This is a genomic window from Agreia sp. Leaf335, from assembly GCF_001423605.1.
Classification (GTDB): domain Bacteria; phylum Actinomycetota; class Actinomycetes; order Actinomycetales; family Microbacteriaceae; genus Agreia.
In genome coordinates, this window is record NZ_LMOQ01000003.1 from 338258 (window position 1) to 568943 (window position 230686).

Consider the following 230686-nt stretch of genomic DNA (forward strand, 5'->3'; position numbering starts at 1 on the left):
ACGGTGTCGCTCGGCATGATCGGCCAGTCCTCCTGGCGGGTGATGTGGTGGATGCCGAAGACGTACCAGAGCACCAGGTCGGTGTTGCGCACCGGGCGCTCGGCCTGGATCCACTCGGGCAGCCCGTGGTCGACGGAACTCTGGTTCACGAACTCGCCCGACGGCCAGCGCTCGTTCTCGTCGTTGGGTGTGACCCAGACGGTGTGGCCGATCACCTGAGCGCGCTCGAGCACGGCGGAGCCGGGAGCGAAGAACGAAGGGATCGCTCCTCCCGGAACCAGCTTGTACGCGACCTGGTTGCCGATCGTGTTGCGCTTGTTCTCGTTCACGATCTTCCACGCCCGCTGCGTGTTCCAGTCGAAGTCGTCGTGACCCTCGACCTCGATGGGCGTGTTCGCCTGAACCAGCGCCAGCCCGTGCGGGTTCTCGTCGGAGATCGGAACGATCTGGGTCTCGCTGCGCACGACCGTGTTCTCGGTGCCGTCGATGTCGAGGTCCATGCGCGCGACGATGAAGTGCTGGTGGAACGGCGCATAGGTGCGGTTGTCGACGAGCGTTCCGTGAGGGTGCGCCTGGCCCTCGTCGATGTGGGTGACGACCATGATTCCGGTGGCGCGCACCTCGCACTCGATGTTGCCGTCTTGATAGAAGCGCCAGTAGACGAGGTACTCGTAGTTCGCGACCGTCACGTGGAAGGAGACGACCAGCCTGCGCATCCGTCGCACCTCTGCGCCGGCGTCGTGATCGACGTGCTTCCAGAGCACGGCGTTGTCTTCCTCGTGGATGCAGAACGCGTTCGGAATCGCGTACGGCTCGCCCTTCGAGTCGTGCATCACGGCGTCGATGTAGCGGATCTCGCCCAGGCAGTCGCAGCCGAGCTCCAGCGAGGTGGTCATGAAGCCGAGGCCCCACTCGCCGATGTCGAAGGCGGTGCGGCGGAAGTGGTCGACGCTCGGATCGCGGTAGGGCACCACCATCTCTGAGAACGACAGGCGGTTCGCGATGGACCGCACCTCGTCGCCGTCTTTATACGAGATGGAGTGCAGGGTCATGCCCTCGCGGTAGTTGAAGCCCACCCGCAGCGACCAGTTCTGCCACTCGATGAGGTTGCCGTCGACCTCGACACTCGTGCCCTCGGGCTGCACGATGTCGAGCGGCTTGAGCGGCGGTCGCTTGTAGTGCTCACGGATGCGCTCGGGGATCAGGTGCGGAACGTACTCGCCCATGATCTCGGGCTTCTCGACCGTGAAGCTGTCCTCGATCTCGAGCAACTCCATGCTGTTGACGTCGATCACGCAGTGGAAGCCGTTGACCGGGCCGGCATACGGGTTGGCGCCGGGCTGCGACTTGACCCAGGTGTCGCTCCAGCCGAGGCGTCGGCCCTTGTACTTCTCCGGGATCACGGCGGCGCCGTAGGTCCACGTGTCCATGAAGACGAGGTCGAGATCGGTGATGCCGCGCTTCGCGAGTGCGGCGATCACGTCGGGATTGCCGCGCAGCATGGCGTCGGCCTCTTCCCACTCGTCGACGGTGAAGTTGGCCTGCACGTCGGGCACATGCGTGTACTCGAGAAGGGCATCGGATGCGAGTGACACGACCGCGATGTAGGTCGCGTTCTCGGCGCGGTTGAGTACCACGAGGCGGGCGCGACGATCGGGAACGGTGCCGTCTGCCTCGAACTGCTTCACGGCGGCCTTCGACGGTTCGACCATCTCGATCGAGGCGAAGCGCCACCCGGGGCCGACGCCCTTGTCGCGTGTGAGGATGCCGGATGCTGCGCGGAACTCGTCGGCGTTCAGCGGGTCGAGGGGGTGAAACGTCATGGAGAAGTCCTTCTATCGGGTGGCCGAGCGGACAGCGTCTTCGAGCACGCCGATCCCCTCGAGAAGCAGGGCGTCGTCGATGACGAGCGAGGGGAGCAGGCGGATCACGTTGCCGTAGGTTCCGCAGGTGAGGATGATGACGCCGGCCTCGAGAGCCGCAGCGGCGACGCGTTTCGTGATGTCGGCATCCGGTTCTGTGGTGCCCGGCCGCACGAACTCGATGGCGAGCATGGCGCCTCGGCCGCGCACGTCGCCGATCACCCCGGTGGCGTCGGCGAGGGCGTGCAGCCGGGGCAGCACGATCTCCTCGATGTGGCGGGCGCGCCCGGCCAGGTCGTGCTCGCGCATCTGGGCGATGGATGCGACTGCCGCGGCACACGCGATCGGGTTGCCGCCGTAGGTGCCTCCGAGGCCGCCGGGATGCACGGCATCCATCAGCTCGGCCCGGCCGACGACGGCCGCCAGCGGAAGCCCGCCCGCGATGCCCTTGGCGAGCGTGAGGATGTCGGGAACGATGCTCTCGTCGTCGCTGGCGAACCAGGAGCCCGTGCGGGCGAAGCCCGTCTGCACCTCGTCGGCGATGAAGACGACTCCGTTGGCGGTGGCCCAGGCGCTGAGAGTGGGCAGGAAGCCGGGGGCGGGAACGATGAAGCCGCCCTCGCCCTGGATGGGCTCGATGATGAGCGCGGCGACCTGGCCACCGCCGAGCTGCTTCTCGATGGCCAGGATGGCGCGGTTCGCGGCCTCGACGCCCGAGAGGCCGGCCTCATCGCGGAAGGGGTACGACATGGGCATGCGGTAGACCTCGGGCGCGAACGGTCCGAAGTTGGTCTTGTAGGGCATGGCCTTGGCGGTGAGCGCCATCGTGAGGTTGGTTCGGCCGTGATAGGCGTGGTCGAAGGCGACGACCGCGTCTCGACCGGTGGCGAGGCGGGCCACCTTGATGGCGTTCTCGACCGCCTCGGCGCCGGAGTTGAAGAGAGCCGAGCGTTTCTCGTGGTCGCCGGGAGTCAGTTCTGCGAGGAGTTCGGCGACCTCGACGTAGCCCTCATAGGGCGTGATCGTGAAGCAGGTGTGCGCGAAGTGCGTCGACTGCTCGGTGACCGCTGCCGCGACGGCCGGGTTGGATGCTCCCACGCTGGTGACCGCGATGCCGGCGCCCAGGTCGATGAACGAGTTGCCGTCGACATCGACGACGACCCCGCCATCGGCATCCGCTGCATAGACGGGAACGAGAGACGAGACGCCTGCCGAAACGGCCTTGCGGCGGCGCTCCGTGAGGGCGGCCGACTTCGGCCCGGGGAAGGTTCCTGTGATGCGCCGCTCCTGCGGCAACCGGTGCGTGATAGTCATGAGCTTTTCCTATTCGAGCGACGACATCACGTGCTTGATGCGCGTGTAGTCCTCGACGCCGTACATCGACAGGTCTTTGCCGTAGCCCGAGTACTTGAATCCGCCGTGCGGCATCTCGGCGGTGAGGAGGATGTGGGTGTTGATCCAGACGGCGCCGAAGTCGAGGTCGCGTGAGACGCGCATCGCGGTGGCGTGGTCGGTGGTCCAGACGCTGGAGGCGAGGGCGTAGCGCACGTCGTTCGCGAGCTCCACGGCCTCCTCCTCCGTGCTGAACTTCTGCACCGTGATGACCGGGCCGAATGTCTCGTCTTGAACGATGTCGTCACTCTGCAGCACGTTCGTGATGACGGTGGGCTCGAAGAAGTAGCCCGTGGTGCCGACGCGGTGGCCACCGGTCGCGATGACGGCGTGCTCGGGAAGCGACTCGACCTTGGTGACGACGTCGGTGAAGTGATTGATGTTGTTGAGCGGGCCGAAGTAGTTCTCGCTGTCGTCGGCGTTGCCGGTCTTGCGCTCTTTCGCCTCGATCGACAGCGCCTCGACGAGCTCGTCGTGGATCGACTCGTGCACGAGCACGCGGGTGATGGCGGTGCAGTCCTGGCCGGCGTTGTAGAACGAGAAGTCGGCGATGGCGGCGGCTGTCTTCGCCACATCGACGTCGCCGAACACCACGGCGGGGGCTTTGCCGCCGAGCTCGAGGTGCGCACGCTTGAGGGTCTTCGCCGCCCCGGATGCCACGGCCATGCCCGCGCGCACGGAGCCGGTGATCGACACGAGGCCGGGAGTGGGATGGTCGACGATGGCGGCGCCGGTGCCGCCGTTGCCGAGAACGATGTTGAGCACGCCGTCGGGCAGGATCCCCTGGCTGATCCGGGCGAGTTCGAGGGTGGACTCGGGCGTGGTGTCGCTCGGCTTCAGCACGATCGTGTTGCCCGTCGCGAGGGCGGGGCCGATCTTCCAGATGGCCATGAGGAACGGGAAGTTCCAGGGGGTGACCTGGCCGACCACTCCGATCGGCTCTCGGCGCACGTACGACGTCGTTCCCTCGATGTATTCACCGGCGCTCTTGCCCTCGAGCAGGCGTGCCGCCCCGGCGAAGAAGCGGATCTGGTCTGCTCCCGCCTCGATCTCGTCGGTGCGGATCGTGTCGCGGGGCTGTCCGGTGTTGCGATGCTGCGCCTCGACGAGAGCATCGGCGTTGGCCTCGATCGCATCGGCGAGCTTCAGAAGCGCGAGCTGCCGTGCCCCTGGCGTGAGTCGTGCCCAGGGCTTGAAGGCGGCCTTGGCTGCCTTCATGGCGGCATCGACGTCGTCGGCCGACGACACGGGTGCCTGAGCGACGGTCTCGCCCGTTGCCGGATTCACGATGTCGAGCAACTCTCTGCCCTGCGGCTGAACGAACTGGCCGTTGATGAAGTTCTGAAGCGTGGGCGTGGACACGGATCTCATCCTCTGCGTCGAGTGGCGGAACAACCGGGCGGCTGGGGCAAGTCTGGCATCCCCCGCGTCGCTGCGGCGCTCGAATCCATAAAGATTCGATTCCGAATGTTATCACCCGACGGGCGTCACTCGTCAGAGACGGCGATCCATCTGTTATTTACGCGGCGGGTCAGCTCCGGAGCGGTCAACTCGGCGAGTTCACGCGCCAGACCGAAGATGCCGAGCGCGATGTTCCGCGCATCCTGGTCGTCGTCGCCCGCGAACCGGATGACGATGCGGGCCTCGCCGCGCACCACGGCGATGCTCGAGGCCTCGACGATGGCGAGGGTGCCTGCGTCATCGGTCAATTCGGGCAACAGGCGGGCCGCGGCGACCCCCGGTCGCAACGCCCCGATGGCAGCGGAGAAGCGGTACGAGGGCACGGATGCGAGTATGCCACCTCGGTGGTGCCGGCACGGTGTGCGTCAGGAGAGCGTTGTACCCCGAGAGCGTCGCTGCAATCGCGCGACCGTGTCTTCGAAGACGTCGGCATACGCTGCGGTCAACGATGGCGATCGGCGCAGAGGGCCCTCGTCGCTCCGCAACGTCACTTCTACGAGGGTCGGGTGGCCGTCTTCCAGGCCGACCACCGCATCGAGGTTGATCGGGAGAACCGAGGGCAGAGCAGTGTTGAATCCGCCCGAACCGAGCTGCACCTGGATGACTCGATCGGTGCGATTGAAGACCCGAGCGCGCCGGTCATGTGCATAGGCGGCGACGACGTCCAAAGCCTCGATCGGGTCTAGCGGCGTCTCGTACGATGCCCGGAAGATGAGGGGCTCGTCGTCGGGGTTCGTCATTCACCCACGATGCCCCGGGGCTCGGGCTGCCGCAAGAGGTGCACGCGTCAGGAGAGCGTTGTACCTACAGGCGGTAGAAGACCGGGCTGCCCCAGAGGCTGTGCGCGTGCTCGACGTAGCGCCCGAAGTCGGGGGAGTGCACTACTCCGCCGGCTCCGTCGTAGATGCCGATGTGCTCGCCGGGCCACACGACGAGGTCGCCGGCGACTGCTTCGTCCTGCGTGATCTGCGTCGCGAGTGCCGCCTGGTGGTCGACGCCGCGAGGCAGGGCGATGCCGAACTGGCCGTACACGTACTGGGTCAACCCGTCGCATCCGAAGCTGTCGTTGGGGTCTGCGCCCCAGCCGTAGGGCACGACGCCCACGAACTGCTCTGCGTAGGCGACAACGGCCTCGCCGCTGTAACCGCCCTGCGGCGGTGCGAAGGTCTTGGGGCCTGACGACGGAGTCGCGGCCGTCTCGACGGCCCTCGCCGCTGCGGTGACGGCGTCGGCGGCGGCCTGCGCAGCCGCTGCCTCGGCGTCGCGCTGCGCCTGAAGAACAGATGCGTCGGTCGAGTTGTAGGAGTCGCGGGTTGCCGAGAGGGCCGAGACCTGCGCCTCGGCGTCGACATCGAGGGTCTGAGTGGCTGGAACCGAGGTGTCGACGAACGTCTGACCCGCGTTGACCGTGGTCGCGACCGGGTTGGTGCCGGTGGGCATCATCGCGTAGGCGGGAAGGGCCGTGACGCTGGCCATGCCAGCTGCGACGATGAACACGCCGACCCGCGCGAAGTTGCGCATGCCGCGGCCTCGCAACGGCGACGAGCTCGACGGTCGGGCGCGCGATTGCCGGGTCGCCTCAGCGAGAGCGGCTCGCGTCGGGGCCTGGAAACTCGTGCGCTGCCCCGTGGGTAGAAGGGCGGCGGATCGTGCCGAGCGTCGTGCACTCATGCGTTAGTACCTCAAGGATCTGTAGAGCATCGGGCAGGTATTCGGGTTCCCCCCGTGTGGGCGCAGCCGCCATGACTCAGGTCGACGAGGCGACCGGCGGGGTGCTTTTCCAACCCGGGCGACGGTACAGGGGCGTCCTGAGTACAACCTGGCAGAGGTGAGGCCTGCTCATGCAGGGGCGCGTCAGCTCTCGAGCAGGCCGCGGATGTCGTCTGCCGTGAGCGCCTGGCTGAACGCGGCCTCGTCGTCGAGCACGGCGTCTGTGAGCTCGGCCTTCTTGGCTTTCAGCGCCATGACCTTCTCTTCGATCGTGCCCTCCGCCACGAGGCGGTAGACCATGACGTTCTTGGTCTGGCCGATGCGGTGGGTGCGGTCGATCGCCTGCGTCTCGGATGCGGGGTTCCACCACGGGTCGAGCAGAAAGACGTAGTCGGCCTCGGTGAGGTTGAGGCCGAATCCGCCCGCCTTCAGGCTGATCAGGAACACGGGAGCCTTGCCCTGTTTGAACCGATCGATGATGTCTTTTCGCTTGCGCGACGACCCGTCGAGATATTCGTAGGGCACTCCGAGCGCGTCGAGCCGGGCCGCGGCCTTGTGCAGGAACGTCGTGAACTGGCTGAAGACGAGCGCGCGATGACCTTCCGCGACCACATCGTCGAGCTGCTCCATGAGCGAATCCAGCTTCGACGAGGGGATGTTCGCGTATTTCTCGTCGATCAGCGAGGCATCCAGACTCAGCATGCGCAGCAGTGTGATCGAGCGGAACACGATGAAGCGGTTCTTGTCGAGGTCGTCGATGAGGCCCAGCAGCTTCTGCCGCTCGCGCTGCAGCACCACGTCGTAGAGCTTGCGGTGGCTGGGAGCGAGTTCGATCTGCAGCTCCTGCTCCTGCTTGTCGGGCAGCTCGGGGGCGACGAGCTGTTTGGTGCGCCTCATCATCAGAGGCCGGATGCGGCGGCGCAGCCGCGCGATCAGCTCGGGGTTCTCGCCGCGATCGATCGGCCGCACGTAGTCTTCGGTGAACCGGCGCGACGACGGGAAGAGCCCGGGGGCGGTGATGGCGAAGAGAGACCAGAGCTCGAGGAGGTTGTTCTCCATCGGGGTGCCCGTGATCGCGAGCTTGAACGGTGCCTTCAGATCGCGGGCGCACTGGTGGATGCGCGACGTGTGGTTCTTGGCGAACTGGGCCTCGTCGAGGATGAGTCCGGCCCAGTCGACGCCGTTGTAGGCCGAGAAGTCGAGTCGGAACAGCGCGTACGAGGTGATCACGAGGTCGGCGCCGGCGCAGATCGCCGCGACCTTCTTCTTGCTCTTGGCCTCGGTTGCGGTGATCGAGCGCACGACGAGGTGCGGGGTGAACCGCTGCGCCTCGGCCACCCAGTTCGACACCACCGAGGTCGGTGCGACCACGAGGAAGGGGACGCGGGTCTCGTCGGCTGCGACGGGCTGCTCGCGCGCCTGGGCCACGAGAGCGAGTGTCTGCAGGGTCTTGCCGAGCCCCATGTCATCGGCCAGGATGCCGCCGAGCGAGTGCGCGTGGAGAAAAGCGAGCCACGAGAATCCGTCGACCTGATAGGGCCGCAGTTCGGCCTTGACGCTCGAGGGCACGGCGATCGTGTCGACGGCGCCGATCGCGTTGAGCCCGGATACGGCGGCCCGCCAGCTCGTCGCCTCGACGGTCTCTTCGGCCAGGTCTTCGAAGTCGGCCCAGAGGCTCGCCTGATACCGGCTGATGCGTGGGGTGTCGATCTCCCACTCGGCCATGCTGCGGCCCTCGTTGATGAGTTCGAGGAGTCGTTCGAAGACCGGCTGTTCGAGAGAGAGGTAGCTGTTGTCGACGAGCTTGAGCTTCTTCTTGCCCTTCGACAGCGCGGTGAACAGCGGGCCGAACGGAATGGTTCGCCCCTCGACCGTGACCATGATGCCGAGGTCGAACCAGTCGCGCTTGTCGGTCTCGACGGTGGTGACGGTGAGCTCAGGGGCCTCGGTCAGCTCCACATAGTCGGGACGCGTGCCCACCGTCTCGACCACCACGTCGTCGCGGCCGTCGATCTGATCGATGACCTCGACCACGAACTGGGCGGCATCGACGCCGTCGAACACGTTTCGGCTGGCGAAAGCGACACTCGGATCTGCGCCGCCCCAGCCGCGCGCCGTGAGCGTGTGCGACAGCAGAGACAGGATGCGATCTTCGTCGGCGTCGTCGCGCAGCGCTCTGTCGGCAGAGGTCGCGCTCAGGGGAAGAAGTGCTGAGCTGCCGTAGCGCCAGCCCCACGAGATGCGCAGTCGACCCTTGGGTTCGAACGTCGCCGTGAGCACCAGTGTGGCCGTCGCCTGCTCGGGCAGGTTCACCGACTCGTCGGCGCTCGTGATCGGCAGTATGCGGCGGAGGCGCGGGTAGTAGTCGTCGAAGAACTCGGACTTCTCACCGCGGGGCACCTGGATCACGTGCGCCGGCGTTTCGAAGACGAGCCGGCGCTGCTCGTCGGTGAGCGGGGCGTCGAGGGGAGCGAGAGTCACGCCGAACGCGGAGCTCAACGAGTAGGAATAGAGGCCGTGCGCGCCGACCGGTCCGATCGAGTCGACATCGACCTCGGCGTCGTCGAACGCGACCGTGGTGGCCAACGCGAGGCCGCCCGATTCGTCGGCCGACGCATCCAGCCCCACGCTCGCTCGCCGAGCGACCCCCACGGTGGCGTCTTTCTTGACGCCCACCAGCGCGATGCCGAGGCGTGCGGCCTCGTCGAGCAGATGCCAGAGCAGGGGGCTCGCGAATTCGTCGAGGTAGATCCAGTCGAGGTCTTGCCCCGTGTAGGTGGCGCGGCTCGCACGCTGCACGGCGGCGAACTCGGCGAACCACCGGTGCTGCTCGGCGTCGAGATTCATGCGATTAGCCTGATGCACGACGGTGCCCCAGGTGAGGTTGTTGCGCACCCAGGCGCCGGTCGATGAGCTGCGCACCACGGGCCGCACGCCGAGACGGCGGGTCGCGGCCACGGCGGCCGACGAACGCGGTGATGCCGATGTGGATGTGGGGCCACGCCAGCGGTCGTGCGTGCGCGCGGCTCGCTCGCGCAGCTCGAACTGCAGCGCCATGGGCACGGTTCCCGCCGCTTCTGTGTTGGCCGCCGCTCGGTCTGCGGTGACGTCGACCGCAGAGCCGAGCAGGCTTTTCCAGTCGGTGGCGATGGATGCCTCGGGTCGGCCCGGCGACGCGACCAACGGTTTCATGGCACGCGCGTTGGTGTCGATGAGTGCGGCGGCGACGTGCTTGCAGTCGATGCCGACGGGGCAGTCGCACATGCTGAAGATCGGACGGAATCCGCGACCTGTCGTGCCGAGGGTGATCGAGCAGGCATAGGGCTCGGGTGCGCCTCCCTGCACGAAGGCGCTGACCACACGGGTAGCGGGGTTCCACGCGACATCGACGACCGCGCCCTGACGGAAGTAGGCCTGGCCCCGTTCGAAGGCGCTGCGACCGACCAGTCGGCTGATCTCCGTCGCATCGACGAGCGGAAAGATCGACTCGGGCATGCATCCATGCTCCCACGCACCGCCGACACGACCGCCGGCGAATCGAACGGGAATGCTGTAGCGCCATCCCGACGTTAAGGATAAAGTTGAGTCAGCAAGGCTCAAGTTTTTAAGGGCGTCTCGTCGGACTCGCCCCACGAGAAGAAGAAGGACAGGCATATGCAGGCAGGGCAGGCCCCCGCTCAGGAGGACGCCAAGAGCGCCCTCGAACTGTATGGCGTCAACCTCACCGAGATCGCCGCGAGCGGCAAGCTCGACCCGGTGATCGGGCGCGACGCCGAGATCCGTCGTGTCAGCCAGGTGCTGACCCGGCGTACCAAGAACAACCCCGTGCTCATCGGTGAGCCCGGCGTCGGCAAGACCGCCGTCGTCGAGGGGCTCGCTCAGCGCATCGTCGCGGGCGACGTCGCCGACTCGCTGAAGGGCAAGCAGCTCATCTCGCTCGATCTCGCGGCACTGGTCGCTGGTGCGAAGTATCGCGGTGAGTTCGAGGAGCGCCTGAAGGCGGTGCTCAAGGAGATCAACGACGCCGACGGCCAGATCATCACCTTCATCGACGAACTGCACACGCTCATGGGTGCGGGCGCCGGAGAGGGCAGTGTCGCGGCATCCAACATGCTGAAGCCCATGCTCGCCCGAGGCGAGCTGCGCATGATCGGCGCCACCACCCTCGACGAGTATCGCGAGTACATCGAGAAAGACAAGGCGATGGAGCGCCGCTTCCAGCAGGTACTGGTGGGCGAGCCCAGCGTCGAAGACACCATCGCGATCCTGCGCGGACTGAAGGAGCGCTATGAGGCGCACCACAAGGTGTCGATCGCCGATTCCGCTCTGGTCGCGGCGGCTGCGCTGTCGAACCGCTACATTCCGGGACGCCAGCTGCCCGACAAGGCCATCGACCTGATCGACGAGGCTGCATCGCGCCTGCGCATGGAGATCGACTCGGCTCCCGTCGAGATCGACGAGCTGCGACGCAGCGTCGACCGGCTGAAGCTCGAAGAGCTCGCGCTCAAGAAGGAGAAGGACGAGGCCTCGAAGGAGCGCCTCGAGAAGCTGCGCGACGACCTCAAGACCCGCGGCGCGGCCCTGAAAGAGCTGCAAGACCGGTGGGAGCGGGAGCGCGCGAGCCTGAACCGCGTCGGTGAGCTCAAGGAGAAGCTCGACGCTGCGCGTATGAAGGCGGAGCGCGCCCAGCGCGAGGGCAAGCTCGAGCAGGCCTCGAAGCTGCTCTACGCCGAGATCCCCGTTCTCGAGCGCCAGCTGGCCGAGGCGGAGGCCGTCGAACAGGACGGCCCGTTGATGGTCAACGACCAGGTGACCAGCGACGACATCGCGTCAGTGATCGCCGCCTGGACGGGCATCCCCGTCGATCGGCTCACCCAGGGCCAGACCGAGCGACTGCTCGGCCTCGAGGGCGAACTCGGCAAGCGGCTCATCGGGCAGAAGCGCGCCGTCGTGGCAGTGTCGGAGTCGATCCGGCGCTCGCGGGCGGGCATCGCCGATCCCGACCGGCCCACCGGCTCGTTCATGTTCCTCGGCCCGACCGGCGTCGGAAAGACCGAGCTCGCCAAGGCGCTCGCCGACTTCCTGTTCGACGACGAGAAGGCGCTCATCCGCATCGACATGTCTGAGTACGGAGAGAAGCACTCCGTGGCGCGTCTGCTCGGTGCCCCTCCCGGGTACATCGGCTACGAGCAGGGTGGCCAACTCACCGAGGCCGTGCGCCGGAGGCCCTATTCGGTCGTGCTGCTCGACGAGGTCGAGAAGGCTCACCCCGAGGTCTTCGACGTGCTGCTGCAGGTGCTCGACGACGGCCGACTCACCGATGGTCAGGGCCGCACGGTCGATTTCCGGAACACCATTCTCATCCTCACGTCGAACCTGGGTTCGCAGTACCTCGTCGACGCGTCGCTGAGCACGGAGCAGAAGGAGGACGCCGTGCAGGCTCTGGTTCGCCAGGCCTTCAAGCCCGAGTTCGTGAACAGGCTCGACGACATCGTCGTGTTCCAGGCGCTCACCCGCGAAGACCTCGCGCAGATCGTCTCGCTCTACGTCGATCGCCTGGCCCGCCGCATCGGCGACCGCCGGCTCGAGCTGGCCGTCACACCGGATGCCCGTGCCTGGCTCTCCGAGAAGGGCTACGACCCGATCTACGGCGCGCGTCCGCTGCGTCGCCTCATGCAGCATGAGATCGATGACCGCCTCGCGACCGAGATCCTGCGAGGAACGGTCCGTGACGGAGACACGGTTCGGGTCGACCTCGACGACGCTGGCGAGGCGCTGACGGTGACGCCGGAGGGCAACAACGCGTAGTCGGGGGTCGTCTCCCGTTCTCGCTTCCCGAGATGGGGGCCGCTCTTTCGGGGGCTGCCCCCTCTTCGGGGCTAGTATCGCTTCGCTAGGACACCAGTGAAGCGATAGTTGAAACGAGGCAGACGATGTCCACACCAGATTCTCCCCAGGGAGATTCGCACCCGATCGAGGACTCTCCCCAGAAGCAGGACTTCTCGCATGAGCAAGAGGGTTATCACAAGACTCTGAAGCCCAGGCAGCTGCAGATGATCGCCATCGGCGGCGCCATCGGAACCGGTCTCTTCCTGGGCGCCGGCGGGCGGCTCGCGTCAGCGGGCCCCTCGCTCGTGATCGTCTACGCCATCTGCGGATTCTTCGCGTTCCTCATCTTGCGGGCCCTCGGGGAACTGGTGCTGCACCGGCCGTCATCCGGCTCGTTCATCTCGTACGCGCGTGAGTTCTTCGGCGAGAAGATGGCGTACGTCGCCGGCTGGATGTACTTTCTGAACTGGGCGATGACCGCCATCGTCGACGTCACCGCTGTGGCGCTGTATGTGAAGTTCTGGTCGGCGTTCACCGACGTTCCGCAGTGGCTGCTCGCGCTCATCGCGCTCGCCATCGTTCTGAGCCTGAATCTCGTGTCGGTGAAGGTCTTCGGCGAGATGGAGTTCTGGTTCGCGATCATCAAGGTCGTCGCCCTGGTGGCGTTCCTGATCATCGGCGTCGTCTTCCTGGCCTTCAACTTTCCGACCGACGTCGGCAACGGCCAGACCGGGTTCGCTCTGCTCGCAGACAACGGCGGGTTCTTCCCCCAGGGCCTCCTGCCGGCAGTGCTCGTCATCCAAGGTGTCGTCTTCGCGTATGCGGCCATCGAGTTGGTGGGGACTGCGGCCGGCGAAACTGCCGACCCCAAGAAGATCATGCCGAAGGCCGTCAACACCGTCGTCATCCGCATCGCCGTCTTCTACGTGGGGTCGGTGCTGCTGCTGTCGCTTCTCCTTCCCTACACCGCGTACAAGGCCGACGAGAGCCCGTTCGTCACGTTCTTCTCGAGCATCGGCAGTCCGGAAGTCGGGGCTATCGCCGGAAACATCATGAACTTCGTCGTTCTCACAGCGGCCCTGTCGAGCCTGAACGCCGGCCTCTACTCGACCGGTCGCATCCTGCGTTCGATGTCTGAAGCCGGGGCGGCGCCGAAGTTCACCGGGCGCATGAACAAATCCGGCGTGCCGTACGGCGGAATCCTGTTGACCGCGGGCATCACCCTGCTGGGAGTGGGACTCAACGCCATCGTGCCCGAGCAGGCCTTCGAGATCGTGCTCAACGTGTCGGCGCTCGGAATCATCAGCGGCTGGGGCACGATCATCCTCTGTCAGATGCGACTGCAGAAGTGGGCCAAAGAGGGCAAGCTCGAGCGGCCGGCCTTCAGGCTGTTCGGTGCGCCGTTCACCTCGTGGCTCACGCTCGCGTTCTTGGCCACCGTGCTCGTGCTGATGGCCATCGACTTTCCGGTGGGAACGATCACGATCTCGTCGCTCGTGCTCATCATTCCGCTGCTCGTCATCGGCTGGTACGCCAGCCGCGACCGCATCAAGGCTATCGCCGCCGCCCGCGAGGGCTACACCGGGGCATTCCCTGTCGTGGCAGAGCGCCCTGGAGACGGGCGCAACACCAAGAAGTAACTCGTCCGTTCCCTGAGCCTCTCGAAGGGTGCCTTCGACAGGCTCAGGGAACGGTATCGACTACTCGTTGACGAGAACGAGCTCGTCGAGGGCCAGGCGCTCGCGGGGAGCCTTCTCGCGGGCGATCGCGCCCTCTTCGCCGAGCGCCTCGGGGGCGTCGACCGTTCCGAGTGCGGTGACGGTGATCGCGGTGAGGTTCTCCGGGATCGAAAACGCGTCACGCAGTCCCTCGGCGATGATGCCGCTCATCTGGTGAACGTGCAGGCCCTCGTGGTGTGCCTGCACCGACATGTGGGCGACGGCCTGTCCGAGGTCGTAGTTGGCCAGGGCGCGCGGCTTGCCATCGGGGTCGGTGGTCTCGGCGACGTTCACGATGAGAACGGAGGCGTTCGGCGTCCACGCCTGGTTGAACCCCATGAGGTTCGACACGATCTTGTCGAAGGCCTCGGTTCCGCGGCGGGCCACGATGAAGCGCCACGGCTGGGTGTTCGCCATCGACGGCGACCAGCGGCCGGCCTCGAGCACGGAAGCGAGTGCGTGCTCGTCGATCACTGCGGTCGGGTCGTAGGAGCGCGGGCTCCAGCGAGCGGCGAGCACCTCGAGAATCGGGGCGCTGGTCTCGTCGGCGCGGGTCACGGCGGTAGTCGTGGTGAGGGTCATTGCGGGTCTTCCTTCGGGTGTGGTCGTCGCATCGCCCTCAGGGCGGATGCGTGGGCCGGGCATCCATTGCCCAGCTATGCAAACGCATAGATGCGGCAGGTATTCCCGGTCGTCGAGCGTGTCGCGACGGCGCCCTCCAGGGCCGGTGTGCTCAGACCTCGGCGAGCAGCTCGCGCAGACGGGCAGCGAACGCGTCGACATCGGCCTCGGTCGTATCGAAGGCACACATCCAGCGCACCTCGCCCGTCGAGGGATCCCAGTCGTAGAAGCGGAAGCTCTCGCGCAGCCGGTCTGCGACCTCGGGAGCCACGATCGCGAAGACCGCGTTCGACTGCGTGGGCTGAGTGATCGTCACGCCATCCATGCCCTCGACGGCCTGGCGCAGCCGCTGGGCCATCGCGTTGGCCTGCGAGGCAGAGCGCATCCAGAGCCCGTCGCTGAGGAGCGCGATCAACTGCGCCGAGACGAAGCGCATCTTGCTCGAGAGCTGCATGTTGAGTTTGCGCAGATACGTCAGGCCCTCGGATGCTGCGGGGTTGAGCACCACGACCGCCTCGCCGAACATGAGCCCGTTCTTGGTTCCGCCGAACGACACGATGTCGACCCCGGCGTCGGAGGTGAAGGCCCGCAGCGGCACGCCGAGGTACGCGGCGGCGTTGGAGATGCGGGCGCCGTCCATGTGCAGGGTCATTCCGCGGGCGTGCGCGTGCTCGGCGATGGCGCGCACCTCGTCGGGGGTGTACGCCGTGCCGAGCTCGGTGGTCTGCGTGATCGAGACGGCCAGCGGCTGTGCGCGGTGCTCGTCTCCCCAGCCCCAGGCCTCGCGGTCGATGAGTTCGGGGGTGAGCTTGCCGTCCGGTGTGGGCACGGTGAGCAGCTTCAGGCCCGCGACTCGCTCGGGCGCCGCGTTCTCGTCGGTGTGGATGTGCGCCGTCTGCGTGCAGATCACCGCTCCCCAGCGCGGAAGCATCGACTGCAGGCTCAGCACGTTGGCGCCGGTGCCATTGAAGACCGGGAATGCCTCGACTCCGTCGCCGAAGTGCTCGGCCATCACGTGCTGGAGGCGGGCCGTATAGAGGTCTTCCCCGTAGGCGATCTGGTGGCCGCCATTCGCGGCGGCGACGGCGGCGAGTACCTCGGGGTGAACGCCGGCGTAGTTGTCGCTCGCGAATCCGCGGTAGTCGGTGTCGTGCAGGCGCAAGGACGAGGAGGTGTCTGTCGAAAGGGTCACGGATCCAGTCTTGCGCACGCGTCGCGCACGGGCGTTGCGTTCGGCGCTCCTTTGTTGCTATCGCTGGTGCGCCATCGGATGCTGGTCGCCGGTTGCGGGCGTCAGCCGCCGATGCCGAGGGTGGGCCAAGTGCTGGTGCCGGTCCACCCTCGCCGCCGGAGTTCGTGTTGGAGGGTGTTCAGGAAGTGTCCGGGGTTGCGGATGTCGGGGAGCACAGCCTCGATCGACTTCCAGTCGATGAGGTCGAGTTCGCGGCGGCGCACTACGTCGCGCTGCCACTGCGACCTGTCGGTGCGGTGGCCGTCGCCCTGGTACTCGATCCCCACGTTGTAGCCGGGGATCCGTAGATCTGGCTGCGCGATGATCTCTCCCATGGCATCCAGAATCGGCTCGTTCACGATCGGATCGGGGAACCCGGCGCTCTGCACGATCAGCCGAAGCCGTGTCTCGTAGGGGGAGTCGACGCGCTCGCGGAGAAGCTCGAGGGCCGCAGCGATCAACGCTGCGTGCCGACGGTGAGCGTGTTCTGCCGCGGCCGCGCGGAGCTGCGGGATGGTAGCGAAGGGGCGATGGCTGCCGTTGCGCTCACGGAAGCCGCGCAGCAGGTAGTCGCCAGCGATCACAAGGTCGACCAGGTCGAGCTGGCTCGCGAGATCGAGCCAGATGCGTGCTGCACGGGAGATGCGCAGGCCCCGGGAGTCCAGCCATGGGGGCGCGCCCTCGCCCGGTTGCCAGGAGTGCCCGACGACGGCGGGGCGCTGCGGAGAGCGGTTGGGTCTCTCGACGGTGACATGAACGGTGCTTTCTCTCTGCAAGGCAGCGTTCTCGAAGTGTGTCGGCGCCCGCCGGCAATCGCGCCCCATGAAACGGTCTGTGGAGGTCGGATGACATCAATTGCTTCGCGGTCGCTCCCAGCATCAGAGCTTCTCGTGTCGAGAAGGCGCGGCCGACGACGGCATCGGGCAGCGGCTTTCTTCGGGTCACGGGTCCACCATGCCGTGTGAAGCGGTTCGGGGGCGGAAACTATCCACAGGCGCGCGAGGTGCGGCAAAACGCCGTTCGTTGAACATCGAAACGGCGATGTGCCGCACATGAAACTGGGCGACGAAAGACAGGTGTGAGAAATCGCCCTTCGTTTGACCATCGAAGGTGACTTTGCCGCACGTCGAGCGTGGGTGGCCTGGCCGACGGGCGCAAGGGGGTGGAAGCTGCGTCGGCGACAGGACTATCGTGGCCAACTCGACCGGGGCGAGCATGACGACGTACGCCCCGCAGACCACGACCGCTACCGAGACGAGAGGACACGAATGGCGCTCAGCGAGCACTTCGATGTGACCAAGCACGACGACGCACCCTGGGAGGTGGCCTTCGCGGGCACTCCCAACATCGCGGGGCACCTCACCCCGGAGGGAACGGGCCTGCGCCTGCACGACTCCGCTGACAACGACCTCGGCCTCTTCGGCACGATCGAGCACGCCCTGACGGTGCTGTATGGCTCCGACTGATCCCGGGGCGCAGCTCTGGTCGCCCGCGCCCAAGGCCGTGCTCTTCGACATCGACGGCACTCTCGTCGACAGCAATTACCTGCACGTGGATTCGTGGTCCCGGGCCTTCGAGAAGGTCGGCCACCCGGTCGACACCTGGCGAATCCACCGCTCGATCGGTCTCGACAGCGACGAGTTGCTCAAGACGCTTCTCGGCGACGCCGTCGACGAGCTCGGTGAGCGCGCGAAAGACCTGCACTCCGAGCTCTACCAAGCGTCGACAGATAGGTTGCGCCCGCTCCCCGGCGCCGTCGAGCTGCTCCGCGCGCTCAGCGGCGCGGGCATCCGGGTGGTGCTCGCGACCAGCGCGCCGAAGGAAGAACTCGAGATTTTGCTCGACGTTCTCGACGTGAACGATGCGCTGCACGCGACCACCTCGTCAGACGACGTCGACACCGCGAAGCCCGAGCCCGACATCGTGAACGTGGCGCTCGAGCGGGCCGGCGTCGACGCGTCCGAGGCGCTGTTCGTGGGTGATGCCGTGTGGGACGTGAAGGCGGCGGCGCGCGCGAGCCTGGGTGCGATCGGCGTGCGCACCGGCGGCATCTCGTCGGGCGAGCTGATGGATGCCGGTGCGCTGCGGGTCTTCGACGACGCGGCGGCGGTGCTGGCCGACTTCGAGGGTGAGTGACCGCCGCGCCGGCGATCAGTGATCGCCGGTGCGCGGCCGCAGCCGGGTCTCCTCAATGTCGAGCATGCCCTGGGCCTGCGCGAGAATCCGTGACGGGTAGGCTCCCCGCCTCCGAGCATCCAAGAGCCGTTCGCGTTCTGCGAGCACGACGGCCAACCGCAGCTGGCGGTACACGCGGTGCGGGGTCTCGTCGGCGCTCGTCGAGGCGGGCGACGCCTCGTGCGAGCGTTCCCACGCCGCCTCGGCCCTGAGGAACGACGACTGGCGTACGCGTTCCACCACGTCGGGGTCGACATCGTTCGCCCCGTCGATGGCACCCGCCAGGTCGTCGAGCACGGCGAGGCCGGCGAAGCTGATCTCGTCGAGCAGGGTGGCGAGCTCGCGGCGGTCTTCGGCCTCGTCGACGCCCTGGATTCCGAGCAGGCGGATCAGCCAGGGCAGGGTGCCGCCCTGCACGATCAACGTCACCACGGCGACGGTGAACGCGATGAGGATCAGCTGCGAGCGATAGGGGATGTCGGCGGGCAGCGACTGCGCGGCGGCCAGGGTGACGACGCCGCGCATCCCCGACCAGCTGAGCACGATGCCGCCGCGCCAGTCGATGCTCTCGCGACGCAACTGCTCGAGGTCGGAGCGCCGACGCTGGTAGAGCCGCTCCTCGCGCAGCCGCCGCCGACCCGTCCAGACCCCTCGGTGCGGGGTCTTTCGATAGTGGTAGAGAGCGAGCAGATTCTTGTAGGTGAGCTTCTCGGCGTGCTCAGCGCGCTTCTTCAGCATGTAGACGAGCGGGCCGATCCAGAGGAAGCGCAGCAGCGTCAGGGCGACGACGGCGATGAGCCCGAGCCCGACGGCATCCATCACGCTCAAGACCTCGGGGTTCTCGACGTCGTTGATGAGGGTGCGGATCTCGAGCCCGATCAGCAGGAACACGCCGTTCTCGAGCAAGAACTGGATCGTGCGCCAGTTGATGCGGTCACTGATGCGCGCCTGCGCCGAGAAGGCCGACGGCGCGTGATGCCCGGTGTAGAGGCCGGCCACGACCACCGCAAGAACGCCGGATGCGCCGAGCGCCTGGGTGGGCAGGAACGCCAGGAACGGCACGGCGATCGAGATCGCGGTGTCGAGAACCGGGTCGTTGAGCTTCGTGCGCACGAACACCGAGATGAGGCCCGCGAGCAGCCCGATCACGATGGCCACGAAGACAGCGAACAGGAAGTCGCCGACCGTCTCCCACGGCGAGAGGAGCCCGCCCGCGGCCGCGGCCGTGGCCGAGCGCAGAAGCACGAGGGCGGTGGCGTCGTTCACGAGCCCCTCGCCCTCGAGCACGGTCAGGATGCGCGGCGGCAACCCGAGACGGCGGCCGATGGATGTCGCGGCGACCGCGTCGGGTGGGCTGATGATGGCGCCCAGCGCGATGGCCGCGGCGAGGTTGAGGTCGGGCAGCATCGTGAAGAGCAGAAAGCCGGTGCCGAAGGCGGTGACGATCACCAGCACGACAGAGAGGCTCGTGATGGTGCTGAAGTTGCGTCTGAAGTCGACGACGGGAACGCTGATCGCCGCCGCGTAGAGGATCGGTGGCAGCACCACGTCGAGCACGAGCTCGCCCTCGATGTGCAGCTCGGGGAAGCCCGGCAGGAAGGAGATGGCGACTCCGACGATCACCAGGATGATCGGTGCGGCCACTCCGAGGCGCTTCGAGAAGTACGCGACCGCGACGATGACCGCGATGCCGAATACTGCGTAGACGCCGAGTTCCATGGTCATTCCAGGGTACCCGGGCTAGGTTCCAGCCACATTTCGCAGAACGGGACCTAACTATATGCCTTGGCTATATAGTTGATCAGTGCCAACTTCTACATCGCCCCACACCGGATCCATCCTCAAGCAGCCGCTCGCCGTCTGGGCAGTGGCCTTCGCCAGCGTCATCGCGTTCATGGGCATCGGTCTCGTCGACCCGATCCTGCCCGCCATCGCGAAGAGTCTGAAGGCCAGCCCCACCGAGACCTCGCTGTTGTTCACGAGCTACCTCATGGTCACCGGACTCGCCATGCTCATCACGAGCTGGATCTCGAGTCGCATCGGTGCGAAGAAGACGCTGCTCATCGGGCTCGCCCTCATCGTCGTGTTCGCTGCGCTCGCGGGCCTGGCCGGCAGCGTCGAGGGTGTCATCGGATTCCGAGCTGGATGGGGGCTCGGAAACGCGCTCTTCATCTCGACCGCCCTGTCGACCATCGTCGGCGCGGCCAGCGGAGGAAGCGGGGCGGCGATCACCCTGTACGAGGCCGCACTCGGTGTGGGCATCGCGGTCGGCCCTCTGCTCGGCGGAACGCTCGGCGCGATCAGCTGGCGAGGCCCCTTCTTCGGCACGGCCGTGCTGATGGCGGTCGGCTTCATCGCTATCGTGACGCTGCTGCGCGAGGACAAGACCGCCGTGCGCACACCCACGAAGCTCTCGGCGCCGTTCACCGCGATGAAGGTGCCCGGCATCCGTTACCTCGCCGGCATCGCACTGTTCTACAACATCGGCTTCTTCGTGCTCTTGGCCTACACCCCGTACCCGCTCGGCCTCGATGAGATGGGCCTCGGCTACACCTTCTTCGCGTGGGGTCTCTCGGTGGCCTTCACCTCGGTGTTCGTGGCGCCGCTGCTCACGAAGCGCATGAAGCGCACCAGCGTGCTCAAGCTCGTGCTCACGGTTCTGGCGCTCGACTTGATTGCGGGAGGCGTGGTCATCGACTCGCAGACAGGCCTCATCGTGTGCATCGTCATCGGCGGTCTCATGCTCGGAATCGTGAACACGGTGCTGACCGAGAGCGTGATGGAGGCGAGCGATCTGCCGCGGTCGGTAGCGTCGTCGTCGTACTCCGCCGTGCGCTTCCTGGGTGGCGCCTTCGCCCCTCCCGGCGCTGCGGCGCTGGCCGCGGCGATCTCGCCCAGCGCTCCGATGTACGCGGGTGCTGCATCGGTCTTCGTCGCCGTGCTGCTGGCATTCCTCGGCCGAAAGGCTCTCCGCCGCGTAGACAACGCTCATGACGAGAGCCCTCTCGTCGAGGCCGAAGCGATCACGGTGGGCGAATCCCTCTAGAAGCCAGTTCGTCGAGCCTGGCGAGACGGTTCCCTTCGGCAGGCTCACGGAACGGGGCCGGCCGCGACTAAACGCCCGTAGCCTTGACGAGTGCCACGCCCCCTCGCTCTCTTTCGCCGTCGATCGGGCACTGCAGCCGCCCCTCGCGAGCGCCTCTCCCGCGACGTCTACGTGCTCGGACTCATCGCCTTCTTCGTGATGGTCGGGTTCGGCGTGGTCGTGCCGGTGCTGCCCGTCTTCGTGCGCAGCTTCGGTGTGGGCTACGCAGAGGTCGGCGCCGTCGTCTCGGCCTTCGCCCTGATGCGCCTCGTCGCCAGCCCCTTCGTGGGCAAGCTCATCGATCTGATGGGCGAGCGGGTCGTGCTCGCTATCGGCATCGGTATCGTCGCGGTCTCGAGCGGGCTCGTCGGCATCGCTGCCGACTACCCGCACCTCCTCCTTCTTCGCGGGGTCGGCGGGATCGGCTCGGCCATGTTCACCGTCGCGGCCATGACTCTTCTGCTCGGAACGACGAGCGCGGCGCATCGCGCCCGCGCCGTCGGCTTCTACCAGGGTGGCTTCCTCATCGGCGGCATGACCGGCCCCGCGATCGGCGGCCTCCTCGCCACGATCTCGCTCACCGCTCCCTTCTTCTTCTACGCGGGCACGCTCGCCGTCGCGGGCATCGTCGGGCTCGTGCTGCTGCGACCGCGCGCGAAGGTCGTCGACGGCCAGGCGACCGAGGGTGTTGCGGATGCCGCGGGTTCGGAGAACCCGTTGGTTCCGCTTCGCGACGTGCTGCGCGACGCCCGCTTCCGCGCAGCGTGTCTGGCCAACTTCGCCCAGGGCTGGAACTCCTTCGGAGTGCGCAGCGCGCTCATCCCCGTGATCGTCGTCGAGGTCATCAAGGGTCCGAGCTCGTTCACGGGAATCGCGTTCGCCATCGCGGCGGTCGCCCAGACGCTGGCGCTGGGCCCCGCGGCGCGGTTCATCGACCGAGCAGGCCGGAAGCCCGCGCTGATCCTGTCCCTCGCGGTGGCTGCGGTGCTCACCGTCGCCATCTCGTTCACGGGCGACATCATCACGCTCACCGTTCTTCTCAGCCTCTACGGGGTGGTCTCGGCTTTCCTCGGGATCGCACCCGCGGCATCCGTCGGCGATGTCGTCGGACGCCGCGGCGGGCGCGGCATCGCGATCTTCTCGATGAGCTCCGACATCGGGGCCATCGTGGGGCCGCTCGCGGCCGGCGCGCTCGTCGACGCCTTCTCGTTCCCGGTGGCGTTCGGTGTGGGTGCGGTGTTCTTCGTGGTGGCGTCGCTCTACTCGTTCCGCATGCCCGCGTCGGTGTCGGCGGCACCCGCTAGCGTGAACGACACAGCGGCTGCCGACGCGAGGGTCGACGTCAGGGCTGACCGACGAGAGAGCTGAGTTCCCATGTTCCTGCTCGATGACACGGTGGTCTACTCGGCCAGCGATCTCACTGCGGCGGCGGCGTGCGAGTGGGCTCTGATGCGCAAGCTCGACGCCAAGCTCGGCCGCATCGATGCCGTGGTCGAGGCCGAAGACGACATGTTGCGTCGCACCGCAACCCTGGGAGACCTGCACGAGCTCGCGACGCTCGAGCAGTTGCGCGAGGCGGGAGGGGTCGTCGAGATCGAGCGGCCCGCGATCGACCAGGTCGAGGTGGCCGCCGCCGAGACGCTCGAGGCGCTGCGCTCCGGAGCCGCCGTGGTGTTCCAGGGGGCCTTCTTCGATGGGCGCTTCCTCGGGTACTCAGACTTTCTCGTGCGCGACGATTCTGTCGGTGGGGCGCCCGCCTACGCGGTCGGTGCTGGCCCCGCCTACGCGGACGGTGCTGGCCCCGCGTACGCGGTCTATGACACCAAGCTCGCCCGCAAGGCCAAGATCACCGCGCTGCTGCAGCTCGCCGCCTATGCCGATCAGCTGCAGCAGAACGGCATCCCCACGAGCGAGACGGTGCATCTCATTCTGGGCACGGGCAAGACGACCTCGCACCGACTGCGCGACATCCTGCCCGTCTACCGTCGGCGCCGCGCCCGGCTGCAACAGCTCATCGACGAGCGCGTGGCCGACACCGCGCCCACGGAGTGGGGCGATCCGCGCTACACCGCGTGCGGTCGTTGCGCCGCCTGCGCCGAGCAGGTCGAGCGCACCCGCGACGTTCTGCAGGTGGCCGGCATGCGGCTCACGCAACGGGCGCGCCTGCGGGCCGCAGGCATCCAGAGCATCGATCAGCTCGCGGTGGCCGAAGGCCCCGTTCCCGGTCTCGCGCAGGCCACGCTCGAATCGCTCGCCGGCCAGGCGCGCATGCAGATCGAGCCGCCCGCTCCGGGGCAGGCGCTGAGCTGGCAGATCGCCGACGCGGCCCCGTTGGCCGCGATTCCGGCACCCGACGCCGGAGACATCTTCTTCGACTTCGAGGGCGACCCGCTCTATCAGGAGGGGTCTGCCTGGGGCCTCGACTATCTCTTCGGTCTCGTCGAACCCGACGAGACGTTCGTAGCGTTCTGGGCGCACGACCTGGCCGAGGAGCGGCAGGCGCTCATCGACTTTCTCGACTACGTCGCCGAGCGTCGCGCCCGACACCCGCTCATGCACATCTACCACTACGCCTCGTACGAACGCACCCACCTGCTCACGCTGGCGGCCCGGCACGGAGTCGGAGAAGAAGCGGTCGACGACCTGCTGCGTCAGAACGTGCTGGTCGACCTGTATCCCATCGTGCGTCAGGGAATGCGCATCGGCACGCACAGCTACTCGCTCAAAAAGCTCGAGCCGCTCTACATGGGCGATGCCGAGCGGGCGGGGGTGGCGAACGCCGCAGACTCCATCACCGAGTACGTGCGCTCGCGTGAGCTTCTCGCCGCAGGCGACCCGGTCGCCTCGGCACAGGTGCAAGACGACATCGCCCGCTACAACACCTACGACTGCGTCAGCACGCTGCGGCTGCGCGATTGGCTTCTTGCACGCGTCGCGTCCGTGCCGCGCGATTCCCTTCCGCCAGGCGTGATTCCGGATGCCGGCGGCCGGCTCGACTTCGATCTGCCGGTGCGTGAGCCCGACCCCGTCTACCTCGAGTTGGCGGCGCTGTCTGCGGCGGTACCGCTCGCGGAACGCACCGCCGACGATACGGCGCTGGCCCTCGCATCCGCCGCCATCGATTACCACCGGCGCGAGCAGAAGTCGTTCTGGTGGCAGCACTTCTCCCGGCTCACCGCTCCGATAGACGAGTGGGCCGACACCCGCGACGTGCTCGTCGTGACCGAGGCCGTTGTGCTGCGCGACTGGTTCCGTGAGGGCAGGCAGCGTAGCGACAGACGGCGGCTGGGTCTGCGGGGCATCCTCGCGCCGGGCAGCTCGATCAAGCCCGGGCAGAATCCGTTCATTCTCTACGACGCCCCGTATCCGCCGATACTGAGGGGGCGCGAGCCCGGTGCCCGAACCGCCCACAGTCGGGTGACGGTGGTCGAGACGCTCGACGATGGCACCATCGTCGTCGACGAGGTGCTCGAGAAAGAGGCGTCGCACTACGACGACCTGCCCGTCGCGCTGACACCGGGCACGCCTCCGCCGCCCGGCACTCAGGTCGACGCCATCGCCGAGTGGGGCCGAGCCATCCTCGACGCGCATCCCGAACCTCTCGCAGACCCGGCCTACGACGTTCTGCGTCGCAGGCCGCCGCGGGCCGCGCTCGCACCCGTGGTGGCGGGCCCCGACGGTGTGGGCGACGTGATCTCGGCCCTCGTCGCGTCGCTGCTCACGCTCGATCGTTCCTACCTCGCGGTGCAGGGCCCTCCGGGAACGGGCAAGACCTACACGGGGTCGCATGTGATCGCGCGGCTGGTGCACGAGCACGGGTGGAAGATCGGCGTCGTCGCCCAGTCTCATGCGGCGGTCGAGAACATGCTGCGGGCCGTCGTCGGAGCGGGCGTCGACCGAGCACTGGTCGGCAAGAAGGCCTCCGCGGCGGGCTCCGGTTCGGCGGCCGACGAGCAGCCCGAGTTCACCGTGCTCTCTCCCACGGCCTTCTCCGGGTTCACCGGACGAGAGGGCGGCTACGTCGTCGGCGGAACGGCGTGGGATTTCAGCAACGCCTCCCGCATCCCTCGGCAGTCACTCGATCTGCTCGTCGTCGACGAGGCCGGCCAGTTCTCATTGGCGTCGACGATCGCCTCCGCGGTCTCGGCCACACGACTGCTGTTACTCGGCGATCCGCAGCAGCTGCCGCAGGTGAGCCAGGGCACGCACCCCGAGCCCGTCGACGAGTCGGCCCTCGGGTGGCTGTCCGCCGGCCATGACGTTCTGCCGCCCGAGTTCGGCTACTTCCTCGCCACTTCCTGGCGCATGCACCCCGCGGTCTGCGCGCCGGTGTCCGAGCTCTCGTACGAGGGAAGACTGGTCTCGCACGCATCAGACAGGCGCCTCGAGGCAGTCGAGCCGGGGCTGCATCCGGTCGCGGTCCGGCACGTCGAGCGGTCGACCTCGTCTCCCGAGGAAGCCGACGCCGTGGTCGACATCGTCGCCTCGGTGCTCGGCCGCGAGTGGTGGTCGGGCGGCGTCGCTCGCCCGCTCGAGGAGCGCGACGTGATCGTGGTGGCGCCCTACAACGCGCAGGTCGAACTCCTCAGGCTGCGGCTCGCCGAGGCCGGTTACGAGAGCGTTCCCGTGGGAACGGTCGACAAGTTCCAGGGTCGAGAGGCGGCGGTGGCCATCGTGTCCCTCGCGGCCTCGTCGGCCGATGATGTGCCGAGGGGCCTCGAGTTCCTGCTCATGGCCAACCGGCTCAACGTCGCCATCTCCCGAGCGCAGTGGGCGGCATACATGGTCTACTCACCGACCCTCACCGACGCCCTGCCGAGAACCGAGCAGACGCTCGCTCAGCTGAGCGCGTTCATCCGCCTGGTGTCGCCGGCCTGACGCCTGAGTACTGAAGTATCCGCGCCAGTTCGGTTCATCCGCGCCCGGACGACCGGTAGCGGATGCGCCGAACGGGCGCGGATGCGCGTCCCCGCCTAGTGCGGGTGCGACGCGGGCTTCGGGTGGCCCGGGATCGAGTCGCCGCTCAGATTGAACTCCGACGGATCGACCTCGATGTCGCCCACGTCGTCGGGGCCTCCGGTACCGGGCAGCACGAGGATCTCCGAGGAGTCCATGTCGGAGTCGACGCCGTCGCTGTCGGTGACGGACTCGTTCTCGAGCACGTCGTCGTCGCGCTCGCTCGACGGGCTGTACGAGGTGTCCTTCTCGAGGTCTTCTTCTGACGACAATCCGTGGGTGCGCTTCTCATGGGTCATGCGTTCCACGCTACGGGGGCACATTCATGGCGACCACCCCTTGCCAGGGACAGCCTGGCCTGCTGCATGCCGAGAGTGTCGAGCGCGGGTGTGACGTCAGCTCAGAGGAATCCGACTGTCGTTCAGCTCTGCCGCGTCGCCCTGCCACAAACCGACCACGGCCTGGCCGAGCGCATCCACGTGGGTGAAGCCGGCGTAGCTCTTCTCGGGGTTGTCTCGCTGCATGTCGTCGTCGACCAACGCCATGATCGACAAGCGCACCGCGGCCGCACGCTGGGGCACCGACGCGGTCTTGTTGCCTGACTGCGCGCGACGGAAGCCGTCTGCCACGGAGCGAACCCAGCTCTCGGCGGCAGCCTTCGCGGCCGTGTAGCTGGCGCCTCCGGCGGTCGGGCGCTCGACCGAGTTCGACGACACGATCGCCAGTCTGCCGGCCTCGCTCGCGGCCAACGAGTCGAAGAAGGCCCGCGAGGTGTTGCGCAGAGTGGTGAAGCCCGACTCCATCGCGGCCCAATCGTCGTCGCTCTGAGCGGTGATTCCCGCAGCTCCGCGCCATCCACCCACGAGGTGGATCAGTCCGTCGACGGCTCCGAACTCCCGCGATACGGAGGAGGCGAGCTCCGTGACCGCGGCCAGCTTCGACAGGTCGCATACCCGGGTCGCGGCACCATCAACTGATCGCTCGAAGGCGTGCAGCCTCTCGACATTCGACCCGACGGCCACGACTCGAGCACCCGCCGCGATCAACGCCCGCGACGTGGCGACCCCCGATGAACTCGTGGCCCCCGCGACAACAACAATCCGACCGTCAACGCTCATGACCGACCTTTCTGTAGCTACCCCTGCGGACAGTATGCCCCGGCATGCCGGTCCATACTGTCCGCAGCGGCGACGACTAGCTCGCCGAGGACCCCGTGATGCCCTCGGTCGACAGGATCACGTCGCCGATCTTCTTCGAGAGCGCCTCGTAGAACATCGAGAGGGGGAACTCGTCGTCGAGAATCGCGTCGGTCAGGGCGCGGGGCGGGCCGTCGAGAGGCAGGGCCTGCGGGCCGCGAGCCCAGACGGATGCCGGGTGCGGCGTGACCGTCTCGGTGACCAGTTCGTAGGCGGCCAGCCAGTGCGCGACCTTGGGCCGGTCGATCGAGCGCCAGTAGAGCTCGTCGATCTGCTGGCCCAGTGCGAGCACGCTGTCGGCGACCTCGGGCCAGTCGATGGTGAGCTTGGTGTCGGTCCAGTGCAGAACGTGGTGCTGATGCAGCCACGCGAACAGCAGCTGGCCGCCGAGGCCGTCGTAGTTGCGCACGCGCGATCCGGTGAGCGCGAAGCGGAAGATGCGATCGAACAGCACCGCGTACTGCACGAGCCGGGCGTGCTCGAGAAGGTGCGCATCGGCATCCGACAGCTCGTTCTCGCCCAGCGCCTCGAGGCGGCGCTGGATGCGCACCGACTCGCGGAAGGCGGTGAGATCGCAGCGCAGCTCCTCGAGCGAATAGAGGAAGAACGGCATGCGCTGTTTGATCATGAACGGGTCGAAGGGCAGGTCGCCGCGCATGTGCGTGCGGTCGTGGATGAGATCCCACATCACGAAGGTGCGCTCGGCCAGTGCCTGGTCGGTGAGCAGGCGTGCTGCGTCTTCGGGCAGCTCGAGCCTCGTGGTGTCGGCGGCCGCACGCACAACGGTTCTGAAGCGCGCAGCCTCTCTGTCGGCGAAGATCGCACCCCAGGTGAAGGTCGGGATGCTGCGGGTCGCCACCGTCTCGGGGAAGAGTACGGCCGAGTTGGTGTCGTAGCCGGGCGTGAAGTCGACGAACCTGATGGGCACGAACAGTGCGTTCGAGTAGTCGCCCGCCTCGAGCTCGGCCACGAACTCGGGCCAGATGACCTCGATGAGCACGGCCTCGACCAGGCGAGATGCCGAGCCGTTCTGCGTGGTCATCGGGAAGACGACGAGGTGGCGGATGCCGTTCACGCGGTTCTTCTCGGGGCGGAAGACCACGAGCGAGTCGAGGAAGTCGGGAACGTCGAAGCCGTCGGACACCCAGCGGTCGAAGTCGCGGCGCAGGGCCTCATGGTAGTCGGCGTCGTGCGGGAACGCGGGCGAGAGGGCCGCGATGGATGCCGAGATCACGGCCACGAGTTCGGCTGCACGCGGGTGGGCTGCCGCATCGGGCACCGACCCGTCTTTGACCTGGAGTGCCTGCAGCTCGACGGCTGCCTGCTTGAGGCCCAGCCATGCGGCGGACGTCTCTGCCAGCGACGCGTCTTCGACAACCTCGGGTTCATCGCCGATCGCGGGAACGACGTACTGAGTGGTCGTTGTTGTGGGCATGGGGAACCTCCGATCCAAAGGACTGTGCTGGCAGGCGCGATGTGCGCCGTGCTTCGAGGCTACGGGCGATTCCGTAGCGGTTTCGTGTTCGTCGCATCGATTTGCTGCAGCAGCACCCGGCTGGCGAGCACGAATCCTGCAAGCCGCGCAGGTCTTTCCCGCTGTTGGTGGGATGCATGCCCCCTTTATGATGAACGGCATGAGCCAGACGCCGCCCAACCAGCCCCCTTTGCCGCCCAGCGACGGCTACTCGAACCCCACCCCTCAGTACGGCGGACCGCAGGGGGGAGGCTATTCGCCAGTTCAGGAACCGCGATACAACGTCTTGGCGATCGTCTCACTGGTCTCGGCCTTCTTCGTCTCGCTGGTCGCGGTCATCACGGGCCACATGGCGCTGGGTCAGATCAAGCGCACGGGTGAGAAGGGGCGAGGACTCGCGCTCTCGGGGCTCATCATCGGATACGTCGGCATCGTCAGCGGCATCATCGCGATCGTCGCTCTCGTGGTAATGGCCGTCGCGGGCATCGGTCTGTTCGCGACCATCGCGAGCCAGTACGACCCCGACGACTACAGCTACACCTCAGAGCCCTTCACCTCGACGGCTGCCCCCGATGCGGCGGGCGGAGACCTCACGTTCGACGCCGGAAGCGATCTCGATTCCGGTTCGCTCGCCCAATTCTCCGATCCCTTCATCACCGACTCGGAGTGGACCGTGGCGAGCCCCGACGACGGCAAAGGCAACTGGTCGTACCTCGATCCGTCCGGCCTCTGCACGGTGTCGTTCCACCAGGGATCCCTCGGAACCGAGGTGACCGTGGCTGACGGCGACGACCGCGCCACCACCGCGGGGTTCTTGGCCGTCGTTCTCAGCACCGACGCATCGACGATCGCCGGCAAGGCCGTCGATGACACCATCTCGTACAACTTCGAGGGTTCCGGCTCCGTGGACACCCTGCTCATGCAGGGCACCGACGACGACGGCTCGAATTGGAAGTTGGCGGGACGGGCGTTCGGCGAACTCGGCAGCGGCCTCTACGTCGACGTGACGTGCGACAAGGGCGGCGACCTCGAGTCGGTCTACGACACCGCCGTGACGAAGGCTGCCATCACTGTCTACTGATCCGACGATCGACGCCGAGACCGGTGGCGGGGTCGGGCGAGCCGGTCTCTCCGTCCTGGGGCCGATCCAGCTGATCGGGGCGGATGGCGCAGCCGTTGCGATTCGCAGCCCGTCCGCCCGCGCGGTTCTCGTGTCGCTCGCGCTGGCCGCGGGCCGGCCGCGTTCCATCGCGGGGCTCGTCGACGACCTCTGGGGTGACGACCCGCCGCACAATCCGAGGGCTTCCCTCCAGACGCTCATTTCGCGCATCCGTGCCCTCGGCGACTCGTCGATCATCGAATCGACCGCCGCGGGTTATCGACTCGCGGTGCAGGCATCGTCGATCGATCTCCTGATCGCGGAATCGACGGCAGACCGCCTTCAATCACGCGGCGCGGGCGAATCCGGCGTCGAGTCTGGTGGAGCGCCCGCTGCTTCTCTCGCTGCTGCGAACGCGGCGCTCGCCCTCTGGCGCGGCGAGCCCGCCGCAGATCTGGTTCCCTCATCGCCGCCGGCGGACGCGCTCGCTGACAGGGCTGAACGTGCACGGGCAGCGCTCCGGAGCATCCGGGCCAGGGCTCTCGGCGAACTCGGTCGCGCAGACGAATCGCTCGTGGCCTTCGGCGAGGTGGCCGACGCCTACCCCCTGGACGAGAGTGCCCAGCTCGCCGCGATGACCGCTGCGGTGGAGGCGGGCAGACCCGCGGTCGCCCTCACACGGTTCGCCGAGTATCGCGACCTGCTCGCGGAGCAGTTGGGCGCCGACCCATCGGCCGCGCTCATCGAGGCCAATACGGCCATCCTGGCGGGACGAAGCGTCTCCGCCGAGCGGCCGAAGGTCTCGCCTCCCGTCGCGCGCATCGGACTCCGCCAGTCGCCGAACCCCATGGTCGGGCGCGACGACGATGCCCGTCGTGTACTCGAACTGCTCACCCGTCGTCGCCTGGTCACCCTGGTGGGGTCGGGCGGCCTCGGCAAGACGAGGTTGTCGCAGGATGTCGCGGCGCGGGCGGCGGACGCGGGTTCCGCTGTCATCGTGGTCGAGCTCGCCAGCATCTCGAGCGACGACGACGTCGGTCTGCATATCGCGTCGACACTCGGTATCCGCGAGGTGCAATCGGCCCGTCGCCTCGGCGACCCGATCGTCGTTCCCGACGTGCGCCGACGCATCCTCGACGCCCTCATCGCGCTATCTGGTCGCGCCACGCCTGCGGCTCTGCTCGTACTCGACAACTGCGAGCACGTGATCGAGGACGCCGCGATCTGGGCGGCCGATCTCGTCGCGGAGGCGCCGGGCCTGTCGATCCTTGCGACGAGCCGCTCTCCGCTGTCTGTGTCGGCGGAGCAGGTGTACCCGCTCGAACCCCTCCCGTCGGTGACTGACGACGGCTCCCCGGCGGCGGCGGTCACACTCTTCGTCGATCGGGCGCGGTCGGCCCGGCCGTCCGTTCGCCTGCCCGTCGACGTCGTCGAGCGCCTCTGCAGCCGACTCGATGGCCTACCTCTGGCGATCGAACTCGCGGCCGCCCGCGTGCGATCGTTCTCTGTCGAGGAGATCGAGGCCCGGCTGGTCGACAGGTTCGGCTTGCTGACCTCCGGTGATCGCTCGGCCCCCGAGCGCCATCGCACACTCCTCGCCGTCATCGAATGGAGCTGGAACCTGCTCGGTGACGATGAGCAGCAGCTTCTCGTGCGACTCTCGAGATTCGCCGACGGCTTCTCGCTCGAGACGGCGGAGACGATGATGAGTGCCGCCGGTCGGCACACGCGGGCTGCCGACGCCCTCGACGGTCTCGTCAGCCAGTCGCTCGTCGAGGTGACAGACACGGGTCACGGGTCGCGGTATCGGATGCTCGAGACGGTCCGCGAGTTCGGCGCCTTGGGCATCGGCTCTGTCGTCGACGGCGACGAGCTCGCCCGGCACGAGCGCGAGTGGGGCGTCGTTTTGGCTCTCGCAGCCGCGGAGCTGTGGTTCGGGCCCCGTACGGATGTGCGCCTGCGCGACAACCCTGTGAGCATCGAGCAGGACAACCTCGTCGCCCTGCTCCGGCGAGCGATCATCGACGGCGCACCCGAAGCGGCGAGCAGCCTGTACGCCGTGTTGGCCTATCTGTGGACCTTGCGGGGCGCCCACTCCGAGGTCCTCGCTTTCGGCACTCCGGTTCTCGCCGTCCTCCGGGGGTACACGCCGTCACCGAAGGTGACAGACCTCGCCGCGCTCGGACTGATCATCACCGCGGCGACATTCGGGCTCTCGCGTTTCAGCACGGCGGCCCGCGCCATCGTGTTGCTGCGCAGGATCGTCGGGGGAGCCGACCTCGGCTATCCGCAGCTCCGCGCGATGTCGCGGCTGGCGCTCGCGATCGACGATCTCCCCGCCGCCTACGCCGCCGTCGCAGAGACGCAGGCGAACCCGCACGCGCGCACGGCCATCCTCGGAAACATCATGGGTGCGCAGCTCGCCGAGAACGCCGGAGACGTCGAGGCGTCACGCGTCTTCGCCCTGCGTGCACGACACCTCGCGGAGGCGGTCGGCGACGAATGGGGGTCGACCATGAGCGCGCAGATGCTCGTTCTGTTCAGCGGCGAGGTCGGAGACTCTCACGGGGCGCTCGAATGGTCGCACCGTGCGCGTGAGGGCTTGCGCGATATGGGTGCGATCGCCGATCTGCAGCAGCTGGACTGGGCGGTCGCCGTGGCGAAGGTGGGCATCGGCGAGCTCGACGAGGCCGAGGCGCTGTTCCGCGAACTCCGGGCGGTCGACACCGGCTTCGAAGACGGATTGCTCGATCTCAATGGCCGAGCCGGAATGGCCGAGGTTCAACTGGCCCGGGCGATCGACGCGGAACGCCGCGGCGAGCAGGGCGAAGCCGCCCGTCTGCGAGCCTCGGGCATCGAGGGCTACCGGCAGGCCGTCGAGAGCTCGCGCGTGTCGACGCAGCGCCTGCGCCCCGAGGCGATCATCGCGCTGGCGATCCTCGTCGTGGTCGAGTGTGACGCTCCCGAGGTGTACCTGAGTGCGCTGCTCGCCCACGGCCGTGAGCTGCGCGTCCGCCTGCTGGTCGAATTCCGCCGCCGCAGTCTTCAGCTCGATCGGCCGGTGCTCGGCTCGGCCGTGGTGGCGCTGGCTCGCTGGGCCCTCGATGCCCGCGACGAGCCTCGTCTGGCCGCCGAACTGCTGACCCTCGCATCCGGAATATCGCCGCGGCAGGACAGCCCGAGCATGCGTCTCGCGCGGCACGTCGATCGCATTCGTACGGCTGCCGGCGCAGACGACTATGACCGGATGCTCGACGCATCCGGCCAGTTGACTCGCGACGAGCGGGTGGTGCGCATCCGCGAGTTGCTGTCGTCTCCCGCCCTCCGCGGCTAGCCGAGGGCGGGCGTGGCGGCGGCGCTAGGCCCGACGCATGTAAGCGCGCACGGTGAGCGGGGCGAAGATGGCCACGACGACCGCGGCGCCCAGCAGGGCGAGCCAGAAGTCGGCTCCGACCGCGCCGTTGTTCGCGAGGTCGCGCACGGCCGACACGAGGTGCGACACCGGGTTCACATTGACGAACGCCTGCAGCCATCCGGGCATCGTCTCGCTCGGAACGAAGGCATTCGACAGGAAGGTCAGCGGGAAGAGCACCAGGAACGAGATGCCCTGCACGCTCGAGGCGCTGCGGGCGATCACGCCGAAGAACGCGAAGATCCAGCTCAGCGCCCACGAGCAGACGATTACCAGCAGACCCGCGAGAACCACGAAGCCGATGCCGCCCTCGGGTCGGTAGCCCAGGATGAAGCCCACCGTGAAGGTGAGGGTCGTCGCGATCGTGTAACGCACCGTGTCGGCGAGAAGCGCACCGGCGAGTGGGGCGATGCGGGCGATGGGCAGCGACTTGAACCGGTCGAACACGCCCTTGTCCATGTCCTCCCGCAGCTGCACGCCGGTCACGACCGAGGTGGTGATCACGGTCTGCACCAGGATCCCCGGAATGAGCAGGGGAAGGTAGCTTGCCACGTCGCCGGCGATGGCTCCGCCGAAGATGAAGGTGAACATCACGGTGAAGATGATCGGCTGCAGTGTCACGTCGATCAGTTGCTCGGGGGTGCGCTTGACCTTGAGCAGGCCACGGTAGGCCATCGAGAACGAGTTGCGCACGGTCTGGCCGACGCTCACGTGGTTGCGTAGCTCGCGGCTCACGCCGGATTGGATGGTCGAGGTGATGGTGCTCATGCGTTCACCTGTTCTTTCGGGGTCTCGGATGCGTCGGCGTCGGTCTCGACGCCGTGGCCCGTGAGGGTGAGGAAGACCTCGTCGAGAGTCGGTTCCTGCACCGACAGCTCCGTGAGGCTGATGTTCTGCTCGCGCAGGGTGACGAGGAGGTCGGTGATGCGGTCTGGATCCTGCATGGGCGCCGTGATGCGCGCGGCCTCGGGTGAGAGTGTCACGTCGACACCGAGCACGGAGCGGATGGCCCGCACGGCCTCGTCGCGATCGGCCGAGTCGAGCAGTCGCAGTTGCAGCGAAGACTGGCCCACCGACGCCTTGAGCTCGTCTGCTGTTCCCTCGGCCACGACCCGGCCCGTGTCGATCACGGCGATGCGGTCGGCCAGCTGGTCTGCCTCGTCGAGGTACTGCGTGGTGAGCAACACGGTCGATCCCGTGCTCACGAGACGGCGGATGGTGTCCCACATCTGCGAGCGCGTGCGGGGATCGAGGCCCGTGGTGGGCTCGTCGAGAAAGATGAGGGGTGGCTGCGAGATGAGGCTCGCGGCCAGGTCGAGGCGCCGGCGCATGCCGCCGGAGAAGTTCTTGAGCGGGCGCTTCGCCGCGGCCGTGAGCCCGAATTCCTCGAGCAGCTCATGGGCCTTCGCTCGCGACTCGGCGCGGCCGAGCCCGTTCAGCCTGCTGAAGAGAACGAGGTTCTCGGTGGCGCTGAGCGTTTCGTCGACGGACGCATACTGACCGGTGACGCCGATGAGCTGACGCACGATCTGCGCTTCACGCTGCACGTCGTGGCCGAAGATGGTGGCGTGGCCGGCGTCGGGATTGAGCAGGGTGGCGAGCATGCGGATCACAGTGGTCTTGCCCGCGCCGTTCGGGCCGAGAACGCCGTAGACGCTCCCGGTTCGAACGCGCAGGTCAACGCCGTCGACGGCGCGATTGTCGCCGAAGATCTTGACGAGGCCTGTTGCCTCGACGGCCCAGTCGGAGCTGGTTGCCATGGGTGGACTTCCTTTCGATGAAGTTGACTCCATCGTGAGCGAGGTCCCTTTCACGACACTGTCAGGGCGCTGTCGTGCTCGAGCCGCACAATCCGCTGCTCTCGTCGGCGACGAATAACCTCCATGAGCCTCCTGCAGCAGAACCCCACCGACGCCACGTTCGGCCGCGGGGGAGACGAGCCCTACGCTCGCGCCATCCGCCACGAGGCGCAGGGCGGACTCGCTCTACGCGAGGCCGGACCGATCTCCTCTACTGCGGGCGCACGACTCGAGCTCGACTTCGACAAGTGGTCCGACGATGCCGACGACATCGACCATTCGCTTCTGCGGAACGCTCGCGGGCCGATTCTCGATATCGGATGCGGGCCGGGGCGCATGGTGCGTGCCGCGGGCCGGCTCGGTCTCGTCGCGCTCGGTCTGGATGTCTCGCCCGAGGTCGTGGCGATGGCTCGCCGCGGCGGGGTGGCCGTGGCCCTCGGTTCCGTCTTCGAGCGCGTTCCCGCGGAGGGGCTGTGGGGCACGGCGCTGCTCATCGACGGCAATGTCGGTATCGGCGGAGACGTCGCGGCTCTTCTCGTGCGCTGCCGCGACATCCTCGCCCCGTCGGGCGTTCTGATCGTCGAGGTGCACACCGACGACGATCGCGATCACGCCTACAGTGCCACGCTCGTCGACGACGAGGGTGCGCAGAGCGGCGTGTTCCCGTGGGCAGAGATCGGGGCCACTCGCCTGGCCGACGTCGCCCGAGCATCCGGCTACACGGTCGAGCGGGTGATCGTCGCTGGCGGTCGCCGCTTCTGTCGGCTCACACGCGCCTGACTGATCGGCGAGGGCGCAGACCTTCGCTACGCCGCCGGCCCGAGCATCACCGCGAGCATCGCGGCGGTACCGCCCACGATGAACAGCATCGTTCCGAGCTGCATGGTGCGCGTCTTGTTGCGGTCTGCCGTGGGAACGTCGACCTCGAGGATCGGGCATCCCGACCATCCGATCAGTCCGATGCTCACCGCGACGAGCCCCGCACCGATCCACCACAGCAGCGCCAGGCCTTTGACCAGCAGTGCGGGTCGCCATCCGCTCGAGAGCAGCAGGCCGAGCGAGATCGCCGATGCCCCGACTGCCGCGACGAACCAGATGGTCCCTGTCCACATGATGCGTTGGACGTTCTTCTCGGGAGACATCAGATCGTGGGTCACGTTGATATCTTTCACCCGCAAGCCGCGCAAAACAAATTGATTAGTTGCAACTATTGCCGGGGGTGGCCAAAGCGCACTAGAGAAACCGCACTCGCCGCAGCAGTCGAGTGACCCCCGGCAGCACCCAGTAGGCCATGATCGGAGTCAGAACGAGCGTCGTGACGAGCACTTTCAGTGCCGTCGCCAGGTCGTTCCAGCCGGGAAGAAGCGTCGTCACGAGCAGCGTGAATGCCAGGTTCACGGGAAAGAATCCGAGCCAGATGCTCGTCGCCTGTTTCCATCTCGGCGGCGCGGCCGGCGTCTCGGCCGGGCCGAGCGCATCCGGTGCCTGGGGCGACTGCGGCTCGTCAAACCAGCCCTCGATACCCGTGCGCCTCTCGACCCTCGCCTCGCGCACGAGTTCGCGGCCTCCTTCGAGCCAGCGTCGGCGGTCCTCCGACGACTCCCACTGCTCGAGCAGCGCAGCATCGGCGAAGCGGTAGAGCATGTGCCAGTGGACGGAATCGGCCCCCTGCCTCACCCAACCCGAACCGAGAAAGCCCGGATAGCGATTCGCGAGATTCACGCCCGCCTGCACCCAGCGGGTGACATCGGGGATCCGCTCGGGATCGACGGCGCGGGTGATGGACACGGTGATGGGAACGGCGGGCGATGCTTGTGGCTGCCCGAGCACGTTCTCCGACTCTTCTGGAGACATGGTCTCCAGTATCCGCCGCCGATGTTACGCGCGCATTAAGCGCCTCGCGCTACTTCTCGTCGTCGTCTTCGTCGGCCTCGTCGTACTCTTCGAGAATCTCGAGAGCCTCTTCGTCGAGATCATCGGGCTGATGGCCGGCCGCGTGGCGCACGGCGTGACGACCGAGGATGAGCAGCTCGCGCGTCTCCATGGCATCGGCCAGCTCGTCGCGGTCGAGATCGTCGGCGTCGTTGATGACCTTCGTGACCATCTCGATGCCCATGTCGAACCAGCGCTCCGCGTTGTGAGCGTCACCGGCCGCGTCGTAGCTGTCTCCCAGGAACGAATAGACCATCGGGTCTTCGGGCTTCTCGGCGCGCAGCGCCTTGGCGAGCTCGTTGGCCTCGGCCTCCTGGCCGGTGCGCAGCAGGCCCTCGATCAGGTAGACGCGCTTGTCGGGGGCCGCGTCTCCCGGCGCATCCTGCGCCTCGCGGGCCGCCTCGTAGGCGCGCAGCGGGAGGAGCGCGTCGTAGAAACTCTCGGATGCCGCGATGAAGAGAGCGGCGGGTGTCACGTCGTCGTCGTAGAAGGTCTCGGGGTCGCGGGCTGCGGCGAGGAACTCCTCGGCGACGGCGAGCGCCTTCTCGGGGTCGTCGGCTTTGAAGCTGGACTCATCGATGTAGTCCCAGGTCACGGTCGTAGGCATGTAAGCAACCTTAACGGCCCAGGCCTGACGGCTACCATGGGACGCGATATGGATATGACCCCGCCGCCCTCCCGACGGTCCCTTCGGCGAAGCCAGGCGGCGAGCGACCCCGCGTCGGGCGACGTGCGCGCGGCAGCCGGAGCCACGCCCGCACCGACCCACTTCCTGCCTCACCTGCAGGGGCTGCGCGCGATCGCGGTGCTCCTCGTCGTGGTCTACCACTTCTGGCCAGGGCGCCTGCAGGGCGGCTACATCGGTGTCGACGTCTTCTTCGTGATCTCGGGCTTCCTCATCACGGGTCAGCTGGCGCGCGAGCTGGAGCGATCGGGCCGCATTGGACTGCCCGGCTTCTACGCGAAGCGCGTGCGACGGCTTCTGCCGGCAGCGGTGACCGTTCTCATCTTCTCGGCCCTCGCGACCCTCTTCATCCTGCCCCTGTCGAGCCTGGGCGAGAACCTGCGCGAGATCCTCGCGTCGACCTTCTACGTCGAGAACTGGGCGCTCGCGGCCAACTCCGTCGACTACCTCGCCGCCGCCAACGAGGCGACCCTGGTGCAGCACTACTGGTCGCTGTCGCTCGAGGAGCAGTTCTACCTGATCTGGCCGCTCCTGCTGCTCGGCGCCTCGTGGTTGGGCGTGAAGTACTGGAGCGGAAAGCGCTGGAACGCCCTGCTCGCGCTCGTCGTGACCGTCAGCATCCTGTCTCTGGCGTTTTCGATCATCTACACGCAGACGAACGCGGCGCAGGCCTACTTCGTGACCTTCACCCGCATGTGGGAGTTCGGCGCGGGCGCGATTCTCGCGCTGCTGCCACGCTTGCGGCCCACGAAGGCCTGGCTGTCGAATCTGCTGGGCTACGGCGGCATCGCGGTCGTGCTCGGTTGTGGCTATTTCTACGACAAGGCCACCCCGTTCCCCGGCTACGCGGCCGTGCTGCCCGTGCTCGGAACGATGGCGATCATCCTCGCCTCGCATCGTGCGCGCTGGTTCGACGCGGGCAGTGTGCTGAGCTTCCGACCCGTCAGCTTCATCGGAGACATCTCCTACTCGCTCTATCTCTGGCACTGGCCGCTCATCATCATCGCGCCATTCGTTCCGGGCTGGGGGCTCTCGACGATCAACCGTCTGGTGCTGTTCGTGCTCTGCTTCGTGATCGCGTGGCTCACCAAGAAGTTCATCGAAGACCCGACCCGGTCGTTCACGCCGCTGGTGCGGCGCAAGCCCCGGGCGACCTTCGCGGTCATGGTGGCCGGCATGGCCGTCGTGAGTCTCGTCGTGGGCGTCACCAGCGTCATCCAACAGCCCAAGTACGACGCGGCAGCGGCCGAGTTGCGCAGCACCCTCGAGACGCTGCCAGCCTGCTTCGGCGCCGCATCCGGTGGCACCGACGGCCTTGCGCCCATCGAGGCGTGCTCGAACCCGGCTCTCGCCGACCAGATCATTCCGAGCCCCGGTTTCGGCAACGCCGACCGCCCTCAGCACCCCGACTGCCTGGTCACCCTCAACGACTCGACGCTCACCAGCTGCGAGTTCGGCGACACGACGTCGGATGCGGCTCCGCGGGTCGCGATCATCGGCGACAGCCACGCGTACTCGCTGCTCGACCCGCTGATCCAGCTCGCCGAGACCAAGGGCTGGCACCTCACCACCTATCTCAAGGGCGCCTGCCCGTGGAGCACGACTCCGATCGCGGGCGGCGACGCCTTCTCCGCGTCATGCGCCGACTGGCGGGCCAACCTCGACAGCGAACTCGCGTCGGTGCAGCCCTACGACGCGATCTTCACGGCCGCCCTCGCCGATCACACGCTGGATGCCGATGGATCGGCCGCCGCCGCCGAGACCGCGGGATTCGTGGAGGCCTGGACCCCTCAGCTCACGCAGGGCGTTCCGGTCGTGACCCTCGTCGACAACCCGTCGTGGGAGACGGATCCGAACAAGTGCCTGCGCATTTCCGATGCGGCCAGTTGCACGGAGCCGCGAAAAGACGGGCTCGGCGAGGTCGATCCCCTCGCATCGGCCGCCCGGCAGCTGAAGGACGGCGGCTCCGATGTGACGCTGCTCGACTTCTCCGACATGTACTGCGACGCCGAGGATTGCTTCCCGGTCATCGGCGGAGCGAACGTCTACCGCGACCAGGATCATCTGACGCGCACCTTCGCCTTCACCCTCGCCCCCTTCATCGAGAGTGCCATCGACGCCGCTCTCGCCCGATCGACCGCGCGCTGAGGCAGACATGGCCGGGGTGCTCACCGGATTCGCGATCATCGGCTTCGTCATCGCGGTCGGCTACGTGGTGGGTCGCACGAACATCCTGCAGGTCGACGCGCAGAAGCCGCTGAACCGCATCGCCTTCTTCGTGACCAGCCCGGCGCTGCTGTTCACGGTGCTCGCGCGGGCCGACGTCAGCGTCATCTTCTCGTCGTTCCTCGTGGTGACCGTCATCACCGTGGCCACGTCGATCACGCTCTACGTGGTGGCATCCCGCCTCTTCTTTCGCCGGGCCGCTGCCGAGACCACGATCGGCGCGGTGGCCTCGTCGTACTCGAATGCCAACAACATCGGCCTGCCCGTGGCCATCTATGTTCTGGGAGACCCGCAGTTCATCGCTCCGCTACTGATGCTGCAACTGATCGTGATGGCACCGGTGACGCTCACCGTTCTCGACACGGTGACGCGCGGCAAGGCATCCATCGGCTCTTTTCTCACCCAGCCCGTGCGCAACCCCATGATCATCGCGTCGCTGATCGGCCTGCTGCTGAGCATCTCCGGGGTGACGCTGCCCGATGAGGTCATGGCCCCGTTCGATCTCATCGGGGGCGCGACGATCCCGCTCGTGCTGATGACGTTCGGCATGTCGCTGGCTGGTCAGAGACCGCTGGCTCCGGGAACCGGGCGTCGCGACGTTCTGATGGCCGCTCTGCTCAAGAGCGTTGTGATGCCGATCGTCGCCTATCTGCTCGGCCGCTTCGTCTTCGACCTCGATGCGGCGCATCTCTTCGGGGTGGTCGTTCTCGCCGCCCTGCCGACGGCGCAGAACGTGTTCAACTTCGCGTCGCGCTACGAACGAGGGGTGGTTATCGCGCGCGACACTGTGCTGATCACCACGATCGCGTCGGTGCCGGTTCTGGTCGTCGCGGCCGCGCTGCTCGCGCCGTAACCTCGATCACCAGAACATCGGGCGGTCGTCGTCTTCCTCGGTCTCGATGTCGAGATCGACCCAGACCGGAACGTGGTCGCTCGGGGCGTCGCCCTTGCGCTCGTTTCGATCGATGCCGGCATTGGTCACCTTGTCGGAGAACGGCTGCGAGCCCAGGATGAAGTCGATGCGCATGCCCTCGTTGCGGGGAAAGCGCAGCTGTTTGTAGTCCCAGTACGTGTAGCCGGTCGGGACGCGCGGACGCACCACGTCGGTGAGCCCCGCATCCATGAAGTCGTTGAAGGCGGCCCGCTCGGGAGCCGACACGTGCGTCGAGCCCTCGAAGGCCTGGAGGTCCCAGACGTCGGTGTCGAGGGGGGCCACGTTCCAGTCGCCCATCAGGGCGAGCGGCTGCTGCGGGTTGGCCGCGATCCACTCCCGAGTGTCGGCAGAGAGCGCAGCAAGCCACCGCAGCTTGTAGTCGTAGTGGGCGTGCTCGAGCTCGCGGCCGTTGGGAACGTAGAGGCTCCACAAGCGAACGTCGTTCACGGTCACGCCAAGGGTGCGCGCCTCGAGGGGCAGGCTTCCGTCGTCGGCTGCGACCCCGAAGCCGGGCATGTTCTCGAAGTCCTTGGTGACCTCGGTCATCGGCAGCCTCGAGGCGAAGGCGACGCCGTTCCACTGGCTCAGGCCGTGCAGCTCGACCTCGTACCCGGCTGCGGTGAACTGCTCGAACGGAAACTGGTTCTCTTTGCACTTGATCTCTTGCATGGCGAGAACGTCGACGTCCTCCCGCACGAGCCAATCGGCGACCCGGTCGACCCGGGCCCTGATGGAGTTCACGTTCCAGGTCGCAATGCGCATGCGCCCCAGTTTATTGGCTCCTCTAAACTGGGGCGGTGACGAACGCGCGCCAGCAACTCATCGACTACATTTCCGCCGAAGCCGTCTTCCACGGCGACTTCACGCTCACGAGCGGCAAGAAGGCGAGCTACTACGTCGACCTGCGCAAAGTGAGCCTCGACCACCGCGTCGCGCCGCTCATCGGCCAGGTCATGATCGACGTCATCAAGGACATTCCCGATGTGTTCGCCGTCGGCGGCCTCACCATGGGAGCCGACCCCGTGGCATCCGCGATTCTGCACCAGGGTGCGGCGCAGGGCCTCGCGTACGACGCGTTCGTCGTGCGCAAGGAGCCGAAGGATCACGGCCGCGGCAAGCAGGTCGAAGGGCCCGAGCTCGAGGGCAAGCGCGTGATCGTGCTCGAAGACACCTCGACCACAGGCGGTTCGCCGCTCAAGGCCATCGAGGCGCTCGAGAAGGTCGGAGCCATCGTCGTCGGCGTCGCCGTCGTCGTCGACCGCAACACCGATGCGCGCGAGCGCATCGAGAAGGCCGGCTACCCCTACTACTACGCGATCGGCCTGGCTGACCTCGGTCTCGAGTAGACGGCGGTTGCAGGCAGACGATGACAGAGTCGATGGATGTAACGGGCCCGTCGCGCGCCCGGCGTCCGACGCCGAGATGGCTCGTCGCGGTCGTCGCCTCGCTCGCCGCGGTGTTCATCGTTGTGCTCTTCTTCGTGCTCGGCCGGCACCTGCCCTGGTTCGATGATTCGGCTGACGTGGGGCCCACCTCGACACCGACGGCGTCGGTGACACCGACGCCGACCGCAACCGCTGAGTCCACGCCGACTCCGACGTACGAGTCGACCGCAGCGACGGGGCCTCTGGCCGCCGGTGTTCACCCGTGGACCGCGCTGAGGGGCGGCGAGTGTCTCAATCCCTTCGGGTCACCCTGGGACGAGACGTTCACCGTCGTGGACTGCGCGTCGCCGCACGCGGCTCAGCTGATCGCGCGGGTGTCGCTCAATCCTGACCCTGCTGCTGCGTATCCCGGCGAGGCCGCCATCACATCGCAGCTCAATCTGGCGTGCACGGCTCCGACCGTGCTCGACTTCGCGGCGGCTGCGGCATACCCCGATGTGCAGTGGCAGGCGAGCTATCCGGTCTCCGACGCTCAATGGGCTGAGGGGCAGCGCGACTATTCGTGCTTCATCAGCCGGTCGTCGGGCGAACCGCTCACCGGCTCAGTTCAGGTCGTCGCGGCGGGATGAACGGCCCCTACTGAGTTCGTTCCCGCTTGGTTTTAGTGGGCAACGAATCAATCTCAAAAATCTTTTTTCTCCTCTCGGGCCCCGCGGAGCTCGGTGCTGTGACGTCGAAAAAAGCGTTTGACCAGTTGTTTCATGACAACTGATAAATCGGAGGATATGTAACCTTTTGGAGGGGGTTCGGCGGTGACCCGCTTGGGGGCCTTGGCGTTTCTGAGAAAGTGCCTATAGCCTCGACAGGACGCAGCATTTTCGCAGCATCACTACTTTCGTCGGAAGAAACGCCGACGAGGATCCCCCTGATCGCTTATTCCAGGAGAACAATGTCCCGCTCAATCCTTTCCCGCCTCGGCGCGGGCCTCGTCGCAACGGCTCTCGTTGCCGGCGGCTCACTCCTTGTCGCTGGTCCGGCTTCCGCCGCCAACGACGTCGTTACCCCCAACTCTGTCGTCGAGAACTCCTGGGGCCACGAGGGAACCGTCACGGTTTCTGGCCAGGGCACGCCGGGCGACACGCTGTCCGTCAACCTCCTCAACGGCAACACCCCCGAGACGGCTACAGAGAGCTACCTCTCGACGACGGCTGTTACCGAGACCGTTGTAGGGCCCGATGGCACCTACACGATTTCATTCTCGTTCCCGGAGAGCGAAGCAGACCCGTCGGACTTCGCGGCCACGCCGGCCCTCGGTGAGACGCCTTACGCCTTCATTGCCAACCAGACCACTGAGGCAGCCCCGATCTTCCTCCCGATCGAGGTCACCGCGTTCGTGCTCGCGCCGTTCACCACGACGATCGACCCCATCTGCCTGTCGGGCGTCGACGCTGCCACCACCGGTGTCAACGTCTCCGCTACGGGCTTCGGCCAGTACGAAGAGGGCGTCGTCTACAGACTGACCGACTCCAACGGCGCCCAGATCGGTGCCGATGAGCCCGTCGACAACATCGACGAGACGGGTTCCGTCGCCGGAAGCCTGATCCTGCAGACCACCATCGACGGCGTGCCCTCCGGCCCGATCGCTGACGGCGTCTACACGATCACGTTCATCGGTTCGGTGACCACCGCCGGTCTCGTCACCATCGGCAACTGCGACGTTCCCGTTGCTCCGGCCGAGGTCGTTCCTGCTGCTCCGCAGCTGGCCAACACCGGTTCCTCTGACGCGGGCATCCTCGTCGGTGGCTCCGCTCTGCTGCTGCTCGTCGGTGCTGCCCTCATGGTCGCCCGTCGTCGCCAGAACGCCGCTGCGTAACTGATCCACCCGCCGATCTGATCGGCACCCGAAGGGCCGAGACATTCGTCTCGGCCCTTCGTCGTTCCCGCCCGGCTTCCGTAAAGTGAGCAGCATGCGCAAGATCCTCATGAGCGTCCTTGTTGTTGCTGGCCTAGGGGGGATGGCGTTGGTGGGGGCCGCCCCCGCGACCGCGACGGTCGTCGAGGCCGCACCCGTCGCATCCGGCGTTGCAGCGGGCGTCGATGACTTCTCGTTCTCGTCGTACGACGCCGACTTCTATCTCGACACCGATGCCGATGGCCGGTCGACCCTGAAGACGATCGAGACCTTCGTGGCGCATTTCCCGGACTCCGATCAGAACCGTGGAATCCGTCGCGCCATCCCGCTCGCCTACGACGGACACCCCACAGACGTCGACGTCGAGAGCGTCGTCGACGAGAACGGAGACCCGCGCTCCTTCGAGGCCGAGAAGAACGACGACGGCGACTTCCTCGTCGTCACGGTGCGGGCAGACGACTTCGTTCATGGAGCGCAGACCTACACGTTCACCTACACGCAGCACAACGTCACGAGGCACGACGAGGCGAGCGATGTCGACGAGTTCTACTGGGACTCGGTCGGATTCGACTCGCTGCAGAGTTTCGGGTCGGCGACGGCACGACTGCACGTGCCCGAGCGGCTCGCCGGGGCGCTGACGGGCAAGGCGAGCTGCTACGCGGGCCCCTACGGCTCGACCGCGACGTGCCCCATCGTCAGCGAGGACGCAGACGGCGAGACGGTGTTCACGGCCGGGGGCGTTCCTCTCGGCGCACACGAGAACGTGACCGTGGCCGTCGGCTTCGAGGCCGCGACGTTCGTACCCCGCGACGATTCCTACCTCGGCGCGTGGCAGGGATGGGCGCAGTTGCTCGCCGCCCTGATTGCGGTCGCCGGTGCGGTTCTCTCGGTCGTCTGGCGCACCACGGGGCTCCGGGATGCGCGGGGTCGGCCGACCATCGTCGCCGAGTACACGCCCCCGGCCGCCGATGTCTTCACCTCGGCGGCGATCCTGAAGCGCACGAGCCGCGCCGCGGCATCCGGATTCGTCGCGCTGGCGGTACGCGGGAACCTGCAGATCGTCGAGAAGCCCAGCGACTCGATGTGGTCGAAGAAGCCCGAGTACTGGCTGCACGCCGTGCACAGCGACGGACTGTCGCCGCAGGAGCTCGAGTTCTATCGACTGATCTTCGATGGAACGCCCGACAACAGGCGCGAGCTCAAGAGGAACGACACAGACCTCGCGACCGACGTGCAGAAGTTCATCAAGACGGTGCGTGCGAGGGCCGTCAAGGACGGCTACTTCAAGAAAGGCACCGCCGGTCGGAGCCTTCTCCTGGCGGTCACCGTCTTCGTCTCCGGACTCGCCACGATCATCTTCGGAGCTTTCCTCGGCGCGGATTCCCGAGGCGGGGCTCTGCCCTTCATCCCGGTGGCTCTCGGCGTGCTGTGCATCGCACTCTCCTGGATCATCCTGTTCCGTACGCCGCTCACGACGGCCGGCGCCGAGCTGCGGGACTATTTGAAGGGCGTTCAGCTCTACCTGACCGTGGCTGAGGAAGATCGATTCCGCATGCTCCAGAGCCCCGAGGGCGCGCTCAAGACCCAGGCCTCCACCCCGGATGGCGGTCAGATCGTGAAGATCTACGAGAAGCTGTTGCCCTTCGCCGTTCTGTGGGGCGTCGAAGACGAGTGGGCGAAGGTGCTCGGCACCTACTACGAGCAGACGCAGACGCAGCCTCACTGGTATGGCGGAGCCACCGGCTTCAACGCCGCCTACTTCGCCGCCAGCGTGGGGTCGTTCGCGGCGACGACGGCTGCCACCTATTCGGGCAGCACCGCGAGCACGTCGTCGTCATCGAGCGGTGGATCGGGTGGCGGCGGATTCTCCGGCGGCGGCGGTGGCGGCGGGGGAGTGGGCGGCGTATAGCTCTGCCCATGCCTCGTCGTGTCCACCCCTAGCCAGGCTCAGTCCGCTCTCGTTAGCCTCGAGTAATGACCAATTCTGCGAAGACCGCTGCAAGAACGGCCAAAAATAGTCGGGCGCTCGAGATCCTCGCACGCACCGGATACGCCGTTCTCGGCCTCCTGCACATTCTCATCGGCGCCATCGCCATCGGCCTCGTCGGCGGCTCGGGAGACTCGGCCGATCAGTCGGGCGCCCTTCAGGAGTTGTCGTCGAAGCCCGGCGGAATCGTGGTGATCTGGATCGTGGCAATCGGTCTGTTCGCCCTGACGCTGTGGCAGGTCGCACAGGTCTTCCTGCTCGACGAGCCCGACCCCAAGAAGAAGTGGGGCAGACGTGTCTCTGAGCTCGGCAAGGGAATCGCCTATGGAGCCGTCGGTGCCACTGCCCTGACTTTCGCGCTCGGCGGGTCGTCGAGCTCGTCCGATTCCAGCCAGAGCCTCAGCGCCAAGCTGCTCGCGAGCCCGGGAGGCGTCATCCTGCTCGTGATCGTCGGGCTGGTGGTGGCCGGCATCGGCGTCGCCTTCGTGGTGCAGGGGGTACTCAAGAAGTTCGAGAAGCACCTGGTGATCCCTGCCGGTACGACCGGCAAGGTCGTGCGCGGGCTCGGCATCGCGGGCTATGTCGCCAAGGGTGTCGCGCTCTTCGTCGTCGGAGTGCTCTTCGTGGTGGCCGCCGTGACCGCGGATCCGGAGAAGGCATCCGGTCTCGACGGCGCGCTCAAGGCCCTCATCGACCTGCCGTTCGGAAAGGTGATCCTGGTGCTCGTGGGCGTCGGTCTCATCGCCTACGGACTGTTCTGCGCGGCCAGAGCCCGCTGGGCGAAGCTCTAAGCGCCAGCATCCGCGCCCGTGAGGGCTATCCGCGGCTGGACGGCCTGGCGCGGATGAACCCAACAGGCGCGGATGCGAACGGGGCTGCGGTCAGATCTCGTCTGACTCGAAGGGTTCCGTGCGAAGCAGGTCCTGCACTCCCGCGAGGATCTCGTCTGGACGGAACGGGTACTTCTCGATCTCGGCCTGGTCGCTGATGCCGGTGAGCACCAGAATCGTGTGCAGCCCCGCCTCGATGCCGGCCACCACGTCGGTGTCCATGCGGTCGCCGATCATGCCCGTGTTCTCGGAGTGAGCGCCGATGCGGTTGAGCGCGGAACGGAACATCATGGGGTTGGGCTTGCCCACGACATAGGGCTCCATGCCCGTGGCCTTGGTGATCAGCGCGGCGACCGCGCCGGTGGCCGGCATCGGGCCCTCGGCACTCGGCCCCGTCGCATCCGGATTCGTGACGATGAACCGCGCACCGGCCGAGATCAGCCTGATCGCGCGTGTGATCGCCTCGAACGAGTAATTGCGGGTCTCGCCGACGACCACGTAGTCGGGGTTGGTGTCGGTCATGATGAAGCCCGCCTCATGCAGGGCGGTCGTGATGCCGGCCTCGCCGATCACGAAGGCGCTGCCGCCGGGCATCTGCGACTTCAGAAAGCTCGCCGTGGCGAGCGCCGATGTCCAGATGGCCTCCTCGGGCACCTCGAGACCGGATGCCCGCAGCCGGGCGCTGAGGTCGCGCGGCGTGTAGATGGAGTTGTTGGTGAGCACCAGGTAGGGCTTGCCCTCGTCGCGCCACTGCTGCAGCAGCTCGGCAGCCCCTGGAAGCGCCCTGTTCTCGTGCACGAGAACGCCGTCCATATCGGTCAGCCAGCATTCGATCTCATCGCGTCGAGCCATGGGATAGTCCTTTCATAGCCTGCTTCGCCCAGCCTAGCGGCCGTAGCCACGCAGGGCTCAGGCTGGTGTCGAGATCCAGATCGACGAGCCGCCGGATGCCGAGACGGGCACGAGCGGGCCGGCATTGGCATCCGTATCGCTGGCCCCGGCGACGCGCACGATGAAGCCGGTCGAGGCATCCCGAGACACCACCGACACGGTCGTCGAGGGCCGGATGCCTGCCGCGGCGAGCGAGAGGAGAAGCGACGGGTCTCTGTCGCTGATGCGCACCACCATGCCGGTCGATCCGACGGCCGCCTCCGACAGCAGGAGGGCGGGCGACGAGTCCACCGTGCCGTCGGCCGCAGGAATGGGGTCGCCGTGCGGGTCTCGAGTGGGATGCCCGAGGCGCGCGTCGATGGCGTCGAGGAGCCGATCGCTGATGGAATGCTCGAGTACTTCGGCCTCGTCGTGCACCTCGTGCCAGTCGTAGCCCATCTCGTCGACCAGCCAGGTCTCGATGAGACGGTGCCGACGGATGACGCCCCGGGCCCGAGCCGTGCCCGCCTTCGTGAGCGTCAGCGGTTTGTATGGTTCGTAGTTCACGAGCCCTGCGGCGCTGAGCTTCTTCGCCATCTCGGTGACCGACGACGGAGCGACGCCCATGGTCGCGGCCAGTACCGACGGTGTGACAGGAGCGGACTGCCACTCGGTGTGGTGGTAGATCGTCTTGAGGTAGTCCTCCGCGGCGGAGTCGGCGTTCGGCTGGGTGCGACGCGCGACCGGCTCGGGGATGCTCATGATGACCCCAGCCTAGGCTCATGCCCCCGTGAAGATGAGCACGAGCAGGGTCACATTGAGAGTCACGAGCAGCACCGACGCAATGACTCCGGCGACGGTGGTGTGCCAGCGGTTGGTGAACTCCCCGAGCAATGGACGCCTCGAGGTCAGCCAGACCAACGGGATGAGAGCGAACGGAATGCCGAACGAGAGCACGACCTGGCTGACGACGAGAGCCCAGGTGGGATCGATTCCGATCCCCAGAATGACGAGCGCCGGAAGCAGGGTGACGAGGCGGCGCCAGACGATCGGCACGCGCAACCGCAGGAGGCCCTGCATGATCTCGGCCCCCGCGTAGGCTCCGACCGAGGTCGACGCGAGACCGGATGCGAGCAGCCCCACGGCGAACAGCGTCGCGACGACGCCGCCCATGGCCTGCCCGATGGCGGCGTGCGCACCCTCGAGCGTCTCGGTGCCCGCGACGCCCTGCAGAGAGGTTGCCGCGAGGAGCAGGATGGCGAGATTCACGGTTCCCGCGATGACGAGTGCGATCGTGACGTCCCATCGGGTGGCCGTGATGAGGCGCTTCGTGGTGTGGTCGGCGGCCCGAACGACGAAGCGGTCGCGCGTCAGGGCCGAATGCGCGTAGATGGCGTGCGGCATGATCGTGGCGCCGAGAATGGATGCCGCGAGCAGCACCGAAGACGGGCCCTCGAAGCGGGGCACGAGGCCGCCCGCTACGGAGGCCGCGTCGGGCGGGTTGATGACCACGCCGGCCGCGAAGCCCACCGCGATGATCACGAGCATCGAGATGATGACGCGCTCGAATGTCTTCTGTCGCCCCGAGCCTTGAAGGATGAGGACCAGCATCGAGACGGTGCCGGTGATCACGCCGCCGAGCAGCAACGGCAGATCGAAGAGCAGAGAGAGGGCGATGGCCCCTCCGATGATCTCGGCGAGATCGGTCGCCATGGCGACGAGCTCGGCCTGCACCCAGAAGAGTCGACGACCCCAGAGCGAATCGATGCGCTCTCCGAGCAGCTCGGGCAGGCTCTTCCCGGTCACGATGCCGAGCTTCGCCGACAGGTACTGGATGAGCCACGCCATGACGTTGCCCAGCACCACGATCCACACGAGCAGGAAGCCGAACGTCGCGCCGGCGGTCATGTTGCTGGCGACATTGCCCGGGTCGAGATACGCGACGCCCGCGACGAGGGCTGGGCCGAGCAGCCACACCAGGTGTGAACCGCGCGGCGTTGTCGGCTTCGTCGCGGAAGAGGCTCGGAGCATGTGGCCACTGTAGCGAATATTTAGGCGCGCCTAAAAGTGAATCTCAGGAACCTGTGACGACTCGTCGCTGGAACCGGGCCCGGGAACGGAGGCCGGTAGCCTGAGAGCATGTCCGATGAACCGATTCCCGCCCCGCAGAATCCGTCTGTCGAACTGACCACCAACGGCGTCGGCCCGTGGCAGGGCGAATGGCCCGACGATGATTTCTATGACGCCGAGCTGCTGGCATCCGGCGACTCCCGCAACGTGATCGACCGCTATCGCTACTGGCGCATGGACGCGATCGTCGCCGATCTCGATCTGACCCGTCACCCGTTCCACGTGGCGATCGAGAATTGGCAGCACGACCTCAATATCGGGTCGATCGTGCGCAGCGCCAACGCGTTCGGTGCCGACACCGTGCATATCATCGGGCGCCGGCGTTGGAACAAGCGCGGAGCCATGGTGACCGATCGCTACCAACATGTTCTCCATCATCCCGACGTCGAGACGTTCGTGGCGTGGGCGGCGGATGCGGGTCTGCCGGTCATCGCGATCGACAACGTGCCCGGCAGCGTCATCATCGAGACCTTCTCGCTGCCGGCCTCATGCGTGCTGCTCTTCGGGCAGGAGGGCCCCGGGCTCTCCTCGCCCGCACTCGAGGCGGCCGATGCGATCGTCGAGATCAGCCAATTCGGGTCGACCCGCTCGATCAACGCCTCGGCGGCGGCAGCGGTCGCAATGCACGCCTGGATCCTGCAGCACGTCGCATTCGCCGGCGCCGCCCCGGATACACTTACCCAGTGACGTCTAAAGGCTCGCGCATCGGGGTAGCGATCGCCATCGTGGCGCTGACCCTGCCCATCGTCGCTCTCGGCGTCGTCTTCACGGGGTTGGTCACGGCGCCCATGGTGTCGTCCGAGTCGGCACCCGGCACCGATTCGAATGGTGAGGTCGTCATCGACAACCCGTTGCAGGGCGACACCTTCTATGTCGATCCCGACTCTCTTGCGGCGAAGGCCGCGGCCGCATCCGCTGCCGCCGATGCGGGTGTCGCGGATCAGCCCGTCGCTCCGTCGGCCGGCACCGAGGTGCTCGACAAACTCGCCGCCGTGCCCACGGCGATCTGGCTCGTGCCCGAGCGCAACCCGACCGCCACGATCGCGGCGACGGTGACTCAGATCCTCGACTCGGCAGAGTCTCAAGGAGCCACTCCGATCTTCGTCGTCTACGGAGTGCCGAACCGCGACTGCGGCAACCAGTCGGCCGGTGGCCTCACGGCAGCCGAGTACCCCCTGTGGACGGCCGAGATCGCCGGCGCGATCGCCCAGCGCTCAGCCATCGTCGTTCTCGAACCGGATGCTCTCGCCCTGGCGACGCAGTGCGGCAACGTCGACGAGCGCGTCGCCCAGGTGAAGGGTGCAGTCGACACCTTCGCCACGACCAAGGCCACCGTCTACCTCGACGGCGGGCACTCGACCTGGCTTCCCGCCACTCAGATGGCCGATCTGCTGACGCGCGCCGGCATCGCGCAGACCCGTGGCTTCGCAACGAACGTCTCGAATTACAACGCCACCGTGAAAGAGCGCGCCTACGGCGAGAAGCTCTCTGCCCTCACGGGCGACTCGCACTACGTCATCGACACGGGCCGAAACGGCAACGGTTCGAACGGCGAATGGTGCAATCCCTCGGGGCGCGCGCTGGGAGTGGAGTCGAGCGTCATCACGAACGCCGGACACCTCGACGCGCAGCTGTGGATCAAGCCGCCGGGCGAGAGCGATGGTGCCTGCAACGGCGGACCGACGGCGGGAACCTGGTGGCCGCAGAGCGTGAGCGAACTGGCCGCCAATGCCGGCTGGTAGCCGCACGCTTTGATATCGTGCACCGTACGTCGAAGGATTGGGGATCACTGTGAGCTTTGACGCGCAAGAGAGACGAATGGCCGTCATCATCGAGGACGATGCCGACATCCGGCACCTGCTCGAGAGCGTTCTGACGCAGGCGGGGTTCGACGTGATCGCCACGAGCAACGGCCACGATGGCATCCAGGCGGTGCGTGCCTACGAGCCGATCGTCACCACCCTCGACGTGAGCATGCCCGGCATGGACGGCTTCGAGGTGGCGAAGCGTCTGCGCACGTTCAGCCAGACCTACATCGTCATGCTCACGGCCCGCGACGAGGAGATCGACACCCTGCAGGGCCTCGAGGCCGGTGCCGACGACTATCTGACCAAACCGTTCCGCCCGCGCGAGCTGCGCGCCCGCATCGACGCGATGCTGCGTCGTCCGCGCATGGCGACGACCGAGGAGCCCGCAGCGGCCGTACCTGCTGCTCCTGCGGCAGCGCCCGCTCCCACAGCAGCACCCGCTCCTGCGGCAGCCCTGGTCGCCGAGGCGCCGGTTGCCGTCGCCCCCGCGCCGGTCGGCGAGCCGAGCACGCGCACCGGCGCACACGCGGCCCCGGGTGTTCCCGATGCCGCGCCGGAAGCGGCTGCCCCGGTCGGGCGCGAGACGTCGGAAGACGGCGGCGAGGGATGGATCGGCCACAACGGTCTGCGTCTCAATCGAGAGATGCGACTGGCCTCGCTCGATGGGAGAGACCTCGATCTCACTCGCACCGAGTTCGATCTGCTCGTCGCGGTCGTGGAATCGCGGCGGCGGGTTCGAACCAAGGCCGACCTCGCGCTGCTGCTGCGCGGCGAGAGCTACGTGACCGCCTACTACGTGACCGAGGCCGACAAGCGGGCCGTCGAGGTGCACATGGGCAATCTGCGCAAGAAGCTCGGCGACAGCCTCACCGCGCCGCGCTGGCTCGAGACCGTGCGCGGCGTGGGCTACAGGCTCGCTGCAGCAGACGAGTAGCCGTCAGACGCTCGAGCTGAGACCGAACCGTGCGTCGAGCTCGACGCAGGTCTCCTGTCCTACCTGGTCGAGTCGACCGATGTGACGCGCGCATCCCTCGAGGTCTTGACGATCGAGCGAGCTGTGCATCAGCGTCGCTGTCGCCTCGATGATCTGAGCGCCGATCATCTTGCTCGATGACCGGATGCTGAGGAGCACGACGTGTGCCTCCTCAGCGTCTCGGATCTCGAGGGCGTTCGTCAGCCTCCGGACACGGGTCTCCCAGAGGCTGACGAAATCACGGGCGAACCGAGAACGCGCTCCCTCGTCCCGACCCACCGCTGAAAGCAGATCGTGGAGGGCGTCCTCGTCGAGTAGACGACTCATACCTTGTAGCCGTGCTGACGCTTGACGAGCTTGGCGAACATGGTGAGCGTCTGGAGCACGGTGATGACACCGAGCACGGGCCAGCCGATCCAGAGAATGGTCGACTGGGCGACGATGGGCAGCTGCATCCAGATGACCACCATCGCCACGACGATGCCCGCGGCGACGAGAAGCGGCGTGAGGTAGGCGTTGCCCGAGCCGCGCTCGGCCTTGGCCTGCTCGGCCCAGTTGTCGACCTGCTTGTTGCTGGCGAACTTCGACCAGGCCCGAACGAAGTGGCCGATACGAACCCACATGTAGAGCTCGGCGGGGAACATCGCCATAGCGAAGAAGGTGTCCCGCCAGCTGCGGTTCTTCATAGATGCGGCTGTGCGCCAGTTCAGCAGAATGGCCACGAGCGGCGGAACGAGCCAGACCGGGCTGAACACAAATGCGCCGATCGAGAGCGACGCGATGAGCAGCAGGAAGAAGAGCCCTCGGGTCACGATGTTCGCGACCATCGAGAAGTTCTCGAGCCACCGCAGACGCAGGTTGGGGTGGAGGGGCTGCCCCTTGGTGTCACCACGCTGTCCGGGCCACATCAGTTCGATGGCGCCGAAGTTCCACTTGACCTGCTGGGCGTCGAGGCCGCGAAGCGTGGTCATGCCGCCGACGTTGGCGCGGGCGCGGGCCGAGATCTTGGTGAGGTAGCCGGCGCTCTTGATCTGCAGCGAGAGCAGGGAGTCCTCGACCTCGGAGTCCTTGACCCACGGCGTCGCCTGGTGGCTGTCGACCATGACCTCGCGCAGTGCCTTGATCGAGAAGATCGAGAATTGGCCGCCGAGAACGGCCATGTTGCGGCCGCGGAGCATGTTCTGCATGTTGAACGCGGCGAACTGTGCGCGCTGGCCCGAGATGAGGAACTTGGCCATCGTGCCCTTGATGGGCGCCTCGTCGATCGAGTAGATCGCCGAGATGCCGCCGATGCGGGTATCGGATGCGATCTCCGCCTCGAGCGACTCGACGGCGGTGACGTCGGCCGTGGTGTCACCGTCGACACCGAGCAGGTAGTCGCAGCCCTCGACGAGCGAGAACCCGTAGTTGAGAGCGCCGACCTTCTTGTCGGGGTTTTCGCCGATGTCATGGATGAAGATCTCGGTCTCCTGCGTCACACCATTGTCGGTGCGGCTGTGGGGGCCGGCGAACTCGCTGGCGATCTCGACCGTCTTGTCGGTGGAGTTGTTGACGACCACGTGGATGACGTCGGGAAGGCGGGTCTGCGCCAGGAGCGATTCGAGCACCTGGGCGATGGAGTCCGCCTCGTTGTAGGCCGGAACGATGCAGCCGACCATCGGGCGGTAGCTCGGCAGGGCGTCGACGATGTCGATGAACTCGGTCGCATAGGCGGCGAGGGCGGGGTCGACGTCCGGCTGGGGCTTCACGTAACGGTTCGTGTCGGTCATGAGTGCAACTCTGTCGCACCCAAATCAGGCTTTCGGCAAGTCAAAGACAAGGTCTCCACAAGATATGCTCAAGATTCGCGCATCCCAGGTCTGGGGTGGGGGCAGATGATGGCACGGGGGAGTGGCGCATGTTTCGGGTCAGCGGGAAGAAAGCGGTCGCGACCGCTGCTCTGGGGGCAGCCCTCGTTCTGACGATGAGCGGATGCGGCACGGCTCCATGGGCCGTCGGCACGACATCCGCAGCCACATCGACCAAGACCTCGACTCCCACGCCCAAGGCCACGATCACCTCGATCGTCAACGAGCTCGCCACGGGGTCTGCCCAGCATCAGCTGCAGGCCGGAGATGCGGCTCTGACAGCCAACTACTGGTCGACGCTGAGCATGGACCAGTGGAAGGCCGACGCCAACAAGCCCATCAGCTTCTCGCTGATCGGAGCCCTCGGAACCGATGAGGGGCAGGGCGTGTACCTGTCGCGGGTCAGCCTGGTGGTCGCCGTATCCGGGCCCAAGGGATCGTTGGAGTCGCCGGCGCCGCTGAGCGACCAGTCGACCGTGGCGCCCGGCTACGACATCAAGTCGCCCTACAGCTACAGCCAGACATTCATCCTGCCGGCCGTGGACCCTGCCGCCACGAGCGTCACGCTGTCGTTCACTTATGAGCTGCTCATCCAGACCACCCCGACCTCCGGGGCCTACGCGAAGCAGACGGCCAGCGACCAGATCACGATCGCGATCGCGGAGTAGCTCAGTCGCTTGTGCCGACCACGATGTGGTTGCCGCCGGCGGACTTGACCTGTTCCACCGAGCTCACGACCGCGGCGGTCAGGGCGGTCAGAGCGTAGCCGTGATCGAACGACGTGGCGATTCCGAGGCTCGCCGTGAGTCTGATCTTCTGTCGGTCGGGCAGGGGCGTGTCGACGAGGGCTATCTGGATGCGCTCGGCCAACGCGAGCGCCTCGGTCTCGCTGGCGACAGTTGCGAGGACGAAGAATCGGCCGGCCGACGGATGCCCGATGGCCGCCATGATGGGGACGGTCATGCGCAGGGTCTGAGCGAACGTCGAGATGGCCTCGTCGCCGGCCCCGCGCCCGAAGGCAATATTCACCTCGGGCAGTCGATCGACGTCGGCACCGATCAGGGCGATTCCGCCCCGGGCGGCTTCGGCTCTCTCGAGGTGATCTTCGGCGGTCTGCACGAAGGATTCCGCCGACAGGACGCCGGCCCGAGAGAAGATGCCGTCGCTGAGGTCGCCCACCGCGCTGTCCGCACCGCGTTCGACGCGGAGAACCGAGACGGCGATCGCCGCGCTGATGATCAGGGCCATGGTCACGACGGCCGCTATGCCGGAGTTGAAGTAGGTGCTGAACGACCTGCCCTCGGGTCCGGATACCAGGAATGAGATCGTGCGGGCGAGCATGAAGACCGCGACGACCCACAGCACGATGCTGAGCGCGCGACCGTTGATGTTGCGGCGCAGCCGACCTCGCTGCAACTCGATCGCGCCGAGCGCGCTGAGGGCCGTGAGCCCGAGCCACAGCACGGGGGCGCCGGCCCAGGTGCCCGCGTCGGCAGCCTGCAGGGCGGTGGCGACCACCACGACCAGAGCGACCACTGCGACGATCCATAGCCGGGGCGACCGACCGTTGTGCAGGCGAGCGCCGCTCCAAAGGGCACCGACGGCGGCGATGTACGCGGCGTTGCCGACGAGAAGCCCCCACCAGGCATCCGGGACCGCGGCCTCGACCCCGTAACCGGCGGCCACGACGATGCCGCTGATGAAGCCCAGGCTCCAGATGCGACCGGTGGAGTCGTTGCGGGTGAACGAGGTGTTGAGAATGAACGAGATGCCGCAGAGTACGACGGCCAGGCTCGACATGGCCATCAAGGTGAAGCTGTCGAGGTTCATAGAGCGGCCTTCGATTCGGGCGATGGATCCCCGGCGGGCTCGCGGTCTTTCATGGGAACGGTCATGATCGCGGTCGTGCCCTTGCCTCGTTCGGACTCGAGACGGAGGTCGCCCCCGTGCTGATTCACGATATCCCGACTGATGCTCAGTCCGAGGCCGGAACCGTGCACGGCGGAGTTGCGCACGGAGTCGGCGCGGTAGAAGCGGTCGAACAGGTGCGCCTGCTCGGAATCCGTCATGCCTCGCCCCGTGTCGTGCACCCGCAACTCGGCCACGCCGCCCGTTGCGGCTCTGAGCGAGACGTCGATGCGGCCATAGGCCACGTTGTACTTCACCGCGTTGGAGAGGATGTTGTCGATGACCTGGCGGAGCCGGAAGGCATCCGCGTCGAAGACCAGCGTCTCGAGCTCGGGAGTGCTGAAGGTGATGTGGTTGATCGACGCGACGGGGGTGATCGACTCGATACCGTCTCGCACCAGCTGGGCGAGGTCGCACGGCGCGAAGACCATCAGAAGGGTCTGCGTGGACTCGCTCGCCGCCGTGAGCAGATCGGCCACGATGCCGAGCATCCGGTCGGCGTTGCGCGACGTGATCTCGAGCATCGCGCGAGTGGTGTCGGAGATGTCCTCGTCGAGAGCCAGCTCCGTATAGCCGACGATCGACGTGAGGGGCGTGCGGAGCTCGTGCGACACCGATGCGACGAGGTCGTCGCGGGCCTTCACCGCCTTGAGCTCGGCGGTGATGTCGCGGAACACGATGACGCCGCCGTCGTAGCGACCACGCTCGTCGATCACGGGGCGCGACGAGGTGAGGATGGCGGCCTGAGCCTCTCCGGGTTCGCCGAACCAGACCGTCTCGCGGTCGATGGACTCGCCCTGCAACGCCCGCTGGAACGGCCTCTCGTGCTCCTCGTACGGCGTGGTGCGGTCTTCGCGGTAGATGACCGCGGGAACGATCGCATCCTGTCCGAGGGCGTAGGGGGCCACCATCTGGCGCTGTGCCCGGTTGATCAGGTTGACGCGGCCGGAACCGTCGAATCCGATCACGCCGAAGTCCACGGCGTCGAACAGTTCGTCGAGAGTCTGCTTCTGGCGCCTCGAGCTCTGCAGCGCCTGCTCGAAGAGATCGGCCTGCTGCTGAAGCAGCGAGCGTTGGGCGGCGGCCCGCCGGGTCGTCGAATAGACGGTGGTGGCGACGAAGGCGAGCACGATGGGTACGACACCGAGGCGAGGAAGGATCGCCGGGTCGATCGTCTCCGAGTTGTTCCTCAGGAACTCGCCACCCCAGGTGAGGATGGCGGGAAGCACCACCGAGACGGCGGCACCCCAGAGCCCGAAGTGCATCGACATCCAGATGGCCGGAAACACGAACAGCAGGGTGGCGCCGAGCTGTGGCTGATCCTGTCGGATGAGCGAGATCGCGATGATGTCGAGCACGGGGAGAACGGCGATCCACCCCTTGGCGAAACGGCGCCACGGAACGGCTGCAGAGAGCCCGGTGATGGCGAAGATCGCGACCACCCCGGCGAAGAACATCGGAGACGCGAGCGCGAGCGGATCGATGAGAAACGAGATCGTCGCGAGCACCAGCGTGGCGCCCGCCAACAGCAACTGCGAAAGGAACACGCTGCGCTCGACGGCAGAACGGACGACCGCCCTACTGTCCCCCGACACAGCTACCACTGTCGTAGCGTAGCAACCGCTTCGTGGCACGGAATACCCAGCCCCTCTCACGGAAGCAGCGCGTAGGGTCGTGCTCATGCGAACACATGGGATGTCGGCACTGGTCGGACTGCTGTCGGCTCTCGTGGTGCTCGCGACGGCCGAGGTCGTCGCCATCTTCATCTCGAGTTCTTCGTCGCCGTTCTTCGCTGTCGGCCAGCTGGCCATCGACCTCGCGCCGGCCTGGCTCAAGGAGTCGATGATCGCCCTGTTCGGCACGGGTGACAAGATCGCGTTGTTCGTCATTCTCGGGGTTGTCGTCGTGGCTTTCGCGGCCCTCGCCGGTGTGCTCGAACGGCGTCGACCGCCACTCGGCGTCGTGATCCTCATCCTGTTCTCGGCGGTCGCCGTTGTGGCCGTTCAGACCCGTCCTGAGGCGAGCGCCCTGTGGGCCTTCCCGACCGTGTTGGGAATGATCGCCGGCGTGCTCGTGCTGCGCACGGGCATCCGGCGCCTGGACGCGTGGCTCGAGGTGCCCGAGGCCGCGCGCACCGGTATGCAGCGCAGGCAGTTCCTGACCTTTGCCGGCGTCACGGGCGCGACGGCTCTGATCGTCGCCATCGGCGCCCGAGCGATGAACGCCAGCACGGCGGCCGTCACTGCGATCCGGCAGGCGATCGCGTTGCCCGCTCCGGCCACGGCCGCACCGGCCATCGACCCGGCCACCAGCCTCGACGTCGAGGGCATCAGCACGCTGATCACGCCGAACGAGCAGTTCTACCGCATCGACGTCGCCCTCCAGGTTCCACAGATCAATCCAGACGACTGGCAGCTGAAGATCACCGGGCTCGTCGACACAGAGGTCACGATCGGCTACGCCGAACTGCTCGCCCTTCCGCTCACCGAGCATGTGACCACGATCGCGTGCGTATCGAACGAGGTCGGCGGCGGGCTGATAGGAACGGCGACGTGGCTCGGCTACCCGATCCGTGAGCTGCTCGCCCGCGCCGGCGTGCAGTCGGATGCCGACATGGTGCTGTCATCGGGGCCCGACGGTTTCAGCGCCGGCACGCCCCTCGAGACGCTCACCGATCCTGGTCGGGAAGCCCTGCTGGCCGTCGGAATGAATGGCGAGCCGCTGCCCACGGAGCACGGTTTTCCCGCGCGCATGATCGTGCCCGGCCTGTTCGGTTACGTCTCGGCCACCAAGTGGGTCACCGAGATGAAGGTCACGCGATTCGCCGACGCCGAGGGGTACTGGACCCCGCGAGGATGGGACGCTCTCGGACCTGTCGTGACGCAGTCGCGCATCGACGTTCCGCTGTCGGGCCAGACCGTCGCATCCGGAACCGTCGCCATAGCGGGCGTCGCGTGGGCGCCGCACACGGGAATAGCCGGAGTCGAGGTGCGCATCGACGGCGGCGCCTGGCAGAAGGCGACTCTCGCGCCCGGCATCTCCGACGACACATGGGTGCAGTGGGTACTGCAGTGGCAGGCATCGGAGGGCGCCCACACGATCGACGTGCGGGCGACCGACAAGTCGGGGTACACGCAGACAGACAGGCAGGCGCCTCCCGCTCCGAGCGGCGCGACCGGATGGGACACGACCCGAGTCACCGTCGAGGGCTGACCTCGCGCGTACCGCGGGGTGTGCGCCCGGCAGGTACTGTGAACGACGGGATAGATCGTGAGGGAGAGCAGTGTGTCTCGAACAGATGGCGTCGCGCCCGGGGCGCCGAGGCCTTTTCAGGTCGACCTGCGCGGCGTGGTCGATCTTCTCTCGAGGCATATCTACTCGAGCCCTCAGGTCTTTCTCCGCGAGCTGCTGCAGAACGGGCGCGACGCGGTCATAGCCCGACGCCAGCAGCTGGCGGAACCGATCGCCGGGGGCGGCGGAATCTGGATCACGCCCGCCGACGCCGAGGGCGGGGAATTCGTCTTCCGCGATGACGGCGTCGGGCTGACACTCGCCGATGTGGGGGAGTTGCTCGCCACGGTGGGCCGGTCGTCGAAGCGGGATCTGTTCGACCTTCCGCGAACCGACTATCTGGGGCAGTTCGGAATCGGACTGCTCAGCTGCTTCATGGTGGCGGACCGCATCGTGATCCACTCGCGACCGGCGGCCGGAGGCCCGGGCGTCGAGTGGATCGGGGCGACCGACGGAACCTACACGGCCCGAGAACTCGACGAGCACGAGACCGCGGCGCTGGCAATCGGCACCGAGGTGCGACTGGCACCCCTCGCCGGCATGTCCGAGACCCTGTCGAGTGCATCGATCGTGGCACTCGCGACGCGCTTCGGCGAGTACCTCGACCTGCCCGTGCGCATCACGCTGCCGCGCGGAGGCGAAGAGATCATCAATCGCGACGCGGTCTTTCTGCAGGCCAACGTGGAGCCGTCGGCAGAACTCGTCGCATACGGCGCAGAGCTGCTCGGAGCGACCCCCTTCGACGCCATCCCTCTCGTCGTTCCCGGAACTGCGACGAGGGGTACGGCCTTCGTTCTTCCCTACGCGCCCCCTCCAGGCTCCCGCCAGTCGACCCGTGTCTACCTCGGCCGGATGCTGCTCGGCGAACGCATCGACGAGTTGCTTCCCGACTGGGCGTTCTTCGTTCGCGCCGTCATCGATACCGAGGGTCTGCAGCCCACCGCATCGCGCGAGCAGCTGGTCGAGAACGAGTCGCTCGAGTACACCCGCTCCGAGCTCGGGGCCGCGCTTCGGCGATGGATTCTGCAGAAGGCGCTGGCCGAGCCGCACCGGCTCGCCGAGTTCGTCGCCATCCATCACGTGGCGCTCAAGTCTCTCGTGGTGCACGACGACGAGCTCGCCGGCGTTCTGGCGCGCTGGCTGTCTGTCGAGACATCGGCGGGCCCGATGACCCTCGACGCGGTGATGCAGCTCTCGGCGCACGTGCGCTACGCCGAGACGGTCGACGAGTTCAGGCAGGTCGCGGCCTTCGCCGATCGATCGTCGCCGATCGTGAACGGCGGGTACATCTACGATGCCGAGATCGTGCGTCGGCTGCCCGACATCGTGGCCGGTGTGACCGTCGAGCGCGTCACCGTGCTCGGAGAACTCGACAACCTCGACTCGCCCCCGATGGCAGACCGGCCCGTGGCCCACACCCTCGAGCAGCGCGCCACAGAGGCCCTGCGTCAGGTCTCGTGCGACGTCGATGTGCGGGGCTTCGAGCCGGCCGACCTGCCTGCGCTCGCGGTCGCAGACCCCGACGCCCTGCGATCGATCGGCCGCGCTGCATCGCAGGAGACGGCGCCCCCGCTGTGGGGCTCCGTTCTCGGTCGCGTCGACAAGGCGGCTGCAGCGCAGCGTGGTGGGCAGACGTCGGCCCGCCTCAGACTCTGCCTCAACTGGAACAATCCGCTGGTGCGCACCCTCGCGACAACCGACGACGACGCCGTCTTCAGCCGGAGCATCCAGCTCGTCTACGTTCAGGCCCTGCTCGCGGGCCACAGGCCGCTGCAGGCCGCCGACCGCCGGATGCTCACCTCGGCCCTCTCCGACCTCGTTCATCTCAGCGTCGGCCTGCCTGGTTATTCCTCTCGAGAAAGCGACGAGTCGTAGATGTCACGCAGCACGATCCTGGAGTTGTTCACGCAGATCGACGCCCTGCCCTTCGGTGCCGCCGAGCGGTCGCTCATCGACCAGGCGATCGCGCTTGCCGACGAGACGGGCGAAGACGCCCTCGGCTACGAGGCTCGGCTCCGGCTCACCGCATCCGCCAAGATGACGGGCGACACCGACGCCATGCTGGCGTCGTTCGGTTGGTGCCTCGGCAAGCACGACAGCGACCCCGCCCGCTTCCCGCTGAAGGTGGGCGAGCTCGATCTGCTGTGGCAGTTCAAGTGGATGGCGGGCACCCTCGGCGCGTCACCGGTCTTTCCGCGCGCCGAGATCGAGGCCGTGCTCGACGAGATGGAGACGCGGTATCGGAGGGCAGGGGTCGGCCTGAGCGGCGTGCTCCAAGCACGCTTCGACGATGCGGTCGACAACCTGAGCGACGCGGAGGCCGAGAGCGCCCGGGCGGCTCTCCGACGCGAGCCTCGCGACGAGTACAGCCACTGCGAGGCCTGTGTGCGAAGCGAAGACGCCGCCTATCTCGCGTCTGTGGGGCGCGAGGCCGAGGCACTCGAACGATTCGACGAGATCATCGAACAGAACCTGAGCTGCGGCGAGGAGCCGGAGACGGCCCTCGGCCGCGGGCTGCTCTCGTGGCTTCGCGCCGGCGAACTCGACACGGCGAAGGCGGCCCACCTGCGCAGCTACCGTCTGGCACGCTCGAGCTCGGACAACATCGGCATCATCGCGAACCACCTCGTCTTCTGCGCCGTGACGGGCAACGAGGCTCGCGGCCTCACCCTGCTCGAGCGCCACATCGGCTGGCTCGCCCACGACTCGCTCAACGCCCGAGCACACTTCGCCGCGCTGCGCGCATTCGGCGTTCTGCTCGACGCGGTCGTTCGAAGCGGCCACGGCGATGCTGCGGTGCGTGGCTCGGGCGCCGCCGCGCTCGAGCCGTTCTTCGGCCCGCACGACGGTGACTGGAGCGCGGAGGACCTCGCCGCCGCATCCTGGCTCGCCGCCGAACGCGTGGCCAGCGCCTTCGACGAACGCAACGGCAACGATCGGCACAGCGGGCTCGTCGAGCGGTCTCGCGCGCTCGCCGACGAGCACTACGAGCTGCCGCTGCAGGGTGAGGGCTTCCTCCCCAGCATCCCGTCGGCGACAGAGGCCGACCCGACGGATGCCGATGGCTGGCTCGTTCGCGCCCGAGAGCTGATGGGAACGGGCGCCTACGGTGATTCCGTGGCGGCCGCCCGACGAGGTCTCGAGGCCGCGCGACTCGAGAGCGTTCCTCTCGACCGAAGCCCGGCCGGGCGCATCCGGTCGTTGCTCTACGCCGTGCTCATTCAGGCCCTGATCGCTGCGGGAGATCTCGACGAGGCCGCCGCACGCCAGATCGATCGCATCGCGGTGCTGCGCGACATGGGGTGCGACGACCAGGCCGATGTCGAGGTCGTGCTCGGACTCATCATGCTCGGCACGGCCGTCGACGACGACGTGCACGTCCTCGAGATGACGCTGCAGGCGGCGGATGCGCGGGGAGCCGATAGCGAGACCCGGGCCGATCTCGCACTCACGCTCGGGTCCCTGCACCTGCAGGAGGGGCGCGCAGAACACGCTCTCGTTCTGTTCCGTCGGGCGGGCGATCTGCTCGACGAGGCGCCCGACAGCCCCATGCGGATCTCGGCTCTCATGTTCTTGGCGCACGCGCTCGCGAGAACCGACGAGCTCGCCGAGGCGGTCGTGACTCTCGACCGTCTGCTCGAGCTCGACCTCGATCGCGCGTTCCGAGCCACGGCTCATCATCTGCTGGCGCAGCTCGCCGGCGCCGAGGGAGAAGTCGAACCGGGCCTGGCAGCTGCTGATGCCGCCCTGGCGCTGTGGACACGCCTCGGCCATCGCTCCGGCATGGTCGACTCCGCCGTGCTCAGTGCGTCGCTGCTGCGCGACGCCGGTCGGCTCGACGAGGCCGTGACCCGATGGCGGCTGGCCGTTCGCGAGGCCGAGCTGGCAGAGAGGCCGGATGTCGACGGGTTGCGATACGGCCTGGGTCGCCTTCTCGTGCAGGCAGGTCAGCCCGAGGCGGCGGCCGAGGTTCTCGACGACGTCTACTCCTCGGAGGTCTCGTCGGAGGCAGCTCCGGGCGCGCGAGCCGAGACGCTGTTCTGGCTCGGACAGGCGCACAGGCAGTCCGGGGACGGGTCCGCCGCCTATGGTTCCTGGACCGCCGCCGTCGAGCTCTACACCGAAGCCGGAGACCCGATCGGGGCGACGCAGGCGGGCATCGCGCTCGGCGGTCTCCTGCTGTCGTACGACGACGAGCAGTGCATCTCGGTGTTGGAAGACGCTCTGGCCACGGCGCGGGGTGCCGACGAGCTGCAGCTCCTGGTCGAGGCTCTGCACTCCCTGGGTCGCGCCCGGTGCCGCTTCGGAGACGATGCAGGTCTCGACGAGCTCGACGAGGTTCTCGCCATTGCACGGGCCGAGGAGGCGGAGTGGCTCGTCGCCGATGTCACCGACTCGAAGGCGCGGGCACTGCAGCAATTGGATCGCCTGGCCGAGGCCGTGCCCGTGGCGCTCTCGGCGTCTGACGGCTACGCGGCATGCGGCGACGACGTGGCCGCGGGGCTCGCCGAATTGCTTGCAGCGCGCATGCTCGTCGCCCAGCAGAACGCCGAGGCGGCCGTCACGATCTACCGGGGCGCGGTCGAGGGCTTGGGCGACGTTCCGCAGGCGCGGGTCGCTGCGACCCTCGAGCTCGGCGACGTGCTCGAGCAGCTGGGTCGCCACGCCGAGGCCGCCGAGGCTCGCGCGTCGGTCGACGCGGGCTGACGCGCGGGCGGGATCAGCCGATCAGCGAGGGTCGCAGGTCGCGCAGAGTCCGCGTTCTCGTCATGCGACGGGCGCCGATCCACGACAGGGCGAGCGCTCCGAGCAGGAATGCGAGCAGCACGGCCACGTCGGCCCACGCCAGCGCCAGGTTGCCGCCGTACATGAGTTGCCGGATACCGTCGACCGCGTATCCCATCGGCAGCGCGTGGTGCAGCGCGGCGAGCGGGCCAGGCAGCGTCTGCCACGGGAACGTGCCGCCGGCCGTGACGAGCTGCAGCACCATCAGCACGAGCCCGAGGAACTGCCCGACGCTGCCGAGCCACACATTCAGCGCCAGGATGATCGCGGCGTATGTCACCGAGGTCACGATCATGAATCCGAGCATGCCCAGCGGATTCGCCACCTGGTAGCCGAGGGCGAGGGTCACGATGCCGAACACGGCGATCATCTGCACGGCGCCGAGGATGGCGGGGGTCATCAGCCCGGACAGGGCCACCCGACCGGGCTTGCGGAGAGCAGTGAGAGCGCGCTTCGACAGAGGCTTGATGATGAGGAACAGGGCGTAGATGCCGATCCACGCTGCAAGGCTGATGAAGAACGGGGCCATTCCGGCGCCGTAGGTGCTGGCCTTGGTGACCGCGCTCGTGTCGATCGCAGCCGGGTCGGAAATGACCGAGGCGCTCTTCTCGCGCTGCGCGGCTGTCTCGATGGGCAGCTTGCCGAGCCCCTCAGTGAGGCCGGTCGACAGCTTGTGCGCTCCGTCGTCGAGCTTCAGGATGCCGGTCTGCAGATCGGTTGCGCCTGTGGCGAGAGCCGGGGTGCCGGCCGCGAGGGTGGCGCTGCCGTCGGCGAGCTGCTGGGTGCCCGCGGCCAGGGTGGATGCGCCGGCCGAGGCATCCGAGATGCCGCCGGCCAGCGTCGGGGCTGAGGCCGCGAGGGTCGCGGTGCCGTCGGCTACCTGCTGGCTTCCCGAGGCGAGGGCGGCGAGCTTGCCGTTCAGATCTTGGATCTTCGCGTTGGCGTCGGTGACCTGCTGACCGATCGGGTCCAGTGCCGCGAGGAGCTGGTCTGCCTGTTGCTGGGTGATGACCTTGTCTGTGACGAGCTGCGCCACCTGGTCGGTGAGCTTGGCCTTCGTCTGGGGCAGGTCCGTTGCGATGGTGTTCGCCTGGGCTGCGTAGGTCGCTCCGGTGGTTGCGAGCTCGGCGTTACCGGCCGCTACCTGCTGGGCGCCGGTATTCAGCGCCGCCGTGTCCGCGGGAAGCGACGACGTCGCGTTGGCGAGCTGCTGCAAACCGGAGCTGAGGTCGGAGGCGCCGGTGTTCGCCTGTGCCGCGCCGGTCGCGAGCTGCTGCGCGCCGTCGTTGGCGGATGCGGCGCCCGCCGCGAGCTGGGAGGAGCCATTGGCAGCCGTCGTCGTGCCGTCTGCGAGCTGGTTCGCGCCGTCGATGGCGGTCTCGAGGCTCGTGCCCACGTCGGCGAAGCCGTCGAGGAACTTCAGCGCAGCCTCTTTTCCGACCTTCTCCGCGATCGACGAGCGCACCTTCTCGGCGACGTTCCCCGCAATCGTGGTGGCGAGAAAGCTGTTCGTGTCGTTGGTCGTCAGCTCGACCGACGCCTGCTTCGGGGTCGTGGTGACGGGCGACGTGAGATCGGTCGAGAAGTCCTTTCCGAGGGTGAGCACGAAGTCGAACGTTCCGTCGCTGACTCCCGTCTTCGCCTCGGCCGAGGTGGCCTCGATCCACTTGACGCTGTTGTCTTTCAGCAATTCGTCGCGCACCTCGTCTCCATAGTTCACGGTCGAGGCGGTTCCGTCGGCGTCGGTCTGCGTGGCGCCCGCGTCTTCGACGACGAGCCCCACGGGCACGTCCTTGAGGTTGCCGTAGGGGTCGTTGTTGCCCCAGAGGTAGAGCCCGGCGTAGATGATGGGCACGCACATGAGCGCGATGAGCGCCAGGATGCCCATCTTCGATGAGGTGAGTCGGCGCAGTTCCGCGCGGACGAGCGTGACGATGGTCATTTCGTGTCTTCTTCTTCTACGACTTCGGGTTCTTCTACGACTTGGGGTTCTTCTGAGCTGTCGGGTTCTTCGGCGACCGCGGGTTCTTCTTCGACGACGGGTTCTTCTACGACTTCGGGTTCCTCGACGACCTCGGGCAGCACGTGCTTGGGAGCCACCGTGGCTTCGGGCTCGGCGAGCGCCGCGTCGAGCAGCGCCACGGAGGCCGCGCCGGCGATCACCAGCACCCCGTAGCCGCGTTCTGCCAGTCCTTCGGCGATCGGATACCACTCGAGCGGATCGCCGCCGTGCCGATCCGGAGACGTGAGGACAAGGGCCTCGACGCTGTCGCGCATGGCCGCCAACTCGGCGAGCACGTGCAGCCGCACGGTGGCGGGCACATGTTCGATGGGCGTACGGGCGAACTCCCGGGCGCCGAGGGTGTCGAGCGTCTCGAGCACGGCCTTCGACGACGAGGGCCTGTCGGCGAACATCAACTCCTCCTGCACGATGCCATCGAGACGCAGGCCGCTGGCCGGCTCCGAGATGTCGGGTGCGTCGACGATGGCCACGGATGCGCGCAGCTCGTCGCCGCTCATCTCGGGCTCGCGGGTCACCGACCCGTGCTCCGGAATCATGCGCCCGCTCGCGATCAGCGCGAGCAGCGTCGGCCGCTGAGCCGTCTCCGTCGCCACGAGGGTGACGGAGCCGCTCTCGAAGCCGACCGTCGTGGGGGGCAGCGCATCCGCGCCTTCGCCCGCGGTCACATCGACGAGGTCGATTCTCATGCTGTGGCTCCTGTTGATTGTTCTGACAGACGGGGGGATGCCTCGGGCTGGGCCTCGAGGGCGAGTTCGGGCGAGGTGTCGATGAGCCCTGCTGCCTCGCGCCACGACAGCCCTGCGGTGCTGAGCGCCACGAGCATGACGAGCCTGTGCCCCTCGGCGTGAGAGATGTCGTCGCGAACGGCCTCGTCGAGTACCGAAAGGGCAGCGCCTTCGATGAGGCGAGCCAGGGTGCGTGGTTCGATGTCGGTGCGCAGATGACCTGCGGCGACGCCCTGCAGAACGATTTCCAGCACTCCCTGGCGAATGGGCTCGAGGCCCTCGGCGACGATGTCGCGACGGGGGCCGCGGATGGCCAACTGGGCGGTCACGCGCACATCTTCGACCTCGCTCCAGAGGCGGGCGCCGACGAGTGCCAGCGCGACGCGGGCATCGGGGTGGCGGATGGGCGCGAGCGCGGCGGTGACCCGGGCGATACCGCGGTCGTTGAGCTCGGCGACGAGCTCGTCGCGTGTGCTGAAGTGGCCGTAGATCGAGCGACGCGACAGCCCGGCGGCCGATGCGATCGTCTCGAGCGAGGCATCCGGATCATGATTCAGCTCGGAGATCGCGGCGTCGAGAATGGCGACCCGGTTCTCTGCTGCGTCGCGTCGGGGTGCGCGGGTCGGCCGGGGGATTCGGCGCGAGGAGGTGCTGGTGTCGGTCACCCGTCGATTCTATTAACTTGCACATTCGTGTGCAACTTATTTAGGGCGGTCCTCAGGCGATGGTCAGCCGAGGTGGCGGGCGAGAAGGCTCAGCACTTGATCGGCCGTCGGAACGCCGGAGGCCCGGGCGAGTTCCGCGCCTGATTCGTCGCGAACCACGACGGTCGGCGTCGCCACGATGTTCGCCCGCTCCGCGTCATCTGGGTTCGAGGCCACGTTCGATTCGCTGAACTCGACACGGTCTCGAACGAAGGGCTGCACCTGCTCGAGAACGCTCCGGGTCAGCGTGCACGCGCCGCAGAAGCTCGAACTGTAGAGGTGAACGGAGAGCGGCATACGTAGTGCAACGCGATCGGCGCCCCGGGATTCCCGACGCCGCTGGCGTACCATCGACGTATGAGCGGCGACAACCTCCTCGGCCTGCCCGAGACACTCCTTCCTGAAGACACGGCTGTTATGGAGGCGCTCGCGCAGCGTTCTCCCGCGACGGCGGCAGATCTCGGCGAGCTGGTCAAGCAGTTCCCCACCTCGTCGCTGCTGTGGGCGCTGCTGGCCGAAGAGCTGTGGGCAGTCGGTGCGGTGCTGCCGTCGTACGCCTATGCCCGGGTCGGGTACCACCGCGGCCTCGACGCACTGCGCAAGGGTGGCTGGCGCGGGCAGGGCCCGGTTCCCTGGTCGCACGAGCCCAACCGTGGAGTGCTTCTCTCGCTCTACACGCTGCGACGCGCCGCCGAGGCGTTCGGCGAGGTCGACGAGGTAAAGCGACTCGGAGACTTCCTGCAGATGTCAGATCCCAGGGCGATCGACGCCATCGAGGCGACGATCCGGCCCGTCAACGATCAGCCGGTAACCGAGGCCATCATCATCCGCGGTCAGGACTGACGCCGAATCGCTTCTCTGCCCACGCGCCTGCTGTAGACGATCGCGAGTGCGGCCAGTCCCAGCAGTACGAGGCTGAGTGCCACGATGTAGGCGATCACGCTGCCCCAGCCCGCGGTCGCCGGATCGAGGAACGGGTACGGGTAGATGCCGTTCGACACGGCTCCGCGCACCAGGGAGTAAGCGAGCCAGAGCAGCGGGTAGATCATGACGACCCGGAGGGCTTTCCAGCTGAGGGCGGGTCGACCGGGTGAGATGAGCCAGTCGAGCACGATGAGAATCGGAATCCAGACGTGGATGACCTCGTTCGGCCAGCTGAGCCCTTGGAACCCGTTGTAGGGCACGTTTCTCAACAGCAGGTTGTAGACGCCCGCGGTGATGATCGCGTAGGTGAGCGTCGCCATCCGCACGGTGGTGAAGAGTTCTGTATCGCGCGACAGACGGAACGCGAGGATGCCCCCGACGATGAAGACGACGATGTTCATCAACGACGTCTCGATGGTGAAGTAGCTGAAGTACTCCCACGGGTCGAAAGCGTTGTTCACGACCCGGTCGTTGATCTGAATGACGATGGTCACCAACAGCCCGATGCCCGCCAGAAGGCGCACCGCTCCCACAAGTCTTCTGCTCATGACATCGATTCGTAGCAGACCAGATTGGGGGTTGCCCTTGTCGGCGAAATCTCAGGCATGCGCCCTCCGTTACTATGGGGTGGAATCTCTTAGCGGGTTCCGGCCACTCCTCGATACCGAGGCTTCTGACCGATAGGACATATTCATGCCAGCGATCGTTCTCATCGGCGCCCAGTGGGGCGACGAGGGCAAGGGCAAGGCCACCGACCTCCTGGGCGACCGGGTCGACTACGTCGTCAAATTCAACGGCGGCAACAACGCCGGCCACACCGTGGTCGTCGGCGACAAGAAGTACGCTCTGCACCTCCTGCCGTCAGGCATTCTGAGCCCCGGCGTCACCCCGGTCATCTCCAACGGTGTCGTCGTCGACATCGAGGTGCTCTTTCACGAGCTCGAGGCGCTCGCGGCCCGCGGCGTCGATGTGTCGAAACTGCTGGTCTCGGCCAACGCCCACGTCATCACCGCCTACCACCGCACCCTCGACAAGGTCACCGAGCGCTTTCTCGGCAAGAAGCAGATCGGCACGACGGGCCGAGGCATCGGTCCCAGTTACGCCGACAAGATCAACCGCGTCGGCATCCGCATTCAAGACCTCTTCGACGAGGGCATCCTGCGCCAGAAGGTCGAGGGCGCACTCGATCTCAAGAACCACATCCTCGTCAAGGTCTACAACCGTCGCGCCATCACGGCCGACGAGGTCATCGACGATCTGCTGAGCTACACCGATCGGCTGCGCCCGATGGTCGCCGACACGTCGCTCGTGCTCAACCGCGCACTCGACGAGGGCAAGACCGTACTGTTCGAGGGCGGCCAGGCGACCATGCTGGATGTCGACCACGGCACCTACCCCTTCGTCACGTCCTCGAATGCCACGTCGGGTGGTGCGGCCACCGGTTCGGGCGTCGCTCCCAACCGCATCGACCGCGTGATCGCCGTGGTGAAGGCCTACACGACGCGCGTCGGCGCCGGTCCGTTCCCCACCGAGCTCTTCGACGAGTCGGGCGAATTCCTGCGCTCGCAGGGCTTCGAGTTCGGCACCACCACCGGTCGGCCCCGTCGCTGCGGCTGGTACGACGCGCCGATCGCCCGCTACAGCGCCCGCATCAACGGTGTCACCGACTTCGTTCTCACCAAGCTCGACGTGCTCACGGGTCTCGAGAAGATCCCGGTCTGCGTGGCCTACGACGTCGAGGGAGTGCGCGTCGACGAGGTTCCTGTCTCGCAGTCGGACTTCCACCACGCCGTGCCGATCTACGAAGAGTTCCCGGGGTGGAGCGAAGACATCACGGGTGCCCGCGAGTTCTCCGACCTGCCGGTCAACGCGCAGAACTACGTCTTGGCCATCGAGAAGATGAGCAACGCCCGCATCTCCGCCATCGGCGTCGGCCCCGGTCGCGACGAGATCGTCGTGCGCCACGACCTGCTCGAGTAGCGGTGGTGCGGTGCGCGCGGCCGCCCTTCGGTGACGTCGTCGAGGGGCGCTTCATCTCGCTCGAGCCGCTGACCCGGCAACTCGTGCCGGAGCTGTTCGCGGCCATCGGGCATCCGCAGATCTTCGCCGGCGGCTACGGCGGCGGCCCCGCCGCCTACCGCGACACGATCGAGGGTTACGCCCAGTTCGCCGAGTCGTATTACGCGTGGGATGCCGCCAATGTGCATGCGATTCGGCTACGGGGCGGGCCGAACGACGGCCTCGTGGTCGGCACCTCGACGCTCGGCGACTTCGATGTGTCGCTCGGCTATGCGCACCTCGGCTGGACGGCCTACGACCCGCGGGTGTGGGGCACGGTCGTGAACGCCGAGGCGAAGCTGCTGATTCTCGGCTCCGCCTTCGACAACGGATTCGAGCGCGTCAAGATCCAGGCCGACGTGTTGAACGCCCGGTCACGTGCGGCCATCCAGAAGCTCGGCGCGACGTTCGAAGGCATAGCCCGCCACGATATGCGACGCGCAGACGGAGCGTGGCGCGACTCCGCCATCTTCTCGATCCTCAGCGACGAGTGGGCGGGCGTGAGGCGGGGCCTCGAGCGACGTCTGGCGGCCCAGGGCGGGCGCCCCGTAGAGCTGCGCGCGAGCGAAGAATAGTCCCTGGAAAGACACATCCTTTCGACGCTGCATCCGACGCCGTTTCGTGGTGGACTGGTGTCTATGGACGCTCTCTACACTGCAATTGCCCACGCATCTGGCGGTGGCCGCGATGGCCACGTTCGAAGCGAAGACGACCGCCTCGACTTCGACACCCGGCCCCCCGTCGAGATGGGCGGAAGCGGCGAGGGTACGAACCCCGAGCAGCTTTTCGCCGCCGGCTACTCGGCCTGCTTCCTCGGCGCGGTTCACGCCGTGGGTCGCGAGATGAAGCTCGACACGAAGGATGCGGCCGTCTCAGCCAGCGTCTCGATCGGCCCGAGCGCCGACACCGGATTCGAGATCGCGGCCGAGCTCGACATCTACATCCCCAACGTCACGGCAGACGAGGCGCGCACGATCGCCGAGACCGCTCACCGCGACATCTGCCCCTACTCGAAGGCGATCTCGGGCAACGTCCCCGTGGTCCTCAACATCGTCGAATAGCATCCCCGTCGTTCCCTGAGCCTGCCGGAGGGCATCCCTTCGCCAGGCTCAGGGAACGCACTTGCTGAGGGCGCTAAAGTTCTGGTTATGTCTGACACCGCCACCGCACCCGACGATGCACTCCGCAAGCTCGAAGCCATCAGGCAGTCGATCGACAACATCGATGCGGCCCTGATCCACCTTCTCGCCGAGCGGTTCAAGTTCACGCAGGGAGTAGGCGAGCTCAAGGCCGCCAACGGTCTGCCACCGGCCGACCTCGATCGCGAGGCCCGTCAGATCAAGCGTCTCCGCGCACTGGCCGAGGAGTCGCACCTCGACCCCGACCTGGCGGAGAAGTTCTTGAACTTCATCGTGGCCGAGGTCATCCACCACCACCGCCGCATCGCCGGCGAAGGCGAGTAGGCTCGCGCAGCCTAGAGCTGGTTGTTCTTGTTGTGGCGGCGCAGAGCGCGGGCCACGATGAAGAGTGCTGCTCCGACGAGAAGCACCACGAGTCCAAGCACGATGTAGGTCGAGACGGATAGTCCGGTCTGGGCAAGTTCAATGGGCATGTGTGCACCTTTCCTCTCGATACTCTCTCATGTTCAGGCGAAACCGCAGACCGATGAGGTCACGACCTCAGTGTCCGCGGCAGGCCCCGCGAGATACGTAGTTTCTGGGCTCGACGCTCTTTTGCGTAGTAGAACCACGACACGACGGGGAACGCGAGGAACCCCACGTAGATGACCCACATATAGGGCTCCCATGGTGTGGAGTTCTGCGGCTGCGGCAGCAGACCGGCGTCTTGTAACGAGATCACGGCCAACGCGACTCCAATACCGACCGCGAACACCGTGAGGATGATCGATATCACGAGCAACCCGCCCGCGGAGTTCACGGGCCGGACGAGGCTGTATTTGCTCCCTTTGTAAACGCCGTACTCTTCGTCTGTCAGCCCTCGTGCGGCGGCATCGGCTTGCGAAAGCCTTGTGAAGTAGCCGGCCCGCCGACCGGACGGCTTCTCATTCACCGGATAGGTGCGAGGCTCGTGCGCAGCTCGGCGATCGCGTCGCGGAGTTCGGTATTAGTGAGGCCCGTGCGTTCGACGACGTCGTCTTCACCCTCTTCGACAGTCCCGACAACCCAACCATCGCCGTCGGCCCTGACGAGCAGAAGCGACTCCGCACCGCGGATCCGGGCGCGCATCATTGCCGTTCCCCCGGGATGCTGTCGCACGTGTTCCTGAAGGATCTCTAGTTCGGCATCGGGTCCAGGCACGTCCGGATCTTGCGCAAAGACGAACCAGGTCAGCAGCGTACGCGGCTGGAGCAACAGGGATACGGGATCCGACTCGACGTGCACGACGGTATCGATGATGTCGCTGTTGATCAGGCTTATCTCTGTCCAGAGAGTGGCACGACTAAGCGCGAAGGCTACAGGCAGAGCAGCTTCCTGAACTTGAATCTCTTCGTCGACGACGGTAGCGAATCCGCGCCCGAGCAGTGAGGACGCCCCGGCCGCGGGGAGAACATCGGAGTTCATCTCCTCGGTAAGGCGAAGCACGGTGGCGCTCATCTCGGCTTCCGGCGTGGACATGCGTTTGAGCAGGTAGGCGATCTCCGCATAGCCGAAGCCGACGGCCGAAGGGGTCTGCTCGGGGTTCTGATCAGTCATGTCTGGGTGTCCTTTCGCGGGTGAACGGAGGTCTAGAGACCGAGGAAGTTCTTGACACCCTCGCCGGCATTCTTGAGGTTGTTGCCGACATCGTTCACGAACTTACCGGGATCTTTCACTGCGTCGGAAACGGTGTCAGCTACGGCCTTCGCGCCATTGTCGACAAATTCCTTGACTGCGGGGATCTCGTATACGGCGATGCCGATGCTCGCAACCTGGGCGACGGTTCCGGCGGGAGGCGGCAGGAACGACGCCACTCCGAGGGCTGTTTTGGTGGCCGACCAGGCGGCGTCGCCGAGATTGCCCTTGGCGGCGCTGGTGACAGTGTCGTACGCGTCGAGACCGACGCCCAAAGCGCCGAGACCTTTTCCGAGCCCCCCATTGCCCACGAAGTCGAAGAGGCTGTTCTTCGCTCCCATAAGACCCGTGCTCGAGTGGAAAACGTCATCCGAGATGTTGAGGGCGGGGATGTATTTGTTCAGATTCTCAAATTTGACGATGTCGGCCGCGCCATCGAGGAACCGGAACGCACCACCCTCACCAAGAAGTCTGGGCCAACCGAGAGCAGCGAAATCCCCCTTGCCGCGTGCCAGCGACCACAGGTCGGCGGCCAGAGTGTAATCGCCATACTTGTCCCACCCCTCTCGGAACGGGGAGCCGGGGTCAAAGAATCCAGGATCGCCGGGAGACTTCGGGATTCCTGGCCGAGATGGGGTGCCTGGTCCGCTGTTTCCACCCGGCCCGCCGCTGCCGCCCGCCCCACCGTCGACCTGGCTCGTCGCGGTCTGCTCGTCGGCGTTCTTGATGAGCGTCGTCGAACCGAGCTCGAGGGCGTGCACGACCGTGTTGCCCAGCTGCTTGACCTGAGAGTTCCAGCGCTGCTGGAATGCGCTCGCGTCGGGGCCCTGCCAACTCTGCGTGGAGTTCACGAGAGACGACACCGTCTCGAGCGACGAGCGGATCTGGTTCGAGCCCGACGAGAACTGCTTCGCCAGGGCCCGCAGCTGTTCCGGATCCGCGCCGTAGAACCCTTGTGCCATCGTGATCCTCCGTGCCGAATTCGAGCGTGTTGTTGTCGGTTCAGGCTAGCTTCGCGGCCGGTCGACTTCGATGGGGAGAACTCCCCATGTCGTCGATGCGGCCGGAGCCTCAGTAACCGACGACGTCTCCGAAGTGCTGCTGCAGGGTTGCCCGATGGGTGCCGCGAAGCTCGTCGAGCGACACGTCGAACTGGCCCTGGATGCTGATGCCGGGCTCTGTCGAGTCGGTCACGCCGACCCGGATCACCGGGTAACCGCGACCCTCGCACAGGCCGATGAACTTCACGTCGTCTTCGCGCGGAACGCTGACGAGCACGCGGCCCGTGGTCTCGGAGAAGAGTGCGGTCGTGATGTCGACCCCGTCGCGCAGCATCAGCTCGTCGAGGAAGACGCGAGCGCCCACACCGAAGCGCATGACGCTCTCGACCAGGGCGGTGGCGAGTCCGCCGTCAGAGAGGTCGTGTGCCGAGGCGATGATCGACTGCTGGGCTCCCGCGGCGAGCAGGCCGGCCAGGGTCGCCTCGTTCGCGAGCGAGACCGCGGGCGGGCGTCCACCGAGGTGGTCGTGCACGACGCCGGCCCAGGCCGATCCGTCGAACTCCTCGGTCGTGGTGCCGAGCAGGTAGATGTTGTTGCCCTCGTCTTGCCAGCCGCTCGGGATGCGCTTGGCCACGTCGTCGATCACGCCGAGAATGGCGACCACAGGCGTCGGGTGGATCGGCTTGGTGCCGGTCTGGTTGTAGAACGAGACGTTGCCGCCTGTGACGGGGATCTCGAGCTCGAGGCAGCCGTCGGCCAGGCCCTCGACGGCCTTCGAGAACTGCCACATGACCTCGGGGTCTTCGGGCGAACCGAAGTTGAGGCAGTCGGAGACGGCGACGGGGGTCGCGCCGGTCGCGGCAACGTTGCGGTACGCCTCGGCCAGAGCCAGCTGCGCGCCCTGGTACGGGTCGAGCTGGCAATAGCGGCCGTTGGCGTCCGTCGCGATCGCGAACCCGAGCCCCGACTCCTCGTCGACGCGGATCATGCCCCCGTCGTCGGGGAAGCTGAGCGCCGTGTTTCCGAGCACGTAGCGGTCGTACTGGTTCGTGATCCAGCTCGGGTCGGCGAGATTCGGCGACCCCAGCAGGCGCAGCAGCTGCTCGCGCAGCTCGGCCGGTGTCGTGGCGCGGGGGAGCGTGGCAGCGGTGTCGGCCTGCAGAGCGTCGATCCAGCTCGGGTAGGCGACGGGACGCGTGTAGACGGGCCCGTCGACGGCCACGGTGCGCGGCTCGACATTGACGATCTCCTCGCCGTGCCAGTTGATGATCAGGCGGCCCGTGTCGGTGACCTCGCCGAGAACGCTGGTCTCGACATCCCACTTCTCGACGACCTTCAAGAAGCCCTCGAGCTTCTCGGGGGTCACGACGGCCATCATGCGCTCCTGGCTCTCGGACATCAGAATCTCTTCTGCGGTGAGCGAGGGGTCGCGCAGCAGCACCTTCTCGAGTTCGATGAACATGCCGCCATCGCCGTTGGAGGCGAGTTCGCTGGTCGCACACGAGATTCCCGCGGCGCCCAGGTCTTGGATGCCCTCGACGAGCTTCTCGCGGAACAGCTCGAGGCAGCACTCGATGAGTACCTTCTCTGCGAAGGGGTCGCCCACCTGAACTGCGGGGCGCTTGGTGGGGCCGCCAGCAGAGAACGTGTCAGACGCGAGAATGGATGCTCCGCCGATGCCGTCGCCGCCGGTGCGGGCCCCGAAGAGCACGACCTTGTTGCCCACGCCGCGCGCGTTGGCGAGGTGCAGGTCTTCGTGGCGCAGCACGCCGACGCTCAGCGCGTTCACGAGCGGGTTGCCCTGATATACCGGGTCGAACCAGGTCTCTCCACCGATGTTCGGCAGGCCCAGGCAGTTGCCGTAGAACGAGATGCCCGAGACGACGCCGTGCACGACGCGCGCCGTGTCAGGGTCTGAGATGTCGCCGAAGCGCAATGCATCCATCACGGCCACGGGTCGCGCACCCATCGAGATGATGTCGCGCACGATGCCGCCGACGCCGGTGGCGGCACCCTGGAACGGCTCGATGTAGCTGGGGTGGTTGTGGCTCTCGATCTTGAAGGTCACGGCCCAGCCCTCGCCCACGTCGACCACGCCGGCGTTCTCGCCCATGCCCACCATGAGGTTCTGCTTCATCTTGGGCGTGACCTTCTCGCCGAACTGGCGCAGGTAGATCTTCGAGCTCTTGTAGGAGCAGTGCTCACTCCACATCACCGAGTACATGGCGAGCTCGCCCGAGGTGGGGCGGCGGCCCAGAATCTCGCGTACCTTGGCGTACTCATCGGGCTTCATGCCGAGCGCCGCGTACGGCTGCTCCCGGTCTGGAGTGTCGATCGCATTCTGCACGGTATCGGCGGCGGCGCGGGCGGAGGTGACGGCAGCGGATTCAGACACGCGGAAAAGGCTCCTTAGTGGGGCAGGCGGTGAGCGCCTCAATCCTATCTGTCCCGGGAATGCCGCGGCCCGGGGCGGGGTTTGCTCTGACGAAGTAGCGTTAGACGTCGGGTTCGCCCGCGCCACCTCCCGAACCAGTGAAAGTTGACCCGCCTTCATGACCGTCACCGACGCATCCTCGCTCGCACCCGGCGCGGAACCCGCGCCGCTGACTCTGGCCGAGGTCGAGCGGCTGCGCGCCGACTTCCCGATCCTCGGTCGTTCGGTGAACGGGCATCCGCTCGCCTATCTCGACTCGGGCGCGACGTCACAGCGGCCGCTGCAGGTTCTGGATGCCGAACGCGACTACGTGCTGCAGCGCAACTCGGCCGTGCATCGCGGGGCGCACACGCTCGCCGCCGAGGCGACGGAGAGCTTTGAAGACGCTCGGGCCCGTGTCGCCGATTTCGTCGGTGCGCGAGAGAACGAGATCGTGTGGACGTCGAACGCGACCGAGGGCATCAACCTCGTGGCCTACGCCTTCTCGAACGCGAGCCTGGGCCGTGGTGCGCCCGCCTCGTCGCGGTTCGCGCTCGGCCCCGGCGACGAGATCGTGACCACAGAGATGGAGCACCACGCCAACCTCATCCCGTGGCAGGAACTGGCCGCGCGCACGGGCGCGACACTACGGGTCATCCCGATCGACGACGACGGTCAGCTGCAGATGGCGGCCGCCGAAGACATCATCGGCTCACAGACGCGCATTCTCGCTTTCACTCACGTCTCGAACGTCACAGGGGTGATCAACCCTGTCGAGCGGCTCGTGGCCTTGGCGCACGCCGTCGGCGCGCTCGTCGTTCTGGATGCCTGCCAGTCGGCCCCGCATCGCCCGCTCGATCTCGGTGCATTGGGCGTCGATTTCGCCGTGTTCTCGGCGCACAAGATGCTCGGCCCCACCGGCATCGGAGTTCTGTACGGCCGCAGTGAGCTGCTCGACGCCATGCCGCCCTTCCTCACGGGCGGATCGATGATCACCACGGTCACGCTCGAGAAGGCCGAGTATCTGCCGGCTCCGCAGCGCTTCGAGGCCGGAACGCAGCGTGTATCGCAGACCATCGCGCTGGGAGCAGCCGTCGACTACCTCTCCGAGATCGGGATGCAGCGGGTCCATGACTGGGAGGCCGCTCTCGGCCAGCGTCTCGTCGAGGGGCTCGAGTCGATTCCCGGAATCACGGTGTTGGGCCCCGGCCCGGGCATCGAGCGGGCCGGACTCGCCAGCTTCGTGGTCGAGGGGGTGCACGCGCACGACGTCGGTCAGTACCTCGACGACCTCGGCATCGCGGTGCGCGTCGGCCACCACTGCGCCCAGCCGCTGCACCGCCGCTTCGGTGTCACCGCTTCGACCCGCGCGAGCGCCTACCTCTACAACACCCCTGCCGAGGTCGACGCGTTCCTCGAGGGCGTGCGCGGCGTCACCGCATTCTTCGGCGTCGTGCCGACCATCTACCCTCAGGGAGGTCAGCTGTGAGCAGTTCGTTGGAGAGCCTCTACCAGGAGGTCATCATGGATCACTCGCGCACCCCGCATAATCACGGGCTGCGCGACGGCGGGTCGGCCGAGTCGCACCAGCTCAACCCGACGTGCGGCGATGAGGTGACCCTGCGCATCCACTCGGAGGGTGACACCATCACGTCGCTCAGCTGGGAGGGACACGGCTGCGCCATCTCGCAGGCGTCCGCCTCGCTGCTGTCGGACGTGATCGTCGATCTCGACCGGGCTGCTGTGCAGGAGCGCATCGACGCCTTCCGCGAGCTGATGCGCTCGAAGGGCACGCTCGAGGGTGACGAAGACCTGCTCGGTGACGCCGTCGTGCTGGGCGGAGTCTCCCGCTACATCGCGCGCGTCAAGTGCGCCATGCTCGCGTGGGTCGCCCTCGAAGACGCGATGGCGAAGAGCCCCGCGGCCTGACCCCGCGTCTGAGCCTCCCTGCGAGCTGGGTTTAGCCCACTCGGCGCGAATGCACCCAAGAAAGCGCCTTTGGGTGCTTCTCCGCCGACTCGATTCCGACCCTGGCGTCGACTCGTCGAATAAGCACCCATCTGCGTGAGTGTGAGTCGTTTTGCGCCGAGTCGATTCCTGACACTAAGGCGACATGGATGCCCGCACCTGGCGCGCGTGGGTTACGCGCGAGCGAGCAGGCCCTCGAGCGCCGACGTGAAGAAGGTGAGGCCGTCTACTCCCGAGCGCATCGCATCCGGGGTATCGGGGCCGAAGCCGGGCTCGACCGCGTGCTCGGGGTGCGGCATGAGGCCGACCACGTTGCCGCGCGCGTTCGTGATGCCGGCGATGTTGTTGAGCGAGCCGTTGGGGTTCACGTCGAGGTAGCGGAAGACCACGTGGTTCTCGCCCTCGAGTCGCTCGAGCTCGGCGGCCGACGCGATGAAGCCGCCTTCGCCGTTCTTGAGGGGAATCGTGATCTCCTGTGACTCGGTGAAGCCGTTGCTCCACGCGGTCGACGTGTTCTCGACACGCAGGCGCTGATCACGGCAGATGAACGAGCCGTGGTCGTTGCGGATCAGTCCGCCGGGCAGCAGGTGCGCCTCGGTGAGCATCTGGAAGCCGTTGCAGATTCCGAGCACGGGCACGCCGCGCTCTGCGGCCTGGATGACCTCGGCCATGATCGGCGAGTGGCTCGCGATGGCACCGCAGCGCAGGTAGTCGCCGTAGCTGAAACCGCCGGGAAGCACGATGGCGTCGACACCGTCGAGGTCGTGGGTGCCGTGCCAGAGGGCGACGGGCTCGGCGCCGGCGATGCGCACGGCGCGCTGCGCGTCGCGGTCGTCGAGCGAACCGGGGAAGGTGACGACGCCGATGCGCATCAGACGGATGCTCCGGCGGCGGAGATCACGGAGGCGGGACCAGCGGGCGTGTCCACGACGTGGATGCCGACGACGTCTTCGATGACCGAGTTCGACAGCATCTCGTCGGCGAGCGTCTTGACCTCGGCGAGAACCGCGTCGGTGACCTCGCCGTCGACGGTGAGCTCGAAGCGCTTGCCGACGCGAACCGAGCTGAACTGCGACTGCCCGAGGCGGGTGAGGGCGCCGAGCACGGCCTTGCCCTGGGGATCGAGAAGTTCGGCCTTGGGCATGACCTCGACGACGATTGTGGGCACCGGAGAACTCTTTTCGAGAAGTGACGGGTGGATTCGCCCCCAGTCTAAACGGTGGGCATCGGCTTCACACCCGCGCGCCGGTCTTGGTTCCACGCCCGCCCCGCCGTAGCCTCGATGTCTTGAGGTCAATGACGACTGGAGAACGAGATGAACGCACCCGCGCACGCCGCCGCATCCGACATGCAGACGGGATATGCGACCGTCTCGGTCGCCGCCATCCTCGCCGAGACGGCGGCACGCCGGCCCGATAAGACCGCCCTGATCGTGGGCGAAGAGAGCATCAGCTACTCCACTCTCTGGGAGGAGACGCTCGCCTACGCCGGGGCTCTACGCGATCGAGGAGTCGAGCGGGGCGCCCCCGTCGCCATCCTGATCCCGAACGTGCCCGACTTTCCCCGCGTCTACTACGCGGTCCTGGCGCTCGGCGGCATCGTCGTTCCCATCCACGCGCTGCTCAAGGCCGAGGAGATCGCCTTCGTGCTGCGCGACAGTGGCGCCACGCTGCTCGTCTGCTCGGCTCCGCTGCTCGCCGAGGGCGCGAAGGGTGCGGCGCTCGCGGGCGTCGACGTGGTGTCGCTGATGATGCCGCCGCACTCGGGCGACGAGCCGCTGGATGCCGTCGGTTTCGATCGCCTCGAAGACCTGGCCGGGCAGGCGGTTCCGCTCGAGACCTACGTGGCCTGTGCCCCGAGCGATACGGCGACCATTCTGTACACGAGCGGCACCACGGGCTCTCCGAAGGGCGCCGAGGGCAGCCACTTCTCGCTCGTCGAGCAGACGAGCACGCTTCTGCTCGACACCTTCGACATGACGAGCGACGACGTGCTGCTCGGATGCCTGCCGCTGTTCCACACCTTCGGCCAGACGTGTGTCCTCAACACCGGCTTTCGCGCGGGCGCGACGATCGTGCTGATGCCGAAGTTCGATGGGGCGGGGGCGATCGAGCTGATCAAACGGCACGGGTGCACGATCTTCTTCGGTGTGCCGACGATGTACATGGTGATTCTCTCCGCCGCCGGAAGCGAGCCCGTTGAGACGAAGCTGCGCTACGGGATCTCCGGCGGCGCGGCCATCCCGGTCGCCATCATCGAGAGGTTCACGCAGCTGTTCGGTGCCGACATCCACGAGGGCTACGGCCTGACCGAGACCTCGCCCGTGGCGAGTTTCAACCAGCGCGGCGTGCCGCCTCGGCCCGGCACGATCGGCAAGCCGATCTGGGGTGTGGATGTCGAGATCGCCCGGGCCGACAACGACGATGCGATCGAGTTGCTCGCTCGAGGCGAGCTCGGCGAACTCGTGATCAGGGGGCACAACCTGATGAAGGGATACCTGCACAGGCAGGAGGACACGGCACGCGCGGTCGTCGACGGCTGGTTCCGCACGGGCGACCTCGGAACGAAGGACGACGATGGGTACCTGCGCATTCTCGATCGCAAGAAGGACATGATCCTGCGCAACGGCTACAACGTGTACCCCCGCGAGGTCGAAGAGGTGTTGGCGGGGCATCCGGAGGTATCGATGGCCGCGGTCTACGGCGTTCCGCACGAGGTTCACGGCCAGGAGGTGGTGGCGGCTGTTGTGCTCGTCGCCGGGGCGAGCGTGACGGGTGCCGAGTTGGTGGCTTTCGCCGAGGAGCACGTCGCGGCGTACAAGTACCCGCGCGAGGTCACGGTCGTCGAAGCCCTGCCGATGGGGCCGAGCGGCAAAGTGCTGAAGAGAGAACTCGTGGCACGCCACGGGTCGTAGTCCTCGACGGCTACGCGACCGACGTCGTATCCGCCGCGACGATCTTGATCTGGTTGTCCCAGGGGTCGGAGACCATGAGCGAGCGACCGTCGTTGCGGGTCTGCAGCCCGTAGTGCCCGAGCCGCTCACCGACCCGCCCGACCTCGTCTGCCGTGGGTACAGCGATCTCGACGAGCCCGAGCCCGAGGGCCAGCGGTCGACGCCCGGCCCCCTTCGACTCCCAGACGTTCATCGCCATGTGGTGGTGGTAACCACCTGCCGAGACGAAGAGGGCGGAGTCGCCGAACGCGGTCGTGGTCTCGAACCCCAGACGGTCGACGTAGAACTCCTTGGCCGTGGCCACGTCGCCCACCGAGAGGTGCACGTGCCCGACCGTCGTGCCGCCGAGTCGGGGATTCTCGACCAGCTCGGGCGTGACGTGCTGCTGCAGAAACTCGTTCGGGTCGAGGTAGGCGGTGCCCATCTCGATCTGCCCGTGCGCCCAGCTCCACTCGGTGCGGGCACGATCCCAGTAGAGCTCGACGCCGTTGCCCTCAGGGTCGGTGAAGTAGAAGGCCTTCGATACGAGATGATCGGCGCTTCCGGTGAACAATCCGGGAGCGCGGCGCGCCATCGAATACAGGGCAGCGGCGAGCGCTGGTTCCGACTCGAACAGGATGGCCGTGTGGTAGAGCCCCGCAGATCGAGGCGCGGCGTGCTTCAGCTCGGGCGCGTGCTGCAGAATGACGACCGGTACACCGCCGCGGCCGAGCACGGCCACATCGCCCTCCTGGCTCTGCAGCTCGAGCGTCACGGCGTCGCGGTAGTAGGCGATCATGGCGTCGAGATCGCCGACGCGCAGGGTCACAGCTCCCATTCCGGTCTGGGCTGACAGCAGATCGTCACGTGTGTTCATGCGGGTGACAACGCCACCAGGGCGCGATCTATTCCTTGTAGCTACAAGTAATCGCGCGCTGTGTGAACATCTGGTTACGGGCGGAGATTCGGTTGACTGAGTTCCAAGCTTCGGATTGAGTGGGAATCGTCCCCGAATCCACCTTGGAGTACGTCACCTCTATGCAGTCATCTATCAATCGGAGTCGCGCTGCGCGCGCCGCCGCCCTGTTCACCTCCGCAACCGTGGCCCTGATCGGTCTGGGCGCGCTGCCTGCCTCCGCGGCCCCCGGCGACGTCTCGATCGACGTCTACACCATCAACGATTTCCACGGGCACCTCGAGCAGAACCTTTCGAGCGGAGAGGCCGGAGCGGCATCGATCGCCACGGCCGTCGCGTCGTTCCGTGCCGCCAACCCCAACACGACCCTCGTGTCGGCGGGCGACAACATCAGCGGCTCGCCCTTCATCTCTCAGGCATTGAACGACGAGCCCACGATCGACGTCTTGAACCAGATCGGTGTGAGCGTCACGTCGCTCGGTAACCACGAATTCGACCACGGCAGGTCCGATGTCGACGGTCGGATCTCGGACGGGTCGAACTTTCCGTACATCTCGGCCAACCTCTTCGACACGGCCACGGGTGAGCATGCTTACGCGCCCTACGACGTTCAGACGTTCGACGGAGTCAAGGTCGGTTTCATCGGTGCTGTCACCGAGGACCTGCCCACGCTGGTGAACCCCGACGGCATCAACACCCTCAAGGTCGCGGGAATCGTCGAGAGTGTCAACGCTGCTGCGGCCGAACTGAAAGACGGCATCGACGACGGCGAGAACGGTGAGGCCGACGTCCTCGTGCTGCTGCTGCACGAGGGAGCAGCCTCCGCCACGGCGAATCTGACCGACCCGAACACCGTCTTCGGCGAGATCGTGACCGGCACAGCACCGAGCGTCGATGCGATCGCGTCTGCCCACACTCACAATCTCTACGCACAGAACGTGACGGTCGGCTCGAAAACGCTTCCGGTTCTGCAGACGGCCAGTTATGGAACGAACCTGGGCCACTTCAACTTCCAGGTCAACCCGACCAGCAAGGCCATCTCCTCATCGACGGCGGAGACGATTCCGCTCGTGGTCAAGGGTGTCGCGGCCTACGCTCAGGATCCGACGGTCGCGGCTATCGTCGCCGACGCCAAGCAGCGCTCCAGCGTCATCGGTCTGCAACCCGTGGGATCGATCTCGGCCGACTTCAAGCGTGCGGTACAGACCGACGGCAAAGAGAACCGGGGCGGCGAGTCGACCCTCGGTAACATCGTGGCCGATGGTCAGCTCTGGGCGACACGAGACCTGGGAACGCAGCTCGCGTTCATGAATCCGGGCGGTCTTCGCGCCGACATCGCGGTCGCGCCAGACGGCGTCGTCACCTATGAGGAGTCGGCCACCGTTCAACCGTTCGCCAACAGCCTGTTCACGCAGACCCTCACCGGCGCGCAGGTCAAGACCGTGCTCGAGCAGCAGTGGCAGCCAGGCCAGTCTCGACCGTTCTTGAAGCTCGGAATCAACAAGGCGCTGAGCTACACCTACGACCCCTCGGCTGCCACAGGCTCGCATGTGACCGAGATCCGTTACAACGGCGCCGTGGTGAGCGACACCGACTCCTTCCAGGTCGTGACCAACAGCTTCCTCGCCGGAGGCGGTGACAACTTCAAAGAACTGGCTCTCGGGGCAGCTAAGACCGACACGGGACGCGTCGATCTCGACGCGTTCAAGCAATACATCGGCGCGAACTCCCCGCTCACGCCCGACTACGGATCTCGCTCGATCGGCGTGACTCTGACGTCGCCGGCAACGACCCCCGGAACACCGATCGACCTCGGAACGGTCGCGCCCGAGACCACGTTCTCGTTCGCCCTCAGTTCCCTCGTTCTCTCGGGCGCTCCGGTTCAGGACTCGACGGTGTCGGTGCAGTTCGACGGCGTCGAGATCGCCACGGCGCCGATCAACCCGGCCATCGTCGACACCTTCGATGAGCAGGGCACCGCAACAGTCGAGGTCACGGTTCCGAAGCTCACCCGAAACGGCGACCACGTCGTGAGCTTCGTGCTCCCGACCACGGGCAAGTCCGTGTCGCTTCCGGTCACGACCACGGGTGAGATTCCGTTCGTGGCTCCGGATGCGCCGGCCGCGCCGACACTTGCGGCCGACGGTTTCTCCGCCGTGACGGCCTCATGGGCTCCGCCCGCCGTCGATGGTGGAACACCCGTCACCGGCTACGAGGTGACTCTCTACGCCGACGGCACGAAGGCGGACTCCGCCTCGGTCGACGCTGCGACGACCTCGGTCGGCTTCGCGGGACTGAAGACCGACACCGACTACACGGCAACGGTCAAGGCGATCAACGCCGTGGGTTCGTCGGCCGAGTCGCAAGCGTCGAACGTCATCACCACCCCGCTGCCGAAGCCGACCACTGAGCCTGCGCTGCCATCGGCCGAGTCGCTTCCGGCCACCGAAACCGATGCCTTCAGTCTGAGCACGGGCAGCGCGACGAACGGACAGGCGGTGACGGTCTCCGGGCTCACACCGGGCGACTGGTACTACGTGTCGATCTTCTCCGATCCGGTGCGACTGGGCTGGTTCCAGGCCGATGAGTCGGGTTCGTTCTCGGTCACGATCAGCAACGTCCCGACAGGCACTCACCGCCTCGTCATCCAGGATCGGGATGGAACGGTGATCGGCTACCGCACGATCGTCGTTGCAGCCGACGGCACGGTCTCGGTCGTCGACCCCGCAGGTTCGGCCGGTGCATCACCGACAGGCTTGGCGGCCACGGGCATGGATGCGACGCTGCCGCTTCTCGGGGCGGGCCTCCTGCTCGCGGCGGGCGCGCTGCTGACGGTGCGCCGCCGTCGTGCGGCGAGGTCGACTTCGTAAGATCAGAGGTGTCACGACGAAGGCCCGGGGTTCTCGCCCCGGGCCTTCGTCGTTCTCGAACTCGTTCTACGAGTGCTGAGTCGCTTCGACCCAGGCGAGGTACTCGGGGCTGACCGTGCCGGTGACGTACTCGCCGGTGAAGCAGCTCATCTCGAGGTTCTTCACGTCGCTTCCCTCGAGGATGGCGCTCTCCATGTCGGAGATCTCCTGGTAGATGAGGTGGTCGGCGCCGAGCTCCCTCGCGATCTCGGGAAAGCTGCGGCCGTGGGCGATCAGCTCTTCTCGCGAGGGCATGTTGATGCCGTAGACGTGCGGGAAGCGCACCGGGGGAGCGGCCGAGGTGAACGTCACCTTGTTGGCGCCGGCTGCCCGGGCCATCTCGACGATCTCCTTCGAGGTCGTACCGCGCACGATCGAGTCGTCGACGATGAGGATGTTCTTGCCCTTGAACTCCGTCGACATGGCGTTCAGCTTCTGCCTGACGCTCTTCTTGCGCTCGGCCTGCCCGGGCATGATGAAGGTGCGCCCCACGTAGCGGTTCTTGTAGAACCCCTCGCGGTACTCGACGCCGAGCTTCTGTGCGACCTGCATCGCGGCAGGGCGTGACGAGTCGGGGATAGGCATGACGACGTCGATGTCGCCCATCGGGGTGAGATCGGCGATGGTCGTGGCCAGCCGATTGCCGAGCCGGAGTCGAGCCTCGTAGACCGAGATGCCGTTCATGACGCTGTCGGGTCGGGCGAGGTAGACGTACTCGAACGAGCAGGGCACGAGAACGGGGTTCTTCGCGCACTGGCGAGAGTACATCTCGCCGTTCTGCGTGATGAAGATGGCCTCGCCGGGCGCGACCTCGCGCACGACCTCGTAGCCGGATGCCTCGAGCACCAAGGATTCGCTGGCGACGACCCATTCGTCGCGCTGCACTCCCGCCAGCGCGTTGGCGTCGCTGCGCTTGCCGAGTACCAGGGGGCGGATGCCGAACGGATCGCGGAAGGCCAGCAGTCCATGACCCGCGATGATCGAGATCACCGCGTAGGAGCCCTCGATGCGCTCGTGCACGTTGGCGACGGCATCGAAGACCTGATCCGGCTCGAGGTCGAGGCCCGACACCTGACCCTGCAGCTCGGTCGCCAAGACATTCAGCAGCAGCTCGGTGTCGCTCGACGTGTTCAGGTGGCGGCGATCGATGTGGAAGAGCTCCTGATTGAGCTCGCGGGTATTGGTGAGATTGCCGTTGTGGATGAGCACGATGCCGTAGGGCGCGTTCACGTAGAACGGCTGCGCCTCCTGCTCGTTGCCCGCGACGCCCTTCGTGGCGTAGCGCACATGCCCCAGACCCACATTGCCGAGCAGCGACCGCATGTCGCGGGTGCGGAACGCTTCTCGCACCTGCCCCTTGGCCTTGACGATGTGGAACGTCGACCCGTCGGCGGTAGCGATGCCGGTCGAGTCCTGTCCGCGGTGCTGAAGCAGAAGGAGGCTGTCGTACACCTGTTGATTGACCGGACCGGACGAGACGATACCGACGATGCCGCACATACCGGGCGGGCTCCAGACGCTGTAGAGAAATAGGCCGTCCCCCATTGTACGGGAGCGACGAAGGCGGGTGCCCCTCGCTATGCCCGAGGGTCGCCACCCGCGAAGATCGCGCGCAGAACGTCTACCGGGGCCTTCGGAACGCGATCGTCCGAGAGCAGTCCATTCGTCTCCTGCAGGGTGTCGGCGAGCTGGGTGTAGCAGTAGCCCGCGAGGAAGGTGCTGTCGGCCAGCGCATCCACGACCGCGTGCAGGCGGGCCACGAAATCATCGGGACCGGCCGCGTGCGAATAGCCCCAAGCATCCGTGTCTGCATAGCGGGTGGCGAAGGAGATGCCGCCGAACTCGGTGAGCATCACGGGGCGATCGCCGGTCTGCTGGCCGTCGAGCAGGATGCGCCGACCCGCGGGGCCGAAGCCGTCGAGCAGCCGTCGCTTCGCGTCGTCGTCGGCGTAGCGCTTCTCCAGGACGACCCCCGACGACTCGTAGTCGTGCACGGTGATGATGTCGGAGTCGACGTGCTCCCAGCCGTCGTTCGAGATGACGGGTCGCGAACCGTCGAGGGTGCGGGTGACCTCCACGAGTGCGCGCGCGAAGGCGCGCATCGCCGGGTCGTGCTCGATGTGCTGCACGCCCCAGCTCTCATTGAGCGGCACCCAGGTGACGATCGATGGATGCGACAGGTCGCGCTCGATGACGGCCGTCCACTCGGCCAGCAGGCGCGTGGCCGCGACGGGCGAGAACTCGAAGGCGCCGGGGGTCTCTGCCCAGACGAGCAGCCCCAGTCGGTCGGCCCAATAGAGGAACCGGGGATCCTCGATCTTCTGGTGCAGGCGGGTCGCGTTGAACCCGAGTTCCTTGGTCAGCACGATGTCGGCGCGCAACGCGTCTGGGGTGGGGCTCGCCAGGTGCGACTCGGGCCAGTAGCCCTGGTTGAGCACGGACCGCACGTAGTAGGGCCGGTTGTTGAGAAGGAATCGGCCCCCTCCCCATGTCGCCGAGCGGAGTCCGAGATAGGAGGCCACGGTGTCGACCGCGTCGCCGAGCGGCGTTCGCACGATCACGGTGGCATCGATGAGGCGAGGGTTCTCGGGCGACCAGAGAAGTTCTTCGTATGCCTGTCCGTTGCGCTGAGGGGTCACCTCGATCACCCCGCGGGTGCTCGCGGAAGCCGGCAGGGTGAGCTGGCCGACGATCTTTCCCTCGTAGTCGAGACGGATCTCGACCGTGCTGCCGGGCTGCGGCTCGCGGCCGAGGTCGACGCGCACCGAGACAGTGCCGGCGGGGACGTCCGGCGTGAAGTGCAGGAGTCGCACTCCGGCCGCGGGGGTGGCCTCGAGCCAGACCGGCTGCCAGATGCCGGTGGTGCGGTGGTACCAGATCGAGTGGGGGTCGAGCCGCCAATCCTGCTTGCCGCGCGGTTGGGCGACATCGGCGGGATCGTCTTCGGCGCGGACCACGATCGTGTGCTCCGTCGCCGCCTCGTCGATCGCCGTCGTGACGTCGAACGAGAACGGCGTCTGCCCGCCCTCGTGGGAACCCAGGAAGACCCCGTCGAGCCACACCATCGCCCGGTAGTCGACAGCGCCGAGATGGAGGAGGAGTCGTGTATCGGCTGAGCGCTGCGCGCCACCGTAGCCTGCCGCCGTCAAATCGGCGTCGGTCAGCGTGCGCGAGTACCAGACGACGCGGTGGAAACCGGTGTCGGCGATGCCCGACGCGTCGGACTCGAAGGGGAAGGGCACGATGATGGTGCGGTCGAAGTCCGCGGCCAGGTGCCATCGCTCGGCCAGGCCTCGATCGTCGTCGTCGAAGGCGAATCGCCACGGCCCGTCGAGCTCCCGCCACTCGGAGCGCACCAGCTGAGGCCGTGGGTAATCACCGTTCTGCCTGCTCGCACGGAAATCGGGCTCGGCGGGGGAGGGGGCGTCGCTGCTCATGGGTTCATCATGACACCAAATTTACTGCGCTGTAAATATGGAACACGAAGTCGTGCGACGGCACGGCCGTCGCGGTTCAGTTGGAGGGGTGCGGGGCACTCTCTCGCGCTACGAGTCGAAAGTCGACGACCCTGTGCCGCCCGAGCCCGTCGAAGCCGGCGATGCGCTCCTCGAGCATCTCGAGCGCGACTCGGGCGAGTTCGTCGAGGTCGGGGGCGATCGAACTGAGGCTCGGAAAGCTGGTGGCCGTGAACGAGATGTTGTCCCATCCGATGATCGCGACGTCGTCGGGAACCCGGATGCCCCGTTCGTGCAATGCGCGGAGGGCGCCCATGGCGGCGAGGTCGTCGCGGCAGACGACGCCGTCGATCTCGAGGCCGCGGTCGAGAGCTTCGCCGAGCGAGGCTGCCGACGCCGCCGGAGTGATCTCGCTGCTGGAGATCAGCAATTCGGGGTCGGCAGCAAGGCCCGATTGCTCCAGACCCTCTTGATAGCCGACGATCCGCAGGCGCGATGTCGACGAGAGGGACTGGGCCTCGTGGCCGAGAAACGCGATGCGGCGGCGCCCGAGAGCGACGATGTGGCGGGTGGCTGCGGCCGCGGCCGAGACGTTGTCGATCATGACGCGATCCATGCTGAGCGGCGCAGGACCCTCGCCGAGAAGCACCATGGGAAGGTCTCCGTGCCGCTCGGCGATCTCGCGTGACGAGATCTGCGACGGCTGGAAGAGCATGCCGTCGACGAGGCCCGCCTCCGTGGCGGAGAGCACGGCGCGCTCGCCGTCGAGAGTTCCCTCCGTCTCCTCCAGAAGCAGTCGATAGCCGGGGCGGGTCTCGGCGGCGGCTCGCGATACGAGGTTGGCGAGTTCGGAGAAGTAGGGGAGTCGCACATCGGCGAAGGCGAGGGCGAGCAGGCCTGTGCGCCCGGTCGCGAGCTGCCTGCCCAGTGCGTTCGGTCTGTATCCGAGCTCGTCGATGGCGCGCTGCACCCGCTCGCGCATGGCGTGCGAGACGTGCGGGTGCTTGTGCACGACATTCGACACGGTCTTCATCGAGACGCCGGCGTGGTCGGCGACGTCCTGTAGTCGGACTCCAGCCATTGTTCCTCCTGCGGATCGAACGGCATCCACGCTGCTGCGGTGTCGGCTTCCGTGATCTCTGATCGTAGTGGTCACGACCCGATCACGATTGCGTCGCTGTACGAACGACCCCCCTTGACCGCAAACTTCCAGCGCTGTAAGTTCATCCAGAAGTCTTCGTCCGATCCCTGGATCCTCCACACCTGACGAGACTGCACACCCTTGTCTCGCCCGATCGGGCGATGAAAACTCGAAGGAGAGTCTTATGAAGAAGGGCATCGCACGCAGGGCGATCGCAGCAACGCTCGCGCTGGGCGTGGGCATCGCACTGGCAGGTTGTTCCGGCGGTGGCGCGGGTGCGGGCGGCAACGCCGTACCCGGTGAGGACTACACCGGTCCCAAGGTGTCGATCACGTTCTGGAATGGGTGGACCGGTGGCGCAGCCCCCGTGCTCGTTCCGAAGATGGTCGACAAGTTCAACTCCGAGCACGACAACATCGAGGTGAAGAACGTTCCCCAGGAATGGGGAGACATCTCGAAGAAGCTGCCCCTCGCGGTCAAGGCGGGCAAGGGGCCGGATGTCGCGGTCGCCCACGGCGACGACGTCGCCACGTACGCGGCGCAGGGACTCCTGCTGCCTGCCGACGATATCGTCGACGAGCTCGGGTACTCGGCGGACGACTTCCCCGAAGGTCTCATGGATGCCGGTGCCTACAAGGGCGCGCAATACGGAATCCCGTGGAGCGTGACGCCGATGGGCCTCTACGTCAACAACGACGTGCTGAGGGCCGCCGGCATCGATCCGGCTACCGTTCCGGCCGACAAAGACTCCTACATGAAGGCTCTCGAGGCCCTCAAGGCGGCCGGTGTCGCGGGTGAATGGGTCGACGGCTACGTCTTCACCGGAACCTTCGAGTTCGAGTCGCTGCTCTGGCAGTTCGGCGGCGACCTCTACAACGACGACGTGACCGAGGCCACGTTCAACTCCGATGCCGGCGTCCAGGCGCTGACCCACATGGTCGACCTCATCGACAAGGGATACAGCCCGCCGAACGTCGCTCAGGACGGCAACATCAAGGGCCTCCTGGCCGGGCAGACGGCGTACAACTGGAACGGCGTCTGGCAGACCACGAACGAATCGTTCAACGAGATCGACTGGACCGTGGCCCCTGTTCCCCAGATCGGCACAGAGAAGGCCGTGTGGTCGAGCTCGACCCACTGGATGTTCCTGAACAACAAGGGCCAGGACAAGAACAAGACCGCCGCCGCTGCGACCTTCGTCAAGTGGATGAACGAGAACTCGGCGGGCTGGGCGGAGACCGGTGAGCTTCCCGCCGCGAACGAGGTGCGCAACGACCCGTCACTGGTCGAGACGTACCCCAACCTGAAGCCGTTCATCGACTCGCTCCCCTACGCCCACTACGAGACGAGCGCACCCGGCATCACCGCCGCGAACGCGCTCATCACGACGGCTCTGAACGAGGCGGTCACGGGCAAGAAGGAGCCCAAGGAGGCACTCGACGACGCGGCCAAGCAGGCGAACGAGATCCTCAAGCAGAACGCAGCCAAGTACGGTGACTAATCTCGCCATCCGGCCGCTCCCGTCTTCGAGGCGCCAGCGCGTCTCGAAGACGGGGGTCGCCCTGCACACGGGCACCGCCTACCTCTTCCTGCTTCCCTTCCTGGTGCTCTTCGGCGTCTTCGTGGTCTTCCCGTCGATCTTCGGCCTGTGGATCAGCGTCACCGACTGGAGTCCGTTCAAGGACACGCAGAGCTTCATCGGGTTGCAGAACTACATCGACCTGTTCACACCGGGGTCGATCACGTTCGGCGACTTCTGGCAGAGCATGGGCGCGACCGGTATCTTCACGGTGCTGAGCGTGCCCTGCCTGCTCATCATCCCGTTGCTGATCGCGATCCTGTTGAACAACAACATCCGTGGCGGCACGGTCTTCCGGGCCATCTTCTTCGCGCCCTACGTTCTCGGCGTCGCCGTGATCGGGGTCATCTGGAAGTACCTGCTCGACACACAGTCGGGCATGTTGAACCACATCCTCGGGCTCTTCGGCCTGCCGACCGACATCCCCTGGACGGTCGACGTGCCGTGGGCCTGGGTCTCTCTGGTCCTCGTCACGGTGTGGTGGACCCTCGGCTTCAACGCCGTGATCCTGCTCGCCGGGCTCAAGGCGATCAATCCCGATCTGTACGAGGCTGCCGCGCTCGACGGCGCCGGTGTGTTCCGCAAGTTCTGGAGCGTCACCTTGCCGGGCCTGCGCCCGGTGATGCTCTTCGTCAGCACGACCACCATCCTCGCCTCGGCGAACATGTTCGGGCAGTCCTACATCCTCACCAAGGGTGGGCCGGCCAACACCACGCGCACAGCGATCATGTACATCTCAGACCAGGGGCTCTCGCAGAACAACATGGCTCCGGCTGCTGCGATGAGCTACATCCTGTTCGCCTTCCTCGCCATCATCAGTGTCATCAACTTCCGCCTCCAGCGCGAGAAGACAGATTAAGGACAGCAGATGTCATCCGCAACAATGTCCGCCGCGACGGTGTCGTCGGAGCGCGTCACGACCCCACCGCCGCCACGACGCCGGCCGCGCGGCATCGCAGCTCGTACCGCCGGGCTCTACGCCGTGCTGGTCTTCGTGGCCCTGGCCATCATCCTTCCCCTCGTCTGGATTCTGATCACGTCGTTCAAGACCGACGGCGATGTGATCTCCAACCCCTACGGCATCGTGCCCGACCCGGTGTCCACGGAGGCCTACGGCACGTTGGCGGGTGGGCAGCAGCCGATCTTCCTCTGGCTGCTGAACAGCTTCGCCGCCGCCACGCTGCAGACCGTCCTCATTCTGGTCACGGCGTCGCTCGGCGCCTATGCTCTCGCCCGGCTCGAGTTCCGCGGCAAGAAGGTCGTTTTCGGCGTGATCATCGGAACGCTCCTCGTTCCGCCGGTCATCTTCCTCATCCCCAACTACCTGATCGTTCAGAACCTGGGCTGGCTCGACACGATCTGGGCGATCACGGTGCCGGGCGCGGCGGGCGCGTTCGGAATCTTCTTCCTGCGCCAGTTCTTCATCGGCCTTCCCTCCGAGATCGAGGAGGCCGCGCGTATCGACGGGGCCGGCGACTTCCGCATCTTCGCGCAGATCGTGCTGCCGCTCTCTCGTCCGGCGTTGGCGACCCTCGCCATCCTGAGCTTTCTCGCGAATTGGAACGACTTCCTCTGGCCCATCTACGTGCTGCTGAGCCCCGAGAATCTCACTCTCCAGCCCGGCCTGTCGCAGTTGCAGGGCGCGTATTCCACCCATTTCAGCATCGTGATGGCCGGTGCCGTGATCGCCTCGGTGCCCGTGCTCATCCTCTTCGGCATCGCCCAGAAGCAGATCGTCGAGTCGGTGGCGAGCTCGGCGGTCAAGGGATGACACGCCCCCGGTCGGCGCCGTCGCTCGCGTTCCTCGCGATCGGGCTTCTCGCGCTGACCGGATGCGCGCCGGGCGGCAGCGATGGGGACGCATCGGGCGGCGGATCCGCCGAGCCGCAGCCGGCCTTCGTCATCGATGAGGACTTCCCGGATCCCGACGTGATCGGGTTCGACGGCACGTACTACGCCTACGCCACCAATACTCCGGCTGTGAACGTGCAGTACGCGACGTCGTCCGACCTCGAGACGTGGGACGTGTCGCGTGACGACGTCTTTCCCGACCTTCCCGCCTGGGCCGACACGGGGCGTACGTGGGCGCCCGACGTCGCGCCCCTCCCGGATGGTCGCTTCGCGTTGTACTTCACCGCGCAGGAGAGCTCATCGGCCCGCCAGTGCATCGGCGTGGCCGTGTCGTCCGCTCCGACCGGTCCGTTCGTGTCGGATGCGGTCGAGCCCCTGATCTGCCCGCTCGACGAGGGCGGGGCCATCGACGCGAGCAGCTTCGTCGACGATGACGGCAGCAGATACCTGGCTTGGAAGAACGATGGAAACTGCTGCGGCCTCGACACCTGGCTCCGACTGTCGACGCTCACTGCCGACGGCCTCTCGGTGGTCGGCGAGCCCGTCGACCTCGTCAAGCAGACCGAGGAGTGGGAGGGACAGCTCGTGGAGGCGCCGGTGATCGTGCGCCACGGCGACGAGTATGCGCTGTTCTACTCCGCGAACGACTACGGCGGTGAGGAGTACGCCATGGGCTACGCGCTCGCCCCATCCGTCGCCGGGCCCTACACGAAGGCCGACGAGCCGCTCTTCACGACCGCGATGAGCGGATCTCGGGCGCTGGGCCCCGGAGGGCAGGACGTCGTGGTCGCGCCCGATGGACGCGACCGGATCGTCTACCACTCCTGGGATCCCGCCTTCTCCTACCGAGGCATGTCCGTCTCGGAGCTCGAGTGGCCCGGCGACAGGCCCGTCGTCGAACCCTGATCTTCTTGCCATTCCGCACACCGACTCAACGAAGAGGACCCATGAAAAAGCTGTTCAGAACGGGCGCGCTGATCGCGGCGCTCGCCGTGGTCGCGAGTGCGACCCCCGCATTCGCGGCGCCTGAGCCCGACCCGTCCGTTGCCACATACAGCAACCCGCTCAACCTCCAGCTGCCGAACGGAGTCAGCGCCGAACAGTGCGCCGATCCGGATGTGATCCGCTCCGAGACCCCGGGCGACGACGCCTGGTACCTCTTCTGCACCCGCGACGCGCTGGTCACCGGAGAGACCGACGAGTCGGGCGAGCCTCGCTTCTACAGCATCCCGAGCTACCGCTCGACGAACCTCGTCGACTGGGAGTTCCAGGGCGAAGCTCTGAACACGAGGCCGGCATGGATCGGCAACGGCGACATGTGGGCCCCCGACGTGGTGTTCCTGAACGGCAGCTACCACCTGTACTACACGGCGACGAACACCGCTGCCAACCCGGATACGGACCCGGAGCACAAGCGGTCGGCCATCGGCGTCGCAACGAGCCCGAGCCTGGCCGGACCGTGGACCGACTCCGGCGCCCCCGTCATCGAAGCGCAGGCCCCTCCGGCGGACCCGGCCTCGACCAGCGCGCGCTGGACCTTCGACCCCGAGGTGCTCGTCGACGGTGACACCGCCTACATCTACTACGGCAGCTACTTCGGAGGGATCTCGGTGCGCACCCTCTCCGCCGACGGCCTGACCTCAGACCCGGCCAGCCAGACCGAGATCGCGATCTCGAACCGCTACGAGGGCGTCAACATCGTGAAGCGCGACGGCTGGTACTACCTGCTCGCCTCGGCCACGAACTGCTGCAACGGCCCCCTCACCGCCTACTCCGTGTTCGCGGGCCGCTCCGAGAGCCCGACCGGGCCGTTCCTCGACCGCACCGGCACCACTCTGCTCGACGGCCGTGTGGGAGGCACCCCGGTGCTGCACCAGAACGGCAACCGCTGGATCGGAACGGGGCACAACTCGGTCGTGACCGACCTGTCGGGCCAGCAGTGGATCTTCTATCACGCGGTCGACCGCACCGACCCGTGGTTCCTCGACGGCAGCTACACCAAGCGTCCCGTGCTGATGGATCCGCTGGACTGGATCGACGGCTGGCCTGTGACCCGAGGCGGCGAAGGCCCATCCGACTCCCCCCAGCCGGCTCCCGTGACCCAGCCCGGACAGCCCGTCGGCTATACGCCGGTGCAGGCCGACGTCCCCCAGCCCGGAGCCGCCATTCCGGCCCTCAGCGACGAGTTCGACGGAACCGGGCTCGGCGAGCAGTGGAGCTGGATCCGCGAGCCCGACGCCGCCGGCCACACCGTCGCCGACGGACGCTTCTCGTGGAAGACCCAGCAGGCCGACCTGAACCTCGGAGAGAACCCCGCGGGCATCGTGACCGAGGCCGCGCCCGAGGGCGACTACGTCGTCGACACGAAGCTGTCGCTCGACGTTCCAGAAGACGGCTGCTGCCAGAACTTCGTTCAGGGCGGCCTCTTGGCCTACACCGACGACGGGCACTACATCAAGCTCGGGGTCACCTCGATTTGGGAGACCCGGCAGACCGAGTTCGGCAAGCGGAGCGAACCGGGAAATCCCGCCTACGGCAACACGGTGGGCGGCCCGGTCGGCGAGGAGACCTTCCTGCGTCTCGTCCGCGAGCACAGCGATACGGAGAACCTCTACACCGCGTTCACGAGCCTCGACGGCCTGAGCTGGGATGAGGCCGGAACCTGGACCACTCCCCTCGAGGAGGCCGTGGCTCCGCGCATCGCGCTCTTCTCGATGGCGGGGGCGGGCTTCACCACGAGCTTCGACTACGTGCGCGTGTTCGAGCTGGCCGTCGACCCGGTCGTGACCGAGCCCGAACCGACGCCGACTGCACCTCCGGGCGCTGTTCCGGCGGCTCCCGGCGGCAACGGCTCCTTGGCGGCGACCGGACTCGACCTCGCGCCCCTGGTGGCCGCGGTGATCGCGCTTCTGCTCGCGGGAATCGGGATCCGCATCGGCGGAGCTCGGCGTGCGAGCGGGCCGGCGTCACTCGCGGGTAGAGCAGCCGCGGCTAGTGCAGCATGGCGCGGAGCGTGCGGGCGTTGCGCACCGCGTGCCCCGCGCCATCGTTGTTGAAGTAGGCCGACACATCCCGGCCCTGCGCCTGCCACTCCCGGATGCGATCGGCCCACCATGCCAGATCGTCATCCGAGTACGACCCGGCATAGAGCGTGCCCGTGTCGGGTCCGTGCAGGCGCACATACACGAACGGCGCGGTCGCGCGCAGGATGCAGGGAAGGCCGGCGCCGCTCATCACGCAGAGCGCGGCGCCGTGCCTCTCGAGCAGCTCATAGACGCCCTCGTCGAACCAACTGGTGTGGCGCGGCTCCACGACCACGCGCATCCAGTCGGGCAGGGTGCCGAGAAAGTAGTCGAGACGGGCGTCGTCGCGTTCGAGATTGGGCGGCAGCTGCACCAGCAGCGGTCCCCGACGGTCGCCGAGCGCGTGCATGGCGAGGCGGATGCGCTCGGGCCAGGGCTCGGGCGAGTAGAGGCGGCGGCCGTGCGTCAGGCCGCGTGGCGCCTTCACGGCGAGCTCGAACCCCGGCGGCAGCCTGTCGTGCCACCCCGCGAAGGTCGTCTCGCGGGGCCAGCGGTAAAAGCTGGCGTTCAGTTCTACGGTGTCGAACTCGGCCGTGTACACCGCGAGGCGCTTCGCCGTCGCGAGGCCAGGCGGATACAGCACGTCCTGCCAGTGGTCATAGCTCCACCCGCTCGTGCCGATTCGCAGGGTCACGGCGACGGGGCGTCGGCGATCTCGACCGACAGCAGGCGGTATTCGCGGCTGCGGCCCGGTCGGGTGGCGGAGCAGGTCGACAGCAGAGGCTCCGACAGCGTCTCGGCCAGCATCACCTTGATGGTGGCGGCCGGGTACTCGAGCTCGATGCGCCAGACTCCGTCGGCGAATTGGGCCGAGGTCGGGCCGAGGATGTCGATGCGCTCATCGTCGAGGGTGGCCCGAGCGTGGTGCTGTGCGGCCTGCACCGCGTTCGGCAGGGAGCTGCGGCCCCGGAAGAAGCGTTCGTCGACCCGGCCCTCGAGGTAGCGTGTGACGAGACCCACCGCATCCGCCCCGTCTGCACGGCCGTAGTAGAGGCCGTGCGGCAGCAACACCAGGGTGCCGGCGAAACGATCTCCGCCCAGGTGGGAGCACTCCCACGTCTCGTCGGGAAAGGACTCGGCGAGGGTCTTCACGACCTGGCGTCCGCGCACAGCACAGCACTGGTCGTGCCGGGCATGGGCGCAGACGGCGACGATCGGCTTGTGCGAGACGACTCCCACCGAGCCGTCGAGAGGAACGTCGAGCAGCTCTTCGGCCGTCTCGACCCATCCCCACTTCACGCCCTCCGAACCGGGTCGCGAGTCGACGAGGGCCCAGCGGTAGCCGTCCTGCGGCTCGCGCTTGCCGGTTCTGCGAATGGCGAGCGGCCGCATGCCGAGCGACTCGACTCTCTTCACCAGCGCGCGACCGACGTCCGTCGGCAACGTGGATTCGAGAAAGGCATGCTGGCCCCACGCTCCGGAGATCTCGACGAGAAACCACTCTGTTCCTCGAGAACCCGTGCCCGGCAGGGGATCACCCCGCTCGCGGGAGCGATCGCTGCACGGTCGCCAATCGGGCAGCACCTGCCGAGCGCTGAGGTCGGTCACGCCCCGAGCACCAGAACACCCTCGCGTACCAATCTGCGGCACACCACGATGGCGTCTTCGTCGTCGAGTCCGGGCAGCGCGCCTACCGGCGTCGACTCTCCGAGCAGCAGCCGTTCGAGGGCGGCGTGGGCCACGAGCGGCAGTGAGAGCGTACGGGCGCCGGCCGTGAGGCTCACGGTGTCTCCTCGCGCCTCGACCCGACCTGCGAGCCCGAGACGCCAGCGAACGACGGATGCGACGTCGAGATGCGCGAGGCCCGCGACGGTCGCGAGGGGGCGCACCGGCTCGGGCCGGGTGATGTTCGTGAATCGGCGAGCGAGTGATGCGGCCGCGGCGTCGGGTGTGAGCGGGTCGTCGTGGATGGCGGCGACGAGATCGGCCAGCGTTTCGGCGAGAACGCCCGCGAGGGCATCCGGATCGCCGAGGTCGAGGCCGAGGGGCAGCGACGAGCGAAGGGATGCGTCGGCGCGCGTCTTCGCGATGACCTGGGAGACGAGGTCGGCCCGGGTGAAGGCGCTCATACCGATCGTGAGATGCACCGACGTGTCACCGAGCGCTTCTGCCGAGTGGATCCAGCCGCGCGGAAGGTACAGAACGTCGCCGGGCTGGAGTACTTCGTCGATGACGGGTGCGTTCGTCGCCTCGTCGGCGACAGCCTTCGCGTGCTGGGACCAGGGCTGATCGGCCAGCGGGTCGGGATGCACGGGGGAGTGGACTCGCCAGCGCTTCTCGCCCGCGATCTGCAGAACGAACACATCGTGCACGTCGTAGTGCGGATCGAAGCCTCGAGACGATGCGGGAGTGACGTAGGCGTTCACCTGAACGGGATGCCCGAGGTCGGCCACCAGGCGCGTGGTGAAGTCGATGATCGGGGGCCATGTGCGATGCAGGCCCTGCAAGACGATCGTGGCACCGGCCGCGAACTCGGTCAGCACCTTGTCGCTCGAGATCTGGTCGGCGATCTCGGCGCCGAATCCTCCCGGAGCAGTGAACCGATCTTTCGCGAGCACCTGGCCTTCTATCGCCATGCGCATGAAGGGCGTGCGGAGGCCGCGCTCCGATACGAGCTCGTCGACCGCATCGCTCGAGAAGAGGTCTGAGAAGTCGCGCTCGAGGCTGTCTGCCCGAGATAGGAGGGGGCCTTGGCCCCAGTAGTCGGCGGCGAACTCGTCGGCGCCGATGTTGATGCAGCGAGAAAGCGCGGGCCGGTTTCCCGACCCGCGCTCGGCCCTCGCTTCGTGAGGGCTAGGGTTCATCACGCCGATCCGTCGGCTCCGCCGTCGTGACCGCCGGGGTTGGCTCCGCCATCAGCGGTGCCCTCTCCCTCGTCGGCCGATCCGTCGGCTCCGCCGTCGTGGCCGTCGGGGTTGGCTCCGCCGTCTGCCGGGCCTTCGCCCGCAGAGGCCGCGCCGTCCGCGCCACCGTCGTGTCCGCCTACGTTGGCTCCGCCATCAGCGGGGCCTTCGCCTGCGTTGTCGGTTCCTGATGTGATGTCCTCGTCGTTGATACCCATCGGTTCTCCTCCCACGGTGGATGTCTGGCCACCATCGATGAACACGCTACTCCCGTCGACCGACAGCGCGGCAGGGGGTTTACAGATGTTGCTACGAGAGTCGCAGGTGGCGCACATAGGGAAGAATGATGAGCATGAGCAACAGCTATGCCCAGGCCGGCGTCGACACCCACGCCGGAGACCTCGCCGTCGAGCTGATGAAGACAGCGGTCTCGAACACGCACGGCCCCCAGGTCGTGGGCGGATTCGGCGGTTTCGCCGGTCTGTTCGATGTCTCCGCCCTCAAGCAGTTCGATCGACCGCTGCTGGCCACGTCGACCGATGGCGTGGGCACGAAGGTGGCCATCGCGCAGGCCATCGACAAGCACGACACCATCGGACAAGACCTGGTGGGCATGGTCGTCGACGACATCATCGTCGTCGGTGCCACCCCGCTCTTCATGACGGACTACATCGCTTGTGGCAAGGTCGTTCCCCAGCGCATCGCAGACATCGTTGCCGGTATCGCGCGTGCCTGCTCCGAGACCGGCACCGCCCTCGTCGGCGGCGAGACGGCGGAGCACCCTGGCCTGCTCGGCCCCGACGACTACGACGTCGCGGGCGCTGCGGTGGGAGCAGTCGAGGCCGACGCCCTGCTCGGCGCGCACCTCGTCGAAGACGGCGACGTCGTACTCGCCCTCGCGTCGTCGGGACTGCACTCGAACGGGTTCTCCCTTGTGCGTCACATCCTCTCGTCTCGCGGAATCGGATACACCGATTCGTCGACCGAACTCGGCGGCGTCGTCGGCGAGGTCCTTCTCGAGCCCACCCGTCTCTACACCTCGCCGCTGCTGCGCGTGCTCGGCGACCCTGCGCTTGCGGGCTCCGTTCACTCGCTGTCGCACGTCACCGGAGGCGGAATCGCCGCGAATCTCGCGCGGGTTCTTCCCCGAGGCTCGTGGGTCGAGGTGGAGCGGTCGACCTGGTCTCCCGCGCCGGTCTTCCGCGTGCTCTCAGACCTCGCTGCGTCGACCCTCGAGAGCTCGGAGGGCACCTGGAACCTGGGCATCGGCATGTTCGCGGTCGTCAAGGCAGACGCGTCCGACGCGATCTCCGCCGCCCTGACGGCCGATGGCATCCCGACCTGGCAGGCAGGCGTCGTGTCGCTGGGCCAGCGTGACCTCGACGGATTCGAGCAGGGTGCGAAGGGTGTCGACGGGGGTGCGGTGCGACTCGTCGGCCGCTTCGCCGAGTAATCGAGGGCCATCCTGGTCTCATATGCGACCAGAAGAATATATCGGAACTGTAACGAGAGCTTGAGATCGGCGGAGATCAAGCGCTACTGTCGGTGAGCACGCCAACCCGGGCGTCCACGATCTAAGGAAGGGAGTTGATGGCAATGGACAAGAACAATGCGATCGCGTCACGCGATTTCTGCGCACACACCCTTATCCCGGCGCTCCTCCCTTCGGTTGTCATCGACTGAACCGAGCCGAGCAGCGCCTCCACTTCTCTCGGAGGACACTCTCGTGTTTCGTTCAACCACCGGCTCCGACCTCGGCGCCGTTCTTTCTTTCTCTTCTCCCGGACCTGATCCGTGGGTAGACGCCCTGCAGTTCCTCGCCGGCCAGGATGCCGGTACGTACCGTGACGAGTGGACGTGGCTCGCCTTCCTCGACGGTCGCCCGCTCGCCCGGGCGATCTGGTGGGGGCCGGCCGACGCTCTGCACCCCACCCGGCTCGACTGTCTGTTGGTCGACCCGAGCGTGCCGCATCCGGAGGTGTGGAGTGGAGCACTCGTACGCTCCGCCCTCCGCGCCTTCGGTGACGCGGGCACGACAGCGCTGCCAACCGAGGCGCCCGTCGCGCGACCTGCCTTGATATCGGCGAGGCGGCGGTGACTCAGGAGTGATGGATGGTGCTGGTAGACAGGCACCATCCATCACGCCCGACACGAGGTGTGCCGCCGCGCGGCTACGCGGTGAGTCGCGCGAGCAGCTCGCGATAGCGCGCTGCCGTCTGTTCGACGATCTGCCGGGGCAGCTCCGGCGGAGGACCTGCGTTCGGATCGGTGGTGTCCCAGTTGGCAGAGAGCCAGTTGCGTACGATCTGCTTGTCGAAGCTGGCGAGTCGGTCACCCGCAGCATAGGCCTCGGCGTCCCAGTACCTGCTCGAGTCGCTCGTGAGAACCTCATCGGCCAGTGTGATCTCGCCGGTGGTGCGGTCGGCGCCGAACTCAAACTTCGTGTCGGCGAGGATGATTCCGTGGGCTTCGGCAATAGCGGATGCCCGTGAGTAGATCTCGAGCGAGAGGTCACGCAGGCGTTCGGCCACGTCGAGGCCGACGAGCTCGATCGTGCGCTCGAACGTGATGTTCTCGTCGTGATCGCCCAGCTCGGCCTTGAACGCCGGGGTGTAGATGGGTTCGGGCAGTCTGTCGCCGTTCGCAAGACCTGAAGGCAGGGCGACGCCGCAGACCGACTGCGACTCCTGGTACTCCTTCCAGCCGGAGCCCGAGAGGTAACCGCGCACCACGCACTCGATCGGGAACATATCGAGGGGCTTCACGAGCATCGCTCGTCCGGCGACCTCGACCGGAACGTCGTCTTGACTGCCCACGAGGTGGTTCGGAACGCCGGTGAGCTGATCGAACCACCACAGGCTCAGCGTGGTGAGCAGCTCGCCCTTGCCCGGGATGCCGGGCTCGAGCACGTGGTCGTATGCGCTGACCCTGTCGCTGGCGACGACCAGCAGCGTGTCGGCGTCATCGATGCTGACGGCGTCGGTGGGAATGTAGAGGTCGCGCACCTTGCCGCTGTAGACGTCGGTGAATCCTTCGATCTCGATCGTCATGCCGTTGCCACCTTGGCCGCGATGTCGGTGCGGTGCTGAGACCCTTCGAGTCCGATGAGTTCGACCGCCTCGTACGCGCGGCGCCTCGCCTCGGCGAAACCGGATGCGGTGGAGACGACACTCAGTACTCGTCCTCCCGTCGCGACGAACTCCCCGTTCTTCACGGCAGTAGCGGCGTGAGCGATGTGCGTACCGGCGACCGTCTCGGCCTCGGAGAGGCCGGTGAGCACACGTCCGGTGACCGGCGTGCCCGGGTAGTTCTCGCTGGCGACGACGACGGTGACCGCCACGTCGGTCGAGAACGCGGGTCGGGGTTGATCGACGAGCGTGCCGCTCGCCGCCGCGAAGAGAAGCTCGCTCAGCGGTGTCTCGAGCCGGGGGAGCACGACCTGCGTCTCGGGATCACCGAAGCGGGCGTTGAATTCGATGACGCGAATGCCGTCGCGGGTGAGGATCAGGCCGCAGTAGAGCAGACCGATGAACGGCTTCTCCTCTGCGGCGAGCTGCCTGATGGTGGGAAGAGCGATCGTGTCGATGACCTCGTCGACGAAGGCGTCTTCGCTGCCGAAGCGCTCGTCGAGCCAGGGAAGCGGCGAGTACGCGCCCATGCCTCCGGTATTCGGCCCCGCGTCGCCGTCTGCGAGTCGTTTGTAGTCCTGGGCCGGCGACAGCGGGCGAACGGTGTGCCCGTCGCTGAGCAGGAAGAGCGAGACCTCTTCTCCGTCGAGGAACTCCTCGATGAGGATCTCGCCGTGGCTCAGCCAGTGCCGCGCGTGCTCCAGTGCGGCATCGCGGCTCTCGGTGACGAGAACGCCCTTGCCTGCAGCGAGCCCGTCGGCCTTGACCACGTAGGGGGCGCCGAGTTCGTCGAGCACGCGCTCGGCGTCGGCGATCGTGCCGGCGCGTTCGGCGCGGCCGGTCGGCACGCCGGCCTCGGCCATGATGTGCTTCGCGAAGGTCTTGCTGCCCTCGAGTGCCGCGGCCTCGCGGCTCGGCCCGAACACCGGAATTCCGCGGCTGCGCAGCGCATCGGCCACTCCGGCCACCAGAGGTGCCTCGGGCCCGACGACCACCAGGTCGATGTCACCGTCCTGCGCGAAATCGACCACGGCATCCGGATCTTCGGCATCGATGCCGACGACGGGAACGACGAGTGCGATACCCGCGTTGCCGGGTGCCGCAACGATGTCGTGGTGACCGGGCTCGGCGAGGAGCGCGGTGATGATGGCATGCTCGCGCGCGCCGGATCCGAGGACAAGAATCTTCACAGCCACAGCTTAGCTTCGAAGAATTTCTCGGACCGCGCGTCTTACCCTGAGAACTATGGCAAAGACACGCATTCGAACTCTCGACGGAGAGGCCGCCATCGCGGCCACCACGGCACAGGGCGACGCCGCTTCGCGGGACGCGACCGCCACGGCTACGCGCTATCTTCTGCAATGTCTTGCAGACGCGGCTCAGGGCAACACCGTCGAGGTCCGGGTGCCGCCGTTCGGCGCGGTGCAGTGCATCGAGGGCCCCGGCCATACCCGCGGCACTCCGCCCAATGTGGTCGAGATGGATGCGGCGACCTGGCTCGAGCTGGCGACCGGCCGGCTCGCGTGGGCTGACGGCATCGCCGCCGCGCGCATCCATGCGTCTGGGCAACGCGCCGACCTCACCGGCTACGTGCCGGTCGAGCGCCCCTAGATCAGTCGCGCACCGCGGCGATCGCCTCGACCTCGACCAGCTGATGCGGATAGCCCAGCACGGTCACGCCGAGAAGCGTGCTCGGGGCGTCGTGATCGCCGAACGCCTCGCGTACGACATCCCACGCGATCACGAGGTCCGGCTGTCGAGTCGTCGCGACGAGGACGCGCGTCGACAGCACGTCGTCGAGATTCGCGCCCGCCGCCGCGAGGGCCGTTTCGAGGTTCTGCATGCACAGCCTCGCCTGGGCGGCGATGTCTCCGCGAGCCGCGACATCGCCGTCTTCGTCGAGAGGGCAGGCGCCCGCGAGAAAGACGAGCCTCGCGTCGGCGGGTGCGGTCGAGGCGTACGCATACGGGGCCGACTGAGCGAGGGAAGCCGAGCGGATGAGCGTGACAGCGGTCATTCTGTCAGCCTAGCCAGGCGGGGTAGCGCGGAGTCAGAACCCGACGGCCATCCGGATGCCGAGGGCCAGCATCACGACGGCGATCAGGGCATCCAGGATGCGCCACGAGTTCGGCCGTGCGAGGAACGGTCGCAGCAGGCGCGCGCCGAAGCCGAGGGCGCTGAACCAGAGGATGCTGCCGAGCATCGCTCCGCCGGCCCACCACCAGCGCTCCGCCGCACCCTGCTGGTTCGCGACCGATCCGAGGAAGACGATGGTGTCGAGATACACGTGAGGGTTGAGCCAGGTCAGAGCCAGCGCCGTCAGCGCCGCGGTCTTGACCGAGATCGAACCGTGCTGCGTAGAAGGTTCGAGCGTCTGCGGGCGGAAGACTCGTCGGGCGGCCAGTAGCCCGTAGCCGATGAGGAAGGCCGATCCGACGATCCGGATGATCACCAGCGCGATCGGAGCCTTCTCGATCACGACACCGATTCCCAGGACTCCGGCGGCGATGAGCACAGCGTCGGAGACGGCGCAGATGGCGACGATCAGGGCGACGATGCGCACCCGCGCCGCGATCCCGAGCCGCAGCACGAAGGCGTTCTGCGCGCCGATCGCGATGATCAGCGCGAGCCCGGTGCCGAGGCCGAAGAGGGCGGGGAGGAGGGTGGTCTCGAGGGTCATGCTCTGACCGTAGGAGAATCGCGAATCGCGGTACAGCTAATCTTTCTTACGAAGGATTAGGAGGGCTAATGTCAGCGTTTCACCTGGAGCACCTGCAGACCGTTCTCGCCGTGGTCGAGGAGGGGAGCTTCGATGCCGCTGCCCGCCGCTTGCGCGTGACGCCCTCGGCGGTTTCGCAACGCGTCAAGTCCCTCGAACAGTCATCGGGGCAGATTCTGCTGCAGCGCACGACACCCGTGGCGCCGACGGAGGCGGGTTCGGTCGTGTTGCGGCTGGCGCGGCAGGTCGCTCTTCTCGACGCCGATGCTCGCTCGGCCTTGCACGCAGACGAGGGTGACGGCGCGGTCGCGCTCGCGATCGCAGTGAACGCGGACAGTCTGGCGACCTGGTTCCTCGAGGCCGTGGCGCCCCTGGCCGTGACGGGCCGTGTCGTCTTCGACATCCATCGCGAAGACCAGGAGCACACGACCTCGCTGCTGCGTTCGGGGACCGTGATGGCTGCGGTGACGTCGACATCGGATCCTGTGCAAGGTTGTTCTGTCGAACCGCTGGGAGCCATGCGTTACCGAGCGGTGTGCACGCCCCGGTTCCAGGCTGACAATGCGATCGAACCGAGCGACCTGTCGGCCCTGATCCGGGCGCCGCGAGTGGACTTCGACAGGCGAGACGAGCTGCAGGCGGATTTCGTCCGTCGAACAGCGGATCATGCCGATCCGGCAGCGCAGGCTCGGCACTTCGTTCCCACCTCGAGCGACTTCGCCCGCTCGGTCGTGTTGGGGTTCGGCTGGGCCATGCTTCCCGAGCAGCAGTGCGCAGCCGAGCTCGCGGCGGGACGCCTCGTGGAGTTGGCGCCCGGCAGCTTCACCGAAGTGCGCCTGTTCTGGCAGCGCTGGAATCTCGCATCTGCCACGCTCGACTCGGTCACGGATGCCGTTCGTCGCGGAGCGCGTGCCTCACTGCATCCGTTCGGTCGGCCCTAGCGCGGATTCGTCGAGATCACGATCGAGGTGTCGTGATCGTCGGAGTACTCGATGCGGCTCCTGAGCCCCGCCCGCTCGAACAGCTCGACCGATCGCGGCGCCTGCTGCTCACTCGCCTCGACCAGAACGTGGCCGCCGGGAGCGAGCCAGGCACGGCACTCGGCCGCCACGCGGCGCTGCACGTCGAGTCCGTCGTCGCCTCCATCGAGCGCATGTGTCGCCTCGAAGAGCCGAGCCTCAGGCGGCATCGAGCCGATCGCATCCGTCGGCACATACGGGGTGTTGCAGACGAGCACGTCGACGCGACCTCGCAGCGTGCGGGGGAGCGGCTCGAACAGATCGCCGCAGACCACGACGGCCGGATGCGGGAGATTGCGTCGGGCCGTGGCCACCGCGCGCGGATCGATGTCGGCCGCGTAGATCTCTACGGCCCACGGTGAGCGCCCCCGCGACTCTCGCACCGCGAGGGCGATGGCGCCCGACCCGCAGCAGAGATCGAGAACGACCGGATGCTTGTGCTCCCGTGCCAGCTCGGCGCCGCGGCAGGCGAGGAACTCGGTTCGGCGACGCGGAACGAACACCCCCTCGTCGACCAGAACCCGCACGCCGGCGAATTCGGCCCAGCCGAGGATGTGCTCCAGCGGAACGCCCGAGACGCGACGGGCGATCAGCGCCTCGAGGGCGTTGCGATCGATCGTACGACCCGTGCTCGTCGCCTCGACGAGCAGCTGCGCTTCGTCTTCGGCGAAGACGCATCCCGCGGCGCGGAGGGCGAGGACGGCCCGCTCGAACTCCATCACACGATTATGCTCTCGAGGCACGGCGACCACGCGGCAATGTGCGAGACAATAGGGTGTGGCTCATCCCGACGACTCGACTTCTTCTGTTCCTGCCGACACAACACACGATGTTGTGGTGAGGCGATCGCCTCGCTTCGTGCGGTTCATCGCCGTGGGGGTCGTTCTCGCGATTCTCATCACGCTGATTCTGACCTTCGTGTTTCCCGAGACGCCGAACTACTCTCGGGCTCAGGTCTTCGGGTTCGTCGGAATCATCCTCGTGACCGTGTTCGTCGGGCTGTCGGCCGGCGTGGCTGTGGCCGTCGACCGGGCGTCGACCCGCCGCGCACGAACTGTCGTCATGACGACCAGCGAGCGTGTCGACGGCGAGACGGAGACCGGCTCTGCTCAGCTCGACGAGGGTTCGACGAACTAGGCGCGCTTCTGGCGCGGCTCGTCGGTGTCGAGCAACTCGGGGTTCACAACCGTGACGCCGTCGAGTTCGGACTCGTCTTCGTCTTCGTCGATCCACTTGGAGTAGTCGGGCTCACCGTCGGAGGGGTGGCTCAATTCGCGCTCGAGCGCGGAGTAGTTGGTGTCGGGACTGAAATACTTCAGCTCGCGAGCAACCTTGGTGTGCTTAGCTTTTTGACGGCCGCGCCCCATGCGAGACCCCCTCACCTCTCGGGCCGGGGGATGAGAACGCCACCCGGGAGTCGAATAACTTACAAAACTTGCGCCAGTTTAGCACCTACTGTTGCTGCGACCTTGCGTGTCGCCGTTCCTGGCGGGGCGTGCGCGCAACAGGGCGCACCGGCTCGCCTCGGCGCTCGGCTCCCGGCAACGGGCGCGACCGGCGGCCGTAGATGACCTCGGAGGAGTCGAGGAGCCACGGCACCAGGGCGATGGTGACTCCGTGCACCAGCATCAGGCGCTTGCGGATGCGACGAGCCTTGTGATTGTGCAGGAGGGTCTCCCACCAGTGGCCGACGATGTAGATGGGCGTGTAGACGGTCACGACTTCGGAGCCGTGGATCGTTCGGCGCTTGGCGATGTACTGGCAGAGAGGTTCGGCGACGTCTCGGTAGGGCGACACGATGATCTTGAGAGGCACAGAGATGTTCATCTCTTTCCACGCCTTCTCGAGGGCATTGGTCGACTCGTCGTCGATCGAGAGGTGCACGGCCTCGATGCTGTCGTGCTGGGCCGCGATCGCGTAGTCGAGAGCCTTGAGAACGGGCTTCTGCATGCGACCGACGAGAACGATCGCGTGGTCGCCGTCGGCGCCGAAGGTCGTCGTCGCGTCGACCTCGATCTCTTTGCTCACATCGCGGTAGTAGCGGTTGACGCCGAGCATCAGAACGTAGAGCACGGGCATGATGGCGAAGACCAGCCAGGCGCCGTGGGTGAACTTCGTGATGGTCACCACGATCAGGACCACCGCGGTGAGGAGGGCACCGAAGGCGTTGATCGCCAGGCCTCGCCACACGGCCCCGCGGTTCGAGCATCCCCCCTTCAGCATGCCCCACCAGTGCTTGACCATGCCGGTCTGACCCAGGGTGAACGATACGAAGACGCCGATGATGTAGAGCTGGATCAGGTGGGTGAGGCTGGCCTGGTAGACCACGATGATGAGCGTGGCGAACAGCCCGAGGATGAGGACGCCGTTGGAGAAGACGAGACGGTCGCCGCGAGTGAGCAGCGATTTCGGAGCATAGGAGTCTTTGGCCAGAACGGAGCCGAGCAGCGGGAAGCCGTTGAAGGCCGTGTTCGCGGCCAGCAGCAGAACTGCGGCGGTGGCGGCCTGGATCACGTAGAACAGTACGGAGTTGTTGCCGAAGACGGCCGAGGCGATCTGCGCGATGAGGCTGCGCTGCGGCTGACTCTCGCAGTTCTGGAAACCGATGAGGTGGCACGCGTTCTCGGCGTAGTGCACGCGCGCGATCAGGGCGAGGGTCACGAGACCGGCGAAGAGGACGATGGCGATGCTGCCCATCAAAACGAGTGTGCGCTGCGCGTTCTTCACCTTGGGGGTGCGAAACGCGGGTACTCCATTGGAGATGGCCTCGACGCCGGTGAGGGCGCTGCAGCCGCTCGAGAACGCTCGCAGGAGGAGCAAAATGACCGCGGCCTGCGTCAGGCCCTCTGCCTTGACGCCGTAGTCGGCCGATTCGGCGACGGGGGCGTTGCCGAGTATCGCCTGCGCCAGCCCGGTGACGATCATCAGTGCCACGCTGCCCACGAACAGATAGGTCGGAATGGCGAAGGCCTTGCTCGACTCGGCGACTCCGCGCAGATTCACGGCGGCGAGCACGATCACGAAGAAGACGGCGATCTCGACCCGGTAGGGGTTGAGAAACGGCAGTGCCGAGATGATGTTGTCGACTCCGGAGGCGACCGACACGGCCACCGTCAGGACGTAGTCGACCAGAAGCGCGGATGCGACGACGAGTCCCGCCTTCTCACCCAGGTTCTTGTGTGCCACCTCGTAGTCGCCCCCGCCGGAGGGGTATGCCTTGACGAGTTGACGGTACGAGGCGACGACGACCACGAGCAGGAGCACCACGGCCGCAGCGACCCAGGGCGCGAAGCTCAGAAACGCGAGACCGCCGATGAGCAGGATCATCAGCAGCTCCTGAGGCGCATATGCAACGGAGGAGAGGGGATCGCTGGCGAAGATGGGCAGCGCGAGCCGCTTCGGAAGAAGCTGCCCTTCGAGTTTGTCGGTCGGGAGCGGTTCGCCGATAAACCAGCGTTTTGCCGACTTGACTTCGTTAGTCACGAGTGAGAACACTACTCCGCGCGAACCCCATGTCAATGTGGCTGCGGTGAGCGTGCGGCCATGATTCACTCCGTCGACAGGCCCAGCCGGGGATACAGCGTCTCGAAGGCGTGGCGCAGACCGTATTCGAGGGTCGCTCCACCGTGAGATGTGCCGGGCGATATCGCGAGACTCGTCGTCATTCCCGCGGCCGTGGCCGCCCTCGCGAGGGTTCTGGATGCTCCGAGGTAGGGCTCGTCGAATTCCCCGCTTGCGAAGATGGCCCAGGTGTCGAAGAAGTGGTAAGTGTCCAGAATGGACAGCGGTCGTGCACGCTCATATGCCGCCGTTCGAGAAGCCGGCCACTGTCCACGCCTCCCGCGCATCCTGCACGTTGAATGTGGATCTGATGAAGGCGGGCACGTCGGCCGACAGATACCGCCGCGCGTCACCCTGGTAGCCGTCGATGCACAGCGGGTTGTTCGCATCGGCCCCGCCGAGCTGATCGACGGAGACGACGATGGGTGCGAGCCCCGAGTGATCGGCGGCGAACTCGTCGAGCACGTCTCCGATGATGTCGACGCTGGGGCTGCCGGGTTGGCCCATCATGAGCACGACCACGGGGAGGTCGGGCGGGTCGTCGACGAGAGCAGCCGGTGGCAACCACACGACGGCATCTCGTGCGGTGAAGTCCGACGATGTGGCGGGGATGGCGACCCGACCCGTTCGGGAACCCGGCAGGTCGCCGCGCGGCGTCCACCGAGCCGCCAGCGGAATCGAGCCGTCGGCGTCCGACGAGGTGCGTGGAACAAGGGGTGGCACCGTCAGCGGCGGCTGCGTCTCGACCCCGATCAGGTCGCCGAGCGTCGGCTCGAGGCCGAACCCGGCATTCACCCCGAGTGCGGCGGTGACGACGAACCACGGCACGGCGAACATAGCGACGGCGCGACGCCAGCCTCTTGTCACGCGCACGCTCGCGACGGTGAGGCCGCATGCTGCCGAGGCGGCGTAGATCCAGCTTCGAGAGACGGTGCTGATGGGTGAGTTGAAGACGTCGAGAAGATCTTGCACGACGAAGACGACGGCCAGGCCGACGAGGAGGCCCGCGATCGCGCCGATGCCGACCACCCGCATCCACCGTCGAGCGGGCCGGCGCACGACGAGCGCCCCGACGGCGGCGAGGGCGAGGGCGTCGACGATCCAGAGACCGGGGCCGGTGCGGATGTCGAGGTCGAGCAGAGAGGTCATCGACCGGCTCTGTAGGCCGCGCGAACGGCGAGTGCCTCGCGAGCTCCGTCGAGCAGCGGGTCGTAGAAGGAGGCCCGGTACGCGGGGGCGGTCGATACGGAGACGAGGAAGTTGAGAGACGAGACGCAGCTGAGGAACACGGCGGTCTTCAGCATCGCCGTTCGCACGGGCAGATCGACACCCAGCACCTGCGCGTTGCCACCGTGGCCGCCGAGCCAGCTGTTCAGCACCTCGTCGCTGAACGCGAGCGTGCCGAGCACGACGAGGAACACGCAGACCAGGGCGGCGAAGAGTGCCACTTGAAAGGCCTGTGCCATGACCATGACGACGCCGAGGTTGAATCGCTCGAGCGGCGTCAGGGGAGGGCCCTCCGTCTCGGGGGCCCGACCGAGGGTGGACAGCTCCTTGCGCATGATGGGAACGGCGAACAAGAGGCCGAGAACGACGAAGAAGACGGCGACGCCGACGAGTCGCGGCACGGTCATGCTCGCCGTCACCTCCCACAGGGCCCGAGCGAAATAGGCGAAGACCACCACGAGCATCAGGATGGGCAGCGCCCGTGTCGCCAGTTGGCCCAGAGCCCCGAATTGGCGGAGGGCCGCCCGCAGCGCCCACGCGAGCAGTGCCCCGATTCCGAGCCAGGTGAAGGCCAGGGCGGCGACGGCGACCGCCGCATTCTGACCGAGGGTATCGACGGGATCGTCGAACCCGAGCGCGCCGAAGAGCAGGGGATCGACCACGAGATAGAGCGCCAGCGAAACGAGGGCGACCGGTCTCTTCGCACCCGCCCGGGAGCGCAGAAGCCGAGAGGTCCAGAGGCCGAGCAGGGCCGGAACGACGGGGACGGCGATGACGAGCAGCAACGCGACGAGGGCCACGGTCAGCTCGCTCGCCGAGACCGTGTCGAGATCGATGGTGACCTCGAGGACCACCGAACTCAGCACATCGAAAGACAGGGCGAAGACGAGAAACGGGGCGGTGCGTGCCAGAAGTGCTCGCGATCGAGCGCGCGGCGCCACGAAGTAAGGCAGTCCGTGCTGGCGGAGCCAATGCTCGGTGTCGCGGTCTCCCATGGCCCCTCCCATAAGATTGTGGCTTATCCACCCGCTGGCAGCCGGCCGGTGGGCGACTTACGGAAGCCGTTATGCCCACATCTCCTCTTGATTCTGTCATTGCCCTCGCCAAGCGCCGAGGATTCGTCTTTCCCACCGGAGAGATCTATGGCGGCACACGCAGTGCCTGGGACTACGGGCCCCTCGGTGTCGAGCTCAAAGAGAACATCAAGCGGCAGTGGTGGAAGTTCATGGTGCAGAGCCGCGACAACGTCGTGGGTCTCGACTCCGCCGTCATCCTTCCCCGCCAGGTCTGGGAGGCCTCCGGCCACGTCGAGGTCTTCAACGACCCGATGGTCGAGTCGCTCGCGACCAACAAGCGCTACCGCGCCGACCACCTGCTCGAGGCCTACGAGGCCAAGCACGGACATCCGCCGGTCAACGGCCTCGCCGACGTGCGCGACCCCGACACCGGGAACGTGGGCCAGTGGTCCGAGGTCAAGAAGTTCTCGGGAATGCTGAAGACCACGCTCGGGGTGCTCGAGGACGAGTCCGGAATGGCCTATCTTCGACCCGAGACCGCCCAGGGGATCTTCGTGGACTTCGCCACGGTGCTCAACACCTCGAGGCAGAAGCCGCCGTTCGGCATCGCCCAGGTCGGCAAGGCGTTCCGCAACGAGATCACCCCCGGAAACTTCATCTTCCGCACCCGCGAGTTCGAGCAGATGGAGATGGAGTACTTCGTTCAGCCCGGCACCGATGAAGAGGCGCACCAGTACTGGATCGACCAGAGCTGGGAGTGGTTCATCGGACTCGGCATCAACCCCGAGAACATCCGCCAGTTCGAGCACCCCCAAGAGAAGCTGTCGCACTACTCCAAGCGCACGGTCGACATCGAGTACCGCTTCCAGTTCCCGGGCAGCCAGTGGGGCGAGCTCATGGGTGTCGCCAACCGCACCGACTTCGACCTCAAGACGCACGCCGAGGCGTCGGGCACCGACCTGTCGTACTTCGACCAGACGTCGAACGAGCGGTGGATCCCCTACGTGATCGAGCCCTCGTTCGGCCTGACCCGGGCGCTCATGGCGTTCCTGGTCGACTCGTACCACGAAGACGAGGCTCCCAACTCGAAGGGCGGCGTCGACAAGCGCACCGTGCTCAAGCTCGACCCGCGCATCGCCCCCGTGAAGGCCGCGGTGCTTCCGCTGTCGCGCAACGAGGCGCTCTCGCCGCTCGCCCGCAAGGTCGCGCAGGATCTGCGCCAGAGCTGGAACGTCGACTTCGACGACGCCGGAGCCATCGGTCGCCGCTACCGTCGTCAAGACGAGATCGGCACGCCGTTCGCGATCACGGTCGACTTCGAATCCCTCGAAGACAATGCCGTGACCGTGCGCGAGCGCGACTCGATGGCGCAGGAGCGCGTGTCGCTCGATCGCCTGCAGGGCTACCTGGCCGAGAGGCTCATCGGCGCCTAGTCGACAGCCGTCCGGCTCCCGGTGCTCGCAGGCGCCGGGAGCCGAACAGGCTAACGGTCGAAGCGCTGGCCCTCGGGCTTCGCCGCGCTGGCGAACCAGACGATCAGGATGATCGATCCGATGAGCGGGATCAGGACCAGCAGGTACCAGGCGCCGCTGCGGTTCGTGTCGTGCAGTCGGCGCCATGCGAGCGCGAGCGTGGGGATGATCGTGGCGAGCGTCCACAGGCTGGCGATGACCGTGATGACGGTGGCCCCCGCCGTCATCGAGCTCATGTCGCCCTGGCCGATGCCGCTTCCCCCGAGGGCGAGCGACAGGACGTTCAGAACGATGCTGACGATGATGACGACGAGCGTCCACCACCAGTACTCGCTGCGGCTGGCCCGGCCGGAGAACGTCGCGTACTTCGTGAAGAAACGTTTTACCGCGGCTCCGATGGGCGCGCCGTAGTAGGGCTGGTCGATGGGCGGTTCGCTGCTCCGCCCGGTTGCGGGCGGCGCGGTGTATGACGACATGGGATCTCCTCTACGGTGTGTGCTGTATCGCCGCCGAGCCTAGAGATCCGGCGTGTGGCCCGAAGGGGGGATTGCAGCGGGTCGAGGCGATCTGGCGAAGATCTACACCACAAGAATCGTTCGAGCGCTAGCCCCCGGCCCTGATGAGGCGCCATCCGCCGCACGCTTCTATCCTGCGAAGGCGATTGTTTCGCACTACTTCAGACAGGATCACCGATGGCCACCGCCCGCACCCTTCCCTATCCCCTCGGCTTCTCCCTCATCGACGGCCACTACAACTTCGCCCTCTACTCCGAGACGGCCGATGTCGTCTACGTGAGCGTCTTCGACGACGACGGAGAAGAGCGCCGTGTCGAACTTCCGCAGCGCACCGGCCACGTCTTCCACGGTTTCGTCGACGGCGTCGGCGTCGGAACGCGCTACGGCGTTCGGGTCGACGGCGCATGGAACCCGGAGGCCGGCCTGCGTCACAACGTGAACAAGCTGCTTCTCGACCCGCACGCCACGGCGATCGAGGGCGGCTACGACTGGGCGGCCGACAACCAGTCGTTCTTCGGTCACGACATGAACGAGCCGAGCACGCGGAACGACTCGGACTCCGCCCCGCACAGCCCTCGCTGCGTCATCACCGACTCGTCGTTCGACTGGGCCGATGACGAGGCCCCGCGCACGCCCCTCGCGCAGTCGGTCATCTACGAGACCCACGTGAAGGGCTTCACGAAGCTGCACCCCGAGGTGCCCGAGGAGATCCGCGGCACCTACGCGGGCCTGGCGCATCCGGCCGCCTTGAAGCACCTGACCGATCTCGGCGTCACCGCTGTCGAGCTGCTGCCCGTGCACCAGTTCGTGCAGGACAGTCACCTCACGGAGAAGGGTCTCCGCAACTACTGGGGTTACAACTCGATCGGCTTCTTCGCGCCGCACAACGAATACGTGTCGGATGCCGCGGGCCAGGCAGGCGGGCAGGTCACCGAGTTCAAAGAGATGGTCAAGGCCATCCACGCGGCCGGTCTCGAGGTGATCCTCGATGTGGTCTACAACCACACGGCGGAGGGCAACGACCTCGGTCCGACGCTCAGCTTCAAGGGCATCGACAACGCCGCGTACTACCGTCTGGTCGAGGGCGACGAGGCGCACTACTTCGACACGACGGGCACGGGCAACAGCCTGAACGTCAGCCACCCGGCCGCACTCGGCCTGATCATGGACAGCCTGCGCTACTGGGTGACCGAGATGCACGTCGACGGCTTCCGCTTCGACCTGGCGACCACGCTCACCCGCCAGGGCGGCGATGCCGAGATCCACAGCGCCTTCCTCACGCTGATCTCGCAGGACCCGGTGCTCGCGCCGGTGAAGATGATCGCCGAGCCTTGGGACACCGCCGGCTATCAGGTGGGCGGCTTCCCCGCCGACTGGTCGGAGTGGAACGGCAAATTCCGCGATGATGTTCGCGACTTCTGGAACGGCACCGATTCCGTGCTGGGCACGGTCTCGCAGCGCATCCTCGGATCGCCCGATGTCTACGAGGCGTCGAGGCGCTCGCCGCTGTCGAGCGTCAACTTCATCACCGCGCACGACGGATTCACCCTGCACGACCTCACGTCGTACAACTCGAAGCACAACGCGGCGAACGGCGAAGACAACCAAGACGGCGAGAGCGACAACAAGTCGTCGAATGGAGGGGCCGAGGGCCCGACCGAGGACGAGGGCATCAACACCCGCCGCGACCGCAGACGACGGAATCTGCTCGCAACCCTGCTCCTCTCCGCCGGAGTGCCCATGATCCTCGGTGGCGACGAGCTCGGGCGCACCCAGGGTGGCAACAACAACGCCTACTGCCAGGACGATGAGATCTCGTGGTTCGACTGGGCGAACGTCGACGAGGAGCTGCTCGAGTTCACCCGAGCCCTGATCGCTCTGCGTGCCGAGAGCCCGGCCCTCCGCCCGAACTGGTTCCGTCAGGCCCCCGAGGTGCTGTCAGAGGTGCCGGATGCGATCGCCGCCGACGCCGTGGAGATCGTCCGAAGCGACGGTGAGAGCTTCGACGACCACGACTGGGACAACCCGAACGCCCGCACCGAGACGCTCGTGTTCACCCACGAGGGGGCGGACTCGTTCGCCCTGCTCCTGAACGCCGCCGAGAACGGCGTCGAGTTCCAGGTGCCGGAGGCGCCGGGAGCGGAGTGGGAGCTGGCGACTTCCAGCGATCCCGCTCAGGTCGTCGAAGGCGCGGTCACGACCCTGATCGTCTCGGGTGGTTCGTTCACGCTGCTGCGCTCGCGGGCGTAGCGCAGCAGCAGTAGCAGGCGCCGCGACTACTCGAAGCTGACCCCGTCGATCACGGCGGGGTCGGCGGGGGCTCCGTCGCTGGCGCCGCTCTTCGTTCCCTTGTCCGCGATCCCCGTGACCACGTCGAGCCCACCCGTGATGGTGCCGAGCACGGTGTAGCCGCCCGCGGCATCCGACGGGATGGTCGAATCGTCGTAGACGATGAAGAACTGGCTGCCCATGCTCTCGCCGTCGCCGCCGATGCGGGCCATGGCGAGCGTGCCAGCCGGATAGACGTCGTCTTTCGGCGCATTCTCGATCGGGCCGTAGGAGTAGCCGGGGCCGCCCGTGCCTGTGCCCGTGGGGTCTCCGCACTGCAGCACGTAGATTCCCTGAGTCACGAGGCGGTGGCAGGAGGTGCCGTCGAAGAAGCCGTCGTCGCCGAGGGCGAGAAACGACGAGACGGCCTGGGGAGCGGCCGCTCCGTCGAGCGTGACGTCGACGTCCTGGCCGTTGATCGTAATTGTTCCCGTCCAGTCGCGGCCCTCGGCGAGCGAGGGCGACGGCAGTTCGTACACCTCGCTCGTCGAAGCGCCTGAGGGCTCAGGCTCGGCGAGCTGATCGTTCACGGCCGCGATGCCGCCGGTGATGAGGACAGCGATGACGACGATGCCGGCGACGAGCCCTGCGTAGCCGATGGTCACGCCGGCGATGGCGAGTCCGCGGCCGCCTTCTCCTGTGCGCTTGATCTGGCGCAGGGCGAGGTGGCCGGTGATGACGGCGACGAGCGAGAGCACGAACGCCGAGATCAGCGAGACGATCGCCAGGGGATTGGTGCGAGTGCTACCTGGCCGGTACGGGTTGGTCATCGGGGCTCCTCGGTGATGGGGCAGGCGTGGCTGCCGCGGCCAGTCTGCCAGAGCGCACGCCCATCAAGGGGAGGGTGATGTTGCAGAGTGGTCCGATCAGGAGCGCGAACGCCAGCGTTCCCAGCCCGACGTTGCCGCCCAGCAGCCAGCCGATGAGCAGCACGGTGGCCTCGACCCCGAAGCGGCCCACCCAGATGGGCCATCCGAATCGATTGTGGATGCCGGTCATCAGCCCGTCGCGCGGCCCCGGCCCCATCTGCGCCCCGATGTAGATGCCGCTCGCGACCGCGAGCAGCACGAGGCCCGCGGTGAACATGCCGGCCTGAGCCCAGACGTTGGGCATCGACGGCAGGATCCACAGGCTCAGTTCGATGATGGGGCCGATGAGAAGAACGTTCAACACGGTGCCGAGTCCGGGTCTCTGCCGCAACGGGATCCAGAGCAGAAGCACGAGCCCGCCGATGATGTTCGTGAGCAGGCCGAACCCCAGGCCGGTCTGAGCCACCAGCCCCTGGGCGAAGACCGTCCACGGGTCGACGCCGAGGGCTGCTCGGATCATCAGGGCGTCGGCGAAGGCGTACAACGCGAGACCGGAGATGAGGCGAGCAAGGCGGCGGGTGAACGAGAAGGTCATTCATGCATCCAATTGCAGAATTGGCTTTAGATCAAGAAGCCAATCTGGCTAAAGTGGTCGCATGTCTGACGCGCTCCTCGGTACCCGTGCACTGCGTTCCCTCCTCGGCGACTGGAAAGACGGCGGCGGACCCCTGTACCAGGCGCTGTTCGACCGCATCCGGCTTCTCGTGCTCGACGGACGCATCCCCGCAGGAACGCGGCTCCCGGCCGAACGGGAACTGGCTCAGGCGCTCGAGGTGAGCAGAACGCTGGTCACGAGCGCGTACCGCGAGCTGCGCGAGGGCGGTTACACGACGAGTGTCCGAGGGTCTGGCAGCGTGACCCGGGTGCCCGGCCGGGCGAGCCTCGCCGTCGACGCCGGGGGAGCGTTCCTCGATTTCACCAAGGCGGTGATGCCGGCGAGCCCCGGCATCGCCCTGGCGACGCAGCAATCGATGGAGGACTTCGGTCGTTATCTTCAGGGGCCCGGCTACAACTTCGAGGGGATTCCCGAACTGCGCGACGCCGTGGCCGCCCGCTACACGACGCGCGGCCTGCCCACCACGCGGGACCAGGTGCTCGTGACCACCGGGGCTCAGGCCGCGATCGCCCTGCTGTCGCGCGTCCTCCTCGGCCGCGGCGACCGCGCTCTCGTCGAGCTGCCGAGCTACCCGCACGCCTATGAGGCGCTCGCGCTGGCAGGGGCGAGGCTCGTGCCGGTGAGCGTCACGCCCGGCGAAGGGTGGGACGAGTCGGCGCTTGAGCAGCTGATGCGCCGCACGACTCCGGCGGTGGGCTACCTCATGCCCGACTTCCACAACCCCACGGGCGAGTCGATGTCTGCCGAGCTGCGCGAGCTCACGATCGATCAGGCCATGAGAGCGGGAACGACTCTCCTCATCGACGAGACGTCGGGAGAGCTCGACATCGACCGCGAGGACAGTCTGCTGCCGTTCGCCTCGTACGCGACGCCGGGCGACGAGCGCAGCGTCGTGACGATCGGATCCGTCGGAAAGACCATCTGGGACGGCCTGCGTGTGGGCTGGATTCGTGCGGAACCCGGGCTCATCCGCACGCTCGCCGCGGCCCGGCCGGCGAGCGATCTGGGCACCCCTGTTCTCGAGCAACTCATCGTCACGCGCATGCTCGACGACATGCCGGCCATTCTCGAGGGCCGCCGCGAACAGCTCAGAGCAGGCCGCGACCGACTGCAGCAGATCGTCGACGAGAGCTTTCCCTCGTGGAGCGCACCCCCGGTGGCCGGGGGCATCGCGAGCTGGGTCTCGCTCGGCTCGCCCGTCTCGTCGCAGCTCGCGCTGGCGGCGCGCGCCGAGGGGCTGCTCATCACGGCCGGCCCACGATTCGGGCTCGACGGCGCCCTCGAGCGATTTCTGCGCATCCCGCTCGGCAACCCAACGGCGCAGCTCGAGCAGGGTATGGATGCGCTGGGCCGGGCCTGGCAGGTGATCATGCGCAACCCCGTTCCCGGGGCCCAGGCGTTCGGCGACGTGGCCTGACGTTCAGGCGTCGGCCGCGTCAGGCGGCGTCAGACGCTGGACGCCTCAGGCCAGCGGCGGATTCGGGACCTCGGTCGGGTCGTCGAGGTCGGGGTAGTCCGAGGTGTTGCTCGATGCGACCGGTCGAGGTGCCTGCAGATGAGCGGTCCTGTCGCTGATCTTCTGTACGAGGCCGAGGTCGATCGGGTCTTCGGTCGCGGTGTCGACCTCTTCGACGATGAACTGGCTCGCTGGACCGAGCAGCAACTGCGTGTGGACGAGCGTGCCGGCGTCGTTGATACTGGGCACCTCGAGGGTGTCGCTGGATTCCTGTCGTGCGAGCTCGCTCGCGTATTCGAGGATGGCATCCGCCACTTGGTCGCCGGTAACGACGGCGCCGCCGCTGTAGAGGATACGTTTCATGCTCTGATCTTCGCCGGGATCGTTTAGTGCCACAACGCCTTGCGCCGCGGACCTGTTCGCCGTAAGCATGGCCTCGCGGGTGCGGCTGGAACGACGCCGGATGTCATAGTTGAGACAGCTCGCGAAACGGTCGCCGCGCCGCTCGACAGAAGGTATCCCTGTGCATTTTCTCGCCATTCTCAGCATGAAGAACCGTGCGTTGATCGCGCTCGTCACGATTGTGGCGGCCGTGTTCGGCGGTCTCGCGCTGACGAGCCTGAAGCAGGAGCTCATTCCGTCGATCGAGTTTCCGCAGCTCGCCGTGCTGACGAACTACCCCGGAGCGTCGCCGGAGGTCGTCAACGACGATGTCTCCGTTCCGATAGAGACGGCTATTCAGGGCGTCGCGGGCATCGAGACGACGACGGCCACATCGAGCACGAATCTCTCGATCATCAGCGCCACCTTCACCTACGGCACCAATCTCGCGACCGCCGAGCAGAAGATCAACCAGGCGATCAACCGCATCAAGGCGACCCTGCCCGAAGACCTCGATCCCCAGGTTCTCTCCGGCGGCATCGACGACTTCCCCGTCGTGCAGATCGCCGTGACCCCGGCGGATGACAGCACAGACACGAAGGCGCTTGCGGCCCTGATCCGGTCGAACACGCTGCCGGACATCACCGACGTGGCCGGAGTGCGTGACGCGCAGCTGGTGGGAGACATCGGTCAGCGCGTGACGATCACGCCCGACACGACGAAGCTGGCCTCGGCCGGCCTGTCGACACAGGCGATCCGGGATGCCGTCAAGAACAACGGGCTGCTCATTCCGGCGGGCTCGCTCACCGAAGACGACAAGACCCTGTCTGTGCAGGCCGGAGCGAAGCTCACGAGCGTCGCCGACATCCAGGGCCTGCCGCTCGGGGCGACGCCGAAGCCGGAAGGCGGTGTCTACACGATCGCCGACGTGGCGTCCGTGGCGCTGACCGACAACCCGGTCACGTCGATCTCGAGGGTAGACGGCAAGCCCGCGCTCACCATCGCCATCACGAAGCTGCCGGCCGCGAACACGGTCGAGGTCTCGAACGCGGTTCAAGACCTGCTTCCGAAGCTCAAGACCGCTCTCGACGGCGCCACCTTCACGGTGGTGTTCGACCAGGCGCCCTACATCCAGCAATCGATCCAGGCGCTCACCGAGGAGGGCCTGCTCGGTCTCTTCTTCGCCGTCGTGGTGATCCTCGTGTTCCTGCTGTCGATCCGGTCGACGCTCGTCACGGCGATCTCCATCCCCACCTCGCTGCTCATCACCTTCATCGGCCTGCAGACCGCGGGCTACTCGCTGAACATCCTCACCCTCGGCGCGCTCACCATCGCCATCGGCCGTGTGGTCGACGACTCCATCGTGGTGATCGAGAACATCCGAAGGCATCTGGCCTCACCCGAGGGTGTGGCCCGCATGCAGGGCGGCAGTGACCGGGCGGGGGCCGCGCGAGCCGCCATCATCGTCGAGGCCGTTCGCGAGGTGGCCGGCGCCATCACCGCGTCGACGATCACGACGGTGGCCGTGTTCCTTCCGATCTCCTTCGTCGAGGGAACCACGGGCGAGCTGTTCCGGCCCTTCGCGCTCACTGTCACCATCGCGTTGCTCGCCTCCCTCGTGGTCGCGCTCACGATCGTGCCCGTGCTCGCCTACTGGTTCCTGCGCTCACGCAAGGCGAAGACTCACGCGCACGCCGTCGCATCCGCCCCTGTCGCGCCGGTCGATCCGGCCACAGGGCTCGAGTCTCGTCGTGCCCGCCGTCAGGAGCAGGTGGTCGCGGAGGAGGAGAAGCCGTCTGCACTGCAGAAGCGCTACCTGCCGATTCTCGAGGCCACGCTGAAGCGGCCGGTCATCACGCTCGTGTCGGCTGGGCTCCTGCTCATCCTCACGCTCGGTCTCACCCCGTTCATGAAGACCAACTTCCTCGGTTCGAGTGGCCAGAACACCCTGACCGTCACGCAGACGGTGCCCGTCGGCACGAGCCTGGATGCGCAGAACACGGCCGCCCAGACGGTCGAGAAGGCGCTGCTCGGCATCAAGGGAATCGAGACGGTGCAGCTCAGCATCGGTTCGAGCGGCTCCGCGCTGCGCGACGCCTTCGTCGGCGGGGGAGCGGGGGCGATCACCTACTCGATCACCACGGATGAGAGCGCCGACCAGGACGCGCTCGCCGAGACCGTGCGCTCGACGCTCGAGAAGACGAGCGACGCCGGCGACATCCAGGTGGCGGCGTCGGCCGGGCTCGGAACGTCGAGTGACATCGCTGTCGACGTGACCGCGACCAGTGCGGAAGATCTACAGAAAGCATCCGATGCCATTCTGGCCAAGGTCTCGAAGCTCGATGCGATCACCCAGAGCGAGAGCAACCTCAGCAACTCGAGGCCCTACATCGCTGTGACCGTCGATCGGGTCAAGGCCGCTTCGGCCGGGCTCAGCGAGACCGTCGTGGGTGGCATCGTGTCGCAGGCGATGCAACCGCAGACCCTCGGCACGATCTTCATCGACAACACCAGCTACACGATGTACATCCAGTCGCAGACCTCGCCGGCAACGGTCGCAGACCTCGCCGCGCTACAGATTCCCAGTGCGGCAGGCCTGGTTCGCCTCGATTCGGTCGCGTCGGTCGCGACCGTCGACGGGCCGGCCTCGATCACGACGGTCAAGGGAGTTCGCACCGCCACGATCACGGCGACGCCGGCGAGTGACAACCTCGGCACCGCAAGCGCGGAGGTGCAGACGGCCGTGAACGACACCAAGCTCCCCGCGGGGGCCACTGCCACTCTCGGCGGCGTGACCAGTGACCAGGGCGATGCCTTCAGCCAGTTGGGAATCGCCCTGCTGGTCGCGATCCTCATCGTCTATGTCGTGATGGTGGCGACGTTCCGAAGCCTGCTGCAGCCGGTGCTCCTTCTCGTGTCGGTGCCCTTCGCGGCGACGGGAGCGATCATCCTGCAGCTCGTGTCGGGAATCCCGCTCGGCGTGCCCTCGATCATCGGTGTGCTGATGCTCATCGGAATCGTCGTGACGAATGCCATCGTGCTCATCGACCTGGTGAACCAGTACCGCGAGAAGGGGCGCACCGTGCGCGAGGCGCTGATCGACGGCGCGAGCCGCAGGCTTCGGCCGATTCTCATGACGGCGCTCGCCACGATCTTCGCACTGCTGCCCATGGCGGTGGGGCTCACCGGTCACGGCGGCTTCATCTCGCAGCCACTCGCGCTCGTGGTCATCGGCGGGCTGGTCTCGTCGACCGTGCTCACGCTGCTCGTGCTCCCAGTGCTGTACTCGGTGGTCTACGGATCACTCGAGCGACGCAAGGTGCGCCGCATCGAACGCGAAGAGGGAGACGGCGCCGGTGCGCCCGGAGTGCGGAGGATGAGCGACCACGCCGTCGTCGAGTGATCAGTGGTCGTCCTGAACGGAGAGCGACGCGCGACGTAACAACCGATGATTTTGTATCGGATGGCCCGAGTGTTCCCTAGGATCATGATCAATTCTCGTCGAATCCTCAGGAGCACATGATGACCACGCCTCAGGCCGGATACTCCGGCGCCGTCCCCCTTTCGGCTCCGCTCTACGGAGCCTCGCTTCCCGACGCCGTTCGCCGCTTCTTCAAGAAGTACGCCACGTTCACGGGTCGCGCGAGCCTCAGTGAGTACTGGTGGTGGTACCTGGTGTCGCTGATCGTCACCGGCGTGCTTCAGTTGCTCGCCCTGGTCACCGGTGGTGCAGGCGGCGTCGCCGCCGACGGAACGTATCAGGGCCCCGGTGCCGGCTACGTGATCTTCAGTATCCTGACTCTGATCTGGGCTCTCGCCACGATCGTTCCGTCGATCGCTGTCCTCGTCCGCCGTCTCCACGATGCCAACTTCTCCGGCTTCTTCGTCTTTTTGGCCCTGGTGCCCATCGTGGGTGGAATCATCGTTCTGATTCTTACGATCCTGCCCTCCAAGCCCGAGGGTGCGCGCTTCGACGCGTAGTCGACTTCAGCACCGAACGACGTGCGAGGCTCCCTCGGGAGCCTCGCACGTCGGCGTTTAAGGGGTCGATCCGAAAGAAGCGAGTGACAAAGAGCCTCGCGACGTGTAACGTTTACAGGTCGGCTCTAGACACCGCGATTTCATCGCGGAAGGGTTTGTAAGTCTGGTGGGCCGGTTTTCCTTTGTCAGTGTATGGACGCACTGACCAGCGGTCATTCGTGTCGTATACGAATATCCCCGTTGCTCACAAGGAATTGTCAACGTATGACACGGCCCCGGACTGAAGATATTCCGGGTTCTAGCGAAGTTACAACCAATTCCGGTTGTCGTTTTGCCATGCAATCTAATAAAACCCGGAAAGTACCATGCCTAAAACCAACAAATCCGGCGGATTCAAGCCTGCCAAGAACTACGTGCCGAACGGTTCGAAGTCGGGAAGCAAGTCGCCCGGCCACCGCGGCTACCAGGCCGCCCCCGCATCCGGTGCGCCCAAGAAGGCCCGCTGGAACGCCGATGAGCGCGCCGCTCGCTCCTCGGAGCGCCCCGCCTACAGCAACACCGAGCGTCCCTCGTACGGCGACCGCCCGCAGCGTTCGGAGCGTCCGTCCTACGGTGACCGTCCGCAGCGCAGCAACGACCGTCCCTCGTATGGTGACCGTCCGGCTCGCACCGAGCGTCCTTCTTACSGTGACCGTCCGCAGCGTTCAGAGCGTCCTTCGTATGGTGACCGTCCGCAGCGCAGCAACGACCGTCCCTCGTATGGTGACCGTCCGGCTCGCACCGAGCGTCCTTCTTACGGTGACCGTCCGCAGCGTTCAGAGCGTCCTTCGTATGGTGACCGTCCGCAGCGCAGTAATGACCGTGCTTCGTATGGTGACCGTCCGACTCGCACCGAGCGTCCGTCCTACGGTGACCGTCCGCAGCGTTCAGAGCGTCCCTCGTATGGTGACCGTCCGCAGCGCAGCAACGACCGTCCTTCGTATGGCGACCGCACCGAGCGCCCGTCGTACGGTGACCGTCCTCAGCGTTCAGAGCGTCCCTCGTACGGCGACCGCCCGCAGCGCAACAACGACCGTCCCTCCTATGGAGACCGCACCGAGCGTCCTTCGTACGGTGACCGCCCGGCTCGCACCGAGCGCCCGTCGTACGGTGACCGCCCGGCTCGCACCGAGCGCCCGTCGTATGGTGACCGCCCGCAGCGCAGCAACGACCGCGGTTCGGACTTCTACCCGAAGCGCGACGACCGCCCCTCCGCCGGACACGCGCCGGTAGACGACGTCGTGCTCGAGCGCCTCGAAGCGCAAGCCACGACGGCCGTCGAGGTCGAGGGAGTCTCGTTCAAGGACCTGGGTCTCGGCGACAACATCGAGCGCCAGCTCCAGTCGATGGGAGCGCTCAGCCCGTTCCCGATCCAGGCTGCGACCATCCCCGACGTGCTCGCCGGAAAAGACGTGCTCGGTCGCGGAAAGACCGGCTCCGGCAAGACCATCGCCTTCGGCGCACCGGTCGTCGAGCGTCTGATGGAGAACGGTGGAGCCAAGGGCCGCAAGCCCGGCCGTCTTCCCCGCGCCCTCATCCTGGCCCCGACCCGCGAGCTCGCCATGCAGATCGACCGCACAGTGCAGCCCATCGCTCGGGCCGTAGGCCTGAACACCACCACGGTGTTCGGTGGCGTACCGCAGTTCAAGCAGGTCTCGGCACTGCAGCGCGGAACCGACATCATCATCGCGACCCCCGGCCGTCTCGAGGACCTCGTGGAGCAGGGCCGTCTCGACCTCTCCAAGGTCACCATCACGGTGCTCGACGAGGCCGACCACATGTGCGACCTGGGCTTCCTCGAGCCGGTGCAGCGCATCCTTCGCCTGGTCGCCGACGGTGGACAGCGTCTGCTGTTCTCGGCGACGCTCGACAAGGGCGTGGCCCAGCTGGTCAACGAGTTCCTCGTGAACCCCGCCGTGCACGAGGTCGCCGGTGAAGACCAGGCCTCCTCCACGATCGACCACCGCGTGCTGCTCATCGAGCAGCGCGACAAGCGCGAGATCATCCAGCAGCTCGCGTCCGGCCCCGGCAAGACCCTGGTCTTCGCCCGCACCCGTGCCTTCGCCGAGGAGCTGGCCGACCAGCTCGACGACGCCGGCATCCCGGCTACCAGCCTGCACGGCGACCTCAACCAGTCGCGCCGCACCCGCAACCTGCAGCTGCTCACCAGCGGCCGGGTCAACGTGCTGGTCGCGACCGATGTGGCCGCCCGCGGTATTCACGTCGACGACATCAACCTGGTCATCCAGGCTGACGCGCCCGACGAGTACAAGACCTACCTGCACCGCTCCGGCCGCACCGGCCGCGCGGGCAAAAAGGGCATGGTCATCACGCTCATCAACCGTTCGCGCCAGCGTCGCATGGATGAGCTGCTCGGCCGCGCGGAGATCCGTGCCAACACCGTGAACGCCCGCCCGGGCGACCAGTTGCTCGACGATCTGCGCAGCGTCTAGTCACTCATCGTGACTGACACACCGTAATTCCTGCCACAGCGGCAACGCGAAGCGCCCTCATCCCTGCGGATGGGGGCGCTTCGTCGTTGACGCGGATGGGCCGCGCGGTATGCCGCGTCAGCGAGCGTCGGTCGGGATGAGGGGCTTGGTGGCCCGCACCGCCATCTGCTGCACGGCCCACGAGTTCGCGTCGGGGTCGTCGAAGAAGAAGAACGTTCCTCCGTCGCGCTCGGCGTCGAAGACCGTGAGCTCGCTCACCTCGACCCCATTCTCGAGAAGCTGCTCTCTCGCGGCGCTGGCATCGGACACGACGAGCTGCAGGCCCTTCATCGACCCGGGCTCCATCTGGGACATGCCGAGAACGATCGAGCATCCCGAGCCGGGCGGCGTGAGCTGGACGACACGCATCTGCGGCGTCTGCGTATCGTGGTCGAGCACGAAACCCAGTCGATCACGGTAGAAGGCGATCGAGCGCTCGATGTCGGAGACAGGGAGAACGACGACTTCGAGGGTCCAATCCATGGGGGTCACTCTCTTTCAGATGATGGGTCGAGTGGAGCATCGACGGCGGGCTGACCAGTCGGCTCGTCCTCGCCTCGGAACTGGGTCATGTACAGCGAGTAGTACGCGCCACGCGCCTCGAGCAGCTCGTCGTGGCTGCCCTGCTCGACGATGCGACCGCCGTTCATCACGAGGATCGTGTCGGCGTCGCGGATGGTCGACAGTCGGTGCGCGATGACGAACGAGGTACGGTCGGTTCGCAGGGCCGCCATGGCGTGCTGCACCAGCAGCTCGGTGCGCGTGTCGACCGACGAGGTGGCCTCATCGAGGATGAGCAGCGATGGATTGGCGATGAACGCACGCGCGATGGTGATGAGCTGCCGCTCGCCCGCAGAGACGCTGCCTCCGTCGGCATCGAGAACGGTGTCATAGCCGAGGGGAAGCTGCCGTACGAACCGGTCGACCATGGTTGCCTGGGCCGCCTCGATCACCTCGTCGTCTGTGGCATCGAGGCGCCCGTAGCGGATGTTCTCGCGGATCGTTCCCTCGAACAGCCAGGCGTCTTGCAGGACCATTCCCACGCGCGAGCGCAGAGTGCCTCGAGAGAGCTGGGTGATGTCGACGCCATCGAGCAGGATGCGCCCGCCCGTCAACTCGTAGAAGCGCATCACGAGATTGACCAGGGTTGTCTTGCCGGCTCCCGTCGGGCCGACGATCGCGACCGTCTGCCCCGGTTTGGCCTCGAGTGAGAGCGATTCGATGAGCGGCTTCTCGGGGTCGTAGCTGAACGAGACGTCGTCGAAACGAACGTGGCCGTCGGTGCGCGCCGGCAGTTCGGCGGTGACCTCGTCGGGCTGCTGCTCGTCGGCGTCGAGGAGCTCGAAGGTGCGCTCGGCCGATGCCACGCCCGACTGCAACATGTTGGCCATTCCGGCGATCTGCCCCAGGGGCTGCGAGAACTCACGAGAGTACTGGATGAAGGCGGTCGCGTCGCCGAGGGTCATCTGCCCGGATGCGACGCGCAGGCCCCCGACGACGGCGATGAGAACGTAGGACAGGTAGGACACGAAGGTCATGGCTGGCATGATCATGCCCGAGACGAACTGCGCGCCGAACGATGCGCTGTAGAGCTTCTCGTTGCGTTCGTCGAATTCGGCGACCATCTCTTTGTCGCGGCCGAACACGCGCACCAGTTCGAGACCAGAGAACGACTCCTCGATATGACCGTTCAAGGCGCCCGTGTTCTTCCACTGAGCGGCGAAGAGTTTCTGCGAGCGTGCGCCGATGACGCCCGCGATCACGGCCGAGAGGGGAAGGGCGATCAACGCGATCAGCGCCAGCTGCCACGACACGATGAACATGACGATGACGATGCCGAGCACCGTGAGAGCCGACTGCACGAGCTGAGAGAACGCCTGCTGCAGTGCCGCCTGGATGTTGTCGACGTCGTTCGTCACCCTCGACATGGTGTCGCCGCGCTGCCGGGAGTCGAAGTAGCTGAGGGGGAGTTTGTTGAGCTTGACCTCGATGTCTTGGCGTAGTCGGAAGACCACCCGCATGACGAGGCCGTTGAGCACGTAGCCCTGAGCCCAGTTGAGGGCGGAGGCGACGATGTACATCAGCAGAACGATGATGATCAAGCGCCCCAGAACAACGAAGTCGATGCCCTGACCGGGAACGATGCTGGACTTCTCGAGCAGATCGGCGAAGTCGCTGTTGCCCGATGCTCGTGTCTCGGCGACGATCTGGGCGAGCGGTACTCCGGCGGGCAGCTGTGAGCCGATGACGCCGTTGAAGATGGTGTCGACCGCCTGGCCGAGGATCTTGGGCGCGATGACCGTGAGGACGACGGAGATGACCACGAGTCCGACGACGATGCTCATCTTGACCTGTTCTGGCCCGAGCAGGCCCATGAGTCGCTTGGCCGACGGCCAGAATTGCTGGGCCTTCTTCGCCGGCGCGCCGCCGAACATGTCGCCGTCGGCCTCTGTCGGTACGAAGTCTCTGTCGAACTCGTCGTCGACGAGTTCGTCGATGACGGTGGGCGTCTCGTCGGGCGCCGAGCTCTTCTTGGTGTTGCGGGCCATCAGGCCACCCCCTCGACACTCATCTGCGATCCGACGATCTGGCGGTACGTCTCGCTCTCGTCGAGCAGTTCGTCGTGCGTACCTCGGGCCACGATCACGCCGTCGTTCACGACGAGGATCTGGTCGGCCGATCGGATGGTCGAGATGCGCTGCGCGACGATGATCACGGTCGCTCCCCGCGTGGCCTCGAACAGGGCCTGCCGCAGTCGTGCATCGGTCGCGACGTCGAGCGCCGAGAATGAGTCGTCGAACAGGTAGACCTGCGGGTCGGCGACGAGCGCCCGAGCGATGCAGAGACGTTGTCGCTGGCCGCCCGACACATTCGTGCCTCCCTGCGAGATGGGATCGTCGAGACCCTTCTCTTTGGCTCTCACGAAGTCTTCGCCCTGGGCGACCCGCAGGGCCTGCCACAGCTCGTCGTCGCTCGCGTCAGGCCGCCCGAATCGCAGGTTGGATGCGATGGTGCCCGAGAACAGGTAGGGCTTCTGCGGCACGAGGCCGACGAGGTGGGCGATCTGGCGGCGGTCGAGGTTGGCGACGCGAACGCCGTCGATGGTGATGCTGCCTGACTGCGCGTCGTACAGGCGCGGGATCAGGTTGAGCATCGTGGTCTTGCCGGCTCCCGTGGAGCCGACGATCGCCGTGGTCTTGCCCGGCTCGGCGACGAAGGAGACACGATCGAGCACGGGGCGCTCGGCTCCCGGGTACCCGAACGTGACGTCGCTGAACTCGACACGGCCGACGGTGGGAACGACCGGCGCCGGCCGAGAAGGCACAGCCATGCTCGGGTCGGTCGAGAGGACTTCGGTGATGCGCTCGGCGCAGACGACGGCTCGGGGGATCATCATGACCATGAAGACACCCATCATGACGGCGGTGAGAATCTGCAGCAGATATTGGAGGAATGCGGTGAGCGACCCCACCTGGATGTCGCCCGCGTCGACCCGCTGCCCGCCGAACCACAGCACGGCGGCGGTGGCGAGGTGCAGGATCATCATGATGACCGGGAACATCAGCACGAAGATGTTGCCGACCTTGATCGAGACCACGGTGATGGCCTCGTTGGCGCGCTGATAGCGCTCGGACTCGAACGGCTCGCGCACGAAGGCCCGCACCACACGGATGCCCATGATCTGCTCGCGCAGCACGCTGTTGATTCCGTCGATGCGGTCTTGCATCAGACGGAACAGGGGGAGGAGGAGGAAGACGAGGAACCCGACGATGATGAAGAGCAGAGGCACCGAGACCCAGACGAGCCACGAGAGGCCAGCGTCTTCGCGCAGCGCGAAGATGATTCCTCCGATGCACATGATGGGCGTCGAGACCATGAAGTTGAGCATCATCAGCACCAGCATCTGCACCTGCTGCACGTCGTTGGTGCCGCGGGTGATGAGGGTGGCGGTGCCGAATTTCGCCACGTCGATGGCTCCGAGGGAATCGACCTTGCGGTAGATCTCGCGCCGCAGATCGCGGCCGACCGCCATGGCCGTTCGCGCGCCGAAGTAGATGCCCGCGATGGCGGTGACCACCTGAACGAGGCAGGCGACGATCATGGTCATTCCGGTCGACCAGATGAAGTCGGTGTCGCCCGTCGAGACGCCCTTGTCGATGATCTGTGCGTTGAGGCTGGGCAGATAGAGCGCCGCGAGCGTGGAGATGAACTGGAAGACGACGACCGCCACGACCCATGCCGTGTAGGGCTTGAGGTGGTGGAGGACCAGGCGGACGAGTTGCACGGGGGTTCCTCACGATGACGACAGGAGCGAAGGCGGTGTGCGCCAATCGTAGGAGGCACCGGTGACGCTCGATGAGAACCGTATTCCTAGTTGGAACAATTCACAAGAGTGTCATGGTCACAGCACGATGACGACCGCGGTCAGCGCCCAGAATGCGGCGATGAAGATCCAGTCTCGCGCGCGGAACGCGATCGTATAGCGCTCCGTTCGGGTCGGATACGCGCCGAATGCGCGCGAGTCCATGGCCAGCGCCACACGCTCCGCGTGCCTGATCGCCCCCGCCAGCAGCGGAACGACGTAGCCGGCCGTTCGGGCGACCGCCGCGATCGGGCCTCGCCCATCCGAGATACCCCGAACCCGATGCGCCTGCCTGATCACGTCGAGCTCGTGGCCGAAGCGCGGCACGAAGCGGAACGCGGCGAGAGCCGTGTAGCCGAGACGATAGGGCACGCGGAGCTGCTGCACGAGAGAGCGCACCAGGTCGGGACCGGTCGATGTCAATCCGCCGACGAGCGCGAGCAGCACGATCGCCGCCAGTCGAAGGGCCGTGGCCAGGCCGATGAGCCAGGCGCCGCTCGTGAAGCGCACCGGCCCGGCCTCGATGAGCACGGGGGAGTCGCCGACCAGCGAAGGATCCGCCCAGATACCGAAGCTCACCGACATGACAACGATGATCAGGGGGATGCCCGCCACGAGCAGCAGCACCGTTCGAGCCCGCAGATGCGCCCCGATCAGGAGCATCAGCAGGGTGACGACACAGAAGAGCAGGGGCGTCGCGATGTCGCGGGCGAAGAGGAGTAGAGCCATTGCGGGCAGGGGCGCCGCGATCTTGGACAGGGGATTGAGGCGATGCAGAAAGCGCACGGGCCCGTAGTCGCGCGGCGCCGCGTAGGGATCGGCCTTCTGGCGCGTCACGGATGCGCTCGCCGCCGTCACGACGGCGCTCCGGCGGGCAGGTCGCCGAGCCGAGTCACGGCTCGCCACTCCGGATGACGCGCGACCTCGCGGAATGCGCGCGCGAGCGGCGGCGTGCGCAACCCGGCCGTCTCGAGCGCGTCTGAGGCCAGCACCGCCGCCGTGGGTCCGAAAGCCGCGACCCGGCCCGAGTCGAGAACAAGAATGTGGCTACTGTGCTCGGCGACCAGCTGAAGATCGTGGGTGACGACCAGCACCGTCGTGCCCTCCGCGTTGAGCGCGTCGAGCAGCACCAGCAGTTCTGCCGCCCGTGCACGGTCTTGGCCGAACGTGGGTTCGTCGAGGGCGAGCAGGGGTGCACCGTCGATGAGGGCCGTGCCCACCGAGAGTCGTCTCTTCTGGCCGCCCGACAAGAGAAAGGGGTGCTCGTCGCGCAGCTCCTGCAGCCCGAAGCGGTCGAGCATATTCGACACACGCGTCTCGATGTCTGCGGCGGGTACGGCCTGCAGCTGCGGTCCGTGCGCGAGTTCCTCGGCCACGGTCGCCTTGATGAACTGGTGCTCCGGGTTCTGGAAGACGAAGCCGATGGTGCGTGCGAGCGTTCGGGCGTCGGCCTTGGCGGGGTCGACTCCGAGAACGCGGATGCGCCCGGCCGGAGCGCGGATCACTCCGGCTATCGCCTGCAGCAGCGAGGTCTTGCCTGCGCCGTTCGTGCCGACGATCGCCACGAACGAGCCGCGCTCGATCCTGAGATCGATCCCGTTCAGGATGCGGGTGCGCCCGCGGTCGAGATCGAGTGCGGTCACGAGCACGGCCGGCTCGTCGTCGTCGGCACGGTGTGACGAGCCGGCCATGGAACCCGGTACCGGCGCGGCCAACGTGGGCAGGGCATCCTGGGCATCGAGAGCGTCTGTCAGCTCGCGCGGCGTCAACGGCAGCGGGTCGATCGGCACTCCGGCATCGCGCAGGCGCAGCGCCGCGAGCAGCGCCACGGGCAGCCAGACGCCGAGCCGGAGGAGTTCGTCGACCCGGTCGAGGAGGATCTGCCTGGTCGGGCCCTCCATGGCCAGTCGACCCTGTGCGTCGAGCACGATGACGCGGTCGACGAGATCGATGGCGGCGTCGAGGTTGTGTTCGACGAGCACGATCGCGTGCTCGCCGGTCTCGACCAGACGACGCAGAACCGCATAGACCTCCTCGATTCCGGCCGGGTCGAGGTTGGCCGTCGGTTCGTCGAGAACGAGAATGGGCGTCTTCATGGCGAGAGCGCACGCGATCGCGAGACGTTGCCGGCCGCCGCCCGACAGGAGGTCGGGGTTGTCGCCCCTGCGCTCCCACAGGCCCACCTGGCGCAGGCTCTCTTCCGCGCGCGCGAGGACCTCGTCGCGGTCGACGAGCAGATTCTCGGGGCCGAACGCCACCTCGTCGAGCAGCGTGCCCGTGACCATCTGCGAGTCGGGGTCTTGGAAGACCATCGCGACCCGCTCGCTGAGACGCGCGACCGTCTCGTCGGCGGTGCGCATCCCGCCCACCGTCACGGTGCCCGCGAGCTCGGCGGGAACCGCGTGGGGCACCAGACCATTCAGGGCTAGGGAGAGGGTCGACTTGCCGCAGCCCGAGGGCCCGAGCAGAAGCACGACCTCTCCGGGCGCGACATCGAAGGTCACGTCCGACGGTGTCGCCGCCGCGCGACCCTCGTGCCGGATCGACACGGACTGCACCCGCACGATCGGAGCGGTCGCCTCGTCGGTCGTCGGCTCCGGGTGGCCGACGCGGTCGTCGGTCACGCTGCGGGAGTAACGCGTGCGCGCTCTGCTCGCAGGCCGCGCGCCACGCCCGTGCGCACGAGGGCCGCGCCCAGCAGCACCGCGATCGCCGTGAAGACGACCGGGGCGACGAAGTACCCGGTCATGAGAATCGTTCCGGAGGAGGCGTCGAGGGCGTCTTTCGCAAGGGTGCGGTACATGCCGGCGGCGCAGACGACTCCGGCCACGATGCCGCCCACGATGAAGAGCCAGGTGTTCCACCGGCGGTACCTCGTGACGAGAAACGGCAGCTCTTGGAAAGCGCCGATGGCGATGGCGATGAGCGTCGCCCAGAAACCGATCGGCTGAAGCGGGGCGGTGACGAGCCCGGCGACGGCCGCGGTGAGAAGGGCGACTCCGCCGCGCCTGATCACGTACTGGGCCACGACACCGGGAAGGAAGTAGACGCCGATCGTGAACCCGTAGAAGAGAGGAGCGAGTGCTGCGACGGTGCCGCCTATCCACGCGTTGATCGCGAAGACGAGCCCCCCGGCGACACCGATAGCGGCGCACGTCAGGAGCAGTCGAGTGCTCACGTTTCTCATCAGACCTCCACACGCCAGTTTAGGGCAGGGTAACCAAACTAACCGGCGATCCGGACCTGCCTCAGGCGAGCGACAGCATGCCCGCCGCGGCGAGCGCCAGAACGAGCCCGACGACCTGCAGGGGAGCTATGCGTTCCTTGAGCACGATCGCGGCCAGCACGATCGTGCCCGCCGGGTAGAGCGCGACGAGCACGGACATCACGGAGAGTTCTCCGAGTCGGAGCCCGGTCAGAATCAGACCGTTGGCGGCCGCATCGGCGACACCGCACGCCAGGGCGAGCAGAACCGCGGTGCGAACACCGGCCCTCGCAGTCCCGTCGGATGCGGCGGTCTGCCGAGCCGGCGCATCCGATCGCCGCCGCGCGACGATCAGGGTCGTCAGCACGATCACGACCATGATGGCGCCGTTCACGGCTCTGTTGAAGAAAAGGGGTACGAGTCCGGAGTCGGCGGGTGCGACGTCGATGGCGATCAGGAACACACCGATCATCGCGCCGGATCCGATGGCCATGAGAACGCCGCGGAGGCTCGGCCGAACGGCCCCCTTCTCGGGAACGAAGCCCACGAGCACAACGGCGACGAGTGCGAGAGCGATCGCCATGTAGCCGATGGGCCCGAGCGCATCACCGCGAGCCAGCCCGACAGACAGCGGAACGACGGCTGACACGACCGCGGTCAGGGGCGAGAGGATGCTCATTGGCCCGATTGCGAGACAGGCGTAGAGCAACGAGATGCCGATTGCTCCGGAGACTCCCGAGATGCCTCCCCAGAGGGCGGCCTCGGCCGACCAGGCGCCGCCGACGAGCGGGTAGGCGGCGAGCAGCACGGCGAGCCCCGAGAACGCCGCGATGCCGGTGACGGCGAAGGGCGAGACGCGTTTGGAGGCCAGGCCGCCAAGGAAGTCGGCTGCGCCGTAGACGAACGCGCCGACCAGTCCGAACGCTGTGACGAGCATGGATATCGAGCCTACCCGCGTCGCAGAGTGCGCTCGCGGGGTCGGGGTCGGAGAGCCCCGGTAAACTTCGGAGCGTGACGTGGAACGCAGACATCCCTTGGGACCCGGAGGCTGAACCGCCACCACTCGACGAAGAGCCGCCCTACGATCCCTACTATGACGAAGGCCCGGCACCTGCCCTTCGACAGGCTCACGGAACGCGGGCTCAGGCAGCGGCGACCGAGGCGGCCGACGTCGCCGTCGCCACTCCGGAGACGGCGGTCGAGGCCCTGCAGCGGGTCTTCGGGTACGAGACGTTCCGCGGCGACCAGGCGGCGATCATCCAGAACGTCATCGATGGCGGCGACACTGTCGTGCTCATGCCGACCGGCGGTGGCAAGTCGCTGTGCTACCAGATTCCCTCGCTCGTTCGTCGGGGTACCGGCATCGTCATCTCGCCCCTGATCGCACTGATGCAGGACCAGGTCGACGCACTCACCGCGGTCGGCGTTCGCGCCGCCTTTCTCAACTCCACTCAGGATGCCGCAGAGCGGGCGCGCGTCGAGAATGCCTACCTCGGCGGGCAGCTCGACCTGCTCTACGTGGCGCCGGAGCGCCTGTCGAACGAGGCGACGAAGCGGTTTCTCGCCCAGGGGGAGATCGCGCTCTTCGCCATCGACGAGGCGCACTGCGTGTCGCAATGGGGGCACGACTTCAGGCCCGACTACCTCGCCCTCTCCGAGCTGGCCGAGCGCTGGCCCGACGTTCCCCGCATCGCGCTCACGGCCACGGCGACCGAGACCACGCACGCCGAGATCACCGAGCGCCTCGGAATGCAGCAGGCCAAGCACTTCGTCGCCAGCTTCGACCGGCCGAACATCCGCTACCGCATCGAGAACAAGGGCGAGGTGCGCAAGCAGCTGCTCTCGCTCATCAAGGGCGAGCACCCCACCGACTCGGGCATCGTCTATGCGCTCTCGCGCAACACCGTCGAGAAGACGGCACAGTTCCTAGCCGACAACGGCCTCAAGGCATTGCCGTATCACGCGGGCCTCGACTCGCGACTCCGGGCGGCCACCCAGTCACGCTTCCTGCGAGAAGACGGCATCATCATCGTCGCCACCATCGCGTTCGGTATGGGCATCGACAAGCCCGACGTGCGCTTCGTCGCCCACGTCGACCTTCCCAAGTCTGTCGAGGGCTACTACCAAGAGACGGGCCGAGCGGGTCGCGACGGACTGCCCTCGACGGCCTGGCTCGCCTACGGGCTTCAAGACGTCGTGCAGCAGCGCCGCATGATCGACGAGTCTCCCGGTGATCTCGCCCACCGCCGAAGGCTGTCGGCCCACCTCGACGCGATGCTCGCCCTCTGCGAGACGGTGCACTGTCGTCGGGTCAACCTGCTGGGCTACTTCGGGCAGCAGTCCACTCCGTGCGGCAACTGCGACACCTGCCTCGAGCCGCCCGAATCGTGGGACGGCACTGTCGCAGCGCAGAAACTCCTCTCGACGGTCGTGCGCCTGCAGCGCGAACGCAATCAGCGATTCGGCGCAGGTCAGCTCATCGACATCCTGCGAGGCAAGGTCACCGACAGGGTCACGCAACTGAACCATCAGAGCCTCTCCACCTGGGGTCTCGGACAGGATCTCAGCGACCAGCAGTGGCGCGGAGTGGTTCGCCAACTCCTTGCCCAGGGCCTGCTCGCCGTGAACGACGACGGCTATGGAACCCTGGTGATCACCGAGGCGAGCGGCGAGGTGCTCGCGGGCCGTCATCCGGTGTCGATGCGCCGGGAAGCCGAACGGGCCGCTCGAAGCGTGCGCTCGTCAGGTTCGTCGAAGTCGAAGGCGGCCACCGCCGAGCTGGCACCGGCCGACCAGGAGTTGTTCGAGAAGCTGCGCGCCTGGCGCGCGGGCGAGGCTCGCGAACAGGGCGTTCCGGCCTACATCGTGTTCGGCGACGCCACGCTGCGGGCCGTCGCCAGCGCGCGCCCCAGCACGCTCGACCAGGCGGGATCCATCAGCGGAATCGGCGAGGCCAAGCTCCAGAAGTATGGAGCCGCGCTGCTCGAGGTTGTCGCGAGCGACGCCATATCCTGATCCGAGCATAGATACAGGTCGTATCGCAGAACATTCCCGTGGGGCTATGAGCGCCCTGCGAGACTGGACGGATGATCACCCTCCTCAGCCGTGCTTTCCTCGCTCCTGTAGCGCGAGCGGTGTACCGGCCCACGGTGATCGGTCGAGACAACGTGCCTCGAACCGGCCGCGTCCTACTCGCGAGCAACCACCTCAGCTTCATCGACAGCGTCGTTCTGACCCTGGTCGCTCCACGTAACGTCTCGTTCCTCGCCAAATCCGACTACTTCACCGGCGAAGGCGCAAAGGGATGGCTCGCGAGGTCGTTCTTCTCTGCCATCGGCGCGGTTCCGGTCGATCGCGGTGCCGGCCAGGCCGCACAAGACGCTCTGGATGCGGGACTCGCGATCCTCGAGCGAGACGAGGCCTTCGCGATCTATCCCGAAGGGACCCGCTCTCGGGACGGTCGGATCTACAAGGGCCGAACCGGCGCTGCCTGGCTCGCCATGAGCTCCGACAGCCTCATCGTGCCTGTCGCGCTGATCGGTACCGAGAAGCTGCAGCCTGTCGGTTCGAAGATTCCCCGGGTGCACAAAGTGTCGGTCGAGTTCGGTCGTCCCATCGACGCGTCGGAGTACGGGCAGGCGAATGCGGCGCGCGCGAGGCGCAAGCTGACCGACGTGCTGATGGAGGACATCCAGCGAATGTCGGGCCAGGAATCGGCCGGCGTGTACAACGAGGTTCCCGCCGTGTCGGCCATCGAGAAAGTCAAGCGCGCACTCGGGCGCAACAGACCCTCCTAAGGTGGGGTGAGCGCGCCGAAACGACAAGACGGGGAACCGAATGTTCAACCTCAAGAGACGCCGTACCGCAGCGGTACAGCAGCCCCAGTCCGACATCGTCGTTCCCGGAAGCACGGCGCTTCCGCCTGTGCGGATCAACGCGTTCCGCATCGGCCTGGTCGGCGGGCTCGGAGTGCTCGTCTCGATCCTCATCGGCGGCGTCATCGGGCAGCTCACCACGGTTCTGATCTACGTGGGCGTCGCGCTCTTCCTGGCGCTGGGCCTCGATCCCCTCGTGTCGTGGCTCGAGAGGAAGCTCCCTCGCTGGGCTGCGATCCTGGTGGTGTTCGCCGGCGTCATTCTGGCCTTCGCCGGGCTCCTCCTCACGATCATTCCCGTGATCGTGGAGCAGATCTCGAATCTCATCGCCAACTTTCCCGACATCGTCAACCGCGTCGTCGACAGCGACTTCGTGAAGACGACGGAACGGCAGCTCTCCGGCGTCGTCGACTTCGACTCGGTCGCCAAGAGCGTGACCGATTTCGTGAGCGATCCGAACAACTTCGTGAACCTGGGCGGCGGCATCCTGGCCGTGGGTGCTGGCGTGGCGAGCGGCGTGACGGGCGCGGTTGTCGTTCTCATCCTGACGCTGTACTTCCTCGCGTCGCTGCGCTCGATCAAGCGCGTCACCTACCGTTTCGTTCCGTCCAGCAAGCGTGCGGGCTTCATCGACGTGTCCGAGGACATCACCTCGGCCGTCGGCCGCTACGTCGTCGGGCAGGTGTCGCTCGCTGCGGTCAACGGCGTGCTGAGCGCGATCTTCCTGTGGATCATCGGCGCCCCGCAATTCGTGCTCCTCGCCTTCATCGCGTTCCTGTTCTCGCTCGTTCCCCTCGTCGGAACGCTCACTGGCTCGATCATCATCGTTCTGACGTGCCTCTTCGCCTCGCCGTTGACCGCTCTCGTCGCCCTCATCTGGTACCTGGTCTACATGCAGGTCGAGGCGTACTTCTTGAGTCCGCGCATCATGAACCGAGCCGTCTCGGTACCTGGGGCGGTGGTCGTGATCGCCGCGGTCGCCGGCGGAACCCTGGGCGGAATCCTCGGTGCGCTCGTTGCGATCCCGGTCGCGGCGTCGACGATCATCATCATCCAGAAGATCGTGTTCCCGAGGCAGGAACAGAAGTAACGGCCGTCTCGGGGCAGGTTAGTGTGGCGCAATGACTTCCGCTGAGACCGATCAGGCTCGCACGCGTCGACAGTGGGGTAAGAGAGGCAGCTTCTGGGCCGCGGCCATCGTGCTGGCTCTCTGCCTCTGGGCCAGCGGGGCGCCGTCGACCCTCTATCCGAGCTACGCCGCGGAGTGGGATCTCTCTCCCGTGGTGACGACGTCGATCTTCGGCACCTACCCCGTCGCACTCCTGCTTGTGCTGCTTCTCGCGGGCGGCATCTCCGACACCATCGGTCGGCGCCGAGCGATGCTCGTCGGCGTCGGGCTGATCGTCGCATCCGCGTTCGTCTTCGCGATTGCGCCGAATGTGGGCTTTCTCTTCGCGGGGAGGGTGCTGCAGGGCGTGGGAACCGGATTCGCGCTCGGCGCGGCCAGCGCGGCGCTCGTCGAGAACAACCTCTCGAGCAACCCGCGCTTCGCCTCGGTGCTCACGACCGTGTCGACATCGACCGGCCTCACCTTGGTGCTTTTCGTGAGCGGCGGCCTCGCACAGTACGCGCCGTGGCCCCTCCAGTTGAGCTTCTGGGTGCTCTTCGTTCTCGCTGGCCTCTCGTTCGCCGTGGTGTGGTTCATGCGGCGCGACAATCCGGCCCGTGTAGTCGGCTCCGACGGGCGGCCCGCCCGGTGGAAGCCGTCGGGCGTCCACGTGCCCCGCTCCCTGTTGCGCACCTTCATCGCGTCGACCCTCGGCGTCACCGTGGCCTACAGCATCGGCGCGATCTTCCTGTCTCTCGGCGCATCGATGGCGCGAGATCTCACCGGCACCACGAACCTGTTGATCGTCGGCGCTCTGCTCGCCATATCGTCGGTGGTGATCGGAGTGACCGCGCTCCTGTTGCAGAGGGTTCCGGCACATGTGTCGCTCGTCGTCGGTGCCGTCATCAGCATCGCCGGCCTCGGCGTGATGGAGCTCACAGCGGCCCAGGGGTCGATCCTGCTCTTCGTCGTGTGGTGCGTCGTGGGCGGTGTGGGGTATTCCTTCGTCTTCACCGGCGGTCTGACTCTGCTGAACCGCACTGCGCTTCCCGAGCATCGCGGCGGAACCCTCTCGCTGCTCTACCTCTTCTCCTATCTGCTGCAGGCGATCACAGCCGTCGTTGCGGGCGCCCTCGCCACGGCCTCGGGCCTCAACGTCGCCATCGACCTCGTGGCGCCCGGCGTCGCCGTACTCTGCCTGGCCCTCATCGTCGCGACCTCGGTGGATGCCGCGGCGCGGCGACGCGAGGCCCGTCGCGTCGAGGCCTCGCTCGCCTGATCCACCGCCCCGGCGTTGTGGAGGAACGCCTGTCTATTCCGGGTTCGTCTGTAGACATCATCAACGCGACGCCTCGGTCGGCGAGGGCTCGTTGTAGGGCACGGACGGTGAATTTTCGTGGTCACGCGCCCGCTCGTAGCGTGGATGAAGATTTGCTGACAGCGCACGGAAGAGGCCAATGATGGTGGACGCGGTGAAGAACCAGACGAACAGCGACAGCTCGACACAGCTCGCAGACCGGATCGAAGAGAGCGAGAATCTCGACGAGACGACGGGCAGCATGACGATCGACAAGTCGGATTCTCGTATCGACACGGCCGCGCTCGGCCAGTACCTGCTGGGCACCTGGGCCGGCGCGCGCATCGCCGCTCGCGCGCTCACCGCTCGAAAAGAGATGCAACGCGTCGACGGACAGACACTCGCGGATCACCGAGCCACCGTATTCCACCAGCTCGAGCTGCTCGTCGAGCACGGAGGAGTGCTGAAGGCCTTTCCGAAGAGCCTCGGCGGCGAAGACGATCACGGCGGCAACATCGCCGGCTTCGAGGAGCTCGTCACGGCCGATCCCTCCTTGCAGATCAAGTCCGGTGTGCAGTGGGGCCTCTTCGGTGCGGCGGTGCTTCACCTGGGCACGGAGTATCACCACGAGAAGTTCCTTCCTCCCATCATGAGTCTCGAGGTTCCCGGCGCTTTCGCGATGACGGAGACCGGCCACGGCTCCGACGTGGCCGCCATCGCCACGACCGCGACCTTCGACGTGGGGAGCCAGGAGTTCGTGATCGATACTCCGTTCCGCGGTGCCTGGAAGGACTACCTCGGCAACGCCGCCGTGCACGGAACCGCGGCGGTGCTGTTCGCCCAGCTCATCACCGAGGGCATCAACCACGGGGTGCACGCCTTCTACGTGCCGCTGCGCGATTCCGACGGGCAGTTCCTGCCCGGTGTCGGCGGCGAAGACGACGGGCTCAAGGGTGGCCTGAACGGCATCGACAACGGTCGACTCCACTTCTCCGGCGTGCGGATCCCGCGCGAGAACCTGCTCAACCGTTACGGCAATGTCGACGTCGACGGCACGTATTCCTCGCCCATCCAGAGCCCCGGCCGCCGCTTCTTCACCATGCTCGGCACCCTGGTGCAGGGCAGGGTCTCGCTCGACGGCGCCTCGGTGGCGGCGGCGAAGGTGGCCCTCGCGATCGCTGTTCGCTACGGCAACGAGCGTCGTCAGTTCACCGCCGGCAGCGACACCGACGAAGAAGTGATCCTCGACTACCAGGTGCACCAGCGCCGACTGATTCCCCTGATCGCCACGACCTATGCGGCGAGCTTCGCGCACGAGCAGCTGCTCACCAAGTTCGACGGGGTCTTCTCGGGTGCCACAGACACGGATGCCGATCGGCAAGACCTAGAGACCCTCGCCGCCGCGCTCAAGCCGCTCTCGACATGGCACGCTCTAGACACTCTGCAGGAGACGCGCGAGGCGTGCGGCGGTGCCGGGTTCCTTGCCGAGAACCGCCTCGTGGGACTGCGAGCCGATCTCGACGTGTACGCCACATTCGAGGGCGACAACCACGTGCTTCTGCAGCTCGTGGCCAAGCGTCTGCTCACCGACTACAGCCGACGCTTCGCCAAGGCCGACGTCGGGGTGCTCGCTCGCTACGTCGTCGAGCAGGCGACGGATCGCACCGTCAGCGGCACGGGTCTGCGCACCCTCGCCCAGAACCTGTCGGATCGAGGATCGGTTGCTCGAAGCGTAGAGCAGCTGCGCGAAACCGGCGCCCAGCGCGCCCTGCTGACCGACCGCGTCGAGGCCATGGTCGCTGAGGTGGCGGGCAGGCTGCGCCCGGGAACGAAGGCCTCGAAGCAAGTCGCCGCTGATCTCTTCAACGCGAATCAGAGCGCGGTCATCGATGCGGCCCGGGCCCACGCAGAACTGCTGCAGTGGGAGGCGTTCACCGACGCGCTCGACCACATCGACGACGAGGGCACCCGCGTGGTGCTCACCTGGGTACGCGACCTGTTCGGCCTCGGCCTCGTCGAGAAGCACCTGGCGTGGTACCTCATCAACGGCCGCCTGTCGCCGAAGCGTGCGCAGGCCGTCACGGCCTACATCGATCGCCTGATCGCGCGGCTCCGGCCGCACGCCCAGGACCTGGTGGATGCCTTCGGCTACGGCCCCGAGCACATCCGCGCGTCGATCGCGACGGGCGCCGAGGCGACTCGTCAGAAAGAGGCACGCGACTACTACGCCGAGCAGCGCGCGTCGGGCGAAGCTCCCATCGACGAGAAGGCACTGTCGAAGAAGCAGAAGGAGCGCATCTAGCACCGTGCACCGAGACCGCTGAGCCCCCGGGTGGTACCCGGGTACGACGCGCTCCGATCAAGACCCTCCCGCCGGGCGATTCGCTTGTCTTCGCCGACTTCTACTGTCGAAGAAGTGGGGGAGGGTCGGCCTCCTCCACGTCAACTTCACAGACGTGAATCGACAGGAGATCGACATGATCGAAGCACAGTCCCTCACGAAGCGCTACGGCCAACGAGTCGCCGTAGACGACGTGACCTTCACCGTGCGGCCGGGCAAGGTCACGGGCCTGCTGGGTCCGAACGGTGCGGGCAAGTCCACCACGATGCGCATGATCGTGGGGCTCGACCGGCCCACGGCGGGAAGTGTCCGTGTGAACGGCCACTTCTACGCCGAGCACTCCGCACCTCTGCACGAGGTCGGAGCTCTGCTCGACGCGAAGGCCATCCACTCGGGTCGTTCGGCCTACAACCACCTCCTCGCCCTCGGCGCCACGCACGGCATCGGAGCGGCTCGAGTGCGCGAGGTCATCGACCTGACCGGCCTGCAGGCCGTGGCCGGCAAGCGCGTCGGCGGGTTCTCGCTCGGTATGGGGCAGCGCCTCGGCATCGCGGCCGCCCTCCTCGGCGACCCGCAGACCCTGATCCTCGACGAGCCCATCAATGGCCTCGACCCCGAGGGCGTTCTCTGGGTGCGCGGGCTCCTCAAGCACCTAGCGTCTGAGGGCCGCACCATTCTGCTCTCCAGCCACCTCATGAGCGAGATGGCGATGACCGCAGATCACATCATCGTGTTCGGTCGGGGCCGCGTCATCGCGGATGCCCCGGTGGCCGACATCGTCGGACAGGGCGCGGTCACCTCGGTGCGCGTCTCGAGCCCGCAGGCGGCAGAGCTCGCCCGGCTGCTCGCCGCCCCGGATGTTCAGATCACCAGCGCGAGCGGCTCGACGCTTGACGTGGCCGGCGTCTCCGCCGCGACCGTCGGCGGCATCGCCGCATCCAACGGTCTGGTCCTGCACGAGCTGACCACCGTCACCGGCTCTCTCGAAGAGGCCTACCTTCGTCTGACCGCAGACGAAGTCGAATATCACACGCAGTCCGTCACCCCGGAGGTTGTCCGATGAGTACCCTTGCCCAACCCAGTCTCGCCCGTTCGAGTCACATCGACGCGTCGAACCGGGGCCTCAGCGCCACCGGCATTCTGCGCAGCGAGTGGATCAAGTTGCGGAGCCTCCGCTCCACCTGGTGGTCTTTCGGGATCATCCTCGCCATCCAGGTCGGCATGGCGGTGCTGTTCGCACTCACCGCCGACGGTCGTTTCGGCCAGGTATCCGGTGAGGCCGCCACGGATGCGGCGGTCACCGTCTCGACCGTCGGTCTCGTTTTCGGTCAGCTGGTGATCGCCGTGCTGGGCGTGCTGGTGATCAGCGGTGAGTACGCGACCGGGCAGATCCGCTCGTCGTTCATGGCCGTGCCGAGCCGCCTGCCGGTGCTCGCCGCCAAGGCCATCGTCTTCTCGATCGCCACGTTCGTGGTCACGCTCGTGGGCATCGTCGCGAGCTACCTCGTGACGATACCGATCCTCGGCGGCGTGGGCGTGCAGGCCGACCCGTTCGACGGCGCGCTGTGGCTGCACTTCGTCGGTGCCGCCGGCTTCCTGGTGCTGATCGGCCTCATCTCGCTCGGCATCGGGGCCACGCTGCGCTCCACCCCGGGTGGCATCGCGGCGAGCCTCGGACTGCTGCTCGTGGCACCCACGATCCTCTCGGTGATCCCCGCGCCGTGGGCCAACAGCATGGCCGAGTGGACACCCAGCTCCGCAGGGCAGGGCCTTTACTACTGGGGCGGCATCTTCGAACCCTGGCAGGCGCTGCTCGTTATGCTCGGATGGGTCGCCGTTCTGCTCACTGCCGCGGCTGTTCTGATGAAGCGAAGGGACGCGTAGCTCTCGTGTCGACCGATCCAGCCCCGGTGCCCCAGGCCCAGGCTGGATCGTCGCGCGTTCTGCGCCCCAAGAGGGGCGAAGACTACGACCCTCAGAGACTCGGCCTGCCGAAGCCTCCCGGATTCATCCGCACGTTCTTCCGTCGCAACCCGTGGATCATCGACTCGGTTCTGATGGGCCTGTTCTACTACGCGTCGCTCGGCTCGGTCATCTCGTCGGCGACCGGCTCCGTGCCGATCGCCGTCGTGCTGCTGTCGGGCATCCTCTCTCTCGGCACGACAGCGGCCATCCTGTTCCGCCGCTTCATTCCGCGCATCCTCGCGGGCATCTCGAGCGTGCTTCTGCTGGCGATCTTCCCCGGCAACACGGGTTCGTCGGTCGGCATCATCGCGATGGTCATCGCGCTCTACGCGCTCGCGGTCTATCGATCGGCGAGATCTGCCTGGTTGTGGACGATCATCGGAACGGCCGCCGCCACACTCGGCGCGCTCTCAGCGGGCCTCCTCGACGTGGCGGTGGGGCTGGTGGCCTTCCTCGGCTACGGCATGGTCTTCGTGATCGCGACGCTCATCGGCATCAGTGTCGGCAACAGGGCGCGGTACATGGATGCGCTGTTCGCCCGCGCAGCCCAGCTGGCCCGCGAGCGAGACCAGCAGGCGCAACTCGCCACGGCATCCGAACGGGCCCGCATCGCCCGCGAGATGCACGACATCGTCGCCCACAGTCTGACGGTGATGATCGCCCTGGCCGACGGCGCGACGCGCGCCGCGACCAGCGACCCGAGCCGGGCGATGGATGCGATGGCGCACGTCTCGGAGATCGGCCGCACGTCGCTCACCGACATGCGTCGGGTGCTCGGGGTGCTGACCGAAGCCTCCGGCGACGGCCCCGCCGACGATCCGACAGCCACGGGTGCGGTTCCTCTCGCGCCGCAGCCCACGTTCGACGAGCTGCGCCCCCTAATCGACTCGTATCGCGCCGCGGGACTCCCGATCACTCTGACCATCTCGGGCGCCGTTCCCGACGACTCCGCCACGCAGCTCACCGTCTTCCGGGTGGTTCAAGAGGCCCTGACGAATGCCCTGCGCTACTCGCGGACACCGTCGCGAGTCGAGGTCACGGTCGACTTCACGGATCCGGCGCTCAGCGAGGTGACGGTGCGTGACGACGGTTTCGGCGTCGCGACGGACTCGGCCGTGGTCTCGGTCGGCTCGGGTCGCGGGCTCATCGGCATGCGCGAGCGCGTCGCGCTCTACGGAGGCACCGTCGAAGCCGGCGCCGTCGAGCCCCGGGGATGGCGCGTGCACGCGATGATTCCCACGGCAGCCGACCCTTCAGATCATTCATCCCGATAAGAAAGCACCCCGCTATGAGTCTCGCCCCCGATCCCACCGGCTCCGTCGAACACCCGGCCGTGCGCATCCTGCTCGTCGACGATCAGGCCTTGCTACGCGTGGGCATGCGCATGGTGCTCGAGTCGGAGCCGGGCTTCGAGGTCGTCGGCGAGGCGGGCGACGGCCGAGACGCGGTGCGACAGGCCCGGGCCCTGCGACCTGACGTGATCCTCATGGATGTGCGCATGCCCGTTCTCGACGGCATCGAGGCGACGCGCGAGATCGTGCGTGAGCAGGCGGCCAGTCGCATCATCATCCTCACCACCTTCGACCTCGACGAGTACGCGTTCGCCGGCCTGCGCGCCGGCGCCAGCGGATTCCTGCTGAAAGACGCGAGACCGACCGAGCTGGTCACCGCCATCCGGGCCGTTGCGTCGGGTGACGCCGCCGTCTCGGCGCGCATCACCCGTGAGCTGCTCACGATGTTCGGCGACAGCCTTCCGGATGCGTCGGGCGGGCCCTCGCAGACGGCCTCGGCTGCGCGGCTGGCCGTGCTCACGGAGCGCGAACTCGAGGTGCTCACTGCCATCGGAGAGGGCCTGTCGAACATGGAGATCGCCGCGAGATTCGTGCTGTCGGAATCGACGGTGAAGACCCACGTGGGTCGCATTCTGCAGAAGCTCGAGCTGCGCGACCGCGTGCACGCCGTGATCCTCGCCTACGACACGGGGCTCGTGGGACGCTGACGCGGTCTCCTAAAATCGGTGCATGCGCACTCTCTACCCTGACATCGAGCCCTTCGACTCCGGCCTGCTCGACGTCGGAGACGGCCAGTCGATCTACTGGGAGACGTCGGGCAACCCCGACGGCAAGCCCGTCGTGTTCCTGCACGGCGGACCGGGCGCCGGATCGGGTCCCGCGCATCGTCGGCTGTTCGATCCGAGCCGCTACCTGATCGTCGTTCTCGACCAGCGCGGCTGCGGGCGCAGCCTGCCGCACGCCAGCGAGCCAGGCTTCGATCTGGCGACGAACACCACCTGGCATCTCGTGGCCGACCTCGAACTGCTGCGCGAGCACCTCGGCGTCGCCCGCTGGCAGGTGTTCGGCGGTTCGTGGGGCAGCACCCTCGCGCTCGCCTACGCCGAGACGCATCCCGATCGTGTGAGCGAACTCGTGCTGCGCGGCATCTTCACCCTGCGCCGTTCGGAGCTCGCTTGGTTCTACGAGGGGGCCGGTGCCAACGAGGTGCTGCCCGACCTCTGGGGCGGATTCCTCGCCCCGGTGCCCGTCGACGAGCGCAGAGCGCTCATCCAGGCCTACCACCGGCTGCTCAACGACCCCGACCCGGCCGTGCATGGGCCGGCGGCCGTCGCGTGGGCGACGTGGGAGGCATCCGCCATCACCCTGCTGCCGCGGCCCGAACTCGTCGCGGCGTTCGCCGACCCCGTCTACGCGCTGGCGTTCGCGCGCATCGAGAATCACTACTTCGTGAACGAGGGCTGGATGGAGGACGGGCAGCTCATCGCGAATGCCTCGGTGCTGCGAGACATTCCCACGGTGATCGTGCAGGGTCGCTACGACCTCTGCACTCCCGCCGTCACGGCCTGGGATCTGCATGAGGCCCTGCCCGAGGCGGAGTTCCGACTGATTCCCGACGCCGGTCACGCGTTCGACGAGCCCGGCATCCTCGACGCGCTGATCGAGGCGACCGACCGCTTCGCCGCGAGCTAGCTAGGCGGTTTCGCCCTCGTCATCGCCCGGCTCGTCGTCGACGAACCCGCCGACGGCCAGCTGCAGCGCCCGAGAGAAGGCGTGCGCGCGGTCGGGTTCGACGACGTAGCGGATGCCTCCGGTCGCCACGCGCGTCTCTGTCAGCGCACCCGAGGTGGACAGCTCGCCGAGTACGGCGACCGTTCGCTCGGACGCGTACTCGTTCGACAGACGGTGCACCTCGGCCGAGAGCTCTTCGTCGTCGTCGCCGAACAGCCCCTCGTCGTCGGGGTCGTCGTGATCGGGCCGCGCGTCGTCGAACACCAGATTGAGCGCGTCGACCGATGCGCCGGGCAGCAGCTCGGGCGAGAGAGCCACGCAGAGTTGGCCGATGACCCGGATGGTGACCTCCGAGCCCAACTCGGTGTCGGCATCCAGCTCTTTGGTCAGCCACCACGTGAGGTAGTGGCGAACGAACGCCACTCGCAACTCGAGGGCCTCGGCTGCGTCGCCATCGACCCAGGGGCCGAAGCCAGAGCCTGCGCGCAGCGAGGGGCCGTCGAGTGCGATGATCTTCGACTCGGCCAGTGCGTACCACCAGGCCGAGAGTGGCTGCGAGTCCCACATGCTTGCTCCGGGAACCTGCCGCTGCGGCGGAAGACCCAGCAGTTCCTCGACAACGGGAATGTCGGCGGTGCGGAGCGCACCCGTCGCAGTGAGGGTCTTCCCCTCGCCGATCCACGCGAGGAAGCCGGGGATCGCGGCGATGACCGACCAGCGGTCGAGAGAGGCGAGCTGCGCCTCGACGGGGGCTGCCTCGACGGTCTCGAGACTCTCGACCAGCAGGGTGAAGAAGCCGGACGCGGCGCCGCCTTCGTCGCCGGTGAGCTCGTGGATGATCTCCGAGCTCTCTTCGAGCTCGGCCGTCGTACCTCTCCAGCGCTCGGTCTCGATCAAGAAGTCGAGCAGATGGTCGAGCACGTCGACGACCGACGCGCCCTCCCAGACGGGAGCGTCGAGTTCGGCGTCGTCGGCGTCATCGAAGTGATCGAGCAGGGCATCGAGAGTGTCGGGCACCGGATGCGCGAGGGTGCGTTTTCCGGGAAGGCCGGCGGTGATCGTGGTGAGCCTCGAGAACGAGGCGAGCATCGCGTCGGGAGTGGGGTGGTCGTCGAGCCCCTCCGCATGCGTTCGATACCACGACCCGAAGGCGAGTGTGAGGGCGGAGATCGCGGTGGGGGAGGTGCCGACGGAGCGGGAGACTCCGGTGCGCTTCTTGGCGCTGGATCGCTTCTTGCTCGTGGGCATGCGGGGCTCTCCATCGGTGCTCGGGGTGGGTCGTTCCATCGTAGGGCGGCCCGCCGAGTAGGGCGGCCGGTGAGGTCAGGCAGTCACGAGGGCTGCGATCGCCAAGCCGAGCACGATGACGAAGAACGGCATGGTGTACGCGTACACCCGACCTCGGCGGCGGTGGCTGAATGCGAGGGGAAGCGCGACGGCGAGAACGAGCGCGGCGATCGTCGCGAGTGCGCTGCCGAAGATCAGGCCATAGCCGTGCATATCGGTCTGCGTCAGGCCGAACCGGCTCGAGATCACGAGCCAGCCGCAGAAGACGAAGACGGTGCCCGCGCCGACGCTGACCAGGCCCGCGACGGCCCGCCCAACGATCGAGGCCGTCGAGCGACCCGTTTTCGGGCTGGGAACTGTCATGCGAGAAACTTTAGACCGGCGTGCCTCTGCCCATCGAGGTGGAAGCAACCGGTCACCTTCTCGAAAAGTCGATTCACCACGGCCTGCCGATGCGTTGTTGCCCTACCGCTCGCGGGGTTCGCTGCCGGTCGAGCCAGATGGGTGGCCTGATGTGGGGCTTGCCGTGAATCATCTCGAGCTGCCACGCCGACGTGTGAATCGTGGAGTGGTGAAATGGACACAACAACGTCAGATTGTCGATGTCGGTGCGCCCGGGCAGGAAGGTGTGACTCACCCACGGAACAACATGGTGTGCCTGACATCGCGACGGTGGAACCGTGCATCCGGGCATGACACAGCCGCCATCTCGCGCTGCCAGTGCCCTTCGTTGTCGTCGGGTCGCCAATCGTCGTGTTTTGCCGTGGCTCAGGACCTGCCCTTCTCGGCCCAAGACGGTGAGAACGGTGTCGCCGTCGCATTGGAGCTGGTTCACCGCGCTGACGGGAATCGGCTCAGTGCTTCCGTCGATCCACCCGACTCCACGGCCGGCAGTGAGGTCGTCGAGACTGACGTGCACATTCACGGTCGGGGCAGCACCGTTCAGGCGGGATGCCGCGGGGGACGCTGCAGCCATGTCGATGAGGGTCATGACGGCGTCGAGGAGCTTCTGCTCCGCAGTTCGCGGGTCGACGACGGCCGGCTCGTTCGAGAACGATTGCGCAGGCTCGGCCTGCACATCTCCGTCAGCAAATTCGGCACCGGCGGCGGTTTTGGCGGTGGCGGGTGCGGGGTCGGGCGTGCGCGGGCTGAGGATGGAGTCGACCGCCGCCAGAAAGACCCCCAGTTGCAGTGGCGGGAGTGCATACCTTCCGCGAGCCATGCCGTCGGCCCCGACCTTGGGGTAGCTGAACCCCCTCAGCGACTGCTTGACCGCGTCTCGAGGTTCAGCGCCGTCGGGGTCGAGGTGTTCCCGAATGCGGCTCGCGAGCCGCCCGATCTCCTCGACCGTGTACAGCCTCGGCACCCTCGCCAGCGCCTCGACGTCGGATTCGGCACTCGCGTCAGTCTCAACACCGCCGACGGTCGCGGTTGCCGCTGCGACCAGGTGGCGCTCCGCCTGGTCGGTGGCATCTGACCAGCCCGTGCGGTTCACGACCTCGGAGAGGGTTCTGCAGATCATCGCTGCCACATCGACCCCGACCCGACCGGCGAAGAACGCCGACTCGACCACGGGGAAGAAGCTCGGATTGGGCGTACCCGAGATCGAGACCGATGAGCGCACCCGTTGACCGAGGGCGATGCGAGATGCGGCCGTGCGTTCGGAGATGTTCGTCGTCGCGGCGAGGAGCTTCTTCGCCGACGGGAACCCGTGCCTGTAGGCGAGACCGGCTGCGTCGAGTTCGCGGCGGGACTCGCGTGCGATCTCCGCTGCGACCCAGGTGCGCGCTGCGTCGCCGGTGCGACCGATGTCTTCCCAAGCGTGGGCACCCTCGAGTAGCGCGTCACCAGAGGTGCCGGCAGCCGCGCCGCGCTCGAGATCGAGGAGCTCTCGAAGCCGCGCGGCGATATCGCCGAGGGAAGCATCGAGGAGATCCATACGAGAAGTCAAACAGCAGCCACCGACATTGGGCTCGCACGTGCATTCAGACTCTGATCAGCCATTTTGACTGTGGATAACCCCGCAGGAAGCGAGCCTGTGGAGGAGCAGACGCGGACCACCTACCGAAGCAAAGGCGCAGGGAAGCCGGGCCAAAGCTCGGTATCCTCGATGGGGGCTTTCCCGAAGAGGCTGAGGAGCGCATGTGACCCACACCGATGAGCCGAGGCGCGCCGGGGCGAGGCAGCCTGTTTCGACGCTCGACGACTCTGTGCGGCTCGTCAGCGATGAGCGCTCGGGCGAGCACGCCGTGCTGATCCTCGATCGTCGCGTCTTTCCCGAGCACACCGAGTGGGTGCGGGCGGAGACACCGCTCGAGGTCGCCGATGCGATCCGGGCGATGGTCACGCAGAGCTCGGGCCCTCTCTATGCCGCGTACGCCGGGCTCGAACTCGCTGCCCTGCGGGCTCGCGGCCTGACGGTCGACGCGGCACGCGCATCCATGGCTGCTGCCGGCCACTCGCTCGCCACGGCCCGGCCCACCAACGGGCACCCGCGCGAGGCCGTCGACCTGGTGCTGCACGCGATCGAAGCGGCGACGAGCACCGACGAGCTCGTCGAGCGCGCGATCGGCACCGTGCGCGAGGGGCTCGACGAGTACCACGCCCGCAGCCGCAGGCTCGCCCGGCACGCGGTCGATCTGCTGCCCGACGGGGCGACGATTCTCACGCACTGCTGGATGGACTCCTATCTGATCGAGCTCGTCGGCGCCGCGAACGAGGCCGGCAAGCACTACGACTGGGTGGCCACCGAGACGCGCCCCTACCTGCAGGGCGCACGCCTCACCGCGCACACCCTGCGCGAGCTAGGCCAAAACGTCACGCTCATCACCGACGGCATGGGCGCCGCAGCCCTCGCCCCGGGGTCGTCGATCGGGCCTATCGACGCCCTCGTCACCGCCGCCGACCGGGTCAGCCTCGACGGCAGCATCGCCAACAAGGTCGGCACTCTAGGGCTGGCGATCGCGGCGAACGCGTTCGGCGTTCCCTTCTACGCGCTGGTGCAGACCCCGGATGCGACGCTCGCGTCGGGTGCGGACATCGTGATCGAAGACCGCGACCCGGCCGAGGTGCTGTCGACGCTCGGAACGCGCACCGCATCCGGTCTCGTCACCGACGCCTGGTACCCCGCCTTCGACGTGACGCCGCCGCGCTTCGTCACCCGCATCGTGACCGACCGCGGCGACTTCGCCCCCGGCAGCATCGCCGACTACTTTGCCGGAGAGCGCCCGTGACCGTCGACTACGCCCTGCTCACGAATCGCGACGAGGTCGTGGGATACCTGTCCCTCGTCGGCCTGCTCGGCGCTCTCGCCGGCGACCCCGCCGAGGTGACCGTGCGCGAGGTGACCGCGGGCAACATGAACCGCGTGTTCATCGCCGCGGGGCCGTTCGGCAGCGTCGCGGTGAAGCAGGCTCCTCCGTTCGTGCAGGCCGCCGGCCCCGAATGGCCCATCGACCCGGCTCGCATCGGAGCAGAGGCCCGCGCCTACGAACTGCTGGGTCGGCTGGTGCCCGATGCGGTTCCGTCGATCGTGCACGTCGACCTCGACCGCTTCGTGATGGTCATGGAGGATCTCTCGGCGCTCGAGGTGCTGCGCGACGAACTCGTGCGCCAGGTGCAGGATGCGACGGCCGGTCGTGCGGTGTCGTACATCGACTTCGGCACGGTCGGCGACGTCGTGGGCCGGTTCGTGGGCGAGCTCAGCCTCGCCACGAGCGTGCAGGCCCTGGGCGCCTCGGCTCACGCCGAACTGGTTGCCGATTCGGCCAACGCCGAGCTGTGCCGACTGACCACCGAGGTCGTGCTTGACGAGCCGTTCCGGGCGCACGAGCACAACTGGTGGCATCCATCGCTCGATGCGCGCGTCGCTGCGCTCTACGACGACCGCGAGGTGCAGGCTGGCGTTGCTCGCGTGCGCGACCGCTTCCAGAACGCCTCCCAGGCCTTGCTGCACGGAGACCTGCACTCGGGATCCGTGATGATCGGCTCGGCTGCCGAACAGCCGCAGAAGGTCACCGTCTTCGACCCCGAGTTCAGCTTCGTGGGGCCGATCGGTCTCGATCTCGGGCTGTTCTGGTCGAACCTCGCCATCGCATCCATCGCCGCCCGCGCCGCGGGCCACGATGGTCTGGCCGCCGCCCGCGAAGACGCCATCTCGGCGAGCTGGCAGGCTTTCGTGGAGGTCTGGGACGACGACGACTCGGTCACCTTCGGCGACGACTTCTTCGAGAGCGTGCGAACGGATGCCTGGCGCTTCGCCGGCGTCGAGGCCATGCGGCGGGTGGCCGGCTGGTCGCACGCCGCCGATCTCGAGAGCCTGCCATCCGATGCCGCGGCGCGCGCCCAACGCGCCGTCTTCGACGCGGCCCGGCACTGGATCGTGACCGGAACGGCCGCACCCCTCACCCTGACAGACGACCCGACTTCGCCCGAGCACCCAGGAGCAACACCGTGACCGACACCGCATCTCTCTCGCTGACCGCACGCACTCTCGTGGTCGACCTCGAGGGCACCACGAGCGCCGCCGGGTTCATTCTGGGCGACCTCTACGACTACGCGCGACCCCGCCTGCAGGGCTGGCTCGACGCTCACGCGAACGACGCGGCCGTCGCCGAGGCGCGGGCGCAGGCGATCGCCGACGCGGGGCTTCCGTCGGGCGCCGATACGGAGCAGGTCGTGGGCGTTCTGCACGACTGGATGGCGCAGGACGTGAAGGCCACGCCTCTGAAGACGCTGCAGGGCCAGATCTGGGCCGAGGGATTCCGCCGCGGCGAGATCAACTCGCACTTCTTCGACGATGTCATCCCGCGTCTGCGCACCTGGCACGCGAACGGCGTGGAGATCGCGGTCTTCTCGTCGGGCTCGGTCACCTCGCAGGTGCCGTGGTTCAGGCACTCGCCCGACGGCGACCTCACGCCCTTGATCACCGACTACTTCGACACGGTGAACGCCGGCCCCAAGAAGGTGGCGTCGTCGTACGACACCATCGCGGCCCGTCTCGGCGCCGAGCCGGCCGACCTCGTGTTCTTCACCGACAACCCCGATGAGGTGCGCGCCGCCCAGAACGCCGGATGGCAGGTGGTCGCGTTCTCGCGTGAGGGCGAGCCGTTCTTCGGCGCCGACTTCGGAACCGCCCCGGTGGTCTCGTCGTTCGAGCACGTCGAGGTCTCGGCGCCGTGAACGTCTTCGACGAGGGTGTGGTCACAGCCGACACGCTTGGCCGGGCCGGCGCTCAGTTGGCCGCCGAGAGTGCGCGCTTCGCGGCGCGGGGGTGGATGCCCGGAACGGCCGGCAACCTGTCGGTGACCGTGGGGCGCGACCCGCTTCGTCTGGCGGTCACGGCATCCGGCCTCGACAAGGGCGAACTGACCCCCGCCGACATCGTGATCGTCGACGGCGAGGGCGTGGGTGTGCGCGGAGAGGGCGGCTCGGAGCAGCGGCCCTCGGCCGAGGCCGGGTTGCACGCGCGCATCGCGGCGATTACCGGTGCGGGTGCGGTCATCCACGTTCACGCGCTCGCGGCCGTGACGGCGGGGCACCACTGGCCCGAGGGAGTGGTGCTTGGCGACCTGGAGATGCTGAAGGGCATCGGCCACTCGGCGCACGGCGAGACGGTGACGATTCCCGTCATCGCCAATGGACAGGACATGGCGGTGCTCGGCGACGCGTTCGAGCGACTCTACGTGCGCCCGGCTTCGGGAGAAAGCGACGTGCCGGCCCTGATCGTGGCCGACCACGGAATCTACGCCTGGGGCCGGGATCTGCGCCAGGCCCGCTGGCACCTCGAACTCACCGAGGCTCTGCTGCAGATCGCACTCGCTCGACGATAGCTGCTCGGCGTCAGCCCGCGACGCTCGGCAGAGGAGTGAGGCCCAGGAAGGCTCCGGCGATCACGGCGCACCCCGCGGCCACGACGAGGAACGCCCCGACCCAGACGATGCCCGGAATGTGGGTGAGGCGCGCGAGCTGGTCGGCATCCGAGTTTCTTGCTCGACCTCCCCGCCTCACACGCTGCAACTCGATCGTGGCCCGCAGGGCCCCGAGCAGCATGAACGCGGCGACGGCGGTGGCCACGAGCGCACGCCAGCGCTCGTCGAGCAACCAGGTCGCGGCGAAGACGAGGGCGCCGGAGACGAGGACGCTCCACAGGCCGAACCAGTTGCGCACCTGCACGAGCACCAGAACGAGGGCCGCGAGCAGCGCCCAGAGCATGCCGGTGGCATAGCCGGCCCCGAGCATCCATGATGCGCCGAGCCCGAGAATAGCGGGCGCCGTGTAACCGGCGAGCAGGGTGGCGATCATCGCCGGGCCTCGCGGTCTGCCGCGGCTGACCGTGACACCCGACGTGTCGGAGTGCAGGCGGATGCCCGACAGCTTGCGGCCGGTGAGGGTCGCGACGAGGGCGTGACCGGCCTCGTGCGCGATGGTCACGGCGTGGCGCGTGATCCGCCAGCTCGGGGGAAAGAGCACGATGGCGGCCGCGACGGCGATGGCGATCCAGCTCTCGGCGGCGGTCAGGGCGGGCTGCTGGGACGTCACGCGCTCCCAGAACGCGAGCAGTGCATCCACCCGATGAGCCTAGGCGACGGTCCCTGTAACTCCGAGGCGCATGGCCTGGGGCCGATTATTTCGAATATGTAAACATCCCTAATTAACCTTGCCAGGCAATATGTTCAGCCACTTTACTAACCACATGACCGCGAGCTTTCCAGCACACGAACGTCGGGCGACGTCGTGATAGAGCCTGGGTTCCACGCCGCCCGCTCGCCGCTGCCGCCCGTGTCGAGAGTGCTCCGCCCCACGACCAAGCGCCTGCCTCAGCATGGGCGTGTGCACAATCGGGCTCTGGTGCTCCAGACGCTCTACAGCGCAGGCACTCTCAGCCGCGCCGACATCGCGCGGCGTACGGGCCTCACTCGGGTCACTATTTCGGATCTCGTGGCCGAGCTCATGCTCGAAGGGCTCGTCATCGAGACCGGCCAACGCGAAGACGTGCGACCGGGAAAACCGGCCACTCTGCTCGAGATCGACAGCACCGCCTTTCAGATCATCGGCATCGATCTCAGCGACTACTCGACTTTCCGCGGGGCTGTTCTCGATCTCGACGGGCAGATCGTGGAGCGAGCCGAGATTCCGCTTGACGGGGCCACCGCCGAGACGGCCTTCGACAAGGTCGTCGCGCTCTGCGCAATCCTCACCGGCAGGGCGACCGCGCCGCTGCTCGGAATCGGTATCGGGTCGCCCGGCATCGTCGACCCCGACGGCGTGGTCGTGACCGCACCGAACCTGGGCTGGACGGATCTGCCCTTGCAGCTCTCGCTGTCGTCGAGATTCGGCGTCGCCGTGAGCGTCAGCAATGATGCGAACGCCGCATTGCTGGCGGAGTTCTCATTCGGAGAGACCGACAACGACATGATGTTGGTGAAGGTGGGGCACGGCGTCGGGTCGAGCCTGCTTCTGGGCGGTGCGCCCCTCGTGGGCAGCATGAACGCCGCCGGGGAGATCGGTCACGTGAACGCGGGTCTCGGCGACGGGCTCGTGTGCGTGTGCGGCAAGACGGGATGCCTGGAGACCTGGGTCGCTGGCCCCCGGCTCACCGCGAGGCTCGCCGAGGCTCACGACGGCATCGCCGCCCCGGATTCGCCCCGGTCCCGGGAAATCCTGCACGAGGCCGGCCGGCGCCTCGGGCTGGTTCTCGCGCCGATCGTCGCAGCTCTCAACCTGTCCGAGGTCGTGTTGAGCGGCCCGGAGGATCTCCTCGGCGGGGTGTTCATCGACGCCGCGACAGACACGGTTCGGGCACGAACCATGGCGGCCTATACGGGCGACATGTCGATCCGGATGACAACGCTTGGGCAGGACATCGTGATACGCGGCTGCGCCGTCATGATCCTGTCACGAGAGCTTGGCTTCTCCTAGACCAAGCCGCACCACGAGCTCCACCACCCACAACAGTGGCTGCGCCACAGAAAAGAGAAAGAACGTGCGAAAGACTCATACACTCGCGGCGCTCCTCGCCGCGGGCGCCCTGGTTCTCACCGGGTGCGGCACCTCGGGAGGGGCTGCCTCATCCGGCGCTGCCTCCGACACGCTGACCCTCGGCAACGCCGGAGATGTCACGAGCTGGGATCCGGGCGAATTGAAGGAGGGCATGGTCATCCAGTACGCCGAGGCCGTGTACGACCCTCTGCTGCGCAAGACCGCCGATTCGCAGATCGAGGGCAACCTTGCGACGGACTTCACCTACAACGACGACCTCACGGAGCTCACGCTCACTCTGCAGAAGGGCATCACCTTCACCGACGGCGCCACGTTCGACGCCGATGCCGTCAAGGTGAATCTCGATGCTCGGAAGACGGGAGCAGGGTCGGCGTCGGAGACAGCCAAGTCGATCGAGTCGGTCGACGTGGTCGACGACAGTACGGTAAAGCTGAACCTGGCCGAACCGAGTCCGGGGCTTCTCGCCGGACTGGCCACCTACACCGGCTTCATGGTGAGCCCGAAGGCGATCGAAGACGGAACGGCCGCCACGTCACCCGTCGGAACGGGGCCGTACACCCTGAATGAATCCAAGACGCAGAAGGGTACGAGCTATCAGTTCGATGCCCGTGACGACTACTGGAACCGTTCTGCCTTCCCGTTCAAGACAGTGATCATCAAGCCGATCACCGAGATGACGGCCGAGTACAACGCCCTGAGCACCGGGCAGATCCAGTTCATGTACGCCACGGCCGACATGACGGAACAGGCCAAGGCCGCTGGGTTGACCGTCGACACCGTCCCCGGGGAGTGGCAGGGCATGATTCTGCAGGACAGGGCGGGAACCATCACGCCTGCCCTCGGCGATGTGAAAGTGCGACAGGCGATCAACTATGCGCTTGATCGAGAGAGCATCCTCAAGACCTTCTACGCCGGCTACGGTCAGGTCTCGACGCAGACGTTCAACCCGGCGAGCGACGCATGGGTCGACAGTCTCAACGAGGAATACCCCTACGACCCCGCGAAGGCCAAGGAACTGCTGGCCGAGGCCGGCTACCCCGACGGCTTCACGCTGCCGCTGTCGTACTCCGAGGGCTTCCAGACACCCCTGATCCCGATCCTGGCTCAGTACCTCGCCGATGTCGGAATCACTCTGGAGCCGGTCTCTGTCGCGTCGTTCTCCAACGGTGGCCTCGAGACGCTCACGGGTCAGCCTGCATTCGTCCTGTCGTTCTCCACGAACATCCCCGCTTGGACTGACGTGCTGAACAAGCTGACTCCCACGTCGCTCTGGAACCACTTCGGGTACACGGACCCCACGGTAGAGAAGTTCATCGCCGACATCCCTCGGGCGTCCGGCGACGAGCAGAAGAAGCTGTATCAGGACTTCAACACGTACATCGTGGAACAGGCCTGGTTCGCTCCGATCGCGACGCTCGACAACATCTATCTGTCGAGCCCGGACATCAAGGTGACGATGCAGCAGGCGCAACTCGTGCCCAGCCTGCGTTTCTTCGCTCCGGCCTCGTCGTAGCACCCATCGGGGCGGTCCGGCTCTTGCCGGTCCGCCCCACCCATCCTCGTCGCAAGGGGTAACCGTGATTCGGTTCATCATCCGTCGGCTCCTCGCCGGCCTGCTGCTCGCCTACATCGTGGTGACGGGCATGTTCTTCTTCCTCAAGCTCACGGGCACCGACCCCGCGCGGGGCGCGCTGGGGCTCTATGCCACGGCAGACCAGGTCGCGACCAAGCGTCTACAGCTCGGTCTCGATCGCCCGGTCTTTCAGCAGTACCTCGACTGGCTCACATCAGCGCTGAGGGGTGACCTGGGCATCTCCTCCGCGACGAACGCCCCCGTGATCGACCTCGTGGTGTCGAGCCTTCCCGTCACCGTCTCGCTCGCCATCGGAGCGGTCGTCGTGGCCGGCGTACTCGGCGGCCTGCTGGGGATGTTCGCGGCGGTCAACCCCGGCCGCCTCGACCGTGTGCTGCAGGTGGTCATGGTCCTCGGCTTCGCCCTGCCGAACTTCTGGGTGGCGATCCTTCTCGCCATCATCTTCGCCGTCAACCTCCGATGGTTCCCCGCCACCGGCTACATCCCGCTGCTCGATTCGCCCCTGGGGTGGCTGAGCACCATCATCCTGCCGGTCATCGCGCTGGCGATCGGTTCGATCGCAGCCATTGCGCAGCAACTGCGCAACTCCGTGATCGGCGTCTACGAACAGGACTATGTGCGAACGCTGCGCAGCCGCGGTCTCTCGCCCCGCAACATCCTGCTGACGCACGTTCTGCGCAACGCGTCGCCGCCGGCGTTGACCATGCTCTCGCTGCAGTTCATCGCCGCGCTGAGCGGGGCCGCCATCGTCGAACGGGTCTTCGCCCTCCAGGGAATCGGGTCGGTCGCCATCGCCGCGAGCGGCAGCAGCGACATCCAGGTGATCATGGGCGTCCTCCTCTTCACCGTGCTCATCGTCGTCGGGGTCAATCTGATCGTCGACATCGTCTACGGAGCCATCAACCCGAAAGTACGGATCTCATGACGCAGACAGCCCTGGTCGACCCCGGCGTCGGCGCCTCATTCACTCGGACCAGGAGATTCCTCCGGAACCCACTCGGTGTTGGCGCGCTGATCGTGCTGCTCGTCATCTTCGTGTCGTCCATCCTCGCGCCGCTCATCTCGCCCTACGACCCGAACTTCATCGATCTGGCGAAGGCGCTTCAGCCGCCGAGTGGCGAGCACATCCTGGGAACGGATGGAAGCGGACGAGATCAGCTCAGCCGTCTTCTCTGGGGCGGGCGCACCAGCCTCGAAGCCGGTCTCATCATGATCGTCACGGCGATCCTCTGCGGCGTGCCGACGGGCCTGCTGGCCGGATATTTCGCCAACTGGTTCGACGGTCTCTCGTCGTGGTTCTCCAATCTGCTGATGTCCCTGCCGCAGGTTCTGATCCTCGTCGTCGTCATCACCGCTCTCGGCAATGGTCTGTATCCCACGATGATCGCGCTCGGCATCCTGTCGTCGCCCGATCTCTTCCGACTCACCCGCAGCGTCGTGGTCAACATCCGCGAAGAGCTGTACATCGATGCCGCTCGGGTGTCGGGTCTCAGCAACGCACGGATCATCTTCCGACACGTGCTCGCCGTCATTCTGGGCCCGGTACTCATTCGATCCTCCCTGGTCTTCGGACTGGCGATCATCGTTCAGTCCGGGTTGGAGTTCCTGGGCTTCGGGTCCTCGAACAGGCCCAGTTGGGGCCGGATGCTCAGCGAAGCCTTTCAGACGTTCTACCGAGCGCCCGATCTCATCTACCCACCGGGCATCGCCATCGGCATCACGGTGATGTCGCTCGTGATCGTGGGAGCCGCGGCGGCCGACGCCCTCGGCGCGGAGCGCATCGCCGTGCGTCGTGCCACGCCCGCGGCAGCGGCCTCCACTCGCCCTCTTCCCTCGGCTTCCGCGTCGACGGAGGGTGTCGATGCCCCGGCCAGGGCGCTGCTCGAGGTCGAGAACCTGACCATCTCCTATCCGTCTCGCCAAGGTGCCGCGAAGGTCGTGGTGAACGGGGTTTCGCTTCGCGTCGATCGTGGCGAGGTGCTGGGCCTGGTGGGCGAGTCGGGGTCGGGCAAGTCTCAGACGTCGTTCGCGATTCTCGGACTGCTTCCTGCGGAGGCCGAGGTCACGGCCGCTCGCCTCGACCTCGACGGTGCCGGCCTCTCCGGGTTGACCGAAAAGCAGCTGCAGAGTTTCCGGGGCACGCGCATGGCCTACATCCCGCAGGAGCCGCTCTCCAATCTCGACCCGTCGTTCACCGTCGGTTCGCAGCTCACCAAGCCGATGAGACACAAGCTGGGAATCTCGCGGGACGAAGCCCGATCCCGAGCAGTGTCGCTGCTCGAGAGGGTGGGCATCCCCGACCCGAAGCGCACCATGGAGTCGTACCCGCATCAGTTGAGCGGCGGTATGGCGCAGAGGGTCCTGATCGCGGGCGCCGTGTCCTGCGACCCCGAGTTGCTGATCGCCGACGAGCCGACGACAGCACTCGACGTGACGGTGCAGGCCGAGGTCTTGAGCCTGCTCCGCGAGCTTCAGCGGGAGCGCAACATGGGACTGATCCTCGTGACACACAACTTCGGCGTCGTGGCCGACATCTGCGATCGCGTCGCGGTGATGCGCAACGGCGAGATCGTGGAACAGAGGCCGGTTGCCGAGCTGTTCGACGATCCCCGGCACGAATACACCCGGATGCTCCTGGCCTCGACGCTCGAGGGCGCCCAGTCGAGAACGCAGCGGGACGAAGGAAGGGATGCGCGATGAATGAGGACCGCGAACGCGCCGGCTCGAGCGAAGCCCTGCTCAGAGTCGAGAACATCGACGTGCACTACCGGGGAAAGGGTTTCCGGAGTCGGCCGTTCCACGCGCTGAAGGATGTCTCGATCGAGATCCACCCGGGTGAGACCCTCGGCCTCGTCGGCGAGTCTGGATCGGGCAAGACGACGCTGGGCCGGGCCATCCTCGGCCTCGCTCCGGTCGGGTCGGGCCGGGTGGTCTTCGACGGTCAGGAGATCTCGACCCTCAGCCCACGCGCTCGTCGCTCACTCAGCGCCGATCTGCAGGTGGTCTTTCAAGATCCCTATTCATCGCTGAACCCGGGCATGACGATCGAGACGATTCTCGCGGAGCCGCTCAGAGCGGGAGGTGCGAGCAGGCGCGACTCCTCGGCACGCATCCGGGAACTGCTCGACCAGGTGCATCTACCCGCCGACGCCGCTCGACGCTATCCCCGCGAGTTCTCGGGCGGGCAGCGTCAACGCGTGGCGATTGCCCGGTCGCTCGCGCTCGACCCGAAGCTGATCGTGTGCGACGAGCCCGTCAGCGCGCTCGACCTGTCGACCCAGGCGCGCGTGCTCGATCTCTTCATCGACATCCAGCAACAGACCGGCGTCGCATACCTCTTCATCACCCACGATCTCTCGGTCGTGCGCTACATCAGCCACCGGGTGGCCGTGATGCTGAACGGCAGCATCATCGAGTCCGGAGACAGCTCCACGGTGACGAGCGAACCCGACGAGGCATACACGCGCAAGCTGCTCCTCGCTTCGCCCGTGCCTCATCCTGCACGACAGGCCGAGCGCCGACGGCACTACGAGTCGCTGAGCGCCCACACCGCGCCCTGAACCAGGTGCCCATCGCCTGCACCGGCGACAGGCCCACCGACGAACCACACCGAAGAGAAAGAGATCCACCGTGAAATTCGGCTTCAGCTCCTACAGCTTCTACCAGAAGATGCAGACAGGAGAGATGAACCTGTTCGATGTCTTCGATTGGGTTGCCCAGAGCGAGGGGGAACACCTCGAACTGGCGACCGTGTCGCTCTCCGAACAGATGACCAACGACACGTCGACGCTCGACACCGATCCCGAGTTCGTTGCGGCCATCAAGGCCAAGGCTCGATCGACCGGGGTCGAGTTGAGCAACCTCGTGATCCCCGCCGACTTTCTGCCGGGCACACAGGAGGAGTTCGACTTCCAGATGGAGCGGGTCAAGGGGCACATCCGGGTGGCGGATGAGCTGGGCATCCGTCTCTTCCGACACGATGTCGTGAAGTGGGCCCATCGCGATTCGGGCATCGTCGACTTCGAGACCAGCCTGCCGACGATCGTCGACGCATCCAAGGAGATCGCGCAATTCGCGGCCGGTTATGGCATCACGACCAGTGTCGAGAACCACGGTCTCATGATGAACGCCAGCGAGCGGGTGCGCCGTCTGATCTACCTCGTCGACGAACCCAATTTCAAGACGACCCTCGACGTCGGCAACTTCCTCGTGGTCGATGAGGATCCGGTCACCGCGACCGCGCAGAACCTTTCGGTGACATCCATCATCCATCTGAAGGACTTCTACATCAGACCGGAGCGCGACTACCCGGGACCGGGGTGGTTGCTGACGGCCGGCGGAAATCACATCCGCGGTTCGATCGTGGGTTACGGAGACATGGACATGCGTTCGATCTTCCGTGCGATCGACGCGAGCGACTTCGACGGCTACGTCTCGATCGAGTTCGAAGGAATCGAGGACTGCCTTTTGGGAGCCCAGCGCGGCCTCGAGAACACCAAGCGAATCCTCGAGGAGATCCGATGACCCGCCTCAGAGTCGGTCTCATCGGAGCCGGCACGATCGCGAATTATCACCTTCGCTCCTACGCGGCGAATCCGAAGGTCGACCTCGTGGGCATCTACGACCGCAACATGATCAGAGCGGAGGGCGTTGCCCACGCCTATGGAGCGGAGAGAGCCTACGCGTCTCTGTCCGACCTTCTTGCCGATCCGGGTATCGACGCGGTGAGCATCTGCACGTGGAACGACTCGCACTCCGAACTCGCCGTCGCAGCGCTCGACGCGGGCAAGCATGTGCTCGTCGAGAAGCCCCTGAGCCGCACGGTCGAGGAGGCGCTCGCCGTGGAGCAGGCGGTGCTACGCAGCGGAAAGCATCTGCAGGTCGGATTCGTGCGGCGATTCGGAACGAACGCGCTGACGCTCAAGAAGTTCATCGACGCCGGCACGATCGGAGACGTCTATTACGCGAAGGCGACGAACATCCGGCGTATCGGCAACCCCGGCGGCTGGTTTGCCGACGTCGAGAGGTCGGGGGGAGGCCCGCTCGTCGATATCGGCGTGCACGTGATCGACCTCTGCTGGTACATGATGGGCGCGCCGAAGGTGACCACGGTCACGGCCAACGCGTACTCGAAGCTCGGTAACCGCGCCAACGTCACGAATCTGACTCGCTACATGGCGACCGACTACGACCCGTCGCTCAATACGGTCGAGGATCTCGTCAATGCCCTCATCCGCTTCGAGGATGGGTCGTCCCTTTTTCTCGACACCAGTTACTCGCTGCACGCGACCGACGACATCCTCAACGTCTCACTCTTCGGCGAACACGGAGGCGCCGAGCTTGAGCCGGCTCTGCAACTCGTGACGGAACAGCACGACACCATCCTCAACATCACGCCGCAGCTCGACTTTCCGACCTTCGATATGGACGAGGGATTCCACAACGAGCTCGCCTACTTCGTCGATCTGTGTCTCGGGGAGGTCCCCGACCTCGCCACCGCTGAGCAGGGAGTCGAGATCATGAGAATGGTCGAGGCGATCTATCGGTCGGCTCGTGAAGGTCGCGAAATCGACGTCCGATGACTCCCGCCGCTACCCGGAGCGGGTTCGTCATCGGTGTCGACGTCGGCGGAACGAAGACCGATGCGGTGGTCGTCGACGACGGGGGGCTCGTCGTCGAGAGGTTTCGTGCCCCGACGGGTTTCGGGCCGGAGGAAGTCGTGCGCACGACGCGGCTGGCGGTGACGGCCTTGGCGGGAGCGATCGGCTGCCGCCCGCAAGACTTCGCGTCGATCGGCGTCGGAATACCCGGCCGGGTCGACAGCCGTGCGGGGGTCGTCGCGCACGCCGTCAATCTCGGACTCGAGGGCCTGGAACTGGGCGCCCTCCTGCATCGAAGCTTCGAGACCGTCGTCAGAGTCGAGAACGACGTCAACGCCGCGGCCGTCGGTGCCTTCCACCTGCTCGGTCTGTCCACAGACACCTCGCTCGGGTACCTCAACCTCGGCACCGGTCTTGCCGCGGGGCTGGTGCTCCACGGTCGGCTGCGGCGCGGCTTCGTCGGCAGTGCGGGTGAGATCGGGCATATTCCCGTGGATCCGACCGGGGCCGTCTGCGCGTGCGGACAACGTGGCTGCCTCGAGCTCGTCGCCTCGGGTTCAGCGGTCGCGAGGCTGTGGCCGACGGCACACGAGCGGCCCATTCAGGATCTCTTCGACACGGCGATCGCCGGCGACACGCGGGCACTGGCTGTGACGACGGGACTCGTGGAGGGCATCGCCGCGGCGGTGCGCATTCTGATTCTCACGGCGGATGTCGATCTCGTCGTCATCGGCGGTGGACTCACGTCTGTCGGACAGCCGCTGATCGACGGTGTTCGACGTGTTCTCGAGGATTGGGCCGCGGATTCGCCCTTCATCGCGTCACTCGATCTGTCACAACGTGTTCGACTGCTCGACCTGCTTCCCTCTGCAGACGTGGGGGCAGACACACCGGTCGCCGCCCTCGGGGCGGCATACCTTGGACGAGCCTCATGGGAAAGCTGACGTGAAAAGACCGGATACCTCGCCCTCGAAATCCCACGACCGGGCGTCGGTGCTTATCATCGGCAGCGGCATCATGGGGGCCGCGATCGCCCGGATGGTGCGTGAGTCCGACCCGGTCGCGCGCATCACCATGATCGCCGGTGGTCCCCGTATCGGCGGTATACCGGGTCAGCATCTGCACGACAGCCCGGACCCCGACGTGCGACGCACGTTCAATCGCAACGCGTCGGTGAATTCGCAGAACCTCTACATGGGCTCCGATCTATCGGAGTCGGTCGCGCAGACTGCGAGGCAGATAGGCGCGGGAATGACGTCGATCGGGGCGATCGGTGACGACGGACACGAGATGCCCGGCGCGGCGATCGCATGGAACGAAGGCGGCATGAGCGTCCACTGGGCGGGAGGGGCTCCGTTCCCGTCCGGCGACGAGGTCCCCTCCTTCCTCGACTCCGCCGAATGGCAGCTCGACCTCGAGGCCTCCCGGCGCCTGTTGCGGGTCACCCCCGATGCCTTCCCCCTCGACGGCGCCGCCCGCGCGATTCTCGGGGTGCTCGACTCGACGGTCGGCGCGCCGAGTCCCGACGGGTTGCGTGCGCAACGCATGCCGATGGCCCTCGAGCGGATGCCTGACGGACGGATTCTCCGCACCGGGCCCAACCGCATCCTGCCGGCTATGACGCAGAACGACGACCCGCTGTTCACTCTGGTCGCCGACACCGTCTGCACGCGCATCCTCGTCGAAGACGGGCGGGCCACGGGTGCGGAGACGCGCCAGCTGACCACAGGGGAGCGCGGCACGATCGAGGCGGATGCGGTCGTCGTGGCCGCAGACGCGTTGCGTACTCCACAACTCCTGTTCGCCTCTGGAGTGCGCCCTGAGGGGCTTGGCCGCTACTTGAACGAACACGCTTTCGTGTCGGGCGCCGTGGTCGTGTCTCCGGAAGCGCTCGGGCTGGACCAGGCAGATGTTGCCCCGCCGAATGCGGAAGAACCCTTCACGAACTCGCTCTGGGTGCCCCAGGCCGGATCACGGCAGCCGTTCCACGCCGGACTCCTCTGCCGAGCTCATCGTCGACCCGACGGCTCGCCGTGCTACCTCGTGACCCTCTCCTGGTATGTGCCGACAGATATCTCACCCGACAACCGCGTCATGTTCTCCGATGACGAACGCGACGCCCAGGGTATGCCCCGGATGAGGCTTGCTTTCGGCTACTCCGACGCCGACCTCGAGATGATCGCGAGGGCCCGCGCCAGCCAGGCCGTCGTGGCGCGCGAGCTGTCGGGCGATGCGACCGGCCACCACTCGACCGTGCTGCCTCCCGGCTCGTCGTTGCACTACACGGGAACCGTGCGCATGGGGACCCGCGACGACGGCACGAGCGTCTGCGACACGGACGGTCGTATCTGGGGATACGACAACCTCTACGTCGTGGGCAACGGCGTCGTGCCGACCGCGCTCGCGTGCAACTCGACTCTCACCGCCCTCGTGCTCGCCACGCGCACCGGTCGTGCCGTCGCACGAGATCTCCGAGGAAAGACGCGCTCCGTAGCTGGCGCCGGGGTCAGAATTCGAAGCGAGTGACGCTCGCGCGAAGGATCGCTGCGGTTTCCGCAGAGAGCGCTTCGACGGTGTCGAGGGCGCGGCGCTCGAGAATGAGCGCCCGACCCGCCCGCAGCACTCCCCGTGCAGCGCCCTCGCGCAGCACCGGATCGAGGGTCTCGATATCGCTGGCCTTCGCGAAACCGACGATGCGCCGGATGGCTTTCGCCCCGGCATAGACGGCGGCATCCTGCCTGAATTCGGCGAGCAACGTCTCAAGCACGTCGTCGCCCCACACGCGATCGTCGCGACGCGAGGGCCACAGCGACCTGAACTCGGCCTCGAAGGCGCTCCACAGCGAAGCGGGCAGCTCGAGAATCTGCGATGCACGCTCAGGTGCCCCCAACGCCGTCGCCCGCGCCGCGGCGATGACGAAGTTTGCCCAGAGCGCGCCGAGGTCGAAACCCGTGGGGCCGAAGAAGCCGAACTCGCTGTCGAAGGCGCGAACAGATGACGTCACTCCATCAGACGCCTCGCGCACGAAGACCGAGCCGGTGTGCAGATCGCCATGGATCAGCGACTGTGCGCTCGTCATGAAGCGGTACTTGGCGATACCGATCTCTGCCAGCAACGCACGATCGGCGCGCAGGGCAGCCACATCGGTCTCGTTGGCGGGCAGCACCGCGTTGTGCGGGTGCTCGATGTAGGGCTCGGTGAACACGAGGTCTTCGGTGATCTCGCACAGCTCGGGGTTGATCGATGCCGCCGCCAGCTTCTTCTGATCGATCGGGTCGAGCCCGAACACCGAGGTGTGAAAAGCCGTGCGGGCGACGTAGCGGCCCATCTCCGCCGCGGCGAACCCGTGCACCCGACCCTCGTTCAACTCACCGCGCCAGACGTCGTGGTCACTGAGGTTCTCGATGGCGAGCACGTAGTTCTCGTCGTCGAAGTCGTACAGGGCGGGCACGTGCTGAGCATCGGCCGACTCGTGGGTTCGCAGTACCAGGGCCTCTCGGGCGCTGCGCTCGCGGGTCATGGGCCAACTCGGGTCGGTGCGCACGTGCGGCAGTGACTGCTTGAGTACGAGCGACGCTCCGGCATCGTCGTGCACGATGAACACGAGGTTGAGGTTTCCATCGCCCACCTCGACCACGTCGAGAGGCCCATCGGTGCGGATGCGCGAGGCGAGGGCGGGTCGCTGCGCCAGATAGGCGGCCACGGTGCCGACGGAGAGTTGACTGAAATCGGTCATGACGACAAGTCTCTACGACGACGTGGTGCTGCCGGCGGTGACGACGGTGCGGCGGCGCGAGAACGTGAAGCTGAACAGCAGTGCGATCAGCAGCACGATGCCCTTGCCGAAGTCCTGCGCGTAGTAAGGCAGTCCCACCATGGTGAAGCCGGTGACCATCACGGCGATGAGGATGGCGCCGAGCGCGGTTCCCCAGGCGTTGGGCCTACCGATGCCGAGAACCGAGACGCCGACGAGAGCCACGGCCACGGCATCCAGCAGCAGCGAGTTGCCCGCCGACACGTCGCCCTGGCCGATCCGCGCGCCGAGCAGCAGGCCGGCGATCGAGGCGAGAAGGCCGCAGCCCATGTAGGCGACGGTGCGGTAGAGCTGAACCCGGATGCCGGCAAGCCGGGCGGCTTCTGCGTTCGCGCCGACCGCGTAGAGGGCGCGACCCCACCGGGTGCGCTCGAGGATGAACCAGAGCAGCGCGGTGATGACCACGAAGATGATGACGGGAATGGGAACAGGCCCGAGGCTGCCCCGGTCGAGCCAGAGGTAGTCGGCCGTGAACTTGCCCGGCGCGGTCGAGCCGTCAGACAGAGACATCTGCGACGAGATCGACTTGCCGTCGACGATCAGCAGCTTGAGCCCGACGATGACGAACGAGGTCGCCAGCGTGGCGAGCAGGTCGGGGATGCGTGCGACCACGATAAGGAAGGCGTTGAGTCCGCCGATGAGGAGGCCTCCGAGCAGAACGACGGCGATGGCGACTCCGCCTACCTGATTTCCGATCACCATCGTCCAGGCGGCGATCGATACGGCGAAGCCGGCCGACGCGCCGACCGAGAGGTCGATACCTCCGACGGTGATGGCCAGCATCACGCCGAGCCCTGCTATGGCCGTCGGGGCGATGAACTTGAGCATGCCGAAGACGTTGTCGACGGTGCGGAAGTTGGGTTCGGTGATCACGAAGTACGCGATGAGCGCGACGGTCACGGCGATGAAGCCCCAACGCACGACGAAGGCGGCACCGCGCTCGCCGAGCGATGCGGTCGTGGGAGAGAGGGGAGCGCTGGTCATTTCGGGTGTCCTTCGGGCGGAACGGCGGAATGGTCTCGGGTGCGCGCGCCGAGGAACGCCCCGACGATGCTCGCCCTGTCTGTCTCATCGGCGTAGGCGTCGAGTTCGATCGCTCCGGCGACGAGCACGATGATGCGATCGGCGACCTCGAGGATCTCGTCGACGTCGCTCGAGAGCACGACGGCCCCCGCGTCGCCGTCAGACACGAGATCCTTGAGGCGATCGCCGATCTCTCGACGCGCGGAGATGTCGACGCCGCGGAACGGCTCGTCAAGAAGGGCGAGGCGCGGGCCCGCAGAGAGCCAGCGGCCCACCACGACCTTCTGCTGGTTGCCACCCGAGAGATCGTCGATCGACGCATTCGGCCCTGCGGTGACGACGCCGAGCGACTCGATCACCTGCTGAGCACGCGAGGTCTCGCGGGCTCCCCGCAGGGTGCCGAGCGCCGAGGAGATCTTGAGGAAGGGGATGGAGATGTTGTGCGCGACCGACCAGCCGGGCAGCAGCGCCTGGCGCTGGCGGTCTTCGGGAACGAGCACGACCCCGCGGCGCAGCGCATCGGAGGGTCGCTTCGGCGCATACGGTTCGCCGTCGAGCTCGAGAGTTCCGGATGCCGGTCGCGCGAGACCGGCGAGGAGCTCGGCCAGCTCCGTCTTGCCGGCTCCGATGAGCCCGAGGATGCCGAGTACCTCGCCCGCGCGCACCTCGAGCTCGAGCGGGAGTGCCGCGGTGATGAGGGGGACGCCGCTCACGCGGGCCACGACGTCGCGTCCGCGGCGGACATCCGTTCTCGTCTGTTCGAGCTCGGTCGCGCGACCGAGCATGTCGTGCAGAATCTCGTGCCACGCGAACGGTCGCTCCGAGCTGTGCTGCACGAGCCCGTCGCGCAGCACGACGACGCGGTCGGCGAGGGCCTCGATCTCGCCGAAGCGATGCGAGACGTAGACGATCGAGAGCCCGGTGTCGCGCAAAGCGCGGAGGACGGCGAAGAGGCGCTCGGCCTCCGCGGCGGTCAGCGCCGAGGTGGGCTCGTCGAGGATGAGGAGTCTCGGCGTGCCCCTGAGCGCTCGGGCGAGCACCAGCAGTTGGGCATCCGAGATGCTGAGCCGAGCCGCGTCTTGCGTGAGCAGGGAATCGGGCCAGTCGAGGCCGAGGGTGGCGAGCGCCGCGCGGGCATCGAGGAGCGACTGCTTGGAGTTGCGCAGGGGGTGACGCGAGGCGTTCGCGAGATCGTCGAGCACCACGTTCTCGGCGATCGAGAGGCCGGGAACGATACCGTCGGCGACCTTCTGATGAACGGTCGAGATGCCATGGGCCTTGGCCAGCACGGGGGAGGAGAGCGTCAGCACCGTGCCGTCGACAGCGATGTCGCCCGAATACCTCGGATTGGCGCCGGAGAGCGCCTTGATGAGTGTGGACTTGCCCGCGCCGTTCGCGCCGAGGAGAGCGGTGATGCGTCCCGGGAAGAAGTCGAGCGTGACGTCGGTGAGCACGACGTTCGAGCCGTAGGCCACGGAGACGCCCGAAAGGGAGACGACCGGCGACAGTGTCGCCTGCTCGCCTCCCTCAGGGGCGGACGAATCGATCACGAGTTGGCGGGAAGCCAGTCGGCTGTGACCTGATCGGAGAGGTCGAGGCTCGGCTCCTTGTCGCGCAGCGAGGTGACGTTGTCGATCGAGTTGTCCTTCAGGAACGACTGGGTAATCGTCTTGGCCGGGAACTGCACGTCGTCTTCGTCGAGCTGGCCGGCGAGCTTCAGGGCGAGCGAGCGCACGACGGCTGCGCCGACGGCGGAGGGGTCGGTCGCCGAGGTAGCGACCCAGGGGCTGCCCTCTGCGGTGATGACCTCGATGTCCGCGTTCGAGATGTCGATGCCGTAGACCTTCACCTTCGATCCGAGATTGTTCTGGTTCACGGCCTGCACGACGCCCTTGGTGATCTCGTCGTAGGGCGCGAAGATCGCCTTGACGTCGGGGTTCTGCTTGAGGGCCGCGTCGACGAGCGGGATGTTGTCGGTCGCGGTCGACTCCGACACCTTGCCGGTCGAGAACACCACGTCGAGCTTGTGGTCGGCGACGTACTTGTTCCAGACGACAGCACGCCGGTCGAGCGCGGCGAAGCCGGTCGCCGAGACGTAGCCTACCTTGGCGCCGTCGCCGACGTCGTCGATGAGCTGATCGAGAACACCCGAGGCCATCGACTCGTCGGACTGAGAGGTCGTCACCACGCCGGTCGCATCGGTGAGGGCGAGGTCGTAGACGGCCACCGGGATGCCGGCGGTGACAGCCTGGGTGATGAGGGGCTGCAGCGTGTCGGTCTGGCCGTGGTCGACGATGATCGCGTCGGGCTTGGACGCGATGGCCTGCTCGAGATCGCTGGCCTGCTTCGCGTTGTCGTTGCGGGCATCCGTGACCGTGAGATCGATGTTCGCGGCCTTGGCCTGCTTTGCGGCACCCGCGCCCCACGCCTCGAAGTAGTCGCCGGCACCGGACTGGCGCACCAGAGCGACTTTGACGGGGTCGCCGTCGAACGGGGCGGGCAGTGCTGCGGAGGCGGTGACCGGAGCGTCGGTCGACGCCTCCGACGTGCTGCCGTTCGACTGGGCACAGGCCGACAGGGCGAGCACTGTCGTCGCGGCGAGCACGAGCAGGGGGATGCGGCGCGAGATGGCCATGGTTTCTCCTGAAAGCTGTGGGTAGGGCAAGCGAGTCGGGCCACACGGCGAAAGAGTCCGGAGTGTGATGATCAGATTCAACCAGCAGGGTCCCCCGCCTTTGCTGCGTATGACCTCGTATTACTCCTGTGGCCGCCGGCGTGGCCTGATCGTTACGATTGGTCTATGACTCTTCTGACCGTGTGGGACGAGAACAACGCCGCCACCCCCGAACTCCAGACCCGCGACGCGCAGGTCATCACCGATGTGCTCTCGACGCTCGGCGCCCGGTTCAGCCGATGGGAGCTCAAGGAGCTCTCGGCCGAGCCGACGCAGGAAGAAGTGCTCTCCGCATACCGCGCCGAGATCGATGCCGTGAACGCCGCTCAGGGCTACACCCTGGTCGACGTCGTCTCGATCGTCGACGACAACTCGCCCGAATACCTCGAGCAGGCTGCGACCGCCCGCGGCAAGTTCCTGAGCGAGCACCGCCACGACGACGACGAGGACCGCTTCTTCGCTCGGGGCAGCGGGGTCTTCTACCTGCGCGCCGACGGCAAGGTCAACGCCGTGTTCTGCGAGGCGGGAGACGTGATCTCCGTTCCCGCGAACACCACGCACTGGTTCGACATGGGCACGCGCCCCGAGTACGTCTCGGTGCGGTTCTTCCACGACGACGACGGCTGGGTCGGAAACTTCACGGGCAGCGAGATCGCCAAGAACTTCGCGAGCTACGACGAACTCGCGAGCGTCTCCGCCTAGATCAGCTGTAGGCGCTGGGCGTCGGGAACGTGCCCGTGAGGGCGAAGTCGCCCACCTCCTGAGCTTTGTAGACCACGGGGTCGTGCAGCGTGATGGTTCGCGCGTTCCGCCAGAACCGGTCCATCGCTGCCGACTCGCTCGTGGCGCGCGCACCCATGAGTTCGAACGCGGTCGATGCGACGTGCAGCGCCGTGCGTGTCGTCACGACCTTCGCTGCGGCGATCTCGACCGCCGCCCGGCCGCGCTCCTCGTCGCCGAGCTCCCAGCCCTTGTTGGCGGCGTCGACGAACAGATTGGTCGCGCTCCATGTCAGGGCATCCGCCGCTCTGGTCTGCGCGGTGAGTTCGCCGATGGTCTGCCTGATGTAGGGGTCGTCGACCGCGTTCTCGACGCCCGAGGTCGCCCACGCCCGCGTCGTGGTGCGTGCGTAGTCGGCGGCTTCGGCGAGCGCGCCCTCGGCGAGCCCCACGTGGATGTGGTTCATCGCGAGCTGGAACGCCAGGATCGAGAGCGATCCGTAGGGTCGGTACAGTTCGCCATCCTGCTCGTTCGGGCCGAGCACGTGCGCGTGTGGAACGGCCACGTCTGAGAACGACACCGAACCGGACGCGCTGAGCCGCTGACCGATGTTGCTCCAGTCGTCATGGTGCACGACGCCTGGCGCCTTCGCGTCGATCACGAAGGCCAGGCGCTCTCCCGTGTCGGCACGCGTGCCGCTCGCTGTCACCCGGTCGGCCAGCTGCGCGCCGGTGGCGAAGAACTTGCGGCCCGACACGGTGAATCCGTCGGCCGTCGGGGTCAACTCGAGCCCGGCATCCCGAGGATTGCCGGCCCCGCCCCAGAACCACGACGACGCAGACAGACCCCGGTAGAGGTCGTCGATGACGTGCTGGTTCTCGTTCAACCGGATGCGCCACGAATTCACGAAGTGATAGGCGATCACGTGTCCGAGCCCGGCGTCGGCACGGATGATCGGGCGCAGCGCCCGCAGCACCGTGTGCCAGTCGAGTCCGCCTCCGCCGAGACGAGTCGGCACCAGTGCGGGCAGCAGGCCGGATGCGCGCAGCGCCTCGATCTGCTCGAAGGGCGCGCGGCCGTCGGCATCCGCGCGGGCCGCGTCTCGGGCGAACAGCTCGGCCAACGACTCGGCCGCGTCGAGGGCGGCCTCTTCCGAGATGATCACGGTGGGGGAATGCTGGTCTGACACGATGGGCTCCGGCCGGGTGCGGTGGGTGAAAATCGTTCATTACCACTATGCCGTGCCCGGCCGTCGGGGGCTGCCCGCGGCCTGTCCGAAGCGCTAGCTTCTTGCTATGACCTTCAACGACAACGCCAAACTCGACACGAGTCGTGTGTCCAAACGTGGACGAAACACCGGCATCGCCGTGGGCGGCGGCAGCGCGGTCGTGGTCATCGGCCTCTTCCTGCTCTCACAGGTTCTCGGCGTCGACCTCACGGGGCTCGCGGGTGGCGCGCAGCAGGGCACGCAGAGCGAGGAGTCGCTCGACAAGTGCAAGACAGGAGTCGATGCCAATCGCGATGTCGAGTGCCTGATGGTGGGAGCCGAGAACTCTCTCAACGACTACTGGACCGACGAGGCCCCCGCACTGGGAGTGGCCTTCACCCCCACGAACGACATCAATCTGTTCGTCGACTCGATCGGAACGGGCTGCGGCCAGGCCTCCAGCGCCACCGGCCCGTTCTACTGCCCACCCGATCAGTCCATCTACATCGACACCTCGTTCTTCGACGAGCTGCGCACGCAGTTCGGTGCTTCCGGCGGCACCCTCTCGGAGCTGTACGTCGTCGCGCACGAATACGGCCATCACATCCAGAACCTTCTCGGTGTCATGGACCGCACCGATCGCACGGACACCGGCCCGACCTCCGACTCTGTCCGCACTGAGCTGCAGGCCGACTGCTACGCCGGGGCGTGGGTCGCCGCGGCGTCGACGACAGAGGATCAAGACGGCGTCACGTTCATCGAGCCGGCGACGGATGCGCAGATCGCCGACGCGTTGAACGCCGCGTCGGTCATCGGCGACGACCGTATCCAGGAGATGGGCTCGGGGCAGGTGAACCCCGAGACGTGGACTCACGGATCGAGCGAACAGCGCGAGAAGTGGTTTCAGACCGGAATGAAGAACGGTGCGACCGGCTGCGACACGTTCTCGATCAGCGGGTCTGAGCTGTAGTCATGAAGCGCGAGCGGGTCACGGCGCACATCGACGATGTGCGCCGTGCCACAGCCAGCGATGCTGACGCCGTGGCCGAGGTGATCCACTACTCGACGGCGGACTCGATGCCGTGGTTCACCGGCCGCAACACGCTCGACGAAGACCGCTGGTGGGCATCCCACGTTCTGCTGCACAAGGCAGACGTCTGGGTGGCGACCGTCGACGGCAACATCGTGGGCGTCGTCGCCCTGCACGACGGATGGCTCAGCCAGCTCTTCGTGCGCACCACGGCACAGGGGTTCGGCGTCGGACACCGACTGGTCGAGGTCGCGAAGCGGGAGAACCCACGAGGGCTGCAGCTCTGGGTCTTCCGGCGCAACGCGGTGGCCGCCCGATTCCTCGAGACCGTGGGCTTTTCTCTTGTGCGCGAGGGAACGTCGTCTGCGCGGCACGCGGCCGGCGGCGCCGACGACGAGCCCGAACTGCTCTACCGCTGGCTTCCCTGACCGCGTCGCGCGAGACGGATGCCGACGGTCGCCAGCACGACGACGGCCGCGGCGACGATCGCCGCGATCATGGCGGGCTGCGACACGAGTTCGCCCGTCGTGCGCGAGACGGCCACCCAGGCGAGGCCCCAGGTGAGCGAGGCGGCGGGTGCGAGGCGGCCGCGGCCGCGGATGGCGATAAGCACTCCGACCAGCGCCGCCACGGCGAGCACGATGACAGCCCAGACGTCTCTGCCCCAGCCGAAGCCGTCGAAGCCCGCGGCCGTCAGCCCGGCCGCCACGTTGGCCGCCGTGGCGATCGACACCCAGCCGAGATAGAGCCCCATGGTTCCGTCGAGCACGATCGTCTCGACGACACCCGTCGGCCGCCCGTCGACGAGCAGGAGGAACGTGCGCGCGAGCACGGCCAGCAGCACGACGATGACGACGCAGGACAGGGCGAGCTGGTCGAATTGGACGCTGAGGATCCAGGCCGCGTTCAGCAGCAGAGAGGCAGCCACCCAGTAGCCGACGAGGCGCTGCCGCGGGGCGTTCGCCTGCTTCGGCAGCAGCTGCCACACGGCGTAGGCCAGTAGGCCGAGGTAGATGACCGACCAGATCGAGAATGCCGGGCCCGCGGGGGCGATCGGAGTCGAGTCTGCCGTGAGCGCGCCGTTCGCGGCGTTCTGGATGGGCGTTCCGCCCGCGGCGCCCGAGCCGATATAGGCGCCGACGACGGCGATGACGGCGCTGACCGCGACGACGATCTGTCGAACTCTGTCGGCGGTGGTGACGCTGGAGGGTGTGGACATCGGGTGCCTCTCGATTAGTCAGCTAGCTTACTAATCGACGGTAGCCTAGATTTGCAGAATGAGCGAAGAGCCGGTGAACGAAGCGCGTGCGGCTTCCCCTGCCGGCCCGAATATGCAGGAGTGGCCCACGGGTCGGCTGCTGGCGACCGCGTCGCGGCTCGTCGAGCACGCCTGGACCGAACGGCTCGATGAGATCGGCCTCACCCACGCGGGTCTGGTGGTTCTGCATCTTCTGCAGGAGACGCCGCGGAGCCAGACCGATCTCGCCCGGCTGGCGCGCGTCGAGAATCAGACGATCTCGCGCACGCTCGAGCGGTTGCAGAGAGAGGGCTTCGTCGAGCGGGTGTCCGATCCGAGCGATCGTCGCCGGCACATCGTGTCGGTCACCCCCGCCGGCACCGACGTCTGGAACTCCGCGCGCACGCTCGAGCGCGACATGATGCCGGAGGTCGACGAGCCCGACGTCTTCCGGTCCGCACTCCTGGCGATCATCGCCTCCTCCGCCGCGAAGAGGTGGGAACCGGAGGCATGAAGCGCAAGCCCCGCGGGCGAGTCTGGCGTTCGTGTCACGCTGGAGGTACCGCACACTCCGAGTAGAAAGAAGCTCATCATGGCAGCACGACTCATCTTCGGACTCGGCGTCGGCCTGGCCGCCGGCTATGTTCTCGGCACCCGGGCAGGACGCGCCAAGTACACCGAGATCAAGGCCCGCGCGAATGACGTCTGGCACGACCCGCACGTGCAGAAGGCCGTGTCGGATGCCGGTGACCTCGTGCGCGAGGCTGCTCCCGTGGTGCAGGAGAAGATCGCCGACGTCGCCAAGGCCGCCAAAGAGAAGGTCACCGGCTCGTCGTCTGATGCCGCGCCCGCCGGCTCGTCGTCGGACAAGTAGATGGCCGACTCCGACACGACCGCCGACGATAAGCGTCGCGATCAGTTGACCAGTGCTCCGAAATCGACCGAGCGCGACGCGGAGCCCCGGATCGACGTGTCGACGCACGACGGGGTGACGCGCATCGACATTCGTGACGACGCCGCGTTCCGACCCGGTTCGGCCGACGAGGAACGATCCGATTCGTAGACTGAGCCCATGAAGGTCAACCCCTACTACTCGAAGAAGCCGCAAGACACGCACGTCTTTCACGACGATCGCAACTGCGAGGTGGGCAAGGCGATCCCGGTCGAGAACAAGAAGTTCGGCACGAACGGCTACCCGCACTGCCCGCAGTGCACCGCTCTCGCCGGCAAGTAGTCCTCGCTACGACCAGTCGATCCGGTCGAAGTCGCGGCGCAGGCGTGCCCCTCGAGACGGGCTGACGCTCTCGACCCAGGCGAGTCTTCCCAGCAGGTGAGCTCGGAAGTCGGGGTGACCGGCCCTGTTCTGCCCGTGCGGCCCGTTCGTGGCGCAGTTGTGCAGAATGGCCTTCAGCTCGTCGAAGTAGCCACGGTCGACCGCGACGCCGTCGTTCACGACGAGGCCCGTCACGCTCTGCCGAGCTCCTCGTCCCGCGATTCTGGTCTTGGCCTCGTTGAGCAGGTGCCCCTCGTCGCGCACGATCCGCTCCACGCCGGCGATGAGCCTCGCTGCGGCTCGGCCCCGCACATCGTCGCCGCTGAACGCGAGATCGTCGGCATAGCGGGTGTAGGCGACACCGGATGCCGCTGCCCAGCCGCTCAGCCGCGAGTCGAGACGGCGCACAGACAGGTTCGACAGCGCGGGCGAGGTCGGCGAGCCCTGGGGCAGATGCGCCCGTGAGATCGTCTGTCTCAGCGCCGCGCGCTCCTCGCTCGAGCCGCCTGCCGGCATCCGGGCCCCGACCCAGGACGGCACCGCGTGCGTGCAGGCCCCGGTGAGGGCGTGCGCCACCGCCTCGGGATATCCGGCCTGTCGAAAGACGGAGAAGACGCGCCGCGCGGTCACCCGGGCGAAGAAGCTGCGTAAGTCGAGGGTGATGACTGTACGCGCTCCGACGTGCGCCGCGGCGCCGGTGGCCGCGGATCGACCCGGCACGAAGCCGTGTGCAGCATCGTTCAGCGGCAGCGCGCTGAGGATGTCGGTCAGCACTCGGCGGTGCACTCGGCGCATTCGCGGGGTCGGAACCTCGAGCAGTCGAGGCGTACGCCCCGGTCGCACGAGCCAGTCGTAGCTGTAGTGGTGGAGTCGTCCGCGTGGGGTCCGCCGATTCCAGTGCGCGGTGTCGGTCACCCAGTCGAGCTGGGCCGGCGTGACCTCGAGAAAATCAGCGAGCTCGCCGAGTCCGTCGATGGCGGGCACGGCCAACGACGTCGGCGCCATGCTGGCGGGGATCGCCTCGATGTGCGCGAGAGTGATGACGCGACCGGACTCGCGAGCGGCGTCGAAGGCCTCCTGGAACACGCGACTCGATTCGATCCACCGCGCGAGTTCGCGGTGTGCATCCAGGGGTGCGCGACGGTAGGCGTCGAGAGTTCCGTCGACCAGCGGCCAGAGCCAACCCGGTCGTACGCCGAGAGCCCGGCCGCAGGCATCCACCAGCGGGTCGAACGCCCACTCGGGGGCGGCGAGCATGGCGTGCGAGAGCCCGACCGCGATCGAGTGCTGCCTCACACGACTCCGGTGAGTATGCGACGAACCGCGGGCGACCAATCGATCGGTGCGGGCACCCGGCCGCGCGAAGCGCGGTGCGGTGCCTGCGGTTGTGCGTTCAGGCTGAGAGTCGTGCCCCGGGGTGACCCCGGAGAGGGTGTTCGTCTGTCGACTACACCCACCTCGTCCGCAGTTCGTCGCATTCGTCCACGCTAACCGCCGATGAGATCGCCGTCGAGCGCATTCGCGAACGGCCGGGAATAGATATCGCTCTGCATTGTTGAGTTGAGTCGAAGGCACTCAAGTTTCACAGGAGGTTACTTTGCCCGATCGTTTCGACCCCAACTCTTCCCCGGAATCCGACGGATCCGGGAGCAACTCGTTCGATGAATTCCTTGCCCGCTACCTGCAGGGCGAACGCGCGGCCCAGGCCGGGCGTTCGATCGATATCAGCCGACTCATGAGTCGGCGCACCCACGAGGTCCTCGCATCCGCGGGGCGCTTCGCTATCGAGCACGGCCACCGTGAGCTCGACGCCCTGCACATCCTGCGCGTGCTCGCCGAGACCGAGCCGGCCGCCGAGGTCATCGCGCGCCTGGGTGTACGTCCGGCCGACATCGCGAACGCGGCCGAGCAGCGTCTGCCGCAGGCCCAGTCCGCGCATGCGGTCGAGTCGCCCGTGCTCACCCAGTCCGCCCAGCGGGCACTGTTCCACGCCTACCAGGTCGCCCGTGCATCGGGTTCGACGTACATCGACCCCGAGCACCTCTTCTTCGCGCTCGTGATCAGCCAGGACTCTCCCGCCGGTCAGGTGCTGTCGGCGGCGGGCATCACGCCCGAGTCGTTGCAGTCCGGCATGCGCGAGACGATGGGCGAGCAGTCCACCAGCGTGCAGTCCGACGCCTCCGACGCATCCGATACGCCGATGCTCGACAAGTTCGGCACAGACCTCACGGCCATGGCTCGAGACGGCGGGCTCGACCCCGTGATCGGCCGCGCCGACGAGATCGAGCAGACCGTCGAGATCCTTTCGCGCCGCACCAAGAACAACCCCGTGTTGATCGGCGAGGCCGGCGTGGGCAAGACCGCGATCATCGAGGGCCTGGCCCAGCGAATCGTATCCGGCGACGTACCCGAGCAGCTGCGTGACAAGCGCGTCGTCTCACTCGACTTCCCTGCCATGGTCGGTGGCACCCGCTACCGCGGCGACTTCGAAGAGCGCCTCACCACGCTCATGGACGAGGTCAGCGCGCACAAGACCGAGCTGATCGTCTTCATCGACGAGCTGCACACGGTCGTGGGCGCGGGCGGCTCCGGAGAAGGCGGCATGGACGCCGGCAACATTCTGAAGCCCCGGCTTGCTCGTGGCGAACTGCACGTCGTCGGCGCGACCACGCTCAAGGAGTACCGTTCGATCGAGAAGGACTCCGCCCTCGAGCGGCGCTTCCAGACCGTCCAGGTCGGCGAGCCCTCCATCGAAGACGCCGTCGCGATCCTCTCGGGTCTGCGCGGAGCCTACGAAGAGCACCACGGCGTGCGCTACACCGACGAGGCCATCCGTGGCGCCGTCGAGTTGTCGGCTCGCTACGTCACCGACCGGTTCCTGCCCGACAAGGCGATCGACCTGATCGACCAGGCCGGCGCCCGACTGCGCCTCAGCCTGGGATCCCGCGTCGACACCTCCGCCCTGCTCGAAGAGCTGAGCGAACTCGAGGCGTCGAAGAATGCCGCCGTCTCGCTCGAGCACTACGAGGAGGCGTCGAGTCTGCGCGACCGCATCGAGGCCGTGCACGAGAAGCTGTCGGCGGCCAAGCCTGCGGCATCCGTCACCGAGGCGATCGTGGGCGAGGCCGAGATCGCGGCCGTGATCTCGCGAGCGACCGGCATCCCCGCGGCACGTCTGACCCAGGTCGATCGTGAGCGCCTCGCGGTGCTCGAAGACGAACTGCATGGTCGCGTCGTCGGCCAGCACGACGCCGTCTCGGTCGTCGCCAAGGCCGTGCGACGCAACCGCACGGGCATGGGCGACGCCAATCGCCCCGTGGGCAGCTTCCTGTTCCTCGGGCCGACCGGTGTCGGCAAGACCGAGCTCGGCAAGGCCCTGGCGGAGTCGCTGTTCGGCGACGACAAGGCCATGGTGCGCTTCGACATGAGCGAGTTCGGCGAGCGCCACACGGTCTCGCGTCTCGTCGGTGCCCCTCCCGGATACGTCGGGTACGACGAGGCCGGCCAGCTCACCGAGCGAGTGCGGCGCAACCCGTACTCGGTGATCCTGTTCGACGAGATCGAGAAGGCCCACCCCGACATCTTCAACCTGCTTCTGCAGGTTCTCGACGACGGACGCCTGACCGACGGCCAGGGTCGCACAGTCGACTTCCGCAACACGGTGGTCATCATGACGAGTAACATCGGCTCGGAGTTCCTCGCGAGTCGTGGAGGGCCCATCGGCTTCGCGGCCCCGAATGCGGCCGACGGGTTCGGCGATGACAAGGCGCTGCGCGATCGGGTCATGGGCAAGCTGCGTGAGGCGATGCGGCCCGAGTTCATCAACCGCATCGACGAGATCGTGCTGTTCCGCAAGCTCGACCAGCCGCAGCTGCGGCAGATCGTGTCCCTGCTTCTGGATGCGACCCGCTCGCGTCTGGCTGCACGGAACGTCTCGCTCGACATCAGTGAGTCGGCGATCGATTGGATCGCCGAGCACGGCTACGAGCCCGAGTACGGAGCACGTCCGCTTCGCCGGGTGATCCAGCGCGAGCTGGACGACCGTATCGCCGAGCTGCTGGTGAGCTCAGCCGTTCTGGATGGCGGCGGAGTCTCGGTCGACGTCATCGACGGCCGGCTCAGCGTGATCTCGGCCACCGCGGAGCTGCCTGTCGCCGCTTAGCGCGCAGGCCGGATCGGCCGAAGATACTACGAGAACGCCCAGCCCGCGCAATCCCATGGGGCTGGGCGTTTTCGCGTGCCACAGTGGCCTCAGCCCCAAACGGGCTTCTGACGGAAGGACGCCACCATGGCGAAGAAGAAAGATATCGAGCAGGCCGCATTCAACCCCATCCGCACGGCGCATGACCTGGGTCTGCGCAGCGAGTACGCCTATCTGGCGGGCTTCGCTTCCATCGTTCTCGCCCTCTTCGCATGGCTGGGATCGCGCGCCAAGAAGTCAGACGACAAGGCCCAGTCCGACCGCTGGGGCATCTTCATCGGCCACTGGGCACCCACGTTCTTCGCGATCGGTCTCGCGTTGAAGTCCGAAGAGTAAGTCAGAAGAGCGGCCACGGCACCGCGGGCATATGACCCCGCGGTGCCGGGAATATCGTCGTGCGCAGCAGTCGGTCGCAGCGCGCGTCGAGCGCGTCGAGTTCGTCTGATGTGATGAGCTCGGACAGGGTATCGCCCAGCTCGGCGTAGAGCGATGTGCGCACGCGATCGACGGCGGCGATCTCGTCGGGGCGCAGCTCGTCTCCGGTGAAACCCCAGAGCACGGTGCGCAGTTTGTGCTCCGCATGGAATGTCAGGCCGTGGTCGACCCCGTGCCTGTGCCCATCGGGCATGGCGAGGATGTGGCCACCTTTTCGATCGGCGTTGTTCGCCACGACATCGAAGATCGCCATGCGCCGGAGCGCGTCGTTGTCCTCGTGGATGAGGGTGACCTCGCGGTCCTCCTCATCGGTGCCATCGAGCACGCGACGCCATCCGGATTCGGGTAACCGGTCTGCGGTGACCAGGTCGACGGCATCCTGTTCGGGGTCGATGTCCTGCCACAACTGCACCATGCCCACTCCCATCGGGCCGCTTCTCAGCCACGTGCGGGGAACGACGTTCCAGCCGAAGGCTTCGGACACGAGGTATGCCGCCGCCTCGCGCTGAGCCAGCGTGCCGTCGGGAAAATCCCACAGGGGATTCTCGCCCGCGACCGGCTTGTAGACGACAGCGGTGTCTTCGATCTGCGCGAGGAAGGTCGCATTCGACGCGGTCGTGATGCGCCCCGTGATGATGAGCTCGGCGTCGAACGCGTCGACGGGGTCACTCGCGTCGATCACCATCTACAAGTCCGGCGACGGGTCGCAGACATGCCCATCGGCATCCATCGGCATGCCGCACAGCGGGCAGAGCGGCCGGCCCGCGCCCACGACCTCGAGCGTGCGCTTGGCGAACGCCCTGGCGGAGCCTACGGGGATGCGCACGAGGAGCATCTCGTCGGGTTCCACATCGGCGAGATCGAGCTCGAGTTCATCTTGATCTTCGTCGATCTCGATCTCGATGATCGGGAACGCCTGGATGACCACTTGGGCGGTCGAGGGATCCCAGCCGAGGCTGAGAGTGCCGATGCGGAATTCCTCTTCGACGGGATCGAGCGGGTCGTTGTCGACCAGCTCGACCGGAGTCGTCGCCGGAACGCTCGACGGATTGCCCTCCTGGCTCATGAGTTCGTCGAGGACCTCCTCGATCTTCTCGGCGAGGGCGGCGGACTGCTGTTTCTCGAGGCCGACGCTGACGACGCGCTTGCCCGTGCGGGCCTGAAGGTAGAAGGTACGGGAACCGGGCTGGCCGATCGCGCCGACCACCACCCGGTCGGGCCAATCGAAGGCGTGGACGAGGGGAGCCATGCTTCTAGTCTACGAGCGCTGAACGGGATCAGGCCGGGCCAGCGCCTCCGCCGACGGGAGCGTCCGCCGCCGGGGGTGCTGTGCGGAGCCAGGAGAGATCACCCGATTCGGTGTTCGTGGCGTGCACGCTCGGCGCGCCGGCGCCGTAGCGGATGATCGAGACGGATGCGGGGCCGACGCTGATGCGCTGGAAGAGGTCGAGGTGCATGCCGTAGGCGTCGGCGAGTATCGACTTGATGATGTCGCCGTGGCTCACCGCGGCCCAGACCGCGCCGGGGCCGTGCTCCTCTTCGAAGTGCGCGTCCATGCGCCTCACGGCGGCCACCGCTCGGGCCTGCATCGCTGCGAGAGACTCGCCGCCGGGAAAGACGGCTGCCGACGGGCTCGACTGCACCACCTTCCAGAGCTTCTCGGTGCTGAGCTCCTTCAGGGTCCCGCCCTGCCAGTCGCCGTAGTCGCATTCGGTGATGTCATCGTCGACGAGGAACTCGGGGGAGCCCTCCTGACGGTCGAGAATCAGAGCGGATGTCTGGCGACAGCGTTCAAGAGGGCTCGAGACCACGCCGACGAGGGGTACCGACCTCAATCGTTCGGCCGTCGCGGCGGCTTGCTCGCGCCCGCGATCGTCGAGATCGACTCCGGCCGTGCGCCCCGCGAGGATGCCGTCGACGTTCGCCTGGGTGCGGCCGTGCCGCACGAGAATCAGTGTGCCCATGTCATCAGACTAGACAGAAGGCCTGGTGTGGTCGGTCGGCACGCGTGACGTGCTTCGCCAACCGCTCGTCATACGTACTAGCGCGCTCGGGCCAAGACAGACGAAGGTAGGGATCAAACGAAGGAGGAATGATGCCCACAGGAGACGTCGAGACATTCCACGAGGGTGGTGCCTGGTACAACCGGGTCGACGGTGAGAAGGGAGCTACCGGCCCGTATCGATCGAAGGCTGACGCGATCGGCGAAGGACGTGAGCAGGCTCGTCGCCTGCGACGGGAGCACGCCGTTCGCGATGAGGACGGAGAACTCGACGATCGCACCGCGTACGGAGACTAGCCGACGGGATTCAGACGCTGGTCGGGGCACAAAAAAAGTCCCACCTCGCGTAGAAGCCGCGGGATGGGACAGTGCCTCCGACCGGCGTCGATCCGGTGACCTTTCGATTTTCAGTCGAACGCTCTACCAACTGAGCTACAGAGGCGAGTGACCGAAGTCGCTCACAGACAAAAAGCCCTTCCTCTCGGTTGGGCTTGTCGCCTTGGCGACCCTGACGGGACTTGAACCCGCGACCTCCGCCGTGACAGGGCGGCGCGCTAACCAACTGCGCTACAGGGCCATACTGGTGAATCTGAACTGCGTGTTAAGTTGTCGTGGTTGTGCTGCGTTCTTCGTGCTGGTGATGCTTCGTGCTGTTACCAATGTGACCCCAACGGGATTCGAACCCGTGCTGCCGCCGTGAAAGGGCGGTGTCCTAGGCCTCTAAACGATAGGGCCGTTGGTGACAACTCAACGAGTATGCCACACACTTCTCGCTCTCGCCAATTCGGCTCCGCGAATGGCGTTCGAGACGCGACTCGACGCCGAATGAACCGGGAATCCTGTCGCCGACAAGCGATGATCTGAGGGAGGCCGAATGCTCTGTTGGTAGAGTGACGCCTGTTACTACTGTTACTCGAGTGACAAAAGCTTGCTCGTCATCACCTCCCGGGGGAATTGTGAAAGCCACGACCAGTCGACGTCGACACCGCGGCCCCTGGGGACTCCGCCACCTCCTCGGCTCGGTCGCCGTCACGCTGACGCTCGTCGCCACGGGCTCTGTGCTCGCCGCTCCGGCCTATGCCGACGAGTACCCCACGTGGGAGGACGTGCAGGCCGCGCAGGCCAACGAATCGACGAAGCAGAGCGAGATCCAGAAGATCCAAGACCTCATCGCGTCGCTTCGAGACGCGACCGCGGCGGCCGAATCGCTCTCGATCCAGCGCGGAACCGAGTACCAGCAGGCTCAGACCAAGTACGACACGGCCGCGTTCAAGGCCGACGAGCTCGACTCCCAGGCCGCCACGGCCAAGGCGACGGCGGATGCATCGATCAAGCAGGCAGGCCAGCTCGCCGCACTGATGGCCAAGTCGGGCGGCAACGGACTGTCGGTCAACCTCTTCACCAGCGAATCGAGCGAGGCCGACGGTCTGCTCTACCAGCTGGGCGCCATGAGCCAGCTCACGGGATCGGCATCGAAGCTCTACGCCACCGCCGAGCAAGACAAGAACACCGCCCAGTCGCTGACCGACCAGGCTGTCGTGGCCCGCGACGCGCTGAAGTCATTGGCCGACGAGGCCGAGGCCGCTCGCAACGAGGCGATCGCCGCACAGAAGACCCTCGAAGAGTCGCTCGCCGCCCAGCAGACCTACGAGGTGCAGCTCGAGACCCAGCTCGCGGTCCTCACGCAGAACCGGCAGGCGACAGAAGCGGACTACAACGCGGGAGTCGAAGCTCGACGCCTCGCCGAGGAGGCCCGCAAGGAGGCCGAGCGTCAGGCTGCAGCAGATGCCGCGGCCGCGGCAGCAGCTTCTGGCGGCGGCGGCGGCGGAGGAGGTGGCAGCAGCAGCGGTCCCGGCCCCGTCTCGAGCGGCTGGGCGAGCCCGTTCCCCGGCTCCTACTCCACCGACGAATACGGCATGCGCGTCAACCCGGTGAGCGGCAACTACACGATGCACTCGGGCCTCGACCTCAACTACAACAGCGGCACCTGCGGCGCCCCCGTCTATGCGGCCGCGGCGGGTGAAGTCAGCTATGCCGGCTACAACGGCGGGTACGGCAACTTCGTCGAGATCAGTCACGGCGGCGGTGTGAGCACGGGCTACGGCCACAACACCAGCCTCAACGTGGGCTCTGGCCAGTACGTGGCCGCGGGTGAGATCATCGCCTTCGCCGGCACGACGGGCAACTCCACCGGCTGCCACGTTCACTTCGAGGTGCGCATCGGCGGAGGCGCCACCGACCCCCGCCCATGGATGGCCGACCGCGGCGTCTACTTCGGCTAGTCCCACCAACGACACAGGCCCCTCGACACGCTCGAGGAACGGACGACCGTTCCCTGAGCCCGCCGAGGGGCCTGTGTCGTAGAAGGGCTAGTGGCCCTCGACCTTGAGCTTCTCGATGCCGTCGAGAACGATCTGCTCGGCCGCGGCGGCATTCTGCCAGCCCTCGGTCTTGACCCACTTGCCGGGCTCGAGGTCCTTGTAGTGCTCGAAGAAGTGCTCGATCTCCTTGCGGGTCGACTCGGGGATGTCGTCGATGTCCTGGATGTGCGCCCAGCGCGGGTCCTTCGCGGGGACCGCGATGACCTTGGCGTCGGATCCGCCGTCGTCGGTCATGTTGAACACGGCGACGGGGCGAACAGAGACGCCGACGCCCGGGAAGAGCGGGTATTCGAGAAGCACCAGCACGTCGACGGGGTCACCGTCGAGGCCGAGGGTGTTCTCGAAGAAGCCGTAGTCGGTGGGGTAGACGAACGAGGTGAACAGCACGCGGTCGAGGAAGACCCGTCCGGTCTCGTGGTCGACTTCGTACTTGTTGTGGCTTCCCTTGGGAATCTCGATGATCGCGTCGTAAGCAGCCATGCCGGCGGTTCTCCTTTGTGGGTCGTGAACTGCAATAACGTTACTGGATGCCCCCTGAGACTCCATCCGAACGTCGCCCCCGTCTGACACCGGCGATCGCCGATGTGCGCAGGGCCGTGCGCGAATCGCTCGAGGCGTTCCCCTCGTCCGACGACGCCCTGGTGCTGGTGGCTCTCAGCGGCGGCCCGGACTCCCTGGCCCTGGCCGCGGCGGCCGCCTTCGAGGCTCCCCGGCGGGGAATGCGGGCGGGTGCAGTGATCGTCGATCACGGGTTGCAACGGGAGTCTGCCACGGTGGCGGCGAAGGCGGCCGAGCAGGCGCGCGGGCTGGGTCTCGAGCCGGTGCTGGTGCGGCTCGTGGAGGTGGACGCCGGGCCGGGCTCCGGCGGGCCCGAGGCCGCCGCGCGCGCGGCACGGTACACGGCCCTGGATGCGGTGCGCCGCGAGACCTCGTCGGTCGCGGTTCTGCTCGGCCACACTCTCGACGACCAGGCCGAGACCGTGCTGCTCGGCCTGGCCCGCGGTGCCGGCGCATCCAGCCTGCACGGCATGGCGCCCGTCTCGGGGGCCTTCGTGCGGCCCCTTCTCGGCATCCGGCGTTCGAGCACCCTCGCGGCCTGCGCCGACGCGGGTCTCGAACCGTGGCTCGACCCGCACAATGTCGACACCGCGTTCTCGCGTGTCCGGGTGCGGCAGAGTGTGCTGCCCACGCTCGAGCGCGAGCTCGGTCCGGGCATGGCCGAGGCCCTGGCCCGCACGGCGGATCAGCTGCGCGAAGACGGGGACGCGCTCGACCACATGGCCGAGGAGACGATCGAGGAGATCGTCGAGCACGCCGAGGCGGGGATCGCGATCTCGATCGGAGCCCTGACGGCGAATCCCGCGGCTCTGCGCAACCGCATCATCCGGCACGTCGTGTCGAGCGAGTTCGGCGTCAGCCTCAGTCGAGCGCAGACCCTTGCCGCCGCCGCTCTCGTGACCGAGTGGCACGGGCAGAAGGGTGTCGACCTGCCCGGCATTAGAGTTGTCAGGGTCGCCGGGAAACTCGTGTTCCAGGCTGCGTCAGACATCTAATGTGAAGGAGCCCTGTGCTTTCGAGTGACATCGCCGACGACCTCACCAGCGTGCTGTACACGGAGGCCGAGATCCACACGCGTATTGCGGAGCTCGCGCGCAGCATCGAAGCCGACTACGAGGGCGAGGATCTGCTTCTCGTCGGTGTGCTCAAGGGCGCGGTCATGGTCATGGCCGACCTCGCGCGTGAGCTGACGCTTCCGTTGAACATGGACTGGATGGCAGTCAGCTCATACGGTGCGGGCACGCAGTCCTCGGGCGTCGTGCGCATCCTGAAAGACCTCGACAGCGATCTCTCCGGCCGCAAGGTGCTGATCGTCGAAGACATCATCGACTCGGGCCTGACCCTCTCGTGGCTGCTCGGAAACCTGCGTACTCGTGGCGCCGAGAGCGTCGAGATCTGCGCGCTGTTCCGCAAGCCGGAAGCGGCGAAGGTCGAGGTCGACGTGCGGTACGTGGGCTTCGAGATCCCGAACGAGTTCGTCGTGGGCTACGGCCTCGACTACGCCGAGCGCTATCGCAACCTGCGTGACGTCGCGGTGCTCGCGCCGCACGTGTACTCCTGATCGACCCCTCTTCACGCCCACGGGGGCTCTGTTTACGCCCACGGGGGCTGTATTTACGCCCACGGGGAACATGCAGACGGCGTGCAGCCCGGCCCAGCTAACCTTTCGACTACCACGAATTCCCTCTCGACACGATGAAGAGACATGAACGCTAAAAAGATCGTCCGATCTCCCATTCCGTACATCCTGCTCGGCGCCATCGCGCTCTGGATCGGCTTCAGCCTCATCACGGGTGGTGGCTTCAAGCAGATCGACACGCAGGAGGGCCTGCAGCTGCTGAAAGACGGCAAGGTCTCCTCGGCCACCATCATCGATGGCGAGCAGCGGGTCGACCTGACCCTCGCGAAGGCTGACAAGGACTATGGCACGCAGGTGCAGTTCTACTACGTCACGCCTCGAGGCACCGAAGTCATCGACGCCGTCAACGACGCGGCACCGACCAAGGGCTACAACGACGAGGTCCCGCAGACCAACTGGTTCCTGTCTCTCATCGGCATCCTCCTTCCGGTGCTTCTCATCGGTGCCTTCTTCTGGCTCATGCTCTCCGGTATGCAGGGCGGCGGCTCCAAGGTCATGCAGTTCGGCAAGTCGAAGGCCAAGCTGGTCTCGAAGGAGTCGCCGAAGGTCACGTTCGACGACGTCGCCGGTAGCGATGAGGCCCTCGAAGAGCTCGAAGAGATCAAAGACTTCTTGAAGGAGCCGGCGAAGTTCCTCGCCGTCGGCGCCCGCATTCCGAAGGGCGTGCTGCTCTACGGCCCTCCCGGAACCGGTAAGACCCTGCTCGCTCGCGCTGTCGCGGGTGAGGCCGGCGTGCCGTTCTACTCCATCTCGGGCTCCGACTTCGTCGAGATGTTCGTGGGTGTCGGTGCCAGCCGCGTGCGCGATCTGTTCCAGCAGGCCAAAGAGAACTCGCCCGCCATCATCTTCATCGACGAGATCGACGCTGTCGGTCGTCACCGCGGCGCCGGCATGGGCGGCGGCCACGACGAGCGCGAGCAGACGCTCAACCAGCTGCTCGTCGAGATGGACGGCTTCGACGTCAAGACGAACGTCATCCTGATCGCCGCGACCAACCGTCCCGACATCCTCGACCCTGCTCTGCTGCGTCCGGGCCGCTTCGATCGCCAGATCGGCGTCGACGCTCCCGATCTGCAGGGCCGCAAGAAGATCCTCGAGGTGCACGGCAAGGGCAAGCCGCTCGCCGCCGGTGTCGACCTCGAGGTCGTGGCCCGCAAGACGCCCGGATTCACGGGTGCCGACCTGGCGAACGTGCTCAACGAGGCCGCGCTGCTCACCGCTCGCTCGAACGCGCAGCTCATCGACAACCGCGCTCTCGACGAGGCCATCGACCGCGTCATCGCCGGTCCGCAGCGACGCACCCGCATTATGCGCGACCACGAGAAGCTGGTCACCGCCTATCACGAGGGCGGTCACGCTCTGGTGGCCACGGCCATGAACAACACCGACCCGGTGACGAAGATCACGATCCTTCCCCGTGGCCGGGCTCTGGGCTACACGATGGTCCTGCCTCTCGAAGACCGCTACTCGGTCTCGCGCAACGAGCTGCTCGATCAGCTCGCCTACGCCATGGGTGGGCGCGTCGCCGAAGAGGTCGTGTTCCACGACCCCACCACCGGCGCATCGAACGACATCGAGAAGGCCACCGCGACGGCACGCAAGATGGTCACCGAGTTCGGAATGTCCTCCGATATCGGTGCTGTCAAGCTGGGTGCCGCGTCGGGCGAGATGTTCCTCGGCCGCAATATGGGGCACGAGCGCGACTACTCCGATCGCATCGCCGAGAAGGTCGACGACGAGGTGCGGCACCTCATCGAGGCTGCGCACGACGAGGCCTGGAGCGTTCTCAACGAGAACCGCGACATCCTCGACCGTCTGGCACTCGAACTGCTCGAGCACGAGACGCTCGACCACGACCAGCTCGCCGTGATCTTCAAAGATGTCAAGAAGCTCACGCCCCGCCCGCAGTGGCTGTCGAGCGACAAGCGTCCGGTGTCGCAGCTTCCTCCGGTGTCGTTCCCGACCCCGAAGGCGCCGGTCGACGCCGGTGCCGTCGACGGGGGAGTCCAGTCCGACCCCGAGCCGGAGCAGAAGCCCAAGCGTTCACCGCAGGCTCCGCCCCGTCCCGCAACCGCGTAGCTCACCGAGCGCGTGACAGCATTCGACCGGGCTCGTGTCGAGGCGGCCGTGCACGAGATCCTCATCGCTATCGGTGAGGATCCGTCGCGTGCCGGCCTCGATCGAACCCCGTCCAGAGTCGCCGACGCCTACGAGGAGTTCTTCTCCGGCCTCGGCGTCGATGCCGCGTCGACGCTCGGAGACACCTTCGCCCTCCCGGAGGGTGCGGCCACCGAGCCCGTGCTCGTGCGCGACATCGAGTTCCGCTCGGTGTGCGAACACCACCTGCTTCCCTTCATCGGGGTAGCCCACGTCGCGTACGTTCCGTCGAACCGACTGATCGGCCTCGGACGCATCGCGTCGGTCGTCGACACGCTGGCTTCTCGACCTCAGCTGCAGGAGCGGCTGGGCGACGAGATCGCATCGGCGATCGAGAACGGCGTCGAGGCGCGCGGAGTGCTCGTCGTCCTCGACGCGCAACACGACTGCGTCAGAACCCGGGGACCGAGGCAGACGCGCAGTTCGACCGTCACGGTGTCGAGTCGCGGTACGCTGTCGCAGCCCGCCGAGCGCGCGGAGCTGATGATCCTGATCGGAGCCACGACGTGAGAAAGAACCACGTGAGCGCACCCGAGCCCACCACGGAGGGCGGCGACCGATCCGCATCCGTTCGTCGTCGCATCCGGTCGTCGACGGCCGTGCCCGGCGTGCCGCTGGCCGGCGAACGCACGCTCATCATGGGAATCCTCAACGTGACGCCCGACTCGTTCAGCGACGGCGGGCGGTGGAACACCCTCGATGCTGCGCTCGAGCACGCCGCCGAGCTGACGGCGCAGGGCGCGGACCTGATCGACATCGGCGGAGAGTCCACACGACCGGGGGCGCACCGCGTTCCGGTGGCCGAGGAGCAGCGTCGTGTGCTGCCGCTCGTGCGTGAACTCGCGCGCGGCGGCATCGCGGTGAGCGTCGACACGATGAACGCGGCCACGGCTCTCGCGGCGGCCCACGCGGGCGCGGCCGTGATCAACGATGTCTCCGGGGGGCTCGCCGACCCCGACATGACCCGCGTCGCCATCGAGACGGGCCTGCCCTTCGTCGTGATGCACTGGCGCGGGCACAGCGCCGAGATGGCGGCGAAGGCGAGCTACGGCGACGTGGTCTCCGATGTGCGGCGCGAGCTCGAGTACCGGGTCGCCGAGCTCATCGTCCGCGGCGTCGACCCGGCCAAGATCATCGTCGATCCCGGTATCGGCTTCTCGAAGAACGCCGAGCACAACTGGGCTCTCCTGGGGCACTACGGCGAGCTCGCGTCGCTCGGGCTGCCGGTGCTCGTCGCGGCATCGCGCAAGGGATTCCTCGCGCCGCTGGTCGCTGAGGACGCGGCCCCGGATGCGCGGGACGCGCCGTCGGCCATCGTCGCCGCGATCGCCGCATCGCAGGGCGCCTGGGCAGTGCGAGTGCACAACGTGGCCGAGACGCGCGCAGCCCTCGACGTCGCGGATGTGTGGAGACGGGGAGCCCGATCGTGACCCACGACACCGTGCAGGTCGACGAGCTCGACACCCTCACGCTCACGGGCCTCGAGGTGTTCGCCCACCACGGCGTGTTCGACTTCGAACGCGCCGACGGGCAGACCTTTCTGCTCGACCTCGTCGTCTGGCTCGACACCGTCGGTGCGGCCGCGGGCGACGACCTGGCGCAGACCCTGCACTACGGCGAACTGGCCGTCGAGGTGGCCGAGGCCGCGGCGGCCGAACCCGTCGATCTGATCGAGACGCTCGCGGAGCGCATCGCGACGCTCGTGCTGGCGCATCCGGTCGCCAGACGTGTGAGTGTCACGGTGCACAAGCCCAACGCCCCCATCCCCGTTCCGTTCGCCGACGTGTCGATCACGATCGTGCGCCCTCGGGGCCGCTCGAGCGCCGACAGTGTCAGGGAGACGCCATGAGGGCGCCAGCGCCGGCGGGCACCCGGTCGGTGCTCGCGTTCGGAAGCAACCTCGGCAACCGCGGCGAGACCATCAACGACGCCATGGCCGAGATCCGGGCGTTGGCAGGGGTGGTGATGATCGGCGAATCGAGTCTGTACGAGACGGTCGCCGTTAAGCTGCACGGTATCGACCACGAGGCACCCGCCTACCTCAACGCCGCCGCGATCATCGAGACCACGCTGGCGCCGCACGCGCTGCTCGCCGCGCTCAGCGAGATCGAGTTGCGGCACGGCAGGGTGCGCGAAGAGCGCTGGGGCGATCGCACACTCGACATCGACGTCATCACCTACGGATCGCTCGAGCTCGACGACGAGACGCTCACTCTTCCTCATCCGCGGGCCTGGCAGCGCGACTTCGTGCTCGCCCCGTGGCTCGAGCTCGATGCGGATGCGACGATTCCCGGTCGTGGCCGGGTCGACCTGCTGCTCGCCGCGACAGACGACACGGCGCGCCGAACCCGATCGGAGTCGATGTGAAACGCACCACCCCGTTCCCCGTCATCGCCCTCGCGCTGGGCGGTGCGCTCGTCGGTTTCCTCCTGCAGATCGGCCTCGCCTCGGGAGGCAGACCCATCCTGGTTCCGCCGGTCACCCTGCCCATCACGCTCGCCGTTGCCGGGGCCATCGTCCTCACCTTCGCGATTCCCGTCTACCGCGCGATCCGCGGCCCCGTGCGGCGCGAGGTCAATCCGTTCCGCGCGATGCGTGTCGTCGTTCTCGCCAAAGCATCGAGCCTCGTGGGCAGTCTGGTCGCCGGTTTCGGGCTCGGCTGCACGATCTACGTGCTCTCCCGAGCGATCGTTCCCGAGGTCTCGTCGCTCTGGCTGTCTATCGCCAGCGCGGCCGGAGGAGTCGTACTGCTCGTCGCCGGGCTCGTCGCCGAACAGCTCTGCGCGCTGCCGCCCGACGACTTCACTCCGGAGACCTGAGATGACCGACCCCACGAACGTCTCCGGTCGAGACACACACGATTTTGCCGATTCCGCGCCCTCGACGAAGCGCGTCGAGATCGGAGGCGACTGGCGACGGGTGAGCCCCAAGTACATCGGCGTCGAACTAGTCGGCGTGGCCCTCTTCGGGGTGGTGGCGATCGGCGCCACTCTCGTCTTCGCCCTCACGGAGTGGTTCGCGCAGCCGCTCGGGTGGATCCTCGTCGTCGTCGCCGTCGTGGTGACGCTGGCTATGTTCGTGGTCGCCCCGCGTCGCGTGCGCTCCATCGGCTACCAGCTTCGCGATGACGATCTGCTCTTCCGCCGCGGCATCATGTTCCACCGCGTCGTCTCCGTTCCGTACGGCCGCATGCAGCTCATCGACATCAACAGGGGCCCGGTTGCCCGCTTTCTCGGCCTCGCAGAGCTGCGCTTCGTCACCGCTGCGGCCGCAACAGGCGTGACCATCCCCGGCCTCAAAGACGCCGATGCGGATTCGCTGCGCGACACACTCGTGTCGCTCGCCGAGACGCGTCGGGCGGGGCTGTGACCGAGCCCGTCACTCCGCCGCTTCCCGGCGGTGGCGACTGGCTGCGCCTGCATCCGGCGACTCCGCTGCTCAAGGGCGGCATCGCGCTCATCGCCGTGATCGGCTTCGTCCTCGCCAACGTGCGCGAGCGGCTCCTCGAGATGTTCGTCGGCGGCCCTGACAGCGGTGATCTGTTCGACGAGCTCAATCGTCGTGGCCACCTCGGCTGGGCGATCGCCATCGTGGTCGCGGGCCTCGTTCTCGGCGTCGTGGCCTTCTACCTCTCGTGGCGCATGCACACCTACCGCATCAACGACGAGGCGGTCGAGGTGCGCAGCGGTATCCTGTTCCGCACCCACCGGCAGGCGCGACTCGACCGCATCCAGGGCATCGCCATCACTCGCCCCTTCATCGCCCGTCTGTTCGGGGCTGCCCGGCTCGAGCTGAGCGTCGCGGGGCAGGACGCGAAGGTGCAACTCGCATACCTGCGAGGCAGCGACGTCGATCGCCTGCGACACGACATCCTGCTGCTCGCGTCGGCTCGCCGTGCGGAGGAGGGCGTCGCGCCGCTCGTGGCGCCGAACGGCGTCGCCGGCTCAGCGGATGCCGTCGGCCCGGATTCGATCATCGGCCGTCGGGTCACGGAATTCCTGGCTCCCGAGCTCGACCCGCAGGAGGCGTCGGCCGAGTCGGTCGTGCGCATCTCACCACTGCGACTGGCCGGATCGCTGCTCGCAAGCGGAGGAACGCTCTTCGTGCTGGTCATCGCGATCGTGCTGATCATCATCGCGGCGTCGGGCAGGGAGGTCGGATTCGTCTTCCTGTTGGTGCCCGCGTTCATCGGTGGTGCCGGCTACTACGTGCGCAAGGTGACCCGCTCGCTGCGGTTCTCGATCGCAGCGACGCCCGACGGTGTCCGTGTCGGCTATGGACTGCTGACCACCTCGAACGACACGCTCCCACCCGGCCGGATCCACGCGATCGAGGTCTATCAGCCCCTGCTGTGGCGACCGTTCGATTGGTGGGCCATCCGCATCAACCGGGCGGGCCACGCCTCCAGCGGCTCGGGCAGCCAACCGGCGACGACGATGCTGCCCGTCGGCACCCGCGCTGACGTCGACAAGGTGCTCGGTCTGCTTCTTCCGGGGCTGGCCAGCGCCGACACGCGGCACCTGATTGTGGCCGGCATGGTCTCGTCGGGCCCGACCCCGGGCTTCGCCGTCGACTTCGTTCCCGCTCCTCGGCGCGGCCGATGGCTGCGCCCGTTCTCGTGGCGGCGCACCGGGTACGCGCTCGCGGGGGATGCCGTTCTGTTGCGCAAGGGTCTCGTGTGGCGACAGCTCGTCGCGGTGCCGGCGGCACGCATCCAGAGCCTGCGCATCGAGCAGGGCCCCTTGTCACGCGCGCTCGACCTCTGCACCCTGGCTCTCGACACGGTGGCCGGGCCCGTCTCGGCGACTCTGTCGGTGCTCGACAGAGCAGGCTCGATCACGGCGTTCGATGCGATCAGTCGAGCGGCGACGGCAGCCGGCGCGTTGGAAGACGGATCGCGGGGCTCGCACGCAGCGGCGCGCGGTCGCGTCGGCTCGTCCGATCCTCACCCACAACCTCCGGAGGGCGAACGATGAACCCAGCAGAACGAAGCGGACGCCTCGGAATCGGCATCGTGGGGGCGGGCAGAGTCGGCCCGATCCTGGGCGCGGCGCTCGCCGGAGCAGGTCATGCCCTCGTGGGCGTGGCGGCCATCTCCGAGGAGAGTCGCGAGCGGGCCGATGCCATCCTTCCCGGAGTACCGATTCTCGAGATCCCGCAGCTCATCGAACGCAGCGAGCTCGTCATCCTCGCTGTTCCGCAGCACGAACTCGCGACGCTCGTGCAGGGGCTCGCCGATACCCGAACGTGGCAGGCGGGCCAGCTCGTGCTGCACACCGCGCCGGGGCTGGGTGTAGGCGTGCTCGCTCCCGCGCTGGCTCAGGGCGCCATTCCGCTCGCCGTGCATCCGGCGATGCAGTTCACGGGATCGAGTGTCGACATCGCCCGGCTCGTCGGCACGTGGTTCGCGGTCACGGCACCGGGCCCCGTACTTCCCATCGGGCAGGCGCTGGTCGTCGAGATGGGTGGAGAACCCGTGGTGGTGGCCGAGAAGGATCGCGAGGCCTACGCGGAAGCCATCGAGACGGCCACGACCTTCTCGAGCGCGATCGTCGACCAGGCGACGAGCCTGCTGTCGGCCATCGGCGTGCCCGCGCCCGGTCTGGTTCTCGGACCCCTCGTGCGGTCGACGGTCGAGAACGCGCTGCACCGTGCTCGCGGCGATGACACGGGCGCGCACTTCGACTCGATCGGCGGGTGAACGACGGGGTGCCGGGTCTCGGCAAGGCACTAGCATCGAGGATGGCGGCGAGCGGAACCTGCGCGCATCGCCACGATTAAGGAGTCCCAGTGACCGACGTAGCCGATTCGATCGCGGGTGTTCGAACCCTGATCCGCGAGGCCAAGACGGCGCTGACAGCCGAGGGAATCGATTCTCCGACAGTGTCGCTCGTTCCCACGATGGGGGCGTTGCACGACGGCCATCTGGCCCTCGTCGAGAAGGCTCGCGAGCGGGGGCACATCGTCGTGGTGTCCGTCTTCGTGAACCCCACCCAGTTCTCGGCTTCCGAAGATCTGCAACGCTACCCGCGCGACCTGGAGTCCGACCGGGCGACCCTCGACAGCACCGCGCGAGACGGTGATCGACCGATCATCGTGTTCGCGCCCTCGGTCGACGAGATGTATCCGAACGGCTCCACCCAGGTCACGGTCACGGCCGGCCGGTCGGGGTCGACTCTCGAGGGTAAGAGCCGTGCGGGCCACTTCGACGGAGTGCTCACCGTGGTGGCGAAGCTGCTGAACATCGTGGCACCCGACGCCGTGTTCTTCGGTCGCAAGGACGCCCAGCAGGCGTTCCTCGTGGGGCGCATGATCGCCGATCTCGACTTCGCCACGGCCCTCGAGGTCGTCGACACCGTGCGTGAGAACGACGGTCTGGCGCTCTCGAGCCGCAACCGCTTTCTCGACGAGAAGGAGCGCCGCGCCTCCCTCGTTCTCTCTCACATGCTCGAGGCAGCCGAATCCGCCGCCGACAGGGGGATCGACACGGTCATCGCGGCCGCTCAGTCGGTCGCCATGGGAGAGCCTCAGGTTCAGGTCGACTACCTCGCCGTCGTCGATCCTGCCACCTTCCTGCCGGTCGACGACGACTATCGGGGCCGAGCGGTCGTGCTCGTGGCGGCGCGCGTCGGTTCCACGAGGTTGATTGACAACGAGACCATCTACCTGGCCTGAGCGCCGGGGAGCGACGAACGCACCCGGTAAACTCGTGTGCGAACCGAGGAGAGATTCGCCCGCATGAGTGACGCACCCAACGACCACGAGCTGACCGACGACGAGCAGCGGGCCGAGGTCGCGGAACAGAAGCTCGTGCGCTTGGCCAAGCGCGACCGCCTCATCGCATCCGGGGCCGAGGCCTACCCCGTGTCGGTGCCCGTCACGACCACGATCCCCGCGCTGCGCCAGAAGTACGGCGAGCTCGTCGCCGATGACACGACCGGCGACATCGTCGGCGTCGCGGGCCGCGTCGTCTTCGCCCGCAACACCGGCAAGCTCTGCTTCGCCTCGCTGCAGGCCGGCGACGGCAGCCGGATCCAGGCCATGGTGTCGCTCGCTCAGGTCGGCGACGAGTCGCTGGCCGAGTGGAAAGAACTGGTCGATCTCGGAGACCACGTCTTCGTCTCCGGAGAGGTCATCTCGTCACGTCGAGGCGAGCTCTCGATCATGGTCGCCGACTGGAAGATCGCCTCGAAGGCCCTGCTGCCCCTGCCCAACCTGCACTCCGAGCTCAGCGAAGAGACCCGCGTGCGCAGCCGTTACCTCGACCTGATCGTTCGTGACCAGGCGCGAGAGGTCGTGCGCACGAGGGCCAAGGCCGTCGCCTCCCTGCGCCAGACGTTCGCCGAGCGCGACTACATCGAGGTCGAGACCCCGATGCTGCAGACCATGCACGGCGGAGCGTCGGCGAGGCCGTTCGCTACGCACAGCAACGCATTCGACACCGAGCTCTTCTTGCGCATCGCGCCCGAGCTGTTCCTCAAGCGCGCCGTCGTGGGAGGCATCGACCGGGTGTTCGAGATCAACCGCAACTTCCGCAACGAGGGCGCAGACTCCACCCACTCTCCGGAGTTCGCCATGCTCGAGTCGTACGAGGCGTACGGCGACTACAACACCATGGCCGAACTCACGCAGACGCTGATCCAAAACGCGGCGCTCGCCGTCGCCGGTTCGCACGTGGTGACCTGGGCCGACGGCACCGAGTACGACCTCGGCGGCGAATGGGATCGCATCAGCATGTACGGATCGCTCTCTGCCGCAGCCGCAATCGAGATCACGCCCGAGACCTCCGTCGCGGATCTGCAGGCGCTCGCCGACCGCGAGGGTGTCGAGGTGCACCTGCCCAACCACGGCAAGCTGGTCGAGGAGCTGTGGGAGCACTTCGTCAAGGGCGGGCTCACGAGGCCGACGTTCGTCATGGACTTCCCGCTCGAGACCAGTCCGCTCACCCGGGCGCACCGGTCCATTCCCGGCGTCGTCGAGAAGTGGGACCTCTACATCCGTGGGTTCGAACTGGCCACGGCCTACTCGGAGCTCGTCGATCCCGTCATCCAGCGCGAACGTTTCATCGAGCAGGCCCGGCAGGGTGCAGCGGGCGATGTCGAGGCGATGCGTCTCGACGAGGAGTTCTTGCGCGCACTCGAGTTCGGCATGCCCCCCTCGGGTGGGCTCGGGATGGGCATCGATCGCCTGCTGATGGCCCTGACCGGCCTCGGTATTCGCGAGACGATCCTCTTTCCACTGGTGAAGTAAGGTCGGCAGCATGAGCTTTTTCGGTGGAAACAAGAATCCCCTCGACGATGAGGGAAAGAAGAAAGACGACGGTCGGGTCAGCAACTCCCGACTGCTGATCTGGATCGTGGTCACCGCGGTTGCGCTCTACCTCATCGGCACCGGCGTCTACGGAATCATCACCAAGAGCAGCTGAGCAGTCCGGCCGAGCCGGGCTCGTGCGCGGCAGCGGCTGCTAAACTCGGCGATCATGGATGACATTCTCGCCGGGCTGGGCGCCCTCGCCCCCACTGTGCTCGTCGGACTCGTCTTCTGGCTCGTGATGTTCGTCATTCTGCGCGCAGACAAGCACGAGCGCCGTGCTTTCTCGAAGATCGAGGCAGAAGAGCGGGCCAAGCTGGCGGCGTCGAACGCCGCCTCCGACGAGGCGCCCGTCGACGTCTCCGCTCTACGCCTCTGAGCGACGCGTCCACTGCACCATCGGGGTCGTCCGGACACGCTACGGTTGTCGTCGGGGCAGTAGTCGAGGGGAGCCTGCGTGTTCGGAATCAATGCCGCGGGCTGGGTTCTCATCGTCGCCGTGCTCATCGATTTCCTCGTGCGTGTCACGGCGATCATCGTGGTTCCCCGCAACCGACGGCCGGCCACAGCCGTCGCCTGGCTCATGGCCATCTTCTTCTTGCCCTATATCGGCGTGCTCACTTTTCTGCTCATCGGCAGCTACAAGCTGCCCAAGAAGAGGCGTGACAAGCAGCAGGCGATCAACCAGTTCATTCTCGAGACGACCGAGGGCATCGATCTCGTCACGAAGAACCACGCCTGGCCGCCGTGGCTCGAGTCGGTGGTCGAGCTCAACCGCAACCTCGGATCCATGCCCCTCGTCGGCGGCAACAACGCCAGCCTGATCGGCGACTACGCCCGGTCGATCGCGTCGATGGCGGCAGACGTCGGCAAAGCCCGGCGCTACGTTCACGTCGAGTTCTACATCATGTCGTACGACACCGCCTCGGAGGCGTTCTTCGAGGCCCTGGGAGCCGCCGTCAAGCGCGGCGTGACGGTGCGCGTGCTGCTCGACCACATCGCATCCATCAGGTCGCCGCACCACCGCAGAACGACGAAGAAGCTCACCGAGCTCGGCGTGCAGTGGTCGTTCATGCTTCCGGTGCAGCCCCTGCGCGGCAAGTACCAGCGCCCCGATCTGCGCAACCACCGCAAGCTGCTGATCATCGACGGCAAGATCGGCTACATGGGGTCGCAGAACATGATCGACCGCAGCTACAACAAGCGGGGCAACATCCGGCGCGGTCTGCAGTGGCAAGACCTTATGACGCGCCTCGACGGCCCCATCGTCGCCGGCCTCAACGCCATCTTCATCACCGACTGGTACAGCGAGACCAACGAGCTGCTGATGCGTGAGACCGATCCGATCACTCCCGAGGTCGTGGAGGAGTCGCCCGATTCCCTCGACTGCCAGGTCGTGCCGTCCGGCCCGGGGTTCGAGGGGGAGAACAACCTCCGGCTCTTCCTCGCGCTGCTCTACTACGCGCAGAACCGCATCATCGTCACGAGCCCGTACTTCGTTCCCGACGAGGCCATGCTCTACGCCATCACGACCGCCACGCAGCGCGGCGTGCAGGTCGAGCTCTTCGTGTCGGAGATCGGAGATCAGGGGCTGGTCTATCACGCCCAGCGCTCGTACTACGAGGCCCTGCTGCGCGCGGGAGTGCGCATCTACATGTACCAGGCGCCCTACATTCTGCACGCGAAGCACTTCACCATCGACGACGACGTGGCCGTGATCGGGTCGAGCAACATGGACATGCGATCGTTCAGCCTCAACATGGAGGTGTCGCTCATGGTGCGGGGCCGCTCGTTCGTCTCGGAGATGCGCGAGATCGAAGACGGCTACAGAAAGGTCAGTCGCGAGCTCACGCTCGACGAGTGGCTCACCCAGCCCCTGCGCTCCACCATCCTCGACAACCTGGCCAGACTCACCAGCGCCCTGCAGTAGCTCAGCGCCGACGAGGCAGAAGCCGCACGGTCGGCAACGCGGGCGCGGGCAGGGGCGAGCCCGTGTAGCCGTGGCCAGCTGGCGTGCCGGGGTCGCCGTGCGTGCTGATGAAGCGCGGCGCACGCGCATCCACCTCGCCCGAGCCGATCGCCTCGGCCTGCCACGCAGTGCGGTACGCGACGATCTCGTCGTGGGTTCGGCCGACGAAGTTCCACCACATCACGATCTGCTCGCCGAACGGCTCGCCGCCGATCAGGATCAGTCGGGCGTCGTCGTCGCCCGTCTCGATCGTGAGGGTGGATGCGCCGGGCTCGACGAACGCGAGTTCGGTGCGGGCGACAAGCGTGCCGTCGACGGTAACCGACCCCCTGTCGACCAGGATGCCGTGCTCGTCGCGCGGATCGACCGGGAGATCGATGCGCGTGCGCCTCGGAAGGTCGAGTTGTGCGGCCAGCACGCGGGTGAACGTCGTTGCCGTGGCTGAGACTCCGGCGACGGAGCCGAGGAACACGGTGATCGTCGCCTCGCCGAGCGTCGTGACGGCGGCGGTGTGGCTCTCGAAGAACGGCGCCACCTCTCGAGACGCGTCGGGCAGTGCCAGCCACAGTTGCACGCCGTGCAGAAGAGTGGTGTTCTCGGTCGACACCTCTGAATGGCTGATGCCCCGCCCTGCCGTCATCAGGTTCAGCTCGCCCGGTCGCACGAAGGCGTGGCTGCCCACGCTGTCGCGATGCTCGATCTCGCCGTCGAACAGCCAGCTCACCGTCTGGAGACCGGTGTGCGGGTGGGGCGGAACGACCATGCCCGCGTTCGTGCGCACATCGGTGGGGCCGTAGTGATCGACGAAGCACCAGGCGCCGATCATGCTCCGTTCCCTGCTCGGAAGGGTGCGGTGCACGGTCATTGCACGCGGGCCGCCGAGCGGCACCTCGCGGGGCGCCAGGATCGTGACGAGGAGTCGCTCAGAACCCAGCACCTCGTCGTCGTCGCCGATGAGGAGCTCGGTGGGATGCTTCTCGAGATTGCTCACGTCTGAAGCCTAAGCGCCTGTCGATGCGGGCGCATCGATCAGTGGCCGGTTCGGGGCCGCTCTGTCAGCATGGGGCATGGACTTCCTCACGAACAGCCCGGAGCTCTTTCCTCTCGTTCGAGGAGGCGGCGGCTTTCTCGTGTCGATCGGTCTGGGAATCCTCGTCGGAGCTCTCGGCCGATCGCGTCGGTTCCGCATCGTGGCTCTCATCGCCGGTGCAGCCCTCGGAGTCGTCGTCATGGCGGTCGGAGGGGTCACGAAGATCATCTTCGAGGGCATCGGATACCCCGAATGGTGGCAGTGGGCGGTGCTCGGTCTGGCCGTGCTCGTCGAGGGATACCTCGTGAACCTCGTCGTGGAGAGAAACCTCGACCGCGACTCGCGATCGTTCTGGATGTGGATGCTCTTCGTGGTCGGCGCGCACTTTCTCGTCCTGACCGCGAGTCACGGTGTGATCTGCGGAACCCTCGGCCTGGTGTGCATGGCGAACGCCCTGGTCGGGCTGCGCAGTACGCGGATTCCGTTCCGCGTGTTCTGGGCGATCGACGGGGTTCTCAAGATGGGGGCGGGAACGACCATGATCGCCGTCAGCTACGCGTGACTGCGCCGCGCAGAACGTGCGTCGCATGCGACAGGCCCAGAAGACGACGCGTTTCCTGAGCCTGTCGAAGGGTGGTTCGGCCGACGCTACGGCGTGGGCATACCGCCGTTCACGTGGAGCGTCTCGCCGACGACGTAGCTGGATTCGTTCGACGCGAGGAAGACGTAGGCCGGGGCCAACTCTGCCGGCTGACCCCATCGGCCGAGGGGCGTCTGCTCTCCGACGCTGGGCAGCTTCTCGGGCGGCTGCCCGCCCGCGGTCTGCAGGGGCGTCCAGATCGGTCCGGGCGCGACGACGTTGACTCGGATTCCCTTCGGAGCCAGCTGCTGGGCCAGGCCCTTCGAGAACGTGTTGATCGACGCCTTCGTGGTGGCGTAGTCGACGAGCATCTCACTGGGGGAGTACGCCTGGATCGACGAGGTGTTGATGATGGCCGAGCCCGGCTTGAGGTGGGGCAGAGCAGCCTTGGTGATCCAGAACATGGCGTAGACATTCGTCTTGAACGTCTCGTCGAACTGGTCGTCCGAGACCTCGTCGAGCGTCTCGCGGAACTGCTGCTTGCCCGCGTTGTTCACGAGGATGTCGAGGCCGCCGAGGCCCTCGACCGCCGTCGCGACGAGCTCGCGGCAGAAGGCTGCGTCGACGATGTCGCCGGGGATGGCGATGGCCGTGCGGCCGGCCTCCTCGATCAGGCCGACGATACGCTGGGCGTCCTCCTCCTCTTCGGGAAGGTAGGAGATGGCCACGTCGGCACCCTCGCGGGCGTACGCGATGGCCACGGCCGCGCCGATGCCGGAGTCGCCTCCGGTGACGAGTGCCTTGCGCCCGGAGAGGCGACCCGAGCCGCGGTAGGTCTTCTCTCCGTGGTCTGCCTTGTCGTTGAGTTTCGCGTCGAGACCGGCGCCCTCTTGATACTGCTCTTCTGTGTCGATGTCGGCGTACATCTTCGTGGGGTCCTGGAGTGTGTACTGATCAGTCATGTATCAAGGCTAAGCACCGCCGGTAAGGCGCCCGGGGTGGTTGCGTCGTCGGCGTCAGGCGTGTTTCACTCCCGCACACGAAGCCCTCCGATCCTTCCGCGTCGGAGAACCATCCCCGTCACGCCTAGGGCGAACAGAGCAGTATTCGCCCTCGACGCTGATTAGCATCAGTACATCGAGCGCCATCCCTGCCCTGGTGTTCAAGGAGACAGACATGTTTGAGAGATTTACCGACCGAGCTCGCCGCGTCGTTGTTTTGGCCCAAGAAGAGGCCAAGATGCTCAACCACAATTACATCGGCACCGAGCACATCCTGCTCGGCCTCATCCACGAGGGAGAGGGCGTCGCCGCTAAGGCACTCGAGTCGCTCAACATCTCGCTCGATGCGGTTCGCGAGCAGGTTCAAGACATCATCGGCCAGGGCCAGCAGCAGCCCACCGGCCACATCCCGTTCACCCCGCGTGCCAAGAAGGTGCTCGAGCTCTCGCTGCGCGAGGCTCTGCAGCTGGGTCACAACTACATCGGCACCGAGCACATCCTGCTCGGGCTCATCCGCGAGGGCGAGGGCGTCGCAGCCCAGGTGCTCGTCAAGCTGGGCGCCGACCTCAACCGGGTGCGCCAGCAGGTCATCCAGCTCCTCTCTGGCTACCAGGGCAAGGAGCAGGTCGCCGTTGGGGGAAACGACGCCACTCCCGACAAGGGTTCGCAGGTTCTCGACCAGTTCGGTCGCAACCTCACCCAGGCCGCTCGCGACAACAAGCTCGACCCGGTGATCGGGCGCGAGAAAGAGATCGAGCGCGTCATGCAGATCCTGTCGCGCCGCTCGAAGAACAACCCTGTTCTGATCGGTGAGCCCGGCGTCGGAAAGACCGCAGTGGTCGAAGGTCTCGCCCAGGCCATCGTCAAGGGCGACGTTCCCGAGACGCTGAAAGACAAGCAGCTCTACTCGCTCGACCTCGGTTCGCTCATCGCCGGTAGCCGCTACCGCGGAGACTTCGAAGAGCGCCTCAAGAAGGTCACGAAAGAGATCCGTACCCGCGGCGACATCATCGTCTTCATCGACGAGATCCACACCCTCGTCGGTGCGGGCGCTGCCGAGGGTGCCATCGACGCAGCGTCGATCCTCAAGCCGCTCCTGGCTCGAGGCGAGCTGCAGACCATCGGGGCGACCACGCTCGACGAGTACCGCAAGCACTTCGAGAAAGACGCCGCTCTCGAGCGTCGATTCCAGCCCATCCAGGTCGCCGAGCCCTCGCTGGCACACACGATCAACATCCTGAAGGGCCTGCGCGACAAGTACGAGGCGTTCCACAAGGTCTCGATCACCGACGGTGCCATCGTCTCGGCGGCCAACCTGGCCGACCGCTACGTCGCCGACCGCTTTTTGCCCGACAAGGCGATCGACCTGATCGACGAGGCCGGCGCCCGCCTGCGTCTGTCGATCTTGTCGGCGCCGCCGGAGCTGCGTGAGTTCGACGAGCGCATCGCCGGAGTCCGGGGTCAGAAAGAGGCCGCGATCGAAGACCAGGACTTCGAGAAGGCCGCCAGCCTGCGCGACGAGGAGAAGAACCTCCTCGGCGAGCGACTGCGCCTCGAGAAGCAGTGGAAGTCGGGCGATGTCAAGACATCCGGCATCGTCGATGAGGGTCTGATCGCCGAGGTCCTGGCCCAGGCGACCGGTATCCCTGTCTTCAAGCTCACCGAAGAGGAGTCCTCGCGACTCGTCTTCATGGAGCGGGCGTTGCACCAGCGCGTCATCGGCCAGGAGCAGGCCATCGAGGCTCTGTCCCGCACGATCCGCCGCACCCGTGCCGGCCTGAAAGACCCGAAGCGCCCCTCGGGCTCGTTCATCTTCGCCGGCCCCACGGGTGTTGGAAAGACGGAGCTCGCCAAGGCCCTCGCCGAGTTCCTGTTCGACGACGAAGACGCTCTGATCTCGCTCGACATGTCGGAGTACGGAGAGAAGCACACGGTCTCGCGCCTGTTCGGTGCCCCTCCCGGATTCGTCGGCTTCGAAGAGGGCGGCCAGCTCACCGAGAAGGTGCGTCGCAAGCCGTTCAGCGTGGTGCTGTTCGACGAGATCGAGAAGGCTCACCCCGACATCTTCAACTCCCTCCTGCAGATCCTCGAAGAGGGACGTCTGACGGATGGACAGGGTCGCGTGGTCGACTTCAAGAACACCGTCATCATCATGACGACGAACCTCGGCACGAAGGGCATCTCCGGAGCGCCCATCGGTTTCCAGAGCGACAGCAATGTCGAGACCACGTACGAGCGTATGAAGGCGAAGGTGAACGAGGAGCTGAAGCGTCACTTCAAGCCCGAGTTCCTCAACCGCGTCGACGACACCATCGTGTTCCCGCAGCTGTCGAAGGGCGAGCTGCTGCAGATCGTCGATCTCTTCATCAAGCGTCTGCGCGACCGTCTGCTCGACCGCGACCTGTCGATCGAGCTCACGCAGAGCGCCAAGGAACGCCTCATCGAGGTCGGTTTCGACCCGACGCTGGGTGCGCGTCCACTGCGCCGCGCTATCCAGAACGAGGTCGAAGACCGTCTCTCGGAGCGCATCCTGCACGGCGAGCTCAACGCGGGCGACCACGTGCACGTCGACTTCATCGGCAACGAGTTCGTCTTCACGACGAGCCGCCGTCCCGGTGTCGACGACGAGTTGGCGCCTGCCGGTGAGATCGCGGCCTCGTCTGCGGCCGCAGCCGCATCCACCGGCCCGACCGACGCCGCATAACAACCACAGCAACGAACGCGAATGCCGCGTTCCGATCACCGATTCCGGTGTCGGAACGCGGCATTCGTCGTTTCGGGCGGTGCGTGATCGTCCCTACACTGGGCGAATGCCGAGCTCCGTACAGTTGCGCTACTACCCCGCCCGTCGGCTCCTCGTGCGCGGACAGCCGGCAGTCGTACTCAGCACGACCGCCGCGGTCTTCGTCTCTCGGGGCTTCCACCCGCCGACGCCGATCGACGAGTCGACCATCGAGCTGGAGATCGGTTCGGCGGCGCGCGAGTTCTGGCTGAGCGGCTCGATCCTGGCCGACGCGGCCCGGTTCGTGCTCCCTACCCGCGCGAGGGCGCTCGTCGTGCACGGTTTCGCCGTCGCCCAGGTGAGCCCGTCGGATGCGGCCGATACCGGGCATCCCGAGACCTGGCTCACCATCTCCGCCGTCGGCGGTCTCGAGACCCACGGCGATGTCGTCGACACCATCGCCGAGTGCATGGCCCGGTTCACGAGCAACGGGCTCCTGGTGGATGCGGGCGAGCCCTTCAGCGCTCTCGAGTTTCCCGCCGAGTCGGTGTGCAACCCCAAGGGCTTCCGTGCGTGGAGGCGGCAGAATCGTCGTGGCTGACCCCCGTCTTCAGGGAATGGCGGAAGCGACCTGCGCGTTGTGTCGCTGTGGCCGGATGGCCGAGAGAGAGGGCGAGTCGTGGACGTACTGAACTGGCTCTTCAACGCCCAGCTGCATATCGGCGACCAGACGATTCTCTGGCGCGAGGTTCTGGGCAACGTCTTCGGCCTGCTGAGCGCTCTCGGCGGCATGAGGCGCAAGGTGTGGGCGTGGCCTGTCGGAATCGTGGGCAACGCGCTGCTCTTCACCGTCTTTCTCGGTGCGGTCTTCGGAACGCCCAACCCGGTGAATCTGCTGGGCCAGGCGGGCCGACAGGTGATGTTCATCGTCGTCTCCATCTACGGGTGGGTGCGCTGGCAGCAGGCCAAGCACGACGGCGGGGCGGCGGTCAGCCCGCAATGGGCCGGTTGGAAGAACCGGGTCTGGCTGATCGTCGCGCTCGTGGGCGGCACTGCCATCGTGACCCCGCTGTTCCAGCTCCTCGGATCGTACGAACCCGTGTGGGCCGACGCGTGGATCTTCGTGGGTTCGCTGCTCGCCACCTACGGCATGGCGAAGGGCTGGGTGGAGTTCTGGTTGATCTGGGTCGCCGTCGACCTGGTCGGCGTGCCGCTGCTCGTCTCGGCCGGCTACTACGCCTCGGCCTTCATGTACGTGTTCTACGGCGCGTTCACCATCGTAGGCTTCGTGATCTGGGCGCGCATCCGTCGAGATGAGAAACTCACGATCGAGACGCGCTTCCCCGATCCCACCGTGCACACCGACAACTCGAACTAGCAATAGGCTGGTTCGATGCCCGAAGTGACGAAGCCCGCCCCCACCTACACGGTGCGGCGCGCGCAGACGAGTGATGTGCCGTGGATCAAGGAGCTCGTGGAGCCCCTCGTTCAGCGACGAATCCTCCTGGGCAAAGATCTCGTCGTGTTCTACGAGGCGGTGCAGGAGTTCTACATCGCCATCGACGACGAGGGCAACCGCATCGGCTGCGGCGCCCTGCACGTGTTCTGGGACGACCTCGGCGAGGTTCGTACTCTCGCCGTGGCCGACTCGTGGCTGGGCAGGGGCGTAGGCCGGGCCCTTCTCGAGGCCGTCGAGGGCGAGGCTCGCAGACTGGGCCTCTCTCGGCTGTTCTGTCTCACCTTCGAGGTCGGCTTCTTCGAGCGCAACGGCTTCAAGGCCTCGCCGCTCGGCCTCGTCGATCCCGACGTGTACTCCGAACTGGTGCGCTCTCCCGACGAGGGCGTCGCGGAGTTCCTCGACCTCGCTCGCGTCAAGCCGAACACGCTCGGCAACACGCGCATGCTGAAGCACCTCACCTCGTAACATGCCGAACATCTGCGGCGGGTAGCCTGCTGCAATGTCTCCGTACCAGGTCTGCGTCTGCTTCATCATTCGGAGGAACGAGCGCGGAGTGCGTCAGGTGCTGCTCGGTCGCAAGAAGACCGGGTTGGGACTCGGCAACATCGTGGGACTCGGCGGCAAGATCGAGCCGGGTGAGACCCCGCTCGAGGCGATCGTGCGCGAGATCGAGGAGGAGTCGAGCCTGATCGTCGACCCCGCGCACGTCAACGAGGTGGGCTTCATCCGCTACGCCTTCCCTCACCGCGAGAACTGGAGCCAGGACTCGACCGTCTTCGTCGTCGAGTCGTTCTCCGGCACTCCGATCGAATCAGACGAGGTGGTTCCCGCCTGGTACGACGTCACCGAGCTGCCGCTCGACGGCATGTGGGACGACGCGAAGTACTGGCTGCCGCAGGTGCTCGCCGGCGAGACCGTGCACGCGAGCTTCACCTTCGGCGAAGACCTGAAGACCGTCTCCGAGTCGTCGTTCGACGCCGCCTGACGACGCCGAGCGAGTAGTCTCGTCAGTGAAGCCGGTGCTCGTGGTCCGGCTCACGATTGTCGTTCGATCAGCGTTGATTGGCACCTCTTATGACGAGTCCGTGGCTCGCGCAACCCCAGGCCGCGTCTAAAACTCCCCGACCCCTGGTCAGGGCATCCTGGAACCGCGCCCTTCAACGCCAACTCGACCCCGAACTGCTGCTCGCCTCGCTCGAGGTCGCCGAAGACGAGCTGAGCGACTATCGCCTCGCGCATCCGCTCGCCTCGGTTCTGCCGGTGATTCGTCGGCTTCTCGTGCGCGACGCCGACGACGACTCCGGGCTGCTGGTGGCCGTGGGGGATGCGATGGGTCGCCTTCTGTGGGTCGACGGCGATCGCGCACTGCGGCGTCGAGCCGAGGGCATGCTGTTCGTAGAGGGTGCGGGGTGGGCCGAGAGCCGGGTGGGTACGTCGGCCCCGGGAACCGCGCTCGAACTCGATCACGCCGTGCAGATCTCGGGCGGGGAGCATTTCAACCGCCTGGCGCACGAGTGGAGCTGCACCGCCGTGCCGGTGCACGATCCCGAGACGCGGCGCATCCTGGGCATGATCGACATCACCGGTGGAGCGCAGGCGGTCGACCCGCACACGCTCCCGCTGATGGAGGCGACGGCGGCGGCCGTGGAGTCGGAACTCATGGTGCAGCGCTTGCGGGCTCAGCGCGACCGCATCGGGGCCGTGACGCGGCCGGCGCCCCGGCGAGCGGCATCCGGTGCCGCGCGAGCGGATCGGGCGGTACTGCACGTTCTCGGGCGTGACACCGGCGAGCTGTCGGGCGGCGACGCGCCCCTGGAGTTGAGCGCTCGGCATACCGAGCTGTTGACGCTGCTGGCGTGGCATCGCCAGGGGCTCACCGCGGGGCAGCTCGCGGAGCTCGTCTATACCGAGGGGGAGTCGGCCGTGACCCTGAGAGCCGAGATGGTGCGACTGCGCAAGGTTCTCGAGCACGCGCACCTCGACCTCGGCCTGCAGTCACGCCCCTACCGGCTCACGAAGGCGCTCGAGCTGGATGCGCAGCACGTGATCGCCTTGCTCGATCGCGGCGCGCACAGGGTGGCCCTCGCCACGGCGACGGGTGCCGTGCTGCCCGGATCGACGGCGCCCGGCATCGAGGCGGTGCGCGACGAGGTGCGTGCGCGGCTGCGGGAGTCCGTGCTCACCGATGCCTCCGTCGACGTGCTGCTCGAATACGCGCGCTCGGCCGATGCGGTCGACGACGCCGAGGTGTGGACCGCCCTGCTCAGACTGCTGCCGCCGCGTTCCCCGCGCCGGGCCGGGATCGTGGCCCACCTCGAGGCGCTGGCCGCATCCTGAGTCGCAACCGTCTGCAACGTTGCCGAGCGTAGCGTCGAGAGAGTCTGAACCACAGGCATCCGACAACGACGTCGAAAGGCACACACGCATGACTGTCTACGCGAACCCCGGCACTGATGGGGCCGTCTTCTCTTACAAGCCGCGCTACGACCACTTCATCGGAGGTGAGTACGTGGCTCCGGCCAAGGGCCAGTACTTCGAGAACCCCACCCCGGTCACGGGCCAGAACTTCACCGAGGTCGCGCGCGGCACGGCCGAAGACATCGACCGAGCGGTCGACGCTGGCTGGAAGGCCTTCGACGCCTGGGGAAAGACCTCAGTGGCCGAGCGCGCGGTGATCCTGAACAAGATCGCTGACCGCATGGAGGAGAACCTCGAACTGCTCGCCGTGGCCGAGACGTGGGAGAACGGCAAGCCGGTCAGGGAGACGCTGAACGCCGACATCCCCCTGGCCATCGACCACTTCCGCTACTTCGCCGGCGCCATCCGCGCGCAGGAGGGTGGGATCTCCGAGCTCAACAACGACACGGTGGCGTACCACTTCCATGAGCCTCTCGGCGTGGTGGGACAGATCATCCCGTGGAACTTTCCCATTCTCATGGCCGTGTGGAAGCTGGCCCCGGCGCTCGCGGCAGGAAACTGCATCGTGCTGAAGCCGGCCGAGCAGACCCCCGCGTCGATCCATGTGTGGCTCGACCTGATCAAGGACCTGCTGCCCGCCGGTGTGCTCAACATCGTGAATGGCTTCGGCATCGAGGCGGGTGCACCACTGGCATCGCATCCGCGCATCCGCAAGATCGCGTTCACCGGCGAGACCACGACCGGGCGCCTCATCATGCAGTACGCCAGCGAGAACCTGATACCCGTGACGCTCGAGCTCGGTGGCAAGAGCCCGAACGTGTTCTTCGCCGATGTGGCCGACGAGAAGGACTCGTTCTACGACTCGGCCCTCGAGGGCTTCACCTTCTTCGCCCTGAATCAGGGCGAGGTGTGCACCTGCCCGTCTCGGGCCCTGGTGGATGCGTCGATCTACGACGGCTTCGTCGGTGACGCCCTCGAGCGGGTCAAGCTCGTGAAGCAGGGCAACCCGCTCGATACCGACACCATGATCGGTGCGCAGGCGTCGAACGACCAGCTCGAGAAGATCCTCAGCTACATGGACATCGGCAAGCAAGAGGGTGCCAAGCTCCTGATCGGTGGCGAGCGCAGCGACCTCGGTGGCGAGCTCTCGGGCGGCTACTACGTGCAGCCGACCGTGTTCGAGGGCGACAACTCGATGCGCATCTTCCAAGAGGAGATCTTCGGCCCCGTGCTCGCGCTGACCAAGTTCAACGGCTACGACGAGGCGATCGAGATCGCGAACGACACGCTCTACGGCCTGGGCGCCGGAGTCTGGAGCCGCAGCGGAACGCAGCTGTATCGCGCGGGCCGTGCCATCCAGGCCGGGCGCGTGTGGTCGAACACGTATCACCAGTACCCGGCCCACGCCGCGTTCGGCGGCTACAAGCAGTCGGGTATCGGTCGCGAGAATCACCGCATGATGCTCGATCACTACCAGCAGACCAAGAACCTGCTGGTGAGCTACGCGAATTCACCGCAGGGGTTCTTCTAATGCCGTATTCGATGCGCTCATGAGCCCGCGCGTCGAGGTGACAGGTGCCGCGGCAGACATGCTGCGGCACCTCGCCACCACGTATGGCCCGCTGATGTTCCACCAGTCGGGCGGCTGCTGCGATGGCTCCAGCCCCATGTGCTACCCGGTGGGCATGTTCCGTACCGGCGGCTCGGACGTGCTGCTGCAGACCCTCGAGATCGACGGACTCGATCCCATCGAGTTCTACATGTCGGCCAGCCAGTACGAGTACTGGAAGTACACGCATCTCACGGTCGACCTCGTCGATGGGCGGGGCAGTGGCTTCTCTGTCGAGGCACCCGAAGGCAAGCGCTTCATGATCCGCTCGCGGCTCCTGACCGACGGCGAGCTCGAGGAGTACGGCGTGGAGGCGCGGGCGTAGCTGAGCGAATGGGCGGAGATCGGCGCATCCGACGCCATATACGAGTCGGATGCGCTGAGCTCCGCCCGTCCTGCGCGCAGGCGCAGGCGACGTCGCCCACGCTGCCAGGCGTCACCGCGACGGGTCGGTCAACCGCGGCGAGCGGGGAACTCGATCGGTCTGGGCGACGCCCGAGCTGAAGACCGAGAGAGCGACGTCGCTGCGAGAGAGCCCGAGCCGCTTGCGCAGCGCGCCGTGCGCGGCGGGGGAGTCGATGAGTTCGGAGTGCGGCGAGATGGCCAGTCCCTGGCGGTGCGCGTGCAGCCACAGCCGCTGCAGCACCCGTCCTGCTTCGAGCGCGTGCGGTTCTGTCACGCCGATGCGGCTGTCCATGGCCTCGGTGACGCTGAGGATGTCGTCGATGCCGGCCGCCCGCGAGTTCGCCACCAGAACGTGATGGGTCGGCGCCCCGCGCTCGTCGGCAACATCGGTGGGCAGCGCTGCGTCGCGTCCAAGCCCTTCGAGGAGGCGGGCGACGGGACCGGCGACGGCCACGAGCGGGTCGCGCAGCCTCGCCCTGCGGGTGAACGGTGCCGCGATCCGGGCGAGCGGCCTCGGCATCACGAGCATCGCGTCGGTCATGCCGTCGCGGTGGTAGCGGGGGTGGCGCGGGTCGAGGCGCAGCCAGTGCAGCAGCTCGTTCGCCACCGTGGCATGTGACGCAGTGAAGGCTATGCCCAGCGTGCTGAGCTGCTTCATCGCGCGGTCGTCGAGGGATCGAAGGCTGAGCCACGGGGGCAGCTGCAGAGAATCGAGGTGCGCGAAGACCTCGGGCTCGCCCACGAGCGCGCCGCGGTACACGCGTCGTTCCCTCACATCGGCGGCGGTGAAGGGATGCAGGTTCGACGCGCCCTCGGTCGCATCGTGGTCGCTGGGTGCGAGGGCGACGCGGAACACGGGTCGGGTCGCGTCGGCAGGCCCCGAGATGGGCAGCGAGTCCAACTCCGAGAGGGCGGGGAGGACCGTGACGTCGGTGGCGAAGCCCGCCTCGGCGGCCCCGATCGCGAGGCTCTCGATCCACGCTCCGAGCGACATGATCACGTCTCGAAACGTGGGATCGCCAGCGGGCAGCGTGCGTCCGGGCACGATGGAGACCTCGATCGTGCCGTCGACGATACGGGGCGACCAGGGCTGCGTGTTGTGCGGAGAGGGAGTGCGGCTGGCGAGCAGGACCAGATCGCTCAGTAGCTCGGGGGAGGGTGACTCGCCGATCATGCGATTCCTTCGTCTCGGTCGATGGGTGTCTCTGTCGAGGACGTCGAGGACGTCGAGGACGTGGAGGACGCGGGGCGTCTGTAGAGCGTCGACCCGTGCAGCGGTCGGCCGCCGAAGCGAGAGAACTGCCGCGCCGAACCCGCGTTCTCGAGGCCGACCGTGGTGGTGCGCAGTCGCCGGTAGCCGCCCTCGGCGAGGTTCACCTGCAGTTGCCTGCTGAGCAGGGTGAGGATGCCGCGGCCCTGTCGATCGGGTTCGACGCCCTGAATGATCAGGATGGCCTCGCGGCGGTAACGCCCGCGGGTCAGAAGGAGTTCGAGCTGGCGCAGGGCCGTGAGTCGGCCCCGCGTCTTCTGCACGAACGGCGAGATGTCGGGAAGCACCAGGATGAACGCGACGGCCTCGCCGGACTCGTCGTCGCGGGCGAGCAGCAACAGCTTCTCGTCGAGCAGGAACGAGAGCCCGTCGGTTGCCGCCGTCATCTCGGCCGGAGTGATTCGTGTGTAGTACGGCAGCTGCTCGAATGCGTCGTTCAACACGACCAGCAGCTCGGGAATGAGCGTGTCGGTCTTCGACCTGTCACCGTATTCGAGCCGGATGCCGGCGGCGGCGAACTCGTCCCGCGTCGGAGCGGTCGTCGTCACGGAGCCCACGTCGACGCTCCAGGTCTGCGCCTGCTGAGTGCGCGAAAACCCCGCCGCCTCATAGACACCGGGAACCCATGCCGAGTTCCAGGCCGAGTCGACGAACCCGCGCTCGTCGAATCCCGAGGTGATGACCCCGGCCGACTGATTCGGCAGCAGCGAGACGGGGCCGAGAAGCTGCTGTTTGCCGGCCGACCGGGCCGACTCGTCGAGGTGCGCGAACAGCGCGTCTGCCGCGTCGGCGCTCGCGAAGTCGGTCGCCCCGAACAGTTGCGAGGTCACGCCGAACTTCTCGTCGAGCCGCGCGTCGGTGTGCACGGTCGACCGCCCGACGACGCTGCCTGCGTCGTCGCGCACCACGACGAGCCGCACCGGCTCGGGATGCGCGCTCGTGCCGCGATACCAGGAGCGGATCGTCGATTCGAGCAGTGGCACGGCTAAGTTCGAGGGCCAGAGGCGACCGGGCAGCGCGACGAACTCGCGAAAAGCCGCGTCGTCGGCGACCGTCTCGACCCTCACGAGCCCGACCCCGCGGCATCCGAGGTCTCGCCGAGAGGGGCTGCCGTCTCCGGCGCCACGTGCAAGCGGATGTAGCCGGCCGTGCCGTTGCGGGTGTCCTTCGTGATCCACTGCATGAGGTGCCGGTGTCCTGGCATGCGCGCGAAGGCCAGCAGGTCGTCGCGCCGCTCGAAGAAGGCGAGCGTGCCGAGCGTGAACGGAAACTCGTAGTAGGTGGTGAACCACACGTAGCCACGCATTGTGACCATGCGCGCGATCATCGGGTAGTAGATGCGCGTCAGCGCGATGAGCGCGGCTGGGCCGGTGTATTTCGTGGCTCCCACGAACATGGCGCGGGCGTCGGCGATGGGGCGAGGGTCGCGTGTCGGTCGTCGCGGCCTCGTCGGGCCGTGGCCCGTCGGACGCTCGGTGGATGCGGCATCGACCCTGGGCGGCTCGGTTTCGCGGGCCGCCTCGACCGAGGTCGGGGTGAAACGCTCGATATGGCCCATACGGCCGTCTTCGGCGCGCCAGATTCCGTTCGTATATCCGGATGGCTCGGCCTCGAGAACACGGCCTGTCGGATGCGCGCCGCCGAGTCTCAGCCACGGCTCGAGGCGCGCGGGTGCGGTCACGAGTGCATGATCCAGCTGGTCGCGGGTCGAGAAGTACGAGGCGATTCCGAGCGTGCGCGGAGACCTGCGGTAGCTCTTCTGCCAGAGAAAGCCGGGGGAGTCGGCGAAGTGAGCCGCCAGCTCGAGCCGCGTGCGGCGGGCCCGTCGCGCATCCGCGGCAGTGTCGAAGCGGCGCTCGACGACGACCATCGCCTGAGCCCGGCCCTGTAATGGTGCGAGCGAGAAATCGGTGGAGCGCATCAGATGGACCCGCTCATCTCGCCGCCGGGCCGGAGGAGGGCACGCCGCCCCGATCGGCCTCGTCGACGAGGTAGACGTTCTTGATCTTGCGTGGGCCGCCCTCGAAGACCCCGGATCCGAATGCGTGCACCTCGATACGCACATCGCTAGCCGTCGGATCTTCTTCGAGCGACTGGGCGATGTCGCGTGAGACGGAGGCCAGGTGGGCGAGCACTCCTGCCGCCGAACGGGTCTTCAGATCGTCTATGGCATGGTCGTCGAGCGTCACGCTCTCACGCAACTGGAGATGGATGACCGGTCGCTGCTCGAGGTTGCCGATGTCGTCGAGGCTCAGCTTGAACGACTCGATCTGGTTGGCATGCGGGTTGTCGAGATAGAGCCCGTTCTCGACGTCGAGCGGGTAGATGTTGGCGCCCATGTACGAGATGGTCGAGTCCTTGCGGCCGAAGAGCAGCACGAAAGGCAGCTTCATGCGCTGGGTCGAGAAGGCGCGTTCGAAGGCGAAGCCGAGGCGCGGATACTTCTGGGCGTAGGCCTGCATCTCGGGGAACGTCACGATCTTTGCCTCGTCGCCGATGTTGTAGCGCAGCTTCGGACTCATGATGGCCATGGAGTTGAGCGTGACGAGCAGCTCGTTGTCGTCCGTGGTCTCGAGGTAGGTCTCGAGGGGGTTGTACTGGAAGATCATCGGCGTGCGCTGCTCGCCCTCGCCCAGCACGTCGCGGCGCAGGGGCTCGTTGGCCACGAGGGCGCGCCGCAGCCAAACCGAGAGGTCGCTCTCACCCGACATGCCGATGGTGAGGTCGGATGCGCCGTAGCCGGAGTAGACGCGGGTGAAGCGGTCTTCGAGGTAGTCGCGGAGTCCCTCGGTGAGGGCCTCTCCGCCCACAAAACCGTTGAGGTCGTAGGAATCCCAGTCGAAGCCCTCGGAGTCGAGCCGATCGCGCAGGTGTTTGAGGAAGGGCGGGTAGGCGCTGATGAGGTAGACGTAGCCCGGGCCGAAGTGCTTCAGGGTGTCGACGATCTTGTCGATGTCGGGCCCGGTGTTCTTGACCATGGCGATCTTCGACATGGCGAGACCGGTGTTCGTTCCCGTGGCCCACGCGCCCATCGAAAAGGCGTTGATGCAGAAGAGCTTCTTGGTGCCGAACAGCAGGGTGATGTAGCCGGCCACGTTCTTGTGCACGGTGTCGAGTTCGCGCTTCGAGCGCATCCAGTTGTAGGGCTTGCCGCTCGACCCACTCGATTCGTCGACCACGGTGCCCACAGTCAGGATCTCGCCGTTCCAGCAGCGCTCGGCCTCGGGGTAGCGGTTGACGTAGTCGGCCTTCGACGTCGGCCGGTAGTTCGTGAGCTGCCACCAGCGGAACGAGAACCTCTGTTCGTCGAGATAGTTCCTGTAGGCGGGCACATCGAGGTAAGCCTGCTGGCAGACCATCCACGCGTTCAGCCTCGCGAAGCGCTCCATCGACGGGTGATAGTGCCGAGCGGTGAAGCGCCAGAGCGCCGGGTGGAGTCGATAAATCGCGTACGCCGTGGTGACGACCGCGGTCGCAATGCGCAGCGCGGCCTGCCGTAGTGCACTCGTTCGTTGAGGCCTGGCCACGAAAGTCCTTCCGCCGGAGGGGTAATTCACCCTACAGTCGCGCCAATGCGGGTGTCGGGAGCATCAAGCTCGTAGCCTAGGGTCATGTCGACGATCAAGAATCCCGTCGGACCGGAACCGAGCAAGGTCTACTGGCGCCGACGCCTGATCGTGCTCGCCGGTCTTCTCGCCGTGATCGCAATCATTGTGCTCATCATCGTGCGCCCCGGCTCGTCTTCCCCCGCCGGAAGCTCGGCCACTCCGCCCGCACCGGCGACGAGTGCCCCGGCGACGACCTCCCCTCCCGCAGCGGCCGGCGAGCCGCAGAACGTCGAGGCAGCGGCACCCGCCGACGGCCAGACTGCCGCGTGCGATGCCGCGAACATCCAGGTGACTCCGGTGACCGATGCCGACACCTACGCCGCAGGGGTCAACCCGCAGCTGTCGCTCAGTCTCACGAACACGGGTGGCACGGCCTGCTCGATCAACGTGGGCACGGCCCAGCAGGTCTACACCATTCGAAGCGGCGAAGAGCAGTACTGGGTGTCGACCGACTGCCAGGCCAGCCCCACCGACATGCCCACCGTGATCGATGCCGGTGCCACTCTGGCCTCGACGCCGTTCGCCTGGGATCGCACCCGTTCGACCGCCGACACGTGCTCGTCGACCGATCGGCCCCAGGTTCCCGCGGTCGGCGCGTCGTACCACCTCGACGTCTCCATCGGCGGATTCGCGTCGACGGTCAGCAAGCAGTTCATTCTCGGCTAGTCGAGCCTGTTCGGTTGGGTTGGCGCTACCCGCGTCGGATCGTGTCTGTCGCCCGCGCCGAACGACGACGTGCACGCGATCGCAGCGCGATCAGCGCGCCGCCGGCCAGCAGCATGCCGAGTGCTCCGAAGGGAACAACGGGAGGCAGCGTCACGCCTGTGGCAGCGAGCGAGCTGCTCGCTCCGGAGATGCGCGGGTCGACCGCGCCGTTCCCCGCCGCGGGTGCGGTGTTCACCAGGTGCACCGCGCCGTCGCGGACGACGACGCTCGGCGTGTATCCAGCGGGCAGGCCCTCGAAGGCGAACGACGCGAGGTCGACGTTCGTCGCCGAGCCCGAGTAGGTGGCGATGACCTGGTCGTCGGCGGGCACGAATCCGTTCGCAAAGCGGGTCTTCACGACTCCTGAGACGGTGAGGTCGCCGGCGACCGAGATCGCGGCGGACGACGAGTCGATGCTCAGATCGAGTTCGCCCCCGGAAAGAACGGAGAGGGTACCTCCGACAGTGACCGGCGCCGTGGCGCTCTCCGACAGGATGCCGCCGGCGACGCTGATCGGCCCGGTTCCGAATGCGGTCGGCGAGGTGCCCGCGAGCTGGCCTCCTTCGACGACCGTGCCGCCCACGTACGAGTTGTCGCCGGTGAGGGTCAGGACACCCGTTCCCTGCTTGGTCAGCGACCCCACGCCGTCGATGTCGTTGCGCCAGCTGTCGGCGCTGCTGAAGCCACCCGCGGCCGCGTCCATGGCGACCGTCACATCCGTGGAGAAGGCGCTGTAGCCGTCCGCCGCGGCGAAGAGGTTCAGCCGGCCCCACCCCTCTGAGTCGTCGAGCAGCGCGTAGCCGGAAGGCAGTGCGGTGGACTGGAGCACCCAGCGGCGCTGGTCTGCACTCAGGTAGGGCAACCGCGTCTCGAGCAGCACCTCGGCCCCCTTCGGCACGACAGCCGTCTTGGTCGTGTCACCGACCCGGGGCAGACCGTAGGTGAGGCGCTGCTCGTAGAGCGTCTCGTTGCTTCCCCGGTCGGCGAATGCGTCGCTGCCCGACGGGGTGGTGGCGAACAGCGTGGCGGCGTTCGCGCGCGCGCTCTGCTTGAGGGCGGCGTTGCCCGGCTGGTTGAGGGCGGCCGCGGCCACAGCGGTCGACATGATGCGCCCGCCGATCACATCACCGGGGGAGTGCATGCCGGCGACGATGCGGCTGTTGCCGATCTCCGACGCGCTCGTGAGGATCTGCTGGAACCGCTCCGGTGCCGCGTAGGCGAGGGCGTAGCTGGCCAGGTAGCCCGCGTTGGTGTGCCCGCTGGGGTAGCCACCATCCGACTGCCATTCGGCATCCGTCTTCTCGGCCGGAACGAGTGTGGGCAACACCTCGACGCTGTCGCTCCAGCGGAAAGGGCGAGCGTAGTTGTAGAAGCCCTTCGCGGGGTTGGTCGATGCGGCGCTGTTGCGGAACTGGTTGACGAGGTCGACCATCGGTCCGTAGGTGGTGCCCGAGTCGGCCCAGGTGCCGTTCGAATTGCCCGCGTCGTCGTACTTCACGGTGGTGGCGTCGGCCGGAATCTGGTCGGGAATCGTGGTTCCCGCGTTGCTGCCCGCGCGGAACGCGTCGGCGAAGGGGCCGAGTCCGTCGATGGCCGTGTAGTTCTGGTTGCGGCGATCGATCAGATAGGACTGGGTGGATTGATCTGCCGTGCGCGACTGGGTGATGCCCGCAGCCGTCGCGATGTTCGCGTCGAGCACGCCCTGGTTCTTGATCGTGCCCACGCTGGAGGGGATGAACTTGCCGTTCGCGTCGAACTGCGCGGTGGGGTTTGCATCGGGCGTCCAGTAGTCGAGCATCGGAGAGAGCAGGCCGATGGCGACGTTGCTCTGAGGCGTGTTGTTGGCCGTCGTGTTGCTGGCCCAGGCGTCGACGAAATAGCGACCCCAGGCATCCGGCTGCGCGACGATCGAGTCGCTCGGCGCCGCCTGCGCGGGTGCGGCGACGCCGCAGGCGACGGTCGCGGCCAGGGCCGCCGCGATGGTGATGCGGATGCGACGGGTGCGGCGCGTGTGGGACGGTGCGTTCATCGGGTGAGGCTCCAGGAGAAGTCGTTGCCCGTGCCAGCACACGAGTCTGGATCAGTGAATCCGACGAGGGTTACGGCGATGGGGACCGCGGGTTAACAGCTCGTGCGTTCATCTGGCACGTTTAGCATCGGAGCATGGTCGAGCGAAACGGGTCACAGGACCTCGATGTACGCGTAGCTCAAGGAATCGCGCGCGGTGTTCGCGAACGAGGCGTCGAGGCCTGGCGGAATCTTCCCTACGCCGAGGCGCCGACGGGCGTACTCCGCTTTCGTGCTCCGCGGCCGCCCGCGACGTGGAACGGCGTACGCGACGCATCGGAGTACGGCCCGGTGCCCTGGCAGTCTTTGCAGGGGCACTTCGTCGGGGCGTCGAAGAAGCAGACCATGAGCGAGGACTGTCTCACCCTGAACGTGGTGCGGCCCGCGCGAGGGCGCTCGTCGGCCGAGACGCAGACGCTGCTTCCCGTGATGCTCTTCATCCACGGCGGCGCCTATGCGGTCGGTTCGAGCGCGGAGTACCCGCGCAACGGCGAGGCTCTCGTGCGCGACGGCGGCATCGTCTATGTGAGTATCAACTACCGTCTCAGCGCGCTGGGCTATCTCGACTTCACGCGATTCTCGACCCCCGAGCGTCCCTTCGACTCGAACCTCGGACTGCGTGACCAGGTGGCGGCGCTCGAGTGGGTGCGCGACAACATCGCGGCTTTCGGGGGCGACCCGAGCAACGTCACGGTGTTCGGAGAGTCCGCAGGCGGCAATGCCGTGACCACTCTGATGGCGACACCGGCAGCACACGGCCTGTTCGCCAAGGCCATAGCTCAGAGCGCGCCGACGAACGCCATCTATCCTCCGGAGCAGACCCACCGGTGGGCCGACGAGTTCGTGGCCTTCCTCGCCGACCGCATCGAGCCGGGCGGTGTCGAGACCACGTCTGTCGACGACGCCGGCGAATTGCTCTCCCGGGCCGACGCATCCGACCTGGTCGAGGCCGCCGTGGCCCTCACCCTGCTTGCCCCCGATCGCGATCCGGGGACCATCGCGCTGTGCCCCGTGATCGATGGCGACTTCCTTCCCGAGCGTCCTCTCGACGCGTTCAAGCACGGGCGCGCCGCGCGCATCCCGCTGATCATCGGAACGAACGACCGCGAGGGCTCGCTGTTCACGGGGCGCCTCGACATCCTGGCCACGACGCCGCCCCGCATCCGCGCCATCTTCTCGCGCACCAAGAAGAAGGCTCGAAAGGCGATCAAGGCCGAGTATCCGGGCCTCCCCGACAAACGCCCTGCCGCTGACTTCGCCGGCGACTACGCGTTCTGGTACCCCACAGTGAAGGTCGCCGAGCGGCACTCCCGCTACGCTCCGGTGCACTTCTATCGCTTCGACATCGCTCCACGGCTCGTTCGGCAACTCGGATTCGACGCCACCCACGGGCTCGAACTCTTCGCCCTCTTCGACCGCATGAACGGCTGGTTCGGCCGCGCGATGGGCGCGTTGGGCGGGCGGCGTGCGTTCATGCGCACGGGCGACCGGATGCGACGGCACTGGATCGACTTCGCCCGCAGCGGCGAGGTGGCCGGGTGGCCGGCCTACGACGAAGAGACCCGCGCCACCATGATCTTCGACACGATCGACCGAGTGGAGAACGACCCGCGGAGCGCACGGCGGGTGGCCTGGCAGGAGTTCGTGCCGCACGTGTGACGACGGGTCCGCGCCCGTTCGGCGCATCTGCGCTTGTTCGACTATCTGTGCTTGTTTGACTCGGAGCGGATAGACCTAACCGGCGCCAACAGTGCAGCTAGTCGCGGTCGCGGTCTGTCTCGACGAGCCGCAGCGGGGTCGTCGGTGTCTTCTTCTGTGGGGGCTTCGTCGACGGTGTTCGCGACTGCACGGGGAACGAGCCCGTCGAAGGATGTGCCGGGCTGACTCGAGAACCCGCGGCGGGCTGCTTGTCGAAGGCCACGCGGAACGCGCGACGGATCTGCGTCTCGTCGGGGCCGAGGATGTCGGTGAAGCCGAGCCTCCTGGCCTCGGTGACGCGCAGTCCGGAGGATGCGACCGGGCGCACCTCGCCGGCCAGGCTGATCTCGCCGAACGCGGCAAAGGTGTGCGGCAGCGAGAGGTCGCTGTTCGCCGAGGCGATGGCCAGGGCGATCGCGAGATCGGCAGACGGGTCGACGAGGCGCACGCCGCCGACCGTCGACACGTAGACATCGCGGTCGCCGAGGGGGATGTTGAGGCGGCGCTCGAGCACCGCGAGAAGCATGGCGACCCGTGAGCCGTCGACGCCATTGGTGACGCGTCGAGGATTGGGCGCTGTGGTCTTGACGACGAGGGCCTGGATCTCGACGGGCATGGCCCGCCGGCCGTCGAGCGCGACCGTGACGCAGGTGCCGCTGACGGCCTCGCCGCTGCGGCTGAGGAACAGGCCGCTCGGATCGGGCACCTCGGCGATGCCCTCGGCGGTCATCTCGAAGCAGCCGACCTCGTCTGTGGGGCCGTAGCGATTCTTGAGGGCTCGCACGAAGCGCAGGCTGGTGTGACGGTCGCCCTCGAACTGGCAGACGACATCGACCAGGTGTTCGAGAACGCGGGGGCCGGCGATCGAGCCGTCTTTGGTGACGTGGCCGACCAGGATGACGGGAAGGGAACGCTCTTTGGCGACCCTGATGAGAGCGGACGCGACCTCGCGCACCTGCGTGGGGCTGCCTGCCGCACTGTCGATGGAGTTGCTGGCGACGGTCTGCACGGAGTCGACGATGACGAGGTGAGGCTGCACGGCGTCGATCTGGCCGAGCACCGTCGACAGGTCGGTCTCGGCGGCGAGCATGAGAGTGGGGGAGAGGGAGTGGGTGCGTTCGGCGCGCAGCTTGACCTGGCTCACCGACTCTTCTGCGCTGACATAGAGCACGCGCAGATTCTCTTCGGCCGCCTTAGCCGCCACCTCGAGCAGAAGCGTCGACTTGCCCACGCCGGGCTCGCCCGACAGCAGGATCGTGGCGCCCGGAACGAGACCGCCGCCGAGAACGCGGTCGAACTCGTCGATACCTGTGGCCCAGTGGCTGGCGGCTTCGGTGGAGATCTCTGTGATGGGCTGCGCGATGCGTGTCTCGCTGAGCTTCGCCGCCTTCACCGTTCGAGCGATGCCCTCGTTCTCGGCGCTCGACACCACGGTGCCCCAGGCCTGGCACTCGCCGCAGCGGCCCACCCACTTGACGCTCTGCCAGCCGCACTCAGTGCAGCGGTAAGCGGTGGGTGTTCGCGAGGCCATGCATCCACGATAGACGCGACCGACGACATCCGATCACCGCCTGTGCAGAGTGCTAGGTGTCAGCCCCGCGTCGCCTCGATGACCATGCTGGGAAGGTGCCCAGCTGAAGTCGGACCGGTGACCTCTCAGGAGATCAGGCCTCGGGGTCTTCGCCGAAGCCGTCGTCGTGGCGGCCCTTGGCGGCGAGAGCGGCGGCGCGCTCGGCGAGACGCTGGCGCACCTCGGACTGGCCCTCTTCGATGATCTTGGGGTCGAGCGGCGCGTTCACGTTGTGCGGGTTGCCGTGGTACTTCTCGATGTAGGCGTCGAGCTCGGGGCCCGAGGTCCACGAGGTGATGAGGCAGTAGCGCGGCTCGGGGCCCTTGTGCCAGACAGCATGCCAGAAGCGCTGCGTGTCGACGATCAGTTGCGCGCCCGCGGGCAGCGCGATGCGCACCTCGGTGTCGGGGTCGAAGCGGTTCTCGCGCAGGATCATGAACGACTCGGCATCGTCAGAGAGGTTGAAGAAGCCGCGAACGATCCAGCCCGTGCCGTCGGGGTTGAGCCGGTTGTTGTCGTCCTGGTGAAGGTTGTAGAGCGCGTTCGCGTAGCTGTTCGGCTGCAGCTCGATTACGCGGCAGCGGCCGATGTTGGCTCCGGGCTCTTCGGCGCGGGCCTTGAGGATGGGCGCGTGCTCGATGTTGGCCTGAACCCAGACGCCGTCTTTGTCGGTGCGCGGGGGCGTGTGGTTCCAGAATCCGTTGCACTCCATCTCGCCGAAGGCCGAGGCGAGAGGGGCGAAGCGCGTCACGCCGGAGGACTTCCAGTCGACGTATTCGAGGTCGAGCCACTCCTGAGGGTCCGCCGCCTGGTCGTAGCGGTCGAGAACCACATAGCCGGTCTCTTCGAATGCTGCGGAGCGGATATAGCTCATAGAACCAGGACCCTTTCAGAGTGAGGGCACGCGGGTTTTGTCGCGCCCGACTAAGGCAAGGCTAACACCTAGGATGCGCCGGATTTCGGCTCCGGGTGGCTTCTCAGGGCGGCATCCGCGTGATTGCGGGCTTCGATTTCTACACGCTGTAGATTCGCGCGAACCCCCGGTCTGCGTTAGACTCGTCCCCGGTACCGTGTCCGAGCGGCCGAAGGTGCAACTCTCGAAAAGTTGTGTGCTTGAAAGAGCACCGTGGGTTCAAATCCCACCGGTACCGCCACGATCAAACCCCCTGCTTCCCTTTGTTTACGAGGAGATCAGGGGGTTTTGTCGTTGCGGGGCGCCAGGTTTGGACGCGAATTGGACACATCTGAAATTCGCTTGGCGTTATCGAGGGCTACCGAGACGGCGTCAAGGTCGTCATCGAAGAGATCCGCGTACGTGTCGAGCGTCATTGCTGCAGAGGCGTGACCGAGCATCCGCTGGACGGCTCTCACGTTCGCGCCAGACGATACTGCCAAACTAGCGGCTGTGTGTCGCAGGTCATGGATCGTCACCCGGGGGAGGGTTTTGTCGACGAGCTGCGCCTAGCTTTCCGCCCAGCAGGAGCTCAGTTCGTGGGCGACCCAGGTTGCGCGAGTCATGGCGAGAACGATTTGGGTGGGATTGGAGCGAGAGAGTTCCAACATCACCCCAGAGAACACGGTCAGAGCCGGGTAGGAACCTCTCAACACAGTCGAGAACCGCGCGCCTGGCTCGTTTGCCGCTCGAGCCGCCACGGCTCGCAGCTGAGTCAGGCACTCGCCCGATATTGGTCCGCCGCGCTCTACTGCCCGCAGTGCGGACGGAAGGACTACGGGGACGATCTCGGCATATCGCGCCTTCAGCCAGTCGCGGGAGCCGGGCTCGATGTCATCCAGCGGCGGATTACCAAGAAGAAGCTCAAATTCGCGTACGCGACTGTCGAGATTGAGCCCGAGGTATCGCTGCTGACTCATCAGACCTCATTCGCTGGATTTCTGTTGTCAATGTAGGTGTGCGCACCCGTGCGATCCCATAGCTGGTGGCAACCACGCGTCAGTTGCCACATGGCAAAAACCACCGTGGGCCGCCAGTTTCGCTGACGGCCCACGGCGGTTAAATGAGGTGTTACTCAGATGCTCGGCGAGCGCGTCGTCTAATCAGCATGCCGGCCAGCAGGAGGAGAGCTGCTCCGACGATCGGGAACAGAGGTGATCCCACGCCTGTGAGAGCGAGCCCGGAGCCCGAACCGGAAGATCCGGCAGGAGCAGGAGTGGGCTGAGTCGTCGGCAAAGTAGTCGCTGCCGGCACCGGGGAAGTGCCCGGCATGGTCGGCACGGTGACTGTCGAAGGCGCCGATGTGATTGGGTCGCCGCCCGGGGGGCTACCAAATGCTGTCGCCGTGTTCGTGATGGCGCCGGCGTCCACGTCGGCCTGGGTCACGACGTAGCTTGCCGCGAACGTCGTCGACGCTCCTGGAGCGAGCGTCGCAACCGATGCTGGAGTGACTGCGCTCAGCTCGCCCGAACCGTTGAACTCGCCTTCGTCCACAACCACATCGGTCAACGTCACGTTGCCGGTGTTCGTGACCAGGAACGAATACGTCAGCTCCTGATCCACCTCGTACGAGGTCTGATCAGCCGGAGCAACCGTCTTCGCAATCGTCAAAGCCGGATCTGAGATGGGGTTCTTGGTGCAGGCAAGGTTGTCGGGGTCGCACGACGTTGGTGGAGTTGTACCGGTAGGGATGACATAGTTCGACAGCTGTCGGTCACCAGTTGCTGGATCGTTGATCGTCACCGCATAGGTGATGGTTGTCTGACCGCCGGCCGGAATGATCCCACTAATCCTGAAGCCGCTATTCGCGATGGGGTCGATCGTCAGCGCAGTACCAGACGAAACTGCGGGTGCGCTTGTGATCGTCGCGTCGTCGAGAACCGACGAGAGGTCGTCAGTGAGGTCGACCTCCGCAGGAGCGGTCCCGTTCGCGTTCGCCAGCGTGATCGAGTACGTCACCGTCTGTCCGAGAGTCACCAAGGTACCTGAGGTGGGATCGGATGATTTTGCGATGGTCAGCTCGGAGCACAACCCGCTGTCCTGCTGAGACGTGGCACCAAAGAAAGGAAGCCCGGTCGTTGCGATGTCCGTAGTGGCCACCGGTGCTGTCGAGGCAGCCGTGGGGATCGACGTGATCTCGTGGATAGTGCCAGCGGAACCCGCGAGGAAGACCTTGCCATGGCTTTGTGCCGCGCCGAACGATTCGGGAACAGTACCGACCTGGGTCACCGCGAAGCTTGGCGAGATGCGGAACAGTGCATTGCCGTTCGGCCCCCCACCAATCGCGAGAATGTCGCCGTCCGCAAGCGAGAGGAAGTCGCCGGCAGACCCGAAGCCCGTTGGGAAAGCGGCTTCGTAAAGCGTTGCGACGCCGGTCGCGGGGTTGATGCGGAAGATTTGCTGCGCGGTCGCTCCACCGCCTCGCGAGGCACCGACCAGGAGCGAACCATCAGCTAACGAGCTCAGGGCATTGACGAAGTAGTTGCTTGCCGGGATGCCAGTGATGGCGATTGATGCAGTCTCCGCCCCGGTGTCGGGGTCGATCGTATACAGCGTCGGCACGCCGGGGTTAACGCCGTAGAGGGTAAAGCCGTTGCTGGAGAAAGCGATGTCCGTGTAAGAACGCGGAACCGACACGCTGCTTTCGAGCGCACCCGAGTCTGAATATTGGTTCAGGACGGGTGTAGCACTTCCCGTGTTTACGTAGATGTTCCCCGGCGCGCAGATCGGCGCCGCAAGGGCAGTCTGGGTTGGGATGAACACGTTCAGGGCGGTGATCATGCCCATCAGAAGGGCGAATAGCACGGCCACCGCGGTGCTTTTCCTGACCGTTACGGTGTTGCCTCCGAAGTTCGGTGGTCGTGTTGCGTGCATGGGGTCCCTCCAGAGCGGGTTACTAGGTTCCAGTTCGGAGCCATGCCACGCATTCAGACGTGGTGAACGTCGTCGCAGCGCCTAAATTCGATCAATTGGAAACCAACCGACAGGACTCTCATATTTAAAGACGGAATCGACCTAGATCGATGACGCCTAATTGATGAACTTTCATCAAAAAAATTTGCCCATTAGTCTTCGACAGACCGAGCCGACTCGATCGGCAAAACGGAACGGGCGAGATTAGAACCAAACCAGGAGGGAGTTCGCTGCGGATCACCCTTGTCGCCACAACGGGGTGGCATGCCCGATTCTGGTCTAGGGAGCCATATTGGACACCTTCACCGCAGCTTTGCCACAGCTAGCTCACCAGCGTGCTCACCTCATCGCCGCGTGCGACCAGGCCGCACGCCACCTGCGCAGCTGTCCGAGCTGCCAGCGCAACCTCGATTTTTTCGAAAGCCTTCGCTTCTTCGAGTGACATTCACCGCTCCGTACTCGGTGTAGAGGCGCCTTCAACTGACTAGCCGATAAGCGCGCGTGTAGTGACCGTACTGGAAATGCAAGATACTGAGGTTCTTACTGAAGACCGTGCAGGCGGTGACCGAGTAGCAGTTGGACTTGCGGTGCTTCATATCGGCGTTGCATGCGGCCGACGACCTCGCTGATTGCATCCCGTAGTAGCGACTGCGGCCGAATAGTTACACGATGCCGATGAACACCGGCGCCACTCTCTGCTGAACCCTGGTTGTCCCTGCGGCTACGTCAAGCCAGACGACGGGAGAGCGTCGCAGCCTCGTGTCGGTGACCGACAGTCTCGTAGCCGACGACGGTGACGAATGGGGCGAGAGTGATCAGGATGAGACTCATGCTGAGTGGGGCACCCCAGACTGCGACCAGTACAGCTAATACCAGAACGACGACGGTGCCGACGATGAGGAGGAGATGGAACAGATCGAACTCATCCACGAGGTATGTGTAGAGCGCAAATATGGTGAGGCACAGCAGGAGCACCGGTAGGGCTACGGTCGCCACGGCGGCGACGGGGCCGAGGTCTGATTCGCCCTCGATGACGTAGGCGACCACGTGGAGTCCGGCACCGGTTGCGGCGATGGACGCGAATACGAGCAAATGTCCGTATCCCCAGATGAACGCCTTGCTGCGGTACCGATGGAGGATCTTGCCTACCGGGAGGAGGAAGTAGGTCCACCAGAGACCGAAGGTGAGGCCGACACCCGCTACGACGAGAACGGCGGCGTCGGTCGACCAACCGCTGCTTTCGATAGCTGCAGAGACGGCGGTGATCGTACCGAATACTCCCTCGCCCAGAGTGATGATTGCCAGCAGCCCGTATCGCTCCGTGATGTGGTGAGCGTGCCACGGTGTCCCGCCTTCTTTCACCCGTCGTTCCGCGACCCAAGGTCCGGAGACCTCGATCAAGTACAGAACCGCCGCGAACGCGATGGTGACCCCCAGGGTTGTGTGGGCAATCGCCAACGCGACCCACCCGATCTGGGCAACCGCGATAAAACCTACGTAGGTCAGGGCCGTGCGAGGCCGGGAGGAGTCCTGTCGCGCCACCCGCAACCATTGTCCGAGCATCGCGACGCGCATCACCACGTAGCCAGCGACCAGCACCGTGTTGTCGAGGTAGTGACCCTCGTCGATGGAGTGGAACAACGGCGGGATACCGATCACCAGAATCACGACGCCCGTCATCTGCACCATCACACAGATGCGTTAGAACCAGTCGTCGGTGTCGTACGCAGAGGAGAACCAGGAAAAATTTATCCAGGCCCACCCCGTCGCGAATAATACGAATGCGAAGCCGCCGATCCCGGTACCGATGTGGCCGACGGCGAAGTAGTGTGCAAATTCATTGCCCGCGGCGCCGAGCGCGACCACGAAGGTGAGATCGAAAAGCAGTTCGAGGGGTGTCGCGGCACGGTTTGGCTCGTGCGGATCGCGTCCTGTCATCCGTCGCAGACGATGCGACAAGGTCGTCAATCCCGGTGAGGCTGCGTGAAGGCCGTTCGTGCTCAAGGTTAGCCAATCATTTTCGCCCGTTGGATAAGGGCCCCCAGAGCGCACACCTTGGGGGTCTGAGCGCCCTGGGGGCGAGCCGCCGAGGAGTCCAGGGGATGGGGATCCCGACTCAACACAGCCGCTCACTAGAAGAGACGGAATTGGACTCGATTCATGTCGTCGATATCGGAAAATCGCTCATACCGGTGATCAGATGCGGGACGGTGTTGTTCGTGCTCACGCACCGTTCATACCAGATCCGCGCACTAACCCGATGTGCGACGGTGGAACCGCGCTCGGTACACCAAACGCAAGCACTTTTTCATCCCGGGGGTCCTGAATTTCCTCTTTGCAAGGGTGGGAGCCTGAAGAAAGTCACGTATGCTGGTGAGTCCGTACTCACCTCCGACGATGTTGCTTCTGCTTTGGTGGAGCTCACCGCGGCTCTTGCGTGCAGGGGCGTCGCCGAGGCCGCTTCCATTCCAATTTGTGAGCCAGACGGAAATGATCCGAGGACGACTGAGCTCGTCATCGGGGTAGGAAATGACGTCCTCGCAGTTCCGATAGTGGGCGAGTGTGGCTCGTCTGAGTTCGATGCGGCCGCAGCTCACCTTCGTGAACGTATGCACAGCCTAAATCGAGGCCACACGTCGACCACCATCGAATCGAGCGTCACCGAAGACGACCTGCCGAACCTCGACTACGACGGCATCTGACCCGTAGGCGTCCAAGACCGGGCTCAGTACGCAACTCGGTCTAACTAGGTGGGGAGAGGTTCCGAAACAAGGACGAGACCGCCGGGGCTGTTTGCCGTAACCATCAGTGCGTCCACCCAGGCCCGGTTCATGGGGGAGCGGTCTTTTCGTCGATACCGGAACTCGAGCGGTGTCGAAATGGCGATCCACACCGATTCGCGACCACTTCCGTCAGCGGGATCCCTGCCCCATGAGAACATGTTGTTCTCGCTGCGACGGAGTTTCGCAGTGATCACCAGTTGGAGATGTGCCAGCGTTCGGTCGTCCAGCTCGACGTGGGTGTTGTGGTTGTAGATCAGTTGGCCCATGCAGCCCTTTCCTCCGTGTCGTGCCGACGTCGTCTAATCGACTGATCGCTGCTTCCAAAAATATCGAATACCTTCGAAACCGGAAATTTGAGCGCGTGTCAGTGCGAGGCACCAGGGCTCATTCGATATCCCGGCGGTGGATTCCCAGAGCGCACAAATTGGGGGTATGTGCGCCCTGGGAAGCGGGCTGCCAAGGAGTCCATTGGATGGGGATTCCGGACTCAATCAGGGCGCCCACTAATAGAGACGTGGTCATCCCTGTTTCATGACAGAGGGATTGGAATTCTGTCAATAAATGTGCCTGTGAGCTCCTGCGTGCGCCGTTCAGCGCACTGCCTACATATTCGCTCGGGCGTCCAATGGTGAGAGTCGATGTAATGGAATAACTTGTCTCTGCGGAGCAATCCGAGACGCTTCTACGTGACGAACCACCGGCAAATCGACTTCGGATCACAGCAGGAGGGCTAAGTGGACAGGCGCCAGCCATCGAAACCGACGGCAACATGGCCGGACTCTGACTTCGAAAGCCGATGGCAACAGGCCGGCCTGCCGTTGGAAGAATGCAGTAGCTGGAAAGCTGTGATGTCATATCGATCCGGAGCGTTTGACGACGCTGTTGCTCTTGCCCGCCACAAGTGGACACCCGCAGACGTTCTCCGAGCACGATCCGAACCAGAGATAT

Annotated in this window: 204 protein-coding genes, 4 tRNA genes and 2 pseudogenes (1 of these 210 only partly in view); 111 read left to right on the plus strand and 99 right to left on the minus strand. The window is 66.7% G+C overall.

Translation table 11 applies throughout. The features are described 5' to 3' along the window. The 7 genes from ASF79_RS11935 to ASF79_RS11965 form a co-directional block, all read right to left on the minus strand. Positions 1-1823: the 5' portion of a primary-amine oxidase gene (locus ASF79_RS11935; RefSeq protein WP_082495864.1), read on the minus strand. 181 nt of this gene lie to the left of the window's left edge; the window shows 1823 of its 2004 coding nt (coding positions 1-1823); the start codon lies at positions 1821-1823; its stop codon lies beyond the left edge, outside the window. Positions 1824-1835: 12 nt separating this feature from the next. Continuing rightward, complete coding sequence (gene gabT / locus ASF79_RS11940; protein WP_055855216.1) at positions 1836-3176, minus strand: 4-aminobutyrate--2-oxoglutarate transaminase; 1341 nt, start codon at positions 3174-3176, stop codon at positions 1836-1838. 9 nt (positions 3177-3185) lie between these two features. Next, positions 3186-4625, minus strand: coding sequence for a gamma-aminobutyraldehyde dehydrogenase (locus ASF79_RS11945; RefSeq protein WP_055855218.1), 1440 nt, complete (start codon positions 4623-4625; stop codon positions 3186-3188). A gap of 116 nt (positions 4626-4741) precedes the next feature. Beyond that, a complete protein-coding gene (locus ASF79_RS11950; protein WP_055855220.1) occupies positions 4742-5038 on the minus strand; it encodes a hypothetical protein in 297 nt (98 codons plus the stop codon). Between the two features lie 42 nt (positions 5039-5080). Continuing rightward, positions 5081-5455: a hypothetical protein gene (locus tag ASF79_RS11955; RefSeq protein ID WP_055855222.1), complete on the minus strand. Its 375-nt coding sequence runs from the start codon at positions 5453-5455 to the stop codon at positions 5081-5083. A gap of 64 nt (positions 5456-5519) precedes the next feature. Next, a complete protein-coding gene (locus ASF79_RS11960; RefSeq protein ID WP_082495865.1) occupies positions 5520-6386 on the minus strand; it encodes a C40 family peptidase in 867 nt (288 codons plus the stop codon). Between the two features lie 183 nt (positions 6387-6569). Then, positions 6570-9920 (minus strand): DEAD/DEAH box helicase, encoded by a 3351-nt coding sequence (locus ASF79_RS11965; RefSeq protein WP_055855225.1) that lies wholly within the window; start codon positions 9918-9920, stop codon positions 6570-6572. 159 nt (positions 9921-10079) lie between these two features. Between ASF79_RS11965 and ASF79_RS11970 the strand changes: the two genes are divergently transcribed. Further along, complete coding sequence (locus ASF79_RS11970; protein ID WP_082495867.1) at positions 10080-12233, plus strand: ATP-dependent Clp protease ATP-binding subunit; 2154 nt, start codon at positions 10080-10082, stop codon at positions 12231-12233. A 125-nt stretch (positions 12234-12358) separates the two neighbouring features. Then, positions 12359-13894 carry an amino acid permease gene (locus tag ASF79_RS11975; protein ID WP_055855226.1) on the plus strand — a complete coding sequence of 512 codons (1536 nt, stop codon included), beginning with the start codon at positions 12359-12361 and terminating at the stop codon, positions 13892-13894. Between the two features lie 60 nt (positions 13895-13954). On the opposite strand, the gene ASF79_RS11980 is transcribed toward ASF79_RS11975, so the two are convergent. From ASF79_RS11980 to ASF79_RS11990, 3 genes are all read right to left on the minus strand, one after another. Beyond that, positions 13955-14554 (minus strand): nitroreductase family protein, encoded by a 600-nt coding sequence (locus ASF79_RS11980; protein WP_055855228.1) that lies wholly within the window; start codon positions 14552-14554, stop codon positions 13955-13957. 151 nt (positions 14555-14705) lie between these two features. Continuing rightward, complete coding sequence (locus tag ASF79_RS11985; protein WP_055855229.1) at positions 14706-15785, minus strand: threonine aldolase family protein; 1080 nt, start codon at positions 15783-15785, stop codon at positions 14706-14708. Positions 15786-15886: 101 nt separating this feature from the next. Beyond that, the gene (locus ASF79_RS11990; protein WP_156366243.1) at positions 15887-16600 is read right to left on the minus strand and encodes a hypothetical protein; all 714 of its coding nucleotides are present in this window, start codon (positions 16598-16600) and stop codon (positions 15887-15889) included. A 321-nt stretch (positions 16601-16921) separates the two neighbouring features. Here ASF79_RS11990 and ASF79_RS17385 point away from each other — a divergent pair, with 321 nt between their 5' ends. Both ASF79_RS17385 and ASF79_RS12000 read left to right on the plus strand, forming a co-directional pair. Beyond that, positions 16922-17290 carry a hypothetical protein gene (locus ASF79_RS17385; RefSeq protein ID WP_156366244.1) on the plus strand — a complete coding sequence of 123 codons (369 nt, stop codon included), beginning with the start codon at positions 16922-16924 and terminating at the stop codon, positions 17288-17290. Continuing rightward, the gene (locus ASF79_RS12000) at positions 17277-17960 is read left to right on the plus strand and encodes an HAD family hydrolase (RefSeq protein WP_055855233.1); all 684 of its coding nucleotides are present in this window, start codon (positions 17277-17279) and stop codon (positions 17958-17960) included. Before ASF79_RS17385 ends, ASF79_RS12000 begins: the two co-directional genes overlap by 14 nt. Before the next feature lie 15 nt (positions 17961-17975). Here ASF79_RS12000 and ASF79_RS12005 read toward each other — a convergent pair whose 3' ends face one another. Next, positions 17976-19724 (minus strand): cation:proton antiporter, encoded by a 1749-nt coding sequence (locus ASF79_RS12005; protein WP_235500747.1) that lies wholly within the window; start codon positions 19722-19724, stop codon positions 17976-17978. Positions 19725-19803: 79 nt separating this feature from the next. Between ASF79_RS12005 and ASF79_RS12010 the strand changes: the two genes are divergently transcribed. The 3 genes from ASF79_RS12010 (at position 19804) to ASF79_RS12020 (ending at position 25962) form a co-directional block, all read left to right on the plus strand. Continuing rightward, positions 19804-21045 (plus strand): MFS transporter, encoded by a 1242-nt coding sequence (locus tag ASF79_RS12010; RefSeq protein ID WP_055855237.1) that lies wholly within the window; start codon positions 19804-19806, stop codon positions 21043-21045. A 90-nt stretch (positions 21046-21135) separates the two neighbouring features. Beyond that, positions 21136-22452, plus strand: a complete 1317-nt coding sequence (locus ASF79_RS12015) for an MFS transporter (protein ID WP_235500748.1) — start codon at positions 21136-21138, stop codon at positions 22450-22452. Between the two features lie 6 nt (positions 22453-22458). Next, positions 22459-25962, plus strand: a complete 3504-nt coding sequence (locus ASF79_RS12020; protein ID WP_055855239.1) for a TM0106 family RecB-like putative nuclease — start codon at positions 22459-22461, stop codon at positions 25960-25962. A gap of 95 nt (positions 25963-26057) precedes the next feature. Here the strand turns inward: ASF79_RS12020 and ASF79_RS12025 are convergent, their stop codons facing one another. From ASF79_RS12025 to ASF79_RS12035, 3 genes are all read right to left on the minus strand, one after another. Then, on the minus strand, positions 26058-26339 hold the full coding sequence (locus ASF79_RS12025; RefSeq protein ID WP_055855241.1) for a hypothetical protein: 282 nt from the start codon (positions 26337-26339) through the stop codon (positions 26058-26060). A 96-nt stretch (positions 26340-26435) separates the two neighbouring features. Then, the gene (locus tag ASF79_RS12030; RefSeq protein WP_055855244.1) at positions 26436-27158 is read right to left on the minus strand and encodes an SDR family oxidoreductase; all 723 of its coding nucleotides are present in this window, start codon (positions 27156-27158) and stop codon (positions 26436-26438) included. Between the two features lie 76 nt (positions 27159-27234). Beyond that, complete coding sequence (locus ASF79_RS12035; protein ID WP_055855246.1) at positions 27235-28671, minus strand: DUF6421 family protein; 1437 nt, start codon at positions 28669-28671, stop codon at positions 27235-27237. Between the two features lie 199 nt (positions 28672-28870). Between ASF79_RS12035 and ASF79_RS12040 the strand changes: the two genes are divergently transcribed. Next, positions 28871-29791, plus strand: a complete 921-nt coding sequence (locus ASF79_RS12040; RefSeq protein ID WP_104280285.1) for a DUF4190 domain-containing protein — start codon at positions 28871-28873, stop codon at positions 29789-29791. Positions 29792-29921: 130 nt separating this feature from the next. Continuing rightward, a complete protein-coding gene (locus ASF79_RS12045; RefSeq protein WP_055855251.1) occupies positions 29922-33143 on the plus strand; it encodes a BTAD domain-containing putative transcriptional regulator in 3222 nt (1073 codons plus the stop codon). A 24-nt stretch (positions 33144-33167) separates the two neighbouring features. Here ASF79_RS12045 and ASF79_RS12050 read toward each other — a convergent pair whose 3' ends face one another. Further along, positions 33168-33989 carry an ABC transporter permease gene (locus tag ASF79_RS12050; RefSeq protein ID WP_200933575.1) on the minus strand — a complete coding sequence of 274 codons (822 nt, stop codon included), beginning with the start codon at positions 33987-33989 and terminating at the stop codon, positions 33168-33170. After that, positions 33986-34981 (minus strand): ATP-binding cassette domain-containing protein, encoded by a 996-nt coding sequence (locus ASF79_RS12055; protein WP_055855253.1) that lies wholly within the window; start codon positions 34979-34981, stop codon positions 33986-33988. Before ASF79_RS12055 ends, ASF79_RS12050 begins: the two co-directional genes overlap by 4 nt. A gap of 123 nt (positions 34982-35104) precedes the next feature. On the opposite strand from ASF79_RS12055, the gene ASF79_RS12060 reads away from it, so the two are divergent. Next, positions 35105-35800 carry a class I SAM-dependent methyltransferase gene (locus ASF79_RS12060; RefSeq protein ID WP_055855256.1) on the plus strand — a complete coding sequence of 232 codons (696 nt, stop codon included), beginning with the start codon at positions 35105-35107 and terminating at the stop codon, positions 35798-35800. 26 nt (positions 35801-35826) lie between these two features. Here ASF79_RS12060 and ASF79_RS12065 read toward each other — a convergent pair whose 3' ends face one another. The 3 genes from ASF79_RS12065 to ASF79_RS17495 all read right to left on the minus strand — a co-directional run bounded on the left by ASF79_RS12065 (position 35827) and on the right by ASF79_RS17495 (position 37559). After that, on the minus strand, positions 35827-36177 hold the full coding sequence (locus tag ASF79_RS12065) for a hypothetical protein (protein WP_104280286.1): 351 nt from the start codon (positions 36175-36177) through the stop codon (positions 35827-35829). A 76-nt stretch (positions 36178-36253) separates the two neighbouring features. Then, positions 36254-36874, minus strand: coding sequence for an antibiotic biosynthesis monooxygenase (locus ASF79_RS12070; protein WP_055855258.1), 621 nt, complete (start codon positions 36872-36874; stop codon positions 36254-36256). A gap of 49 nt (positions 36875-36923) precedes the next feature. Continuing rightward, positions 36924-37559, minus strand: coding sequence for a hypothetical protein (locus tag ASF79_RS17495; protein ID WP_156351726.1), 636 nt, complete (start codon positions 37557-37559; stop codon positions 36924-36926). Between the two features lie 48 nt (positions 37560-37607). Here ASF79_RS17495 and ASF79_RS12080 point away from each other — a divergent pair, with 48 nt between their 5' ends. After that, a complete protein-coding gene (locus ASF79_RS12080; protein WP_162239084.1) occupies positions 37608-39785 on the plus strand; it encodes an acyltransferase family protein in 2178 nt (725 codons plus the stop codon). Positions 39786-39792: 7 nt separating this feature from the next. Further along, positions 39793-40716 carry an AEC family transporter gene (locus tag ASF79_RS12085; protein WP_055856068.1) on the plus strand — a complete coding sequence of 308 codons (924 nt, stop codon included), beginning with the start codon at positions 39793-39795 and terminating at the stop codon, positions 40714-40716. A gap of 6 nt (positions 40717-40722) precedes the next feature. Here the strand turns inward: ASF79_RS12085 and ASF79_RS12090 are convergent, their stop codons facing one another. After that, the gene (locus ASF79_RS12090) at positions 40723-41559 is read right to left on the minus strand and encodes an exodeoxyribonuclease III (protein ID WP_055855264.1); all 837 of its coding nucleotides are present in this window, start codon (positions 41557-41559) and stop codon (positions 40723-40725) included. A gap of 35 nt (positions 41560-41594) precedes the next feature. Between ASF79_RS12090 and pyrE the strand changes: the two genes are divergently transcribed. The 5 genes from pyrE to ASF79_RS12115 all read left to right on the plus strand — a co-directional run bounded on the left by pyrE (position 41595) and on the right by ASF79_RS12115 (position 46872). Beyond that, the gene (gene pyrE, locus ASF79_RS12095; RefSeq protein WP_044439696.1) at positions 41595-42143 is read left to right on the plus strand and encodes an orotate phosphoribosyltransferase; all 549 of its coding nucleotides are present in this window, start codon (positions 41595-41597) and stop codon (positions 42141-42143) included. 32 nt (positions 42144-42175) lie between these two features. Beyond that, positions 42176-42811 carry a septum formation family protein gene (locus tag ASF79_RS12100; protein ID WP_162239085.1) on the plus strand — a complete coding sequence of 212 codons (636 nt, stop codon included), beginning with the start codon at positions 42176-42178 and terminating at the stop codon, positions 42809-42811. Positions 42812-43131: 320 nt separating this feature from the next. Continuing rightward, positions 43132-44055: an LPXTG cell wall anchor domain-containing protein gene (locus ASF79_RS12105; protein ID WP_055855268.1), complete on the plus strand. Its 924-nt coding sequence runs from the start codon at positions 43132-43134 to the stop codon at positions 44053-44055. A gap of 94 nt (positions 44056-44149) precedes the next feature. Then, positions 44150-46003, plus strand: a complete 1854-nt coding sequence (locus ASF79_RS12110) for a DUF2207 domain-containing protein (RefSeq protein ID WP_082495870.1) — start codon at positions 44150-44152, stop codon at positions 46001-46003. A 65-nt stretch (positions 46004-46068) separates the two neighbouring features. Beyond that, positions 46069-46872: a DUF1206 domain-containing protein gene (locus tag ASF79_RS12115; RefSeq protein ID WP_055778802.1), complete on the plus strand. Its 804-nt coding sequence runs from the start codon at positions 46069-46071 to the stop codon at positions 46870-46872. Positions 46873-46962: 90 nt separating this feature from the next. Here the strand turns inward: ASF79_RS12115 and ASF79_RS12120 are convergent, their stop codons facing one another. Genes ASF79_RS12120 through ASF79_RS12130 form a run of 3 tightly spaced genes read right to left on the minus strand, consistent with a single transcriptional unit; the run spans position 46963 to position 49812 of the window. Beyond that, positions 46963-47763 (minus strand): HAD-IIA family hydrolase, encoded by an 801-nt coding sequence (locus ASF79_RS12120; RefSeq protein ID WP_055778800.1) that lies wholly within the window; start codon positions 47761-47763, stop codon positions 46963-46965. 57 nt (positions 47764-47820) lie between these two features. After that, a complete protein-coding gene (locus ASF79_RS12125) occupies positions 47821-48543 on the minus strand; it encodes a metal-dependent transcriptional regulator (RefSeq protein ID WP_055855273.1) in 723 nt (240 codons plus the stop codon). Positions 48544-48561: 18 nt separating this feature from the next. After that, entirely contained in the window at positions 48562-49812 is a 1251-nt protein-coding gene (locus tag ASF79_RS12130; protein WP_055855275.1) for an Nramp family divalent metal transporter, read from the minus strand. Positions 49813-49920: 108 nt separating this feature from the next. Between ASF79_RS12130 and ASF79_RS12135 the strand changes: the two genes are divergently transcribed. The 3 genes from ASF79_RS12135 to ASF79_RS12145 all read left to right on the plus strand — a co-directional run bounded on the left by ASF79_RS12135 (position 49921) and on the right by ASF79_RS12145 (position 52653). Next, positions 49921-50598, plus strand: a complete 678-nt coding sequence (locus tag ASF79_RS12135; protein WP_055778793.1) for a TrmH family RNA methyltransferase — start codon at positions 49921-49923, stop codon at positions 50596-50598. Continuing rightward, a complete protein-coding gene (locus ASF79_RS12140) occupies positions 50595-51653 on the plus strand; it encodes a glycoside hydrolase family 6 protein (protein WP_055855277.1) in 1059 nt (352 codons plus the stop codon). Before ASF79_RS12135 ends, ASF79_RS12140 begins: the two co-directional genes overlap by 4 nt. 76 nt (positions 51654-51729) lie before the next feature. Further along, positions 51730-52653 carry a response regulator transcription factor gene (locus ASF79_RS12145; protein ID WP_055778789.1) on the plus strand — a complete coding sequence of 308 codons (924 nt, stop codon included), beginning with the start codon at positions 51730-51732 and terminating at the stop codon, positions 52651-52653. 3 nt (positions 52654-52656) lie between these two features. Here ASF79_RS12145 and ASF79_RS12150 read toward each other — a convergent pair whose 3' ends face one another. Together ASF79_RS12150 and ASF79_RS12155 are read right to left on the minus strand one after the other, a co-directional pair. Next, positions 52657-53019, minus strand: a complete 363-nt coding sequence (locus ASF79_RS12150; RefSeq protein ID WP_146077691.1) for a hypothetical protein — start codon at positions 53017-53019, stop codon at positions 52657-52659. Then, on the minus strand, positions 53016-54461 hold the full coding sequence (locus tag ASF79_RS12155) for a glycosyltransferase (protein ID WP_055778784.1): 1446 nt from the start codon (positions 54459-54461) through the stop codon (positions 53016-53018). The genes ASF79_RS12150 and ASF79_RS12155 overlap by 4 nt, the downstream gene beginning before the upstream one ends. Positions 54462-54589: 128 nt before the next feature. Here ASF79_RS12155 and ASF79_RS12160 point away from each other — a divergent pair, with 128 nt between their 5' ends. Then, on the plus strand, positions 54590-55207 hold the full coding sequence (locus ASF79_RS12160) for a hypothetical protein (RefSeq protein WP_055779862.1): 618 nt from the start codon (positions 54590-54592) through the stop codon (positions 55205-55207). 1 nt (position 55208) lies between these two features. On the opposite strand, the gene ASF79_RS12165 is transcribed toward ASF79_RS12160, so the two are convergent. After that, on the minus strand, positions 55209-56369 hold the full coding sequence (locus ASF79_RS12165; protein ID WP_055855279.1) for a GGDEF domain-containing protein: 1161 nt from the start codon (positions 56367-56369) through the stop codon (positions 55209-55211). Next, positions 56366-57994, minus strand: a complete 1629-nt coding sequence (locus ASF79_RS12170) for a sensor histidine kinase (RefSeq protein ID WP_055855281.1) — start codon at positions 57992-57994, stop codon at positions 56366-56368. The genes ASF79_RS12165 and ASF79_RS12170 overlap by 4 nt, the downstream gene beginning before the upstream one ends. Before the next feature lie 133 nt (positions 57995-58127). Between ASF79_RS12170 and ASF79_RS12175 the strand changes: the two genes are divergently transcribed. The 3 genes from ASF79_RS12175 (at position 58128) to ASF79_RS12185 (ending at position 64445) form a co-directional block, all read left to right on the plus strand. After that, entirely contained in the window at positions 58128-59660 is a 1533-nt protein-coding gene (locus ASF79_RS12175) for a molybdopterin-dependent oxidoreductase (protein ID WP_055856071.1), read from the plus strand. A 72-nt stretch (positions 59661-59732) separates the two neighbouring features. Continuing rightward, on the plus strand, positions 59733-61613 hold the full coding sequence (locus ASF79_RS12180; RefSeq protein WP_055855283.1) for an HSP90 family protein: 1881 nt from the start codon (positions 59733-59735) through the stop codon (positions 61611-61613). Further along, positions 61614-64445 (plus strand): hypothetical protein, encoded by a 2832-nt coding sequence (locus tag ASF79_RS12185; RefSeq protein ID WP_055855286.1) that lies wholly within the window; start codon positions 61614-61616, stop codon positions 64443-64445. It begins immediately after the preceding gene. Positions 64446-64458: 13 nt separating this feature from the next. On the opposite strand, the gene ASF79_RS12190 is transcribed toward ASF79_RS12185, so the two are convergent. The 4 genes from ASF79_RS12190 to ASF79_RS12205 all read right to left on the minus strand — a co-directional run bounded on the left by ASF79_RS12190 (position 64459) and on the right by ASF79_RS12205 (position 68272). Next, a complete protein-coding gene (locus ASF79_RS12190) occupies positions 64459-66465 on the minus strand; it encodes a YhgE/Pip family protein (protein ID WP_055855288.1) in 2007 nt (668 codons plus the stop codon). Beyond that, positions 66462-67232 (minus strand): hypothetical protein, encoded by a 771-nt coding sequence (locus tag ASF79_RS12195; protein ID WP_055855290.1) that lies wholly within the window; start codon positions 67230-67232, stop codon positions 66462-66464. The genes ASF79_RS12190 and ASF79_RS12195 overlap by 4 nt, the downstream gene beginning before the upstream one ends. Beyond that, positions 67229-67936: a TetR/AcrR family transcriptional regulator gene (locus ASF79_RS12200; protein WP_235480543.1), complete on the minus strand. Its 708-nt coding sequence runs from the start codon at positions 67934-67936 to the stop codon at positions 67229-67231. The genes ASF79_RS12195 and ASF79_RS12200 overlap by 4 nt, the downstream gene beginning before the upstream one ends. Before the next feature lie 63 nt (positions 67937-67999). Next, the gene (locus ASF79_RS12205; RefSeq protein ID WP_055778765.1) at positions 68000-68272 is read right to left on the minus strand and encodes a thioredoxin family protein; all 273 of its coding nucleotides are present in this window, start codon (positions 68270-68272) and stop codon (positions 68000-68002) included. A 60-nt stretch (positions 68273-68332) separates the two neighbouring features. Between ASF79_RS12205 and ASF79_RS12210 the strand changes: the two genes are divergently transcribed. Next, positions 68333-68818, plus strand: a complete 486-nt coding sequence (locus ASF79_RS12210) for a DUF3151 domain-containing protein (RefSeq protein WP_055778762.1) — start codon at positions 68333-68335, stop codon at positions 68816-68818. On the opposite strand, the gene ASF79_RS12215 is transcribed toward ASF79_RS12210, so the two are convergent. Further along, positions 68809-69447 carry a Pr6Pr family membrane protein gene (locus ASF79_RS12215; protein ID WP_156351720.1) on the minus strand — a complete coding sequence of 213 codons (639 nt, stop codon included), beginning with the start codon at positions 69445-69447 and terminating at the stop codon, positions 68809-68811. The genes ASF79_RS12210 and ASF79_RS12215 overlap by 10 nt on opposite strands. Positions 69448-69592: 145 nt before the next feature. Here ASF79_RS12215 and ASF79_RS12220 point away from each other — a divergent pair, with 145 nt between their 5' ends. The 4 genes from ASF79_RS12220 (at position 69593) to ASF79_RS12235 (ending at position 72420) form a co-directional block, all read left to right on the plus strand. Continuing rightward, positions 69593-70879, plus strand: coding sequence for an adenylosuccinate synthase (locus ASF79_RS12220; RefSeq protein WP_055855293.1), 1287 nt, complete (start codon positions 69593-69595; stop codon positions 70877-70879). 5 nt (positions 70880-70884) lie between these two features. Continuing rightward, positions 70885-71532 carry a GNAT family N-acetyltransferase gene (locus ASF79_RS12225; protein WP_055856074.1) on the plus strand — a complete coding sequence of 216 codons (648 nt, stop codon included), beginning with the start codon at positions 70885-70887 and terminating at the stop codon, positions 71530-71532. 63 nt (positions 71533-71595) lie between these two features. Next, a complete protein-coding gene (locus tag ASF79_RS12230) occupies positions 71596-72018 on the plus strand; it encodes an organic hydroperoxide resistance protein (protein WP_055778751.1) in 423 nt (140 codons plus the stop codon). Positions 72019-72105: 87 nt separating this feature from the next. Next, the gene (locus ASF79_RS12235; RefSeq protein ID WP_055778748.1) at positions 72106-72420 is read left to right on the plus strand and encodes a chorismate mutase; all 315 of its coding nucleotides are present in this window, start codon (positions 72106-72108) and stop codon (positions 72418-72420) included. An 11-nt stretch (positions 72421-72431) separates the two neighbouring features. On the opposite strand, the gene ASF79_RS17390 is transcribed toward ASF79_RS12235, so the two are convergent. The 5 genes from ASF79_RS17390 to purL all read right to left on the minus strand — a co-directional run bounded on the left by ASF79_RS17390 (position 72432) and on the right by purL (position 77145). Beyond that, a complete protein-coding gene (locus ASF79_RS17390; protein WP_146077694.1) occupies positions 72432-72569 on the minus strand; it encodes an LPXTG cell wall anchor domain-containing protein in 138 nt (45 codons plus the stop codon). A gap of 59 nt (positions 72570-72628) precedes the next feature. After that, a complete protein-coding gene (locus tag ASF79_RS12240; protein WP_156366246.1) occupies positions 72629-72895 on the minus strand; it encodes a hypothetical protein in 267 nt (88 codons plus the stop codon). A gap of 128 nt (positions 72896-73023) precedes the next feature. Next, positions 73024-73671 (minus strand): hypothetical protein, encoded by a 648-nt coding sequence (locus ASF79_RS12245; protein WP_055855297.1) that lies wholly within the window; start codon positions 73669-73671, stop codon positions 73024-73026. Positions 73672-73703: 32 nt separating this feature from the next. Then, positions 73704-74711 (minus strand): WXG100 family type VII secretion target, encoded by a 1008-nt coding sequence (locus tag ASF79_RS12250; protein WP_055855300.1) that lies wholly within the window; start codon positions 74709-74711, stop codon positions 73704-73706. A gap of 109 nt (positions 74712-74820) precedes the next feature. Continuing rightward, positions 74821-77145: a phosphoribosylformylglycinamidine synthase subunit PurL gene (purL, locus tag ASF79_RS12255; RefSeq protein WP_055855301.1), complete on the minus strand. Its 2325-nt coding sequence runs from the start codon at positions 77143-77145 to the stop codon at positions 74821-74823. A gap of 157 nt (positions 77146-77302) precedes the next feature. Here purL and ASF79_RS12260 point away from each other — a divergent pair, with 157 nt between their 5' ends. Continuing rightward, positions 77303-78652: a cysteine desulfurase gene (locus tag ASF79_RS12260; protein ID WP_055855303.1), complete on the plus strand. Its 1350-nt coding sequence runs from the start codon at positions 77303-77305 to the stop codon at positions 78650-78652. Then, entirely contained in the window at positions 78649-79092 is a 444-nt protein-coding gene (gene sufU, locus ASF79_RS12265; protein WP_200920166.1) for a Fe-S cluster assembly sulfur transfer protein SufU, read from the plus strand. Before ASF79_RS12260 ends, sufU begins: the two co-directional genes overlap by 4 nt. A 212-nt stretch (positions 79093-79304) precedes the next feature. On the opposite strand, the gene purQ is transcribed toward sufU, so the two are convergent. Together purQ and purS are read right to left on the minus strand one after the other, a co-directional pair. Further along, positions 79305-80003, minus strand: coding sequence for a phosphoribosylformylglycinamidine synthase subunit PurQ (gene purQ, locus ASF79_RS12270; protein WP_055855305.1), 699 nt, complete (start codon positions 80001-80003; stop codon positions 79305-79307). After that, positions 80003-80299, minus strand: coding sequence for a phosphoribosylformylglycinamidine synthase subunit PurS (gene purS, locus ASF79_RS12275; RefSeq protein ID WP_055855307.1), 297 nt, complete (start codon positions 80297-80299; stop codon positions 80003-80005). The genes purQ and purS overlap by 1 nt, the downstream gene beginning before the upstream one ends. A gap of 147 nt (positions 80300-80446) precedes the next feature. Between purS and ASF79_RS12280 the strand changes: the two genes are divergently transcribed. Beyond that, the gene (locus ASF79_RS12280) at positions 80447-82045 is read left to right on the plus strand and encodes a long-chain-fatty-acid--CoA ligase (protein ID WP_235500749.1); all 1599 of its coding nucleotides are present in this window, start codon (positions 80447-80449) and stop codon (positions 82043-82045) included. A gap of 10 nt (positions 82046-82055) precedes the next feature. On the opposite strand, the gene ASF79_RS12285 is transcribed toward ASF79_RS12280, so the two are convergent. Next, positions 82056-82940 carry a VOC family protein gene (locus ASF79_RS12285; RefSeq protein ID WP_055855309.1) on the minus strand — a complete coding sequence of 295 codons (885 nt, stop codon included), beginning with the start codon at positions 82938-82940 and terminating at the stop codon, positions 82056-82058. Between the two features lie 161 nt (positions 82941-83101). On the opposite strand from ASF79_RS12285, the gene ASF79_RS12290 reads away from it, so the two are divergent. Then, the gene (locus ASF79_RS12290; protein ID WP_055855311.1) at positions 83102-85849 is read left to right on the plus strand and encodes a 5'-nucleotidase C-terminal domain-containing protein; all 2748 of its coding nucleotides are present in this window, start codon (positions 83102-83104) and stop codon (positions 85847-85849) included. Positions 85850-85915: 66 nt separating this feature from the next. Here the strand turns inward: ASF79_RS12290 and purF are convergent, their stop codons facing one another. The 3 genes from purF to ASF79_RS12305 form a co-directional block, all read right to left on the minus strand. Continuing rightward, complete coding sequence (purF, locus tag ASF79_RS12295) at positions 85916-87388, minus strand: amidophosphoribosyltransferase (protein ID WP_055778718.1); 1473 nt, start codon at positions 87386-87388, stop codon at positions 85916-85918. A 77-nt stretch (positions 87389-87465) separates the two neighbouring features. Continuing rightward, complete coding sequence (locus tag ASF79_RS12300) at positions 87466-89325, minus strand: glycoside hydrolase family 2 protein (protein ID WP_055855314.1); 1860 nt, start codon at positions 89323-89325, stop codon at positions 87466-87468. A 76-nt stretch (positions 89326-89401) separates the two neighbouring features. Continuing rightward, a complete protein-coding gene (locus ASF79_RS12305; protein WP_082466007.1) occupies positions 89402-90424 on the minus strand; it encodes a LacI family DNA-binding transcriptional regulator in 1023 nt (340 codons plus the stop codon). A gap of 244 nt (positions 90425-90668) precedes the next feature. Here ASF79_RS12305 and ASF79_RS12310 point away from each other — a divergent pair, with 244 nt between their 5' ends. From ASF79_RS12310 to ASF79_RS12330, 5 genes are read left to right on the plus strand one after another with little or no spacing between them, the layout of a single operon-like run. Continuing rightward, complete coding sequence (locus ASF79_RS12310; RefSeq protein ID WP_055855316.1) at positions 90669-91985, plus strand: ABC transporter substrate-binding protein; 1317 nt, start codon at positions 90669-90671, stop codon at positions 91983-91985. Next, positions 91978-92922, plus strand: coding sequence for a carbohydrate ABC transporter permease (locus ASF79_RS12315; RefSeq protein ID WP_055778710.1), 945 nt, complete (start codon positions 91978-91980; stop codon positions 92920-92922). Before ASF79_RS12310 ends, ASF79_RS12315 begins: the two co-directional genes overlap by 8 nt. 9 nt (positions 92923-92931) lie before the next feature. Further along, positions 92932-93834: a carbohydrate ABC transporter permease gene (locus tag ASF79_RS12320; protein ID WP_200933576.1), complete on the plus strand. Its 903-nt coding sequence runs from the start codon at positions 92932-92934 to the stop codon at positions 93832-93834. After that, positions 93831-94820, plus strand: a complete 990-nt coding sequence (locus ASF79_RS12325; protein WP_055855318.1) for a glycoside hydrolase family 43 protein — start codon at positions 93831-93833, stop codon at positions 94818-94820. The genes ASF79_RS12320 and ASF79_RS12325 overlap by 4 nt, the downstream gene beginning before the upstream one ends. Before the next feature lie 41 nt (positions 94821-94861). After that, positions 94862-96970, plus strand: a complete 2109-nt coding sequence (locus ASF79_RS12330; protein WP_082495873.1) for a family 43 glycosylhydrolase — start codon at positions 94862-94864, stop codon at positions 96968-96970. Here ASF79_RS12330 and ASF79_RS12335 read toward each other — a convergent pair. Genes ASF79_RS12335 through ASF79_RS12350 form a run of 4 tightly spaced genes read right to left on the minus strand, consistent with a single transcriptional unit; the run spans position 96906 to position 100058 of the window. Next, positions 96906-97631, minus strand: coding sequence for a DUF72 domain-containing protein (locus tag ASF79_RS12335; RefSeq protein ID WP_055855320.1), 726 nt, complete (start codon positions 97629-97631; stop codon positions 96906-96908). The two genes, ASF79_RS12330 and ASF79_RS12335, sit on opposite strands and share 65 nt — an antisense overlap. Continuing rightward, positions 97628-98545 (minus strand): sucrase ferredoxin, encoded by a 918-nt coding sequence (locus ASF79_RS12340; protein WP_200933577.1) that lies wholly within the window; start codon positions 98543-98545, stop codon positions 97628-97630. The genes ASF79_RS12335 and ASF79_RS12340 overlap by 4 nt, the downstream gene beginning before the upstream one ends. Beyond that, entirely contained in the window at positions 98542-99801 is a 1260-nt protein-coding gene (locus ASF79_RS12345) for a cupin domain-containing protein (RefSeq protein ID WP_055855322.1), read from the minus strand. Before ASF79_RS12345 ends, ASF79_RS12340 begins: the two co-directional genes overlap by 4 nt. Next, positions 99801-100058: a hypothetical protein gene (locus tag ASF79_RS12350; protein ID WP_055779836.1), complete on the minus strand. Its 258-nt coding sequence runs from the start codon at positions 100056-100058 to the stop codon at positions 99801-99803. Before ASF79_RS12350 ends, ASF79_RS12345 begins: the two co-directional genes overlap by 1 nt. A 128-nt stretch (positions 100059-100186) precedes the next feature. On the opposite strand from ASF79_RS12350, the gene purM reads away from it, so the two are divergent. Together purM and ASF79_RS12360 are read left to right on the plus strand one after the other, a co-directional pair. After that, entirely contained in the window at positions 100187-101293 is a 1107-nt protein-coding gene (purM, locus tag ASF79_RS12355) for a phosphoribosylformylglycinamidine cyclo-ligase (protein ID WP_055856086.1), read from the plus strand. 273 nt (positions 101294-101566) lie between these two features. Next, positions 101567-101938, plus strand: coding sequence for a hypothetical protein (locus ASF79_RS12360; RefSeq protein WP_055855324.1), 372 nt, complete (start codon positions 101567-101569; stop codon positions 101936-101938). 73 nt (positions 101939-102011) lie between these two features. On the opposite strand, the gene ASF79_RS12365 is transcribed toward ASF79_RS12360, so the two are convergent. Both ASF79_RS12365 and purD read right to left on the minus strand, forming a co-directional pair. After that, the gene (locus ASF79_RS12365) at positions 102012-102890 is read right to left on the minus strand and encodes a phosphoribosylaminoimidazolesuccinocarboxamide synthase (protein WP_055778694.1); all 879 of its coding nucleotides are present in this window, start codon (positions 102888-102890) and stop codon (positions 102012-102014) included. Next, positions 102887-104158 (minus strand): phosphoribosylamine--glycine ligase, encoded by a 1272-nt coding sequence (purD, locus tag ASF79_RS12370; protein WP_055856089.1) that lies wholly within the window; start codon positions 104156-104158, stop codon positions 102887-102889. Before purD ends, ASF79_RS12365 begins: the two co-directional genes overlap by 4 nt. A gap of 55 nt (positions 104159-104213) precedes the next feature. Between purD and ASF79_RS12375 the strand changes: the two genes are divergently transcribed. Next, positions 104214-104579 carry a sterol carrier family protein gene (locus tag ASF79_RS12375; RefSeq protein ID WP_055778690.1) on the plus strand — a complete coding sequence of 122 codons (366 nt, stop codon included), beginning with the start codon at positions 104214-104216 and terminating at the stop codon, positions 104577-104579. 1 nt (position 104580) lies between these two features. Here the strand turns inward: ASF79_RS12375 and ASF79_RS12380 are convergent, their stop codons facing one another. Beyond that, on the minus strand, positions 104581-104985 hold the full coding sequence (locus ASF79_RS12380) for a RidA family protein (RefSeq protein ID WP_055855326.1): 405 nt from the start codon (positions 104983-104985) through the stop codon (positions 104581-104583). Positions 104986-105018: 33 nt separating this feature from the next. Further along, the gene (locus ASF79_RS12385) at positions 105019-105648 is read right to left on the minus strand and encodes a LysE/ArgO family amino acid transporter (RefSeq protein WP_055855328.1); all 630 of its coding nucleotides are present in this window, start codon (positions 105646-105648) and stop codon (positions 105019-105021) included. Positions 105649-105716: 68 nt separating this feature from the next. On the opposite strand from ASF79_RS12385, the gene ASF79_RS12390 reads away from it, so the two are divergent. Then, entirely contained in the window at positions 105717-106628 is a 912-nt protein-coding gene (locus tag ASF79_RS12390; RefSeq protein WP_055855330.1) for a LysR family transcriptional regulator ArgP, read from the plus strand. On the opposite strand, the gene ASF79_RS12395 is transcribed toward ASF79_RS12390, so the two are convergent. Beyond that, entirely contained in the window at positions 106625-107425 is an 801-nt protein-coding gene (locus tag ASF79_RS12395; protein ID WP_055855331.1) for a putative protein N(5)-glutamine methyltransferase, read from the minus strand. The genes ASF79_RS12390 and ASF79_RS12395 overlap by 4 nt on opposite strands. A 118-nt stretch (positions 107426-107543) precedes the next feature. On the opposite strand from ASF79_RS12395, the gene ASF79_RS12400 reads away from it, so the two are divergent. Continuing rightward, the gene (locus tag ASF79_RS12400; RefSeq protein ID WP_235500750.1) at positions 107544-107843 is read left to right on the plus strand and encodes a hypothetical protein; all 300 of its coding nucleotides are present in this window, start codon (positions 107544-107546) and stop codon (positions 107841-107843) included. On the opposite strand, the gene ASF79_RS12405 is transcribed toward ASF79_RS12400, so the two are convergent. The 4 genes from ASF79_RS12405 to ASF79_RS12420 form a co-directional block, all read right to left on the minus strand. Next, positions 107840-108073 carry a DUF3073 domain-containing protein gene (locus tag ASF79_RS12405; protein WP_055778674.1) on the minus strand — a complete coding sequence of 78 codons (234 nt, stop codon included), beginning with the start codon at positions 108071-108073 and terminating at the stop codon, positions 107840-107842. The genes ASF79_RS12400 and ASF79_RS12405 overlap by 4 nt on opposite strands. Positions 108074-108158: 85 nt before the next feature. Continuing rightward, complete coding sequence (locus ASF79_RS12410) at positions 108159-110189, minus strand: APC family permease (RefSeq protein WP_235500751.1); 2031 nt, start codon at positions 110187-110189, stop codon at positions 108159-108161. A gap of 315 nt (positions 110190-110504) precedes the next feature. Beyond that, positions 110505-111416, minus strand: coding sequence for a hypothetical protein (locus tag ASF79_RS12415; protein WP_055855337.1), 912 nt, complete (start codon positions 111414-111416; stop codon positions 110505-110507). Further along, positions 111413-112489 carry a hypothetical protein gene (locus tag ASF79_RS12420; protein WP_055855339.1) on the minus strand — a complete coding sequence of 359 codons (1077 nt, stop codon included), beginning with the start codon at positions 112487-112489 and terminating at the stop codon, positions 111413-111415. The genes ASF79_RS12415 and ASF79_RS12420 overlap by 4 nt, the downstream gene beginning before the upstream one ends. Positions 112490-112560: 71 nt before the next feature. Here ASF79_RS12420 and ASF79_RS12425 point away from each other — a divergent pair, with 71 nt between their 5' ends. Next, positions 112561-113943: a glycine--tRNA ligase gene (locus ASF79_RS12425; protein WP_055855341.1), complete on the plus strand. Its 1383-nt coding sequence runs from the start codon at positions 112561-112563 to the stop codon at positions 113941-113943. A gap of 50 nt (positions 113944-113993) precedes the next feature. On the opposite strand, the gene ASF79_RS12430 is transcribed toward ASF79_RS12425, so the two are convergent. Continuing rightward, a complete protein-coding gene (locus ASF79_RS12430; protein ID WP_055855342.1) occupies positions 113994-114458 on the minus strand; it encodes a DUF805 domain-containing protein in 465 nt (154 codons plus the stop codon). A gap of 216 nt (positions 114459-114674) precedes the next feature. Between ASF79_RS12430 and glgX the strand changes: the two genes are divergently transcribed. Then, a complete protein-coding gene (glgX, locus tag ASF79_RS12435) occupies positions 114675-116747 on the plus strand; it encodes a glycogen debranching protein GlgX (protein WP_055778658.1) in 2073 nt (690 codons plus the stop codon). A gap of 26 nt (positions 116748-116773) precedes the next feature. On the opposite strand, the gene ASF79_RS17835 is transcribed toward glgX, so the two are convergent. Next, a complete protein-coding gene (locus tag ASF79_RS17835; RefSeq protein WP_156366247.1) occupies positions 116774-117595 on the minus strand; it encodes a peptidylprolyl isomerase in 822 nt (273 codons plus the stop codon). After that, positions 117570-118229 carry a membrane protein YczE gene (yczE, locus tag ASF79_RS12445; protein ID WP_055855344.1) on the minus strand — a complete coding sequence of 220 codons (660 nt, stop codon included), beginning with the start codon at positions 118227-118229 and terminating at the stop codon, positions 117570-117572. Before yczE ends, ASF79_RS17835 begins: the two co-directional genes overlap by 26 nt. Before the next feature lie 61 nt (positions 118230-118290). Between yczE and yczR the strand changes: the two genes are divergently transcribed. Then, positions 118291-119727 carry a MocR-like transcription factor YczR gene (yczR, locus tag ASF79_RS12450; RefSeq protein ID WP_055855346.1) on the plus strand — a complete coding sequence of 479 codons (1437 nt, stop codon included), beginning with the start codon at positions 118291-118293 and terminating at the stop codon, positions 119725-119727. 45 nt (positions 119728-119772) lie between these two features. Here yczR and ASF79_RS12455 read toward each other — a convergent pair whose 3' ends face one another. Beyond that, a complete protein-coding gene (locus tag ASF79_RS12455) occupies positions 119773-120129 on the minus strand; it encodes a hypothetical protein (protein ID WP_055855348.1) in 357 nt (118 codons plus the stop codon). A 160-nt stretch (positions 120130-120289) separates the two neighbouring features. On the opposite strand from ASF79_RS12455, the gene ASF79_RS12460 reads away from it, so the two are divergent. The 3 genes from ASF79_RS12460 (at position 120290) to ASF79_RS12470 (ending at position 126620) form a co-directional block, all read left to right on the plus strand. Beyond that, positions 120290-123550 carry an efflux RND transporter permease subunit gene (locus ASF79_RS12460; protein ID WP_055855350.1) on the plus strand — a complete coding sequence of 1087 codons (3261 nt, stop codon included), beginning with the start codon at positions 120290-120292 and terminating at the stop codon, positions 123548-123550. A 119-nt stretch (positions 123551-123669) separates the two neighbouring features. Then, positions 123670-124128 (plus strand): DUF805 domain-containing protein, encoded by a 459-nt coding sequence (locus ASF79_RS12465; protein ID WP_055779827.1) that lies wholly within the window; start codon positions 123670-123672, stop codon positions 124126-124128. A gap of 365 nt (positions 124129-124493) precedes the next feature. Further along, entirely contained in the window at positions 124494-126620 is a 2127-nt protein-coding gene (locus ASF79_RS12470; protein WP_055855351.1) for a DEAD/DEAH box helicase, read from the plus strand. A gap of 117 nt (positions 126621-126737) precedes the next feature. On the opposite strand, the gene ASF79_RS12475 is transcribed toward ASF79_RS12470, so the two are convergent. The 7 genes from ASF79_RS12475 to ASF79_RS12505 form a co-directional block, all read right to left on the minus strand. Further along, on the minus strand, positions 126738-127142 hold the full coding sequence (locus ASF79_RS12475; protein ID WP_055855353.1) for a VOC family protein: 405 nt from the start codon (positions 127140-127142) through the stop codon (positions 126738-126740). 5 nt (positions 127143-127147) lie between these two features. Continuing rightward, the gene (locus ASF79_RS12480) at positions 127148-129208 is read right to left on the minus strand and encodes an ABC transporter ATP-binding protein (protein WP_055855355.1); all 2061 of its coding nucleotides are present in this window, start codon (positions 129206-129208) and stop codon (positions 127148-127150) included. Further along, positions 129208-130944 (minus strand): ABC transporter ATP-binding protein, encoded by a 1737-nt coding sequence (locus ASF79_RS12485; protein ID WP_055855357.1) that lies wholly within the window; start codon positions 130942-130944, stop codon positions 129208-129210. The genes ASF79_RS12480 and ASF79_RS12485 overlap by 1 nt, the downstream gene beginning before the upstream one ends. A gap of 117 nt (positions 130945-131061) precedes the next feature. Next, positions 131062-131880 carry an energy-coupling factor transporter transmembrane component T gene (locus ASF79_RS12490; RefSeq protein WP_082495928.1) on the minus strand — a complete coding sequence of 273 codons (819 nt, stop codon included), beginning with the start codon at positions 131878-131880 and terminating at the stop codon, positions 131062-131064. Further along, positions 131877-133646 (minus strand): ABC transporter ATP-binding protein, encoded by a 1770-nt coding sequence (locus ASF79_RS12495; RefSeq protein WP_055855360.1) that lies wholly within the window; start codon positions 133644-133646, stop codon positions 131877-131879. The genes ASF79_RS12490 and ASF79_RS12495 overlap by 4 nt, the downstream gene beginning before the upstream one ends. Continuing rightward, on the minus strand, positions 133643-134209 hold the full coding sequence (locus ASF79_RS12500; RefSeq protein WP_055855361.1) for an ECF transporter S component: 567 nt from the start codon (positions 134207-134209) through the stop codon (positions 133643-133645). The genes ASF79_RS12495 and ASF79_RS12500 overlap by 4 nt, the downstream gene beginning before the upstream one ends. A gap of 61 nt (positions 134210-134270) precedes the next feature. Then, the gene (locus tag ASF79_RS12505) at positions 134271-135164 is read right to left on the minus strand and encodes an EamA family transporter (RefSeq protein ID WP_055855364.1); all 894 of its coding nucleotides are present in this window, start codon (positions 135162-135164) and stop codon (positions 134271-134273) included. A gap of 74 nt (positions 135165-135238) precedes the next feature. Here ASF79_RS12505 and recQ point away from each other — a divergent pair, with 74 nt between their 5' ends. From recQ to pip, 10 genes are all read left to right on the plus strand, one after another. Next, positions 135239-137242 carry a DNA helicase RecQ gene (gene recQ / locus ASF79_RS12510; RefSeq protein WP_200933578.1) on the plus strand — a complete coding sequence of 668 codons (2004 nt, stop codon included), beginning with the start codon at positions 135239-135241 and terminating at the stop codon, positions 137240-137242. Positions 137243-137313: 71 nt separating this feature from the next. Beyond that, positions 137314-138024, plus strand: coding sequence for a lysophospholipid acyltransferase family protein (locus tag ASF79_RS12515; RefSeq protein ID WP_055855366.1), 711 nt, complete (start codon positions 137314-137316; stop codon positions 138022-138024). A gap of 40 nt (positions 138025-138064) precedes the next feature. Continuing rightward, a complete protein-coding gene (locus tag ASF79_RS12520) occupies positions 138065-139192 on the plus strand; it encodes an AI-2E family transporter (protein ID WP_082495875.1) in 1128 nt (375 codons plus the stop codon). A 31-nt stretch (positions 139193-139223) separates the two neighbouring features. Beyond that, positions 139224-140489 carry an MFS transporter gene (locus ASF79_RS12525; RefSeq protein WP_235500752.1) on the plus strand — a complete coding sequence of 422 codons (1266 nt, stop codon included), beginning with the start codon at positions 139224-139226 and terminating at the stop codon, positions 140487-140489. A gap of 280 nt (positions 140490-140769) precedes the next feature. Further along, positions 140770-142809, plus strand: coding sequence for an acyl-CoA dehydrogenase family protein (locus ASF79_RS12530; RefSeq protein ID WP_055856103.1), 2040 nt, complete (start codon positions 140770-140772; stop codon positions 142807-142809). A gap of 175 nt (positions 142810-142984) precedes the next feature. Further along, positions 142985-143911: an ABC transporter ATP-binding protein gene (locus ASF79_RS12535; protein ID WP_055778626.1), complete on the plus strand. Its 927-nt coding sequence runs from the start codon at positions 142985-142987 to the stop codon at positions 143909-143911. Further along, on the plus strand, positions 143908-144732 hold the full coding sequence (locus ASF79_RS12540; RefSeq protein ID WP_055855368.1) for an ABC transporter permease subunit: 825 nt from the start codon (positions 143908-143910) through the stop codon (positions 144730-144732). Before ASF79_RS12535 ends, ASF79_RS12540 begins: the two co-directional genes overlap by 4 nt. 5 nt (positions 144733-144737) lie before the next feature. Next, positions 144738-146087 carry a sensor histidine kinase gene (locus ASF79_RS12545; protein ID WP_055855370.1) on the plus strand — a complete coding sequence of 450 codons (1350 nt, stop codon included), beginning with the start codon at positions 144738-144740 and terminating at the stop codon, positions 146085-146087. A gap of 14 nt (positions 146088-146101) precedes the next feature. Beyond that, positions 146102-146812, plus strand: coding sequence for a response regulator (locus ASF79_RS12550; RefSeq protein WP_055855372.1), 711 nt, complete (start codon positions 146102-146104; stop codon positions 146810-146812). Between the two features lie 22 nt (positions 146813-146834). Continuing rightward, the gene (gene pip, locus ASF79_RS12555; protein WP_055855373.1) at positions 146835-147797 is read left to right on the plus strand and encodes a prolyl aminopeptidase; all 963 of its coding nucleotides are present in this window, start codon (positions 146835-146837) and stop codon (positions 147795-147797) included. Here pip and ASF79_RS12560 read toward each other — a convergent pair whose 3' ends face one another. The 3 genes from ASF79_RS12560 to ASF79_RS12570 form a co-directional block, all read right to left on the minus strand. Further along, positions 147798-149084 (minus strand): hypothetical protein, encoded by a 1287-nt coding sequence (locus ASF79_RS12560; RefSeq protein ID WP_055855374.1) that lies wholly within the window; start codon positions 149082-149084, stop codon positions 147798-147800. It abuts the gene before it with no gap. A gap of 75 nt (positions 149085-149159) precedes the next feature. Further along, entirely contained in the window at positions 149160-149486 is a 327-nt protein-coding gene (locus tag ASF79_RS12565) for a hypothetical protein (RefSeq protein ID WP_055855376.1), read from the minus strand. Positions 149487-149559: 73 nt separating this feature from the next. After that, on the minus strand, positions 149560-151062 hold the full coding sequence (locus ASF79_RS12570) for an HNH endonuclease signature motif containing protein (protein ID WP_055855378.1): 1503 nt from the start codon (positions 151060-151062) through the stop codon (positions 149560-149562). Positions 151063-151267: 205 nt separating this feature from the next. On the opposite strand from ASF79_RS12570, the gene ASF79_RS12575 reads away from it, so the two are divergent. The 4 genes from ASF79_RS12575 to mtnB are packed head-to-tail and all read left to right on the plus strand — an operon-like array spanning position 151268 to position 154954. Continuing rightward, positions 151268-152356 carry a hypothetical protein gene (locus ASF79_RS12575; RefSeq protein WP_055855380.1) on the plus strand — a complete coding sequence of 363 codons (1089 nt, stop codon included), beginning with the start codon at positions 151268-151270 and terminating at the stop codon, positions 152354-152356. Further along, positions 152353-153579 (plus strand): phosphotransferase, encoded by a 1227-nt coding sequence (locus ASF79_RS12580; protein WP_055855382.1) that lies wholly within the window; start codon positions 152353-152355, stop codon positions 153577-153579. Before ASF79_RS12575 ends, ASF79_RS12580 begins: the two co-directional genes overlap by 4 nt. Beyond that, on the plus strand, positions 153576-154304 hold the full coding sequence (mtnC, locus tag ASF79_RS12585; RefSeq protein WP_055855383.1) for an acireductone synthase: 729 nt from the start codon (positions 153576-153578) through the stop codon (positions 154302-154304). Before ASF79_RS12580 ends, mtnC begins: the two co-directional genes overlap by 4 nt. Continuing rightward, entirely contained in the window at positions 154301-154954 is a 654-nt protein-coding gene (gene mtnB / locus ASF79_RS12590; protein ID WP_235500753.1) for a methylthioribulose 1-phosphate dehydratase, read from the plus strand. Before mtnC ends, mtnB begins: the two co-directional genes overlap by 4 nt. A gap of 10 nt (positions 154955-154964) precedes the next feature. Here the strand turns inward: mtnB and ASF79_RS12595 are convergent, their stop codons facing one another. After that, a complete protein-coding gene (locus ASF79_RS12595; RefSeq protein ID WP_055855385.1) occupies positions 154965-155693 on the minus strand; it encodes a M50 family metallopeptidase in 729 nt (242 codons plus the stop codon). Positions 155694-155954: 261 nt separating this feature from the next. Here ASF79_RS12595 and ASF79_RS12600 point away from each other — a divergent pair, with 261 nt between their 5' ends. The 9 genes from ASF79_RS12600 (at position 155955) to ASF79_RS12640 (ending at position 166844) form a co-directional block, all read left to right on the plus strand. Further along, a complete protein-coding gene (locus ASF79_RS12600; protein WP_235500754.1) occupies positions 155955-157043 on the plus strand; it encodes an ROK family transcriptional regulator in 1089 nt (362 codons plus the stop codon). 64 nt (positions 157044-157107) lie between these two features. Next, positions 157108-158637 carry an ABC transporter substrate-binding protein gene (locus tag ASF79_RS12605; RefSeq protein ID WP_055855387.1) on the plus strand — a complete coding sequence of 510 codons (1530 nt, stop codon included), beginning with the start codon at positions 157108-157110 and terminating at the stop codon, positions 158635-158637. A 64-nt stretch (positions 158638-158701) separates the two neighbouring features. Next, positions 158702-159643 carry an ABC transporter permease gene (locus ASF79_RS12610; protein ID WP_055855389.1) on the plus strand — a complete coding sequence of 314 codons (942 nt, stop codon included), beginning with the start codon at positions 158702-158704 and terminating at the stop codon, positions 159641-159643. Then, complete coding sequence (locus tag ASF79_RS12615; protein ID WP_055855390.1) at positions 159640-161418, plus strand: dipeptide/oligopeptide/nickel ABC transporter permease/ATP-binding protein; 1779 nt, start codon at positions 159640-159642, stop codon at positions 161416-161418. The genes ASF79_RS12610 and ASF79_RS12615 overlap by 4 nt, the downstream gene beginning before the upstream one ends. Next, on the plus strand, positions 161415-162278 hold the full coding sequence (locus ASF79_RS12620) for an ATP-binding cassette domain-containing protein (RefSeq protein ID WP_055855393.1): 864 nt from the start codon (positions 161415-161417) through the stop codon (positions 162276-162278). Before ASF79_RS12615 ends, ASF79_RS12620 begins: the two co-directional genes overlap by 4 nt. A gap of 70 nt (positions 162279-162348) precedes the next feature. Further along, on the plus strand, positions 162349-163242 hold the full coding sequence (locus ASF79_RS12625) for a sugar phosphate isomerase/epimerase family protein (protein ID WP_235500755.1): 894 nt from the start codon (positions 162349-162351) through the stop codon (positions 163240-163242). Then, positions 163239-164300, plus strand: coding sequence for a Gfo/Idh/MocA family protein (locus ASF79_RS12630; protein ID WP_055855394.1), 1062 nt, complete (start codon positions 163239-163241; stop codon positions 164298-164300). The genes ASF79_RS12625 and ASF79_RS12630 overlap by 4 nt, the downstream gene beginning before the upstream one ends. Further along, a complete protein-coding gene (locus ASF79_RS12635; RefSeq protein ID WP_055855396.1) occupies positions 164297-165262 on the plus strand; it encodes an ROK family protein in 966 nt (321 codons plus the stop codon). Before ASF79_RS12630 ends, ASF79_RS12635 begins: the two co-directional genes overlap by 4 nt. A gap of 49 nt (positions 165263-165311) precedes the next feature. After that, complete coding sequence (locus ASF79_RS12640) at positions 165312-166844, plus strand: GMC oxidoreductase (protein ID WP_055855398.1); 1533 nt, start codon at positions 165312-165314, stop codon at positions 166842-166844. Here ASF79_RS12640 and mtnK read toward each other — a convergent pair. Genes mtnK through ASF79_RS12660 form a run of 4 tightly spaced genes read right to left on the minus strand, consistent with a single transcriptional unit; the run spans position 166825 to position 171790 of the window. Beyond that, entirely contained in the window at positions 166825-168054 is a 1230-nt protein-coding gene (mtnK, locus tag ASF79_RS12645) for an S-methyl-5-thioribose kinase (protein WP_055855400.1), read from the minus strand. The genes ASF79_RS12640 and mtnK overlap by 20 nt on opposite strands. Positions 168055-168066: 12 nt before the next feature. Next, the gene (locus ASF79_RS12650; RefSeq protein WP_055778586.1) at positions 168067-169116 is read right to left on the minus strand and encodes an ABC transporter permease; all 1050 of its coding nucleotides are present in this window, start codon (positions 169114-169116) and stop codon (positions 168067-168069) included. Further along, positions 169113-170705, minus strand: a complete 1593-nt coding sequence (locus ASF79_RS12655; protein ID WP_235500756.1) for a sugar ABC transporter ATP-binding protein — start codon at positions 170703-170705, stop codon at positions 169113-169115. Before ASF79_RS12655 ends, ASF79_RS12650 begins: the two co-directional genes overlap by 4 nt. Beyond that, positions 170702-171790 (minus strand): substrate-binding domain-containing protein, encoded by a 1089-nt coding sequence (locus ASF79_RS12660; protein WP_200933579.1) that lies wholly within the window; start codon positions 171788-171790, stop codon positions 170702-170704. The genes ASF79_RS12655 and ASF79_RS12660 overlap by 4 nt, the downstream gene beginning before the upstream one ends. 165 nt (positions 171791-171955) lie before the next feature. Here ASF79_RS12660 and ASF79_RS12665 point away from each other — a divergent pair, with 165 nt between their 5' ends. After that, positions 171956-172531 (plus strand): 1,2-dihydroxy-3-keto-5-methylthiopentene dioxygenase, encoded by a 576-nt coding sequence (locus ASF79_RS12665; protein ID WP_055778583.1) that lies wholly within the window; start codon positions 171956-171958, stop codon positions 172529-172531. 1 nt (position 172532) lies between these two features. Here ASF79_RS12665 and ASF79_RS12670 read toward each other — a convergent pair whose 3' ends face one another. Continuing rightward, positions 172533-173738 (minus strand): acyl-CoA dehydrogenase family protein, encoded by a 1206-nt coding sequence (locus tag ASF79_RS12670; protein ID WP_055855401.1) that lies wholly within the window; start codon positions 173736-173738, stop codon positions 172533-172535. 106 nt (positions 173739-173844) lie between these two features. Between ASF79_RS12670 and ypfJ the strand changes: the two genes are divergently transcribed. Together ypfJ and ASF79_RS12680 are read left to right on the plus strand one after the other, a co-directional pair. Next, positions 173845-174726 (plus strand): KPN_02809 family neutral zinc metallopeptidase, encoded by an 882-nt coding sequence (gene ypfJ / locus ASF79_RS12675; protein ID WP_055855403.1) that lies wholly within the window; start codon positions 173845-173847, stop codon positions 174724-174726. Positions 174727-174728: 2 nt separating this feature from the next. Further along, positions 174729-175214, plus strand: a complete 486-nt coding sequence (locus ASF79_RS12680) for a GNAT family N-acetyltransferase (protein ID WP_055855405.1) — start codon at positions 174729-174731, stop codon at positions 175212-175214. Here ASF79_RS12680 and ASF79_RS12685 read toward each other — a convergent pair. Continuing rightward, positions 175196-176005: a tryptophan-rich sensory protein gene (locus tag ASF79_RS12685; protein ID WP_055855407.1), complete on the minus strand. Its 810-nt coding sequence runs from the start codon at positions 176003-176005 to the stop codon at positions 175196-175198. The two genes, ASF79_RS12680 and ASF79_RS12685, sit on opposite strands and share 19 nt — an antisense overlap. 58 nt (positions 176006-176063) lie before the next feature. Here ASF79_RS12685 and ASF79_RS12690 point away from each other — a divergent pair, with 58 nt between their 5' ends. From ASF79_RS12690 to ASF79_RS17395, 4 genes are all read left to right on the plus strand, one after another. Further along, positions 176064-176537 carry a MarR family winged helix-turn-helix transcriptional regulator gene (locus ASF79_RS12690; RefSeq protein WP_235500757.1) on the plus strand — a complete coding sequence of 158 codons (474 nt, stop codon included), beginning with the start codon at positions 176064-176066 and terminating at the stop codon, positions 176535-176537. Between the two features lie 78 nt (positions 176538-176615). Further along, positions 176616-176897, plus strand: coding sequence for a hypothetical protein (locus ASF79_RS12695; protein WP_082495877.1), 282 nt, complete (start codon positions 176616-176618; stop codon positions 176895-176897). Continuing rightward, positions 176898-177086 (plus strand): hypothetical protein, encoded by a 189-nt coding sequence (locus tag ASF79_RS12700; RefSeq protein WP_055778560.1) that lies wholly within the window; start codon positions 176898-176900, stop codon positions 177084-177086. It begins immediately after the preceding gene. A 9-nt stretch (positions 177087-177095) separates the two neighbouring features. After that, positions 177096-177257 carry a hypothetical protein gene (locus ASF79_RS17395; RefSeq protein WP_156366248.1) on the plus strand — a complete coding sequence of 54 codons (162 nt, stop codon included), beginning with the start codon at positions 177096-177098 and terminating at the stop codon, positions 177255-177257. Positions 177258-177263: 6 nt separating this feature from the next. Here ASF79_RS17395 and ASF79_RS12705 read toward each other — a convergent pair whose 3' ends face one another. After that, complete coding sequence (locus tag ASF79_RS12705) at positions 177264-178592, minus strand: reverse transcriptase family protein (RefSeq protein ID WP_082495878.1); 1329 nt, start codon at positions 178590-178592, stop codon at positions 177264-177266. Positions 178593-178893: 301 nt separating this feature from the next. Here ASF79_RS12705 and ASF79_RS12710 point away from each other — a divergent pair, with 301 nt between their 5' ends. Both ASF79_RS12710 and ASF79_RS12715 read left to right on the plus strand, forming a co-directional pair. Then, a complete protein-coding gene (locus ASF79_RS12710; protein ID WP_055855410.1) occupies positions 178894-181458 on the plus strand; it encodes an ATP-dependent Clp protease ATP-binding subunit in 2565 nt (854 codons plus the stop codon). 126 nt (positions 181459-181584) lie between these two features. Then, positions 181585-181833 (plus strand): hypothetical protein, encoded by a 249-nt coding sequence (locus ASF79_RS12715; protein WP_055778554.1) that lies wholly within the window; start codon positions 181585-181587, stop codon positions 181831-181833. Between the two features lies 1 nt (position 181834). Here the strand turns inward: ASF79_RS12715 and ASF79_RS12720 are convergent, their stop codons facing one another. Genes ASF79_RS12720 through ASF79_RS12730 form a run of 3 tightly spaced genes read right to left on the minus strand, consistent with a single transcriptional unit; the run spans position 181835 to position 183896 of the window. Beyond that, a complete protein-coding gene (locus tag ASF79_RS12720) occupies positions 181835-182617 on the minus strand; it encodes an SCO1664 family protein (protein WP_055855413.1) in 783 nt (260 codons plus the stop codon). Further along, the gene (locus ASF79_RS12725) at positions 182618-183181 is read right to left on the minus strand and encodes a DUF3090 domain-containing protein (protein ID WP_055855415.1); all 564 of its coding nucleotides are present in this window, start codon (positions 183179-183181) and stop codon (positions 182618-182620) included. It lies immediately after the preceding gene. Between the two features lie 28 nt (positions 183182-183209). After that, positions 183210-183896 carry an MSMEG_4193 family putative phosphomutase gene (locus tag ASF79_RS12730; protein ID WP_055855417.1) on the minus strand — a complete coding sequence of 229 codons (687 nt, stop codon included), beginning with the start codon at positions 183894-183896 and terminating at the stop codon, positions 183210-183212. Between the two features lie 131 nt (positions 183897-184027). On the opposite strand from ASF79_RS12730, the gene ASF79_RS12735 reads away from it, so the two are divergent. After that, the gene (locus ASF79_RS12735) at positions 184028-184231 is read left to right on the plus strand and encodes a DUF2188 domain-containing protein (protein WP_055856123.1); all 204 of its coding nucleotides are present in this window, start codon (positions 184028-184030) and stop codon (positions 184229-184231) included. Positions 184232-184303: 72 nt separating this feature from the next. On the opposite strand, the gene ASF79_RS12740 is transcribed toward ASF79_RS12735, so the two are convergent. The 3 genes from ASF79_RS12740 to ASF79_RS12750 all read right to left on the minus strand — a co-directional run bounded on the left by ASF79_RS12740 (position 184304) and on the right by ASF79_RS12750 (position 184669). Continuing rightward, a tRNA-Phe gene (locus tag ASF79_RS12740) sits at positions 184304-184376 on the minus strand. A gap of 58 nt (positions 184377-184434) precedes the next feature. Further along, positions 184435-184511 (minus strand) — tRNA-Asp (locus tag ASF79_RS12745). A gap of 85 nt (positions 184512-184596) precedes the next feature. Then, positions 184597-184669: transfer RNA gene (locus tag ASF79_RS12750), tRNA-Glu, on the minus strand. Between the two features lie 221 nt (positions 184670-184890). Here ASF79_RS12750 and ASF79_RS12755 point away from each other — a divergent pair. Continuing rightward, positions 184891-186216, plus strand: a complete 1326-nt coding sequence (locus tag ASF79_RS12755) for a M23 family metallopeptidase (protein WP_055855419.1) — start codon at positions 184891-184893, stop codon at positions 186214-186216. 87 nt (positions 186217-186303) lie between these two features. Here ASF79_RS12755 and ppa read toward each other — a convergent pair whose 3' ends face one another. Beyond that, positions 186304-186795: an inorganic diphosphatase gene (gene ppa, locus ASF79_RS12760; RefSeq protein ID WP_055778539.1), complete on the minus strand. Its 492-nt coding sequence runs from the start codon at positions 186793-186795 to the stop codon at positions 186304-186306. Positions 186796-186842: 47 nt separating this feature from the next. Between ppa and tilS the strand changes: the two genes are divergently transcribed. The 16 genes from tilS (at position 186843) to cls (ending at position 200909) form a co-directional block, all read left to right on the plus strand. After that, complete coding sequence (gene tilS, locus ASF79_RS12765; protein ID WP_055855421.1) at positions 186843-187868, plus strand: tRNA lysidine(34) synthetase TilS; 1026 nt, start codon at positions 186843-186845, stop codon at positions 187866-187868. A 14-nt stretch (positions 187869-187882) separates the two neighbouring features. Further along, complete coding sequence (hpt, locus tag ASF79_RS12770; protein ID WP_055778533.1) at positions 187883-188434, plus strand: hypoxanthine phosphoribosyltransferase; 552 nt, start codon at positions 187883-187885, stop codon at positions 188432-188434. Positions 188435-188578: 144 nt separating this feature from the next. Next, a complete protein-coding gene (gene ftsH / locus ASF79_RS12775; RefSeq protein WP_055778530.1) occupies positions 188579-190591 on the plus strand; it encodes an ATP-dependent zinc metalloprotease FtsH in 2013 nt (670 codons plus the stop codon). Positions 190592-190603: 12 nt separating this feature from the next. Further along, entirely contained in the window at positions 190604-191179 is a 576-nt protein-coding gene (gene folE, locus ASF79_RS12780) for a GTP cyclohydrolase I (protein ID WP_055855423.1), read from the plus strand. After that, the gene (folP, locus tag ASF79_RS12785; RefSeq protein ID WP_326942872.1) at positions 191176-192099 is read left to right on the plus strand and encodes a dihydropteroate synthase; all 924 of its coding nucleotides are present in this window, start codon (positions 191176-191178) and stop codon (positions 192097-192099) included. The genes folE and folP overlap by 4 nt, the downstream gene beginning before the upstream one ends. After that, entirely contained in the window at positions 192096-192518 is a 423-nt protein-coding gene (gene folB, locus ASF79_RS12790) for a dihydroneopterin aldolase (protein WP_055856128.1), read from the plus strand. Before folP ends, folB begins: the two co-directional genes overlap by 4 nt. Continuing rightward, entirely contained in the window at positions 192515-193036 is a 522-nt protein-coding gene (gene folK, locus ASF79_RS12795) for a 2-amino-4-hydroxy-6-hydroxymethyldihydropteridine diphosphokinase (RefSeq protein WP_055778524.1), read from the plus strand. Before folB ends, folK begins: the two co-directional genes overlap by 4 nt. Next, entirely contained in the window at positions 193033-193488 is a 456-nt protein-coding gene (locus tag ASF79_RS12800) for a DUF3180 domain-containing protein (RefSeq protein ID WP_055855425.1), read from the plus strand. The genes folK and ASF79_RS12800 overlap by 4 nt, the downstream gene beginning before the upstream one ends. A gap of 1 nt (position 193489) precedes the next feature. Further along, positions 193490-194038 (plus strand): PH domain-containing protein, encoded by a 549-nt coding sequence (locus tag ASF79_RS12805; RefSeq protein WP_082495880.1) that lies wholly within the window; start codon positions 193490-193492, stop codon positions 194036-194038. Beyond that, a complete protein-coding gene (locus tag ASF79_RS12810; RefSeq protein ID WP_055855427.1) occupies positions 194035-195645 on the plus strand; it encodes a PH domain-containing protein in 1611 nt (536 codons plus the stop codon). Before ASF79_RS12805 ends, ASF79_RS12810 begins: the two co-directional genes overlap by 4 nt. Next, positions 195642-196370, plus strand: a complete 729-nt coding sequence (locus ASF79_RS12815; RefSeq protein WP_055778516.1) for a Rossmann-like and DUF2520 domain-containing protein — start codon at positions 195642-195644, stop codon at positions 196368-196370. The genes ASF79_RS12810 and ASF79_RS12815 overlap by 4 nt, the downstream gene beginning before the upstream one ends. A gap of 89 nt (positions 196371-196459) precedes the next feature. After that, a complete protein-coding gene (gene panC / locus ASF79_RS12820) occupies positions 196460-197344 on the plus strand; it encodes a pantoate--beta-alanine ligase (protein WP_055855429.1) in 885 nt (294 codons plus the stop codon). 63 nt (positions 197345-197407) lie between these two features. Next, positions 197408-198919, plus strand: coding sequence for a lysine--tRNA ligase (gene lysS / locus ASF79_RS12825; protein WP_055856133.1), 1512 nt, complete (start codon positions 197408-197410; stop codon positions 198917-198919). A gap of 10 nt (positions 198920-198929) precedes the next feature. Then, entirely contained in the window at positions 198930-199094 is a 165-nt protein-coding gene (locus tag ASF79_RS17400; RefSeq protein WP_156351712.1) for a hypothetical protein, read from the plus strand. A gap of 54 nt (positions 199095-199148) precedes the next feature. Further along, complete coding sequence (locus tag ASF79_RS12830; RefSeq protein WP_055855431.1) at positions 199149-199358, plus strand: hypothetical protein; 210 nt, start codon at positions 199149-199151, stop codon at positions 199356-199358. An 87-nt stretch (positions 199359-199445) separates the two neighbouring features. Further along, complete coding sequence (cls, locus tag ASF79_RS12835; RefSeq protein WP_055856137.1) at positions 199446-200909, plus strand: cardiolipin synthase; 1464 nt, start codon at positions 199446-199448, stop codon at positions 200907-200909. A gap of 1 nt (position 200910) precedes the next feature. Here the strand turns inward: cls and ASF79_RS12840 are convergent, their stop codons facing one another. Further along, positions 200911-201939, minus strand: a complete 1029-nt coding sequence (locus ASF79_RS12840; protein WP_055855433.1) for a pirin family protein — start codon at positions 201937-201939, stop codon at positions 200911-200913. Positions 201940-202015: 76 nt separating this feature from the next. Here ASF79_RS12840 and ASF79_RS12845 point away from each other — a divergent pair, with 76 nt between their 5' ends. After that, on the plus strand, positions 202016-202540 hold the full coding sequence (locus ASF79_RS12845; RefSeq protein ID WP_055778503.1) for a DUF6609 family protein: 525 nt from the start codon (positions 202016-202018) through the stop codon (positions 202538-202540). Positions 202541-202626: 86 nt separating this feature from the next. Here the strand turns inward: ASF79_RS12845 and ASF79_RS12850 are convergent, their stop codons facing one another. Beyond that, on the minus strand, positions 202627-203520 hold the full coding sequence (locus ASF79_RS12850; protein ID WP_055855435.1) for a glucose 1-dehydrogenase: 894 nt from the start codon (positions 203518-203520) through the stop codon (positions 202627-202629). A gap of 214 nt (positions 203521-203734) precedes the next feature. Between ASF79_RS12850 and ASF79_RS12855 the strand changes: the two genes are divergently transcribed. The 8 genes from ASF79_RS12855 to ASF79_RS12890 all read left to right on the plus strand — a co-directional run bounded on the left by ASF79_RS12855 (position 203735) and on the right by ASF79_RS12890 (position 212092). Next, the gene (locus ASF79_RS12855; RefSeq protein ID WP_055856139.1) at positions 203735-206263 is read left to right on the plus strand and encodes an ATP-dependent Clp protease ATP-binding subunit; all 2529 of its coding nucleotides are present in this window, start codon (positions 203735-203737) and stop codon (positions 206261-206263) included. Positions 206264-206369: 106 nt separating this feature from the next. Beyond that, positions 206370-206882, plus strand: coding sequence for a hypothetical protein (locus ASF79_RS12860; protein WP_055855437.1), 513 nt, complete (start codon positions 206370-206372; stop codon positions 206880-206882). Between the two features lie 78 nt (positions 206883-206960). Beyond that, positions 206961-207659: a nicotinamide riboside transporter PnuC gene (pnuC, locus tag ASF79_RS12865; RefSeq protein WP_055855439.1), complete on the plus strand. Its 699-nt coding sequence runs from the start codon at positions 206961-206963 to the stop codon at positions 207657-207659. A 15-nt stretch (positions 207660-207674) separates the two neighbouring features. Continuing rightward, the gene (locus tag ASF79_RS12870) at positions 207675-208205 is read left to right on the plus strand and encodes an amino-acid N-acetyltransferase (RefSeq protein WP_055855441.1); all 531 of its coding nucleotides are present in this window, start codon (positions 207675-207677) and stop codon (positions 208203-208205) included. A 34-nt stretch (positions 208206-208239) separates the two neighbouring features. After that, a complete protein-coding gene (locus ASF79_RS12875) occupies positions 208240-208725 on the plus strand; it encodes an 8-oxo-dGTP diphosphatase (RefSeq protein ID WP_082495881.1) in 486 nt (161 codons plus the stop codon). A gap of 89 nt (positions 208726-208814) precedes the next feature. Continuing rightward, a complete protein-coding gene (locus ASF79_RS12880) occupies positions 208815-210077 on the plus strand; it encodes a helix-turn-helix domain-containing protein (RefSeq protein ID WP_055855443.1) in 1263 nt (420 codons plus the stop codon). An 88-nt stretch (positions 210078-210165) separates the two neighbouring features. Continuing rightward, positions 210166-211689, plus strand: a complete 1524-nt coding sequence (gene exaC / locus ASF79_RS12885) for an acetaldehyde dehydrogenase ExaC (protein WP_055855444.1) — start codon at positions 210166-210168, stop codon at positions 211687-211689. A 19-nt stretch (positions 211690-211708) separates the two neighbouring features. After that, entirely contained in the window at positions 211709-212092 is a 384-nt protein-coding gene (locus ASF79_RS12890; protein ID WP_055855446.1) for a DUF779 domain-containing protein, read from the plus strand. Positions 212093-212203: 111 nt separating this feature from the next. On the opposite strand, the gene ASF79_RS12895 is transcribed toward ASF79_RS12890, so the two are convergent. Genes ASF79_RS12895 through ASF79_RS12910 form a run of 4 tightly spaced genes read right to left on the minus strand, consistent with a single transcriptional unit; the run spans position 212204 to position 216969 of the window. Beyond that, positions 212204-213346: a hypothetical protein gene (locus tag ASF79_RS12895; protein ID WP_055855449.1), complete on the minus strand. Its 1143-nt coding sequence runs from the start codon at positions 213344-213346 to the stop codon at positions 212204-212206. Beyond that, the gene (locus ASF79_RS12900; RefSeq protein WP_200933580.1) at positions 213343-214509 is read right to left on the minus strand and encodes a hypothetical protein; all 1167 of its coding nucleotides are present in this window, start codon (positions 214507-214509) and stop codon (positions 213343-213345) included. The genes ASF79_RS12895 and ASF79_RS12900 overlap by 4 nt, the downstream gene beginning before the upstream one ends. Next, on the minus strand, positions 214506-215363 hold the full coding sequence (locus ASF79_RS17115) for a hypothetical protein (RefSeq protein ID WP_156366250.1): 858 nt from the start codon (positions 215361-215363) through the stop codon (positions 214506-214508). Before ASF79_RS17115 ends, ASF79_RS12900 begins: the two co-directional genes overlap by 4 nt. Positions 215364-215376: 13 nt before the next feature. Next, positions 215377-216969 (minus strand): phenylacetate--CoA ligase family protein, encoded by a 1593-nt coding sequence (locus ASF79_RS12910; protein ID WP_156366251.1) that lies wholly within the window; start codon positions 216967-216969, stop codon positions 215377-215379. A gap of 84 nt (positions 216970-217053) precedes the next feature. Here ASF79_RS12910 and ASF79_RS12915 point away from each other — a divergent pair, with 84 nt between their 5' ends. Beyond that, complete coding sequence (locus ASF79_RS12915; RefSeq protein WP_055855453.1) at positions 217054-217716, plus strand: hypothetical protein; 663 nt, start codon at positions 217054-217056, stop codon at positions 217714-217716. 25 nt (positions 217717-217741) lie between these two features. On the opposite strand, the gene ASF79_RS12920 is transcribed toward ASF79_RS12915, so the two are convergent. Further along, positions 217742-219784: a phosphatase PAP2 family protein gene (locus ASF79_RS12920; RefSeq protein WP_055855455.1), complete on the minus strand. Its 2043-nt coding sequence runs from the start codon at positions 219782-219784 to the stop codon at positions 217742-217744. A gap of 134 nt (positions 219785-219918) precedes the next feature. Here ASF79_RS12920 and ASF79_RS12925 point away from each other — a divergent pair, with 134 nt between their 5' ends. After that, positions 219919-221481, plus strand: coding sequence for a carboxylesterase/lipase family protein (locus ASF79_RS12925; protein ID WP_055855457.1), 1563 nt, complete (start codon positions 219919-219921; stop codon positions 221479-221481). A 97-nt stretch (positions 221482-221578) separates the two neighbouring features. Here ASF79_RS12925 and radA read toward each other — a convergent pair whose 3' ends face one another. Further along, a complete protein-coding gene (gene radA / locus ASF79_RS12930; protein ID WP_082495883.1) occupies positions 221579-223051 on the minus strand; it encodes a DNA repair protein RadA in 1473 nt (490 codons plus the stop codon). Positions 223052-223184: 133 nt separating this feature from the next. Further along, positions 223185-223964 (minus strand): hypothetical protein, encoded by a 780-nt coding sequence (locus ASF79_RS12935; RefSeq protein WP_055855459.1) that lies wholly within the window; start codon positions 223962-223964, stop codon positions 223185-223187. Positions 223965-224154: 190 nt separating this feature from the next. On the opposite strand from ASF79_RS12935, the gene ASF79_RS12940 reads away from it, so the two are divergent. Further along, positions 224155-224244 (plus strand) — tRNA-Ser (locus ASF79_RS12940). 37 nt (positions 224245-224281) lie between these two features. On the opposite strand, the pseudogene ASF79_RS17120 reads toward ASF79_RS12940, so the two are convergent. From ASF79_RS17120 to ASF79_RS12960, 5 genes and pseudogenes are all read right to left on the minus strand, one after another. Next, positions 224282-224530 (minus strand): annotated as a pseudogene (locus ASF79_RS17120) (tyrosine-type recombinase/integrase); the annotation flags it as partial. 583 nt (positions 224531-225113) lie between these two features. Beyond that, the gene (locus ASF79_RS12950; protein WP_082495885.1) at positions 225114-226916 is read right to left on the minus strand and encodes an isopeptide-forming domain-containing fimbrial protein; all 1803 of its coding nucleotides are present in this window, start codon (positions 226914-226916) and stop codon (positions 225114-225116) included. A gap of 361 nt (positions 226917-227277) precedes the next feature. Further along, a complete protein-coding gene (locus ASF79_RS17795) occupies positions 227278-227400 on the minus strand; it encodes a hypothetical protein (protein WP_268751148.1) in 123 nt (40 codons plus the stop codon). Between the two features lie 281 nt (positions 227401-227681). Next, positions 227682-228893 (minus strand): annotated as a pseudogene (locus ASF79_RS12955) (low temperature requirement protein A). An 808-nt stretch (positions 228894-229701) separates the two neighbouring features. Then, the gene (locus ASF79_RS12960; RefSeq protein ID WP_055855467.1) at positions 229702-230004 is read right to left on the minus strand and encodes a DUF7882 family protein; all 303 of its coding nucleotides are present in this window, start codon (positions 230002-230004) and stop codon (positions 229702-229704) included. Positions 230005-230686 lie beyond the last annotated feature (682 nt).

What these genes read in the sequence shown, in the direction of transcription:
- gabT (WP_055855216.1), bottom strand. Translation starts at nt 3,176, where the DNA reads ATGACTATCACGCACCGGTTGCCGCAGGAGCGGCGCATCACAGGAACC.
- ASF79_RS11945 (WP_055855218.1), bottom strand. Translation starts at nt 4,625, where the DNA reads ATGAGATCCGTGTCCACGCCCACGCTTCAGAACTTCATCAACGGCCAG.
- ASF79_RS11955 (WP_055855222.1), bottom strand. Translation starts at nt 5,455, where the DNA reads ATGACGAACCCCGACGACGAGCCCCTCATCTTCCGGGCATCGTACGAG.
- ASF79_RS11960 (WP_082495865.1), bottom strand. Translation starts at nt 6,386, where the DNA reads ATGAGTGCACGACGCTCGGCACGATCCGCCGCCCTTCTACCCACGGGG.
- ASF79_RS11965 (WP_055855225.1), bottom strand. Translation starts at nt 9,920, where the DNA reads ATGCCCGAGTCGATCTTTCCGCTCGTCGATGCGACGGAGATCAGCCGA.
- ASF79_RS11970 (WP_082495867.1), top strand. Translation starts at nt 10,080, where the DNA reads ATGCAGGCAGGGCAGGCCCCCGCTCAGGAGGACGCCAAGAGCGCCCTC.
- ASF79_RS11975 (WP_055855226.1), top strand. Translation starts at nt 12,359, where the DNA reads ATGTCCACACCAGATTCTCCCCAGGGAGATTCGCACCCGATCGAGGAC.
- ASF79_RS11980 (WP_055855228.1), bottom strand. Translation starts at nt 14,554, where the DNA reads ATGACCCTCACCACGACTACCGCCGTGACCCGCGCCGACGAGACCAGC.
- ASF79_RS12000 (WP_055855233.1), top strand. Translation starts at nt 17,277, where the DNA reads ATGGCTCCGACTGATCCCGGGGCGCAGCTCTGGTCGCCCGCGCCCAAG.
- ASF79_RS12005 (WP_235500747.1), bottom strand. Translation starts at nt 19,724, where the DNA reads ATGACCATGGAACTCGGCGTCTACGCAGTATTCGGCATCGCGGTCATC.
- ASF79_RS12020 (WP_055855239.1), top strand. Translation starts at nt 22,459, where the DNA reads ATGTTCCTGCTCGATGACACGGTGGTCTACTCGGCCAGCGATCTCACT.
- ASF79_RS12025 (WP_055855241.1), bottom strand. Translation starts at nt 26,339, where the DNA reads ATGACCCATGAGAAGCGCACCCACGGATTGTCGTCAGAAGAAGACCTC.
- ASF79_RS12030 (WP_055855244.1), bottom strand. Translation starts at nt 27,158, where the DNA reads ATGAGCGTTGACGGTCGGATTGTTGTTGTCGCGGGGGCCACGAGTTCA.
- ASF79_RS12035 (WP_055855246.1), bottom strand. Translation starts at nt 28,671, where the DNA reads ATGCCCACAACAACGACCACTCAGTACGTCGTTCCCGCGATCGGCGAT.
- ASF79_RS12040 (WP_104280285.1), top strand. Translation starts at nt 28,871, where the DNA reads ATGAGCCAGACGCCGCCCAACCAGCCCCCTTTGCCGCCCAGCGACGGC.
- ASF79_RS12050 (WP_200933575.1), bottom strand. Translation starts at nt 33,989, where the DNA reads ATGAGCACCATCACCTCGACCATCCAATCCGGCGTGAGCCGCGAGCTA.
- ASF79_RS12055 (WP_055855253.1), bottom strand. Translation starts at nt 34,981, where the DNA reads ATGGCAACCAGCTCCGACTGGGCCGTCGAGGCAACAGGCCTCGTCAAG.
- ASF79_RS12060 (WP_055855256.1), top strand. Translation starts at nt 35,105, where the DNA reads ATGAGCCTCCTGCAGCAGAACCCCACCGACGCCACGTTCGGCCGCGGG.
- ASF79_RS12070 (WP_055855258.1), bottom strand. Translation starts at nt 36,874, where the DNA reads ATGTCTCCAGAAGAGTCGGAGAACGTGCTCGGGCAGCCACAAGCATCG.
- ASF79_RS17495 (WP_156351726.1), bottom strand. Translation starts at nt 37,559, where the DNA reads ATGCCTACGACCGTGACCTGGGACTACATCGATGAGTCCAGCTTCAAA.
- ASF79_RS12080 (WP_162239084.1), top strand. Translation starts at nt 37,608, where the DNA reads ATGGATATGACCCCGCCGCCCTCCCGACGGTCCCTTCGGCGAAGCCAG.
- ASF79_RS12085 (WP_055856068.1), top strand. Translation starts at nt 39,793, where the DNA reads ATGGCCGGGGTGCTCACCGGATTCGCGATCATCGGCTTCGTCATCGCG.
- ASF79_RS12090 (WP_055855264.1), bottom strand. Translation starts at nt 41,559, where the DNA reads ATGCGCATTGCGACCTGGAACGTGAACTCCATCAGGGCCCGGGTCGAC.
- ASF79_RS12100 (WP_162239085.1), top strand. Translation starts at nt 42,176, where the DNA reads ATGGATGTAACGGGCCCGTCGCGCGCCCGGCGTCCGACGCCGAGATGG.
- ASF79_RS12105 (WP_055855268.1), top strand. Translation starts at nt 43,132, where the DNA reads ATGTCCCGCTCAATCCTTTCCCGCCTCGGCGCGGGCCTCGTCGCAACG.
- ASF79_RS12110 (WP_082495870.1), top strand. Translation starts at nt 44,150, where the DNA reads ATGCGCAAGATCCTCATGAGCGTCCTTGTTGTTGCTGGCCTAGGGGGG.
- ASF79_RS12115 (WP_055778802.1), top strand. Translation starts at nt 46,069, where the DNA reads ATGACCAATTCTGCGAAGACCGCTGCAAGAACGGCCAAAAATAGTCGG.
- ASF79_RS12120 (WP_055778800.1), bottom strand. Translation starts at nt 47,763, where the DNA reads ATGGCTCGACGCGATGAGATCGAATGCTGGCTGACCGATATGGACGGC.
- ASF79_RS12125 (WP_055855273.1), bottom strand. Translation starts at nt 48,543, where the DNA reads ATGAGCATCCCCGAGCCGGTCGCGCGTCGCACCCAGCCGAACGCCGAC.
- ASF79_RS12130 (WP_055855275.1), bottom strand. Translation starts at nt 49,812, where the DNA reads ATGCTCCGAGCCTCTTCCGCGACGAAGCCGACAACGCCGCGCGGTTCA.
- ASF79_RS12135 (WP_055778793.1), top strand. Translation starts at nt 49,921, where the DNA reads ATGTCCGATGAACCGATTCCCGCCCCGCAGAATCCGTCTGTCGAACTG.
- ASF79_RS12145 (WP_055778789.1), top strand. Translation starts at nt 51,730, where the DNA reads ATGGCCGTCATCATCGAGGACGATGCCGACATCCGGCACCTGCTCGAG.
- ASF79_RS12150 (WP_146077691.1), bottom strand. Translation starts at nt 53,019, where the DNA reads ATGAGTCGTCTACTCGACGAGGACGCCCTCCACGATCTGCTTTCAGCG.
- ASF79_RS12155 (WP_055778784.1), bottom strand. Translation starts at nt 54,461, where the DNA reads ATGACCGACACGAACCGTTACGTGAAGCCCCAGCCGGACGTCGACCCC.
- ASF79_RS12160 (WP_055779862.1), top strand. Translation starts at nt 54,590, where the DNA reads ATGTTTCGGGTCAGCGGGAAGAAAGCGGTCGCGACCGCTGCTCTGGGG.
- ASF79_RS12165 (WP_055855279.1), bottom strand. Translation starts at nt 56,369, where the DNA reads ATGAACCTCGACAGCTTCACCTTGATGGCCATGTCGAGCCTGGCCGTC.
- ASF79_RS12175 (WP_055856071.1), top strand. Translation starts at nt 58,128, where the DNA reads ATGCGAACACATGGGATGTCGGCACTGGTCGGACTGCTGTCGGCTCTC.
- ASF79_RS12185 (WP_055855286.1), top strand. Translation starts at nt 61,614, where the DNA reads ATGTCACGCAGCACGATCCTGGAGTTGTTCACGCAGATCGACGCCCTG.
- ASF79_RS12190 (WP_055855288.1), bottom strand. Translation starts at nt 66,465, where the DNA reads ATGACCATCGTCACGCTCGTCCGCGCGGAACTGCGCCGACTCACCTCA.
- ASF79_RS12195 (WP_055855290.1), bottom strand. Translation starts at nt 67,232, where the DNA reads ATGAGAATCGACCTCGTCGATGTGACCGCGGGCGAAGGCGCGGATGCG.
- ASF79_RS12205 (WP_055778765.1), bottom strand. Translation starts at nt 68,272, where the DNA reads ATGCCGCTCTCCGTTCACCTCTACAGTTCGAGCTTCTGCGGCGCGTGC.
- ASF79_RS12210 (WP_055778762.1), top strand. Translation starts at nt 68,333, where the DNA reads ATGAGCGGCGACAACCTCCTCGGCCTGCCCGAGACACTCCTTCCTGAA.
- ASF79_RS12215 (WP_156351720.1), bottom strand. Translation starts at nt 69,447, where the DNA reads ATGAGCAGAAGACTTGTGGGAGCGGTGCGCCTTCTGGCGGGCATCGGG.
- ASF79_RS12220 (WP_055855293.1), top strand. Translation starts at nt 69,593, where the DNA reads ATGCCAGCGATCGTTCTCATCGGCGCCCAGTGGGGCGACGAGGGCAAG.
- ASF79_RS12230 (WP_055778751.1), top strand. Translation starts at nt 71,596, where the DNA reads ATGGACGCTCTCTACACTGCAATTGCCCACGCATCTGGCGGTGGCCGC.
- ASF79_RS12235 (WP_055778748.1), top strand. Translation starts at nt 72,106, where the DNA reads ATGTCTGACACCGCCACCGCACCCGACGATGCACTCCGCAAGCTCGAA.
- ASF79_RS17390 (WP_146077694.1), bottom strand. Translation starts at nt 72,569, where the DNA reads ATGCCCATTGAACTTGCCCAGACCGGACTATCCGTCTCGACCTACATC.
- ASF79_RS12245 (WP_055855297.1), bottom strand. Translation starts at nt 73,671, where the DNA reads ATGACTGATCAGAACCCCGAGCAGACCCCTTCGGCCGTCGGCTTCGGC.
- ASF79_RS12250 (WP_055855300.1), bottom strand. Translation starts at nt 74,711, where the DNA reads ATGGCACAAGGGTTCTACGGCGCGGATCCGGAACAGCTGCGGGCCCTG.
- ASF79_RS12260 (WP_055855303.1), top strand. Translation starts at nt 77,303, where the DNA reads ATGACCGTCACCGACGCATCCTCGCTCGCACCCGGCGCGGAACCCGCG.
- purQ (WP_055855305.1), bottom strand. Translation starts at nt 80,003, where the DNA reads ATGCGCATCGGCGTCGTCACCTTCCCCGGTTCGCTCGACGACCGCGAC.
- ASF79_RS12280 (WP_235500749.1), top strand. Translation starts at nt 80,447, where the DNA reads ATGAACGCACCCGCGCACGCCGCCGCATCCGACATGCAGACGGGATAT.
- ASF79_RS12285 (WP_055855309.1), bottom strand. Translation starts at nt 82,940, where the DNA reads ATGAACACACGTGACGATCTGCTGTCAGCCCAGACCGGAATGGGAGCT.
- ASF79_RS12290 (WP_055855311.1), top strand. Translation starts at nt 83,102, where the DNA reads ATGCAGTCATCTATCAATCGGAGTCGCGCTGCGCGCGCCGCCGCCCTG.
- purF (WP_055778718.1), bottom strand. Translation starts at nt 87,388, where the DNA reads ATGTGCGGCATCGTCGGTATCGTCTCGTCCGGTCCGGTCAATCAACAG.
- ASF79_RS12300 (WP_055855314.1), bottom strand. Translation starts at nt 89,325, where the DNA reads ATGAGCAGCGACGCCCCCTCCCCCGCCGAGCCCGATTTCCGTGCGAGC.
- ASF79_RS12305 (WP_082466007.1), bottom strand. Translation starts at nt 90,424, where the DNA reads ATGGCTGGAGTCCGACTACAGGACGTCGCCGACCACGCCGGCGTCTCG.
- ASF79_RS12310 (WP_055855316.1), top strand. Translation starts at nt 90,669, where the DNA reads ATGAAGAAGGGCATCGCACGCAGGGCGATCGCAGCAACGCTCGCGCTG.
- ASF79_RS12320 (WP_200933576.1), top strand. Translation starts at nt 92,932, where the DNA reads ATGTCATCCGCAACAATGTCCGCCGCGACGGTGTCGTCGGAGCGCGTC.
- ASF79_RS12325 (WP_055855318.1), top strand. Translation starts at nt 93,831, where the DNA reads ATGACACGCCCCCGGTCGGCGCCGTCGCTCGCGTTCCTCGCGATCGGG.
- ASF79_RS12330 (WP_082495873.1), top strand. Translation starts at nt 94,862, where the DNA reads ATGAAAAAGCTGTTCAGAACGGGCGCGCTGATCGCGGCGCTCGCCGTG.
- ASF79_RS12345 (WP_055855322.1), bottom strand. Translation starts at nt 99,801, where the DNA reads ATGAACCCTAGCCCTCACGAAGCGAGGGCCGAGCGCGGGTCGGGAAAC.
- ASF79_RS12350 (WP_055779836.1), bottom strand. Translation starts at nt 100,058, where the DNA reads ATGGGTATCAACGACGAGGACATCACATCAGGAACCGACAACGCAGGC.
- purM (WP_055856086.1), top strand. Translation starts at nt 100,187, where the DNA reads ATGAGCATGAGCAACAGCTATGCCCAGGCCGGCGTCGACACCCACGCC.
- ASF79_RS12365 (WP_055778694.1), bottom strand. Translation starts at nt 102,890, where the DNA reads ATGACGATCGAGATCGAAGGATTCACCGACGTCTACAGCGGCAAGGTG.
- ASF79_RS12375 (WP_055778690.1), top strand. Translation starts at nt 104,214, where the DNA reads ATGGCAAAGACACGCATTCGAACTCTCGACGGAGAGGCCGCCATCGCG.
- ASF79_RS12380 (WP_055855326.1), bottom strand. Translation starts at nt 104,985, where the DNA reads ATGACCGCTGTCACGCTCATCCGCTCGGCTTCCCTCGCTCAGTCGGCC.
- ASF79_RS12385 (WP_055855328.1), bottom strand. Translation starts at nt 105,648, where the DNA reads ATGACCCTCGAGACCACCCTCCTCCCCGCCCTCTTCGGCCTCGGCACC.
- ASF79_RS12390 (WP_055855330.1), top strand. Translation starts at nt 105,717, where the DNA reads ATGTCAGCGTTTCACCTGGAGCACCTGCAGACCGTTCTCGCCGTGGTC.
- ASF79_RS12395 (WP_055855331.1), bottom strand. Translation starts at nt 107,425, where the DNA reads ATGGAGTTCGAGCGGGCCGTCCTCGCCCTCCGCGCCGCGGGATGCGTC.
- ASF79_RS12405 (WP_055778674.1), bottom strand. Translation starts at nt 108,073, where the DNA reads ATGGGGCGCGGCCGTCAAAAAGCTAAGCACACCAAGGTTGCTCGCGAG.
- ASF79_RS12415 (WP_055855337.1), bottom strand. Translation starts at nt 111,416, where the DNA reads ATGACCTCTCTGCTCGACCTCGACATCCGCACCGGCCCCGGTCTCTGG.
- ASF79_RS12420 (WP_055855339.1), bottom strand. Translation starts at nt 112,489, where the DNA reads ATGGGAGACCGCGACACCGAGCATTGGCTCCGCCAGCACGGACTGCCT.
- ASF79_RS12425 (WP_055855341.1), top strand. Translation starts at nt 112,561, where the DNA reads ATGCCCACATCTCCTCTTGATTCTGTCATTGCCCTCGCCAAGCGCCGA.
- ASF79_RS12430 (WP_055855342.1), bottom strand. Translation starts at nt 114,458, where the DNA reads ATGTCGTCATACACCGCGCCGCCCGCAACCGGGCGGAGCAGCGAACCG.
- glgX (WP_055778658.1), top strand. Translation starts at nt 114,675, where the DNA reads ATGGCCACCGCCCGCACCCTTCCCTATCCCCTCGGCTTCTCCCTCATC.
- ASF79_RS17835 (WP_156366247.1), bottom strand. Translation starts at nt 117,595, where the DNA reads ATGACCAACCCGTACCGGCCAGGTAGCACTCGCACCAATCCCCTGGCG.
- yczE (WP_055855344.1), bottom strand. Translation starts at nt 118,229, where the DNA reads ATGACCTTCTCGTTCACCCGCCGCCTTGCTCGCCTCATCTCCGGTCTC.
- yczR (WP_055855346.1), top strand. Translation starts at nt 118,291, where the DNA reads ATGTCTGACGCGCTCCTCGGTACCCGTGCACTGCGTTCCCTCCTCGGC.
- ASF79_RS12455 (WP_055855348.1), bottom strand. Translation starts at nt 120,129, where the DNA reads ATGAAACGTATCCTCTACAGCGGCGGCGCCGTCGTTACCGGCGACCAA.
- ASF79_RS12465 (WP_055779827.1), top strand. Translation starts at nt 123,670, where the DNA reads ATGACCACGCCTCAGGCCGGATACTCCGGCGCCGTCCCCCTTTCGGCT.
- ASF79_RS12475 (WP_055855353.1), bottom strand. Translation starts at nt 127,142, where the DNA reads ATGGATTGGACCCTCGAAGTCGTCGTTCTCCCTGTCTCCGACATCGAG.
- ASF79_RS12480 (WP_055855355.1), bottom strand. Translation starts at nt 129,208, where the DNA reads ATGGCCCGCAACACCAAGAAGAGCTCGGCGCCCGACGAGACGCCCACC.
- ASF79_RS12500 (WP_055855361.1), bottom strand. Translation starts at nt 134,209, where the DNA reads ATGAGAAACGTGAGCACTCGACTGCTCCTGACGTGCGCCGCTATCGGT.
- ASF79_RS12505 (WP_055855364.1), bottom strand. Translation starts at nt 135,164, where the DNA reads ATGCTCGTCACAGCGTTCGGACTGGTCGGCGCGTTCGTCTACGGCGCA.
- ASF79_RS12515 (WP_055855366.1), top strand. Translation starts at nt 137,314, where the DNA reads ATGATCACCCTCCTCAGCCGTGCTTTCCTCGCTCCTGTAGCGCGAGCG.
- ASF79_RS12520 (WP_082495875.1), top strand. Translation starts at nt 138,065, where the DNA reads ATGTTCAACCTCAAGAGACGCCGTACCGCAGCGGTACAGCAGCCCCAG.
- ASF79_RS12525 (WP_235500752.1), top strand. Translation starts at nt 139,224, where the DNA reads ATGACTTCCGCTGAGACCGATCAGGCTCGCACGCGTCGACAGTGGGGT.
- ASF79_RS12530 (WP_055856103.1), top strand. Translation starts at nt 140,770, where the DNA reads ATGACGATCGACAAGTCGGATTCTCGTATCGACACGGCCGCGCTCGGC.
- ASF79_RS12535 (WP_055778626.1), top strand. Translation starts at nt 142,985, where the DNA reads ATGATCGAAGCACAGTCCCTCACGAAGCGCTACGGCCAACGAGTCGCC.
- ASF79_RS12540 (WP_055855368.1), top strand. Translation starts at nt 143,908, where the DNA reads ATGAGTACCCTTGCCCAACCCAGTCTCGCCCGTTCGAGTCACATCGAC.
- ASF79_RS12550 (WP_055855372.1), top strand. Translation starts at nt 146,102, where the DNA reads ATGAGTCTCGCCCCCGATCCCACCGGCTCCGTCGAACACCCGGCCGTG.
- pip (WP_055855373.1), top strand. Translation starts at nt 146,835, where the DNA reads ATGCGCACTCTCTACCCTGACATCGAGCCCTTCGACTCCGGCCTGCTC.
- ASF79_RS12560 (WP_055855374.1), bottom strand. Translation starts at nt 149,084, where the DNA reads ATGCCCACGAGCAAGAAGCGATCCAGCGCCAAGAAGCGCACCGGAGTC.
- ASF79_RS12565 (WP_055855376.1), bottom strand. Translation starts at nt 149,486, where the DNA reads ATGACAGTTCCCAGCCCGAAAACGGGTCGCTCGACGGCCTCGATCGTT.
- ASF79_RS12570 (WP_055855378.1), bottom strand. Translation starts at nt 151,062, where the DNA reads ATGGATCTCCTCGATGCTTCCCTCGGCGATATCGCCGCGCGGCTTCGA.
- ASF79_RS12615 (WP_055855390.1), top strand. Translation starts at nt 159,640, where the DNA reads ATGACGCAGACAGCCCTGGTCGACCCCGGCGTCGGCGCCTCATTCACT.
- ASF79_RS12620 (WP_055855393.1), top strand. Translation starts at nt 161,415, where the DNA reads ATGAATGAGGACCGCGAACGCGCCGGCTCGAGCGAAGCCCTGCTCAGA.
- ASF79_RS12630 (WP_055855394.1), top strand. Translation starts at nt 163,239, where the DNA reads ATGACCCGCCTCAGAGTCGGTCTCATCGGAGCCGGCACGATCGCGAAT.
- ASF79_RS12635 (WP_055855396.1), top strand. Translation starts at nt 164,297, where the DNA reads ATGACTCCCGCCGCTACCCGGAGCGGGTTCGTCATCGGTGTCGACGTC.
- mtnK (WP_055855400.1), bottom strand. Translation starts at nt 168,054, where the DNA reads ATGACCGATTTCAGTCAACTCTCCGTCGGCACCGTGGCCGCCTATCTG.
- ASF79_RS12650 (WP_055778586.1), bottom strand. Translation starts at nt 169,116, where the DNA reads ATGACCAGCGCTCCCCTCTCTCCCACGACCGCATCGCTCGGCGAGCGC.
- ASF79_RS12660 (WP_200933579.1), bottom strand. Translation starts at nt 171,790, where the DNA reads ATGGCCATCTCGCGCCGCATCCCCCTGCTCGTGCTCGCCGCGACGACA.
- ASF79_RS12665 (WP_055778583.1), top strand. Translation starts at nt 171,956, where the DNA reads ATGACTCTTCTGACCGTGTGGGACGAGAACAACGCCGCCACCCCCGAA.
- ypfJ (WP_055855403.1), top strand. Translation starts at nt 173,845, where the DNA reads ATGACCTTCAACGACAACGCCAAACTCGACACGAGTCGTGTGTCCAAA.
- ASF79_RS12680 (WP_055855405.1), top strand. Translation starts at nt 174,729, where the DNA reads ATGAAGCGCGAGCGGGTCACGGCGCACATCGACGATGTGCGCCGTGCC.
- ASF79_RS12685 (WP_055855407.1), bottom strand. Translation starts at nt 176,005, where the DNA reads ATGTCCACACCCTCCAGCGTCACCACCGCCGACAGAGTTCGACAGATC.
- ASF79_RS12690 (WP_235500757.1), top strand. Translation starts at nt 176,064, where the DNA reads ATGAGCGAAGAGCCGGTGAACGAAGCGCGTGCGGCTTCCCCTGCCGGC.
- ASF79_RS12695 (WP_082495877.1), top strand. Translation starts at nt 176,616, where the DNA reads ATGGCAGCACGACTCATCTTCGGACTCGGCGTCGGCCTGGCCGCCGGC.
- ASF79_RS12700 (WP_055778560.1), top strand. Translation starts at nt 176,898, where the DNA reads ATGGCCGACTCCGACACGACCGCCGACGATAAGCGTCGCGATCAGTTG.
- ASF79_RS17395 (WP_156366248.1), top strand. Translation starts at nt 177,096, where the DNA reads ATGAAGGTCAACCCCTACTACTCGAAGAAGCCGCAAGACACGCACGTC.
- ASF79_RS12715 (WP_055778554.1), top strand. Translation starts at nt 181,585, where the DNA reads ATGGCGAAGAAGAAAGATATCGAGCAGGCCGCATTCAACCCCATCCGC.
- ASF79_RS12720 (WP_055855413.1), bottom strand. Translation starts at nt 182,617, where the DNA reads ATGGTGATCGACGCGAGTGACCCCGTCGACGCGTTCGACGCCGAGCTC.
- ASF79_RS12725 (WP_055855415.1), bottom strand. Translation starts at nt 183,181, where the DNA reads ATGGCTCCCCTCGTCCACGCCTTCGATTGGCCCGACCGGGTGGTGGTC.
- ASF79_RS12730 (WP_055855417.1), bottom strand. Translation starts at nt 183,896, where the DNA reads ATGGGCACACTGATTCTCGTGCGGCACGGCCGCACCCAGGCGAACGTC.
- ASF79_RS12735 (WP_055856123.1), top strand. Translation starts at nt 184,028, where the DNA reads ATGCCCACAGGAGACGTCGAGACATTCCACGAGGGTGGTGCCTGGTAC.
- ppa (WP_055778539.1), bottom strand. Translation starts at nt 186,795, where the DNA reads ATGGCTGCTTACGACGCGATCATCGAGATTCCCAAGGGAAGCCACAAC.
- tilS (WP_055855421.1), top strand. Translation starts at nt 186,843, where the DNA reads ATGCCCCCTGAGACTCCATCCGAACGTCGCCCCCGTCTGACACCGGCG.
- ftsH (WP_055778530.1), top strand. Translation starts at nt 188,579, where the DNA reads ATGAACGCTAAAAAGATCGTCCGATCTCCCATTCCGTACATCCTGCTC.
- folK (WP_055778524.1), top strand. Translation starts at nt 192,515, where the DNA reads ATGAGGGCGCCAGCGCCGGCGGGCACCCGGTCGGTGCTCGCGTTCGGA.
- ASF79_RS12805 (WP_082495880.1), top strand. Translation starts at nt 193,490, where the DNA reads ATGACCGACCCCACGAACGTCTCCGGTCGAGACACACACGATTTTGCC.
- ASF79_RS12815 (WP_055778516.1), top strand. Translation starts at nt 195,642, where the DNA reads ATGAACCCAGCAGAACGAAGCGGACGCCTCGGAATCGGCATCGTGGGG.
- lysS (WP_055856133.1), top strand. Translation starts at nt 197,408, where the DNA reads ATGAGTGACGCACCCAACGACCACGAGCTGACCGACGACGAGCAGCGG.
- ASF79_RS17400 (WP_156351712.1), top strand. Translation starts at nt 198,930, where the DNA reads ATGAGCTTTTTCGGTGGAAACAAGAATCCCCTCGACGATGAGGGAAAG.
- ASF79_RS12830 (WP_055855431.1), top strand. Translation starts at nt 199,149, where the DNA reads ATGGATGACATTCTCGCCGGGCTGGGCGCCCTCGCCCCCACTGTGCTC.
- ASF79_RS12845 (WP_055778503.1), top strand. Translation starts at nt 202,016, where the DNA reads ATGGACTTCCTCACGAACAGCCCGGAGCTCTTTCCTCTCGTTCGAGGA.
- ASF79_RS12850 (WP_055855435.1), bottom strand. Translation starts at nt 203,520, where the DNA reads ATGACTGATCAGTACACACTCCAGGACCCCACGAAGATGTACGCCGAC.
- ASF79_RS12855 (WP_055856139.1), top strand. Translation starts at nt 203,735, where the DNA reads ATGTTTGAGAGATTTACCGACCGAGCTCGCCGCGTCGTTGTTTTGGCC.
- ASF79_RS12860 (WP_055855437.1), top strand. Translation starts at nt 206,370, where the DNA reads ATGCCGAGCTCCGTACAGTTGCGCTACTACCCCGCCCGTCGGCTCCTC.
- ASF79_RS12870 (WP_055855441.1), top strand. Translation starts at nt 207,675, where the DNA reads ATGCCCGAAGTGACGAAGCCCGCCCCCACCTACACGGTGCGGCGCGCG.
- ASF79_RS12875 (WP_082495881.1), top strand. Translation starts at nt 208,240, where the DNA reads ATGTCTCCGTACCAGGTCTGCGTCTGCTTCATCATTCGGAGGAACGAG.
- ASF79_RS12880 (WP_055855443.1), top strand. Translation starts at nt 208,815, where the DNA reads ATGACGAGTCCGTGGCTCGCGCAACCCCAGGCCGCGTCTAAAACTCCC.
- exaC (WP_055855444.1), top strand. Translation starts at nt 210,166, where the DNA reads ATGACTGTCTACGCGAACCCCGGCACTGATGGGGCCGTCTTCTCTTAC.
- ASF79_RS12890 (WP_055855446.1), top strand. Translation starts at nt 211,709, where the DNA reads ATGAGCCCGCGCGTCGAGGTGACAGGTGCCGCGGCAGACATGCTGCGG.
- ASF79_RS12895 (WP_055855449.1), bottom strand. Translation starts at nt 213,346, where the DNA reads ATGATCGGCGAGTCACCCTCCCCCGAGCTACTGAGCGATCTGGTCCTG.
- ASF79_RS17115 (WP_156366250.1), bottom strand. Translation starts at nt 215,363, where the DNA reads ATGCGCTCCACCGATTTCTCGCTCGCACCATTACAGGGCCGGGCTCAG.
- ASF79_RS12915 (WP_055855453.1), top strand. Translation starts at nt 217,054, where the DNA reads ATGTCGACGATCAAGAATCCCGTCGGACCGGAACCGAGCAAGGTCTAC.
- ASF79_RS12920 (WP_055855455.1), bottom strand. Translation starts at nt 219,784, where the DNA reads ATGAACGCACCGTCCCACACGCGCCGCACCCGTCGCATCCGCATCACC.
- ASF79_RS12925 (WP_055855457.1), top strand. Translation starts at nt 219,919, where the DNA reads ATGGTCGAGCGAAACGGGTCACAGGACCTCGATGTACGCGTAGCTCAA.
- radA (WP_082495883.1), bottom strand. Translation starts at nt 223,051, where the DNA reads ATGGCCTCGCGAACACCCACCGCTTACCGCTGCACTGAGTGCGGCTGG.
- ASF79_RS12935 (WP_055855459.1), bottom strand. Translation starts at nt 223,964, where the DNA reads ATGAGCTATATCCGCTCCGCAGCATTCGAAGAGACCGGCTATGTGGTT.
- ASF79_RS12950 (WP_082495885.1), bottom strand. Translation starts at nt 226,916, where the DNA reads ATGCACGCAACACGACCACCGAACTTCGGAGGCAACACCGTAACGGTC.
- ASF79_RS17795 (WP_268751148.1), bottom strand. Translation starts at nt 227,400, where the DNA reads ATGTCACTCGAAGAAGCGAAGGCTTTCGAAAAAATCGAGGTTGCGCTG.
- ASF79_RS12960 (WP_055855467.1), bottom strand. Translation starts at nt 230,004, where the DNA reads ATGGGCCAACTGATCTACAACCACAACACCCACGTCGAGCTGGACGAC.